The 229,281-nt window shown below is 62.0% G+C and carries 203 protein-coding genes, 8 tRNA genes and 4 pseudogenes (2 of these 215 running past the window's edge); 85 read left to right on the top strand and 130 right to left on the bottom strand.

Annotation, left to right across the window (positions count from 1 at the left end):
- The 9 genes from mltG to ACSSU5_RS17840 form a co-directional block, all read right to left on the bottom strand.
- A protein-coding gene (gene mltG, locus ACSSU5_RS17880) for an endolytic transglycosylase MltG (protein WP_492559412.1) crosses the window boundary here: on the bottom strand, positions 1-623 show its 5' portion. 556 nt of this gene lie to the left of the window's left edge; only the first 623 of its 1,179 coding nucleotides appear in the window; it begins with the start codon at positions 621-623; its stop codon lies off the left edge, out of view.
- A gap of 4 nt (positions 624-627) precedes the next feature.
- Positions 628-1,443 carry an aminodeoxychorismate lyase gene (gene pabC, locus ACSSU5_RS17875; RefSeq protein ID WP_492559411.1) on the bottom strand — a complete coding sequence of 272 codons (816 nt, stop codon included), beginning with the start codon at positions 1,441-1,443 and terminating at the stop codon, positions 628-630.
- Positions 1,443-2,687 (bottom strand): beta-ketoacyl-ACP synthase II, encoded by a 1,245-nt coding sequence (fabF, locus tag ACSSU5_RS17870; RefSeq protein ID WP_264309718.1) that lies wholly within the window; start codon positions 2,685-2,687, stop codon positions 1,443-1,445. The genes pabC and fabF overlap by 1 nt, the downstream gene beginning before the upstream one ends.
- Positions 2,688-2,871: 184 nt before the next feature.
- The gene (acpP, locus tag ACSSU5_RS17865) at positions 2,872-3,108 is read right to left on the bottom strand and encodes an acyl carrier protein (protein ID WP_008096410.1); all 237 of its coding nucleotides are present in this window, start codon (positions 3,106-3,108) and stop codon (positions 2,872-2,874) included.
- Positions 3,109-3,311: 203 nt separating this feature from the next.
- Complete coding sequence (gene fabG, locus ACSSU5_RS17860; protein WP_264309719.1) at positions 3,312-4,052, bottom strand: 3-oxoacyl-ACP reductase FabG; 741 nt, start codon at positions 4,050-4,052, stop codon at positions 3,312-3,314.
- Positions 4,053-4,067: 15 nt separating this feature from the next.
- On the bottom strand, positions 4,068-5,006 hold the full coding sequence (gene fabD / locus ACSSU5_RS17855) for an ACP S-malonyltransferase (protein ID WP_264309720.1): 939 nt from the start codon (positions 5,004-5,006) through the stop codon (positions 4,068-4,070).
- A 126-nt stretch (positions 5,007-5,132) separates the two neighbouring features.
- Entirely contained in the window at positions 5,133-6,143 is a 1,011-nt protein-coding gene (plsX, locus tag ACSSU5_RS17850) for a phosphate acyltransferase PlsX (RefSeq protein ID WP_264309721.1), read from the bottom strand.
- Between the two features lie 3 nt (positions 6,144-6,146).
- Complete coding sequence (gene rpmF / locus ACSSU5_RS17845) at positions 6,147-6,329, bottom strand: 50S ribosomal protein L32 (RefSeq protein ID WP_264309722.1); 183 nt, start codon at positions 6,327-6,329, stop codon at positions 6,147-6,149.
- Positions 6,330-6,342: 13 nt separating this feature from the next.
- Complete coding sequence (locus ACSSU5_RS17840) at positions 6,343-6,870, bottom strand: YceD family protein (RefSeq protein WP_077068576.1); 528 nt, start codon at positions 6,868-6,870, stop codon at positions 6,343-6,345.
- Positions 6,871-6,965: 95 nt separating this feature from the next.
- Between ACSSU5_RS17840 and ACSSU5_RS17835 the strand changes: the two genes are divergently transcribed.
- Positions 6,966-7,544, top strand: a complete 579-nt coding sequence (locus ACSSU5_RS17835; protein ID WP_264309723.1) for a Maf family protein — start codon at positions 6,966-6,968, stop codon at positions 7,542-7,544.
- 97 nt (positions 7,545-7,641) lie between these two features.
- Here the strand turns inward: ACSSU5_RS17835 and sppA are convergent, their stop codons facing one another.
- From sppA to rluC, 3 genes are read right to left on the bottom strand one after another with little or no spacing between them, the layout of a single operon-like run.
- Positions 7,642-8,631 (bottom strand): signal peptide peptidase SppA, encoded by a 990-nt coding sequence (gene sppA, locus ACSSU5_RS17830; protein WP_264309724.1) that lies wholly within the window; start codon positions 8,629-8,631, stop codon positions 7,642-7,644.
- Positions 8,632-8,652: 21 nt separating this feature from the next.
- A complete protein-coding gene (locus ACSSU5_RS17825) occupies positions 8,653-9,312 on the bottom strand; it encodes an HAD family hydrolase (protein WP_492559410.1) in 660 nt (219 codons plus the stop codon).
- A gap of 3 nt (positions 9,313-9,315) precedes the next feature.
- The gene (gene rluC, locus ACSSU5_RS17820; protein WP_401073497.1) at positions 9,316-10,272 is read right to left on the bottom strand and encodes a 23S rRNA pseudouridine(955/2504/2580) synthase RluC; all 957 of its coding nucleotides are present in this window, start codon (positions 10,270-10,272) and stop codon (positions 9,316-9,318) included.
- A gap of 801 nt (positions 10,273-11,073) precedes the next feature.
- Between rluC and rne the strand changes: the two genes are divergently transcribed.
- Complete coding sequence (gene rne / locus ACSSU5_RS17815; protein ID WP_492559409.1) at positions 11,074-14,229, top strand: ribonuclease E; 3,156 nt, start codon at positions 11,074-11,076, stop codon at positions 14,227-14,229.
- A gap of 200 nt (positions 14,230-14,429) precedes the next feature.
- On the opposite strand, the gene murB is transcribed toward rne, so the two are convergent.
- The 8 genes and pseudogenes from murB to ACSSU5_RS17775 all read right to left on the bottom strand — a co-directional run bounded on the left by murB (position 14,430) and on the right by ACSSU5_RS17775 (position 21,410).
- The gene (gene murB / locus ACSSU5_RS17810) at positions 14,430-15,449 is read right to left on the bottom strand and encodes a UDP-N-acetylmuramate dehydrogenase (protein WP_264309728.1); all 1,020 of its coding nucleotides are present in this window, start codon (positions 15,447-15,449) and stop codon (positions 14,430-14,432) included.
- The gene (locus ACSSU5_RS17805; protein ID WP_492559408.1) at positions 15,446-15,910 is read right to left on the bottom strand and encodes a low molecular weight protein-tyrosine-phosphatase; all 465 of its coding nucleotides are present in this window, start codon (positions 15,908-15,910) and stop codon (positions 15,446-15,448) included. Before ACSSU5_RS17805 ends, murB begins: the two co-directional genes overlap by 4 nt.
- Positions 15,910-16,674 carry a 3-deoxy-manno-octulosonate cytidylyltransferase gene (gene kdsB / locus ACSSU5_RS17800; protein WP_492559407.1) on the bottom strand — a complete coding sequence of 255 codons (765 nt, stop codon included), beginning with the start codon at positions 16,672-16,674 and terminating at the stop codon, positions 15,910-15,912. Before kdsB ends, ACSSU5_RS17805 begins: the two co-directional genes overlap by 1 nt.
- On the bottom strand, positions 16,671-16,856 hold the full coding sequence (locus ACSSU5_RS17795; RefSeq protein WP_003247142.1) for a Trm112 family protein: 186 nt from the start codon (positions 16,854-16,856) through the stop codon (positions 16,671-16,673). Before ACSSU5_RS17795 ends, kdsB begins: the two co-directional genes overlap by 4 nt.
- A 43-nt stretch (positions 16,857-16,899) precedes the next feature.
- Positions 16,900-17,910, bottom strand: a complete 1,011-nt coding sequence (gene lpxK, locus ACSSU5_RS17790; protein WP_492559406.1) for a tetraacyldisaccharide 4'-kinase — start codon at positions 17,908-17,910, stop codon at positions 16,900-16,902.
- Entirely contained in the window at positions 17,910-18,344 is a 435-nt protein-coding gene (locus ACSSU5_RS17785; protein ID WP_492559405.1) for an ExbD/TolR family protein, read from the bottom strand. Before ACSSU5_RS17785 ends, lpxK begins: the two co-directional genes overlap by 1 nt.
- Entirely contained in the window at positions 18,341-18,976 is a 636-nt protein-coding gene (locus ACSSU5_RS17780; RefSeq protein ID WP_264309733.1) for a MotA/TolQ/ExbB proton channel family protein, read from the bottom strand. Before ACSSU5_RS17780 ends, ACSSU5_RS17785 begins: the two co-directional genes overlap by 4 nt.
- Before the next feature lie 218 nt (positions 18,977-19,194).
- Positions 19,195-21,410 (bottom strand): annotated as a pseudogene (locus ACSSU5_RS17775) (DNA internalization-related competence protein ComEC/Rec2).
- A 142-nt stretch (positions 21,411-21,552) separates the two neighbouring features.
- Between ACSSU5_RS17775 and ACSSU5_RS17770 the strand changes: the two are divergent.
- Positions 21,553-22,050, top strand: a pseudogene (locus ACSSU5_RS17770) (DUF2062 domain-containing protein); the annotation flags it as partial.
- A gap of 12 nt (positions 22,051-22,062) precedes the next feature.
- Here ACSSU5_RS17770 and ACSSU5_RS17765 read toward each other — a convergent pair.
- The 3 genes from ACSSU5_RS17765 to ACSSU5_RS17755 all read right to left on the bottom strand — a co-directional run bounded on the left by ACSSU5_RS17765 (position 22,063) and on the right by ACSSU5_RS17755 (position 24,527).
- Complete coding sequence (locus tag ACSSU5_RS17765) at positions 22,063-22,842, bottom strand: ABC transporter permease (protein ID WP_264309735.1); 780 nt, start codon at positions 22,840-22,842, stop codon at positions 22,063-22,065.
- On the bottom strand, positions 22,839-23,771 hold the full coding sequence (locus tag ACSSU5_RS17760) for an ABC transporter ATP-binding protein (RefSeq protein WP_264309736.1): 933 nt from the start codon (positions 23,769-23,771) through the stop codon (positions 22,839-22,841). Before ACSSU5_RS17760 ends, ACSSU5_RS17765 begins: the two co-directional genes overlap by 4 nt.
- 132 nt (positions 23,772-23,903) lie before the next feature.
- Complete coding sequence (locus ACSSU5_RS17755) at positions 23,904-24,527, bottom strand: glutathione S-transferase (RefSeq protein WP_492559404.1); 624 nt, start codon at positions 24,525-24,527, stop codon at positions 23,904-23,906.
- 172 nt (positions 24,528-24,699) lie between these two features.
- Between ACSSU5_RS17755 and ACSSU5_RS17750 the strand changes: the two genes are divergently transcribed.
- From ACSSU5_RS17750 to ACSSU5_RS17740, 3 genes are all read left to right on the top strand, one after another.
- Entirely contained in the window at positions 24,700-26,208 is a 1,509-nt protein-coding gene (locus ACSSU5_RS17750; protein ID WP_492559403.1) for a hypothetical protein, read from the top strand.
- 133 nt (positions 26,209-26,341) lie between these two features.
- Entirely contained in the window at positions 26,342-28,789 is a 2,448-nt protein-coding gene (locus ACSSU5_RS17745; RefSeq protein ID WP_492559402.1) for an acyl-CoA dehydrogenase, read from the top strand.
- 77 nt (positions 28,790-28,866) lie between these two features.
- Complete coding sequence (locus ACSSU5_RS17740; RefSeq protein WP_264309740.1) at positions 28,867-29,277, top strand: PA2817 family protein; 411 nt, start codon at positions 28,867-28,869, stop codon at positions 29,275-29,277.
- Positions 29,278-29,701: 424 nt separating this feature from the next.
- Here the strand turns inward: ACSSU5_RS17740 and ACSSU5_RS17735 are convergent.
- The 5 genes from ACSSU5_RS17735 to ACSSU5_RS17715 form a co-directional block, all read right to left on the bottom strand.
- Positions 29,702-29,777: transfer RNA gene (locus ACSSU5_RS17735), tRNA-Gly, on the bottom strand.
- Positions 29,778-29,862: 85 nt separating this feature from the next.
- Positions 29,863-29,938 (bottom strand) — tRNA-Gly (locus tag ACSSU5_RS17730).
- A gap of 3 nt (positions 29,939-29,941) precedes the next feature.
- A tRNA-Glu gene (locus ACSSU5_RS17725) sits at positions 29,942-30,017 on the bottom strand.
- A 92-nt stretch (positions 30,018-30,109) separates the two neighbouring features.
- A tRNA-Gly gene (locus ACSSU5_RS17720) sits at positions 30,110-30,185 on the bottom strand.
- Between the two features lie 4 nt (positions 30,186-30,189).
- A tRNA-Glu gene (locus ACSSU5_RS17715) sits at positions 30,190-30,265 on the bottom strand.
- A 334-nt stretch (positions 30,266-30,599) separates the two neighbouring features.
- Between ACSSU5_RS17715 and ACSSU5_RS17710 the strand changes: the two genes are divergently transcribed.
- Complete coding sequence (locus ACSSU5_RS17710; RefSeq protein WP_492559401.1) at positions 30,600-31,367, top strand: hypothetical protein; 768 nt, start codon at positions 30,600-30,602, stop codon at positions 31,365-31,367.
- A gap of 129 nt (positions 31,368-31,496) precedes the next feature.
- On the opposite strand, the gene ACSSU5_RS17705 is transcribed toward ACSSU5_RS17710, so the two are convergent.
- Positions 31,497-31,979: a GAF domain-containing protein gene (locus tag ACSSU5_RS17705; protein ID WP_492559400.1), complete on the bottom strand. Its 483-nt coding sequence runs from the start codon at positions 31,977-31,979 to the stop codon at positions 31,497-31,499.
- Positions 31,980-32,867: an ATP-binding protein gene (locus ACSSU5_RS17700; RefSeq protein WP_264309754.1), complete on the bottom strand. Its 888-nt coding sequence runs from the start codon at positions 32,865-32,867 to the stop codon at positions 31,980-31,982.
- 206 nt (positions 32,868-33,073) lie between these two features.
- Between ACSSU5_RS17700 and ACSSU5_RS17695 the strand changes: the two genes are divergently transcribed.
- Entirely contained in the window at positions 33,074-35,431 is a 2,358-nt protein-coding gene (locus ACSSU5_RS17695) for a hybrid sensor histidine kinase/response regulator (RefSeq protein WP_264309755.1), read from the top strand.
- Here ACSSU5_RS17695 and ACSSU5_RS17690 read toward each other — a convergent pair.
- Together ACSSU5_RS17690 and msrB are read right to left on the bottom strand one after the other, a co-directional pair.
- Positions 35,421-35,909: a glutathione peroxidase gene (locus ACSSU5_RS17690; RefSeq protein WP_264309756.1), complete on the bottom strand. Its 489-nt coding sequence runs from the start codon at positions 35,907-35,909 to the stop codon at positions 35,421-35,423. The genes ACSSU5_RS17695 and ACSSU5_RS17690 overlap by 11 nt on opposite strands.
- A 13-nt stretch (positions 35,910-35,922) precedes the next feature.
- Positions 35,923-36,318, bottom strand: a complete 396-nt coding sequence (gene msrB / locus ACSSU5_RS17685) for a peptide-methionine (R)-S-oxide reductase MsrB (protein ID WP_492559399.1) — start codon at positions 36,316-36,318, stop codon at positions 35,923-35,925.
- 167 nt (positions 36,319-36,485) lie between these two features.
- Between msrB and ACSSU5_RS17680 the strand changes: the two genes are divergently transcribed.
- Together ACSSU5_RS17680 and htpX are read left to right on the top strand one after the other, a co-directional pair.
- Positions 36,486-37,697 (top strand): pyridoxal phosphate-dependent aminotransferase, encoded by a 1,212-nt coding sequence (locus ACSSU5_RS17680; RefSeq protein WP_492559398.1) that lies wholly within the window; start codon positions 36,486-36,488, stop codon positions 37,695-37,697.
- A gap of 295 nt (positions 37,698-37,992) precedes the next feature.
- A complete protein-coding gene (htpX, locus tag ACSSU5_RS17675; protein WP_003259721.1) occupies positions 37,993-38,880 on the top strand; it encodes a protease HtpX in 888 nt (295 codons plus the stop codon).
- Between the two features lie 61 nt (positions 38,881-38,941).
- Here htpX and ACSSU5_RS17670 read toward each other — a convergent pair whose 3' ends face one another.
- Entirely contained in the window at positions 38,942-39,592 is a 651-nt protein-coding gene (locus ACSSU5_RS17670; RefSeq protein ID WP_492559397.1) for a thiopurine S-methyltransferase, read from the bottom strand.
- Positions 39,593-39,703: 111 nt separating this feature from the next.
- Here ACSSU5_RS17670 and ACSSU5_RS17665 point away from each other — a divergent pair, with 111 nt between their 5' ends.
- Positions 39,704-40,471, top strand: a complete 768-nt coding sequence (locus tag ACSSU5_RS17665; protein WP_492559396.1) for a DODA-type extradiol aromatic ring-opening family dioxygenase — start codon at positions 39,704-39,706, stop codon at positions 40,469-40,471.
- Between the two features lie 95 nt (positions 40,472-40,566).
- On the opposite strand, the gene ACSSU5_RS17660 is transcribed toward ACSSU5_RS17665, so the two are convergent.
- Both ACSSU5_RS17660 and ACSSU5_RS17655 read right to left on the bottom strand, forming a co-directional pair.
- Positions 40,567-42,258: a DEAD/DEAH box helicase gene (locus ACSSU5_RS17660; protein ID WP_264309761.1), complete on the bottom strand. Its 1,692-nt coding sequence runs from the start codon at positions 42,256-42,258 to the stop codon at positions 40,567-40,569.
- A gap of 418 nt (positions 42,259-42,676) precedes the next feature.
- Positions 42,677-43,432, bottom strand: coding sequence for a spermidine synthase (locus ACSSU5_RS17655; protein WP_264309762.1), 756 nt, complete (start codon positions 43,430-43,432; stop codon positions 42,677-42,679).
- A 116-nt stretch (positions 43,433-43,548) separates the two neighbouring features.
- Here ACSSU5_RS17655 and ACSSU5_RS17650 point away from each other — a divergent pair, with 116 nt between their 5' ends.
- Positions 43,549-44,895: a class II 3-deoxy-7-phosphoheptulonate synthase gene (locus ACSSU5_RS17650; protein ID WP_264309763.1), complete on the top strand. Its 1,347-nt coding sequence runs from the start codon at positions 43,549-43,551 to the stop codon at positions 44,893-44,895.
- Positions 44,896-44,913: 18 nt separating this feature from the next.
- Here ACSSU5_RS17650 and ACSSU5_RS17645 read toward each other — a convergent pair whose 3' ends face one another.
- Entirely contained in the window at positions 44,914-45,132 is a 219-nt protein-coding gene (locus tag ACSSU5_RS17645; protein ID WP_264309764.1) for a DUF1127 domain-containing protein, read from the bottom strand.
- A 96-nt stretch (positions 45,133-45,228) separates the two neighbouring features.
- On the opposite strand from ACSSU5_RS17645, the gene ACSSU5_RS17640 reads away from it, so the two are divergent.
- Entirely contained in the window at positions 45,229-46,080 is an 852-nt protein-coding gene (locus ACSSU5_RS17640) for a LysR substrate-binding domain-containing protein (RefSeq protein WP_492559395.1), read from the top strand.
- Between the two features lie 28 nt (positions 46,081-46,108).
- On the opposite strand, the gene ACSSU5_RS17635 is transcribed toward ACSSU5_RS17640, so the two are convergent.
- Complete coding sequence (locus ACSSU5_RS17635; RefSeq protein ID WP_492559394.1) at positions 46,109-46,858, bottom strand: sulfite exporter TauE/SafE family protein; 750 nt, start codon at positions 46,856-46,858, stop codon at positions 46,109-46,111.
- Between the two features lie 113 nt (positions 46,859-46,971).
- On the opposite strand from ACSSU5_RS17635, the gene ACSSU5_RS17630 reads away from it, so the two are divergent.
- From ACSSU5_RS17630 to ACSSU5_RS17620, 3 genes are all read left to right on the top strand, one after another.
- The gene (locus ACSSU5_RS17630; protein ID WP_492559393.1) at positions 46,972-47,928 is read left to right on the top strand and encodes a LysR family transcriptional regulator; all 957 of its coding nucleotides are present in this window, start codon (positions 46,972-46,974) and stop codon (positions 47,926-47,928) included.
- Positions 47,929-47,982: 54 nt separating this feature from the next.
- Positions 47,983-48,438 (top strand): MarR family winged helix-turn-helix transcriptional regulator, encoded by a 456-nt coding sequence (locus tag ACSSU5_RS17625; protein WP_264309768.1) that lies wholly within the window; start codon positions 47,983-47,985, stop codon positions 48,436-48,438.
- Positions 48,439-48,578: 140 nt separating this feature from the next.
- Entirely contained in the window at positions 48,579-49,007 is a 429-nt protein-coding gene (locus tag ACSSU5_RS17620) for an organic hydroperoxide resistance protein (RefSeq protein ID WP_492559392.1), read from the top strand.
- Positions 49,008-49,065: 58 nt separating this feature from the next.
- On the opposite strand, the gene efp is transcribed toward ACSSU5_RS17620, so the two are convergent.
- Together efp and earP are read right to left on the bottom strand one after the other, a co-directional pair.
- Complete coding sequence (efp, locus tag ACSSU5_RS17615) at positions 49,066-49,635, bottom strand: elongation factor P (protein ID WP_264309770.1); 570 nt, start codon at positions 49,633-49,635, stop codon at positions 49,066-49,068.
- 48 nt (positions 49,636-49,683) lie between these two features.
- A complete protein-coding gene (gene earP / locus ACSSU5_RS17610) occupies positions 49,684-50,817 on the bottom strand; it encodes an elongation factor P maturation arginine rhamnosyltransferase EarP (protein ID WP_492559391.1) in 1,134 nt (377 codons plus the stop codon).
- Positions 50,818-50,948: 131 nt separating this feature from the next.
- On the opposite strand from earP, the gene ACSSU5_RS17605 reads away from it, so the two are divergent.
- Both ACSSU5_RS17605 and ACSSU5_RS17600 read left to right on the top strand, forming a co-directional pair.
- A complete protein-coding gene (locus ACSSU5_RS17605) occupies positions 50,949-51,332 on the top strand; it encodes a hypothetical protein (RefSeq protein ID WP_492559390.1) in 384 nt (127 codons plus the stop codon).
- 2 nt (positions 51,333-51,334) lie between these two features.
- The gene (locus tag ACSSU5_RS17600; protein ID WP_492559389.1) at positions 51,335-51,805 is read left to right on the top strand and encodes a GreA/GreB family elongation factor; all 471 of its coding nucleotides are present in this window, start codon (positions 51,335-51,337) and stop codon (positions 51,803-51,805) included.
- 101 nt (positions 51,806-51,906) lie between these two features.
- Here the strand turns inward: ACSSU5_RS17600 and ACSSU5_RS17595 are convergent, their stop codons facing one another.
- Complete coding sequence (locus ACSSU5_RS17595) at positions 51,907-52,860, bottom strand: LysR family transcriptional regulator (protein ID WP_492559388.1); 954 nt, start codon at positions 52,858-52,860, stop codon at positions 51,907-51,909.
- 118 nt (positions 52,861-52,978) lie between these two features.
- Between ACSSU5_RS17595 and ACSSU5_RS17590 the strand changes: the two genes are divergently transcribed.
- Entirely contained in the window at positions 52,979-53,728 is a 750-nt protein-coding gene (locus ACSSU5_RS17590) for a 3-oxoacyl-ACP reductase family protein (RefSeq protein ID WP_264309775.1), read from the top strand.
- 49 nt (positions 53,729-53,777) lie between these two features.
- Here ACSSU5_RS17590 and ACSSU5_RS17585 read toward each other — a convergent pair whose 3' ends face one another.
- Positions 53,778-54,662, bottom strand: coding sequence for a LysR family transcriptional regulator (locus ACSSU5_RS17585; protein WP_492559387.1), 885 nt, complete (start codon positions 54,660-54,662; stop codon positions 53,778-53,780).
- A gap of 107 nt (positions 54,663-54,769) precedes the next feature.
- Here ACSSU5_RS17585 and ACSSU5_RS17580 point away from each other — a divergent pair, with 107 nt between their 5' ends.
- The 3 genes from ACSSU5_RS17580 (at position 54,770) to ACSSU5_RS17570 (ending at position 58,764) form a co-directional block, all read left to right on the top strand.
- Positions 54,770-55,981, top strand: coding sequence for an MFS transporter (locus ACSSU5_RS17580; protein ID WP_264309777.1), 1,212 nt, complete (start codon positions 54,770-54,772; stop codon positions 55,979-55,981).
- Between the two features lie 64 nt (positions 55,982-56,045).
- The gene (locus tag ACSSU5_RS17575; protein ID WP_264309778.1) at positions 56,046-56,426 is read left to right on the top strand and encodes a hypothetical protein; all 381 of its coding nucleotides are present in this window, start codon (positions 56,046-56,048) and stop codon (positions 56,424-56,426) included.
- A gap of 217 nt (positions 56,427-56,643) precedes the next feature.
- A complete protein-coding gene (locus ACSSU5_RS17570) occupies positions 56,644-58,764 on the top strand; it encodes a TonB-dependent siderophore receptor (protein ID WP_492561332.1) in 2,121 nt (706 codons plus the stop codon).
- A 190-nt stretch (positions 58,765-58,954) separates the two neighbouring features.
- On the opposite strand, the gene ACSSU5_RS17565 is transcribed toward ACSSU5_RS17570, so the two are convergent.
- Positions 58,955-59,044 (bottom strand) — tRNA-Ser (locus tag ACSSU5_RS17565).
- Between the two features lie 199 nt (positions 59,045-59,243).
- On the opposite strand from ACSSU5_RS17565, the gene ACSSU5_RS17560 reads away from it, so the two are divergent.
- The 3 genes from ACSSU5_RS17560 (at position 59,244) to ACSSU5_RS17550 (ending at position 61,777) form a co-directional block, all read left to right on the top strand.
- Positions 59,244-59,933, top strand: coding sequence for a crotonase/enoyl-CoA hydratase family protein (locus tag ACSSU5_RS17560; protein WP_492559386.1), 690 nt, complete (start codon positions 59,244-59,246; stop codon positions 59,931-59,933).
- An 89-nt stretch (positions 59,934-60,022) separates the two neighbouring features.
- Positions 60,023-60,742: a lysophospholipid acyltransferase family protein gene (locus ACSSU5_RS17555; RefSeq protein WP_492559385.1), complete on the top strand. Its 720-nt coding sequence runs from the start codon at positions 60,023-60,025 to the stop codon at positions 60,740-60,742.
- 63 nt (positions 60,743-60,805) lie between these two features.
- The gene (locus ACSSU5_RS17550) at positions 60,806-61,777 is read left to right on the top strand and encodes a magnesium and cobalt transport protein CorA (RefSeq protein ID WP_264309783.1); all 972 of its coding nucleotides are present in this window, start codon (positions 60,806-60,808) and stop codon (positions 61,775-61,777) included.
- 40 nt (positions 61,778-61,817) lie between these two features.
- Here ACSSU5_RS17550 and ACSSU5_RS17545 read toward each other — a convergent pair whose 3' ends face one another.
- Positions 61,818-62,534: an amidotransferase gene (locus ACSSU5_RS17545; protein WP_492559384.1), complete on the bottom strand. Its 717-nt coding sequence runs from the start codon at positions 62,532-62,534 to the stop codon at positions 61,818-61,820.
- Between the two features lie 528 nt (positions 62,535-63,062).
- Here ACSSU5_RS17545 and ACSSU5_RS17540 point away from each other — a divergent pair.
- Positions 63,063-63,863, top strand: a complete 801-nt coding sequence (locus ACSSU5_RS17540) for a c-type cytochrome (RefSeq protein ID WP_492559383.1) — start codon at positions 63,063-63,065, stop codon at positions 63,861-63,863.
- A gap of 37 nt (positions 63,864-63,900) precedes the next feature.
- On the opposite strand, the gene ACSSU5_RS17535 is transcribed toward ACSSU5_RS17540, so the two are convergent.
- From ACSSU5_RS17535 to ACSSU5_RS17520, 4 genes are all read right to left on the bottom strand, one after another.
- On the bottom strand, positions 63,901-64,233 hold the full coding sequence (locus ACSSU5_RS17535; protein ID WP_264309786.1) for a ribonuclease E inhibitor RraB: 333 nt from the start codon (positions 64,231-64,233) through the stop codon (positions 63,901-63,903).
- A gap of 183 nt (positions 64,234-64,416) precedes the next feature.
- Complete coding sequence (locus tag ACSSU5_RS17530; protein ID WP_264309787.1) at positions 64,417-64,653, bottom strand: hypothetical protein; 237 nt, start codon at positions 64,651-64,653, stop codon at positions 64,417-64,419.
- A 156-nt stretch (positions 64,654-64,809) separates the two neighbouring features.
- The gene (locus tag ACSSU5_RS17525; RefSeq protein ID WP_492559382.1) at positions 64,810-66,882 is read right to left on the bottom strand and encodes an LTA synthase family protein; all 2,073 of its coding nucleotides are present in this window, start codon (positions 66,880-66,882) and stop codon (positions 64,810-64,812) included.
- A gap of 153 nt (positions 66,883-67,035) precedes the next feature.
- Positions 67,036-67,227, bottom strand: a complete 192-nt coding sequence (locus ACSSU5_RS17520; protein ID WP_264309789.1) for a PLDc N-terminal domain-containing protein — start codon at positions 67,225-67,227, stop codon at positions 67,036-67,038.
- Between the two features lie 127 nt (positions 67,228-67,354).
- Here ACSSU5_RS17520 and ACSSU5_RS17515 point away from each other — a divergent pair, with 127 nt between their 5' ends.
- Entirely contained in the window at positions 67,355-68,293 is a 939-nt protein-coding gene (locus ACSSU5_RS17515) for a ZIP family metal transporter (RefSeq protein ID WP_264309790.1), read from the top strand.
- 135 nt (positions 68,294-68,428) lie between these two features.
- Here the strand turns inward: ACSSU5_RS17515 and ACSSU5_RS17510 are convergent, their stop codons facing one another.
- Positions 68,429-68,959 (bottom strand): hypothetical protein, encoded by a 531-nt coding sequence (locus tag ACSSU5_RS17510; RefSeq protein ID WP_264309791.1) that lies wholly within the window; start codon positions 68,957-68,959, stop codon positions 68,429-68,431.
- A gap of 61 nt (positions 68,960-69,020) precedes the next feature.
- Complete coding sequence (locus tag ACSSU5_RS17505; protein ID WP_492559381.1) at positions 69,021-69,545, bottom strand: ankyrin repeat domain-containing protein; 525 nt, start codon at positions 69,543-69,545, stop codon at positions 69,021-69,023.
- Positions 69,546-69,811: 266 nt separating this feature from the next.
- Here ACSSU5_RS17505 and ACSSU5_RS17500 point away from each other — a divergent pair, with 266 nt between their 5' ends.
- Positions 69,812-70,084 (top strand): DUF3509 domain-containing protein, encoded by a 273-nt coding sequence (locus ACSSU5_RS17500; protein WP_027596016.1) that lies wholly within the window; start codon positions 69,812-69,814, stop codon positions 70,082-70,084.
- A gap of 54 nt (positions 70,085-70,138) precedes the next feature.
- Here the strand turns inward: ACSSU5_RS17500 and ACSSU5_RS17495 are convergent, their stop codons facing one another.
- From ACSSU5_RS17495 to aroC, 3 genes are all read right to left on the bottom strand, one after another.
- On the bottom strand, positions 70,139-70,675 hold the full coding sequence (locus tag ACSSU5_RS17495) for an oxidase (protein WP_492559380.1): 537 nt from the start codon (positions 70,673-70,675) through the stop codon (positions 70,139-70,141).
- A complete protein-coding gene (locus ACSSU5_RS17490) occupies positions 70,675-71,829 on the bottom strand; it encodes an MFS transporter (RefSeq protein ID WP_264309794.1) in 1,155 nt (384 codons plus the stop codon). The genes ACSSU5_RS17495 and ACSSU5_RS17490 overlap by 1 nt, the downstream gene beginning before the upstream one ends.
- A 121-nt stretch (positions 71,830-71,950) precedes the next feature.
- Positions 71,951-73,042 carry a chorismate synthase gene (gene aroC, locus ACSSU5_RS17485; RefSeq protein WP_492559379.1) on the bottom strand — a complete coding sequence of 364 codons (1,092 nt, stop codon included), beginning with the start codon at positions 73,040-73,042 and terminating at the stop codon, positions 71,951-71,953.
- 244 nt (positions 73,043-73,286) lie between these two features.
- Between aroC and ACSSU5_RS17480 the strand changes: the two genes are divergently transcribed.
- Positions 73,287-74,249, top strand: a complete 963-nt coding sequence (locus ACSSU5_RS17480; RefSeq protein ID WP_264309796.1) for an alpha/beta hydrolase — start codon at positions 73,287-73,289, stop codon at positions 74,247-74,249.
- 101 nt (positions 74,250-74,350) lie between these two features.
- On the top strand, positions 74,351-75,139 hold the full coding sequence (locus ACSSU5_RS17475; protein ID WP_492559378.1) for a hypothetical protein: 789 nt from the start codon (positions 74,351-74,353) through the stop codon (positions 75,137-75,139).
- 105 nt (positions 75,140-75,244) lie between these two features.
- On the opposite strand, the gene prmB is transcribed toward ACSSU5_RS17475, so the two are convergent.
- On the bottom strand, positions 75,245-76,153 hold the full coding sequence (gene prmB / locus ACSSU5_RS17470) for a 50S ribosomal protein L3 N(5)-glutamine methyltransferase (protein ID WP_492559377.1): 909 nt from the start codon (positions 76,151-76,153) through the stop codon (positions 75,245-75,247).
- Between the two features lie 179 nt (positions 76,154-76,332).
- On the opposite strand from prmB, the gene ACSSU5_RS17465 reads away from it, so the two are divergent.
- The 5 genes from ACSSU5_RS17465 to ACSSU5_RS17445 all read left to right on the top strand — a co-directional run bounded on the left by ACSSU5_RS17465 (position 76,333) and on the right by ACSSU5_RS17445 (position 79,094).
- Positions 76,333-76,923 carry a cysteine hydrolase family protein gene (locus tag ACSSU5_RS17465; protein WP_492559376.1) on the top strand — a complete coding sequence of 197 codons (591 nt, stop codon included), beginning with the start codon at positions 76,333-76,335 and terminating at the stop codon, positions 76,921-76,923.
- A gap of 90 nt (positions 76,924-77,013) precedes the next feature.
- Positions 77,014-77,334 carry a hypothetical protein gene (locus ACSSU5_RS17460; protein ID WP_492559375.1) on the top strand — a complete coding sequence of 107 codons (321 nt, stop codon included), beginning with the start codon at positions 77,014-77,016 and terminating at the stop codon, positions 77,332-77,334.
- A gap of 153 nt (positions 77,335-77,487) precedes the next feature.
- A complete protein-coding gene (locus ACSSU5_RS17455) occupies positions 77,488-78,048 on the top strand; it encodes a Smr/MutS family protein (RefSeq protein WP_264309801.1) in 561 nt (186 codons plus the stop codon).
- Positions 78,049-78,117: 69 nt separating this feature from the next.
- On the top strand, positions 78,118-78,663 hold the full coding sequence (folE, locus tag ACSSU5_RS17450; RefSeq protein WP_264309802.1) for a GTP cyclohydrolase I FolE: 546 nt from the start codon (positions 78,118-78,120) through the stop codon (positions 78,661-78,663).
- Between the two features lie 59 nt (positions 78,664-78,722).
- On the top strand, positions 78,723-79,094 hold the full coding sequence (locus ACSSU5_RS17445; protein ID WP_264309803.1) for a glutaredoxin family protein: 372 nt from the start codon (positions 78,723-78,725) through the stop codon (positions 79,092-79,094).
- A gap of 124 nt (positions 79,095-79,218) precedes the next feature.
- On the opposite strand, the gene ACSSU5_RS17440 is transcribed toward ACSSU5_RS17445, so the two are convergent.
- Complete coding sequence (locus ACSSU5_RS17440) at positions 79,219-79,821, bottom strand: glutathione S-transferase family protein (RefSeq protein ID WP_492559374.1); 603 nt, start codon at positions 79,819-79,821, stop codon at positions 79,219-79,221.
- 142 nt (positions 79,822-79,963) lie between these two features.
- Here ACSSU5_RS17440 and ACSSU5_RS17435 point away from each other — a divergent pair, with 142 nt between their 5' ends.
- The gene (locus ACSSU5_RS17435; protein ID WP_264309805.1) at positions 79,964-81,154 is read left to right on the top strand and encodes a benzoate/H(+) symporter BenE family transporter; all 1,191 of its coding nucleotides are present in this window, start codon (positions 79,964-79,966) and stop codon (positions 81,152-81,154) included.
- 131 nt (positions 81,155-81,285) lie between these two features.
- Here the strand turns inward: ACSSU5_RS17435 and ACSSU5_RS17430 are convergent, their stop codons facing one another.
- From ACSSU5_RS17430 to ACSSU5_RS17420, 3 genes and pseudogenes are all read right to left on the bottom strand, one after another.
- The gene (locus ACSSU5_RS17430; RefSeq protein WP_492561331.1) at positions 81,286-81,990 is read right to left on the bottom strand and encodes a methyl-accepting chemotaxis protein; all 705 of its coding nucleotides are present in this window, start codon (positions 81,988-81,990) and stop codon (positions 81,286-81,288) included.
- 204 nt (positions 81,991-82,194) lie between these two features.
- Positions 82,195-82,674, bottom strand: a pseudogene (locus ACSSU5_RS17425) (methyl-accepting chemotaxis protein); the annotation flags it as partial.
- Between the two features lie 669 nt (positions 82,675-83,343).
- Positions 83,344-84,741: an aminotransferase-like domain-containing protein gene (locus tag ACSSU5_RS17420; RefSeq protein WP_492559373.1), complete on the bottom strand. Its 1,398-nt coding sequence runs from the start codon at positions 84,739-84,741 to the stop codon at positions 83,344-83,346.
- 229 nt (positions 84,742-84,970) lie between these two features.
- On the opposite strand from ACSSU5_RS17420, the gene ACSSU5_RS17415 reads away from it, so the two are divergent.
- Positions 84,971-86,131, top strand: a complete 1,161-nt coding sequence (locus ACSSU5_RS17415) for an MFS transporter (RefSeq protein ID WP_492559372.1) — start codon at positions 84,971-84,973, stop codon at positions 86,129-86,131.
- Here ACSSU5_RS17415 and ACSSU5_RS17410 read toward each other — a convergent pair.
- On the bottom strand, positions 86,124-86,885 hold the full coding sequence (locus tag ACSSU5_RS17410; protein ID WP_264309809.1) for an SDR family oxidoreductase: 762 nt from the start codon (positions 86,883-86,885) through the stop codon (positions 86,124-86,126). The two genes, ACSSU5_RS17415 and ACSSU5_RS17410, sit on opposite strands and share 8 nt — an antisense overlap.
- A 185-nt stretch (positions 86,886-87,070) precedes the next feature.
- On the opposite strand from ACSSU5_RS17410, the gene ACSSU5_RS17405 reads away from it, so the two are divergent.
- Entirely contained in the window at positions 87,071-88,072 is a 1,002-nt protein-coding gene (locus ACSSU5_RS17405) for an NADP-dependent oxidoreductase (RefSeq protein ID WP_264309810.1), read from the top strand.
- A gap of 49 nt (positions 88,073-88,121) precedes the next feature.
- Here the strand turns inward: ACSSU5_RS17405 and pyrF are convergent, their stop codons facing one another.
- Complete coding sequence (gene pyrF, locus ACSSU5_RS17400; protein ID WP_492559371.1) at positions 88,122-88,823, bottom strand: orotidine-5'-phosphate decarboxylase; 702 nt, start codon at positions 88,821-88,823, stop codon at positions 88,122-88,124.
- A 182-nt stretch (positions 88,824-89,005) separates the two neighbouring features.
- On the opposite strand from pyrF, the gene ACSSU5_RS17395 reads away from it, so the two are divergent.
- Positions 89,006-89,173, top strand: a complete 168-nt coding sequence (locus ACSSU5_RS17395) for a DUF2897 family protein (protein ID WP_264309813.1) — start codon at positions 89,006-89,008, stop codon at positions 89,171-89,173.
- A gap of 49 nt (positions 89,174-89,222) precedes the next feature.
- On the opposite strand, the gene ACSSU5_RS17390 is transcribed toward ACSSU5_RS17395, so the two are convergent.
- The gene (locus ACSSU5_RS17390) at positions 89,223-89,555 is read right to left on the bottom strand and encodes a ComEA family DNA-binding protein (protein ID WP_492559370.1); all 333 of its coding nucleotides are present in this window, start codon (positions 89,553-89,555) and stop codon (positions 89,223-89,225) included.
- Between the two features lie 682 nt (positions 89,556-90,237).
- On the opposite strand from ACSSU5_RS17390, the gene wecB (ACSSU5_RS17385) reads away from it, so the two are divergent.
- From wecB (ACSSU5_RS17385) to ACSSU5_RS17355, 7 genes are read left to right on the top strand one after another with little or no spacing between them, the layout of a single operon-like run.
- Positions 90,238-91,380 carry a non-hydrolyzing UDP-N-acetylglucosamine 2-epimerase gene (gene wecB / locus ACSSU5_RS17385; RefSeq protein WP_492559369.1) on the top strand — a complete coding sequence of 381 codons (1,143 nt, stop codon included), beginning with the start codon at positions 90,238-90,240 and terminating at the stop codon, positions 91,378-91,380.
- A complete protein-coding gene (gene wecC, locus ACSSU5_RS17380; RefSeq protein ID WP_492559368.1) occupies positions 91,377-92,639 on the top strand; it encodes a UDP-N-acetyl-D-mannosamine dehydrogenase in 1,263 nt (420 codons plus the stop codon). The genes wecB (ACSSU5_RS17385) and wecC overlap by 4 nt, the downstream gene beginning before the upstream one ends.
- A gap of 13 nt (positions 92,640-92,652) precedes the next feature.
- Entirely contained in the window at positions 92,653-100,110 is a 7,458-nt protein-coding gene (locus tag ACSSU5_RS17375) for a methyltransferase domain-containing protein (RefSeq protein WP_492559367.1), read from the top strand.
- Between the two features lie 45 nt (positions 100,111-100,155).
- Positions 100,156-100,593, top strand: a complete 438-nt coding sequence (locus ACSSU5_RS17370; RefSeq protein ID WP_492559366.1) for a hypothetical protein — start codon at positions 100,156-100,158, stop codon at positions 100,591-100,593.
- Between the two features lie 60 nt (positions 100,594-100,653).
- Complete coding sequence (locus ACSSU5_RS17365) at positions 100,654-101,901, top strand: glycosyltransferase family 4 protein (RefSeq protein ID WP_492559365.1); 1,248 nt, start codon at positions 100,654-100,656, stop codon at positions 101,899-101,901.
- 2 nt (positions 101,902-101,903) lie between these two features.
- Entirely contained in the window at positions 101,904-103,097 is a 1,194-nt protein-coding gene (locus ACSSU5_RS17360) for a glycosyltransferase family 4 protein (RefSeq protein WP_492559364.1), read from the top strand.
- A gap of 41 nt (positions 103,098-103,138) precedes the next feature.
- The gene (locus ACSSU5_RS17355; protein WP_492559363.1) at positions 103,139-104,941 is read left to right on the top strand and encodes a hypothetical protein; all 1,803 of its coding nucleotides are present in this window, start codon (positions 103,139-103,141) and stop codon (positions 104,939-104,941) included.
- Between the two features lie 74 nt (positions 104,942-105,015).
- On the opposite strand, the gene ACSSU5_RS17350 is transcribed toward ACSSU5_RS17355, so the two are convergent.
- The 23 genes from ACSSU5_RS17350 to mtnA form a co-directional block, all read right to left on the bottom strand.
- On the bottom strand, positions 105,016-106,101 hold the full coding sequence (locus ACSSU5_RS17350) for a DUF6270 domain-containing protein (protein WP_492559362.1): 1,086 nt from the start codon (positions 106,099-106,101) through the stop codon (positions 105,016-105,018).
- 183 nt (positions 106,102-106,284) lie between these two features.
- Positions 106,285-108,282 (bottom strand): polysaccharide biosynthesis protein, encoded by a 1,998-nt coding sequence (locus ACSSU5_RS17345; protein ID WP_492561330.1) that lies wholly within the window; start codon positions 108,280-108,282, stop codon positions 106,285-106,287.
- A 61-nt stretch (positions 108,283-108,343) separates the two neighbouring features.
- Positions 108,344-109,357, bottom strand: coding sequence for an MraY family glycosyltransferase (locus tag ACSSU5_RS17340; protein ID WP_492559361.1), 1,014 nt, complete (start codon positions 109,355-109,357; stop codon positions 108,344-108,346).
- Positions 109,354-110,319, bottom strand: a complete 966-nt coding sequence (locus ACSSU5_RS17335; RefSeq protein ID WP_492559360.1) for a UDP-glucose 4-epimerase family protein — start codon at positions 110,317-110,319, stop codon at positions 109,354-109,356. Before ACSSU5_RS17335 ends, ACSSU5_RS17340 begins: the two co-directional genes overlap by 4 nt.
- Positions 110,316-111,569 carry a glycosyltransferase family 4 protein gene (locus tag ACSSU5_RS17330; protein WP_492559359.1) on the bottom strand — a complete coding sequence of 418 codons (1,254 nt, stop codon included), beginning with the start codon at positions 111,567-111,569 and terminating at the stop codon, positions 110,316-110,318. The genes ACSSU5_RS17335 and ACSSU5_RS17330 overlap by 4 nt, the downstream gene beginning before the upstream one ends.
- Before the next feature lie 14 nt (positions 111,570-111,583).
- The gene (gene wecB / locus ACSSU5_RS17325) at positions 111,584-112,714 is read right to left on the bottom strand and encodes a non-hydrolyzing UDP-N-acetylglucosamine 2-epimerase (RefSeq protein WP_492559358.1); all 1,131 of its coding nucleotides are present in this window, start codon (positions 112,712-112,714) and stop codon (positions 111,584-111,586) included.
- Positions 112,715-112,736: 22 nt separating this feature from the next.
- The gene (gene wbjC / locus ACSSU5_RS17320; RefSeq protein WP_492559357.1) at positions 112,737-113,855 is read right to left on the bottom strand and encodes a UDP-2-acetamido-2,6-beta-L-arabino-hexul-4-ose reductase; all 1,119 of its coding nucleotides are present in this window, start codon (positions 113,853-113,855) and stop codon (positions 112,737-112,739) included.
- A 4-nt stretch (positions 113,856-113,859) separates the two neighbouring features.
- Complete coding sequence (locus ACSSU5_RS17315) at positions 113,860-114,894, bottom strand: polysaccharide biosynthesis protein (protein ID WP_492559356.1); 1,035 nt, start codon at positions 114,892-114,894, stop codon at positions 113,860-113,862.
- Complete coding sequence (locus tag ACSSU5_RS17310; protein WP_492559355.1) at positions 114,887-116,098, bottom strand: glycosyltransferase; 1,212 nt, start codon at positions 116,096-116,098, stop codon at positions 114,887-114,889. Before ACSSU5_RS17310 ends, ACSSU5_RS17315 begins: the two co-directional genes overlap by 8 nt.
- 55 nt (positions 116,099-116,153) lie before the next feature.
- Positions 116,154-117,179 (bottom strand): EpsG family protein, encoded by a 1,026-nt coding sequence (locus tag ACSSU5_RS17305; protein ID WP_492559354.1) that lies wholly within the window; start codon positions 117,177-117,179, stop codon positions 116,154-116,156.
- Between the two features lie 3 nt (positions 117,180-117,182).
- Positions 117,183-118,184, bottom strand: a complete 1,002-nt coding sequence (locus tag ACSSU5_RS17300; RefSeq protein ID WP_492559353.1) for a glycosyltransferase family 2 protein — start codon at positions 118,182-118,184, stop codon at positions 117,183-117,185.
- A 51-nt stretch (positions 118,185-118,235) separates the two neighbouring features.
- Positions 118,236-119,486: an oligosaccharide flippase family protein gene (locus ACSSU5_RS17295; protein ID WP_492559352.1), complete on the bottom strand. Its 1,251-nt coding sequence runs from the start codon at positions 119,484-119,486 to the stop codon at positions 118,236-118,238.
- A 48-nt stretch (positions 119,487-119,534) separates the two neighbouring features.
- The gene (locus tag ACSSU5_RS17290) at positions 119,535-120,578 is read right to left on the bottom strand and encodes an LPS O-antigen chain length determinant protein WzzB (RefSeq protein ID WP_492559351.1); all 1,044 of its coding nucleotides are present in this window, start codon (positions 120,576-120,578) and stop codon (positions 119,535-119,537) included.
- A gap of 404 nt (positions 120,579-120,982) precedes the next feature.
- Positions 120,983-122,419 carry an MBL fold metallo-hydrolase RNA specificity domain-containing protein gene (locus ACSSU5_RS17285; protein WP_492559350.1) on the bottom strand — a complete coding sequence of 479 codons (1,437 nt, stop codon included), beginning with the start codon at positions 122,417-122,419 and terminating at the stop codon, positions 120,983-120,985.
- A 102-nt stretch (positions 122,420-122,521) separates the two neighbouring features.
- Positions 122,522-122,785 (bottom strand): lipopolysaccharide assembly protein LapA domain-containing protein, encoded by a 264-nt coding sequence (locus ACSSU5_RS17280; RefSeq protein ID WP_492559349.1) that lies wholly within the window; start codon positions 122,783-122,785, stop codon positions 122,522-122,524.
- Between the two features lie 18 nt (positions 122,786-122,803).
- On the bottom strand, positions 122,804-123,100 hold the full coding sequence (gene ihfB, locus ACSSU5_RS17275) for an integration host factor subunit beta (protein WP_003252675.1): 297 nt from the start codon (positions 123,098-123,100) through the stop codon (positions 122,804-122,806).
- A gap of 237 nt (positions 123,101-123,337) precedes the next feature.
- Positions 123,338-125,014 carry a 30S ribosomal protein S1 gene (gene rpsA / locus ACSSU5_RS17270; protein WP_003252673.1) on the bottom strand — a complete coding sequence of 559 codons (1,677 nt, stop codon included), beginning with the start codon at positions 125,012-125,014 and terminating at the stop codon, positions 123,338-123,340.
- A gap of 127 nt (positions 125,015-125,141) precedes the next feature.
- The gene (gene cmk, locus ACSSU5_RS17265; RefSeq protein WP_264309842.1) at positions 125,142-125,825 is read right to left on the bottom strand and encodes a (d)CMP kinase; all 684 of its coding nucleotides are present in this window, start codon (positions 125,823-125,825) and stop codon (positions 125,142-125,144) included.
- A complete protein-coding gene (locus tag ACSSU5_RS17260) occupies positions 125,822-128,062 on the bottom strand; it encodes a bifunctional prephenate dehydrogenase/3-phosphoshikimate 1-carboxyvinyltransferase (protein WP_492559348.1) in 2,241 nt (746 codons plus the stop codon). Before ACSSU5_RS17260 ends, cmk begins: the two co-directional genes overlap by 4 nt.
- A gap of 140 nt (positions 128,063-128,202) precedes the next feature.
- The gene (gene pheA / locus ACSSU5_RS17255; protein WP_264309844.1) at positions 128,203-129,297 is read right to left on the bottom strand and encodes a prephenate dehydratase; all 1,095 of its coding nucleotides are present in this window, start codon (positions 129,295-129,297) and stop codon (positions 128,203-128,205) included.
- Positions 129,297-130,382, bottom strand: a complete 1,086-nt coding sequence (gene serC, locus ACSSU5_RS17250) for a 3-phosphoserine/phosphohydroxythreonine transaminase (protein ID WP_492559347.1) — start codon at positions 130,380-130,382, stop codon at positions 129,297-129,299. The genes pheA and serC overlap by 1 nt, the downstream gene beginning before the upstream one ends.
- Positions 130,383-130,586: 204 nt before the next feature.
- Entirely contained in the window at positions 130,587-133,352 is a 2,766-nt protein-coding gene (gyrA, locus tag ACSSU5_RS17245; protein ID WP_264309846.1) for a DNA gyrase subunit A, read from the bottom strand.
- Positions 133,353-133,700: 348 nt separating this feature from the next.
- Positions 133,701-134,777 carry an S-methyl-5-thioribose-1-phosphate isomerase gene (gene mtnA / locus ACSSU5_RS17240; protein ID WP_264309847.1) on the bottom strand — a complete coding sequence of 359 codons (1,077 nt, stop codon included), beginning with the start codon at positions 134,775-134,777 and terminating at the stop codon, positions 133,701-133,703.
- A gap of 110 nt (positions 134,778-134,887) precedes the next feature.
- Here mtnA and ubiG point away from each other — a divergent pair, with 110 nt between their 5' ends.
- From ubiG to ACSSU5_RS17225, 3 genes are all read left to right on the top strand, one after another.
- Positions 134,888-135,586 carry a bifunctional 2-polyprenyl-6-hydroxyphenol methylase/3-demethylubiquinol 3-O-methyltransferase UbiG gene (gene ubiG, locus ACSSU5_RS17235; protein ID WP_264309848.1) on the top strand — a complete coding sequence of 233 codons (699 nt, stop codon included), beginning with the start codon at positions 134,888-134,890 and terminating at the stop codon, positions 135,584-135,586.
- 2 nt (positions 135,587-135,588) lie between these two features.
- Positions 135,589-136,260, top strand: coding sequence for an N-acetylmuramic acid 6-phosphate phosphatase MupP (mupP, locus tag ACSSU5_RS17230; protein ID WP_264309849.1), 672 nt, complete (start codon positions 135,589-135,591; stop codon positions 136,258-136,260).
- Between the two features lie 148 nt (positions 136,261-136,408).
- Entirely contained in the window at positions 136,409-137,149 is a 741-nt protein-coding gene (locus ACSSU5_RS17225; protein WP_264309850.1) for a YciK family oxidoreductase, read from the top strand.
- A gap of 124 nt (positions 137,150-137,273) precedes the next feature.
- Here ACSSU5_RS17225 and ACSSU5_RS17220 read toward each other — a convergent pair whose 3' ends face one another.
- The 7 genes from ACSSU5_RS17220 to ACSSU5_RS17190 form a co-directional block, all read right to left on the bottom strand.
- The gene (locus tag ACSSU5_RS17220) at positions 137,274-138,059 is read right to left on the bottom strand and encodes an iron-containing redox enzyme family protein (RefSeq protein WP_492559346.1); all 786 of its coding nucleotides are present in this window, start codon (positions 138,057-138,059) and stop codon (positions 137,274-137,276) included.
- A 61-nt stretch (positions 138,060-138,120) separates the two neighbouring features.
- Positions 138,121-140,577: an EAL domain-containing protein gene (locus tag ACSSU5_RS17215; RefSeq protein WP_492559345.1), complete on the bottom strand. Its 2,457-nt coding sequence runs from the start codon at positions 140,575-140,577 to the stop codon at positions 138,121-138,123.
- Positions 140,578-140,705: 128 nt separating this feature from the next.
- Positions 140,706-142,538: an ABC transporter ATP-binding protein gene (locus ACSSU5_RS17210; protein WP_492559344.1), complete on the bottom strand. Its 1,833-nt coding sequence runs from the start codon at positions 142,536-142,538 to the stop codon at positions 140,706-140,708.
- Entirely contained in the window at positions 142,531-143,163 is a 633-nt protein-coding gene (locus tag ACSSU5_RS17205) for a DsbA family protein (RefSeq protein ID WP_264309854.1), read from the bottom strand. The genes ACSSU5_RS17210 and ACSSU5_RS17205 overlap by 8 nt, the downstream gene beginning before the upstream one ends.
- A gap of 3 nt (positions 143,164-143,166) precedes the next feature.
- On the bottom strand, positions 143,167-144,099 hold the full coding sequence (gene trhO / locus ACSSU5_RS17200) for an oxygen-dependent tRNA uridine(34) hydroxylase TrhO (protein WP_264309855.1): 933 nt from the start codon (positions 144,097-144,099) through the stop codon (positions 143,167-143,169).
- A gap of 194 nt (positions 144,100-144,293) precedes the next feature.
- Positions 144,294-144,590 (bottom strand): BolA family protein, encoded by a 297-nt coding sequence (locus ACSSU5_RS17195; RefSeq protein WP_264309856.1) that lies wholly within the window; start codon positions 144,588-144,590, stop codon positions 144,294-144,296.
- Positions 144,591-144,600: 10 nt separating this feature from the next.
- Positions 144,601-145,122 carry a DUF2059 domain-containing protein gene (locus ACSSU5_RS17190; protein ID WP_264309857.1) on the bottom strand — a complete coding sequence of 174 codons (522 nt, stop codon included), beginning with the start codon at positions 145,120-145,122 and terminating at the stop codon, positions 144,601-144,603.
- A gap of 154 nt (positions 145,123-145,276) precedes the next feature.
- Between ACSSU5_RS17190 and ACSSU5_RS17185 the strand changes: the two genes are divergently transcribed.
- The gene (locus ACSSU5_RS17185; protein WP_492559343.1) at positions 145,277-146,671 is read left to right on the top strand and encodes a class II fumarate hydratase; all 1,395 of its coding nucleotides are present in this window, start codon (positions 145,277-145,279) and stop codon (positions 146,669-146,671) included.
- A gap of 123 nt (positions 146,672-146,794) precedes the next feature.
- On the opposite strand, the gene ACSSU5_RS17180 is transcribed toward ACSSU5_RS17185, so the two are convergent.
- Both ACSSU5_RS17180 and pap read right to left on the bottom strand, forming a co-directional pair.
- Complete coding sequence (locus ACSSU5_RS17180) at positions 146,795-147,757, bottom strand: DMT family transporter (protein ID WP_264309859.1); 963 nt, start codon at positions 147,755-147,757, stop codon at positions 146,795-146,797.
- Positions 147,758-147,882: 125 nt separating this feature from the next.
- Complete coding sequence (pap, locus tag ACSSU5_RS17175) at positions 147,883-149,376, bottom strand: polyphosphate:AMP phosphotransferase (RefSeq protein WP_264309860.1); 1,494 nt, start codon at positions 149,374-149,376, stop codon at positions 147,883-147,885.
- Between the two features lie 121 nt (positions 149,377-149,497).
- On the opposite strand from pap, the gene mnmC reads away from it, so the two are divergent.
- The 5 genes from mnmC to ACSSU5_RS17150 all read left to right on the top strand — a co-directional run bounded on the left by mnmC (position 149,498) and on the right by ACSSU5_RS17150 (position 156,787).
- Complete coding sequence (mnmC, locus tag ACSSU5_RS17170; protein WP_492559342.1) at positions 149,498-151,465, top strand: bifunctional tRNA (5-methylaminomethyl-2-thiouridine)(34)-methyltransferase MnmC2/FAD-dependent 5-carboxymethylaminomethyl-2-thiouridine(34) oxidoreductase MnmC1; 1,968 nt, start codon at positions 149,498-149,500, stop codon at positions 151,463-151,465.
- A gap of 173 nt (positions 151,466-151,638) precedes the next feature.
- Complete coding sequence (locus tag ACSSU5_RS17165) at positions 151,639-153,426, top strand: N-acetylglutaminylglutamine amidotransferase (RefSeq protein WP_492559341.1); 1,788 nt, start codon at positions 151,639-151,641, stop codon at positions 153,424-153,426.
- A 3-nt stretch (positions 153,427-153,429) separates the two neighbouring features.
- Positions 153,430-155,175, top strand: coding sequence for an N-acetylglutaminylglutamine synthetase (gene ngg / locus ACSSU5_RS17160; protein WP_492559340.1), 1,746 nt, complete (start codon positions 153,430-153,432; stop codon positions 155,173-155,175).
- 117 nt (positions 155,176-155,292) lie between these two features.
- On the top strand, positions 155,293-156,477 hold the full coding sequence (locus ACSSU5_RS17155; RefSeq protein ID WP_492559339.1) for an osmoprotectant NAGGN system M42 family peptidase: 1,185 nt from the start codon (positions 155,293-155,295) through the stop codon (positions 156,475-156,477).
- Between the two features lie 82 nt (positions 156,478-156,559).
- Entirely contained in the window at positions 156,560-156,787 is a 228-nt protein-coding gene (locus tag ACSSU5_RS17150; RefSeq protein WP_016501031.1) for a YheU family protein, read from the top strand.
- A 5-nt stretch (positions 156,788-156,792) separates the two neighbouring features.
- Here ACSSU5_RS17150 and csrA read toward each other — a convergent pair whose 3' ends face one another.
- Both csrA and ACSSU5_RS17140 read right to left on the bottom strand, forming a co-directional pair.
- Positions 156,793-156,981, bottom strand: a complete 189-nt coding sequence (gene csrA, locus ACSSU5_RS17145; protein WP_264309865.1) for a carbon storage regulator CsrA — start codon at positions 156,979-156,981, stop codon at positions 156,793-156,795.
- Positions 156,982-157,101: 120 nt separating this feature from the next.
- Positions 157,102-157,911 (bottom strand): SDR family oxidoreductase, encoded by an 810-nt coding sequence (locus tag ACSSU5_RS17140; protein ID WP_264309866.1) that lies wholly within the window; start codon positions 157,909-157,911, stop codon positions 157,102-157,104.
- Between the two features lie 206 nt (positions 157,912-158,117).
- Here ACSSU5_RS17140 and ACSSU5_RS17135 point away from each other — a divergent pair, with 206 nt between their 5' ends.
- Entirely contained in the window at positions 158,118-158,270 is a 153-nt protein-coding gene (locus ACSSU5_RS17135; protein ID WP_003252624.1) for a DUF3309 family protein, read from the top strand.
- Here ACSSU5_RS17135 and ACSSU5_RS17130 read toward each other — a convergent pair.
- The 9 genes from ACSSU5_RS17130 to ACSSU5_RS17090 all read right to left on the bottom strand — a co-directional run bounded on the left by ACSSU5_RS17130 (position 158,253) and on the right by ACSSU5_RS17090 (position 170,539).
- Positions 158,253-161,453: a transporter substrate-binding domain-containing protein gene (locus tag ACSSU5_RS17130; RefSeq protein ID WP_492559338.1), complete on the bottom strand. Its 3,201-nt coding sequence runs from the start codon at positions 161,451-161,453 to the stop codon at positions 158,253-158,255. The genes ACSSU5_RS17135 and ACSSU5_RS17130 overlap by 18 nt on opposite strands.
- A 12-nt stretch (positions 161,454-161,465) precedes the next feature.
- The gene (locus ACSSU5_RS17125; RefSeq protein ID WP_264309868.1) at positions 161,466-162,092 is read right to left on the bottom strand and encodes a response regulator transcription factor; all 627 of its coding nucleotides are present in this window, start codon (positions 162,090-162,092) and stop codon (positions 161,466-161,468) included.
- A 26-nt stretch (positions 162,093-162,118) separates the two neighbouring features.
- Positions 162,119-163,306, bottom strand: a complete 1,188-nt coding sequence (locus ACSSU5_RS17120) for a hypothetical protein (protein ID WP_492559337.1) — start codon at positions 163,304-163,306, stop codon at positions 162,119-162,121.
- The gene (locus ACSSU5_RS17115; RefSeq protein WP_492559336.1) at positions 163,303-164,040 is read right to left on the bottom strand and encodes a molecular chaperone; all 738 of its coding nucleotides are present in this window, start codon (positions 164,038-164,040) and stop codon (positions 163,303-163,305) included. The genes ACSSU5_RS17120 and ACSSU5_RS17115 overlap by 4 nt, the downstream gene beginning before the upstream one ends.
- A 137-nt stretch (positions 164,041-164,177) precedes the next feature.
- Positions 164,178-166,631 carry a CS1-pili formation C-terminal domain-containing protein gene (locus tag ACSSU5_RS17110; RefSeq protein WP_492559335.1) on the bottom strand — a complete coding sequence of 818 codons (2,454 nt, stop codon included), beginning with the start codon at positions 166,629-166,631 and terminating at the stop codon, positions 164,178-164,180.
- 149 nt (positions 166,632-166,780) lie between these two features.
- Entirely contained in the window at positions 166,781-167,260 is a 480-nt protein-coding gene (locus tag ACSSU5_RS17105) for a CS1 type fimbrial major subunit (protein WP_492559334.1), read from the bottom strand.
- Between the two features lie 194 nt (positions 167,261-167,454).
- The gene (locus tag ACSSU5_RS17100; protein ID WP_264309873.1) at positions 167,455-169,119 is read right to left on the bottom strand and encodes a cation acetate symporter; all 1,665 of its coding nucleotides are present in this window, start codon (positions 169,117-169,119) and stop codon (positions 167,455-167,457) included.
- The gene (locus tag ACSSU5_RS17095; RefSeq protein WP_264309874.1) at positions 169,116-169,427 is read right to left on the bottom strand and encodes a DUF485 domain-containing protein; all 312 of its coding nucleotides are present in this window, start codon (positions 169,425-169,427) and stop codon (positions 169,116-169,118) included. Before ACSSU5_RS17095 ends, ACSSU5_RS17100 begins: the two co-directional genes overlap by 4 nt.
- A 251-nt stretch (positions 169,428-169,678) precedes the next feature.
- Positions 169,679-170,539 carry a glycine betaine ABC transporter substrate-binding protein gene (locus tag ACSSU5_RS17090; protein WP_264309875.1) on the bottom strand — a complete coding sequence of 287 codons (861 nt, stop codon included), beginning with the start codon at positions 170,537-170,539 and terminating at the stop codon, positions 169,679-169,681.
- 196 nt (positions 170,540-170,735) lie between these two features.
- Here ACSSU5_RS17090 and ACSSU5_RS17085 point away from each other — a divergent pair, with 196 nt between their 5' ends.
- Entirely contained in the window at positions 170,736-172,301 is a 1,566-nt protein-coding gene (locus ACSSU5_RS17085) for a glycoside hydrolase family 17 protein (protein WP_264309876.1), read from the top strand.
- Between the two features lie 38 nt (positions 172,302-172,339).
- On the opposite strand, the gene ACSSU5_RS17080 is transcribed toward ACSSU5_RS17085, so the two are convergent.
- On the bottom strand, positions 172,340-172,708 hold the full coding sequence (locus ACSSU5_RS17080) for a hypothetical protein (RefSeq protein WP_264309877.1): 369 nt from the start codon (positions 172,706-172,708) through the stop codon (positions 172,340-172,342).
- A 191-nt stretch (positions 172,709-172,899) separates the two neighbouring features.
- Here ACSSU5_RS17080 and ACSSU5_RS17075 point away from each other — a divergent pair, with 191 nt between their 5' ends.
- Together ACSSU5_RS17075 and ACSSU5_RS17070 are read left to right on the top strand one after the other, a co-directional pair.
- Positions 172,900-174,198 carry a serine/threonine protein kinase gene (locus ACSSU5_RS17075; protein WP_264309878.1) on the top strand — a complete coding sequence of 433 codons (1,299 nt, stop codon included), beginning with the start codon at positions 172,900-172,902 and terminating at the stop codon, positions 174,196-174,198.
- Between the two features lie 73 nt (positions 174,199-174,271).
- Positions 174,272-175,015 carry an MlaA family lipoprotein gene (locus ACSSU5_RS17070; RefSeq protein ID WP_492561329.1) on the top strand — a complete coding sequence of 248 codons (744 nt, stop codon included), beginning with the start codon at positions 174,272-174,274 and terminating at the stop codon, positions 175,013-175,015.
- A 116-nt stretch (positions 175,016-175,131) separates the two neighbouring features.
- On the opposite strand, the gene ACSSU5_RS17065 is transcribed toward ACSSU5_RS17070, so the two are convergent.
- Together ACSSU5_RS17065 and ACSSU5_RS17060 are read right to left on the bottom strand one after the other, a co-directional pair.
- A complete protein-coding gene (locus ACSSU5_RS17065) occupies positions 175,132-176,280 on the bottom strand; it encodes a patatin-like phospholipase family protein (protein WP_264309881.1) in 1,149 nt (382 codons plus the stop codon).
- A gap of 144 nt (positions 176,281-176,424) precedes the next feature.
- Positions 176,425-177,360: a lipid A biosynthesis lauroyl acyltransferase gene (locus ACSSU5_RS17060; protein ID WP_264309882.1), complete on the bottom strand. Its 936-nt coding sequence runs from the start codon at positions 177,358-177,360 to the stop codon at positions 176,425-176,427.
- Positions 177,361-177,471: 111 nt separating this feature from the next.
- Between ACSSU5_RS17060 and minC the strand changes: the two genes are divergently transcribed.
- From minC to ACSSU5_RS17025, 7 genes are all read left to right on the top strand, one after another.
- Positions 177,472-178,224: a septum site-determining protein MinC gene (gene minC, locus ACSSU5_RS17055; protein ID WP_264309883.1), complete on the top strand. Its 753-nt coding sequence runs from the start codon at positions 177,472-177,474 to the stop codon at positions 178,222-178,224.
- A 100-nt stretch (positions 178,225-178,324) separates the two neighbouring features.
- A complete protein-coding gene (minD, locus tag ACSSU5_RS17050; RefSeq protein ID WP_264309884.1) occupies positions 178,325-179,137 on the top strand; it encodes a septum site-determining protein MinD in 813 nt (270 codons plus the stop codon).
- 3 nt (positions 179,138-179,140) lie between these two features.
- Entirely contained in the window at positions 179,141-179,395 is a 255-nt protein-coding gene (gene minE / locus ACSSU5_RS17045) for a cell division topological specificity factor MinE (RefSeq protein WP_003252572.1), read from the top strand.
- A gap of 157 nt (positions 179,396-179,552) precedes the next feature.
- Complete coding sequence (locus ACSSU5_RS17040) at positions 179,553-180,188, top strand: RluA family pseudouridine synthase (protein WP_264309885.1); 636 nt, start codon at positions 179,553-179,555, stop codon at positions 180,186-180,188.
- 151 nt (positions 180,189-180,339) lie between these two features.
- Entirely contained in the window at positions 180,340-181,629 is a 1,290-nt protein-coding gene (locus tag ACSSU5_RS17035) for a M18 family aminopeptidase (RefSeq protein WP_264309886.1), read from the top strand.
- A gap of 209 nt (positions 181,630-181,838) precedes the next feature.
- On the top strand, positions 181,839-182,006 hold the full coding sequence (locus ACSSU5_RS17030; RefSeq protein WP_011532728.1) for a hypothetical protein: 168 nt from the start codon (positions 181,839-181,841) through the stop codon (positions 182,004-182,006).
- Between the two features lie 44 nt (positions 182,007-182,050).
- Complete coding sequence (locus tag ACSSU5_RS17025; RefSeq protein ID WP_492559333.1) at positions 182,051-184,204, top strand: mechanosensitive ion channel family protein; 2,154 nt, start codon at positions 182,051-182,053, stop codon at positions 184,202-184,204.
- A gap of 79 nt (positions 184,205-184,283) precedes the next feature.
- Here ACSSU5_RS17025 and ACSSU5_RS17020 read toward each other — a convergent pair whose 3' ends face one another.
- Positions 184,284-184,997 (bottom strand): UTRA domain-containing protein, encoded by a 714-nt coding sequence (locus ACSSU5_RS17020; protein ID WP_264309888.1) that lies wholly within the window; start codon positions 184,995-184,997, stop codon positions 184,284-184,286.
- Between the two features lie 328 nt (positions 184,998-185,325).
- On the opposite strand from ACSSU5_RS17020, the gene ACSSU5_RS17015 reads away from it, so the two are divergent.
- The 6 genes from ACSSU5_RS17015 (at position 185,326) to ACSSU5_RS16990 (ending at position 190,611) form a co-directional block, all read left to right on the top strand.
- Positions 185,326-186,390, top strand: a complete 1,065-nt coding sequence (locus ACSSU5_RS17015; protein WP_492559332.1) for an ABC transporter substrate-binding protein — start codon at positions 185,326-185,328, stop codon at positions 186,388-186,390.
- Positions 186,391-186,527: 137 nt separating this feature from the next.
- Complete coding sequence (locus ACSSU5_RS17010) at positions 186,528-187,334, top strand: alkaline phosphatase family protein (protein WP_264309890.1); 807 nt, start codon at positions 186,528-186,530, stop codon at positions 187,332-187,334.
- Entirely contained in the window at positions 187,331-188,170 is an 840-nt protein-coding gene (locus ACSSU5_RS17005) for an ABC transporter permease (protein ID WP_264309891.1), read from the top strand. Before ACSSU5_RS17010 ends, ACSSU5_RS17005 begins: the two co-directional genes overlap by 4 nt.
- Positions 188,160-188,954 carry an ABC transporter permease gene (locus ACSSU5_RS17000; RefSeq protein ID WP_264309892.1) on the top strand — a complete coding sequence of 265 codons (795 nt, stop codon included), beginning with the start codon at positions 188,160-188,162 and terminating at the stop codon, positions 188,952-188,954. Before ACSSU5_RS17005 ends, ACSSU5_RS17000 begins: the two co-directional genes overlap by 11 nt.
- A gap of 1 nt (position 188,955) precedes the next feature.
- On the top strand, positions 188,956-189,945 hold the full coding sequence (locus ACSSU5_RS16995) for an ABC transporter ATP-binding protein (RefSeq protein ID WP_492559331.1): 990 nt from the start codon (positions 188,956-188,958) through the stop codon (positions 189,943-189,945).
- Positions 189,946-189,957: 12 nt separating this feature from the next.
- Positions 189,958-190,611, top strand: a complete 654-nt coding sequence (locus ACSSU5_RS16990) for an HAD family hydrolase (RefSeq protein ID WP_492559330.1) — start codon at positions 189,958-189,960, stop codon at positions 190,609-190,611.
- Between the two features lie 123 nt (positions 190,612-190,734).
- Here the strand turns inward: ACSSU5_RS16990 and ACSSU5_RS16985 are convergent, their stop codons facing one another.
- Positions 190,735-191,697 carry an NAD(P)H-quinone oxidoreductase gene (locus ACSSU5_RS16985; RefSeq protein ID WP_492559329.1) on the bottom strand — a complete coding sequence of 321 codons (963 nt, stop codon included), beginning with the start codon at positions 191,695-191,697 and terminating at the stop codon, positions 190,735-190,737.
- A 138-nt stretch (positions 191,698-191,835) separates the two neighbouring features.
- On the opposite strand from ACSSU5_RS16985, the gene ACSSU5_RS16980 reads away from it, so the two are divergent.
- The gene (locus ACSSU5_RS16980) at positions 191,836-193,917 is read left to right on the top strand and encodes a carboxy terminal-processing peptidase (RefSeq protein ID WP_264309896.1); all 2,082 of its coding nucleotides are present in this window, start codon (positions 191,836-191,838) and stop codon (positions 193,915-193,917) included.
- Between the two features lie 99 nt (positions 193,918-194,016).
- On the opposite strand, the gene ACSSU5_RS16975 is transcribed toward ACSSU5_RS16980, so the two are convergent.
- The 8 genes from ACSSU5_RS16975 to ACSSU5_RS16940 all read right to left on the bottom strand — a co-directional run bounded on the left by ACSSU5_RS16975 (position 194,017) and on the right by ACSSU5_RS16940 (position 204,788).
- Positions 194,017-194,385 (bottom strand): hypothetical protein, encoded by a 369-nt coding sequence (locus tag ACSSU5_RS16975; protein WP_264309897.1) that lies wholly within the window; start codon positions 194,383-194,385, stop codon positions 194,017-194,019.
- Positions 194,382-194,720, bottom strand: a complete 339-nt coding sequence (locus ACSSU5_RS16970; protein WP_264309898.1) for a helix-turn-helix domain-containing protein — start codon at positions 194,718-194,720, stop codon at positions 194,382-194,384. The genes ACSSU5_RS16975 and ACSSU5_RS16970 overlap by 4 nt, the downstream gene beginning before the upstream one ends.
- Positions 194,721-194,820: 100 nt before the next feature.
- Positions 194,821-195,261: a YkvA family protein gene (locus tag ACSSU5_RS16965; protein WP_027595901.1), complete on the bottom strand. Its 441-nt coding sequence runs from the start codon at positions 195,259-195,261 to the stop codon at positions 194,821-194,823.
- Between the two features lie 280 nt (positions 195,262-195,541).
- On the bottom strand, positions 195,542-196,330 hold the full coding sequence (bamJ, locus tag ACSSU5_RS16960) for a BamJ family beta-barrel-assembly machinery protein (protein WP_264309899.1): 789 nt from the start codon (positions 196,328-196,330) through the stop codon (positions 195,542-195,544).
- Positions 196,331-196,552: 222 nt separating this feature from the next.
- The gene (pcaQ, locus tag ACSSU5_RS16955; protein ID WP_492559328.1) at positions 196,553-197,485 is read right to left on the bottom strand and encodes a pca operon transcription factor PcaQ; all 933 of its coding nucleotides are present in this window, start codon (positions 197,483-197,485) and stop codon (positions 196,553-196,555) included.
- A gap of 46 nt (positions 197,486-197,531) precedes the next feature.
- Complete coding sequence (nirD, locus tag ACSSU5_RS16950) at positions 197,532-197,894, bottom strand: nitrite reductase small subunit NirD (protein ID WP_492559327.1); 363 nt, start codon at positions 197,892-197,894, stop codon at positions 197,532-197,534.
- Complete coding sequence (nirB, locus tag ACSSU5_RS16945; RefSeq protein ID WP_492559326.1) at positions 197,894-200,446, bottom strand: nitrite reductase large subunit NirB; 2,553 nt, start codon at positions 200,444-200,446, stop codon at positions 197,894-197,896. Before nirB ends, nirD begins: the two co-directional genes overlap by 1 nt.
- A 310-nt stretch (positions 200,447-200,756) precedes the next feature.
- A complete protein-coding gene (locus tag ACSSU5_RS16940) occupies positions 200,757-204,788 on the bottom strand; it encodes a bifunctional nitrate reductase/sulfite reductase flavoprotein subunit alpha (protein WP_492559325.1) in 4,032 nt (1,343 codons plus the stop codon).
- Between the two features lie 290 nt (positions 204,789-205,078).
- Here ACSSU5_RS16940 and map point away from each other — a divergent pair, with 290 nt between their 5' ends.
- Positions 205,079-205,855, top strand: a complete 777-nt coding sequence (gene map, locus ACSSU5_RS16935; protein WP_492559324.1) for a type I methionyl aminopeptidase — start codon at positions 205,079-205,081, stop codon at positions 205,853-205,855.
- A gap of 115 nt (positions 205,856-205,970) precedes the next feature.
- Here map and ACSSU5_RS16930 read toward each other — a convergent pair whose 3' ends face one another.
- From ACSSU5_RS16930 to ACSSU5_RS16920, 3 genes are all read right to left on the bottom strand, one after another.
- Entirely contained in the window at positions 205,971-206,906 is a 936-nt protein-coding gene (locus tag ACSSU5_RS16930) for an IS110 family transposase (protein ID WP_264309399.1), read from the bottom strand.
- A gap of 402 nt (positions 206,907-207,308) precedes the next feature.
- A tRNA-Asp gene (locus ACSSU5_RS16925) sits at positions 207,309-207,385 on the bottom strand.
- A gap of 13 nt (positions 207,386-207,398) precedes the next feature.
- Positions 207,399-207,474, bottom strand: a tRNA-Val gene (locus tag ACSSU5_RS16920).
- A gap of 217 nt (positions 207,475-207,691) precedes the next feature.
- On the opposite strand from ACSSU5_RS16920, the gene rdgC reads away from it, so the two are divergent.
- From rdgC to sugE, 3 genes are all read left to right on the top strand, one after another.
- Entirely contained in the window at positions 207,692-208,612 is a 921-nt protein-coding gene (rdgC, locus tag ACSSU5_RS16915; RefSeq protein ID WP_264309905.1) for a recombination-associated protein RdgC, read from the top strand.
- A 165-nt stretch (positions 208,613-208,777) separates the two neighbouring features.
- Positions 208,778-209,743 (top strand): bile acid:sodium symporter family protein, encoded by a 966-nt coding sequence (locus tag ACSSU5_RS16910; protein ID WP_264309906.1) that lies wholly within the window; start codon positions 208,778-208,780, stop codon positions 209,741-209,743.
- 228 nt (positions 209,744-209,971) lie between these two features.
- Positions 209,972-210,289: a quaternary ammonium compound efflux SMR transporter SugE gene (gene sugE, locus ACSSU5_RS16905; RefSeq protein WP_054900524.1), complete on the top strand. Its 318-nt coding sequence runs from the start codon at positions 209,972-209,974 to the stop codon at positions 210,287-210,289.
- Positions 210,290-210,299: 10 nt separating this feature from the next.
- Here the strand turns inward: sugE and ACSSU5_RS16900 are convergent, their stop codons facing one another.
- Positions 210,300-212,177 (bottom strand): MFS transporter, encoded by a 1,878-nt coding sequence (locus ACSSU5_RS16900; protein WP_492559323.1) that lies wholly within the window; start codon positions 212,175-212,177, stop codon positions 210,300-210,302.
- Positions 212,178-212,355: 178 nt separating this feature from the next.
- Here ACSSU5_RS16900 and ACSSU5_RS16895 point away from each other — a divergent pair, with 178 nt between their 5' ends.
- Together ACSSU5_RS16895 and ACSSU5_RS16890 are read left to right on the top strand one after the other, a co-directional pair.
- Positions 212,356-213,534, top strand: a complete 1,179-nt coding sequence (locus tag ACSSU5_RS16895) for an MFS transporter (RefSeq protein ID WP_492559322.1) — start codon at positions 212,356-212,358, stop codon at positions 213,532-213,534.
- 111 nt (positions 213,535-213,645) lie between these two features.
- Positions 213,646-217,122 carry a hybrid sensor histidine kinase/response regulator gene (locus tag ACSSU5_RS16890; protein ID WP_492559321.1) on the top strand — a complete coding sequence of 1,159 codons (3,477 nt, stop codon included), beginning with the start codon at positions 213,646-213,648 and terminating at the stop codon, positions 217,120-217,122.
- Here ACSSU5_RS16890 and ACSSU5_RS16885 read toward each other — a convergent pair.
- Together ACSSU5_RS16885 and ACSSU5_RS16880 are read right to left on the bottom strand one after the other, a co-directional pair.
- A complete protein-coding gene (locus ACSSU5_RS16885) occupies positions 217,094-218,467 on the bottom strand; it encodes a DNA recombination protein RmuC (protein ID WP_492561328.1) in 1,374 nt (457 codons plus the stop codon). The genes ACSSU5_RS16890 and ACSSU5_RS16885 overlap by 29 nt on opposite strands.
- 195 nt (positions 218,468-218,662) lie before the next feature.
- Positions 218,663-219,082, bottom strand: coding sequence for a tetratricopeptide repeat protein (locus tag ACSSU5_RS16880; protein ID WP_492561327.1), 420 nt, complete (start codon positions 219,080-219,082; stop codon positions 218,663-218,665).
- 955 nt (positions 219,083-220,037) lie between these two features.
- Here ACSSU5_RS16880 and ACSSU5_RS16875 point away from each other — a divergent pair.
- From ACSSU5_RS16875 to ACSSU5_RS16865, 3 genes are all read left to right on the top strand, one after another.
- Positions 220,038-220,262: a hypothetical protein gene (locus ACSSU5_RS16875; RefSeq protein ID WP_264309910.1), complete on the top strand. Its 225-nt coding sequence runs from the start codon at positions 220,038-220,040 to the stop codon at positions 220,260-220,262.
- A gap of 249 nt (positions 220,263-220,511) precedes the next feature.
- On the top strand, positions 220,512-220,994 hold the full coding sequence (locus ACSSU5_RS16870; RefSeq protein WP_264309911.1) for a hypothetical protein: 483 nt from the start codon (positions 220,512-220,514) through the stop codon (positions 220,992-220,994).
- Between the two features lie 146 nt (positions 220,995-221,140).
- Complete coding sequence (locus tag ACSSU5_RS16865) at positions 221,141-222,406, top strand: OmpP1/FadL family transporter (RefSeq protein WP_264309912.1); 1,266 nt, start codon at positions 221,141-221,143, stop codon at positions 222,404-222,406.
- A 41-nt stretch (positions 222,407-222,447) separates the two neighbouring features.
- Here the strand turns inward: ACSSU5_RS16865 and ACSSU5_RS16860 are convergent, their stop codons facing one another.
- The gene (locus tag ACSSU5_RS16860) at positions 222,448-223,377 is read right to left on the bottom strand and encodes a LysR family transcriptional regulator (protein WP_492559320.1); all 930 of its coding nucleotides are present in this window, start codon (positions 223,375-223,377) and stop codon (positions 222,448-222,450) included.
- A 115-nt stretch (positions 223,378-223,492) separates the two neighbouring features.
- Here ACSSU5_RS16860 and ACSSU5_RS16855 point away from each other — a divergent pair, with 115 nt between their 5' ends.
- Complete coding sequence (locus tag ACSSU5_RS16855; RefSeq protein WP_492559319.1) at positions 223,493-223,753, top strand: DUF2798 domain-containing protein; 261 nt, start codon at positions 223,493-223,495, stop codon at positions 223,751-223,753.
- Positions 223,754-223,770: 17 nt separating this feature from the next.
- Here ACSSU5_RS16855 and ACSSU5_RS16850 read toward each other — a convergent pair whose 3' ends face one another.
- Positions 223,771-224,322: a glutathione peroxidase gene (locus ACSSU5_RS16850; RefSeq protein ID WP_492559318.1), complete on the bottom strand. Its 552-nt coding sequence runs from the start codon at positions 224,320-224,322 to the stop codon at positions 223,771-223,773.
- Between the two features lie 138 nt (positions 224,323-224,460).
- Between ACSSU5_RS16850 and ACSSU5_RS16845 the strand changes: the two genes are divergently transcribed.
- Together ACSSU5_RS16845 and ACSSU5_RS16840 are read left to right on the top strand one after the other, a co-directional pair.
- Positions 224,461-224,631: a YhfG family protein gene (locus ACSSU5_RS16845; RefSeq protein WP_492559317.1), complete on the top strand. Its 171-nt coding sequence runs from the start codon at positions 224,461-224,463 to the stop codon at positions 224,629-224,631.
- Positions 224,631-225,227: pseudogene (locus ACSSU5_RS16840) on the top strand (putative adenosine monophosphate-protein transferase Fic). The gene ACSSU5_RS16845 and the pseudogene ACSSU5_RS16840 overlap by 1 nt, the downstream one beginning before the upstream one ends.
- A gap of 9 nt (positions 225,228-225,236) precedes the next feature.
- On the opposite strand, the gene ACSSU5_RS16835 reads toward ACSSU5_RS16840, so the two are convergent.
- From ACSSU5_RS16835 to cobT, 6 genes are all read right to left on the bottom strand, one after another.
- Positions 225,237-225,359 (bottom strand): hypothetical protein, encoded by a 123-nt coding sequence (locus tag ACSSU5_RS16835; RefSeq protein WP_264309916.1) that lies wholly within the window; start codon positions 225,357-225,359, stop codon positions 225,237-225,239.
- Positions 225,356-226,558 (bottom strand): MFS transporter, encoded by a 1,203-nt coding sequence (locus tag ACSSU5_RS16830; protein ID WP_413470103.1) that lies wholly within the window; start codon positions 226,556-226,558, stop codon positions 225,356-225,358. The genes ACSSU5_RS16835 and ACSSU5_RS16830 overlap by 4 nt, the downstream gene beginning before the upstream one ends.
- A gap of 63 nt (positions 226,559-226,621) precedes the next feature.
- On the bottom strand, positions 226,622-227,026 hold the full coding sequence (locus tag ACSSU5_RS16825; protein ID WP_492559316.1) for a MarR family winged helix-turn-helix transcriptional regulator: 405 nt from the start codon (positions 227,024-227,026) through the stop codon (positions 226,622-226,624).
- A gap of 82 nt (positions 227,027-227,108) precedes the next feature.
- Positions 227,109-227,843, bottom strand: coding sequence for an adenosylcobinamide-GDP ribazoletransferase (locus ACSSU5_RS16820; protein WP_492559315.1), 735 nt, complete (start codon positions 227,841-227,843; stop codon positions 227,109-227,111).
- Position 227,844: 1 nt separating this feature from the next.
- Positions 227,845-228,411, bottom strand: a complete 567-nt coding sequence (gene cobC, locus ACSSU5_RS16815; RefSeq protein WP_264309919.1) for an alpha-ribazole phosphatase family protein — start codon at positions 228,409-228,411, stop codon at positions 227,845-227,847.
- A protein-coding gene (cobT, locus tag ACSSU5_RS16810) for a nicotinate-nucleotide--dimethylbenzimidazole phosphoribosyltransferase (protein WP_492559314.1) crosses the window boundary here: on the bottom strand, positions 228,408-229,281 show its 3' portion. Its footprint extends 182 nt past the window's final position; 874 of the gene's 1,056 nt are visible here — the last part of the coding sequence; its start codon lies beyond the right edge, outside the window; it ends in the stop codon at positions 228,408-228,410. The genes cobC and cobT overlap by 4 nt, the downstream gene beginning before the upstream one ends.

Below are 229,281 nucleotides of genomic sequence, written 5' to 3'. Positions count from 1 at the left end.
GCCTGGTAGGGGTCGCGATAAGGCAGGTCGGTGGTGCGCTCCGACCACTCCTTGGCCAGCACTTCGTCCAGGCGTTGGTAGGCCTGCTGCAACAACTCGATATCGCTCATGCCGCGCACGAAGCGATAGGTGTCCGGGAAGAAGCGCCCCTCAGGGAACACCCCGGTGTGGCCAAGCTTGTCCATGACCTCGGCGTCGCTCAGGCCGTCAAGCGTGTGCTTGATCTTCTCGTGCCTGGCGACCGCCGAACGCACTTGGCGGAAGTTCCAGCCTTCGACCAAGGTCAGGTTGTACTGCACCACATCGGCGCGGCGCCACGCGTCGAACAGTTGCTCGACCGTCATGCCGGGGGTCAGGCGGTACTCACCTGTATGCAGGGGTGTGCCGGCCATGTTGAAGCGCCAGTAAAGCCGCAACCAGAAGGCGTCATCGAGCAGCCCCTCATGCTGCATGCGGTAGAACATGCGGTTAGGGTTGGTGCCATTGGGCACGTCGAGCAGGCGCTCCTGCGTCACGTGCAAGGGCTGCTCCAGGACCGAGTTGACCTTCCAGGCCGACCAGCCCAATGCCAGCCCAGCCAGAATCAACCCCATTTCCAGCAGCAGCAGGAATTTGCGTCTCACGAATTCAGGTATCCAGTAACGTACGGGCAACGGCCTGCAGTTTACGGGTGAGTGGGCCCGGCGACCAGTTCAGCGCGGCAAAACCCCGCACCGGCCAGACACCATAGACACTGTTGCAAACGAATACTTCATCCGCCTGGTGCAGTTCGTCGAACGTCAGGTCACGGACCTGCACCGGGATAGCCAGTGCCTGGGCCTGCTGCAGCAACGCGGCGCGCATCACGCCTGCCACGCCGCAGCGGCTGAGCTCTGCGGTCAGCAGCACACCGTCACGCACCAGGAACAGATTGCTGTACACCCCTTCGACCACCCTGCCCTGCCCATCACGCATCAGGCCTTCGGCATGTTCGCTGTCCTGCCATTCGGCACGCGCCAGCACCTGCTCCAGGCGATTGAGGTGTTTGAGCCCGGCCAGCAGCGGTTGTTCCCCAAGCCGGGTCTGGCAAGGGAACAATCGTACGCCGAGTTCAGCATGTTCGACAGGATAGCTGGGCAGCGGGCTGCCCTGAAGGATACGCCGTGGCGCAACACCCGCGACCGGGGCATAGCCGCGCTGGCTGTCGCCACGGGTCAGGATGAATTTGGCGACACCATCACCCAACTGGCAGGCATAACGCCGGATTTCATCTTCAATCAGCGCCAGGTCGGCATCGATTGCCAGGCGCTGGCAACCCAGCGCCAGGCGTGCGAGGTGGCCGCCCAGCAAACTGGGGCGGCCACCTCGCACGGCAATGGTCTCGAACAGACCATCGCCGTAGGCCAGGCCGCGGTTTTGCAGGTTGACTGCATCCGCCGGCTGGCCGTCGATCCAGCTGTGCATCAACCGGCGAACCGGCGGAACACCAGCGAGCCGTTGGTGCCACCAAAGCCGAACGAGTTGGACAGCACTACGTCGATCGGCATGCTGCGCGCCTGGTGCGGCACGAAGTCCAGGTCACACCCTTCGTCCGGCTCATCCAGGTTGATGGTCGGGGGCGCCATCTGGCTGTTGATCGCCAGCACGCTGAAGATCGCTTCCACCGCGCCCGCTGCACCCAGCAGGTGGCCGGTCATCGACTTGGTCGAACTGACCGCCAGCTTGTAAGCATGATCACCGAACACGCGCTTGATCGCGGCCACTTCGGCGATATCGCCCGCTGGGGTCGAGGTGCCGTGGGCGTTGATGTAGCTGACTTCCTCTGGCTGGACGCCAGCATCGCGCAGGGCATTGGCCATGCAGCGGGCAGCGCCTTCGCCGGAATCGGGTGGAGAAGTCATGTGGTAGGCGTCGCCGCTCATGCCGAAACCGACCAGTTCGGCATAGATGGTCGCGCCACGGGCCTTAGCGTGCTCGAGCTCTTCGAGCACCAGGGCACCGGCACCGTCGGACAGCACAAAGCCGTCACGGCCCTTGTCCCATGGTCGGCTGGCACGGCTTGGCTCGTCGTTGCGCGTCGACAGCGCGCGCGAAGCACCGAAGCCCCCCATGCCCAGGCCGCAGGCGGCCATCTCGGCGCCACCGGCGATCATCACGTCGGCTTCACCGTAAGCGATGTTGCGCGCGGCCATGCCGATGCAGTGGGTGCCGGTGGTGCAGGCGGTGGCAATGGCGTAATTCGGCCCCTGCAGCCCCAGGTGAATCGACAGGAAGCCGGAGATCATGTTGATGATCGAACCTGGCACGAAGAACGGCGAAATACGCCGCGGGCCTTGCTCATGCAAGGTCCGGCTGGTTTCTTCGATGTTGGTCAGGCCGCCGATACCCGAGCCCATGGCCACGCCAATACGCTCACGGTTGGCGTCGGTGACTTCAAGGCCTGCATTACGCACCGCCTGGAAACCGGCCGCCAGGCCGTACTGGATGAACAGGTCAAGCTTGCGGGCCTCTTTGGCCGACAGGTACTGCTCAACCTCAAAGCCTTTCACCGAGCCGCCGAAACGGGTGGAGTAGGCAGACAGATCCGTATGTTCGATCGGACCGATGCCACTGCGGCCAGCCAGAATGCCCTGCCAGGTGCTCGGTACATCGGTACCCAGCGGCGACAGCATACCCATACCGGTGACCACGACGCGTCTACGCGACACAGTACTCTCCTTTTCTAATAACAGAGTCTCTTGGCATTGCATTCATACGATGGAATGAAATGACAACAGGCTCTCGGTGCGCGGTGAACGATACCCTTGAGCCAAGGGGGGCTCGCAAAGAAAAAACCGCACGCCAGCAAAGGCAGTGCGGTTTTTCCCGACAAGTAGCGTCGACGAAAACGTCTTAGGCCTTGTGGCTGTTGACGTAGTCGATAGCGGCTTGAACGGTAGTGATCTTCTCGGCTTCTTCGTCAGGGATTTCGGTTTCGAATTCCTCTTCCAGAGCCATCACCAGCTCAACGGTGTCAAGCGAATCGGCACCCAGGTCATCGACGAAGGACTTCTCGTTGGTCACTTCCTCTTCCTTGACGCCCAGTTGCTCGGCGACGATTTTCTTGACGCGTTCTTCGATGGTGCTCATACCTAGTTTTCACTCCTAATGGACATATGTCAGGCAGCTGGCCGGTGACCAATTTTATAGAAAGACGTTCGCTTTTCAAGCTAAACGCACCTTCGGATTAGTCACCCGACCCTCTGCCTGGAATCTGGATGCAGCTTTATAACGGATTTTAGGCTCGCAGTATGACTCTTTTTTTACGAAATCCGTCACATTGAGTTGCAGTGTTACATGTACATCCCGCCGTTGACCGGCACGGTAGCGCCGGTTACATAGGCTGCGCCGTCGGACGCCAGGAAGGAAACCACCTTGGCGATTTCCTCGGCCTGGCCCAGGCGGCCCAGCGGAATCTGGGTCTGCAAGGCTTCACGCTGCGCTTCTGGCAGCTCACGGGTCATGTCGGTGTCGATGAAGCCCGGGGTCACCGAGTTGACGGTGATGCCACGCGAGCCCACTTCACGCGCCAGCGCGCGGCTGAAGCCTTCCAGGCCGGCCTTGGCGGCCGCGTAGTTGGCTTGACCGGCGTTGCCCATGGCACCGACGACCGAGCCGATGCTGATGATACGACCCCAACGCGCCTTGGTCATGCCACGCAGCACGCCCTTGGACAGACGGTAGAGGCTGTTCAGGTTGGTGTCGATCACGTCGAACCACTCGTCGTCCTTCATGCGCAGCATAAGGTTGTCGCGAGTAATGCCGGCGTTGTTGACCAGAATGGTCGGCGCACCGAACTGCGCGCCAATGGCGCCCAGCACCGCTTCCACGGACTCGGCGCTGGTCACGTTCAACTCCATGCCGGTACCGGTGATGCCGTGCTCTTTCAGGGTGGCGGCAATGCGCTCGGCGCCAGAGGCCGAAGTGGCGGTGCCGATCACGGTCGCGCCCTGGCGGCCCAGCTCGAGGGCAATGGCCTGGCCGATGCCACGGCTGGCGCCGGTGACCAGTGCAACTTTACCTTGCAGGCTCATGCAAGCTTCTCCAATTCAGGCCAGCGCCGCGCGGGTGGCGGCGACGGCGTCAGGGGTATTGAGGTTGTAAGTGGTCACGCCGTCGGCGCAACGCTTGTTGAGGCCGGCAAGGACTTTGCCCGGGCCGCACTCGACGAGATTGACCGCGCCGTTCGCCGCCAGGGCCTGCACGCATTCAACCCAGCGTACGGGCTGGTACAACTGCGCCAGCAGGTCGTGCTTGAGCGCATCGAGGTCGGCGGCGACGGCGGCGGTGACGTTCTGCACCACCGGGATCTGCGGGGCCTTCCATTCAATGGCATTGACCGATTCAGCGAAGCGCTCGGCGGCAGGCTTCATCAAGGCGCAGTGCGATGGCACACTGACCGCCAACGGCAGGGCGCGCTTGGCACCGGCCTCTTTGCACAGCGCCATGGCACGGTCCACGGCAGCCTTGTTGCCAGCGATCACGACCTGGCCTGGCGAGTTGAAGTTCACCGCGCTGACCACTTCATCTTCGGCGGCCTTAGCACAGATATCGACCACCACGGCGTCGTCCAGGCCGAGAATCGCGGCCATGGCTCCGTGACCGGCAGGCACGGCCTCCTGCATCAGTTCGCCACGGCGCTTGACCAGCTTCACTGCATCTTTGAGCGACAGGCTGCCAGCGGCAACCAGAGCGCTGTATTCACCCAGGCTGTGGCCGGAAACAAAGGCCGGCTGCGCGCCGCCCTCTTCCAACCACAGGCGCCACAGGGCGATTGAGGCGGTAAGGATTGCCGGCTGAGTCTTGTCGGTTTGGTTCAGTTGCTCTTCCGGACCTTCCTGGACCAGCTTCCACAGGTCGTAGCCCAAAGCGTCGGAAGCTTCCTTGAAGGTCTCGACGATCACCGGCTTCTCGGCGCCCAGTTCTTTGAGCATACCCAGCGACTGGGAACCTTGACCGGGAAAGACGAATGCGAGGGATGCAGACATTGAACAAGCCCTTATGATCTTGTCGTCGGATAGGGTGCGCCAGGCATTAGCCTGACGCGGAATCTGAAAACTTGGATGAAGACGCGGACCAAGCGGTCACATTTAAGCACTTCATCGGCAAAATGCCTAAGGCAACAGGTCTTCAAGGCGACCATGCAGCCGCTGCGGCAGGTTTTCCTGAATTTCGATCAGCGCTCGCTGAATCGCACTCTGAAAACCCTGCACCCCTGCCGAACCATGGCTCTTGATGACGATCCCCTGCAACCCCAGGAAACTCGCACCGTTGTGACGCGCTGGCGCCAGGTCGGCCTGCAGGCGCTTGAGCAATGGCATGGCCAAAGCCCCGGCGGCCCGCGACAACACACCGCCCTTGAACAGCTTCTCGATCCGCGCAGCGATCATCGTCGCCAGGCCTTCGCTGGACTTGAGCAGGATATTGCCGACGAAACCGTCGCACACCACCACGTCGGCCTCGCCCCGGTACAGGCCATCGCCTTCGACGAAACCGACATAGTTCAAGCCGCGCGCGTTCTGCAGCAGCGTGGCCGCCAGCTTGACCTGCTGATTGCCCTTGATGTCTTCGGTGCCGATGTTCAGCAGCGCCACACGCGGCCGATGAACACCCAAGGCCTGGGCCGCCACCGAGCCCATCACGGCGAACTGGTACAGGTTCTCTGCACTGCAATCGACATTGGCGCCCAGGTCGAGCAACTGGCAATACCCCGCCTGGGTCGGGATCGCCGCCACCATGGCCGGCCGATCGATACCTGGCAGGGTCTTGAGCACGAAACGCGACAACGCCATCAGCGCCCCGGTATTGCCGGCACTCACGCAGGCCTGGGCCTTGCCGTCACGCACTAATTCGAGGGCGATGCGCATCGACGAGTCGGGCTTGCCACGCAACGCCTGGGATGGCCGCTCGTCCATGCCGATCACCTCGCTGGCCGCGACAATCTGCAGGCGCGCGCGATCCGCAGCTGCAAGGCCGCTGACGAGATCTTCAAGGAGGGAGGGTTGACCGACGAGGGTCAGGTGCAGCGAGGGTGTAGCCGAAAGGCAGGCAATGCTAGCCTGGACAATGCTGCGGGGACCGAAGTCCCCGCCCATTGCGTCGATCGCGATGATCTGAGCGGACAAGGATTACTCGTCAGCGCCCTTGTCGACCACTTTGCGACCACGGTATACGCCTTCAGGCGATACGTGGTGGCGCAGGTGAATTTCACCGGTGGTTTTCTCTACCGACAGCGCGTTTTCCGACAGGGCGTCGTGCGAACGGCGCATGTCACGGGCAGAGCGGGATTTTTTGTTCTGCTGAACAGCCATAATTGATTAACTCCTAAACGTTTGGGTCACGCTTTAACTGCGCCAAAACACTGAACGGGTTGGACCGCGATACCTCGTCCTTGCTCGAATCGGGCTCGTCTGCGCCCGCCGGCTGCTGGCATTCTTCCGGATGATGAGCAGGCACAATAGGCAAGGCGAGCAGAAGCTCCTCCTCGATAAATGCCTGCAGATCCAATGGATCTTCGCCCAGTTCCAGCACGTCATAGCCTTTCGGCAACGACTGGGTATTCGCACCCTCCTTCACCACGGCGTAAGTACATTCGCTGTGGATCGGCAGGGTGACCAGCTCAAGACAACGCTGGCAAACCATCTTGACCTCGACGTCAAGCTCGCTGTGGATAACCACCACGTGCTGTTCATCTCGTTCAAAATTTAACTTCGCCTGCACCGTACCGACATTGTCGGAAAGCGGGTCGCAGAGTCTTTCCAAATCAGCGAGTTGCAGCGAACCGTTAAGGGTTACGCCACGATCGGCTAATTTGCGCGGGTCAACGTGAGGTGGAATCGGGTCATTCAACATAGGCGCAGCATTCTAGGGATGCCCCCCGCACCTGTCAAAGGAAATTCGGCGGCATCGTGCATGTTAGAATTGGTTCAACTGACCAGGAGTCTACCATGCTTCCCTTATTACTGGCTTCCAGCTCCCCTTATCGACGCGAACTGCTCGCCCGCCTGCGCTTGCCGTTCACCTGGGAAAGCCCCGATATAGACGAGCAGCGTCTGAATGAAGAGCCGGCCGTGGAGCTGGTGCGCCGCCTGGCCAGGCAAAAGGCCGAGGCACTGGCAGGCAGCCATCCTGGGCACCTGATTATCGGCTCCGATCAGGTTGCCGTGCTGGGTGAGCAGATCCTGGGCAAGCCCCACACATTCGCCCGCGCCTGCGAACAGCTTTTGGAGGCAAGTGGGCAGCAGGTGACCTTCCTGACCGGGCTGGCACTGCTGAACAGCGCCACAGGGCACTGCCAGGTCGATTGCGTGCCATTTACCGTCACCCTGCGCGAACTGGACCGTAAACGGGTCGAGCGCTATGTAACGGCAGAACAGCCGCTGGACTGCGCCGGGAGCTTCAAGGCGGAGGGGTTGGGGGTGAGCCTGTTCCAAAGCACGCACGGGTGCGATGCGACCAGCCTGGTCGGGCTGCCGCTGATACGGCTGGTGGATATGCTGATGAAGGAAGGTGTGGAGATACCCTAGAGCTAGAGCCAGACCCAGCATTTGTGGTGCCTGCGAGATCGAGCGCCGCGCGGGCGGCGCTCGATTTCACAGACACCGAAACTGCTGCGACGAACACTTAACGCAGCGAAGGCCCCTTAAAGCCCATATACATGGCCAGATGCTCCGCCACGCTGGCACCCAAACGCTTCGAGAAACGATCAAACGGCGATTCCTCAACCGTGAAATCTACCAACTCCTTCTCGCCGACAATCTCCCGCGCCACGTAGCTGGCACTGCCAAGACCATCCACCAGCCCAAGCGCCTTAGCCTGCTCGCCAGTCCAGATCAGCCCACTGAACAGCTCTGGGTGTTCCTTGTCCTTCAGCCGCTCACCCCGCCCCTGCTTGACCATGGCGATGAACTGCTGGTGCGTTGTATTCAACACACCCTGCCAGAACGCCCGCTCTTCGGGCTTCTCGGGCGAGAACGGATCCAGGAACGCCTTGTGCTCACCTGCGGTATAGGTGCGCCGCTCGACCCCCAGCTTCTCCATCGAACCGACAAACCCGTAACCCGCAGCCGTCACCCCAATGGAGCCAACCAGGCTGGCCTTGTCGGCATAGATCTCGTCCGCCGCACTGGCGATGTAGTAGGCACCGGAAGCGCCAAGGTCGGTAATCACCGCATACAGTTTGATAGCCGGGTACTCGGCCCGCAGCCGACGAATCTCGTCATAGACGTAACCCGACTGCACCGGGCTGCCACCCGGACTGTTGATCCGCAGCACCACCGCCTTGGTCTTGGCATCCTTGAACGCCTCACGCAGGCTCTTGACGAGATTGTCGGCACTGGCAGCCTCCTGATCGGCGATCACACCGCGCACCTCGATCAACGCCGTATGGCTGGCACTGCGCGAAGCAGCCTTGTCCATGTCCATCAGCGGCGTGAACAGCACCAGCATGCCAAACAGGTAGACGAAGGTCAGCAGCTTGAAGAAAATCCCCCAGCGCCGCGCGCGGCGCTGCTCCTGAACGCCCGCCAGCAGGGTCTTCTCCAACAGCTTCCAGCTTTTGCGCTCTTCGCGCTCCTCGGGTTCGGACTCAGGGGCTTTCCATTCGTCTGCCATGCTCACCTGCCTTGGAAGTAATTACGCGGAACCGCCCAGCCACTCGCGCAACTGGGAAAAATGATCGATGCACACCTGCGGGCCGAACTCGGCCAGCGCCTGCAGCGGCATCGCGCCATAGCCGACAGCCACCGAATGCATGCCCGCATTGCTGGCCATCTGCAGGTCGAACGCCGAATCGCCCACCATCAGCGCGCGCCCTGGCTCGACACCGCAATGGCCGAGAATTTCCTCGAGCATGAGCGGGTGCGGCTTGCCGCGGGTCTCGTCGGCGGCACGCGTGATATCGAAGAACTGCTCCCAACCATTGGCTTTAAGCACACGATCCAGGCCACGACGCGCCTTGCCGGTGGCCACCGCCAGGCGGTAGCCCTCGGCACGGAAGGCATCCAGCGACTCGACCACACCCTCGAACAACGGCGAGGGCTGCTGATCGAGGGCCATGTAAATCTCGGCATAGTGCTGACGGAAGCGCTCTAGCTCTGCTGCTGCCAGGTGTGGGTACAGGGTATGGATCGCCTCGCCCAGAGCCAGGCCGATGATGCCTTTGACCGCCTCATCGCAACTCGGCGCCTCACCGGCACGCTCGGCGGCAGCATTCATGGCCTCGACGATGCGGCCAATGGAGTCAGCCAAGGTGCCATCCCAGTCGAAGATCAGCAGTTCATAAGGTTTTTTCATCACTCAGGACGCACTCAAACGCTCTACCGTCTTCGCCCACACCTCATCCACCGGTGCCTCGAGCTTGAGCTCGCCACCGTCAGGCAGCGGCACGGTCAGGGCATAGGCATGCAGGAACAGGCGCTTGCCACCCAGCTCGCGGATTTCGCGGCTGAAATCTTCGTCGCCGTACTTGCTGTCGCCCGCGATCATGTGCCCGGCATGCAAGGCGTGGACGCGGATCTGGTGGGTGCGACCCGTAATCGGGCGCGCCTCGACAATGGTGGCGAACTCGCCAAAACGACGCAGCACACGGAACAGGGTCAGCGCTTCCTTGCCCTCGTCGTTGACCTCGACCATACGCTCGCCGGAACGCAGGTTGCTCTTGAGCAACGGCGCATTGACTTGCTTCTTGGCGGTCGGCCAATGGCCACGTACCAGGGCCATGTAGCGCTTGTCGACACCATCGCCGCGCAGTGCGGCATGCAGGTGGCGCAACATGCTGCGCTTCTTGGCGATCATCAGCAGGCCGGAGGTGTCGCGATCCAGGCGGTGCACCAGCTCAAGCTCCTTGGCGTCCGGGCGCAGCTGGCGCAGCGCCTCGATCACCCCGAAACTCAGGCCACTGCCGCCGTGCACGGCGATACCGGACGGCTTGTTCATCACGATCAGCGCTTTATCTTCGTAGACAATCGCCGCCTCAAGGCGCTGCAGCAGCCCTTGGGCCACCGGCGCAGGCTCGTCACGCTCAGGCAAGCGGACGGGCGGCACCCGTACGATATCGCCGGCCTGAATCTTGTATTCAGGCTTGACCCGCCCCTTGTTCACCCGCACTTCACCCTTGCGCAGGATGCGGTAGACAAGCGTCTTGGGCACGCCCTTGAGGGCCGTGATGAGGAAATTGTCGATGCGTTGGCCGGCAAGCTCCGGCGCGACTTCGATCAGCTGAACGCCGGAAGTCGGAGGGGTATTGGTCGTCATCAAGGGATCATAACAATTTTTTATGGAATTGAAGCACTTAATCATTGCTGCTATAGTCGCGAACGCCGCCAAAAGCGGCAGGCCAGCGGCACCAGGCTCTTCGCCGGTTCCTGACCTTCGCAATTCTCCAGGACGCGAGGCCGTCCTACGGGGTTTTCGCCAGTTTACCGAATTGCCTGGAATCGCCACCAGCGCTGTGTAGAGAAGACCGAAAAAAAACGACAAGTGCGGTGTTTCACCTGCTTACCCGATTCTTTTCGCTGCACCTCTGCCCGCCTCGTCGCTTCCACGCAACGCACGGCGAATACTCCGGAAATACCTGCCTTGGACATGAATGGCGCCAGCGCGGAACCCGCGCTGGCGAAAAATGCAACCCGTTGCGGATTCAGCGCGCGGCAGCACCCGAATTATCAGGGATACGTGCAGGGTGGAGATGCACAGCCCTCGGACCGTGTAGCACCGCGTCCGGCCACCGGCCCACTGACATGGCCGGCGAGCGGATAAGGTCCTGAAACAGATGCCTCCGGGCGTCCACGGCTGAAGGTTGATTCCTCCTCCTGACTGAGTGCACTTGGCCCGCTTGGTTGATTCGGATACCTATTCGAAAGCCACAAAGGCCTGGTAGGCACCGCAGCAAACAGGACGCGTCGTCGTGACAACGGCAGGCTGGGCAACCGGCTGGTGCCGAACGTCGCTCGACACGGGGGTGGCCCCGCCACCCTTTGCGCACCTTGGCACCGACCATGAGACGTCGTGTGTGCCGAACGCCGTTTCCGGCAGCCCGGAAACCGACGGTACAACATGAAAAGAATGCTGATTAACGCGACTCAACCCGAAGAGTTGCGTGTAGCCCTGGTGGATGGCCAACGCCTCTACGACCTGGACATCGAGTCCGGCGCGCGTGAGCAGAAAAAGGCCAACATCTACAAAGGCAAGATCACCCGCATCGAACCTAGCCTCGAAGCCGCCTTCGTCGACTTCGGCTCCGAACGTCACGGCTTCTTGCCGCTGAAAGAAATCTCCCGCGAGTACTTCAAGAAGTCCCCCGAAGGCCGCGTCAACATCAAGGACGTCCTCAGCGAAGGCCAGGAAGTCATTGTCCAGGTCGAGAAGGAAGAGCGCGGCAACAAAGGCGCCGCCCTCACCACCTTCATCAGCCTGGCCGGTCGCTACCTGGTGCTGATGCCCAACAACCCACGTGCTGGCGGCATCTCCCGCCGCATCGAAGGCGAAGAGCGCAACGAACTGCGCGAAGCCCTGAACGGCCTGACCGTGCCGGGCGACATGGGCCTGATCGTGCGCACTGCCGGCCTTGGCCGCAGCAGCGAAGAGATGCAGTGGGACCTCGACTACCTGCTGCAGCTGTGGACCGCCATCAAGGAAGCCTCCCTTGACCGCGCCGCGCCATTCCTGATCTACCAGGAAAGCAACGTCATCATCCGCGCCATCCGCGACTACCTGCGCCAGGACATCGGCGAAGTGCTGATCGACAGCATCGACGCCCAGGAAGAAGCCCTGACCTTCATCCGCCAGGTGATGCCGCAGTACGCCAGCAAGGTCAAGCTGTACGAAGACAGCGTACCGCTGTTCAACCGCTTCCAGATCGAAAGCCAGATCGAGACCGCCTTCCAGCGCGTCGTCGACCTGCCGTCCGGCGGTTCGATCGTGATTGACCCGACCGAGGCCCTGGTCTCCATCGACATCAACTCGGCGCGCGCCACCAAGGGCAGCGACATCGAGGAAACCGCCCTGCAGACCAACCTGGAAGCGGCCGAGGAAATCGCCCGCCAACTGCGTCTGCGCGATATCGGCGGCCTGATCGTCATCGACTTCATCGACATGACCCCGGCCAAGAACCAGCGCGCCGTTGAAGAGCGTGTGCGCGAGTGCCTTGAAGCCGACCGTGCCCGCGTTCAGGTTGGCCGCATCTCGCGCTTCGGCCTGCTGGAAATGTCCCGTCAGCGCCTGCGTCCATCGCTGGGCGAAAGCAGCGGCATCGTCTGCCCACGCTGCTCGGGCACCGGCATCATCCGCGACGTCGAATCGCTGTCGCTGGCCATTTTGCGCCTGATCGAAGAAGAAGCACTGAAGGACCGCACCGCCGAAGTGCGCGCCCAGGTGCCGATCCCGGTGGCCGCGTTCCTGCTCAACGAGAAACGCAATTCGATCACCAAGATCGAACTGCGCACTCGCGCACGCATCATCATCCTGCCGAACGATCACCTGGAAACCCCGCACTTCGAAGTCCAGCGCCTGCGCGACGACAACCCGGAAGTGCTGAACAACCAGTCCAGCTACGAAATCGCCGCGACCGAGACCGAAGAAGCGCCGCAGCAGACCGCCACACGCACCCTGGTTCGCCAGGAAGCCGCGGTCAAGACTGCCCCTGCCCGCGCCAACGCGCCAGTGCCGAGCACTGTCGAAGAGTCGCAGCAGCCAGCCGCGCCGGTAGCCCCGGCACCAAGCGCCCCGGAGCCGAGCCTGTTCAAAGGCCTGGTCAAGTCGCTGGTCAGCCTGTTCGCCGGCAAGGACGAGCCTGTAGCTGCACCGGCCGTCACGGCCGAAAAGCCAGCCGCTGAACGCACCCCGCGCAACGAAGAGCGTCGCAACGGCCGCCAGCAGAGCCGCAACCGCAACGGCCGCCGCGATGAAGAGCGCAAGCCACGCGAAGAGCGTGCCGAGCGCGCCCCACGCGAAGAGCGCCAGCCTCGCGAAGAACGCGCCCCGCGTGAAGAACGTGCCCCACGTGAAGAACGCGCGCCTCGCGAAGAGCGTCAACCACGCCAGCCACGCGAAGACCGTCGCGGCAACCGTGAAGAACGCCCGGTACGTGAACTGCGCGAGCCTCTGGAAGCCACTCCAGCCCCAGCTCCACGCGAAGAACGCCAGCCGCGTGAAGAGCGTGTAGCCCGTGAAGAACGTGCACCGCGTGAAGAGCGCGCCCCACGTGAAGAACGTGCGCCGCGTGAAGAACGCACCCCTCGCGAAGAGCGTGCTCCACGTGAAGAGCGTGCCCCACGCCCACCACGTGAAGAGCGCCAGCCACGTGCAACCGAAGAAGCCGCCGAGCAGGCTGCTGAGCTTGCCGAAGAGCAACTGCCGAACGACGAGCTGTTGCAGGACGAGCAGGAAGGTGCAGATGGCGAGCGCCCGCGCCGCCGTTCCCGCGGCCAGCGTCGTCGCAGCAACCGTCGCGAGCGTCAGCGCAATGCCAACGGTGAGCTGATCGAAGGCAGCGAAGACGAAGGTAGCGAAGAGCAGCCAGAGCAGCACCAGGCCACCGAGCTGGGTGCCGAATTGGCTGCGGGCCTTGCCGTCACAGCCGCTGTCGCCAGCAGCAACATCAGCGCCGACGCCGAAGCGCAAGCCAACCAGCAAGCCGAGCGCGCAACCGCCGAAGTCGCTGAAACCGACAACAGCGAAGCCGCCAAGCCGGCCGATCAGGCCGAAGCCGTTGCGCAAGCCGAGGAAGTCGCCATTGCTCCAGTGGTCGAACAACCCGTCAGCGAGCCAGTGGTGGTCGAGGCTACTGCTGAACCTGTGGTAGAAGTTGCGCCACAGCCGGCAGTCGAAGAAACCCCTGCGGCTAAGCCGGCAGTGGTTGCCGAAGCCCCTGCGCAAGCACCTGCGGTCGAAGCCGGTGAGGTCGAGAAGGCCCCTGCCTTCGTCGAGCAGGCATCGGTAATCGAGCAACCTGCTCCGGTTGCCGAAGCCCAGCCGGAAGTGGTCGCCGAGCTCGCCCCAGTTGCTGCCGAGCCTGCACCGGTCGAAGCACCTGCAGTGGTCGAAGCCGCCACTGTCATGCTGGCCAACGGCCGCGCACCTAACGACCCACGTGAAGTGCGTCGCCGCAAGCGTGAGGCCGAGGCTGCTGCCAAAGCCGCGCAGGAAGCAGCTGCATCGACGCAGGAAACTGCCTTGGAAACCGCTGATGAGCACAAGCCTCATCACGGTTGATAGGCACGGCTGAATGAAAAAGCCCCGCCAGTGCGAACTGGCGGGGCTTTTTCTTGCTTGCTGTAACGTAGTTTCAACCAGGTTCCGGCAGCAGCAGCCTTGCGCTGCGAAGGCGGTGTTATCGGCAATGCATCTCTGTAGCCATTACGGGCCTCTTCGCAGCACAAGGCTGCTCCAAGATTTGCGCCGTCCTGGTGCTGTCAGTACAGGTTAGGCTCCATCTCAAGCTCAACCCCAAACCGTTCGCGGATATCCGCCTGGATACGCCGCGCCAGGTCATGCAACTGCGCCCCGCTCGCCTGGCCATAATTGACCAGCACCAACGACTGCAACCGGTGCACACCCGCATCGCCATCGCGATACCCTTTCCAGCCCGCCTGCTCGATCAACCACCCTGCCGCCAGCTTCACCTGGCCATCGGCCTGAAGGTAAGCCACAACACCGGGGAAGCGCCCTCGAATACCCTCGACAAGCTCGGCAGGCACCACCGGGTTCTTGAAAAAACTGCCGGCATTGCCCAGCTCCGCCGGGTCCGGCAACTTCTCGCGGCGAATGCTGCAGATGGCATCGCTGATCGCCTGCGCACTGGGGTGCTCAACGCCCTGCTCCATCAACCGCTGGCGCACCGGGCCATAATCCAGATGGGCTTGCAGCGTATGGCTCAGCGCAAAGCGCACGCGCAAGATCAACCAACGCCCAGGGTTACGCTTGAACAGGCTGTCGCGATAGCCAAAGGCGCACTCGTCCAGCCCAAAATCACGCAGCTCGCCGGTCTGGCGGTCCAGCGCGGTCAAACCGGCGAACACGTTCTTGATCTCGACGCCATAGGCGCCCACATTCTGCATCGGCGCAGCGCCCACGGTGCCCGGGATCAGGCTGAGGTTTTCCAGCCCGCAGTACCCCTGCGCCAGCGTCCACTGCACGAACGCAGGCCAGGGCTCACCCGCCTCGGCTTCGACCACGACGCGATCACCGTCATCGCTGACAACGCGGCGGCCACGGCTGGCCATGTGCAGCACCAGCGCTTCGACATCACCGGTTAACAGCAGGTTGCTGCCACCACCAATGACCAGCACCGGCAGGCCCCGTCGCTGCGCCTCGGCCAACGCCTCACGCACCTCGCCATCATCATGCGCCTGGCTGAAATGCCGTGCCTTAACGTCAATACCAAACGTGTTGTAAGGCTTGAGCGAAACCTGCTCGTGCCACCGCGCCGTCATAACCGCCCCTTGATTTCCACGACCAACGCCTGGCACGCCGCCTCGATCAGGTCCAGCACTTGCTCGAAACCGTCAGCACCGCCGTAGTACGGGTCTGGCACTTCATCCAGAGGCGCTTCATAGCGACGCAGGAACAGGTCGAGCTCACCCGACGCCGAATGCGGGCGCATGGCACGCAAGTGGCTCAGGTTGCTCTCATCCATGGCCAGAATCAGGTCGTACTCGGCAAAGTGCGCCACCTTCACCTGCTGGGCACGCTGCTGCGAAAGGTCATACCCACGCGCCAGTGCCGCCTTGCAGGTACGGCTGTCGGGCGCCTTGCCGACGTGCCAGTCACCGGTACCGGCAGACGCCACGTGCACCTGCTCGGCAAGCCCTGCGGCCTGCAATTGATGACGCAACACGCCTTCGGCGGTAGGCGAGCGGCAGATGTTGCCCAGGCAAACGAACAGGACGCGCATCAGGCCTCCAGCAAGCGCCGTACGCGCTCCAGGTCTTCAGGGGTATCGACACCCACGGCGGGCGCCTCGATGGCGTCTTCGACATGGATGCGTACGCCATGCCACAGGGCGCGCAACTGCTCCAGCGCCTCGGTCTGCTCAAGCCAGCACGGGCCCCAACCGACGAAGTCCTGTAAAAAGCCCACACGGTAGGCATACATGCCGATGTGACGCCGGTACGGCACGCCTTCCGGCAACTGCTCGCGGCCCTTGGCGAAGGCATCACGCGCCCAGGGCAGCGGCGCACGGCTGAAGCTCAAGGCCAGGCCGTTCTTGTCGCTGACGACCTTGACCGCATTAGGGTTGAACACCGCCTGAGGTTCGTGAATCGGCTCGGCCAGGGTGGCGATGCCGGCTTCCGGGTGGGCCGCCAGGTTGGCCGCCACCTGGTCGATGATCACCGGCGGGATCAGCGGCTCGTCGCCCTGCACGTTGACCACGATGGCCTCGGCAGGGAGCCCAAGACGCGCAGCCACTTCAGCCAGGCGATCGGTACCGGACTCGTGGTCGTCGCGGGTCAGCAGCACTTCGGCGCCAAACGCCTGGCAGGCCTCGACGATGCTGGCATCGTCGGTGGCGATGACCACACGGCTGGCAGCACTTTTACGCGCTTGTTCCCACACGTGCTGGACCATCGGCTTGCCGGCGATCTGCAACAGCGGCTTGCCCGGCAGGCGCGTGGAGCGCAGGCGGGCCGGGATCACCACGGTGTAGTCCAGGCTCATTTGTCCAGACGCTCGTCGTCGGTCAGGGTACGAGCCTCGCTTTCCAGCATCACCGGGATGCCGTCGCGGATCGGGTAAGCCAGGCCCGCGCCCTTGCTGATCAGCTCGGTCTTGTCGGCGCTGAGCTTGAGCGGGCCTTTGGTGATCGGGCAGGCCAGGATGTCGAGCAGTTTGGTGTCCATGGAAGCTTCCTTGAGGCCAGGTGGCCGGAAATTGAAAAGGGGCTCAGGGCTTGCAGTGCCCAGGCAGCAAGCGTTGCAGTTGGCTGTCGAACCAGGCGCTGAACGCAGGCGACGGCTGCGCCTCGACGGCCAGGTACCACCAATCGTCGGCGGCGAAGGCACGGCATTTGACCGCATCCTTCTCGGTCATCACCAGCGGCAACGGTGGCGTGAACGACAGGCGCTCGGCGCTGAATTGCGCGTGGTCGGCGAACGGGTGCGGCACCGGCTGCCAGTTTAGCCCTTGCAGGGTATTGAAGAAACGTTGCGGGTTACCGATGCCCGCCACCGCGTGCAGACGCTGGCCAGCTGGAAAAAGATCAAGGCCGCGCCGCTCGCCGCTGCGCACGTTGACCAGCGCCGAGGGCTGCAGACGAAAGGCAAAACCTGCATCAATGTCAGCGCTGGCACCGTTGAACAGCACGGCGTCGGCCTCTTGCAGGCGTTCGGCCGGCTCACGCAGCGGCCCGGCCGGCAGGCAGCGGCCATTGCCAAGGCCACGGGCGGCGTCGATCAGCACCAGCTCCAGGTCACGCGCCAGGCGGTAGTGCTGCATGCCGTCATCGCACAGAATGAGGTCGAGCGGCTCGCTGGCCAATAGCCCTTGCACGGCACGGGACCGGTCGGGGTCGATCATCAGCGGTACGCCCGTGCGCTGGACGATCAGCAGCGGCTCATCACCGGCCTGGTCGGCGCGTTGATCGGCCTCGACGCGCCAAGGCAACTGCGCCGGCTGGGCGCCATAACCACGGCTGACCACACCCACCTTGATCCCCTGTTTACGACAGTGTTCGATAAGCCAGAGGATCATCGGCGTCTTGCCGGTACCACCCACGGTGATGTTGCCCACCACAATGACCGGCACCGGGGCACGGTAGCTGGCACTTTCACCACTCAGAAAACGCGCACGCTTGCGCGTCACCACACGGCGGTAAAGGGCTTCGAGGGGGCGCAGCAGCGCCAGAGCCGGATGCCCGGTGTACCAGGCCGCGAGCAAGCGGTCGGCGAAGGCCATCAAGGCGTCCCCTGAGCCGCCTCGACGGTGGTCATGCGCAGCTGGCTGAAACCGAGCTTGCCGGCCGCATCCATCGCGGTAACCACTGCCTGGTGCGGGGTTTTGCCATCGGCGCTGATTGCCAGCGGTAATGTGTGATCGCCCTCCGACACACGCTCGATGGCCTCGCTCAAGGTGGCCAGGTCGCTTTTGGGCAGCAGGTTGTTGTTGACCGAATACACGCCCTCGGCGCTGATGGTGATTTCTACCCGCTTGCCTTCATCGGCCGGTGGCTGCTCGGCGCTGGCGGCTTCGGGCAGTTCGACGCGCAGTTGCGTCTCGCGGGTGAAGGTGGTGGTAACCACGAAAAACAGCAGCAGGACGAACACCACGTCGATCAGCGACGCCAGGTTGATGTCGACGTTCTCCCGCTGGCGATTGCGCCGAAACTTCACGCCTTGCCTCCGGCCACTTCGACTTCGCGGTCGCCCTGGATCACTTCGACCAGCTTGATCGCCTCCTGCTCCATGCCGACCACCAGCTCATCGATGCGGCGCAGCAGGAAACGGTGGAAGAACACCGCCGGAATACCGATCATCAAACCCGCCGCAGTGGTAACCAGGGCCTTGGAGATACCCCCGGCCAGCACGGCGGCGTTGGCGGTCATCTGCGACCCCATGAAGGCGCTGAAGATGTCGATCATGCCCAGCACGGTGCCCAGCAGCCCCAGCAGCGGTGCCATCGCGGCAATGGTGCCGAGGGTACCGATGTAGCGCTCCAGTTCGTGGATGACGCGCGAGGCGGCCTCCTCGATGCACTCTTTCATGATTTCGCGGCCATGGCGCGAGTTGGCAAGGCCCGCAGCAAGGATTTCGCCCAGCGGCGAATCGGCGCGCAGCGCCTTGAGCTTGTCACTGGTGAGTTGCTTGTCTTTGATCCACATCCACACCTGGCCCAGCAGGTGCGGCGGGGTCACGCGACTGGCGCGCAGGGTCCACAGGCGCTCGACGACGATAGCCATGGCAACGATGGAACTCAGAATGATCGGCAGCATCATCCAACCACCGGACTTGACCAATTCCCACACAGTAAACGCCCCTTCGGAAAAAGGCCGCCACTCTACCATAGGCGCGCAGGCGGCTCATCTGCCGAAGGTCAGGGAATTGGCCTGCCCCAGTTGCCACCTTGGGTTCTCGGTTGCCTTGTCGGGCCCCTTCGCGGGCAAGCCCGCTCCCACAGATACAGCACCAAACCTGAAAGGAGTGCTGCACCGGTGGGAGCGGGCTTGCCCGCGAAGGGGCCCTATCAACCATCGCCAGCCTCACGCCAGAAACGCCGCCGCCCTTTTATACCCTCCACTTCACCCTGAGTGCCCAGCACCAGCCGCAAGGCCCCCTCCACTGCCGTATCGTGAATCGCCAGCCCGTGCCGCCGATAACGCTCCACCACCTGTGCATGCGGATGGCCAAAACCATTGTTGCGCCCCCGCGAAATCAGTACCCCACGGGGCGCCGTAGCGCGGATGAACGCCTCCGTGGACGAACTGCGGCTGCCATGGTGCGGGGACTGCAGCCAGTCGATGCGAGGCGCTTCAGTGGACGCCAGCCAGGCCCGTTCGGCAGCGGCCTCCAGATCACCCGCCAACAGCAATCGCTCCCCTTGCGCCTCGACCAGCAACACGCAAGAGCGATCATTGCTGCTTTGCCCTTGCGCCCAATGCCAGAGCGAAAAGCGCACACCATCCCACTCCCAATGCTCACCACTGACACAAGGCTGCAGCCCAATGCCCTCCAGCGCTTCGCCACCGAGCACCCGCGCGACCGGCATGCCCCGCACAATGGCCGGCGCGCCCCCGGCATGGTCGGCATGGGCATGGCTGATCAACAGCGTATCCAGGCGGCTTACGCCCAACTTTTGCAAGGTCGGCAACACTACCCGCTCCCCCGCGTCGTACTCACCTTTGGCCGGCCCGGCGTCGTAAAGCAAGCTGTGATGACGGGTACGCAACAACACTGCCACCCCTGGCCGACGTCCAACTGCCAGATTTCCACCTGCCCCGACGGCACCGACTCTCTGGGCACCCACAACGCCAGCAGCATGGCCCCGCCCAGCCCGCGCAAGGGCACGCCACGGGGCAGCAACACCAGCAGCGCACCCAGGCACACCACTAACCAGGCCCACAGCGGCAAGGCCGGCGGCACCCACGCCGGGCGCCAGCTCGCGGCCCAGGCCAAGACCCTGAACAGCACCTCCAGCAAGCCCCCGGCCAGCCACAGCAACGCCTCACCTACACCCGCCACGGGCAACAGTAGGGTGCCCAGCAGGGCCAACGGCAACACCGCAAGGCTGACCCACGGCACGGCCAGCAGGTTGGCCAACGGTGCACTCAAACTCACCGGCAAGCCAGTGGCCAGCAGCACCGGCAGCAAGCCGATGGCGATCACCCACTGCGCACGCGTCCAGGCCTGCCAGGGCCGCCAGCCACCCAGGCGGGCACTGAAGCAGTAGATCAAGGTCGCCACGGCGGAGAAAGACAGCCAGAATCCCGGCAACAGCGCCGCCAAGGGTTCAAATAAGAGCACCGCGACCAGCGCCAGCAGCAATGGCAGCGTCGCGCCAAGATGACGAAAACGCAGGCGCCACAGCAACACCACGGCCAGCATCAGGCAGGCCCGCTGCACCGGCACACCGCCACCGGCGAGCCAGCCGTAGGCGAGCGCAGCCGTCATTGCCAGGGCGCAGGCCGAGGGCAACCAGGGCAACCGTGCGGGCCAGAGCCCCCAACGTGCCAGCCCGGCGACCAGGCCATACAGCAAGCCCGCAACCAGGCCGATATGCTGGCCGGAGATCACCAGCAGGTGCACCGTACCGGTGGCCTGCAGCGTCTGCCAATCGGCACGTGCCAGGCCCCCGCCATCCCCCAGCACCAAGGCCACCAGCGCCGCCTGCCGGCCATGGGCCTCCACCGCCAACAGGCGTTGGCGCAGTTGGTCACGCCAGCCCCCACCTACAGCGGTCAACACCTGCCCTGCTTTCACCGTGCCGGTGGCGCCAATCCGCCGGGCCAGCAACTGCGCCTCCCGATCAGGCCCATGCGGGTTGAGCAGCCCGGCAGGACGCTGCAAGGTCACCGCCAACCGCCAATGCTCGCCCGCCCTCACCTGCGGCCCGTCGAACCAGCTCAGTTGCAAGCGCCGTGGCAATTCGGCACGCCGTGAAGAGGCCTGTTCCAGCTCGAAACGCACGCCTTGCGCGGTGCGGCTCGGCAGGCCAGCCACCCTGCCCTCCAGCCACAACGTGCGGCCATCGAGCCCAGGCGCAAGTCGGTCATCCAGCGCTTGCTTGGCCGACCAGCAAGCCCAGCACATCCCCAAAAGAAAGCAGCCCAACGGCCAGAGCCGTGTGAACAGGCTGACGACAGCGCCCAGCGACAGCAGAAGAAGCCATCCGACCGATGGCAGCATCGGGAGAAAGCCCAGGCACAACAGCCCGAGCGCGAGCGCAAACATCCCTGTGCGCATAAGGTAGAGCCCCAGAAGCGAAATGACCTCCTGAGGCATAGCGCAAATGCCGGCAAAGCTTGCTCAACAATTGTCACAAACTCTAAACGAGGCTGTTAGGGATTCAAGGCATACTGCCCCGATCAACGCCCCGGGAGCCTACATGCCGCGCCGCCTCTTCAAACGCTACATGCCGGATCCGACCAGCATTCGGGAACACAAGTCCTTACGCTTTTTCGGCAAGTTGCTGCACGACCCGAACCTCTGGCACCTGAACCGGCACTCGGTGGCCAGGGCCATGGGCGTGGGCCTGTTCGCGGCGCTCATCCCTATCCCCATGCAGATGCTGCTGGCTGCTGCGCTGGCGATCCCGGTACGCGGCAACCTGCCGATCGCGGTAAGCCTGGTGTGGCTGACCAACCCGCTGACCATGCCACCGGTGTTCTTCGTCACCTACATGACCGGCGCCTGGCTGTTGCAGATTCCGCCGCGCACCCTGCCTGACGATCTGACCTTCGAATGGATCACCGACCAGCTGTCGACCCTGTGGCAGCCCTTCCTGCTGGGCTCGGTGGTGTGCGGCGTAGTGCTGGGCATCCTCGCCTACTTCACCACCTTGCTGTACTGGCGCTGGTGGGTTGGCCGGCAGTGGCGCCGGCGCAAACTCAAATGCTCATGCACGCATGCCGCGACCGCTGACCAGCAGACGAATGCACAGCATGTACAGCAGCGCAGTGGCGACGAGCATGAAGGTGATCGCCGTGCCAATGCTGATATCCGACACCCCTAGGATGCCGTAGCGGAACGAGTTGACCATGTGCAGCACCGGGTTGGCCAGTGACACCACCTGCCAGAACGGCGGCAGCAGGTTGATTGAGTAGAACACCCCACCCAGGTAGGTCAGCGGCGTCAGCACGAAGGTCGGAATGATCGAGATGTCGTCGAAGTTGCGGGCGAACACCGCATTGACGAAGCCCAGCAACGAGAAGATGGTGGCCGTCAGCAGCACCACAACGACGGTCACACCCAGGTGATGTACCTGCAAGTGGGTAAAGAACATCGACAGGATCGTAACGATCACCCCCACCGCCAGCCCGCGCAACACGCCGCCCAGCACATAGCCGACGAGGATGGTGTGCGGCGATACCGGCGATACCATCAGCTCCTCGATCGAACGCTGGAACTTGCTGCCGAAGAAGCTCGACACCACGTTGCCGTAGGAGTTGGTGATCACCGACATCATGATCAGCCCCGGCACGATGTACTCCATGTAGGTGAAGCCGCCCATGTCGCCGATCTGCCGGCCGATCAGGTTACCGAAGATGACGAAGTACAGGACCATGGTGATCGCTGGCGGCAGCAGGGTCTGTGGCCAGATGCGCAAAAAACGCCGGACTTCACGGTAGACGATGGTGTTGAGGGCCACCCAATTGGTGCGCAGTTCCACACTCATACGGCCACCTTCGACAGGTTTTTTTCCACCAGGGACACAAACAGCTCCTCGAGTCGGTTGGTCTTGTTACGCAGGCTTTGCACTTCGATATTTTGCAGCGCCAGCTGGCCGAACAGCGCGGTGATACCGATGTCCTTGTCCACCTGCACCTCCAGGGTATGCGGGGTGATCAGGCGGCACGGGTAGCCTTGCAGCGCAGGCGCTGCCGGCAGGTCCTGTTTGAGGTCGAGTACGAAGGTTTCGACATGCAGCTTGCCCAGCAGCTGGCGCATGCTGGTGTTCTCGACGATGGTGCCGTGGTCGATGATGCCGATGTTGCGGCACAGCTGCTCGGCCTCTTCGAGGTAGTGCGTGGTGAGGATGATGGTGATGCCCTTCTGGTTAAGCTCGGTGAGGAAGCTCCACATCGAACGGCGCAACTCGATGTCCACGCCTGCGGTGGGTTCATCGAGAATCAGCAGGCGCGGCTCGTGGATCAAGGCACGGGCGATCATCAACCGGCGCTTCATTCCGCCGGACAGCGAACGCGACTGTACGTCGCGCTTGTCCCACAGCCCAAGCTGGGTCAGGTACTGCTCGGCGCGCTCCTTGGCCAGCTTGGGCGGGATGCCGTAGTAGCCGGCCTGGGTGACGACGATGTCGAAGGTCTTTTCGAACTGGTTGAAGTTGAACTCTTGCGGCACCACGCCCAGGCAGCGCTTGAGCGCCGACGGCTCGCGGTCCAGGTCGTGGCCGAACACGTTCACCGTGCCGCTGGTCTTGTTGACCAGGGTCGACAGAATACCGATGGTGGTGGATTTGCCGGCGCCGTTGGGGCCGAGCAAGGCGAAGAAGTCGCCTTCGGCAACATCAAGGTCGATGCCTTTGAGGGCCTGGAAGCCATTGCCGTAGGTCTTGGTCAGCTGTCGGATGGACAGGGCGGAACTCATAGCGGGTCATTTACCGAAAAAAAGGTTCAGGACACGCCAGGCAAAGTCACTGGCGCAGTGAGTGCGGCCATGGTGCAAGGCCTGGCCGCACAAGTACAGTCAGATGTATTGATAATGACTATCGAGGCAGGTTCAAGTCAGCGCGGTCATCACCGCTGCCTGATAGGCCGGGCGCTGCTTCAGGCGCGCGTACCAGGCTTGCAGGTGATACATGGCCGGGCGCTCGATGGGCATTTCGAACCAGGCATAGATGAAGCTACCCAGTGGGATGTCACCCATGCCGATCTGGTCACCGGACAGGTACGGCTGCTTGGCCAGGGTTTCGTCGGCGATGGTCAGCAACTGGGCGCACTGCTTGTGCGCGGCGTTGATCGCGACCCAGTCGCGCTGGTCTTCTTGCGTGCGTAGCAGGCCCCAGAACAGTGGGCGGAACGGGGTGGCGAAGGACGAGGTCGTCCAGTCCATCCACTTGTCGGCCAGGGCCCGCTGGCGCGGGTCTTCCAGATACCAACCCTGCTCCTGGCCGTACTCGGCGCAGAGGTAGCGGACGATGGTATTGGACTCCCACAGCGTCAGGTCGCCGTCTTCGAGCATCGGCACCAGGCCGTTGGGGTTGCGGGCGCGGTAGTGCGGCTCGTTGACCACGCCGAAGGCGCCGCCGGCGTCGATGGACTCGAAGTCCAGGCCCAGTTCATGGGCGATCCACAGCGCCTTGCGCACGTTGCTCGAATTCTTGCGACCCCAAATCTTCAACATGTCGACATCCCTGAATGTACGAGAAGGGAGAGTCTACCCCCGCACTCTCCAGCTTGCAGCCTAAACCGCGCCAAGCGCCGCCATGGCTCGCCCACCTGATAAAACTGCCAGTAGCGACCGGGCTGCGCCAATGCTGAAATCGCCTCTCAACGAGATAACGCGAGGCGTCATCATGGAACAAACACCGGCAAGCACCGATACGCCCATCCAGCCCAATCACGACATGCGGGGCTGGCGCATGCATATCATCTTCGACGCCGCCAAAATCAATGCGTTGCGTGAAATGTCACTACGACCCGTCCCGGTTCTGCATGAGACCATTCATTATGAAAGGCTCAAGAGTACAACCCGCGAAGTCATCATCAGTAAACTGGCCAAACCCGTTGTGAAGTACCTTGAGGACCGCGTGCAGCTCAAATCACGCATGATGTCCTACGCCAACTTCATTTGGTCCACGCACATGTTTGGCGGTAAGCCCAGGGCAAATCTGGACAGCGTCGTAGCGTTTACTAAAGACGAACCGCAGTTCCTCTATCAGGAATTTCCACTGGATGGGTTTGTCGGGCATTGCGCAGGCCCCGATACACCCCTCACATTAAAAATCACAAAGAACGCCGAATTCTACGTACAGGCAGCTGGGTCACAAGCGCGCGACACCGAGCTAGGGGACGCTTTCCGCCAACGGTTCAACGGTTTGCCGGCCGAGCAGCGCATCGTCCAACCTCATGTGGTCGACGCCCGTAAAGAGGCCGACTGGCTTTTGACGAATCTTCAGTTTCAAGTGCGCAAGCACCCAAACTCAGGCGCGCACGTTCTCCAGGTCATGAAAAAGGATGGCAATACAGGAGACCCGCTCCCCCCCCAAGACAGCACGCCCTGGGATGAATTGGCGGCCTATATCCTGGCAACCGAAGTGCACGACGTAGATCTGCTCTACACCTTCACAGACCTTGCAGGCCTGCTCTTGCCTTGGGGCTATGTACTGTGTAACCAATATGACTGGAGTGGTGACAACGCTTTCAAGGCGTCATATACATTCAACCGCGAGAGCAGGCCGCCAGCCGATGAGCCGCTGATTCTTCACCCAGACCCACTGGTAGCCGTAGTAGGTGCCGGCAGCACTGCACACCAGATTGAGGTTGCCCCATTAGGCACTGCCCCCCTGAATTGGGGTTTTGAAGGCGTTGGCCACGGCACCTTGAAACCCAAAGGTTACCTGTGTGACTACAGCGCACCGTCCAAGCCGCAGATCCACCGGGCAGATAACAGCCTGTGCGACGAGCCAACAGCGACAAAAGCGTCCTTCGATACGCCTATTAGGATCGACCGGGTCCTGACCGGTACTGGTTCGCTCCCACTCACCTCCACTTTCGTAATACTGAACGACGTCCCTAACCTGTTCATCAAGACCGAACTGGCCCAGGGCCGTTTGAAACTGCGCTTCTTCTACATCCAAAAAGGCAAAGAAATCGAGGTGCCACCTGACCAGACAAAATGGACGGTACTGGCGGGCGGGGGCTACGTAAATCAGGCAGGCATCTTCACGCCAAACCTGCTCAGCCGGTTCGCCGTCGTCCAGGCCATGATGGAAGGCCAGACTGACTGGTACTGGGCCTACATCATCGTACCTGTGCCTTTGATGACGGCCGAAGCATTCGTGGCCCAGTGGAACAAGGCCTGATTAGCCGCTCTGAAGCATCTGAAAGCGAACTCCTCCAGCCACAACCTGTCACTGTTCAGGTCAGGCCTTTGCGAAGCGGCAGGCTAAGCTCTTGGCAACGGTTGCGAACACCCAGTTCCATGGAGGAAAGACTATGTGGCTGTTGTGGTTGGTGGGGTTGGTAATAGGCGCGGCGTTTTTGACGCATCGGCGCATGGCACCCTTGCAGATACTGGGCCTCATGGCAGCCTACGTGCTGTTGATGGGCATATTCAGCCGTGCACCCAGCTGGCTGCTGGCACTGATCTGGGGCGTACTGGCACTGAAGGTTGCCCTGGTGGCACTGCCCGACTGGCGGCGCAAGGTGTTCACCGGCCCGGTATTCAACTGGTTCCAGCGCACCCTCCCGCCCATGTCGCAAACCGAACGCGAAGCGATCGACGCAGGGACGGTGTGGTGGGACGGCGAGCTGTTCAGTGGCCGCCCCGACTGGCGCACCCTGATCGCCTACCCGGCACCCAAACTCACCGACGAAGAGCAGGCCTTCCTCGATGGCCCCACCGAGGAACTCTGCGCGATGGTCAGCGACTGGCAGATCGGCCAGGACCTCGACCTGCCGCCCGAAGCCTGGACGCATATCAAGCACAATGGCTTCTTCGCCCTGATCATTCCCAAAGAATACGGCGGTAAAGGTTTTTCTGCCTACGCCCACTCCCAGGTGGCAATGAAACTCGCCACACGCAGCGGAGACCTGGCGTCCACGGTGATGGTGCCCAACTCCTTGGGCCCGGCCGAACTGCTGCTGCACTACGGCACTGATGAACAACGTAACCACTACCTGCCGCGGCTGGCCAGCGCCCAGGAGATCCCCTGCTTCGCCCTTACCGGCCCCTTGGCAGGCTCCGACGCCGGTGCGATGCCCGACACCGGCGTGATCTGCAAAGGCCAGTGGAACGGCGAAGAGGTGCTCGGCCTGCGCCTGAACTGGGAGAAACGCTACATCACCCTCGGCCCGGTCGCCACCCTGCTCGGCCTGGCCTTCAAGGCCTACGATCCAGACCACCTACTGGGTGATGAAGAGGAACTGGGCATCAGCCTGGCACTGATCCCCACCGACACCCCTGGCGTGGATATCGGCAAGCGTCACCTGCCGCTGGGCGCGGCGTTCATGAACGGCCCCAACAGCGGTAAGGACGTATTCGTGCCGCTGGACTTTCTGATTGGCGGCCAGGCCATGCTCGGCAAGGGCTGGATGATGCTGATGAACTGCCTGTCGGTGGGCAGGTCCATCTCCCTGCCTGCGGTCGGCACCGGCGCGGCCAAGTACACCAGCCTGGTCACCGGCCAGTACGCCAACATTCGCGAGCAATTCAACGTACCACTGGCCGCCTTCGAAGGCATTCAGGAGTCCCTCGCGCGCATCGGCGGCAACGCGTGGCTGATGGACAGCGCCCGGCTACTGACCGCCAAGGCCGTGGACCTGGGTGAAAAACCCTCGGTGCTGTCAGCGATCCTCAAGTACCACCTGACCGAGCGTGGCCGCGAGTGCATTCAGCATGCCATGGACGTGCATGGCGGCAAGGGCATCATCATGGGCCCTAACAACTACCTCGGCCGCAACTGGCAAGGTGCGCCGATCTTCATCACCGTCGAGGGCGCCAACATCCTCTCGCGCAACCTGATGATCTTCGGGCAAGGGGCGATCCGCTGCCATCCGTTCGTGCTCAAGGAGATGGCCTTGGCCGGCCGCGAAGACCGCGACCAGGCCCTCAAGGAATTCGACGACCTGTTGATGAAGCACATCATGTTTGCCGCCGGTAACGCGGCAAGCACGCTGGTGTTCAACCTGGGCTTGGGTCGCTGGGAGAGCGTACCGGGAGATGCCTTGAGCCAAGGCTACTTCCGCGCCCTCAACCGCCAGGCTGCCGCCTTCGCCCTGCTGGCCGACCTGTCAATGATGCTGCTAGGCGGCGCGCTCAAGCGCCGCGAACGCCTGAGTGCGCGCCTGGGCGACGTGCTGAGCTACCTGTACCTGTCCAGCGCCGCGCTCAAACGCTATCACGACTTGGGCTCACCCGAGCACATGCAGCCGCTGTTGCGCTGGGCCATGGAAGAAAGCCTGGGGCAGGCGGAAAATGCCCTGGACCGACTGCTCGACAACTTCCCCAACCGCTTTGTCGGCTGTGCGCTGCGCGTGCTGGTATTCCCCTTTGGCCGTCGCCACACCGGCCCGAGCGATGAGCTGGATGCCGAAGTGGCGGCGCTGATTGGCCGTTGCAAAGGCGACCCGGCGTTGGAAGAACTGCTCAGCGGCTGCTTCAGGCCAAAAGCAGACGGTGACCCCGTGGCCGCATTGCAACGGGCCTGCGACCTGCTGGACGAAACCGCCCCCCTGCGCAAGGCGCTGCAGCGGGCGATCAAGGAAGACAAGGTTCACCCGGCCTCCGAGCAATCGGTGATCGATGCAGCAGTCGCAAGTGGCGCACTGCAGCCGGGTGAAGGGCAACGGCTGCAAGCGGCTGAGCAAGCCCGCCGGGCGGTGATCGATGTGGATGCCTTCGACAAGGCGCAGTTGCGGCCTGAACAAGGCAAAGTACGTTGAGCCAGGGGGCCGTTTTGCGGCCCCTTCCCCACCGGCGTATACTCCGCCCCCGTTTCAACCACCCCAAGGACCGCTCAATGGCCAACCCCCACCTGGAATACCACCTGCAACTGCTGAACCACCTGCGTACCATCCTGGTGGCACTGGGTGAAGCCGAGCAGGTACCGGAAGAAAACCACGCCCTGTTTCTCGAACGTTTCGACGAACTGTTGGCGCTGTTGCCGCAAGATCCACTGCAAAGCCAGTACCTGGGCCAGGACCTGATGTGCCAGGTCATCCAGCGCTACCCGCAAATCGCCCACCTGGTGCCACGGGACCTGCTGTGGTTCTTCGCCGGCGACTGCCTGCACTTCATGCCCGATGAAGAACTGAGCCTGTACCAGGCACTGGAAGAGCGCCGCTACGAATGCGAACAGCGTGGCGAGGCCTTCGATTGGTTTGAACAAAAGCAGCTGCTGGCTTCGAGGGCGGCCGATACTCGCCACTGATCCTTCGCTGCCTCGCTAAGGGTGCTGAACGAAACTTCAAGTGGCCTTTTTCCCTGGAGCTTGCAGCCTTTACCTACAGCGCCCCTGTGTTGCCCTGCGTACTCTGCCAGCGCGCTGAGAGACGAGTTCGCAGCGCTCTAACACACAGGGATCATTCAATGAAAAAAACACTAATCCGTTGTATCCCACACATTACCGAAGTCTTCTGGATCCTCCCCCGCCCAACCTTTTACAGGCTTGCGAGTGAGTTTATATGCATCCTTACCCCTGGCATGGCCAAAGGGGCGCTGGATTTCACCATCAGCTACCGTTAACCCGCAGGGTGCCGGCCCGAACAGTGATGTTCGGGCCGGCACCGACATCAAAAAACGGACGAACAGAAACGCAAAAAGGGACTTTCGTCCCTTTTTGCGTTTTTTCGATTTGGAGCGGGAAACGAGACTCGAACTCGCGACCCCGACCTTGGCAAGGTCGTGCTCTACCAACTGAGCTATTCCCGCAATGTGAAGCTTTACCACTTTCGGCGTGAAGCGCCTTTACGACCTTCACCACCACTGCACCGCATAGACGCCACAGTATTTAAACTGGAGCGGGAAACGAGACTCGAACTCGCGACCCCGACCTTGGCAAGGTCGTGCTCTACCAACTGAGCTATTCCCGCAAATGGCGTCCCCTAGGGGACTCGAACCCCTGTTACCGCCGTGAAAGGGCGGTGTCCTAGGCCACTAGACGAAGGGGACACACAACACTTTTCAGTGCGCCAGATATTGAACCTCACGACTCAAACTGGACTTTCTTTTCCTGCCCCGCCGTTAAGCAGTGCCGGAGAAACTGGAGCGGGAAACGAGACTCGAACTCGCGACCCCGACCTTGGCAAGGTCGTGCTCTACCAACTGAGCTATTCCCGCAATATGGCGTCCCCTAGGGGACTCGAACCCCTGTTACCGCCGTGAAAGGGCGGTGTCCTAGGCCACTAGACGAAGGGGACACGCTGCAAGCATTTACATGCTGCTTTCACTCCCTGCCGCGTTTCGCTGTGTGCTTTACGCTGCAAGTGGCGCGCATTCTATGGATGCTGCGTAAGATCGTCAACCCCTTTGTAGAAATTTATTTAAATCAATGACTTCCGGGTGTGCCGAGCGCTGTTTCAGGCAACCCGCAGGGGTTTGGCGTTGATTTTCTGGCGTCAAGGCAGCATTAATGTGCCAGCATCCAGCCATGGCACAGTTTGCCGATAGAAAAAGAGAATGCCTGTGAGGGCCTCTCGCGAGCAAGCTCGCTCCTACACTCAATAATGCAAACCTATTCATGAGGCATTAACGGTGACACCACTTCTGATCACTCTGCTCATCGTGGCGGGTATCGCGTTGCTGATCGTGATCGGCTACCTCAACAATGTGGTCGAGAACAGCAAGCTCGAACGTGCGCGACTGAAGGTCGAGCTTGCCGATCGCTTGCGCCGCTGTGGCGAAATCACCGAGACCTTCCCCGGCCAATTCATGACCCCGGCACTCAAGCTGCTGCTGACCCGCCTGGAGCTGAACCTCAACCAGCGCCAGCTGGCGGTGGACAAGCACAATGCCGAACTCAAGGCACGTATCGCCGAGCTGGAGGGCCTGATCGCCCTGGGCGAAAAGATCCCGGTGAACAACCCCCCTAACCCGATCCAGACCGAGGTCAAAGCCAAGGACGTGCGTTTTCTGCTCGAAGCGCTGCACACCCAGGTCGCCCGCGCCGCCCAGGAAGGCTTCCTGCCCGCCAGCGAGGCCAAGCAGTGGGTCAAGGAGATCCGCCATATCCTGGTGCTGCTGCACATTGAGTTCTTCAACAACCTCGGCCAGCAGGCCCTGCAGAAGGGCCAGCCGGGCCAGGCACGCCTGGCTTTCGAGCGTGGCGTGCAGTACCTGCGCAAGCAGCCTGAGCCCAAGGTGTTTGAAGAGCAGCTGACGTACCTGGAAAAACTGCTGGCACGGGCCAATGCCCAGGTGCTGGACCGCATGGCACCGGCGGAAGACGAGCACAATGAACTGACCGACGGGCTCAAGACCGACGAGGAAGAGACCTGGAAGAAGAAGGCGATGTACGACTGATTGCTTAACCTGCACTGGCCTCTTCGCGGGCAAGCCCGCTCCCACAGGTATATCACTGCCTTTAAGGTTTGTGATTATCCAGTGGGAGCGGGCTTGCCCGCGAAAGGGCCAGTTCAGGCAACCCAATAATCAGCAGTCGGTCAATGCCAGGAAGATCGCCACCAACCGCTCCACCCCCAGCTGATCCACCTCACTGAACCGCCCAACCTTCGGGCTGTCCAGGTCCAGCACCCCAATCAACCTGCCCTCCTTCACCAGTGGAATCACCAATTCACTGTTGGACGCACTGTCACAGGCAATGTGCCCCGGGAATGCATGCACGTCCTCGACCCGCTGGGTCTGCCGGGTGGCCGCCGCCGCGCCGCACACACCCTTGCTGAACGGAATGCGCACACAGGCCACCTGCCCCTGAAACGGGCCGAGCACCAGCTCTTCGTTGCGGTTGAGGTAAAAGCCCGCCCAGTTCAGGTCATCCACCTGATGGAAGAGAAACGCCGAAAACTGCGCGGCGTTGGCAATGAAGTCGCGCTCGTCGGCAAACAGTGCCTGCACTTGCGCCGCCAGCAGGTCATAGCCATCGAGGCCGGTGCCACTGGCATTGAGGTCGATCATTTACTTTTGCTCCAGCAATTGCAGCCCGACCCAGTAGCGGGCGAACTGATAGGCACAACGGCCATTACGGTTGCCGCGGCCGGTGGCCCAGCGCACGGCAAGGATGTCCAGCGCTTCGTCACGCTGCCATTTTAACCCGGCAGAGCGCGCCAACTGGCCGATCCAGTGTTCGACCACGTTGAGGAAGTGGTCCTGGGTGAAGGGGTAGAACGACAGCCACAGGCCAAAACGGTCCGACAAGGCGATCTTGTCTTCCACGGCTTCGCTGGGGTGCAGCTCGCCGTCGACGCGCTTCCAGTTCTCGTTGTCGCTCTCTTTCTCCGGCACCAGGTGGCGGCGGTTGGAGGTGGCGTACAGCAAGACATTGTCAGGGGCCTGCTCCAGCGAGCCGTCGAGTACGCTCTTGAGCACCCGGTAGTCGCCCTCCCCGGCTTCGAACGACAGGTCGTCGCAGAACAGGATGAAGCGCTGCGGCAGTTTTTGCAGTTGCTCGACCACCCGCGGCAGGTCGGCCAGGTGGTCGCGCTCGATTTCGATCAGGCGCAGGCCGGCACCGGCGTGCTCGGCCAGCAAGGCGCGCACCAGCGACGACTTGCCGGTGCCACGCGAGCCCCACAGCAACGCGTGGTTGGCAGGCAGGCCATTGATGAACTGGTGGGTGTTGCGGCCCAGCTGGTCACGTTGCTGGTCGACCCCGATCAGGTCGCTGAGGCGGATGTCCAGGCTGACTTCAAGCGGCATCAGGTAACCGGTGCGGCCATCGCGCTGCCAGCGGGCGGCCAGGGTGGTGTGCCAGTCGATGTCCGGGCGTGGGGCGGGCAACAGCGGTTCAAGGCGCGCCATTACCGATTCGGCGCGGTCCAGGAAAGCAATCAAGCGAGCGTCCATGACGACTCCTACAGATTTCAGTTTTTTGGGGGCCGCTGCGCGCCCCTTCGCGGGGCAAGCCCGCTCCCACAGGGACCGCGCAGAGCCTGGGGCTACGCTGTACCTGTGGGAGCGGGCTTGCCCCGCGAAGCGCTGCACAGCGGCCCCCGCTTGGCGATCAACTGAAATGAACAGACAGACCCGCCAGCAGCCGGGGCTATTCGGCTATGCTTGCGCAGCGCAAGGGACGTGAAACCGGCTCGGGACTCATGGATATCAAGTTCACCAATCGCCTGTCATACAAGCAAGCCCGGCTGACAGTCCTGGTCGGCTTCATCCTGGGAACATTGCTCAGTCTCATCCAGATCGGCATCGATTATGCCAGCGAAGACGCATCCATCAACCGCGAAGTGCGTGCGCTGCTGCAAATCAGCCACAACCCGGCCTCACGCATCGCCTACAACATCGATGCCGAGCTGGCCCTGGAGCTGACCCGCGGCCTGCTGCAATCGCCGGCGGTGATCCGCGCACGGCTGATCGACAACAATGACACCGTGCTGGCCGATGTCGAGCGTCCGCGCCTGGAAGACCGCTACCGCCCCCTGAGCGACTTTCTGTTCGGCGAGCAGCGCCAGCTTGAGGACCGCCTGTTCCTCGCCCACCTGCCCGATGAATACCTCGGCACCCTGTACCTGGATGTCGACACCTACGCCTTCGGCAGCCGCTTTCTCGACCGCGCCGGCATCACCCTGTTCAACGGCTTCGCCCGCAGCTTAGTGTTGACCGGCATTCTGCTGGCGCTGTTCTACATGATGCTGACCAAACCCTTGGTCACCGTGATCGGTGCGCTCAGCGGCAGCGACCCGCGCAAGCCGCGGCAAACCCGCCTGGAATGCCCCCACGGTCATGAGCTCGACGAGATCGGCGTACTGGTCAAGGTCGCCAACCAGCAGTTCGTCAGCATGGCCACCGAGATCGAGCAGCGGCGTACCGCCGAAAACCGCCTGACCCAGTACCTCAACGAGCTGGAAGACATCGTGTCGGCACGCACCGACCAGCTCAAGGCCAGCAACAGCAGCCTGAGCCTGTCCAACCAGGAGCTCGAACAAGCCCGCCGCCGCGCCCTCGACATGGCCCAGGCGCGCGCGGCCTTCCTGGCCAACATGAGCCACGAGATCCGTACCCCGCTCAACGGCATGCTCGGCATGATCGCCCTGGCCCTGGACAGCCCGCTGCCCAGCGAGCAGCGCCAGCAGATGACCATCGCCCACGACTCGGGCAAAGTGCTGGTGGAGCTGCTCAACGACATCCTCGACCTGTCCAAGTTCGATGCCGGCCAGCTGGAGCTCGAACGCATTGCGTTCGACATGGGCTCGATGGTCGAGGACACCGCCAACCTGCTGTCGCAGAACACTGCGCAGAGCGTCGAACTGACCTGCCTGATCGCCCGTGACTTCCCCAGCAGCGTGCTCGGCGACCCTACGCGGGTGCGCCAGATCGTCAGCAACCTGTTGTCCAATGCCCTCAAGTTCACCCGTTTCGGCCGCGTCGACATTCGCCTGGCAACGATAGTCGGCGGCGTGCGCCTGGAGGTTCGCGATACCGGCATCGGCATCCCCGAAGAAGCCCAGGCGCGGATTTTCCAACCGTTCACCCAGGCCGGCGCCGGCATCACCCGCCAGTACGGCGGCACCGGCCTGGGCCTGGCCCTGACGCGTAACCTGTGCAAGGCCATGCAGGGGCATCTGCATATTCAGTCCGAGCCTGGGTTCGGCAGCCGCTTCAGCGCAGAGTTGCCGCTGACCGTTCACACCGAGGCCATCCCGCCCGCGCCGCTGCAGGGGCGCGTGGTGGCCTTGAGCAATGCCGGCAGCGGGCTGCATGAACTGCTGCAAGACCTGCTACCCACCTGGGGCCTGGCGTACCAGCGCCAAGACAGCAGCGCAGGCCTGGACGCCACGCAGTTCGACCTGCTGATCACCGACGACCTGGAGCACCTGTTCGAGCTGCGTCCCGCGCTGAAAACGCCCATCCTGCTGGTGACCGCCTATGGCAATTTCCTCCCCAGCGAGCAGTCCGTCAGCCTGGCGCCCTTGCATCAACTGGCCCGGCCACTGGCGCGCAACGCCTTGTACCAGACCCTGCGGCGCACCCTGCAAGGCCATGAGCCCGAGCACCCGCTGGCCAACCCGAGCACGACCCTGGAAGCACGCCGCGCGCGGATTCTGCTGGTGGAGGACAACCCGGTAAACCAACTGGTGGCCAAAGGCATGCTGGCCAAGCTCGGCTGCCAGGTACAAGTGGCCAGCCAAGGCGCCGAGGCCCTGGAGTGCCTCGAACAGGAAGATTTCGACCTGGTGTTGATGGACTGCAACATGCCGGTGATGGACGGCTACGAAGCCAGCCGACGCATCCGCCAGAGCGGCCGCTGGCCTGAACTGCCCATCGTCGCCCTGACCGCCAATGCCATGCCCGAGGAGCGCGAGCGCTGCCGCGCAGCCGGCATGAACGACTACCTGGCCAAGCCGTTCCGCCGCGAAGAGCTACTGGCACTGGTCGATCACTGGGTACCGATCAGCGGCTAAGCAGACGCTCGATATCCCCTTCCAGGGCCTGCGGCTTGGTGGTCGGCGCATAGCGCGTGACGTGGCCGCTGGCCGGGTCGACCAGAAACTTGGTGAAATTCCACTTGATCTTCTGGCTGCCCAGCAGCCCCGGAGCACGCTGCTTGAGCTCGACGAACAGCGGGTGCGCACCGGGCCCGTTGACCTCTACCTTGCGAAACAGCGGGAAGCTCACGCCGAAATTGCGCTCGCAGAACTGCGCGATGTCCCGCGCATCGCCTGGCTCTTGCTTGCCGAACTGGTTGCAGGGGAAGCCCAGCACCACCAGGCCGCGCTCGCGATAGTGCTGCCACAGCTGCTCCAGGCCCTTGTATTGGGGGGTGAAGCCGCACTGGCTGGCGGTGTTGACCACCAGCAAGGCCTTGCCCGGAAAGTCGCCGAGCTTCTTGTGCTCGCCGCCCAGGGTCACGCAGGGAATGTCCAGCATCGATCCAGCCATGTTCGGGCTCCGGTCAGTCGCGCGGTTGAAGGTCGATGCACACCGAGTTGATGCAATAGCGCAGGCCGCTCGGTGGCGGGCCGTCGGGGAACACGTGGCCCAGGTGTGCATCGCAGCGGGCGCAGGTGACTTCGGTGCGGACCATGCCGTGGGAGGTGTCGCGAATCTCGATCATCGCGCTGTCTTCGATCGGCGCGTAGAAGCTCGGCCAGCCGCAGCCGGAGTCGAACTTGGTCTGGGCATCGAACAGCGGCAGGTGGCAGCAGATGCAGTGGTAGATACCGTCGCGGCGCTCGCTGTTGTACTTGCCACTGAACGGGCGCTCGGTGCCTTTGAGGCGGCACACCTGGTACTGCTCGGGGTCGAGCATCGACCGCCATTGTTCTAGTGTCTTCTCGATCTTTTGCATGTAAGCACCTCGGCAGGCTTAATTTCACCCCGCGCCGTCTTTTCCGTAGCGCGGGTGGCACGTATATTAGTTGGCTTCGTGTGCCAGGCGTTCAGTCTGGCACCCGCTTCCTGCCCTTTCAAACCTTTCGAAGGGGCGCGGTGCGTATTCTCAACCGGGACCCCATCATGCAGTTCAGCAAATCGAACAAGCTCGCCAATGTCTGCTACGACATTCGCGGCCCAGTGCTCAAGCACGCCAAACGCCTGGAGGAGGAAGGCCACCGCATCCTCAAGCTGAACATCGGCAACCCGGCGCCGTTTGGCTTCGAGGCGCCGGACGAAATCCTTCAGGATGTGATCCGCAACCTGCCCACCGCCCAGGGCTACAGCGACTCCAAAGGGCTGTTCAGCGCACGCAAGGCGGTGATGCAGTACTGCCAGCAGAAAGACATCGAAGGCGTCACCATCGAGGACATCTACCTCGGCAACGGCGTGTCCGAACTGATCGTCATGTCGATGCAGGCGCTGCTCAACAACGGCGACGAAGTACTGATCCCGGCCCCCGACTACCCGCTGTGGACTGCTGCGGTGAGCCTGGCCGGCGGCAAGCCGGTGCACTACCTGTGCGACGAGCAGGCAGACTGGTTCCCGGACCTTGAGGACATCAAGGCCAAAATCACCTCGAACACCAAGGCCCTGGTGATCATCAACCCGAACAACCCGACCGGCGCGGTGTATTCCAGGGAGCTGCTGCTGGGCATGCTGGAGCTGGCACGCCAGCACAACCTGGTGGTGTTCTCCGACGAGATCTACGACAAGATCCTGTACGACGAAGCCGTGCACATCAGCACCGCCTCGCTGGCACCCGACCTGCTGTGCCTGACCTTCAACGGCCTGTCCAAGTCGTACCGGGTGGCGGGCTTCCGTTCCGGCTGGCTGATCATCTCCGGGCCCAAGCACCACGCCAAGAGCTACATCGAAGGCATCGACATGCTGGCCAACATGCGCCTGTGCGCCAACGTGCCGGCCCAGCATGCCATCCAGACCGCCCTGGGTGGCTACCAGAGCATCAACGACCTGGTACTGCCACAAGGCCGCCTGCTGGAGCAGCGCAACCGCACCTACGAGCTGCTCAACTCGATCCCCGGCGTCAGCTGTGTGAAACCGATGGGCGCCCTGTATGCGTTCCCAAAGATCGACCCCAAGGTCTGCCCGATTCACAACGACGAGAAATTCGTGCTCGACCTGCTGTTGTCGGAGAAGCTGCTGATCGTTCAGGGCACGGCGTTCAACTGGCCGTGGCCGGACCACTTCCGCGTGGTGACCTTGCCGCGGGTGGATGACCTGGAAGCGGCGATCGGGCGGATCGGGAGTTTCCTGCGGACTTATTCGCAGTAAGTTCCGGCCCATTCGCGGGGCACGCCCGCTCCCACAGCTGCAGCGCTGCACCTGAGGGTTGCAGAACTCCTGTGGGAGCGGGCTTGCCCCGCGATTGGGCTGCGAAGCAGCCCCGCACAATCCCACACAATGTTTCTTACATCCTGCAACGCTCTACCTCACAGCCCCCGCCCTTTCCTCTGCCATACTCCGCCGTACACAGTTTGAAATAGTCGCCCGATTGAATCGGCACGGCTTGCCCCTTATATACCCCGCAGTAAGCAACACTCTCATCCGTCAGGAGAACGTAACAACCATGATGCGCATTCTGTTGTTTGTAGCCACCAACCTCGCGGTGGTGCTGGTTGCAAGCATTACCCTGAGCCTGTTCGGTTTCAACGGGTTCATGGCCGCCAACGGGGTCGACCTCAACCTCAGCAGCCTGCTGGTGTTCTGCGCCGTGTTCGGTTTTGCCGGCTCCCTCGTCTCGCTGTTCATCTCCAAGTGGATGGCGAAGATGACCACCGGCACCCAGATCATCTCCCAGCCGCGCACCCGCCACGAGCAGTGGCTGTTGCAAACGGTCGAAGAGCTGTCGCGCGAGGCCGGTATCAAGATGCCCGAAGTGGGTATCTTCCCGGCGTACGAGGCCAACGCCTTCGCCACCGGCTGGAACCGCAACGACGCCCTGGTAGCTGTCTCCCAAGGCTTGCTGGAGCGATTCTCGCCCGATGAAGTGCGTGCGGTGCTGGCCCACGAGATCGGCCACGTGGCCAACGGTGACATGGTCACCCTGGCACTGGTGCAGGGCGTGGTGAACACCTTCGTGATGTTCTTCGCCCGCATCATCGGCAACTTCGTCGACAAGGTCATCTTCAAGAATGAAGAAGGCCAGGGCATCGCCTACTACGTGGCGACTATCGTTGCCGAGCTGATCCTGGGCATCCTGGCCAGCATGATCGTCATGTGGTTCTCGCGCCGCCGCGAATACCGCGCCGACGAAGCCGGTGCGCAATTGGCCGGCACCGCTGCAATGATCGGCGCCCTGCAGCGCCTGCGCGTGGAACAAGGCTTGCCGGTGCACATGCCGGACACCATGAAGGCCTTCGGTATCAATGGCGGCCTCAAGCACGGCCTGGCCGGGCTGCTGATGAGCCACCCGCCGCTGGAAGACCGTATCGAAGCGCTGCGTCGCCGCGGTTGATCCACCCGGTAAAAACAAAAAAGGGCGACTTCGGTCGCCCTTTTTTGTGCCTGCCTGCCGATCAGCGACTGATGCGATACACCCGCTCCAACAGGCTGGCAGCACCGGCCTGGGCAAACTTGGGGCTCTCCTGAATGATCTCTAGCACCTCCAACACCTCCACCCGCCACGCCGCAAACCCCTGCCGCACCTCATCATCGGCCACCGAAAATGGCGGCCCGGCCAACAGCGCCTGGTCATAATCCAGCGTCACCAACAGCCCTTGGCAACCCGTCGGCAACAATTCAGCCAGCAGCCGCATGTACCGCAGGCGCATCTCGGGCGGCAATGCAATCAACGCGGCGCGGTCATAGACCCCCGCACAATCAGCCAGATCCTGCGCCTGCAAGGCAAAGAAATCCCCGCACCACACTTCCACTTCAGCACATCGCCAAACCTCGAAGCCGCCCCTTTGCGACACTTCGGGCTCAAGCCCGTGCTCGCGGAAAAACCCCTCCACTGCCCGGCGCGACAGCTCCACCCCCAGCACGCGATAGCCCTGCCCTGCCAACCAGGCCAAGTCCAGGCTCTTGCCGCACAACGGCACCAGCACCCGGCTACCAGGCGCCAACGCCAGCGCGGGCCAGTGCGCCTGCAAGTAAGGGTTGACCTGCATTTGATGGAAGCCGATCTGGTTATCGGCCCATCGCTTGTGCCAGAACGCTGGCTCCATAACTGCTCCTATACTCATCAAGCGCTTCGATAGATAGCGCAGAAAACTTGGTTTGGATTTCGATCGGTAACTGATCGAAGATGACAGCATCTTAACCCTCAGGACCCCACCATGCTGCCCAGCCTGTTCATTTCCCATGGATCACCCATGCTTGCCCTACACCCAGGCGCTAGCGGGCCGGCCCTCGCCGGGCTGGCCAACGCCCTGCCGCAGCCCAAGGCAATCGTGGTGGTGTCGGCGCACTGGGAAAGCCGTGAGCTGCTGGTGACCGGCAGCCAGCAACCCGAGACCTGGCATGACTTCCACGGCTTCCCTCCGGCGCTATATGCCGTGCAGTACCCGGCGCCGGGTGAGCCTGCGCTGGCCGAAGAGGTGTGTGCATTGCTGGGCGCTGCCGGCCTGCCCGCACGTACCGATGCGCACCGCCCGTTCGATCATGGCGCCTGGGTACCGCTGAGCCTGATGTACCCGAGCGCCAACATCCCGGTGATACAGGTCTCGCTGCCCAGCCAGAGGGGGCCTGCCTTGCAACTCAAGGTCGGCCAGGCGCTGGCAGGGTTGCGCGCGCAGGGGGTACTGCTGGTGGGCTCGGGGAGCATTACCCATAACCTGGGGGAGCTGAACTGGCACGCCGGGCCGGACGTGATAGAACCTTGGGCACTGGCGTTTCGGGATTGGGTGGTGGCGCGGCTGCAGGACGATGACCGGGATGCGCTGGTGGATTACCGGCAGCAGGCACCGTTTGCGGTGCGTAACCATCCCAGCGATGAGCATTTGCTGCCGCTGTACTTTGCCTTGGGGGCTGGAAGCAAGTTCGGGGTGGTGCACCAGGGGTTCACCCTGGGGGCACTGGGGATGGACATTTACAGGTTCGACTGAAGGGCCTTTTCGCGGTCCGACTTGCCCCGCGAAGAGGCCGGCACGGGCAAAAAAAATCCCCAGCACAGGCCGGGGATTTTTTTATTACGCCAGGATCAATCTTCGCGGTAGCGACGCAGCTTCAGCTGCTTGCCAGCCACGCGGGTGTCCTTGAGCTTGGACAGCAGCTTCTCCAGGCCATCTTCCGGCAGCTCGACCAGGCTGAAGCTGTCGCGTACCTGAATACGGCCGATAGCGTCACGGGCCAGGCCGCCTTCGTTGAGGATCGCACCCAACAGGTTCTTGGCAGCGATACCGTCACGGGCACCCAGGGCAGTACGGCAACGCACGCGGCCTTCAGCCAGCGGCATCGGCGCACGACGCTCACGGTCACCGCGATCGCCACGGTCACTGCGCTCGCCACGCTCGGTGCGCTCACCGCTACGCTCACGCGGGGCACCCACGCCCGGCACCAGCGGCTGTTCGCGCTCTACCGCAGCCAGGTCCAGCGCCTGACCATTGGTTGCTTTGCGCAGCAAGGCCGAAGCCAGGGCACGCGGGCTGCAACCCAGGTCAGCGGTCAGACGGTCGAGCAGCTCGCCATGGCTGGCTTCCGATTCGGCTACCAGCGGCGCCAGGCTCGAGGTCAGCTTCTTGATGCGAGCATCGAGAACGGCCTGAGCATTCGGCAGACGTGCTTCGGCAACCTTCTGCCCGGTCACACGCTCGATCACCTGCAGCATGCGGCGCTCACGCGGGGTGACCAGCAGCAGTGCACGGCCTTCGCGACCGGCACGCCCAGTACGGCCGATACGGTGAACGTAGGACTCTGGGTCGTACGGCATGTCAACGTTGAACACGTGAGTGATGCGCGGTACGTCCAGACCACGGGCAGCGACGTCGGTGGCGACGACGATGTCCAGGCGGCCATCCTTGAGCGAGTCGATAACGCGCTCACGCTGGTTCTGGGCAATGTCACCGTTCAGTGCGGCAGCCTTGTAGCCTTTGGCTTCCAGCGCGGCGGCCAGGTCCAGGGTGGCTTGCTTGGTACGCACGAAGGCGATCAGCGCGTCGAACTCTTCGACTTCCAGCAGACGCAGAACAGCCGGGATCTTCTGGTCGGCATGGACCATCAGGTGGGCCTGGTCGATCGCGGTAACGGTCTGGGTCTTGCTCTGGATCTTGACGTGCTTGGGTTCACGCAGGTGACGCTCGGCGATCGAACGGATCGACGACGGCAGGGTTGCGGAGAACAGTACGGTCTGACGGCTAGCCGGGATTGCGTCGAAGATCACTTCGAGGTCATCCATGAAGCCCAGCTTGAGCATCTCGTCGGCTTCGTCCAGTACCAGGTACTGCACAGTCGACAGGACTTTTTCGTCACGACGCAGGTGGTCGCACAGACGGCCTGGGGTAGCGACGACGATTTGTGCGCCGTTACGGATGGCGCGCAGCTGTGGGCCCATCGGGGCACCACCGTAAACAGCGACCACGTTAACGCCCGGCATCTGCTTGGCGTAGGTTTCGAAAGCGGTAGCAACTTGCAGCGCCAACTCACGGGTTGGCGCCAGGATCAGGGCTTGCGGTTCGCGCTTGCTCACGTCGATCTTGTTGAGGATCGGCAGGGCGAAGGCAGCGGTCTTGCCGGTGCCAGTCTGCGCCTGGCCGATCATGTCGTGACCGGCGAGGATGATCGGGATCGACTGATGCTGAATGGCGGACGGCTCTTCGTAGCCGGTAGCCAGCACAGCAGCAACAATATTCGGATTGAGATCGAGAGCGGCGAATCCGCCGGTTTCCTGGGTCATGGGTCTGCCTCTAGGTGCATCCGCAAAGACCCATGCTCCAAAGCTGCACATGCCTTGAAAGACCAAAAGGTCACCCAGGCAGCTTTGGCGGCGGGGATTTGCGAAAACGATTGAAAAATAAAAACTTGGGAAGGTCCGCCTAGCGGACGTGCAGCCGAAGCTGGACTCGGAGGATTTGCACCACCTGATTTTGAGGTCCGCTAAAAGACCGGCGCGTACTATACCCGAATTAACGGGTTACGTGAGGAAAATTTTCGCAGGTCAGGGCCAGTACCGGGCCATCAGTGGATGGCTGGCTGAATCGATTCCTGTCTGCATTACCGCGTCGCCCTTTTCGCGGGCAAGCCCGCTCCCACAGCTACGGCGCAGCATTGGGGCTAGCGGTGCTCCTGTGGGCTGCGAAGAGGCCAACAGGCCTTCAGGTAGCAGGCCGTATTTCCTTGATCAGGCCGTCAAGGCTATACCCCAATTGCGGCGCCAGCGCCTCGGCCCGCGCCCGCAGCCCTACCATGTCCAGCGTCTGCTCCAGGTCTGCCGGCACCAGCAGGATCACATTGCCCTCCTTCACCGGCAGCTCCCAGTAATGCCGATGGTACAAGCCGCGCAACAGCGCCGCGCCCAGCGGCCTGCCATCGTCGGTGGCCCACTGGTTGATCACCAGCCAGCCGCCTGGGTTGAGCTGCTTCTGGCAGTTATCCAGGAATGTCCAGGCCAAGTGCCCGACACCCGGCCCGTGGTCGGTGTACAGGTCAACGAACAGCAGGTCGGTTTTCTCCGCCGTGGTCAGCAGCTCCAAGGCATCGCCTACGCGCACATAAAGGCGCGGGTCGTCGTCCAGCCCCAGGTACTGCATGGCCAGGCGCGGCACATCTGGGCGCAGCTCGATGGCCTCGATGTCTTCCAGCGGCAGGAACCTCATGCAGGCCTGGGTCAAGGTACCCGCCCCAAGCCCCAGAAACAGCGCGCTCTCGGGTTGCTCGTGGCACAGCGCACCGACCAGCATGGCGCGTGTGTAGTCATATTCCAGCCAGCTGGGGTCTGCCGTGAAAACGCAGCTCTGCTCGATCGCATCACCGAATTCGAGAAAACGGTAGTCGTCCACCTCGTACACGCTGATGACGCCAAAGGCATCTTCGACCCGTGCCAGTAGCCGCTCTTCCCGTTCCGCCGTCATGTTCGCCACTCGCCCGTGCAAAAACGCGCATTGTCCGCCAACACCCCCGATGCAACAAGCAGGGCAGCAACTGTTACCATGGCCCAAAGCCTACAACCGACAAGATCGAGCCCGAAATGAACGCACCGTGGAGCCCTGACAGCTGGCGCGCCCTGCCTATCCAGCAGCAACCGACCTACCCCGACGCTGCGCACTTGCTCAAGGTCGAGCAGACCCTGGCCAGCTACCCGCCGCTGGTGTTCGCTGGCGAGGCGCGTGAGCTGCGCCGGCAGTTCGCCGAGGTCACCGAAGGCCGCGCCTTCCTGCTGCAGGGCGGCGACTGCGCCGAGAGTTTTGCCGAGTTCTCGGCGGCGAAAATCCGCGACACCTTCAAGGTGCTGCTGCAAATGGCCATCGTCATGACCTTCGCTGCCGGCTGCCCGGTGGTCAAGGTCGGGCGCATGGCCGGGCAATTTGCCAAGCCGCGCTCCTCGGGCGACGAGACCATTGGCAACGTTACCCTGCCCGCCTACCGTGGCGACATCGTCAATGGCATTGGCTTTGACGAAAAAAGCCGCATCCCCGACCCGGATCGCCTGCTGCAGGCCTACCACCAGGCCACCGCCAGCCTCAACCTGCTGCGCGCCTTTGCCCAGGGCGGCTTTGCCGACCTGCACCAGGTGCACAAATGGAACCTGGACTTCATCGCCAACTCGGCGCTGGCCGACAAGTACCATCAACTGGCCAACCGCATCGACGAAACCCTGGCCTTCATGCGCGCCTGCGGGTTGGACAGCGCACCGCAACTGCGCGAGACCAGCTTCTTCACCGCCCACGAAGCCTTGCTGCTCAACTATGAAGAAGCCTTTGTGCGCCAGGACAGCCTGACCGGCGACTACTACGACTGTTCGGCGCACATGCTGTGGATCGGTGACCGCACACGCCAGCTCGACGGCGCCCATGTGGAGTTCCTGCGTGGGGTGCACAACCCGATCGGGGTCAAGGTCGGCCCGAGCATGAACCCCGAGGAGCTGATCCGCCTGATCGACACCCTCAACCCGAGCAACGACCCAGGCCGCCTGAACCTGATCGTGCGCATGGGCGCCAACAAGGTTGGCGAGCATCTGCCAGGGCTGATCCGCACCGTCGAGCGCGAGGGGCGCAAGGTGCTGTGGAGCTCCGACCCGATGCACGGCAACACCATCAAGGCCAGCAGCGGCTACAAGACCCGCGACTTCGCGCAGATCCTCGATGAGGTCAAGCAGTTCTTCCAGGTGCACCAGGCCGAAGGCAGCCACGCTGGCGGCATCCACATCGAAATGACCGGGCAGAACGTCACCGAGTGCATCGGCGGCGCCCGCCCGATTACCGAAGACGGCCTGTCGGACCGCTACCACACCCACTGCGACCCGCGGATGAACGCCGATCAGTCGCTGGAACTGGCGTTTCTGATTGCCGAAACCCTCAAGCAGGTGCGCCGCTAAAGCGCCCGCTAGAGCGGCCTATTTACGCAGCGGATCATCCCAAAAAGGCCGCTCGGCCTCTTGCTGGATATCCGCCCGGCTCAAGCCCAGGTCATGCAATGTCGCATCGCTAAGGCTGGCCAGTTCCCGCCGCTGACGGTGCAGCTCCCACCAACGCACCGGGCGTTCCAGGGCTGCATGCCACAGGTGGTTCAGGGAGAAGGCAGGTTGCTGAATGCTGCTGACTTGACCTTTCATCGTGAAGCCCTCCGTGTTGATGGCTCCAGTCTCACGCCGGGCTTAAGATCAATCCAACGAATGTTTCTGATGCCATGCATCTCGGAGATTGATGCAATGTCCCAGTATCAAAGCCTCGATGCCGATGTACTGCGCACCTTCGTCGCCATTGCCGAACAAGGCGGCTTTACCCGCGCCGGCGAGGTGGTCAACCGCACCCAGTCGGCGGTGAGCATGCAGATGAAACGGCTGGAGGAAGACATCCTGCAGCGCCAACTGTTCGAGCGCGACGGCCGCCAGGTACGCCTTACTGCCGAAGGGCAGGTGCTGCTCGGCTATGCCAGGCGCATCCTCAAACTGCATGGGGAAGTGTTTAATACCTTGCGCATGCCGCACATGGTCGGGGTGGTCCGCATCGGCACACCGGACGACTATGCCATGCGCTTTCTGCCGACCATTCTGTCGAGTTTCGCCCAGGCTTATCCGCTGGTGCAGGTGGAGGTGCATTGCGACTCGTCGAAGCAGTTGATGCTGCGCCAGGACCTGGACCTGACCATCGTTACCCGCGAACCTGGCAACGAGATCGGCCAGTTGCTGCGCCAGGAACGCCTGGTGTGGGCCGCAGCCGAAGGGTTCTGCCCGCAGGAGCAACGGCCCATTCCGGTGGCGCTGTTCAATACCGACTGCTTCTGCCGCGCCTGGACCTGCAATGCGCTGGAGGCACAGGGCATCGATTACCGCATTGCCTATACCAGCCCAAGCCTGGCGGCGATCTTTGCCATCGTCACTGCCGGGTTGGCGGTGACGGCGCAGTTGCAGAGCCTGATCGGCGGCAACATACGGATTTTGGGCGAGAGCGACGGGCTGCCGCAGTTGCCGGTGGCCAATGTGATGCTGGTGCGCAGTACGCAGAATCCGTCACCGATCACCGATTGCATGGCCGATTACATCGTCGAAGGGTTCAAGTGAGCCGGGGCTGCGGAGCGGCCCCAAAATCTCAAAGTTCAAACCCCAACATCACCGCACACACCACCAGAAACGCACAAAACATCGCCCGCAACACTTTCTCTGGCAAGGCATGGGCCAACCTCACCCCCCAACTGATGCTAAGCAGCCCACCCACCGCCAAGGGGATCCCTACCCCCCAGTCGACACTCTGATGCACGCCATACGTCAGCAGCGTCACCGTGGTACTGGGTGCCGCCAACGCCAGCGACAACCCTTGCGCCACCACCTGCGTGGTACCAAACACACTGGTCAGGATCGGCGTCGCCACCACTGCACCCCCTACCCCGAACAGCCCGCCCATGGTCCCGGCAAAACTGCCCAGCACGCCCAGCCATGGCCACCCATAGCGCAACTCGGGGCTTGGCGGCGCCACCTTGAGAAACATCCGCGCCACGTTCCAGATCGCCAGCGCCACCAGAAAACCGACAAAGCCCAGGCGCATGGACTGGGCATCGATGCCCACCGCCCAGATCGAACCCAGCCAGGCGAACAGGAAACTGCACAGCGCCAACGGCAGTGCATGGCGCAGCTCGATGCGGTTTCGCTGGTGATAGCGCCACAGCGCCAGCAACACATTCGGCACCACCATCACCAGCGCAGTGCCCTGTGCCAGCTGTTGGTCCAGGCCGAACAACACGCCCAGCGCCGGGATTGCAATCAACCCACCGCCAATACCGAACAAACCACCCATGGTGCCCAGGGCTGCGCCCAGCGCGATATACAACAACCACTCGATCATCAGGGCCTCTTGTGCCGGTCTCAAACAATGAAGGCATGCTACCCAGTCGGGGCTGGTGGGGAAACGCACAGCAGCGCACAATGGCTATGCGTTTCATGCAAAGCCGAGCCGCCATGAGCCCTGACATCCTCACCGACCAACTCAGCCTGTTTCTCGATGTACTGGAAACCGGCAGCTTTTCCGCCGCCGCGCGGCGCCACCCGCTGACACCCTCGGCCGTGGCCCGGCGCATCGACAACCTGGAAAGCGCTGTAGGCAGCCGCCTGTTTACCCGCAGCACCCACGCGGTACGCGCCACGCCGGCCGGCAATGCCTTTGCCGAGCGCGCACGGCGCATCATCGAGGAACTGCGCCTGGCGCGCGCCGAGGCCGTCTCGCTAAGCAGCGCCCCGGAGGGTTTGATCCGCATCGACGCCCCCGCCGCATTCGGCCGTCGCCACCTGGCACCGGCCATCGCCGACTTCCTGGTGACCTACCCTGGGCTGGACGTGCAACTGCGCCTGATCGACAGCTTCGTCGACCTGCAGGGCAGCCACCTGGGCGAGGTCGACCTGGTGTTGCGCGCAGGCCCCCTGGCCGATACGCGCCTGGTCGCCACGCCGCTGGCCTACATGGTGCGCATCGCCTGCGCCAGCCCAGCCTACCTGGCCAGCCGCGGTGTACCGGCGTGCCCCAGCGAACTGCCTGAGCACGACGGCCTCGACTGGGACGGCCTGGCGCCGCCTTTTGCCTGGCGCTTCACCGTGGCCGGCCAAGCCCGCCTGTACCGGCCATCGCGCATGCGCATGGCCGCCAACAATGCCGAAACCCTGCTGTTCGGCGCCCTCGCAGGCTTAGGTATCGCCCACCTGCCCACCTGGCTGATCAGCGACTACCTATTGCGCGGCGAACTGGTCCCGTTGTTTTGCGACGGTGGCCTGCCCGCCGCCGAGACCAGTGGTATTTATGCGCTGCGCCTTGCACATGAAACGAACTCTCGCAGCCGTTTGCTGCTCGAATTTCTCAAGAGCCGTTTCAGCCCAATTCCACCCTGGGACCTGGCCTTGCGCAGTGAACTGCGCTGGCAGTGATCGCACTAATGATCAGCGCGCCAGATGTTCCCATTGATTATTCCAAGGACCTGCATGAACGCCGACACCCAAGCCTCCTGTGACGAGCTGCTGCTGGACAACCAGGTCTGCTTCGCCCTGCATTCGACCTCGTTGCTGATGACCAAGGTCTACAAACCGCTGCTGCAGGCACTGGGCCTGACCTACCCGCAGTACCTGGCCATGCTCGTGCTGTGGCAGCGGGACGGCCTGACCGTGGGTGAGATCAGCCAGCACCTGCTCACCGACCCTGGCTCGCTGACCCCGCTGCTCAAGCGCCTGGAAAGCGAAGGCTTGCTAAAGCGCACCCGCAGCCGCGAGGACGAACGGGTGGTACTGGTGCAGTTGACCGACAAGGGCCGCGACCTGCAACAACAGGCCAAGCAGGTGCCACCGTGCATCCTCAAGGCCAGTGGGCGCAGCCTGGAACGCCTGCAACAGCTGCAAGCCGACCTGCTCGAACTGCGCGACAACCTGCAAAAAAACCTCTGAACGCTATGCTGTGACATGGCCGTTCGGATGAGCGGTGATGATTTATCTTGCGCGCTAACTAATTGCGCGCTAATTTAAATCCCACACCTACCCAGCGCCACCCCAACACGGTCGCGCACAGCACATTAGCGAGGCTCAAGATGCAAAAGGTCACTCCGCTGTACATCGCAGAAGCCACTTCCACGGGCGGACGCGACGGTAAATCCCGCTCCAGCGACGGCAAGCTGGACGTCAAGCTGAGCACCCCCAAGGAACTGGGCGGCGCAGGTGGTGAGGGCACCAACCCTGAACAGATGTTCGCTGCCGGTTACTCGGCCTGCTTCATCGGCGCACTGAAATTTGTCGCCGGGCAAGAGAAAAAAGCCCTGCCGGCAGATTTCTCGATCACCGCAAACGTGGGCATTGGTCAGATCCCGGGTGGTTTCGGCCTGGACATCGACCTGCACATCAAGCTGCCGGGCCTGGCCCAGGCTGAGGCCGAAAGCCTGGTGGAAAAGGCGCACCAAGTCTGCCCTTACTCCAATGCCACCCGCGGCAATGTGGATGTCAGGCTGCATGTGACGGTCTGAGTGCAGGCATAAAAAAACCCGGCCGAGGCCGGGTTTTTTGTGCTCATCGCAAGAAGAATTACTTCTTGGAACGGCCCTTGAAGCTGTTGTCGCGAGTGTCGATGTCGATCCACTCGTCGATCTGGATGAAGTCGGCAACCGAGATCTCGGTACCGTTCGCCAGTTTGGCAGGCTTCATCACTTTGCCGGAGGTGTCACCGCGAGCAGCGTTCTCGGTGTAGGCAACTTTACGGCTGATGGTGGTCGGCAGTTCTACCGATACCAGGCGGTCTTCGAAGAAGACGGCTTCGCAGATGTCTTCCATGCCTTCTTCGATGTACGGCAGAACAGCCTCGATGTCTTCGGCGTTCAGTTCGTACATGGTGTAGTCGGTGGTGTCCATGAAGGTGTACGAGTCACCGCTGATGAACGACAGGGTCGCTTCTTTGCGATCCAGGATCACGTCGTCCAGCTTGTCGTCCGCACCGTATACGGTTTCGGTCTTGTAGCCGGTCAGCAGGTTCTTCAGCTTGGTTTTCATGATCGCGCTGTTACGGCCCGATTTGGTGAACTCAGCTTTTTGAACCAGCCACGGGTCGTTGTCGATCCGCAGTACGGTACCGGGTTTCAGTTCTTTACCAGTTTTCATTACGAAGTATCCGAATCTGGATGGATTTATAAAAATCGAGGCCGCATATCATAGCCAATTTCGGTAAAACTGTACCAGCGTCATGGCAAGGTCCGGCCGAGCGGCCTGCCGCGCCGCCCAATTTCGGGCATGCTGCTGCAGTTCTGGCCAGTGCGGCTGGGCCGCTTGCCACGCCTGGCCGACGTCACGGTCCATGTTCCACGCACGCCACAACGCAACCAGTGCGGCAGCGGCATCGGCTGACAGGCCGTGTCGATAATGCTCAAGGAATGCGTCGAGCTTTTCCCAGTGGGCGTTCTCGTCCTGCACGTAGATGTGCCACAGCATTGGCCGCCCGGCCCATTGCGCACGCACGAACGAGTCTTCGCCGCGCACGGCGTTGAAATCGCAGCTCCACAGCAGCCGATCATAATCGTCTTGACTGACGAACGGCAAAATCTGCACGGTCAGCGCCCCGCGCAGGCGCACATCGCCCACCTCAAGCCCCGCCGCGCCTAGCCATCTGGCAACGTCAGTCAGAATGCGCCCTTGCGGCACCAACAGATGGGTTGGCTGCGTACCTGCCGCCAGGGCATCCAGCCAGTTGCCCAGCTGGGTATTTTCATAAGCAAACAGCGAGATCAGCCGTGCCTGCGGCTCGGGGTACACACCAAGGCGCTGCAAGAATGCCTGTCGGGCCTCGGCAGACTGCTCGAAGGCTTCGCGCCGCGCCAGCAGATTGCCCTCACGCAACAGCCCCCCGGTTTTCTCGGTAAAGCCTGGGAAGAAGAACACCTTGCGCAAGCCATTTGGCTGGGGTGACGGCAAACCATGGCAACCCTCCACCCAGTCCTCGGCGCTCAGGTACTCAAGGTTCAGCCACAACGGCGGCCTAGGCCGGGCGCGCATGGCCTCGACATAGTACACCGGCAGCAGGCAGGCGAAGGCACCGATCACCACATCCGCAGGTTCCACCGGCACCCATTTGGCAGGCCACTGGCGCACATCGACCCCCTGCAGCCATTGTTGCAACGCTGCGGCATCGGCCTCGGGGCACATCGGCACGAAGGCGTTCAGGTCGTCCACCCACAGGCGCACCGCCAGATCGTGCTCGTCCACCAGTTGCCGCGCCAGGCGCCAGGTCACGCCGATGTCGCCATAGTTGTCGACGACGGTGCAAAAGATGTCCCAGGTGGCCTTCATGCGCCCTCCCCCTCATGGTGCCCAAAACCGCGGATTCTGCGGATAAATTGTCGCCGACAAAAGCACCGGCGGGTAAAATTTGCCGGCGGCGTGCGACAATGCACTTCGACCCGCCCTGCCAGGAGGCCGCCATGCCCCGCCACCGTGAACTCAAGATCACCCTCAAGCCGTTGCAGTTGATCCTGTGCGTGGCCTTTGGCCTGTGGCTGGGCGCCGTGGCCATCGCCGTGAGCCTGTGGTTGGCGTTGCAGCTGTGGCCTGAGCAGGTGCAACCGGTTGCCCAGGCTGTGGCCCCTGCCCTCGGCCAGCCCGCCACGCCGCCTGCGGATGCGCAGGGCGAGATGTTCGAGCGCTACAAAGACATCCTGCACCAGCAGCAACTGCAACAAGCCGCCGAGGCTGCCCAAGGCAACCCGCGCAACCTCAACAGCCCCAAGTGCCAGTTCTGGCTCCAACAGAACCGCACCGCGCCCACCGAAAAAAGCCAGGCCAATGTGCTGGAGTTCTGTTACTGAAGATGGACAAGCCCCTGCTCCTCGCGCGCATCGTCGCGGCCCTCGAACATGACATCGACGTACTGAGCCGCGCGGCGCAGACCGCGTACGAAACCGCCACCGCCGAAGAGAACATCGCCGAGAACAAGTATGACACCCTGGGCCTGGAGGCTTCGTACCTGGCCACCGGCCAAGCGCGCCGCACTGCCGAAATTCGCCAGGCGCTGCAGATCTACCAGCAACTGCTGCTGCGTGACTACGACCCGGCGCGTGGCGTGCAGGTGAGCAACCTGGTCACCCTTGAGGACGAGGATGGCCAGCAGCGCCGGCTGTTCCTCGGGCCTGAGGCGGCGGGATTGAAGATTGGCGAAGGGGATGAGCTGGTGACCGTGATTACACCGCGCTCGCCGCTGGGGCAGCAATTGGCTGGCAAGCGGGTGGATGATGAGGTGAGCCTGGGGGCGCAGGTATTCTTCATTGTTGATGTTGCTTGACCCGGCCTCTTCGCGGGGCAAGCCCGCTCCCGCCGGATAATTACTGCTCGTAAGTGCGGCGCAGCCCCTGTGGGAGCGGGCTTGCCCGCGAAGAGGCCGGTTCAGGCACCATCAATCCACAGGCCCTGCAACGCATCGAACTGCCCCGCCAACCCCTGCTGCGCAAACTGCTCCACGACAAAATCGATAAACGCCCGCGTCTTCCCAGGCAACAGCTTGTGCTGGGCGTAATACAAGCTGATATGCCCATCGTCCACATACCAGTCGGGCAACACCCGCCGCAACTGCCCGGCCTGCAAGTAGGGCACCGCAAACGGCAGGCTGACCAGGGCGATCCCCAAGCCTTGCTGCGCCACCGCGCAGGCCGCATCCGAATCGCTCATGGTCATCGCCTGGCGCAGCAACAACGGCTGTTGCTCCTGCCAGCGACTGGTCAGCGGCCAGGAGCGCACCCGGCCAGTCTGCGGTGAGCGAATCAGAATACCGGCATGGCGCTGCAGCGCTTGCGGGTCCTCGATCGGTGGCTGCTGGGCCAGGTAGCCAGGCGCTGCCACCAGCACCCTGTGCGCCGGCGTCAGCTTGCGCGCCACCACACCCGGCGGCAATTCGAACCCCCCACCGATGGCCGCATCGAACCCCTGGCCAATCAGGTCGACCTGGCGATTGTCGAAATGCCAGTCCGGGGTAATGGCAGGGTAGCGGCGCAAGAATTCACCCAACAAGGGCAACACGTACAGCCGCCCGAACACCGTACCCATGCTGACCCGCAGCAACCCGGCCGGCTGGCCTTCGGCACTGGCCAGGTTGGCCACCGCATACTGGATGGTACGGAAACTGTCACTCACCTCGCCCAGAAAACGCTGGCCCGCTTCGGTCAAGGTCAGCTTACGGGTACTACGCTGGAACAGTCGCACACCCAACCGGGCTTCCAACTGGGCCACATGCTTGCCGACGGCGGCAGGCGTCAGTCTCAGGCGGCGAGCGGCCTCGGCGAAGCTGCCGACCTCGGCGCTGCGGATAAAGCATTCGAGGGCGTTAAACGATTCCATGGCCACGATTAACAACCAAAGGTTTACTCTGCTAATAGTGATTGCCATCTTATCAGCAGGCAATTAGCCACCGATACTGCGCCCATCCAAGGCATTCGGCCTTGCTTTCCAGCAGGAGATCAGTATGTCCAAGCCACTTCCACTCGAAGGTAAAGTAGCCCTGGTACAAGGGGGCTCCCGCGGCATTGGCGCGGCCATCGTCCGCCGCCTGGCCCGCGACGGCGCACGGGTTGCCTTTACCTACGTAAGCTCCGCCGGCCCGGCAGAACAGCTGGCACAGGAAATCATCGGCAACGGCGGCCAGGCCCTCGCCCTGCGCGCCGACAGTGCCGACGCCTCGGCCGTGCAACTGGCGGTGGATGACACCGCCAAGGCCTTCGGGGGGCTCGACATCCTGGTCAACAACGCCGGCGTACTCGCTGTGGCCCCCATCGCCGAGTTCGACCTGGCGGACTTCGACCGCATCCTGGCGGTGAACGTGCGCAGTGTGTTCGTCGCCAGCCAAGCGGCAGTGCGCTACATGGGCCAGGGCGGGCGCATCATCAACATTGGCAGCACCAACGCCGAGCGCATGCCGTTCGCCGGGGGCGCACCCTATGCCATGAGCAAGTCGGCACTGGTTGGCCTGACACGCGGCATGGCACGCGACCTTGGCCCACAAGGCATCACCGTCAACAACGTGCAGCCCGGCCCGGTGGACACCGACATGAACCCGGCCAGCGGTGAATTTGCCGAGAGCCTGATACCGCTGATGGCGATCGGGCGCTATGGCCAGGTGGACGAAATTGCCAGTTTCGTGGCTTACCTGGCGGGACCTGAGGCGGGGTACATCACGGGCGCCAGTTTGACGGCCGATGGTGGCTTTGCGGCCTGACACGCGGTAGCAACCCCGTTGCTGGCTTGCTGGCAATGGGGCCGGCGTATCAGCCCTCACCCACCTTCAGGACCTGCTCCATGACCTCCAGAAACGCCCTGGCCGCAGGCGTCGGGCTTGGCGACCAAACGGCATACAGATGCCGTACCGGCGCATCGACCAAGCGCGCCACCGCCACCCCCTCGACCCCCTGGGCAACCCGCTCCGGCACCAGGCCGACCGCCATGCCGCGCCGAACGAATTTCTCTACCAGACGAATATGCCCGATCTCGAACTGCACCCGACGCTGCAAGCCCGCCGCCTGAAACGCCTCGTCAGTCTGCCGCCGCGCGCCAGTCCCCTCGGGGAAGTCGACCAACACCTCACCCGCCAGATCCGCCAGCGCCAGCTGCGCCCTGCCCGCCAGCCGATGGGTGGCCGGCAGCAACGCCACCAGCGCTTCTTTGGCCAACAGCCGGTGCTGCACGCCCTGCACGTGCTCGCCCTGCCACAGCCCGATGAAGCCCACATCCAGGCGCCGCTCGCAGACATCGGCGATCAACAGCTCGCTCTTGGCCGTCAGCCAGCGCACGTCCACATCCGGGTAGCGATCGTGGAACACCGCCAGCAGGTCAACCAGATCCAGCGCAGTCAGCGAACTGATTTCACCAATCGACAGCCGCCCGCGCACCTGGCCGCAGGCGGCGGCCACATCGTCGGCAATACGCCGGGCTGCCTCCACCGCCGGCCGGGCACTGAGCACGAACGCCTCGCCTGCGGGGGTCAGCCGTACCCGCCGCGACGTGCGCTCGAACAAGCTGACACCCAGCTGCGCCTCCAGCCGTGCCACCTGATGGCTGAGCGCCGACTGCACGACGTGGCAGCGCTCGGCGGCACGGGTGAAACTGCCGGTGTCGGCCACGGCCAAGGCATATTCCAGTTGCTTGAGGTTCATCGATTGATCTGTTTTCAAGATGGATTAGCTGAAAACTATACATTGGTGTCATGCCTGACACTTCTCGATAATCACCACCACTTACCACTGCCCGCCCCGAGATCCCCATGAACGCCCCGACCCTCAGTCGCGCCCTGATCCTGCTGATGGCAACCGCCACCGGCCTGGCCGTGGCCAGCAACTACTACGCCCAACCCTTGCTGCACAGCATCGCCCAGCAATTCGGCCTAAGCACGGCCAGCGCCGGCAGCATCGTCATCGCCGCCCAGCTCAGCTATGGCGCCGGCCTGCTGCTGCTGGCGCCGCTGGGTGATCTGTTCGAACAGCGCCGCCTGATCACCGTAATGACCGTCATTGCCACCCTCGGCCTGGTCATCAGCGCCTGCGCACCGAGCCTGCCATGGTTGCTCCTCGGCACCGCGCTGACTGGCCTGTTCTCGGTAGTGGCGCAAATCCTGGTGCCAATGGCCGCGAGCTTGAGCGAGCCGCATCAGCGCGGGCGCGCAGTTGGCACGCTGATGAGCGGTTTACTGCTGGGCATTCTGCTGGCGCGTACGGCGGCCGGTTTCATGGCTGAACTGGGTGGCTGGCGCAGCATCTACGTGCTGGCGGCGGTGCTGATGGCCATCACCGCCCTGGCCCTGTACCGCAGCCTGCCGCAGCACCACAGCCATGCCGGGCTGAAGTACCCGGCGCTGATCGGCTCGGTGTTCCGCCTGTTCATCGAGGAGCCGGTGCTGCGCCTGCGCTCGTTGCTCGGCCTGCTGGCGTTCAGCCTGTTCGCGCTGTTCTGGACGCCACTGGCCTTCCTGCTGGCTCAAGGCCCCTACCACTACTCGGATGCGGTGATCGGCCTGTTCGGCCTGGCGGGCGCGGCGGGGGCATTGTCGGCCAACTGGGCCGGGCGCCTGGCCGACCGTGGCAAGGGCTCGCTGGGCACCACGGTCGGGCTGGTGGTACTGCTGCTGTCGTGGGTGCCGCTGGGCTTTGCCGAATACTCGCTGCTGGCCCTGCTGCTGGGGGTGCTGATGCTCGACCTGGCCGTGCAACTGGTGCATGTCAGCAACCAGAATGCGGTGATCGCGCTGCGACCCGAGGCACGCACGCGGCTCAATGCCGGCTACATCACCTGCTACTTCATCGGCGGTGCGCTGGGGTCGCTGCTGGGCACGCAATTGTTCCAGCGCCAGGGCTGGATGGGCATCGTGGTGGCCGGGCTGGTGATCGGTACGTTGGCGCTGCTGGCCTGGGCACTGGCCGAGCGCAAGCGCGTGGGCCGCGACACTGCAACGCACTACCCTCCGTCGCTTGGCCGTTGACTTGCCAGACCGGGCAGCGCTCAGTAGACGCTGGACAATGCCCTATCCCTGACAGGACGACTTTATGACAAGACTCACGGTGCAATCCGGCGATTTCTTGCAAGGTGAAGGCGAGTATCGCAACGGATCGCTCACACTCAAGACCCCGCGCAGCCCCTCGCCTGGCGAGCGGATCTCACTCACACGCATCAGCGACCTCAGGCTGGCGAGCCTTGAGTCCAGCCGCAGCCTGGGCACTGCCCTTGGCTGGGGCGTGGCCGGCGCTCTGGTGGCCGGGCCGGTGGGGTTGCTGGCCGGGCTCTGGCTGGGTGGCAAGGAGGAAGAAGCCACCTTCCTTGCCACCTTCAAGGACGGGCGCAAGCTGTTGGCCGTCACCGATGGCAAAACCTGGTCGAAGATCGACGACAGTTGGCGCCAGCATAAGCGCCCGGCCAGCAACGATTGAATATCGCGCGGGCCTGATCGTTTTATGTTGAAGGCGGCTGTTAAGATGCCGCCTTTTTCATGGCCTGTGCGGGCCTCTTCGCGGGGCAAGCCCGCTCCCACAGAGATTGCAGCTCGCCTGAAGTTGGCGCAAATCTGTGGGAGCGGGCTTGCCCCGCGAAGAGGCCCGCACAGGTGTCGCGTATCCAGGAGCCCCGCATGCCCCCGCTTCGCCCCACCTGCCCCTGAGCTTGCTCAGCCTGGGCCTGGCCCTGCATTGCCCTCACGTTCTTGCCGAAGACAGCGTCGTGCTTGACCCGCTGCAGGTCTCCGACAGCTTCGGCAACGACGGCTATCAGGCACGCGAAGCCTCGGTGGGTGGCTTCCACGCCGCGCCACTGCTCGACACCCCGGCCTCGATCAGCGTGTTCAGCCAACAACTGCTGGAAGACCGCCAAGTACGCAAACTCAGCGAAGTGCTGCAAAGCGACGCCTCAGTGGGCGAAAGCTATGCGCCCATCGGCTATTACGAAAACTTCAACGTGCGCGGCTTCGAGCTGAATGCCGCCAGCAGCTACCGAATCAATGGCCAGACCCTCGTCGGCGAGCAGAACGTGGCGTTGGAAAACAAGCAGCAGGTAGAGTTGCTCAAGGGCTTGTCCGGGCTGCAAAGCGGCGTTTCAGAGCCGGGCGGCCTGATCAACTACGTGACCAAACGCGCCGAAGACGTGCGCAGCGTGACGGTATCGACCAATGAACAAGGCGAGCGCTACCTGGCCACCGACCTGGGCGGCTGGTTCGGCAGCGAGCGGCAGTTCGGCCTGCGCGCCAACCTGGCCCATGAAGACATCCGCAGTTATGTCGACCATGCCGACGGCAAGCGCGACTTCGCCTCGCTGGCCTTCGACTGGCAGGTCAACCCGGATGCCACACTGCAACTGGACGCCGAGTATCAGCACCGCGAACAGCGCTCGGTCCCCGGTTACCAGTTGCTCGGCGGCACCGAGGTGCCCCATGGTATCGACCCGCATGATCGCCTGGCTTACCAGCAGTGGGCAAAGCCTGTGCAGAACGATTCGCTGAACCTCGGCGGGCGTTTCGAGTACCGCTTCAGCGAGGCCTGGACCGGGACGTTGAGTGCGTCACGCAGCAAGGTGGTGATCGACGATTACAGCGCGTTTGCGTGGGGCAGCGAAGAGGGCTGGCAGTCGCATTTCAGCCCGGAGGGTGACTACGACATCTACGACTTCCGCAGCCCCGACGATACGCGTCGCATAGATGAAGCACAGGCCATGCTCAATGGCCGCTTCGACGCCATGGGCGTCAGCCACGAGCTGACGTTGGGCACCAGCGCTCAACGGCGGACCGTCGATCAGCGCAGTTACTACAACGAGTTGCTGGAGCAAGGTGGAAACATCTACAACGGATCGCCAGCTCAACCACCCTCCGACAAGCCGATTGGTTCAAGCGAGCGTCGCCTCGACAGCCGCCAATATGGCCTGCTCATCAGCGATCGCATCACGTTCAACGAACAGTGGCAAACCGTGATTGGCGCTCGCGAGGTACGCCTCGACGAGAAAACATGGAATGAGGACGGTGTGGCCGGGCGCCATACCCAGCAGTATCAGCTGCTTCCTAATGCTGCGCTCATTTACAAACCGCGCCCGGATACCACGCTGTACGCAAGCTACTCGAAAGGGCTTTCGGCAGGGGGTACGGCACCTTGGTTCACCCTTAACCAATCCGAAATCCTTGCCCCAACCTTGTCACGCCAGCTGGAGCTGGGCATCAAGCGCGACTGGCAGGGCATGAGCTTGAGTGCTGCCCTGTTCCAGATCCGCCAGGCGTATCAATACGCACGCCCGGATAGCGAGGGCAGCTCCACCTACGTCCAGCAAGGCCAGCAGAAGAACATCGGCCTGGAGCTGGGTGCCAGTGGCTGGGTGACCTCGAACCTGCAGATCCAGGCCAGCGCCGCCGCCCTTCGCGCGCGGGTAAAAAACAGCGGGACCGATGATTACGAAGGCCATCAGGCAATCAACGTGCCCAACCTGCGTGCGGCCCTGCAGGCCGAATACAACCTGCCAGTGCCAGGCCTGGCGCTGCTGGGCGGCGCGCGCTACAGCGCCAGCAAATATGCCAGCCAGGCGGGCAATGTCGAGGTAGGGGGTTATACCGTGTTCGACGTGGGTAGCCGTTACCGCACGCGCATCGGGGGGTATGACACGGTGCTGCGGTTGACCGTGGATAACGTATTCAACAAGCGTTACTGGCGCGATGTGGGGGATTACCTGGGGGATAACTACCTGTTCCAGGGGGCGCCGCGCACGGCACGTTTGTCGGCGTCCGTGAACTTCTGAGGCCCTGTAGGAGCGGCCTTGCGTCGCGAAAGGGCTGCGTAGCGGCCCCAGGTTTCAGCGCCGCTACCCCTATTGCTGGGGCCGCTACGCGCCCCTTTCGCGACGCAAGGCCGCGCCTACACAGAGCTCGCGGAAGCCGAAAAAACAAAAAGCCCCCGAGCTTTTCAGCGCGGGGGCTTTTTGTAGAATGTGGCGGTGAAGAAGGGATTTGAACCCTTGATACGATTTCTCGTATACACACTTTCCAGGCGTGCTCCTTCGACCACTCGGACACTTCACCGTTTTCTCTTCAAGCCTTTCAGCCTGTCGAGGCGCGCTAATTTAGTGGAAGGTCCTTCCTTTGGCAAGCATTTTTTTCAAATTTTTCATGCATTTGCATTTGAGGCCCGGCAAACGCTGACCGACCAGTCAGCCTTGCTGCTTTACCTGGCCGACGGCGCTGGGTAACGTCGTCGCCACGCCAACAAAAGGACTCTGCCATGAGCGAGCTGATTACCTACCACGCCGAAGACGGCATCGCCACCCTGACCCTGAACAACGGCAAGGTCAACGCCATCTCGCCGGATGTCATCACCGCCTTCAACGCCGCCCTCGACCGCGCCGTGGAGGAACGCGCGGTGGTGATCATCACCGGGCAGCCGGGCATACTTTCGGGTGGCTACGACCTGAAGGTGATGACCAGCGGCCCCAAGGAAGCAGTCGCTCTGGTCACCGCCGGCTCCACCCTCGCCCGCCGCCTGCTGTCGCACCCATTCCCGGTGATTGTCGCCTGCCCCGGCAATGCCGTGGCCAAAGGTGCCTTCCTGCTGCTGTCGGCTGACTACCGCATCGGTGTCGACGGGCCGTACAAAGTTTGCCTGAACGAAGTGCAGATCGGCATGACCATGCACCATGCCGGCATCGAGCTGGCCCGCGACCGCTTGCGTCGTTCGGCCTTCCACCGCTCGGTGATCAATGCCGAGATCTTCGACCCACAGGGCGCGCTGGACGCCGGCTTCCTCGACAAGGTAGTACCGGCCGAGCAACTGCACGAAGCTGCCCTGGCCGCTGCCCGTGAACTGAAGAAGCTGAACATGCTGGCGCACAAGAACACCAAGCTGAAAGTGCGCAAAGGCCTGCTGGAAACGCTCGACAAGGCTATCGAGCTCGATCAAAGCCATATGGGCTAACCCTGCCTGAGCGACAGACTCACACAGCAATTGCCTCTTTCAGTGCACACTCGTACACTGGAATGCGACTATCTGGTGTGAGTCATACCATGCTTTATTCGTTGCGCATGCTCCTGCTGGCCCTGCACTTTCTGCTGGTGGGCGCCGTAGGCCTGATCATCGGCCTGTGCCGCCCCTTCAACCCCGACAACAGCCGGGTGTTTGCCCGGCTCTACAGCGTGCCGGCCACCTGGTTGATGGGTATCAAGGTCAAGGCCGAAGTCGGCCCGCTGTTCGATCACCCTCCCGGTTGCGTCATCGTTGCCAATCACCAGTCCAATTTCGACCTGTTCGTCATCGGCCAGGTGGTGCCGCAGCGCACCGTGGCCATCGGCAAGAAAAGCCTGGGCTGGATCCCGCTGTTCGGCCAGCTGTTCTGGCTCGGTGGCAATGTATTGATCGACCGCAACAACGCCTACCAGGCGCGCAGGGCGCTGCAGAAGACCACGCAGGTGCTGCAGGACGACACCTCGATCTGGATTTTCCCGGAAGGCACCCGCAACCCTGCTGACCATTTGCTGGCCTTCAAGAAAGGCGCGTTCCACATGGCCATCGAAGCCGGTGTGCCGATCGTGCCGGTGTGCGTCAGCCGCTATGCCCGGCGCCTGAGCCTGAACAGCTGGCGGCAGCGAACGGTGATCGTGCGCTCGCTGCCACCGATTGCCACGGCAGGCTTGAGCCAACGGGACATCCCCGCACTGATCGAGCAGTGCCGCAGCCAGATGCAGCACTGCATCGATCGCATGGAAGATGAACTGGCAAGCCGCTAGGTTGCCCTCGCGCCCCTTACAGCCCAAGCTGTAACCCGTGTTCAACCGAATAAGTGGACAACCATGGGTCGAGTCGTGGCATCGGCGGTGTACAGCGCCGGCAGAAAAGTCACCAATATCAGCATCGACGAAGGCAGCGAATGGGCGCGCAAGCCTGGGCACTTCGTATGGATTGGGCTCGAAGAGCCTAACGCCGAGGAGCTGGCCAACCTGCAGCGCCAGTTCAACCTGCACGAACTGGCCATCGAAGATGCCCTGGAAAAACACAGCCGGCCCAAACTTGAAACCTTCGGCGACGCCCTGTTCATCGTCACCTATTCACCGGTGCGGCATGAGGGCAAGCTGGAGTTCATCGAAACCCACATCTTCGCGGGTAATGGCTACATCATCACCTGCCGCAACGGCCACTCAAAATCCTACGCCCTGGTGCGCCAACGCTGCGAGGCGCGGCCGCTGCTGCTGGAGCATGGCGAGGATTTTGTGCTGTACGCGCTACTCGACTTCGTGACCGAGAACTACCAACCGGTCAGCGAAGCGATTCATGGCGAAATCGAAGAGCTGGAGCAGAGCGTGCTTGGCGGCTCGCTGCAGGAAGATGACATCCGCCGCCTGCACAGCCTGCGTCGCGACATCCTGCGCCTGCGCCGCTATGTGGCGCCGATGGTGGAAGTGAGCGAAGAGCTGCAGCGCTTGAGCTTTCCGTTCATCGACAAGAACATGCGGCCGTATTTTCGCGACGTACAGATTCACGTCACGCGGCAGATGGAAGACCTGGCCGGCATCCGCGATATCGCCAGTCAAACCATCGAGATCGGCATGTTGCTGGAGTCGTCGCGCCAGAGCATCGTGCAGCGCAAGTTCGCGGCTTGGGCGGCAATCCTGGCCTTCCCCACGGCGATTGCCGGGATCTATGGGATGAACTTTCAGAACATGCCGGAGCTGGCGTGGCAGTACGGGTATTTTGGCGTGCTGGGGGTGATTGGGTTGGGGTGCACGGGGTTGTATGCCAGCTTCAAGAAGTCGGGCTGGCTTTGAGATGACCGGGGCCGCTGTGCGGCCCTTCGCGACGCTGTCTTTACTCCCCCGCCTGCCCAATGAACCGCAACATCCACTTGCCCACCAGGTCCCCCTGGTGCTCGGTGGCCAGGCTGGCAATGGCCTTGTGGTACACCTCATCGCCCAGAGACGTCTGGCGCGCATCCAGCAAGGCCCGGGAGTAGTCATGCACAAACTCCGGGTGCCCCTGGAAGCACAGCACCTGATCACGAATGTGGTAGGCGGCGTTCGGGCAAAAATCGCTGGAGGCAATCACCGTAGCGCCGTCCGGCAACTCGGTGACCTGGTCCTGGTGGCTGATCAGCAAGGTCAGCTCGGAAACCTCCGGGTCCATCCATGGTGCATGGGCCGCCAATGAGTAACGGTGAATACCCACACCCCAGCCCTTATCGGCGCGCTCGGCCTTGCCACCCAGGGTCAAGGCCAGCAACTGATGACCAAAACACACGCCCAGCAGCTTTTCGCCACGTTCGTAGAGTTTCAACAGGTAAGCCTTGAGCGTCTGGATCCAGGGGTCGGAACCGAACGAGTCGGCCTTGCTGCCGGTCACCAGATAGGCATCGAACTTTTCATTGTCGGCGGGATAGTCGCCGTTCATCACGTTGTACACACAAAACTCGGCGGCGATCGGCTGACGCGAGAACAGCTGCTCGAACATCCTGCCATAGCCGTGGTACTGCGCCGTCAACTCCGGCCGCAGGACATCGGTTTCCAGGATGCAGATGCGTAACGACATAGGGATAGTCCTGAACGACATGGGTGGGAATCTGCTGTAGAGACTGCCGCGAAAGGCACGTACAAGCAAGTAGGCCGCACTGACGAACGGTCGTATTTGGTCGGCGTGTCGTTTGCAGTAACGCAGCTGTCTAGTGAGAGCATGCCAGCCAGCTGGCAATTGGCCTCATAACCCAATGAAATTAATCGACCTTATAATTAGAACAAAGGGTTCTCAAACATGGATGACGCACACCCTACTGTTGGTTGTATATCCACTTTCAAGAGGCAAGCAGAACAGGCGTCAACATACGCCACTGCGATCGACCCGAAACGCGACACGGAAGCCAACGGGTATTCAGGAATAACAACAAGAAGGCGGTCCGCCATGTTCAGACAATCAAAAATACGCCAAGCGGGGCTCATTCTCTTCGCCACGACTTTACTGCTGATCTTGCCGAACCTGACACGTTTATTCGGCTGACGGTGGCTGTGGCGCTAACAGGCAGCACGCATGTAACCTGCCGGCCTTGAAGGTCGGAGACTCCCCATGCGCCACTGCCTTGCCCTACTCGCCTTGCTTTTTAGCCTGCCCGTGTCGGCGGCGCAGTTGCACCTGCAGTTGGGCGACACGTCGCGCCAGTGGGACAGCGCCGAGCTGCTTAACCATCCTCAGGCCCAGACCATCAGCATCGAGCAGGACGTTTCCTATAAGCGCCCCATGCACTATCGGGCCGTCCCCCTGGCTGCGCTGCTGCAGGGCGTGGGTGCAAGCGACCATCTGCAAGCGGTGGCCCTGGATGGTTTTGCCGCCGAAATGCCCGCCGCCCCACTGTTGCAGGAAGCGCCGGCACGTGCCTGGTTGGCGATCGAGGACCCGGCCAAGCCGTGGCCCGCACTGGGCAAAGGCAAGCCAAGTGCAGGGCCCTTCTACCTGGTGTGGACCGCACCGCAAGCCAGCGGCATCCGCCCGGAGCAGTGGCCGTTTCAGATCGCCTCAATTCGCCGCTTGGCCTCGGTCGAACAGCGATTTCCGGCGCTGCTGCCAGACCCCAAGCTCTCGGCCGATGACCCGGTGCGCCAAGGGTTTGCGCTGTTCCAGCAAAACTGCCTGGCCTGCCACCGCCTCAATGGTGCGGGTGATGCCCAGCTAGGGCCGGACCTGAACCTGCCGCACAACCCTACCGAGTATTTCCAACCGGCGTTTCTGCGCCAGCTGATACGAGACCCGCAAAGCCTTCGAAAGTGGCCGCAGGCGAAGATGCCGGGGTTTACAAAGAATGTGCTAAGCGAGCAGGAGCTGGATGCGCTGCTGGCTTATCTGGGGCATATGGCTGGGCGTAAGCCTTGAAATGTTGGGGCCGCGCTGCGACCCCGGTCCATGAGCGTCAGGCACATAGCCGCTCGTGCTTGACCCCCCACCCTTCGACCTCGCCGCCGTAAGGTGAAACGAGCTGTTCAAACGCTTCTTCAAAGTCGCCAATCCCTCCGTAAGTGGCATACATGACCTTGCTCAGTTCAAGGTGCCAGGCGCCGTCTTTCATCTCACGCACCTGGGCGTTGAGGGACTCACCACGAAATTGCCCGGCTGCCCGTCGCGCGCCGGCTTCGTCAGGGAATATTGCGTAGAACTCGATGGGATGGATACGGGTGAAATCGAAACCGCCTGCTTTCATCTGGCGCAGGACGTTGCTGCTGATATCGTCGTTCTGGCTGCTCATGAATCGTCCTCCTGCAAAGCTATGGATAGACTTTCCGGGCACTACGTACCTGCCGGCTGGGCCGGGCAAGTCGAGTTGTATAGAGCTGATGCAAGACACGAATTGAACAGGTACCGGCCCGCAGAAAAGGCAGGCACCTGGCTCCAGCGTAGTGCCTGCGCAGGCACCACGTCAACGCACGGATCAGGGCGCTTCGTGAATAGCGGTGATGGTCACGCCACTTTGCTCTTTGAGCCAGCGTGCCGTTGGGGATACCGCGCGGTCCTGGAAGTCGTTGAGGTCCAGCTCATCCATGACCGGAAACAGGTGCGAGCGAATGGCGCGTGCCGCGTCTTCCTCACTGGGGCAATGCTCTGCCCGCAGCCGCAATGACGTCGGTTCGCCTTTCTGGTCGGCAAAGATGACTTCCCACTCTTTCATGGAACGAGCCCTCAATCAAAGAACGCCGGGTGTGTGGCGCCTGTATACCTTGACCTTGGGCGGGGGTATTTGTTCAGTTGGCGGGGCCTTGCGGTAGCCCTTGATTGGGGTAGGCGCAGCACAAGGCTGCGCCTACAACGATCGTGCAGGGCGGGGTTACTTGGGCGTGCCGTGTACAACGCCAGCGGTGTTATCCAGCAGGCTCTTGGTCGCCGTCTGGATGTACGCTTCGAGCGTTTTCAGCATTTGCGGCTGGTCCGGGCTTTCGATCAGCTCGGCCTTGAACTCGCTGCCCAACTGGTAGCGGTACATGCGCGGGGTCATGTCCTTGGACTCGATGAGGATGCGGTCACCCTGCACCAGGCCAACGATCTGCTCGCTACCCGACGGTTTGATCATGCCCATGCCCTGGTCGCCTTCAGGCAGGTTGAGCAGGTCGCGCCCCCAGCACTGGTGACGGGTCTGGCCACCCAGGCGGCCCATGATGGTCGGCACGATGTCGACCTGGGTACCCACGGTGTGGTCAACCGCACCAAACTTCTCCTGAATGCCCGGGGCAATCAGCAGCAGCGGCACGTTGAAGCGGCCCAGGTCCAGTTCGGTGACCTGTTGGTGGTTGCCAAAGCCGTGGTCGCCCACGATGACGAACAGCGTCTCCTTGAAGTACGGCTCTTTGCGCGCCTTCTCGAAGAACTGGCCCAGCGCCCAGTCGGAATAGCGCATGGCGGTGAGGTGCTCGTCCAGGCGGCCCTGGCCGGTGACAGGCGCTACCGGCAGGTCCTTGGGCAGCGCGTAAGGCGTGTGGTTGGACAGGGTCTGCAGCAGCGCATAGATCGGCTTCTTGCCATCGTGCTTGGCCAGTTCTTCAGCGCCACGGTCGAACATGTCCTGGTCGGATACACCCCAGGTCGGGTCGGAGAACACCGGGTTGACGAAGTCGTTACGGCCGATGAAGGTGGTCATGCCCTGGTTGCCGAAGAAACCAGACTGGTTGTCCCAGGCAAAATCACCGTTGTAGACGTACACATCGTCATAGTCGCGGGCGCTGAGCAGCGCGGGCAGGCCGGACAGCTTGTGGCCGCCTTCCGGGGTCTGCATCAGGTATTCGAAACCTGGCAGGTTGGGGAAGCAGGCCATGGTGGCGAACATGCCCTGGTGGGTATGGGTGCCGTTGGAGAAGAAGCGGTCGAACAGCAACCCTTCCTTGGCCAGCTTGTCGAAGTACGGAGTGATGTTATTGGGGCTGCCCAGGGCGCCCACCGAGTGGCCGGCGAAGCTCTCCATGAGGATCACCACGACGTTCTTGATCGGCAGGGTACGGTCGGCTGGCGGCACGAAGTCACGGCGGATCGCGGCTTCGTCGGCGTCGACCAGGGTATCGTGGGCGGTCAGCAGTTGTTCACGCACGGTCTGCGTGGCCAGCGGCTGGTCCAGCACAGGCTTCCAGATGTTGGCGCGGTCTTCGCCGAAGCGGCTCTTGGCGGCATCGATCAGGGTCAGGGTGCCGTTCAGGCCAAGCTGGTTGACGAAGTTGGAGTCAGTGGTGAAGGCATCCCCCCAACGCATCGGCGGGCCCTGGCGCAGGGTGCCACGGGCGGCGACCACGGCCACCAGCAGGATCACCATGAACACCGCCAGGCGGTTGTACCAGGGCGCGGCGCGGCGCTGCAGGGTAGCACTGCCCGACTGACCGCCACGGGTCATGCGGTCGATGCCCTTGAACAGCAGGCTCAGCAGCCAGGTGCCGACGACCCAGGCCAGCAGGTAGCGGACCACCGGGAAGCCGTACCAGAGCATGCTCATGACGGTCTTGGGGTCTTCCTTGATGTACTGGAACACCAGGCCATTGAGGCGCTGGTGGAACTCGCGGTAGAAGTCCATCTCCATCAGGCCGAGGAACATCACCACGCTCGAAGCGATGGTTAGCCACAACCGGAACACGCCACGCCGGGCCATGGCCCAGGGGCTGAGAATGGCCAGCAGCAGCGGAATGCTGATGTACACCACCACCCGCAAATCGAAGCGCAATCCGTTGAGGAAGCCCTCGGCGACGGTCGCATAGGGCGTATCGCCGATCATGTCGCTGTTGTAGACCAACAGCGCCAGGCGCACGAGGCTGAGCATCAGCATGATGACCAGAGCGCTGAGCAGCGTGTAGGCCAGGTGGGATTTCAGGGTCGGCGCGAGCGAAGCTCGCGCGCCCTGTTTCAAGGCATCCGTGTTAGCCATGAATGGGAAAGTCCTAGGATTGCGGGTTTGCGGAGATGGCGAAGGTTAATACCAACGCAGCATTGTGCGGGTGCGGATTCTGTTTAAACCAATGTGAAAATTTTGTCACGGCCGCATTTCTGCTTATGTCGCAAGCGTGCCCTTGTAGGGGCTTCAGATACGGATATTGCCCCTGGGCCCGGCAATCGCCCAGATCACCAGCCCGATCACCGGCAGCAACGCGATCAGCAGAATCCACAGCACCTTGACCCCCACTTCGCGGCCGCTCTTGATCACATTGAGGATCGCCCAGATATCCAGCGCCAGAATGATCAGGCCAACCAGGCTATTGAATGTGGACCCCATGTCCGTTACTCCCATGCAAAGACGTTGCAGCACAGCATAGCCAGCTATCGCGTCAATAGAAGGGAATCCTTGGCCGATCGCGCAGGTCCTTGCTTAGACTGCCTGCATTCACTGATTAGAGGTTCGCATGCCCCCAGCCCATACCGACACGGCCACTCCACCCTCGCTGCGAAACGCCTGGCGCCAACAGGTGGTCAGTACCCCCTGGCTTAGCGCCGGCCTGGGGCTGAGCTTACTGGCGGTCGTCGTGCTGCTGGCGGCGAGCCTGTGGAACGCGGTCAACGGCGACCATGCCGACAACCTGCACCTGGCGTTGCTTGGCGGGTTGTCCGGCTTCGGCGCTACCGCCCTGGGGGCGGTATTGGCCGTGGTGCTGCGTGATGTGAACGCGCGCACCCAGGATGTGATGCTTGGCTTTGCCGCAGGCATGATGCTCGCGGCCAGTTCGTTCTCGCTGATTCTGCCGGGCCTGGATGCTGCCCGTGAGATCACCGGCAACGGCCCGGCAGCGGCCTTCACCGTGGTCCTGGGCATGGGCCTGGGCGTGCTGCTGATGCTGGGCCTGGACCGCTTCACCCCGCATGAGCATGAAAGCACCGGCCCCTGCGGCCCGGAGGCAGAACGCATCAACCGGGTATGGCTGTTCGTGCTGGCGATTACCCTGCACAACCTGCCCGAAGGCATGGCGATTGGCGTGAGCTTCGCCAACGGCGACATGAACATCGGCCTGCCGCTGACCAGCGCAATCGCCATCCAGGACATTCCTGAAGGCCTGGCCGTGGCCTTGGCGTTGCGCGCCACAGGGCTTTCGAACATGAAGGCGGCGTTGGTGGCGGTGGGTTCAGGGTTGATGGAACCGCTTGGCGCGGTGATCGGCCTGGGCATCTCCACTGGCTTTGCCCTGGCCTACCCGGTGAGCATGGGGTTGGCGGCGGGGGCGATGATCTTCGTGGTGTCCCACGAGGTGATTCCCGAAACCCATCGCAATGGCCACCAGACGGCGGCGACCCTGGGCTTGATGGGTGGGTTCGGGGTGATGATGTTTCTGGATACGGCGCTGGGCTGAGTTCTTCTACTGCCTGTAGCGGCCTTTTCGCGGGGCAAGCCCGCTCCCACAGGAATACCACCGCTCAGAGGCCAGTGGTATTCCTGTGGGAGCGGGCTTGCCCCGCGAAGAGGCCGGTACAGCCAACCGATCAAATCAAACGTGTACCGCGACCTTCAAAGCCTCCAACGCCGGCTCGGTCTTGATCCCAACCGCTGCCCCCAGCTCCAGCACCCGTGCCAGGTCATGCTGGCCGACCATCACCATCTGCAATTCATCATCCAGCAACTGGCTGAAGTTCAGCAGCACATACCCCCCCGCTTCTTTGTTCAACGCCCCCATCTGCACCTGAATGCGATTGAGCGCGGTCAGTGGCTCGGTGCGCGCCAGTTGCTTGGGCTTGAGGGTGAATGGGACGCTCTTGTCGAACGAATCGCTGATGTTCTGGAACAGTTCCTGATAGCTGTCTGCCTGAAACAGCACGGTATCCGGCAGGCTGCCAAGCACGACCCATTCGCCCAGCGGGATGGGGAAGCTGTCGTCGTAGTTGATGTCCGGGTTGGCCGCCAGGAAGGCAGCCGGATCGGCGTAGGCCTGGGCGGCCTCGTCGGCGATGCGCTCGATGTCTTCATCGCGCATGCAACCGGCGCCGATGAGGGTGATGAGTTCGAGCAATTGGTTTTTCATGAAAGGGGGCCTGCGGCGGGTGAAAAAGTCGCCAAGGATAGCCGCAAACGCCCCCTTACCGTTAGCCGACCAGCGCCTGCAAACGCGCCACGGCGTCTGCCGCGCCCATGGTCTGCGCGGCCATCAGAGCGGTGGCGCCACGGGCATCCTGCTGGGTCGGGTCGGCGCCTTGGGCCAGCAGGTAGTCGAGGATCTCGCGGCGGTTGAACATGGCCGCCAACATCAGCGCGGTACGCCCGTCCTGCGCGGCGGCATCCACTGGCACGCCATGCTCCAGCAGCAGGCGGATCATCGCCAGGTCGCCTTTGAACGCAGCGCCGGCGATCGGCAACTGGCCGTTGTCATTGGCGATCAACGGGTCGGCGCCGTGCTCCAGCAGCACGCGAACGGCATCATGGTGGCCGTGATAGCTGGCCAGCATCAGCAGGGTATCGCCCTTGTGGTTGCGCAGGTTGGCCGGCAGGCCACTGGCAAGCAGACGCCCGAGCATCTGGGCATCGCCTTGGCGGGCGCGTTCGAAGACCTGCTCGGCGAAGGCAGCGGTTTCGTCATCGGTCATGGCAGCGGGCGCTGGTTGGGTAGACATGTTGAACCTCCTGGCAAAAAGTGTTGCCCAAGTCTTTGTCAGGCAAGGCTGCCGGGTCAAAGGTTCAGATTCTATCGGGCCGATAGCGTGTGTTTGACCCGTGCAAAATGCACTGTGCAAAATGCATGACCATGCAAACTGCACGAAGCCGACTCACTTAAATGTATTCAACTCATTGAATTTAAAGGCTTTTTACTTATAAGCCGTTTTGGCACGGTCACTGCAACCATCAACTCACGTCTGCCACACAACAGTCAGGAGTTGATATGGACCTCATCCAGGAAAAGTTCGTCTCGGTGTTTTCGGCCTACCAGGTCGCCACCCAGCCCCGCCCCGATGGTGGTGTCTTGCTGACCCTGCGCGCCGCTGATGGCAAGGTTACCCGTCGCGTCTTGACCTACGGCCAACTGCACAGCGCCGAGCAGCTGTCCTGGGCGATCAGCGCCATTCGCCGTGACCTGGCCGAACAGGCCAGCGAGTTGCCGGTGATTTCGATGCTGCAGAGCCAGCAGCGGTTTGCTTTGCCGACCTATCGCTGACTTGCTGAACGGGCCTCTTCGCGGGCTTGCCCCGCGAAGAGGCCGATATAGGTATTACAGCTCGTCGATGCCCAGAAACGCCCGTGCAGTCTCATCCCCGGTAAACCGCGCCTGCATCCCCTGCTCACTCCCGAACAAGCGCAAGGCCAGGCAGAACGGCGTCTCCCCCAACTCCACCCAGCGCCGCGTCCCGGCCGGCACGACCAGCTGGTCGCCCTTCTCGCACAGCACCGAATACACGAATTCGCCCAAACGCAGGCCAACCTGTGCCCGGCCGCTGACGACAGCAAACACCTCTTCGGCGTCATGCACATGCTCGTCACGTACATCGACCTGCGCCGGGTCCGCACCCTCACGGTTGAGGACCGCGAAGGCTGCGCTGCCATGGCCAGTCATCAACTGATCGAGGTACCCCCGGCACGCCGCCATGACCTCGTCGGCTGCGCTGCCAGGGCGAACCCGCAGCTCCAGCGGACGATGGACAAAACGCACGCCCTGTTCAGCCAGGGTCGCGGCGATATCGTCGTGGTGGGTCAGCAGCTTGTTCGGCAGGCCTGGGCTGGACGGGTGAAAAACGCTGAGGATACTCATCAGTGGCGGGTCCTGGTCGATTGCGAACAAAGGGCAATGATAACGGCTGCGGCCAAGGCTGCGGCGCTGGCCATACCAAAGGTGAAGGCCGGGCCCAGCAGTTTCCAGCTGTAACCCGAGTACAAGGCGCCGAGCGCACCGCCGGTGCCCGACAACGCCGCGTACAACGCCTGGCCCTGGCCTTGCTGACGAGCACCGAAGCTGGCCTGGACAAACGCGATGCAGGCGGCATGGAAGCAGCCGAAGGTGGCCGCGTGCAGCACCTGGGCCAGCACCAGCACCGCTGGGTCATCGGCCAGGTTGCCAAGCAACAGCCAACGCAGTGCCGCCAGCAGGAAGCTGGCCAGCAGCACCCGCTGCACGCTAAACCGCGCGAAGATCCGGCTCATGGCCATGAACACCAGCACCTCGGCCACCACCCCCAACGCCCACAAAAGGCCGATGGCGCCGCGGCTGTAGCCCAGGTGTTCCAGGTGCAGGGTGAGGAAGGTGTAATACGGCCCGTGGCTGAGCTGCATCAAGGCCACGCACACATAGAACGCGATCACCCCAGGTGCCCGCAGCTGCTGCACAAAGCCGCCTGCAGCGCTGCGCTCGCCCTGCTCCACCGGCTGGGCATTGGGCACCCACAGGCTGGCGAGAACGATGCCCGCCATGATCGTCACCAGGGCAACCGGGTAGATGTCCAGGCTAAGCCATTCGAACAGCCGCCCCAAGCCCACCACCGTGAGGATGAAACCGATCGACCCCCACAGACGTACCTGGCTGTAACGGGCCGTTTGCCCGTGCAGATGCGCCAGGGTGATGACCTCGAACTGCGGCAGCACCGCGTGCCAGAAGAACGCGTGCAGGGCCATCACTAGCGCCAGCCAGGCGTAGCTCTTGCCGAAGAAGATCAGGGCGAAGCTGGCCAGGGTCGACAGCGCACCCAGGCGCACGATCAGCAGGCGTTGGCCGGTACGGTCGCCCAACCAGCCCCACAGGTTCGGGGCGATGCAGCGCATCAGCATGGGGATGGCCACCAGCTCGCCGATGCGCGCCGGGGAGAAACCCAGGTGGTCGAAGTACAGCGCCAGGAAGGGGGCCGTAGAGCCTAGCAGGGCGAAGTAGAAGAGGTAGAAGCTGGACAGGCGCCAGTAGGGAATTGGGGGCATGGGGGCTCAGCCGGTTTTGTTGTTGCCTGTACCGGCCTCTTCGCGGGGCAAGCCCGCTCCCACAGGATCACACGGGTCTGTGGGAGCGGGCTTGCCCCGCGAAACGGCCGGCACAGACGGATCAGAGCTGGCCCAGCACCGGAGTACTGACCTTCACCTCGGCATTCTGTGCACGGTGACGCAGCAGGTGGTCCATCAGGGCGATGGCCATCATCGCCTCGGCGATCGGCGTGGCACGGATGCCGACGCAAGGGTCATGACGCCCCTTGGTGACCACTTCAACCGGGTTGCCCTCCACGTCGATGGAGCGGCCCGGCGTGGTGATGCTTGAGGTCGGTTTCAGCGCCAGGTGGGCAACGATCGGCTGACCAGAGGAAATACCGCCGAGAATGCCGCCAGCGTTATTGCTGAGGAACCCTTCCGGGGTCAGTTCGTCACGGTGCTCGGTACCGCGCTGGGCGACGCTGGCAAAACCGGCGCCGATTTCCACGCCCTTGACCGCGTTGATGCTCATCAGCGCATGGGCCAGTTCCGCATCGAGGCGGTCGAAGATAGGCTCGCCCAGGCCAGGCATCACGCCTTCGGCCACCACGGTGATCTTCGCCCCGACCGAGTCCTGGTCACGGCGCAGTTGGTCCATGTAGGCCTCAAGCTCCGGCACCTTGTCCGCGTCCGGGCTGAAGAAGGCATTCTGCTCTACCGACTCCCAGGTCTTGAACGGGATCTCGATCGGGCCGAGCTGGCTCATGTAGCCACGCACGGTGATGCCCTGGGTGGCCAGGTACTTCTTGGCGATGGCCCCCGCCGCCACGCGCATGGCGGTTTCGCGGGCCGAGCTGCGGCCGCCGCCGCGGTAGTCACGCACACCGTACTTGTGGTGGTAGGTGTAGTCCGCGTGAGCCGGGCGGAACAGGTCCTTGATCGCCGAGTAGTCCTTGGACTTCTGATCAGTGTTGCGGATCAGCAGGCCAATCGAGCAGCCGGTGGTGCGGCCTTCGAACACGCCGGAGAGGATTTCGACCTCGTCCGGCTCCTGGCGCTGGGTAGTGTGCCGGCTGGTGCCGGGCTTGCGCCGGTCGAGGTCATGCTGCAGATCGGCCAGGGAGATCTCCAGGCCCGGCGGGCATCCATCGACAATGGCGACCAACGCCGGGCCATGGCTTTCGCCAGCGGTGGTGACAGTGAACAGCTTGCCGTAGGTATTGCCGGACATGGACGCTCCGCGAGTCTGCCTGAGGTGAACGAAAGCGGCAGTATACGGAAAAATCCAGAGGGATTGGTTGTCTGTGCGGGCCTCTTCGCGGGCAAGCCCGCTCCCACCGGATTACCCAGAGCCTGAAAGCACAGATGTTGCTGTGGGAGCGGGCTTGCCCGCGAAGAGGCCCACACAGGTAACCAGGCACCGAACCTTCCCGCAAACATTGGGTCAAACCGACATCTCACCACCGTAGTACCCCATGATGCCGCGCCTCGTCGCCTTGCTTTTCATGCTCTGCGCCGGCCTTGCCCAGGCCGCCTCCCCCACCGTACTGCAACGCCCCATCGACCTGGACACAGGCCAAGGTGTGCTGCATGGCAGCCTGCTGTTGCCGCAACAGTCCACCCCGCCACCGGTGGTGTTGATCATCGCAGGTTCCGGCCCCACCGACCGCGACGGCAACAACCCGGCCTCGGGACGTATCGACATCCTCAAACGGCTGGCCCTGCTGCTGGCCAACGACCACATTGCCAGCGTGCGCTTCGACAAACGCGGCGTGGCCGCCAGCCAGCCGGCCACGCCCGATGAGCGTGACCTCAGCGTCGAGCGCTATGTCGCCGATGTGGTCGCCTGGAGTCGCAAGCTCAAGGCCGACCCACGTTTCGGGCCGCTGATCCTGGTTGGCCACAGCGAAGGCGCGCTGATCGCAAGCCTCGCCGCCGAGCAAGCGGGTGCCAGTGCGGTGATCACCCTGGCCGGCAGCGGCCGCCCACTGGCCGAGGTGCTGCACGAACAGCTGGCCCAGCGCCTACCGCCCGCCCAACTGGCCCGAAGCAGTGCCTTGCTCGACCGCCTGCAGGCCGGGCAGACCAGCCTGGATGTACCCGCCCCGCTGCGCCAGGTGTTCCGGCCCAGCGTGCAGCCCTACCTGATTTCGCTGTTTCGGCAGAACCCGGCAGCGGCGTTCGCGCAGCTGCCGATGCCGGCGCTGATCGTCCAGGGCCGCAATGACGTGCAGGTAAACGTGACCGACGCCGAACGCCTCAAGGCCGCGAAACCCGATGCGCAACTGGTCCTGATCGATGGCATGAACCACATGCTGCGCATCAGCCCCAAGGACATGAGCCAGCAACGTGACAGCTACCTCAACCCGGAACTGCCGCTGGCCCGCGAACTGGGGGAGCGGATCGTTACCTTCATCCAGCATTTGCCATCGGCCTGACCCTCAGGTCTTGGCCGGGGCTGCCGATAGAGTAGATGGCGGCAAGAATTGGGGCCGCTGCGCCCCCTCTGGCTGCCAGCACGCACATAAGGACAGCCCCCATGACAATTGCCCCCGCTGCCGTAGAGCCGGCCGAAGAGCCACACCCCCAGGACGGCGCCACGCTGCCTTGGGCAGACCTTGCCGCCGAACACTTCCAGTTGCTGCGCCTGGCGCCCCTGCCCACCGACCGATCCACAGGTGCCCGCCCCCTGCGGTTCGTGCAGTTCGGCTATGCCGAGCGCCACGACAAGGCACACAGCCTGCTGCGCATGGAAATCCAGCTGCCTGGGCAAAAAGTGCGCAAAGAACAGAACCATCTGGATATCCGCGTCGATCATGCCGAGCGCCTGGTCCGCATTGGCCATGACCAGGGCCTGCAGCTGGAACCGCTGAACCGCGGCATCGGCCGCTTCATGCTGGCCCAGGCCGTGCAATGGTTGCAGCGCAAGTGGTCGCATTACCGGGTCGAAGGCATGGCATTGCCGAGCAAGGACGCCCTGAGCGAGGATTCACGCCTGCGCCGCGATCAGTTTCTGCGTGGCGTGGGTATCGAGGTCGAATATGAAGACCCTCAGCACCTGAAGGGCCGTACCGTGGAAATCACGGTAGGCCAGCTCAAGGGCGCCTGGAGCAACGAGCGGCTGCAGCGGGTCGAGATCCTCGATGCGGCCAACCTGCTGCAGCAGGCCGATCAGCAGTTGCAAGAAATGGAAGGCCAACTGCGCGAGCGGGATGAGCGGGTGTCCAAGTACCGGCGCGAAGACAGCGGCTTGCGCTTTACCATCACCTGCCTGGTGGCATTTGCGGTGTTTCAGGCCGGGTTGCTGATCTGGATTGCCACCCGCTGAACAGCGCCTGACTCAAGGGCAGCACTAACCTGTAGGAGCGGCCTTGCCGGGGCGACGGACCGGTCGAAAAGGGCCGCAAAGCGGCCCCAGTTTCAAACACGTAGCTCAAACGCGGGCTTTGAACAGCTCCTGATGCTGGCGGCACTGCTCGGCCGTCAGCATGAACACCCCATGCCCGCCACGCTCGAATTCCAGCCAGGCAAAATCCACCTCGGGGTACAGCGACTCGACATGCACCTGGCTGTTGCCCACCTCGACAATCAGCAAGCCCTTGTCGTTCAGGTGGTCAGCGGCCTCGGCGAGCATGCGCCGCACCAAATCCAGGCCATCGTTACCGCAGGCCAGGCCCAGCTCGGGCTCATGGTGGTACTCGGCCGGCATGTCGCCGAAGTCCTCGGCATCGACGTACGGCGGGTTGGACAGGATCAGGTCAAAGCGCTGCCCCGGCAGGCCATCGAAGCCGTCGCCCTGCACGGTGTAGACGCGCATGTCCAGGCCGTGCCGTTCAATGTTCTGGTTCGCCACCTCAAGGGCATCGAACGACAGGTCGCCCAGCACCACTTCGGCCTCGGGGAACACATCGGCCGCCACGATGCCGATGCACCCGGAGCCCGTGCACAGGTCGAGAATGCGTGCGGGCTCTGACGCCAGCCACGGCTCGAAACGTTTTTCGAGCAGCTCGCCAATCGGTGAACGGGGCACCAGCACCCGCTCGTCGACGATGAACGACATGCCGCAGAACCACGCCTCGCCCAGCAGGTAGGCAGTTGGCACACGTTCTTCGATGCGCCGCTTAAGCAAATGCTGCAGGCGCACGCGCTCGTCGTCTTCGAGCATGCAGTCCAGGTAGCTGTCGGCCACCTCCCACGGCAGGTGCACGGCGCCCAGCACCAGCAGGCGGGCTTCGTCCCAGGCGTTGTCGGCACCGTGGCCGAAGAACAGCTCGCGCTCATGGAAGCGGCTGACCGCCCAGCGGATGTAGTCGCGCAGCGTGCGCAGACGGGATGTGATCACGGGGTACTCCTAATTCAGACCTGACAAAAGTCTACCAGCCCAACCCGCACAAATGTTCCTCCGCATGCCTTAATGGCTAGCCACAGGCCAGTAACCACGCTGTCTGCGATGTCAACCATTCCCATTGACGCCAAGGCAAGGGACAATAGGTATACAAAAGCCCTTCCAAGGAGCCCTTGATGTCCGTTCCAACCACGATGTTCCGCCTCACTGGTCGCGACTACCCGCCGGCCAAGCTGAGCCACGCCAGCCTGATCATCATCGATGCGCAAAAGGAGTACCTCAGTGGTCCCCTGGCGCTGTCGGGCATGGACGAGGCTGTGGCCAACATCGCCCGGTTGCTCGACGCTGCGCGCAAGAGCGGCCGTCCGATCATCCACGTACGCCACCTGGGCACTGTCGGTGGCCGCTTCGACCCGCAAGGCAGCGGCGGCCAGTTCATCCCGGGGCTTGAGCCGCATGACGGCGAAATCGTCATCGAAAAGCGCATGCCCAACGCCTTCAAGAACACCCAGCTGCACGACACCCTGCAGGAGCTGGGCCACCTGGACCTGATCGTCTGCGGTTTCATGAGCCACTCCAGCGTCAGCACCACCGTGCGCCGCGCCAAGGACTATGGTTATCGTTGCACCCTGGTGGAGGACGCCTCGGCGACCCGCGACCTGGCGTTCAAGGACGGGGTCATCCCGGCCGCACAGATTCACCAGTGTGAAATGGCCGTGATGGCCGACAACTTCGCCTGTGTCGCCCCAACCGCCAGCCTGATCTGATTCCAAGGCCAGTGACTACCGCCCGGCAGCCGGGCGGAACCCAAAGGGCGAGCACAGGTCGAATTCCGGATATCCACAGAGGAAATCGGAATGAAGCTCAAAGGCAGTTTCGACGCCAGACGCCTGCGCACGCGCGAACCGCGCAACTGGGGCGCACGCCTGGCTGCCGGCCTGTCGGCCCTGCTGGCAACGCTGGGTGTGCTGCTGGCCATGGCCGGTATCGCCGGCCTGCTGGGCAATTACCCGGCCCTGGCCGAACTCAACGCCAACAAACCACTGGCCAGCATCCTCACCGGGGCTGGCTTGCTGCTGCTGTGGTTGGGCGTGCGCTTCTGGCGGCGCAGCCGTATTCGCCTGCGCCGTGGGCGGGAGTTGAACCTGTCGCCGCATTTGATGAAAAAACACGACTGAGTTTTTCTACTGATGCCGCCGGCCTCTTCGCGGGGCAAGCCCAGCGCTAACCCTGTGGGAGCGGGCTTGCCCCGCGAAGAGGCCCGCACAGGCTAGCCATGGCTGCACAGCCGGCCACAGTCGCGTAAACTACGCCGCCCACGTGGAGGCATCATGCAAGACGACGACTTTTCCCTGTTCCATGCCGAAGTGCGTGGCGTCAAACCGATCAAGCACGACCGTGCCGAGGTCGGCAAACCCAAGGCCGATCGCAAGCAGCTGGCCGGCCTGCGGCAGGCGGCGACCGTGCGCAGCGACAAGGCACTGGTGATCGACGGCATGTCCGACCAGTTCGTCATCGACGTCGGCGCCGAAGACGAACTGATGTGGCGCCGTGACGGCGTGCAGGAAGGCCAGCTGCGCAAACTCAAGCTCGGCCAGATCGCTTTCGAGGGCAGCCTCGACCTGCACGGCATGACCGTCGAGAAAGCCCGAGAGACACTCTGGGACTTCATCGCCGAGGCCACCAAGCTGGAAGTCCGCTGTGTGCGCGTCACCCATGGCAAGGCTGCACGCCTGGACGGCAAGCGCCCGATGATCAAGAGTCACGTCAACACCTGGCTGCGCCAGCACCCGCAGGTGCTCGGTTTCGCCTCGTGCAACGCGCGCCATGGCGGTACCGGCGCAGTCTATGTGATGCTCAAACGAACCATGCTTGAAGGACGCGACGAGTAACGCCGCGCTTGCAGCGCCGCCCTTGCCGCCGTACCCTTCGTTTTTGCGATTTTTCCCACAGGTAGATACATGTCCCTGGAACAGAACTACACCGAGATTCTCAGCCAGATCGGCGAGGACGTCTCCCGTGAGGGCCTGCTCGACACGCCCAAGCGGGCTGCAAAGGCCATGAAGTACCTTTGCCGCGGTTATGAGCAGACGCTGGAAGAAGTCACCAACGGCGCGCTGTTCACCTCCGACAACAGCGAGATGGTACTGGTCCGGGACATCGAGCTGTACTCGATGTGCGAGCACCACATGCTGCCCTTCATCGGCAAGGCTCACGTCGCCTACCTGCCCAAGGGCAAGGTCCTGGGCCTGTCGAAGGTGGCGCGTATCGTCGACATGTACGCCCGTCGCCTGCAGATTCAGGAAAACCTCAGCCGTCAGATCGCCGAAGCCGTCGAGCAAGTGACCGGCGCTGCTGGCGTGGCCGTGGTCATCGAAGCCAAGCACATGTGCATGATGATGCGCGGTGTCGAGAAGCAGAACTCGAGCATGATCACGTCGGTGATGCTGGGCGAGTTCCGCGAAAACGCCGCCACCCGCAGCGAGTTCCTCAGCCTGATCAAGTGATCGGCTGAAGACCCCGAGCCGATCCTGCGGGGTCGGCTTTTTCTTTTCAGGAGTTGCCCATGATCGTCAAAGCCCTGCGGGTCGGCCTCGGCCAGCTCATCGTGTTCGGCGACTGGATCAGCCGCCCGGCCAAGCGCAAGCGCGATGCCGCCGCCCAGGCGCGCGTCGAGCAAGCGGCCAGTGGCCTTGCGCTGTACCAGTTCCATGCCTGCCCATTCTGCGTCAAGACCCGCCGCACCCTGCACCGTCTGAACGTGCCGGTGGCGCTGCGTGACGCCAAAAACGACCCCGTGCATCGCCAGGCACTGCTCGAAGGCGGTGGCCGGGTGAAAGTGCCGTGCCTGCGCATCGAAGAAGACGGCAAGGTGAGCTGGATGTACGAGTCCAAGGCCATCATTGCCTACCTGGACAAGCGCTTCGCCTCGGCCTGAGGTGGACGGCACAGGCTTCGCCTGTGTTCGCGGGGCAAGCCCGCTCCCACAGGAATGACACTTCACGCTGTGGGAGCGGGCTTGCCCCGCGAAAGGGCCGGTACAGGCTACAGATGTACCGGGTTCAACCCACCATCGGCACATGCCGCGGATGGCTGGCCACGCGCTCCAGCCAGGCCCTGACCGCCGGGTAATCCGCCAGGTCGAACCCACCCTGCTGCGCCACATGGGTGTAGGCATACAGCGCCACATCGGCAATCGAATACTGCTCGCCGACCAGATACGGCGTCATCTGCAACTGCCGCTCCATCACCCTCAGCGCCTTGTACCCGCCTTTGTGCAGCCTGCGGTATTCCTCCAGCCGATCATCCGGCAGCCCGAGGTAGAACTGGATGAATCGCGCCACGGCGATGTACGGCTCATGGCTGTACTGCTCGAAGAACTGCCACTGCAGCACCTGCGTGCGCAAGCGCGGCTCGCTGGGCAGGAACTCGCTGCCGTCGGCAAGGAAGTTGAGAATGGCGTTGGACTCCCACAGGTACGTGCCGTCTTCCAACTCCAGCACCGGCACCTTGCCATTGGGGTTCATCGCCAAAAACTCAGGCGTCTCGGTCTCCCCCTTGAGAATATCCACCGAGTGCCACTCATACGGTCGGCCCAGCAGGCTCAACATCAGCTTGACCTTGTAGCAGTTGCCCGACTGGTAATCGCCATAGACCTTGTACATCGCCCTCCCCCCATGCAGTTGTGCATTCGTGCCCAATAGTTGGTGACTGTACGGCTAAAAGCAATGGCCGCTGTATGGCAAAGATCAACCTTGCTCGCGTTAGTCTGAAAAAACTGCTTACACCTTTACAAGGATTTTGTTCATGACCGATGCCACTTCCGCACGCCTGCGGCCCCTGGCAGACAGCTCCCCGTCGGCGGTAGTCGCCGGCTTCATCGCCATGCTCACCGGCTATACCAGTTCGCTGGTGCTGATGTTTCAGGCCGGCCAGGCGGCCGGGCTGACCACCGCGCAGATCTCATCATGGATCTGGGCGCTGTCGATCGGCATGGCGGTGTGCAGCATTGGCCTTTCGCTGCGCTACCGCACGCCGATCACCGTGGCCTGGTCGACGCCGGGCGCCGCACTGCTGATCACCAGCCTCGGCGGTGTCAGCTATGGCGAAGCCATTGGCGCTTACATCACCTGCGCGGTGCTGGTGCTTATCTGCGGCCTGACCGGCAGTTTCGAGCGCCTGGTCAAGCGCATTCCAGCATCGCTGGCCTCGGCGCTGCTGGCAGGCATCCTGTTCAAGATCGGCAGCGAGATCTTCGTCGCCGCCCAGCACCGCACCTTGCTGGTGCTGGGCATGTTCTTCAGCTACCTGCTAGTCAAGCGCCTGTCGCCGCGCTACTGCGTGCTGGCGGCGTTGCTGGTCGGCACGGCGCTGTCCGGCGCCCTTGGCCTGCTGGACTTCAGCGGCTTCCACCTGGAAGTGGCTACACCTGTGTGGACCACGCCAAGCTTCTCGCTGGCGGCCACCATCAGCATCGGTATTCCGCTGTTCGTGGTGGCGATGACCTCGCAAAACATGCCCGGCGTGGCGGTACTGCGTGCCGATGGCTACCAGGTACCGGCCTCACCGCTGATTTCGGCGACCGGGTTTGCCTCATTGCTGCTGGCACCGTTTGGCTCGCACGGGGTCAACCTGGCGGCGATCAGCGCGGCGATCTGCACCGGGCCACATGCCCATGAAGACCCAAGCAAACGCTACACCGCAGCGGTGTGGTGCGGGATTTTCTATGGCATTGCCGGGGTATTCGGGGCGACCTTGGCGGCGTTGTTTGCTGCGCTGCCAAAAGAGCTGGTGCTGTCGATTGCGGCCTTGGCGCTGTTCGGTTCGATCATGAATGGGCTGACGGTGGCGATGAGCGAGGCGCGTGAGCGGGAGGCGGCGTTGATCACCTTCATGGTGACGGCTTCTGGGTTGACGCTATTCTCGATCGGGTCGGCGTTCTGGGGGATTGTGGCGGGGGTTTTGACCTTGATGATCCTCAATCCACGCAAGGGCTGAGTTTTTATAGCCTGTACCGGCCTCTTCGCGGGCAAGCCCGCTCCCACAGGTTCCTCGTTACCCTCAGGCTTAGTGATACCCCTGTGGAAGCGGGCTTGCCCGCGAAGAGGCCGGTGTAGGCAATACAAGGCTCAGAGCCTGAAATGCCCCACCATCCCCTTCAGGTCCGTCCCCAACTGCGCCAGCTCGACACTCGACCTGGCATTGTCCTGCATCGCCAACGCCGCCTGATCGGCACTGCCGCGGATCTGCGTGACGCTGCGGCTGATCTCTTCGGCCACCGAGCTCTGCTGCTCGGCCGCGGCGGCAATCTGCTGGTTCATCTGCTGAATCAATGAAACCGCCACGGCGATGCTGCCCAACGCACTTTCGGTCTGCAAGGCATCAGCCACCGCCAAGCGCACCAGCTCGGTGCTGCCACGGATCTGCGCCACCGACTGCTGGGCATTGCCGCGCAGGCTGGCGACCAGCGTCTCGATCTGTTCGGTCGATTGCCGGGTACGCCGCGCCAGCGCCCGCACCTCATCGGCCACCACGGCAAAACCACGCCCCTGCTCGCCGGCACGGGCCGCCTCGATCGCGGCGTTGAGCGCCAACAGGTTGGTCTGCTCGGCAACGCTCTTGATCACTTCGAGCACATCGCCAATGGTGTGGATCTCGGCACTGAGGCTGTCGATACCGGCACTGGCCGTCTCCGCAGCCACCGCCAACTGCTCGATACGCTGCATGCTCTGACGTACCACCAACTGCCCGGACTCGACCTTGTCGTCGGCAGACTGAGCCGCCTGCGCGGCCTCCTCGGCATTGCGCGCCACATCGTGCACGGTGGCCGTCATCTGCTGCATGGCGGTCGCTACCTGTTCGGTTTCGTCCTTCTGGCTGCCGACCTCGCGATTGGTCTGCTCGGTCACCGCCGACAATGCCTGAGCGCTACCCGCCAGTTGCTCGATGCCCTGCTGCAGGCCGCTGACGATGCCCGACAGGCCGGCCGCCATTTGCTGCATGGCCTGCATCAACTGCCCGACCTCATCGCGACGCGGTGCTTCTGCCTCCAGGCTCAACTCCCCTGCTGCAATGCGCTGGGCGCGGGCGATGACGCGCTTGAGCGGGCCCACCACCGCGCGGGTGATCAGCCACGCAGCCAGCACACCCACCAACAGCGCCAACCCCGTGGCCAGGGCAATGGCCAGGGCATTGCGCGACAGCTCACCCTGCAAGGCCTGCTCCTGGCCAAGGTAGGCCTGGTCGACGCGACCGGTGACCTGCTCGGCCCGCGCCTGCAACTGGGCCTTGAGCCCTTGCTCCTTGGCCAGCAGGTCGGTGTATTCGTTGAGCTTGTCGGAGAAACTGCCGATGTGCCCGGCCACTTCACCCAGCACACTCTGGTAGCCGGCATCGCTGACGGCGCCCTTGAGCTGTTCGACCAGGCTCGCGGCTTCGACCGTCTGGGCGATGCGCGTCTGGCCGACGTCTTGCTCACCCTTGCGGCTCTTGTCCAGGCGCACACGTGCTTCGTCCATCGCCTGCAGCATTAACCGCGACACCTGCGACACCTGCGCGGCCTGCTCAAGAAACTCGCCGCCCTGCTGGCCTTGGGATTGTTTGAGGGTATAGGTGCCATCATCGGCCAACCCCGCCTGCAGTACATCAAGGTTATTGGCAACGCTGGACACCGACCAACTGGCCATGTCCAGCGCAAGCTCCTTGGCCTGCACCGCCTCGACAAAGGCCTCGAACGCCTGGCCGTAGGCGCTCAACTCGGCCTGGGCCGCCGCCAGCGCCGGCAAACCACGGGCGCGTTCGGCCAACCCCTGCAAACCGCTGCGCAAGGCTTCGGCCTGCATGATATCGGAACTCACGGCAAAGGTTTGTTCGTGCTGGCGCAACCTGAGCAGGTCAGTATTGAACTGGGCCAGCTGGCGCAAGCCGTCAAAGCGTTGGCCGACACTGTGCAGCGCGGCGATGCCAATGGCCGCCACGGCCAGGGTCAGCAACAGCACCAAGGCAAAGCCCAGGCCGAGTTTGCGGGCCATGCCCAGGTTGGCCAGAACACCGTGCTTGGTCGCGCCCATCGCCGATTCCCCTTCACCTTGTCAGGTTTTGCCGAAGGCCAAGCGTGGCAACGATGCCAGTCCGCTCACAAGGGCCTGACGCCAGAATAGTGTCAAATAGCTATGAGCGTGTCGCTATCAGCGTGCTGAAGGTCGCCCTGCGTGTTTCAGGAAGGCCTGAGCGCGAGAATCCTGCCCATACGCGACATTGATGCGCAGCCAGTCGCTGGCGGCGCCCTGGTAATCGAAGGCACTGCCGGGGGTGAGCAGCACTGCATGCTCCAGGGCCAACTGTTCGAGGCTGGCAACGTCACGCCCCGGCACCCGCGCCCAGACGAACATGCCGCCATAGGGCTCACAGAACACCTCCCAGCCTGCCTGCTCCAGCTGCCCGAGCAGCTTGGCCATGTGCTGGCCAAGCCGTACGCGCAGGCGTTGCACGGTTTTGCGGTAGCTGCCGTTGGCCAGCATCTGCCCCACCACCTGCTCGGCGAACCGCGACGTGCCGATGCCACTGACCATCTTCAGCTCGGCCAGCCGCGCCAGCAGCGCCGGGTCGGCGACCAGGTAACCCACCCGCAACGAACTGCTCAGGGTCTTGGAGAAGCTGGCCATGTAGATCACCCGCTGCTCGCTGTCGAGGGTAGCCAAGCGCGTTGCCGGGCCCTCCTGGAAGTCGGCGTAGATATCGTCTTCGACGATGCGCAGGTCGTGCTCGCGGGCCAGCTCCAGCAGGCGGTAGGCAACCTTGGGGGTAAGGCTGGTGCCCGTCGGGTTGTGGTAGAGGCTGTTGATGAACAGGCAGCGCGGTCGGTGTTCGGCAAGCAGCCGCTCAAGGATGGCCAGGTCCGGGCCTTCGGCCAGGCGCGGCACGGGCAGCATGCGCACCTGGTGCTGACGCAGCAGGTTGTACAAGTTGTAGTAACCGGGGTTTTCCACCAGCACCGTATCGCCCGGGCGCAGCAGGGTGCGGACCAACAAGTCGAGGCCATGGCTGGCACCCTGGGTGGTGAGAATGCGCTCGGGGCCGGCGGCGATGTCCAGGCGCGCCAGGCGCTTGTGCAACTGCTGACGCAGGCTGGCCAAGCCAAGGGGTGGGCAGTAGTCGAACAGGTCTTGCGGGTTGCCGCGGCTGACCTGGCGTATTGCCTGGGCCAGCTCGGTAGCCGCACGCCAGGTAGTGGGCAACCAGCCGCAACCAAGCTTGAGCAGTTCGTCATGGCCTTCGCGAAATTGCCGCCAGTTGCCATCACCGGCCTCGCCCCAGGGCAGACCATCATCTGTCTCACCCCCCGCTTTGCGCTCAGCGACGAAGAAGCCGGTGCCGTGACGCGCCTCCAGCCAGCCGCTGGCGACCAGCCGATCATAAGCCTCGATTACACAGGACGCGCTGACCGCCTGGCTGCGCGCCAACGCACGGATCGACGGCAGACGGGCACCGGGGCGCAGGCGTTGGTGGTCGATCCAGGCTTGCAGGTGGTCGGTGAGTTGCTGCACCAGGGGGGTGCTGCTGGTGCGGTCTAGAGGGAAGTGCATGGGGAGTGTTCGCTGATTTTGAGCGAACAGTTAAGCATAAATGGGAAAGCGGTGTGTCTGGTTGCGCGGAGTGATTGGAATCAATGATGGCAGTGCCGGCCTCTTCGCGGGCAAGCCCACTCCCACAAATGCCCCACTCGCTGTCTCAGACCTAGTGATATTTCTCTGTGGGAGCGGGCTTGCCCGCGAAGAGGCCGGCACTGACATCTAAAAACCCAGGATCCTACCCATGCCCCGCGCCCCCACCCGACTGGCCTTCGCCCTGTGCCTGATCACCCTCGCGGTCAACCTCCAGGCCCCGCTCTACATCACCTACGCCGACCTCTCCGGCCAAGGGGCCGCTGCCACTGCGGTGGCCTTCTCCGGCTACGTCCTGGGCGTACTGCCCGTACTCCTGGCCTTGGGCGGCCTGGCTGACCGAGTCGGGCGCCGCCCGCTGATCGTCGCCGCGCTGTTGCTGTCGATGATCGCCACCGTGCTCATGCTACTGGCCCCCAACCTGCAAACCCTCGGCCTGGCACGCCTGTTCCTGGGCCTGGGCACCGGCCTTGCCTCGGCCACGGCCACCGCTTACATGGGCGAGCTGATGGGCAGCGACGGCAGCGCCCGCGCCGCCAACTGGGTCACCGCCAGCACCTCGCTGGGCTTTGGCCTGGGCGCGGCACTCACGAGCCTGTTCCTGCTGCGCGGCCCAAGCCTGACCCCTGGCAGCTTCCACCTGCACCTGCTGCTGGCCACCGCTGCACTGGTGCTGGTCTGGCGCTTGCCCGACCCTCGCCCGGCACAGCGAAGCGCCATGCTGCGGCTGCCTTGCTACCCGCGCGGCAGCGTTGCGTATGGCCTGGCCATCTTGCTGGCCTGGGCCTGCGTCGGCCTGGTCATCGCACTGCTGCCGGGGATCCTGCGCCAGCATGGCTTGAGCGCCTGGTCGGGGTTCTCGACCTTCTGCGTGATCAGCTGCGGTGTGTTGTTCCAGCCGATGGCACGTCGCCTGTCGAGCCTCAAAGCCACGCTGCTGGGGCTGGCGATTCTGCCGTGCAGCTACGCGGTGCTGGCCTGGGGCGCCGATAGCGGGCAGCTGGGTGCGGTACTGCTGGGCGCCGTGGCGGCCAGCAGTGCGTGTTATGGGTTTATCTACCTGGGCGGCCTGGCGGCGGTGAACCAACTGGCCGGCAGCGAGAAGACCCGGGCCAGTGCCGGGTTCTTCCTGTTGGCGTACCTGGGGTTCAGCTTGCCGGTGATTTTTACCGGCTTGCTGAGCGACCGACTGGGGTCGCGGATGGCCTTGCTGGTGTTTGGTGGGGGCTTGCTGCTGGGGTGTGCGCTGGTTGGCCTGGCACTGGCGGTGTCTGCGCGTGCCGCCTCGCCAGCGCTCGGGCCGATCAGATAGCCGTCGCCCCACCGTCCACTGTCAGGCTATGCCCCGTGGTGAAGGCCGCGCCATCACTGCACAGGTACAACACCGCACTGGCAATTTCCTCGACCTTGCCGATGCGCCCCACCGGGTGCATCGCCGCCGCGAACTCCGCTTTGCGCGGGTCGGCTTCGTAGGCACGGCGGAACATGTCGGTATCGATCACGGCCGGGCATACCGCATTAACCCGGATGCCTTTCTTGGCATACTCGATGGCTGCCGACTTGGTCAGGCCGATCACGGCATGCTTTGAGGCACTGTAGATGCTCATCTTCGGCGCCGCCCCCAGCCCCGCCACCGACGCGGTATTGACGATCGCCCCACCGCCCTGGGCCAGCAGCAACGGCAGCTGGTACTTCATGCACAGCCACACACCTTTGACGTTGACGCCCATGATGGCGTCGAACTGAGCCTCGCTGCCCTCGGCCAAGCGGCCCTGCTCAATCTCGATGCCGGCATTGTTGTAGGCGTAGTCCAGCCGGCCATAGGCGGCAACGATCCGCTCATGCAGCTGGCGCACCTCAGCCTCCCGGGTCACGTCGCAGGCGATGAACATGGCCTCGCCGCCTGCATCGTGGATCAACGCCACTGTGGCCTCGCCGCCGACCGGGTCGAGGTCGGCGACCACCACCTTCAAGCCTTCACGGGCAAAGGCCAGCGCCGTCGCCCGGCCAATACCTGCAGCACCGCCGGTGACCAGGGCGACCTGGCCGGAAAAGGTCATGCTCATCGTTTGCTCCTGAACAAGGAAGGTCGTGGACATCGCAGCCAAGCATAGTCAGCCAGCTGACCGGCTGGGCAGCATCATCAGGCCAACGGTTGGTCTACCATGCTTACCAGTGATGTTATGCACCTGGCTGCATCAGCAAGGTAAATTGAACACAGCCCACCCTCAACTGCCCACAAGGACCCGCCATGACCCAGACCAATCGCCGCTTCCTGCTCGCCAAACGCCCGGTCGGCGCCGTGCGCCGTGACGACTTCAGCTTCGAGCGAGTACCTGCCGAACAGCCCGTCGACGGCCAGATCCTGGTGCGCAACCTGTACCTGTCCCTCGACCCTGCCATGCGCGGCTGGATGAACGAGGGCAAGTCCTACATTCCTCCGGTGGCCCTCGGCCAGGTGATGCGCGCCCTCGGCGTCGGCGAAGTGGTGGCCTCGAACCACCCCGACTTCAAGCCTGGCGACCACGTCAGCGGCGCCCTCGGCGTACAGGACTACTTCACCGGCGAGCCCCAGGGCCTGCACAAGATAGACCCTAACCTCGCGCCCCTGCCCCGCTACCTCTCGGCCCTAGGCATGACCGGCATGACCGCCTACTTCGCCCTGCTCGAAGTAGGCCAGCCCAAAGCCGGTGACACCGTGGTCATTTCCGGCGCCGCCGGGGCGGTGGGCAGCATCGTCGGGCAGATCGCCAAACTCAAAGGCTGCCGCGTAGTCGGCATCGCCGGCGGCGCCGAAAAATGCCACTACCTCAAGGACGAACTCGGCTTCGACGGCGTCATCGACTACAAGGCCGAGGACGTGCTGGCCGGCCTCAAGCGCGAATGCCCCAAAGGGGTGGACGTGTACTTCGACAACGTCGGTGGCGACATCCTTGATGCCGTGCTCACCCGCATCAACCTCAGGGCCCGTATCGTCATCTGCGGCGCAATCAGCCAGTACAACAACAAAGAAGCCGTGAAAGGCCCGGCCAATTACCTGGCGCTACTGGTGAACCGTGCGCGCATGGAAGGCTTTGTGGTATTCGACCACGCCAAGGACTATGGCAAGGCCGCGCAGGAGATCGCCGGCTGGCTGGCCAGCGGCCAGGTGAAGAGCAAGGAAGATGTGGTGGAAGGGTTGGAAACCTTCCCAGAGACGCTGCTCAAGCTGTTCAGCGGGGAGAATTTTGGCAAGCTGGTATTGAAGGTTTGATGGATACGCCCCTCGCAAGGCAGCAGCTGCCTTGCGAGGGGCGTCGGTATCAGCCGCGGATCTCGGCCACGACTGCTGCCAATGCCTTGGCCGGGTCTGCCGCCTGGCTGATCGGACGCCCGATCACCAGGTAGTCCGAGCCCGCATCCAGCGCCTGGCGCGGGGTCAGAATCCGGCGCTGGTCGTCCTGCGCGCTACCGGCAGGGCGAATGCCTGGGGTTACCAGTTGCAGCGAAGGGTGCGCAGCCTTCAGCGCCGTGGCCTCCAGCGCCGAGCACACCAGGCCGTCCATGCCTGCCTTCTCGGCCAACGCCGCCAGGCGCAGCACCTGCTCTTGCGGATCGACATCAAGGCCGATACCGGCCAGGTCCTCACGCTCCATGCTGGTCAGCACGGTCACGCCAATCAGCAATGGCTGGGGGCCGCTGCGCTTGGCCAGCTCTTCACGGCAGGCCGACATCATGCGCAGGCCACCGGAGCAATGCACGTTGACCATCCACACTCCCATCTCGGCAGCGGCCTTGACCGCCATTGCTGTGGTATTGGGGATATCGTGGAATTTGAGGTCGAGGAACACTTCAAAGCCCTTGGCGCACAGGGTCTCAACGATGCCCGAGGCACTGCTGGTGAACAATTCCTTGCCAACCTTTACCCGGCACAGCGCAGGGTCGAGCTGGTCAGCCAGCTTCAAGGCGGCCTCACGGGTTGGGAAGTCGAGGGCGACGATCAGGGGCGTCTGGCAGGCGGACATGGTCAGGGTCTCTTGGCAAGTCGAAAACGGCGCGCATTGTAAACGAAGTGGCACAGGCTTTGGGGGCCGCGGGTCATGGAATTGGCCCCGCAGTGCGTGGCTCCTATAATTGAACCAAAGGATCCGGCAATTGCTCAAAATCTGTACAAGTGCCGCCCACTGACGATCGAAGGAGAACGACAATGCCCTGGTATGCCTGGCTGATACTCATTTTAGCCCTCGGCTCGATTGTCGGCGGGTTGATGCTGCTACGTGATACAGCGAAAAAACTGCCGCTGACCGAGGAGGAACTGCGCAAGGTGCATGAGCGCAATGCCGAGGCGGATGCCAAGGATGCGCAGGACCGCTAGCCTCTGGTACTGGCTTGCCCCGCGATGAGGCAGGGCAAGCCCCCTCCCCTTACTCCACCATCACCTTGTCCCGGTTGCGCTCCAGCAAGGCGCTGCCAATGCCCCTTATCTCCAGCAGCTCATCCACCGAAGCAAACGGCCCATTGGCCTCCCGATAGGCAACGATGGCTTCAGCCTTGGTCTTGCCAATCCCGTTGAGCTCTTTTTGCAGGGTCACGGCATCGGCCTTGTTCAGGTCCAGCCGCGACGGCTGGGCTGTCATCTGACTGACCACCGGCACCGGGTCCTGCACCGCAGTGGTACTTGCCGGTGCGGCGCTGAGGGTGAAGGACAGGCTGGCGAACAGCGGTATCAGCAGGTAGGACAGAATCGTATTACGCATTATGAATATTCCTTGGGTTGGTCTAATCGAACAGCCGTTTTCCTGTGGCTGCGTCCTAACCCTAGCGGTTCGCCTGTTTTCGCAACAGGCACTCGCCCCAGTGAATCGTTACCGAATAGAACAGCACCAAAGGCAACTTCATGGACCCAAAAATAATGGCGCAATGCCATATTTCGCGCTACCTTGATGAAACTCGCGCGACAGGCAAAGGGCCATTAGGTAAATTCCAGTTTAACTTGGTTTCATTCAGACCAAACGATGTTGCTTTTCCCACGAAGCTTGCCGTCTGTGGCCCCGCCCGTTCGTCGCATCCGCCAGTTACATTGATTTAATTGGCATGATGCCTGAATAACATCAAACAATCGTTTTTATCGATTGCTTTTCAGTAAATAGGATCCAATAATTCGATATCAAGAGGCCAATTCCCTGAATCAGGGGAAAAAAACGTGCCAGATGGGATGCCATTCTGATGACTAAGTGATAAATTTGCGGCAATTGGACAACTGCTGTGCTTGAAGGATCCGAGCAATATGAAATTTTTTTCACTACCTCCACTGGACCCGTTCGATTCAAAGCGCGGTGTGCCAGCCAGGCCAACCCCCCGGCCGAATTTCGTAGTACCTGAGATCCTCACCCAGCACCCGTTCTAACCGCCTTCATTAACACAAAGAAGACCGTCGCCGTGTCCCTCAAGACCCTCATCGTATTTGGCACCCGCCCAGAGGCCATCAAAATGGCACCTCTGGCCCTCAACCTTGCCCAGGACGACCGTTTCGAGTCCCGCGTCTGCGTTACTGGCCAGCACCGCCAGATGCTTGACCAGGTACTGGAACTGTTCGAGATCACGCCCGATTATGACCTGAACATCATGAAGCCAGGCCAGGACCTGACTGACGTGACCACGGCCATCCTGCAGGGGCTCAAGCCCGTGCTGGCCGAGTTCAAGCCGGACGTGGTGCTAGTTCACGGCGACACCGCAACGACCCTGGCGACCAGCCTTGCGGCCTACTACCAGCAGATTCCAATCGCCCACGTCGAAGCCGGCCTGCGCACCAACAACCTGTATTCGCCATGGCCTGAAGAAGGCAACCGTCGCCTGACCGGCACGCTGGCAGCGTTGCACTTCGCGCCGACCTCGACCTCGCGTGACAACCTGCTCAAGGAAGGCACCGACGCCGCGACCATTTACACCACCGGCAACACCGTGATCGATGCGCTGCTGGAAGTGGTCCGCAAGCTGGAAAGCCCAGCGCTCAAGAGCCACTTCGAAAAACAGTTCGAATTCCTCGACGCCAGCCGCCGCATGGTGCTGGTGACCGGCCACCGCCGCGAAAACTTTGGCGATGGCTTCGAACGCATCTGCCAGGCGCTGGTGCAGACCGCCCGCCAGTTCCCGGATGTGGACGTGGTGTACCCGGTCCACCTCAACCCTAACGTGCGCGAGCCGGTCAACCGCCTGCTGGCCGGGGTCGACAATATTCACCTGATCGAGCCACTGGACTACCTGCCGTTCGTCTACCTGATGAGCCGCTCGTACCTGATCCTCACCGACTCCGGTGGCATCCAGGAAGAAGCCCCTGCCCTGGGCAAGCCGGTACTGGTCATGCGTGACACCACCGAGCGCCCGGAAGCGGTCGCGGCGGGCACCGTCAAGCTGGTTGGCACCGACGTCGACTCGATCAAAGAACACTTGGTGCAACTGCTCACCGATGACGCGACCTATCGCGAGATGAGCGTTGCCCACAACCCCTACGGCGACGGAAAAGCGTGCGCGCGAATCCTCGACGCCCTTTCCGTGTTCTCTAACTCCAAGGACGCAGCATGAGCTTCAACAAGATTTCTGTCGTAGGTCTGGGCTATATCGGCCTGCCAACGGCCGCCGTTTTTGCCGCCCGCAAGAAGCATGTTATCGGCATCGACGTTAACCAGCACGCGGTCGACACCATCAACCGCGGTGAGATCCACATCGTCGAGCCTGAGCTGGACATGGTCGTTCACGCCGCTGTGACCGAAGGGTTCCTGCGTGCCTCCACCGTACCGGAAGCCGCTGACGCCTTCCTGATCGCCGTGCCGACGCCGTTCATGGACGACCACCAGCCGGACCTGAGCTACATCGAGTCCGCGAGCAAAGCCATCGCCCCAGTACTGAAACAGGGCGACCTGGTCATTCTGGAATCGACCTCCCCGGTCGGCGCCACCGAGCAGATGGCCTTCTGGCTGGCCCAGGCTCGCCCAGACCTGAGCTTCCCGCAGACCCACGGCGAAGCCTCGGACATCCGCATCGCCCACTGCCCTGAGCGCGTACTGCCAGGCCACGTGCTGCGTGAGCTGGTCGAGAACGACCGCATCATCGGCGGCATGACCAAAAAGTGCTCGGAAGCTGCCGTACGCCTGTACCGCACCTTCGTCGAGGGCGAGTGCATCGTCACCAACGCCCGCACCGCCGAGATGTGCAAACTGACCGAAAACAGCTTCCGTGACGTGAACATCGCGTTCGCCAACGAACTGTCGATCATCTGCGACAAGCTGGAAATCGACGTCTGGGAACTGATCCGCCTGGCCAACCACCACCCGCGCGTCAACATCCTGCAGCCAGGCCCAGGCGTAGGCGGCCACTGCATCGCCGTTGACCCATGGTTCATCGTCAGCCAGACCCCAGAGCAAGCGCGCCTGATCCGCACCGCCCGTGTGGTCAACGACAGCAAGCCTGAGTGGGTGATCGACAAGGTCAAGATGGCCCTCGCCAACTTCCTGATCAAGAACCCGGGCAAATCGGCCCAGCAAGTCAAGATCGCCTGCTACGGCCTGGCCTTCAAGGCCGACATCGACGACCTGCGCGAAAGCCCGGCCCTGAGCATCGCCGAGCGCCTGGGTAACGAGCTGGAAGCCACCCTGCACCTTGTTGAGCCGAACATCGAAGCCCTGCCTCAGCGCCTGGCGCACCACGAGCACGTGGACTTCGACTTTGCCCAAGACAGCGCCGACATTCACGTACTGCTGGTCAAGCACCGCGAATTCCGCGGCACCTTCACCGTCCGTGATGCTGCCTTCGTGATCGACGCCGCTGGCGTTACCCAGGGTTGATGGAACACTCCGCATGAACAACACCACGCTTGAGAAACCTACCGTGAACAATGGGCTGCTGTCACCTTTGGCCGATATACATGACCGCGTGATGGAGGCCTATTACGGCAAGCTGGGGGAGCAGTTCATGCGAGAGACCCAAGCCCGGATCCATTGGATCTGCGCCCAGATCAAAGGGCGCAAGATCCTCGATGTCGGCTGTTCGCAGGGGATCGTTCCCCTGCTGCTGGCGCGCGAGGGCTGCCAGGTTACGGGTGTGGACACCAGCCCCCAGGCCATTGAAGAGGCCAAGGGGTACCTGTCGACCGAGCCTGCCCACGTTCAGCAGAACGTCACTTACATCAACTCTGACTTCCTCTTGCTGGACAAACTTGAAGTCGAGCCAGACACCATTGTCATCAGCGAAGTCCTCGAGCACCTGGTTCGTCCAGAGCTGTTCGTGGAAAAGGCCAACGACCTGCTCAAGCAAGGTGGCCGGCTGGTGATCACCGTGCCGTTTGGGGTCAATGACTTCATCGACCACAAGCACACGTTCTACCTGATGGAACCGTTCCGGCTGCTGGCCGAACACTTGCAGATCACCGAGATCAAGATGCTCGGCAAGTGGCTAGGTATCGTCGCCCAGAAAACCGAGAACCATCAGCCAGGCATCGTCGAGTCGCTGGCCATCGAGCGCGTGCTCGAACTCGAGAAAGCCTTCGAATACATCGAGCGCAATCTGCGCGAGAACCTGGGTGCCATCAGCAAGCGCCTGGAAGAGGCGAACAAGAAGTATCGCGCCGCCACCGAGCAGATTACCCAGCTCAAGCCAGAGGCTCAGAAAGCCGAAGCGTTGTCACGCCAGCTGCAGACCCGTGATGCAGACATTGCGACCCTGCGCAATGCCAATCGCGAAATCCTCGAAGCCAAGAGCAAGAACGCCCAGGAGCTCGAGGACATCCGCTTGCGCCTGGATGACGCCAACAAGAAGTACCGCGTGGTGACCGAACAGGCCGCTGCGCTCAGAACCGAAACGCAGAAGGCTGAAGCCCTTGCGCATCAGTTGCAGGCGCGCGAAACCGATTTCGCCGCCCTTGAGGCCTCGAGCCGGGAATCGCTGCATGCCAGCGCCCACAACATTCAGGCGCTCAGCGAAGAACTCGACTCGCTCAAGTCGGCCCTGGGCGAAGCCAACCAGAACTGCCTGACGGCCGCCGAGCAGTACGCACAGCTTGAGCAGCAGTTCGCTGCCCTTGAAGACGCTCATCTGCAGAGCCTTACTGAAGCCGAGCAACGGCTCAGCGAGTTGCAGGGCCAGCACGACCAGACCCGCGAGGCGCTGAGCGCAGCCAGTGACGATCTGGAACAGCTCACTGAACAGAAGCGCGTACTGCAAGACGACTTGCACGTCGCTGGCAACAAATCGCTGGCACTTGAAGAGCAATTGCTCGCCACCCAGGCTCAATTGCAAGCGGCGCAACAGAACGCCGATGAGCAAGCGAACCGTCTCGAGCATATCAGCGCATCGCTGAGCCAGCGCGAGGGTGAGCTGGAAACCCTGCAGCAAGTGCAACGAACCACCGATGAGCAACTGCAGGCGACAGTACAACTGCGCACAGCCGCAGAGACACGGGCTAGCGAAAAAGCGGCAAAAATCGCCGAGCTTCAGGCCCAGCAAGAAGCCCTGGACGGCCAACTACAGGCGCTGAGCGAGCAGCAAACCCAGATTCTGCAAGACAACGCCACTCACATCGATACCATTACCTACTTGCGCGCGCGCCAAGCGGCCATCGAGTCCGAGCTGGAAAACCACCTGCAAGAGGCCGCTGCCCAGCAGGAGCACGCCCTGCAGGCCAGTGCTGCGCAAGCCGACAGCATGGCTGCCTTGCGCAAACAACACGCTGCGCTTGAGACCGAGCTGCAAAGCCAGCAGCACGCCATGGCCGAGTTCCAGGCCACTGCACAACAAGCCGATGCCGCCCACCTCGATACCATCGCTGCCCTGCGCGAACAACAGGCTGCGCTTGAAACCGAGCTGCAAAGCCAGCAGCACGCCATGGCCGAGTTCCAGGCCACTGCACAACAAGCCGATGCCGCCCACCTCGATACCATCGCTGCCCTGCGCGAACAACAGGCTGCGCTTGAAACCGAGCTGCAAAGCCGGCAGCACGCCATGGCCGAGTTCCAGGCCACTGCACAACAAGCCGATGCCGCCCACCTCGACACCATCGCTGCCCTGCGCGAACAACAGGCTGCGCTTGAAACCGAGCTGCAAAGCCAGCAGCACGCCATGGCCGAGTTCCAGGCTGGTGCACAACAAGCCGATGCCGCCCACCTCGATACCATCGCTGCCCTGCGCGAACAACAGGCTGTGCTTGAGACCGAGCTGCAAAGCCAGCAGCACACCATGGCCGAGTTCCAGGCTGCTGCACAACAAGCCGATGCCGCCCACCTCGATACCATCGCTGCCCTGCGCGAACAACAGGCTGTGCTTGAGACCGAGCTGCAAAGCCAGCAGCACACCATGGACCAATTCCAAGCGGCAGCCGAGCAAGCCGACGCGGCGCACCTCGATACCCTTGCCGCCTTGCGCGAACAGCTGGCAGCCCTGGACGCCGATCTGCAGAATCAGTTGCAGGCCATGAGCGCATTCCAGGCCGAAGCCCGTCAGGCCGACGCAGCGCACCTCGATACCATTGCAGCCCTGCAGGCGTACCAGGCCAACCTGGAAAACCAACTGCACGAAGCTGTCGACCTGCAAGAGCAGACCCAGCAGGCCAACACTGCGCACGTCGAAACCATTGCCGATCTGCGCGTACACCAGACGGCACTGCAAGCCGAACTTGAGCGTCAACTCGAAGAGGCCGCAGCCCTGCAGGATCAGGCGCAACAGGCCAACGCCGAGCATGTCGACACCATTACGGCCTTGCGCACCCACCAGACAGCCATTGAAGCCGAGCTGCAAAACCAGGCACAGGCAATGAGCGAGTTCCAGGCCCAGGCTCAACAAGCCGACGCTGCCCACCTCGCCACCATTACCAACCTGCAATCACGGCAGGCCGACCTGGAAGGCCAACTGCAAGAAGCCGTCGACTTCCAGGACCTGACCCTGCAAGTCAATGCTGAACAGCTTGAAACCATTACTGCCCTGCGCGAACGCCAGGCAGTTCTGCAAACCGAACTGCAAGACCAGATGCAAGCCATGCACACGCTGCAGGCTCAAAGCCAGCAGGTCATGGCCGAACAGACCGAGATGATCACTACGCTGCGTATGCGCCAAGCGGAACTGGAAGCCGAACTTGAAAGCGAGTTGGAGTATATGAACGAATTGCAGGCCCAAAGCCAACGAGCCGACGCCGCTCAGGCCGAAACCATTGCCCTGTTGAAAGCACGTCAAGCCGAACTGGAGGGCGACCTGGTCAACCAGCGACAGGCCATGAACGAACTTCAGATTCGCAATCAGCAGGCCAACGTCGATCAATCCGAAATCATTTCCGCTCTGGAAGGACGTCAGGTCGAACTGGAAGTTCATCTGCAGGTCATGAATGAGCTACAGGCACAGAGCCAGCGTGAGCACGCGGCCCAAGCCAGCACCATCCACTCGCTGGTTGAACACCGCAGTGAACTGGAAGCGCAGTTGCGCGCACAGGGCGATGCCAACACCCAGGCAGCGCAGGCACGTGCCGAGCAGGCAGAAGCCATCGCTGCCCTGAGTTCTGCCAAAGAAGCCCTCGAAGAACAACTGATGCTCGAAAGCGTCAGCCGGCAGGCCGCCGAGGCCAGCCTGGCCGCCACCAACGAGCAGTGGCAAGCGCTGCGTCGCCAGCTGGAGAACCAGCTCAACTCCTCCAAAGCAGGCCTGGGCGCTGCCAACATGAAATACCGCGCCGTGACCGGCGAGCAGATTCCGCAACTGAAGGCCAACCTAAACGAGCTGCTCGAACGCAGCGCGGCGCAGCAGCGCAAGATCGACGAGCTCAACGAAAACCTGGACCGGGCCAATACCCAGCGCCACCTGGCCGAGCAACGCCTGGTCAAGACCCGCGCGAGCATGACATATCAACTGGGTTACCAGATCAAGAACAGCGCCAGCTCCCTGGGTGGCCTGGTCAAGCTGCCGGTTCGCCTGCTGCGCCTCTACCGCAAAGCCAGCCAGCAACGCCAGCAGAACGAGCAAAAGCTCCTGGCCAACGAACCGCTCAAGGCACTGCTGCCGCCAGCACCGGTCGTGCAGGACGAGAACTACCTGAAACTGCCGGCCGCCCTGGCAACCAGTGAACAAAGCCGCCAGACGCTGCTGCGCCAGGTCGACCAGCCTGCCAGCCGCCTGAAAATGGCGTGCGTGATGGATGAGTTCACCTTCGGCTCCTATCGCTACGAATGCGACCTGTTGCCGCTCACCCCTTCCAACTGGAAAGCGGAGATCGAAGGCTTCGGCCCCGAACTGCTGTTCATCGAATCCGCCTGGCGCGGTAAAGATGACCTGTGGGGCAGCAAAGTCGGCCATAACAGCCAGGAGCTGCAGGACATCCTCAACTGGTGCCGTCAGAACAAAGTGCCGACCGTGTTCTGGAACAAGGAAGACCCGGTCCACTTCGAGACCTTCCTGACCACCGCCAAGCAGTTCGACCACGTGTTCACTACCGACATCGACTGCATTCACCGCTACAAGGGCGCGCTCGGTCACGACCGCGTCTACCTGCTGCCGTTCGCCTGCCAGCCTGCGCTGCACAACCCGATCGAGTTGTACGAGCGCAAGGACGCCTTCTGCTTCGCCGGCGCCTACTACGCACGTTATCCAGAGCGCACCCGCGACCTGGGCAACTTTGTCTGCGAGCTGCCGAAATTCCGTCCGTTGGAGATCTTTGACCGTAACTTCGGCAAGAACGACGCGAACTATCAGTTCCCTGAGGAATACCAGCCGTACATCGTCGGCACCCTGCCCTTCGAGAAGATCGACACCGCGTACAAGGGTTATCGCTACGCGATCAACCTCAACTCGATCAAGCAGTCGCAATCGATGTTCGCCCGTCGGGTCTTCGAGCTACTCGGCTGCAATACCCTGACCGTGAGCAACTTCTCGCGCGGCGTGCGCCTATTGTTCGGCGACCTGGTCATCACCACCGACAACGGCGAAGAAATGCACCGTCGCCTGGAACTGCTGGCCCAGGATCCGCTGAACAGCGACAAACTGCGTCTGGCAGCCCTGCGCAAAGTAATGCAGGAGCACACCTACACCCAGCGCCTGGACTACATCCTCAGCAAAGTCAGTGGCAACGCGAAAGTACAGCGCCTGCCTGAGATCGTGGTCATCTGCGAAGCTCAGGACCGCAAGCAATTCGACATGCTGCGCGCTCACCTAGATCGCCAGGTCTACAGCCAAGTGCGGATGGTCATCATCAGTGATGCCTATCAGAGCAGCATCGTGGCCGAAGACCCGCGCATCCTGGTGCTCAAGCCTGCTCAGCTAAAGAAAACCAGCCTCGGAGAACTGGTAGGCAATTCCCCTTGGGTTGCTGCATTTGTGCCTGGCGACTACTACGGCCCCAACTACCTGCTCGACCTGGCACTGGCAACCCGCTACAGCCGCGCACAGGTGATTGGCAAGGCTTCGCACTTCACCAGCAAAGGCCAGCAGGTTGAACTGCAGTCGAACGAACAGGCCTACCGCCCGACGCAATCGCTCAGCGCGCGTCGCTCGCTAGTCGCGACCGAAATCATTGCCGCCCAGCCGCTGCGCAGCTGGTTGAAGAGCTTGCCGTCGCTGCAGTACAACCACGAGCAAGGCTTGGCCATCGACCCGTTCAACTATTGCGAAAACGGCGCAGCGCAACACGATCGCATTAGCAGCAAGGTCGATGACTTGGAACTGAACCTGGGCATGACCATCGATCAGCTGCAGGCCCGCGCCCAAGCCATCGCACCGCTGGAAGTCAGCCATGACTCGCCGGAAATCTCCGGCCGAGGCCTGGCGGAAATCTTCGGGGTCAAGCACAACAAGTTCCTCGACTTGCAGGTCGACGCTGATGACTGGCGTATCAGCTCCAAACTTGCAGACGGCAAGCATGAATATGTCTATGCCCTAAAAGAAGTCAGCCTCGATCAGCTGAACATCCAGGACCGCCAGCTCAAGCTGTACCTCGACTGCACGCCTGGCCTGAACCTGCAATTGGTAGTGCTGTTCCTCGACGCCGAGAAACAGCGGATCACCCACGTCATGCAGCATGCCAACCGCAACCAGACTTCCGACGTTCCGCCTGAAGCCAGCTTCGTACGTTTCGGCCTGCGCGCTTATGCGGCTGGCAATACTGAGATCAAGGCGCTGGTACTGGGCCATCGCGACCTGCAACCTTCGGAAATGCTGGGTCGATCCAAGCACCTGGTGGTGACCAACCATTACCCTGCGTATACCGACCTGTATCGCAACGGGTTTGTCCACAGCCGCGCCATGGCTTACCAGGAGCAAGGCCTCAGCGTTGACATCTTCCGCCTTCGTAAAAACGAAGCGGTCAGTTACTACGAGTTCCAGAATGTCGATGTGGTGACCGGTTGCCAGTCCACGCTCAGCAAGATGCTGGAAAGCGGGCAGTACAAGAGTGTGCTCGTGCACTTCCTTGATCCGGACATGTGGGAAGTGCTCAAGCGCTTCACGCACAAGGTCAAAGTGGTGGTATGGGTACACGGTGCAGAAGTGCAGCCGTGGTGGCGCCGAGAGTACAACTACTCCGATGCAGCCCAGCTGGCGGTGGCCAAGATCGAGAGCGAGAAGCGCATGACCTTCTGGCGCGAAACGCTCGGCAACATGCCTGCCAATCTGAAGCTGGTGTTCGTGTCTCGCTACTTCGCCGAAGAAGTGATGGAAGACATCGGTTTCCGACTGCCGGAAGGCAGCTACGAGATCATCCATAACCCGATTGACACTGATATGTTCAAGTATCAGAAGAAATCGGAAGACCAGCGCTTCAAGATCTTGTCCATCCGTCCTTATGCGTCGGCGAAGTATGCGAACGACCTCAGCGTGGCTGCTATCAAGCTGCTCGCGAGCGAACCCTTCTTCGAGAAGCTTGAGTTCCGCATGATCGGTGACGGCACGCTGTTTGAAGACACCTTGGCACCGTTGCGCGAGTTCCCCAACGTCAAGATCGAGCGTGGCTTCCTCAAGCACGATCAGATCGCAGCGTTGCACAAAGACTACGGCATGTTCCTCTGCCCGACCCGTATGGATGCCCAGGGCGTGTCCCGAGACGAGGCCATGTCATCCGGTCTGATTGCAATTACCAATGGCGTGACCGCCATTCCGGAATTCGTCAGCAAAGATTGTGGTGTTCTCGCCGGCGCTGATGATGCCCAAGGCATGGCAGACGGCATGAAAAAGATCATCGAGTCTGCGGAACTGTTCAACAAGATGTCGGCCGCTGCTCACCAACGCGTGATCAATCAGACCGCGAAGGCCAGCATCATCGACAAAGAATTGGCACTCATTGCCCAATAAGCAACCCTCAACTCACCCTTAATGATGAATAGCACAGTTATGAACATGAAAATCAAAGCAGCTGCAGCAGTCCTGATGTCCCTGGCCCTTTTCGGCTGTGGCGCTGAAAGCGAGAAAAAAGCAGCCCAAGCACCTGCCGCACAAAGCGCCACCAGCGCAGCGGGCCACACCATCGTCCTGCAGACTGGCGAAAAGCTGAACGCCACCGGTGATGACTTCAAAGAGTACGCAAAAGACACCGCCAACGGTAAAATGAAGCAATATCAAATGAAAGCCAACGTGCTCGCCAAAGTGGCCGAGAACGACATCTACACGCAGCTGAAGAACCAGGGCTTCCAGCGCAGCGTAATGGAAGACACTGCAGATTTGTTCAAGGTCCACTACAAGAAAACCGGCTTTTCCACCATCGGCGCTACCTTCAAAGAGTCCAGCGAAAATAACGCCAACTCCACCAAGGTAAATATCTACTGGACCGAGAGCTGATTCATTTCTGAGTCAGGCCACATGGCACCTAATGGATATAATCGAGAAGTAGGTAAAGCAGTGACAAAGGTCGCGATGATTGTGTGGAATGAATTCGTCAATGACGCACGCGTATTAAAAGAAGCACAAACACTCGCGACCTCAGATTATTCTGTTAGGGTTTTTGCTCTGCATACACCCGGAAAGACCTCAAGAACCGAGATACTGCAGAAGAACTTGGATGTGTGCCGTGTCGATCGTTCACCGCTGTGGCGCTGGAGAAAGCCTAAAGCTTCCCGCCAGCCGTTGACCTCTACGCCAACACTGGCGCCGGCGCCCGCTAAAATGACGCCAAGCCCAGCCCATGTTTCTGCGCTCCGGGTGGTCACCCGTGCATGGACACATTTGGTGTTACTGTTGAAGATCGTCCGTTTTCGACCCGACATTATTCATTCGCACGACGTGAATACCTTGCCTACCGCCTGGCTGGCCTCCGTCATAACCCGCGCCAAACTGGTTTATGACGCGCACGAAATCAGCACAAGCAGAGAGGGCTATCGCAGACTTGCAAAAGTTGTAGCGCAGGTCGAAAAATTCTTGATACCTCGGGCGTTCGCCGTCATCACGACGACGGAAACTCGAGCCAAATACCTTGCCCGACTGTACAATATCGAACGACCCGTCGTTCTTCAGAATCGCCCCCGCTACCAGGCATGCGCCAGCAGCCGCCGACTTCACCAGGAACTGGGCATCGCCGACGACTGCCCGATCGTTCTGTACCAAGGTGGTATTCAAAGCGGTAGAGGCCTGGAGAAACTGGTTCGTTGCACGGCTCGCCTCAAGCAAGCCCATGTGGTATTGATCGGCGGTGGCCGTCTCACTCAGAGCTTGATCGACCTGCGTGACAGCCTTGGCCTTCAGGATCGGGTGCACTTTATCCCGACGGTGGCACTGGCTGAACTTCCCAAATATACGGCGTCCGCTGATATCGCTGTACAACCGATCGAGAACACCTGCTTCAATCACTTCAGTACCGATTCGAACAAGCTGTTCGAGTACATTATTGCCGGCATTCCCTCGGTCGCTACCAACTTCCCGGAAATCAGGAAGATCGTAAATCATTATCAAGTTGGGCTGTTGGCCCCTGCTGATAACGATGACGCTTTCGTCGACTGCTTGAACAGGCTTATCGAGGACCCCACGTTGCGCAAGCGCCTAGCGCAGAACTCGAAAAAGGCAGCAAAATACCTGACCTGGGAAAGTCAGGAGAGCCTTTTGCTGGACATCTACAAAGCAGCAACCTCCCACGCAAAACCTGAAGCGGCATAACCGTGAAGATCCTGATCCTGACGTTCTACTACCCGCCTGACCTGTCCGCCGGCTCTTTCCGGACAAAAGCACTGGTTAACTCTCTGCTGCAGAACACCCAGGAAAACGTCACGATCACCGTGTTCACAACCCAGCCGAGCCGGTACAACAGCTTTTCCCCGCAGGCGTCAGCCCTGGAACACAATGGCCCCGTTACCATCAAGCGAATCCCCGTCGCTTCATGCGGCAGCGGTGTACTCGCTCAGGCGGCCTTGTTTGCCCAGTACGCACGGGGCGTCGCTCAAGCCATAAAAGCCCAGGAATATGACCTGGTGTTCGCCACTTCATCACGCATGATGACCGCCACACTGGGAGCCTGGGTCGCGAAGAAAGTCCACGCCAAGCTTTTTCTGGACCTCAGGGATCTCCTGACCGATACGCTGCCCGATCTATTGCCTTCGCCCCTGGGTACTTCGGCTGCCTGGTTCTTCCGACACATTGAGCGATGGACCGTTAAACAGGCCTACTCGGTCAATCTGGCATCTCCGGGATTTGTGACGTACTTCAAGTCACGCTACCCCAACAAGCCCATCACGGTTTACACCAACGGTGTCGATGACATCTTCATTGAAAATTCCGTGACGGTAGAAAGACACACACAACGCCATATCAATATCCTCTATGCTGGCAACATCGGCACGGGCCAAGGCTTGCACCATATCATCCCGCAACTGGCCAACCGACTGTCCTGCAAGGCAAAGTTTGTCATTGTCGGCGGCGGCAGTGCGGTCAAACCGCTGAAACTCGCGCTCGCTCAACAGGAAGTCAAGAATGTTGAAATCATCGAGCCGATGAAGCGTACCGAACTGCTTGCTCATTATCAGAAGGCGGACGTGCTGTTCCTCCACTTGAATGACCTGCCATCACTGAGAAATGTAATACCGTCAAAGCTGTTCGAATACGCGGCCACACAGAAGCCGATTCTCGGCGGGCTCAGCGGCTACTCTGCGAAGTTTGCTTCGGAACACATTTCCAATGTGGGAATTTTCTCACCTTGCGATGTTGAGTCTGCACTTACCGCGCTGGATAACTTGCACATTGGGACAACCGATCGGCGCGACTTCGTCAACAAGTTCTCCCGAAAATACATTGTCAAAAACATGGCACTCGACCTTCTGAAAATGCGCAAAGCAACCAAGCAAACTACCAAAGCCTGAGCCACTCCCCCTCCGCCCGGTCGCTTTAAATACGCAAAAACTTGACGCTCACGGCATCGAATGCTAAATTCGGTTTCGCATTTTTTTATTTGCCAAGCCTTATGACACCGCATCTGAACACCGAACTCAATCACTGCATGCGCTGGTCCTATTCACTGGGCAAAAAATTCCTGAGGACGGCACCGCTTCACACCACGTCCGTTCAATTTCTGTATATCTTTAGCCAATTACTTCTGCTGTTGGCCTTTTTTCTTCCTATCAAAGCGGTCATCGTCCTCGGCTCAGGCAGTATCCCTTCTTATTTTCCAGAGCAGTTGAAGGCCTACTCGCTGGACGCTGTTGTAATTTGGCTGAGCATCAGCGCGTTGTTTTCATTTGCGGCGCATCTGGCATTCGAACTCGCCGCTACCAAAATTACTGCCAACGGCGCTCGCCTACTGATATCCAGAACCAAAAAAATTGTCTTGTTCGACAACCAGGACTCCATTGCCATCCATGCCTACTCACGGTTTACGCGTGGGCTTTCGGAGTTGCTGTTCTTCTTCATGTCGGGTGCAATCCTCTGCCTCGTCTACCCGCTCGTCTTCACCCTGGTAACGGCCAGCACCTTACTCTTCTACACGGCGGCCTGTTTAGCCTATCGCTTTTCTACGCGACTGCGCAGGGCCTTGATCAATCATTATCAAGCGATACTCAACGCAGTATCCGGCTTTGTTTTCCTGACTATTTTCTTTGGCGTTATTGGTGACTTCCTGTACTTCACCCCGCCATCAGCTTTTGTCGCGATGCTTTCGCTCCTGCTGGTCAGGCAAGCGCTGCAACGACTGGTCGGGTTTGTTATAAAATGGATAATGCTACGCTCGCAACACCTGCGCGTCAGCGCCCTCTTCTTCCATAACCAACCGCTGGTTCTGCTGCAGAATCAAGCCAATGAAAGTATTCATTCGCTGTTCTCGCCTGAACAGCGAGAGCAATGGATACCCGAGATCCTCACTTCGCTGTTCAATGGTCCGTTCACCGTTACCGATGTCAGGAATTTTCAGCTGGGTCATCCCGATATCTATTGCTATGAAGTTCATTGCAAAACGGACCTCGTCGAGCAAGCCTTTATCATCAAGCTGTTCGACGCCAGCCGCACGTACCCCGCCTCGCAAGAGCATGCGCTTATTACCCAGTTCAAAAATCTGCCTTGCCCACCGCTGAAGAAGACCGGGGCACTCAACGATGTCAGCTACCATATCTTCGAATGGTCGCAGATTAACAAGTTGGCAGGTCGGGAATACACGCTCAGCACGCTGGAGCTGCTGGGCAGTCTAATGAAGCTTACTCCGCCGAAAGCGCTCCTCAACAAATATGAGCGTTCCAAGAGCTATCTGGAGGATCGCCTAAATACTGAAATGCTGGATCACTTGAAGCTCTACGCGATCACGTCGGAGGATCAAGAAAAAATCCGTTTGCTCGCCGACAATCTTGAAATAATCAAGCGCCACCTCAGCAAGCTTCCGCGCCAATTGATTGCCCTGGACACCAATACTGACACCTTGGTGAAGAATGAAAATGGCGAGCTATCGCTATTGCATTGGGGCAATTGGATCCTGGAGCCCGCCGGCACCTACTGGCCACTGAACGATCACGCGAAGCTCCTTGACGTCACCCGTGAAGTACTCGACGTGAGGGCTGACGCACAGGACTTGAGCGGGGACGGCACTGTCTTGGCGTCGTTCATGTTCTCCTTTGAGCGGCACATCAACCGACGCGACTACCACGCTGCGCTGAGCTTGATACCTGATATTCTCGGGCGCACTCAACGCATCGAAGCCGCTGCCCCTGAACCGCTCCAGTAATGCGATCGCTGCCTCCCTCATTTGCTCAATGGACTGTTTGAACAAATGAGTCGGCGCACGCCCTTCAACAGGGTCTAGACTTCGCCTTCCGAGATCACCCTCGACTTTGCAATGAGTTTTTCATCCAAGTCATCCTTGTAGAATGCGACAACCTGCAACTCCCCAAGCACCCCAGGTCTATCAAATCGCGCATTCGGTGACACTTCATACCAGCGCATGTCATGACGCACACCGTCTATCATCAGGTAAAACGCGTAGTCCCCACCCTCACAGGCCTGGCCGCCCCTGTCCAGCGTACAGTGCGCGAATATCTCTTCCCCGGCCATGTAAGCGTCCAGTGTAAGCCTCACTCCTGAAGAAACCCGCGGTGCTCGAATAAGTTCCTGTGTTTCGCAATAGGCGCTTGATCCTTTGCCAAGCCCTGCCTTTACCAATATCTGTTCAAGCGCCGACTGGTAATATTGTTCACTGTAATGGAACGGCGAGACGCCCCAGCGGTGCTCCGGGTCAGCCGTTAAAAGCGCAGGATAAAAGCTGATGAACTGGTTTCTATCCAGCTCCTTTTCCAGTGCCGCGTACATCCACGCAAGCTCCTTGTTCGCTTTCTCCACGACTGCAGCAGCCACCGGGAAGGCCGTTCGAGTTTCGAAATCGAATCGAGAAGCCCAAAACACCTCGTTGACGATCACACAGTCGAGCTTGTTCAGCGTTTTCAACAATGCCAAAAACGTTCGCACGCCCTTCAGCCATATTTTGCGATGTTCGTCAGAGCCGTGCGGAATTACTCGATAGCGTCTTACCTCACTCCCGTTCAGGAAGCCACTTTCATCCAGCTCATTCGAGCGAGTGATCATCTGGCCCGACGGCAGGACCACCAGATCGAAGCGTTCATCGATCAAGTCAATCAGAATGACGTCAGCTGCTTGAAGCCTGTCCGTTTCAGCCAGCAACCTTTTTGTGAAGTCGTTCTTGACCATTCGCCTGCGGAATGCCGAGGGGATGCGGTCCAGCGCCTCTGTGTCGAGGTAGGGCGTGCTACACAACGAGGCCATCGAGGACCGGGCATAGTAATCGGTTATCCTGAACACTCGACTCTCTTCGAGGTTGAAGATATCCCTGGAGACACAACTACCATATATGAATAAATTCTTGATCACCATTACCAGCCTTTTAAAGCGATGCAAAAGCCCAGCGAAAACCAATGTTCCCTGACCATCGTCCTTATTGGCTCGCTGAAACTAAAACACCTCAAAAACGTCTAATACGCACAACCTTCGCGCAGGCCAATTCAACTGCCATCCTGAAGTCGCTAGCGCAATATCATAACAAAAACCGTACCTTGCTCATGGCTCGATCCGCCGCTGCTGGTAGATCCAATCGACGATTTCCCCATCCGGCGTATAGCCGATCACCGTCTCGCGCAGCAACTGACGAACCCGCACGAAGTCGTCATTGGCCGCAGCCTCCAGCAACTGGCTCAACGCATGTTTGAGCTCGTCCCACTGCAGAAAGTCTTCGCTGGCACTCATGATCATGGGGTGCCGGGTTGCGATCACGTTATCGCCAATCAGCAGTTCTTCATAGAGCTTCTCGCCCGGACGCAGCCCGGTGAACTGGATAGCGATGTCACCCAGCGGGTTACGCTCGGAGCGGACGCTGAACCCGGACAGGTGAATCATCTTTTCTGCCAGCTCGACAATCCGCACCGGCTCGCCCATGTCGAGGACGAACACGTCGCCGCCCCTGCCCATGGAGCCGGCCTGGATCACCAACTGCGCCGCTTCTGGGATGGTCATGAAATAACGGGTGATCTTGGGGTGGGTGACGGTCAGCGGGCCACCGGCCTTGATCTGCTTGTGGAACAGCGGAATCACAGAGCCCGATGAGCCCAGCACATTGCCGAAACGCACCATGGTGAAACGGGTCTTGTTAACCTGCGAGACGTTGCCACTGTCACCGAACAGCACCGGCGCCACGTTACGGCTTAGCGCTTGCAGGGTCATTTCAGCCAGACGCTTGGTACTGCCCATCACGTTGGTCGGGCGCACGGCCTTGTCGGTCGAGATCAGCACAAAATTCGACACGCCAGCCTGCAACGCAGCCTGGGCCGTGTGCAACGTGCCGATCACGTTGTTCAGCAAGCCTTCGGCGATGTTGTGCTCGACCATCGGCACGTGTTTGTAGGCTGCGGCGTGGTACACGGTGTCGACGCGCCAGGTTTTCATGATGTCGAGCATCTGTGCCTGGTTTCGTACGGAGCCGAGGATCGGCAGCAGGCAGACGGATAACGCTTCGCGGGCAACACGCTGCTCCAGCTCGGAGAGGATGCTGTAGAGGTTGAATTCACTGTGGTCGAACAACAGCAATGTCTTCGGCCCCTGACCGAGGATCTGCCGGCAAAGCTCCGAACCGATCGAGCCGCCTGCGCCGGTGACCAGCACCGTCTGTTCGGCGATGCAACGCTCGAGCAGATCGCCTTGAGCTGGCACTGTATCTCGCCCAAGCAAGTCAGCGATATCGACTTCCTGAATATCATCGACCTTCACCCGGCCACTGGCCAGGTCCATGATGCCGGGCACACTGCGCACATGCAGCGGGTAACCCTCAAGGAAATTAAGAATTTCACGGCGGCGGGTACGCGTCGATGAAGGGATGGCGAGAAGAATCTCTTGGGCTCCGGTTACATCGATCATCTGCTCCAACTGTTCAGGGCGATAGACCTGCAGCCCGGCAATGACACGGTCAGTGATGCTGGCATCGTCATCGATGAACGCGACCGGGCGCATCGCCCTGTCCATCCGCAAGGCCGCCACCAGTTGGTTACCCGCCGCGCCGGCGCCGTAGATAGCGACCTTCGGCAGGCCGTCGTCGCGATGGGCAAACGGCACATGCTGGACCGCCGTGGCGAACCAGTCACCCAGGAAGTACTGACGCATGGCCAGGCGCAACCCGCCGATCATGATCAGGCTCAACCACCAGTAGTTGAAGGTGATCGAGCGTGGCACGACGTTCTGGTGGTTACTGGCCCAGTAGATGATGAAACCGAGGATCAACGCGGAAAGCGTCACTGCCTTGATGATGGCAATCAGGGCGTCGTTGCCGAAATAGCGCATCACTGCACGATACAGCCCAAAGCGGATGAACAGCGGGATGGAGACGACGGGCGCGCAAAGGAACAACCAGGTGTGGTCGATCAGCGGGTTGGCCAGCTCATCGATGCCCAGTCGGACCACGAATGCCAACCACAACGCGATCCATACCAGGATGACGTCAGTCATCACCTGCAACATGCGCTTGTGCCGACGTGGCAATCCGAGCAGTTTTTTGCGCACTTTGTTCATAGGCTCCCAGACTTTTGCTGTGATTCTCATTGACTGACTCTTCGTCCATTTCATCGCGCAGTCACTGTTCCAGACTACCGGCGCGGTAATAGGCCCCAATCAGCACCAAAGGCACGTAGGCAATAACCAGCCCCAACACACCGTCGACGTCGAGCAGCAGCACGCTCAAGGCAACCGGCAGCAGCCAGCAGACATTCAATGCCGCAACCGCCAGGGTCACGGGCAGGTGCCTGCCCTGTCGGCGAGAGGCGTACTGATAAGCATGACTGCGATGCGCCTCGTATACCTTGTCGCCCCGCAACAGTCGGCGAATCAGTGTGTAGCTGGCATCGACGATGAACACACCCAGCAGAATCAGCCAGCACCAAAACAGTTGGGAGGACATCCAGGCGGCCTGCAGCGACAGGCCGCCCAGGACGATCCCAAGGAATCCGCTACCCGCATCGCCCATGAAGATCTTCGCCGGCGGGAAATTCCAGAACAGGAACCCTGCCACCGCCGCCGCCAGCAACAGCGGCAGAGTCATCAGGCTCGGTTGCCCGTTCAACCAGTAAAGCAGACTAGCTCCGAGGCAGACGGTGATTGCCTCGATGCTGGCAATGCCATCGATACCATCCATGAAGTTGTACAAGTTAAGCAGCCAGACCAGGTAGACCGCCGCCAGCACCGCCCCCAACCAGCCCAGGTCGAGCGTCCAGCCGAATACCTGCAGGGCTGGCAGGCCTCCCAGCCAACCCAGAATCCAAGCAGCGGCGACAAAGTGCCCGAGCAACCGCCAACGTGCGGCGATATGGCCATGATCATCCATGAAACCCAGCACGGCGATCACCGCACCAGCACCGCCCAAGGCAATCAAAGCGTCAGCCTGATCGCCCGGCTGGAAGGCCATCACTGCCAGTGCAGCGATGAACGCGAGAACGATCGACACCCCGCCGCCGCGTGGCGTGGGGATCGAATGCGAGCTGCGGGCATTCGGTACATCAATAATGTTTTTGGCCAATGCATAACGTCGCAACATTCCAGTCATGATCAGCGAGCACAGCAGGACAGCGGGTAAAAGCCACAAGAGCATCATTTATTCGACGTTTCCTGAAAGTGTCGGGCAGTCGCTCCGAGCGCGGCATCCACACCCATTGGTGGCTGCCAGCCAAGCACCTTGCGTGTTTTTTCGATATCTACCTGCAACGAGCCGCACAACCGTTTGGACAACGCCTGACGACCGAGCAGATTTGCCGTGCCGCTGAGGATCCAGGCCGGCACTGGCAACAGGCGTGCCGGCTTACCCAGCGCCCGTGCCATGCGTTGCAGCAGCGCGGTGGTAGAGAGATCCTCGCCATCACTGACCAGGAACACTTCGTTGGCCGCTGCAGGGTGGCCGATGCAGGTCACCACCAGATCGACCAGGTTGTCGAGTGCAACCAGACTGCGACTGTTCTGCAGCGCACCGAACGGCAACGGAACCCCTTTGCTCAACCAGCGCATCATCGACTCGAAATTGGCTTTGACCCCGGGACCATAGACCAGTACCGGGCGAATGATCACCACTTCCAGACCCAATTCCCTGGCCAGCGCCTGCAGTGCAACTTCGGCTTCGAGCTTGGAGATGCCGTAGGGATCCTGAGGTTGAGGCTGGTCGTCAGCGGTATAAGGCCGCCCGGGTTCCGTGCCTTCGCCATTGACCTTGATCGAACTGACGAAGATGAAGCGCTTGACCCCGGCGGCGACGGCCTGCCGTGCGAGTGCCAGAGTTCCATCGACATTGACCTTGCGGAAGGCGCTCAGCGGATCGGCTTCGGCATCGTTCATGACATGAACGCGAGCCGCGCAATGAATGACCACCTCACAACCTTCCAGTGCGTCGCCCCAAGTGCCTGCCTCTTCGAACGATTTGAAGCGAACGGTCTTCACCGGTGCCGGCAATGATGCGTCGGCACCACGCACCGTGGCGACCGTAGGCACACCATCAGCCTGCAACCGGCGCAATACGGCACTGCCCACGAAGCCGCTGGCTCCAGTGAGAAATACGCTGTGGTTCATCGACTTGTCCTTCGTAAAGTGGCGTCGCCAAACAGTTGTTCCAGTCGCGACAGCAAGACCTGGCGGGCGAACTCCTGTTCGTAGTAACGACGACCGCTGTTGCCCATCGCCTGTCGCTGCTCGGGCGCAAGCGTGGCCATCCTGCGGGTAATGCTTGCCAAGCCTTCGCCGTCCCCCGAGGCACAAGCGAATCCGGCACCCGATGCATCGATGACCCGGGCAGCCTCGCCATTGATCATGCCCAGCACCGGCCGGCCCGAAGCGAGATAGGCCTGCACTTTGCCTGGGATGGTCTGCTCGAAGACATCGTTGGTACGCAGCGACACCAGCAACGCATCCGCTTGGGCAAACAGCGGGGGCATTTCTTCCAGCGGGTGGCGGCCGAGCAGATGGACATTCTCCAGCCCGCGGTTGCGTACTTCCTCGGCAAGCCAAGGGCTCATCCGCCCGTCTCCCACGATGACCCAGCGTACTGAAACATCACCGCGCAGCGCCTGAGCTGCATCAATGATGGCCGGAAAGTCCTGGGCTTCCCCGATGTTGCCTGCGAACACCACGGTGAACACCGACGGATCCGGCTGGATCAATGCGCAGGGTTTGTCCATCGGAACCGAGAAATCGTCCTCGGCCCAGCTCGGGAAGTACACCAACCGCTCGCTGTCGATCTTGCGCGTGCAGTAACCGCGAACGTTCTCGAAGAAGCCTCGGGATTGCAACAGCAAGTAGTCGGTGCGGTTGTAGATCCACGACACCACTTTGCCCACCAGACCCAGCAAGCGGCGGTCATGGATGACGTTGACGGCCCGCAACGTCTCAGGCCACAGGTCAAGGACCCAGACAAACACTGGCGCCCGCTTGAGCTTCCCGATCACCACCGCAGGGATGGCCGCCAGAATTGGCGAAACGGCATAGACGAACACCGCGTCGAACTTGCGCCCGCGAAGCTTGAACGCGCCCAGCAAGGTCGCCAGCACACAGAACGACAGGTAGTTGAGCACCAACTGCACGCTGCGCTTGCCGCGAGGCACCAGCGGAACACGAACGACTTGTGCACCTTCGTAGCACGAGAACGCTTGCGGATCGTCTTTGTACGCCTGGTAGATACGCCCTTCCGGATAGTTGGGACGTCCGGTCAACACCGTGACTTCGTGACCCCTCGAGGTAAAGTCGCGGACCATGTCATTGATCCGCATGTTTTCCGGCCAGAAGTACTGTGTGACGACCAGTACGCGCATTTTTTCAGCGGGCATCGATACCTTCCGATTCAGTAGCGCTTCCAGACCACGCGATTCACATAGTCGGTATAACTGTGGAGGATGCGCACAACCTTGTCGGAGACATTCGGCATGCTGTAGTCGGCGACCAGACGCAGACTGCGGGTATCACCACGCGCCTGCTGCTCAAGGATGCTCAAGCCTTGCAGCACACGCTCGACCTCAAGACCGACCATCATCGCTGCCGCTTCTTCCATCCCTTCCGGCCGCTCGTGGGCTTCGCGGATGTTCAACGCCGGGAAGTTCAGGATCGACGCTTCTTCATTGATGGTGCCGCTGTCGGAAAGCACGGCACGCGCTTCGGACTGCAGTTTGTTGTAGTCCTTGAACCCGAGGGGTTTGAGCAGGCGGACATTGGCGTGGAAGACAACGCCCATGGCATCGACACGCTTCTGGGTGCGCGGGTGCGTGGAGACAATCACCGGCAGGTCGAATTCGGCGGCCACGGTGTTGAGCACATCGACCAGCTTGAGGAAGTGCTTGTCGGAGTCGATGTTCTCTTCTCGGTGGGCGCTGACCACGAAGAACTTGCCAGGCTCCAGCGCGAGACGTTGCAACACGTCGGAGGCATCGATCCCGGCACGGTAGTGCTCGAGCACCTCGAACATCGGGCTGCCGGTCTTGATGATCTGGTCGGCCGGCAACCCTTCACGTAGCAGGTAGTCACGCGCAATGGTGCTGTAGGTCAGGTTGATGTCCGCCGTGTGGTCGACAATCCGGCGGTTGATTTCTTCAGGCACGCGCATGTCGAAGCAACGATTGCCCGCTTCCATGTGGAATGTCGGGATCTTGCGACGCTTGGCCGGCAGAACTGCCATGCAGCTGTTGGTATCACCCAACACCAGCAAAGCCTCTGGCTTGACCTCGGCGAGCACCTTGTCGACGGCGATGATCACGTTACCGATGGTTTCCGCACCACTTGCGCCGGCGGCATTCAGGAAATGATCCGGTTTGCGGATGCCCAGGTCCTGGAAGAAGATCTCGTTCAGCTCGTAGTCGTAGTTCTGCCCGGTGTGCACCAGGATGTGTTCGCAGTGCTCGTCCAGACGCGCCATCACCCGAGACAAGCGGATGATCTCCGGGCGCGTTCCGACAACAGTGACAACTTTCAGTTTTTTCATCGAATTATCCTCTCGACTCAGATCAGGCTTCGGTGCCGACTGGCCGAGCGTAGGTATCGGGGTTTTCACGGTCGAAGATTTCATTGGCCCAGAGCATGACGATCATTTCGTCGTCACCCACGTTGGTAATGTCGTGGGTCCAACCTGGGACAGTCTCGACAATCTCCGGTTCTTCACCGGAGGTGAACAATTCATGGAAGGCGCCAGAAACGACATGGCGGAAACGGAAGCAGGCCTTGCCCTTGATCACCAGGAACTTTTCGGTCTTGGTGTGGTGGTAATGGCCGCCACGGGTAATCCCGGGGTGCGCGGTGAAGTAGGAGAACTGACCGCTGTCCTTGGTCTTGAGCATCTCCACGAAGACACCACGCGGGTCACCATGCTTGGGCACCGTGTAAGTGAACTTCTCGGGCGGCACATAACTGAGGTAGGTCGAGTACAGGGCACGTACCAGCCCGGTGCCAACCGCTTCGGTGATCATGCTCTCGCGGCTGTCACGGAAGGTGCGCAGCAGATCCGCCAGCTCACCGACGCTGATGCTGTACTGCGGCTCGACCTGTGCGAACGGCGTTCCGGACTTCACGCCATCCATCACCTGCACGAACGCTTGCACCACATCGTCGATGTAGACCAGGTTGATGCGCGCCTGTGGGTCGTTGATGGTAATTTCCAGGCCATGGACAATGTTGTGGCAGAACGTGGCTACCGCCGAGTTGTAGTTCGGCCGCGCCCATTTGCCAAAGACGTTGGGCAGACGGAAAAGATGAACGGCAGAGCCGTGCTGGGCCTGCAGATCAGCCAGGGCCTGTTCGGCGGAGCGCTTGCTGGTGCCATAGGCATTGTCCAGTTCGGCCTGGCTCGACGAGGTATACAGCACCGGAATCGTGCGCCCGCTCGCCTGGATGGCCCGGCACAGTTCGACGGTCAGGTCGGCGTTGCCGACCTTAAACTCTTCGGGATCCTGCGGACGGTTGATACCCGCCAGGTGGAATACGAAATCGACGTCGCGGACCTTGCCTGTGAGCGACTCCAGCGCATGCTCCCGCGTGAACGGCACCACCTCGATGTCCTGGCGCTCGCCCAGGTGCACCAGTAGGTTGCGTCCGACGAAGCCGTTGGCCCCAGTGACAAGAACTTTCATCAACTCACTCCTCCGGATCAGCATGCTCGCCGCGCTGGATGGCGCGGATGAAATCGAGCTTCAGCAGCAGTTGTTGCATGCCGGCAACATCCAGGCGCTGGGTGTTATGCGAGTTGTAGTCTTCGGTGATGGAAATGCGCGCTTCGCCTTCTTCGACGAACTTGGCGTAGTTCAGGTCGCGCAGGTCAGGCGGTACGCGGTAGTAGTCGCCCATGTCCTCGGCACAGACCATCTCCTCGCGGCTCAGGAGCGCCTCGTAGAGTTTCTCACCATGGCGGGTGCCGATGACCTGAATCGGGTGCTCCGGCTTGCCGACCAGTTCGGTCAAGGCCTTGGCCAGGACTTCGATGGTCGCCGCAGGTGCCTTCTGCACGAACAGGTCGCCGTTGTTGCCATGCTCGAAGGCATACAGCACCAGGTCGACGGCATCAGACAAGGTCATCATGAAGCGGGTCATGTTGGGGTCGGTCAGCGTCAGTGCCTGACCGGCCCGGATCTGCTCGATGAACAGCGGGATGACCGACCCACGGGAGGCCATGACGTTACCGTAGCGGGTGCCACAGACAACGGTCTTCTTCTCATCGACATTGCGCGACTTGGCGACCATGACCTTTTCCATCATCGCCTTGGAAATACCCATGGCGTTGATGGGATAGACCGCCTTGTCGGTGCTCAGGCAAACGACACGGCGGACTTCGTTCTGAATTGCGGCTTCCAGTACGTTTTCGGTGCCGATTACGTTGGTTTTCACCGCTTCCATGGGGTGAAACTCGCAGGAAGGCACCTGTTTCAGCGCGGCCGCATGGAAAATGTAGTCCACACCACGTGTCGCATTCAGAACACTCTGGTAGTCGCGCACGTCGCCAATGTAAAACTTCAATTTGGGGCTGGCGTAGCGTTTACGCATGTCATCCTGTTTCTTCTCATCACGACTGAAGATTCGAATTTCGGAGATATCTGTATCCAAGAAACGTTTCAGGACAGCATTGCCAAACGATCCGGTTCCGCCGGTAATCAGCAGTTTCTTGCCTTTAAACATGGGTTTTCCCTTTTATGGCATCCAGCACTTTCGCGACTTGAGTGCTAGGCATCTTATGATTTGCAATAAATTGTTTAGCCGACCGCCCCTTCTCGACGAGGTCATCGGTATCGAACGAGGCCACCTTGGCCAGCATCGCTTTGAGTCCATCTGCACCGGGGGGAACCAGATAGCAAAAACGATAATATTCAGTGGGTATACCGTCAAGCGCGTACATCATGACGGGTACGCCCGACGACATGTACTCGATAGTTTTCGACGGAAAAGAATATTTGGTAAACGCCGACTCGTTATCCCGCGGATTGATCAGCAGCGCCGCTTCTCGTTGCAACTGCAGCACGGCGTTCCTGTCCAGTTGGCCGAGGTATTTCACCGGTGCTGCGGATGCCGCTACGCTTTCCACGTAGGCCTGATCGTCGCCAGCACCACAAATGTACAGCTCGTAGTTTTCTATCCTCGCGGAGACAAACGCATCCAGCAGCTTGCGGATCCCATAGCGTCGATCCAGGGTGCCGCTGTAGAGGAAATAGCGCTTGCGAACCGCTGACGTCGGCAGGGAAACGTACTGACTGTCGGCGATCCCCTCTACCACCACTTTCTTGAGTCTAGGGGAAAACACGTCAAGCATCGCATCGGTGATCGCGACCACGCTGTCGGCACCGTTGACAATCCGATACGACAGTCGCGCAAACAGGTGAAACACCTGCTTGGCCAAGCCGGTACGTACCGCCATGTATTCGGGAAGGTCCGGAACGATCACACAGAAATCCACGTCCCTGCGTACCAGCTTCACCAGCCGACAGGCAAGCAGGAATGGCAAGTGCATCGAATAGCACACCATCAGTACCCGCTCACCCCGCACAGGCGCAAGACTGGCCCGTATACCGCGGTAGGCGACCAGCACCTTGTGCAGGTTCTTGATCAGCGTCAGGTTGAAGAATGCCAGGTTCCTGACAGACGCGCCGTTGAGCGTTTCCCGATCCTTCGCTGGTGAATGAAACAATTTGTCGTAACGGCGAGGATAAGCGCCGATGAACGGCAGATTGACGACCGTCACCTCGCTGACTTCAGGGCACTCGGAAAAGCCTTGGATATAGTTTTTCTGCAAGGTATCAGCCGCGAACTGAATGCCACCGCGCGAATACCTGACGATCGACGCGCGATCAGCATCGGTAAAAACGCCGCCAAGGAACACCACCTTCATGAAAGAACCTCAGCCACCATGACATCGAATTCCGAATGCATAAAATGTGTTTGCATCAACCCAGCCCCAGCAGTGCATTATTTTTAAACAACGGAATCACTGAATACTCCGCAACTGGAAGCAGAAAAAACAGAATCAGGTACGCCATCAGGAATACCAGATAGGACAGAACGAACAAGTGCGTCTTACGCCACACGAACAACGCATTGACACAGTGCAGCAAATTGAAGAACAGGACAAAGCGCAGCAGCCGGATAAAGATTTCCGACTCAAAGTACAGCGGAATGAAAAACAGCGACAACACGTTCAGGTTGTAAATGAACTGGAGTTCCCTGTCACGGGCATCTGTCGCTGCGACCCGCAGAATACCCTTGCGCTCGGTGACCACCACCAAAGTCAGAAACATGACCGACAGCAGATGGACCACTGAGTTGAAAATCGAGCTTTTCCACGACGTCGAGTAATAATTGAAGTGAGCGGCAATCGAATCGGGCAACGGCACCAGATAGCGCACCAACACATAGGCGCTGATGCAGGTAATAAAGAATGCAAGGAACCGACCCAACGGCAGTGCCCGCCCCAGCGGCATCACGATGAACACCATGTAGATCAGAGATGACTGGTGAATGGTGGTCGCCAGCAGGATCAGCAGTGCGTAGCCAAGGCGCCCCCTCCACCCTCCCTCGGACAGGTAGAGCATGGCCTGCAGACAGATCGCGAAAGCCAGGAAATTTCGCATCAGGACGAAGTCCAGTGCAAAAAAGCACACGAAATAGGCCAGCAGCGAGGCCAGCGGCGCGATGGTTTTCTTGAGTACGTAGCGATAAAGGAAAGCCAGCGTAATCAGGGACAAGGCAATCTGAAAGTAGGCGAACGGTATTCCAGACTGGTTGGCCAGTATGTTGATGTAACCATATCCGACCTCCTTGCCCCAACTGGCCAAGGTGACACGCGTATTGTAGTAAAGCTCGTAGCCCGCGCGATCACCATTCCAGGTATTCCAGCCATACAGCGCCCACATCAGTAAAAAGACCGGGAAGGTCAGGAGTACCGACAGATACCTGCTATGCACCCGGGCCATACCTCAGGCAATCATCTTCTTGAGGTGGCCGACAATGCTTTCGGTCTTGCCAATACCGAGCAGTTGGCGAATAGCCCGCGAAAGCCTGGATTTCACAGAGAAAAACTTCGGGTGCAGAATGATCTTGGCCACCGCAACCTCGAAGGCGTTATCAATCAACAGCGCCTTGGGGTGCTTCAGGGGGAACTGCATCGGCTGGGTTGGCAGACCACAGAAACGTTCGGTCATGACATCCTGCATGGACGTCCCACCATGCGTGGAGTCATTGTCCACACCAATGTTGGTGATCTGATTGAACGCCGGAACGATACCATATAGATTGTTGGCACGGATCGAAAAACTCATCTGGTAATCCCAGGAGTAGAACCGCCCTGTCGCAGCCTTGGCATCCAGCTCATATTCCACATTGTACTTATCCTGAAAGTACAGCTTTTCATAGGCATACTCTTGGCGAATACGCTCGCGTATATAAGGATCTTGCCAAAGCTGCAGCTCACCATCATAGAACGGGATAAACTTTTTCGACCACGACGCCCAGCCACAGGGCATCATGTTTTTGGTGAATACGTAACTGGAACCGTCTGCCGGTGCATAATGCTTCAGGTAATTGGTACCGCAAATCCACAGTACACGGGTATCATCTTTATACTTTTCCAACAGCTCCTGACAGAACGGGAAGAAGGTGATTTCGGGGAAATTGTCATCTTCCAGGAAGATGGCAAATTCTTCACGCTGCAGCACCCATTTAGCGCCACCCGCAATATTTTCATAGACCCCGACGTTGTGCTCTTCGTACTTCCTGACGACCTCGCAATCCCAGGTGATCGCCTGCTCAATCGCTTCACGGCACGCCGCCACCTGGCGACACTCCTCTTCGCTTCGGCCTCCATCGGAAAGCAAATACAAGCGTGAAGGGGCGACCCTGGCAAGTTGCTTCATGATTTCCAGAGGCTTGTCGATACGCTTGAACAAGAACAAGGCTACCGGAACTTCGAATCTATCCATACAATCGCCTACCTTACACTTCATTACCGGGGCGTCAAAAACCCTGACAACTTACTGATATCCGGGAACTTTTCTGACAAGACTGTAACTGTATACGATCTCGAGCATAGCCGAACTGACCAAGCCAAGCACAACGGAACTGATATCCCAGTTCAACGCAAGGTAAAGCGCACAGAAACAATAGAAGGAAATGATTGATACAATCTGATTTTTCAGCACTAGATTGTAGCACTGATTCGGAACGTAGATAAAATAAATGTGACTACCCACGATCAGATAAGTCAAAATACTGAGACTCAGCAAGACCGAAAGGTAATACGCTTGTTCCATACCTGGTGGAGCAATCCACGCCACCACCCAGTAGCCACCCACTACAACCGACAGAATACAAAGCACACCCACGACCAGTTCAATCTTGATAATCTTGGCGACCAGGTCGCGCCGCGCGCGCCGCACTAACGCCGGGAACAACGCTGCATTGATATTCGACGCCAACAAACTGGGCACCGAGAATATCTTGTTAGCCAGATCATAAATCGCAACTTCGCGCATCCCGAACAAACTGCCAATAATGACTTCGATGCTTTTTTGCTTCAGCGTGTTCGCTGCAGAGGACCAGAAGAAAGGTTGCACTTCAAGCAACAGTGACTTGACCTCCCGGAACGCCGGCAACGCGGCACGCTCACACCCTCGCATGGCAACAGCAAAAGCCGCCATACTCGCCAATACGTTCACCCCCACGACGATTATCGTGTAGACCCCCACATCATCTTGATGGGTGACCAAGAGGAAAATGAACGGCAGCGACAGCAGCTTCAACACCAACTGGATGGTCGTCAGCACTTTCATCTTCTGCATGCCGTGGAAATACCACAGCGGCAGGAACACACTGGACAACACGTTGGCGTACGCCAACACGAAGACCAGCCAGTGCGCCCTCATGAACTCGAAGACCGCCATCAGGATGGCGAAAATCAACGTCGCAGCCAGCAACAGCCAGCTCTTCGCCAGCAACACCCTTGCCATCAAGGCGCCGTGCGCGGCCCTGTCATCCTGGTCCAACGACACCAATTTTGCGGCATGAATATCGAATCCGAAATTGATAACCACCATGAAGTACATAGCAATTCCGGAGGCAAAGACGAACAAGCCGTACGTGTCGACCCCCAATTGATGAATGACATAAGGGTAGATAAGTAAATAGAAAAACGAGTTCATTACCTGCAACACCGTCATGTGCAGGTAGTTACTAATGACTTTCAGGTTGTCGTTATATAATTTTTTAACCTGAACCAGATTCAAAATTCACCTCATGGAGCCCTTGATCAACACTGGATCGACAGACCCACCTCAAGTAAACCGTGCTTTCTTGCCACGCACAAAGAAACGAACCAACGCCACGAATACACCTATTGCGCCGCCGACCACCAGCCCGCCCGCCAGGATCAATACCTTTCTCGGCTTGATCGGCTGATCGGGAACCGCCATCACTCCATCCTGGCGATAAACACGCACATTGGATTCATCTATCTTCAGGTCACTATAAAATGCCATACGCTCTTCAAGGTCACGCAGATTGCGGATAAACGGATCATCTGACTGACGCTTGGCCAAGTTTTCGATTTCTGCCTGAATAGCATCACTACCGCGCATGTAGGTCAGGTCTTCATCCATCCGCGCAGAAAGCTCGGATACACTACCGGTGATGATCGGTGGCTTCTTCAAACCGATCGCCAATGCCACAGTCAGCGCCTCCTTCAACTTTGCAGTCCGATCTTCCCGTTCTTTGCGAGCCGCATCACGCTTACCCGAAATTTCCTGATTCAACATGCTCGCGCGCATCCGCGCATCCGACACCACGTTCTTCACCAGTTCATCCCTGGCGATCAAGCCTGCTGCATTGGCAACTGCGTTACTCCATTTTACCGCCGTTTGCGGATCGCGATCGGTGACACTGACCGCATAACGTGCCGCTGCATCATCTCCCGACTTGGTTACGACCACTGCGCGAGAAAATATCTTGTACAGCACATTGTCAGCTAGCTGTTTCTGGCCGTCAGAAAGCGCCGGAAGATAGACTTCTTCAAATACTTTCCTGCGCACGCCCTCCGACTGAAGGTGACGCGCGTATATATCGTAGACCTCTCTTACCGAAATCGCAGGAAGTCCCGTACTTTCACCGCGCCCGTAGTTCAAAGCGGCAATGTCATTATGAGAAGGGGCAACAATTGCAAGATCTGCCTGATACACAGGTTCACGCGTAAAAGCATACAGCGACGCCGCCAGCAGGAAAGCCAAGGTCACGCCAACTATCATGAACTTCTGACTCCACAAGCTGTAGAACAGCTCACGCAGATCAACTTCCTCACCACTGCGGTATTGCTCGCTAACCATTTGTTTTCCGATCCTTCTTCAACCAGCACTGCTACTTTCAACTCCGCTTTCCGGACGCTGGTTGAGCGACGAGAACCCGGGAGAGATAATTGATGCAGAGGACACCGAACGGCATCCGCAAGGCGGGAGTGTGCAACCCGGAAAAGCCCCGAGCGCGAGCATCTTCATGCCCGAAAGCTGCTCACCGCTAAGAATATCTCATACGATAGTAATAGCAAGAGTGATGGCAACATACCCCCATTTTGCTCACGAATGAAAATCAATAGCAGCTAAAAAGCCCCTAGACCTGTCAAACAGCGGCAACCTGAAGGCCGTTTCTCCAGGCAACGCACCCAGAGGCTAGGTAGAAACCGAGTGATTGCAAAAGTTCCACAATGAGGCAGCCGTTAGTCTTGTCGACTGATTCAGGGAACCTGGACCTGAAGGGGAATACCCCGTGCACTAGCGCTATGCTCGAGGGCCAACGCCAGTGCCCGCTTTGCCTTTGGCTCCCCGTGAACCAACAAGACCCGACCTGCAGCCGCCCGACCCTCCAGGGCGAATCGCACAAGCTCCGCCTGGTCGGCATGAGCAGAGAACCCAGCAACCGTCATGACCTTCAGACGGACCTCATACAGCTGACCGCCCAGGTCGATCTGCACGAAGCCCGGCACCCCCTCACTAGCCTGAATTGCCGCCCCTGCCGTGCCTTTGGCCTGGTAACCCACGAAAATGACCTCATGCCGCGAATCGCCGAGCATGGCCTTGAGATAATTAACGATCCGCCCGCCCGAGCACATGCCATTGCCAGCGATGACGATCGCCGGGCGTGCGGTACTCTTCAGGTAATTGACCACTTGTTGATGCCGGCCGTGGCTATCCACACAAACGAGCTGACTGAAGTCGAGCGGATCGCGCCCTTTCGCCAGTCTTGCCCTGACCTCGGCATTCCAGTAATCGTGAAGGTCACGGTAGACACTAGTGACACGCTGTGCCAAGGGTGAGTCGAGGATGATCGGCAGTTGCAACCAATCGAACGGCTCAGCCCCTCGAACCCCAGCCGAGGCCCCCAGCAGCGCCTTCTGATGAAGGATATCTTCAAGCTCATAGAGCAACTCCTGGGTGCGACCGAGACTGAAAGCCGGAATCAGAACCGTGCCGTTGTCGGCCATGGCGTGATCGATCGCCGCCGCCAACTTTTGCCGGCGCTCGCTACGCTCGGTGTGCAGCCGATCACCATAGGTGCTTTCGAGCACCAGCACGTCGGCACGCTCCGGCGGCTGCACGGCGCGCAACAGAGGATTACCGCCACTGCCCAGATCCCCCGAGAACACCCAACGGCTATCGCGCTCACCTTCACCCACGCGCACATCACACTCGACATAAGCGGAGCCCAGCAAATGGCCTGCGCGCTGCAAACGAATACGGCACTCGAGGCCAGGACGTAGGACGACATCGTGCCAATGCCCGAACGGCACCGGCACGATCAGCTCAGCGAGAATGTCGAGATAACGCGCCACATGTGTCGGCTCGCGGCTGACGCTCAACTTGTAGGCATCCTCCAACACCAGCGGAAGAAGCTTGGCAGAGGGCTCACTACAAAGGATCGGGCCTCTGTAACCGGCTGCCAGCAACGCAGGGATGCGGCCAACATGGTCGAGATGCACATGGGTGAGAATGAGCACTTGAACGCCGCTCACCCCAAAAGCCAGGGGGGCGGCGCCTGCACCCGGCGATGCATCAGCACCCTGCTCCAGGCCACAATCGATCAGCAGGCTGGTAGCGTGGTCAAGGTGAAGCTGATGACAAGACCCGGTTACACCTTGGGTACCGCCGTGGTGAGAGAGGAACGGGAATTCCATACTGCTACACACTCGCCTGGCCGACAACGAAGTGCACTATTACCTCATGGCAGCCACGCCGGGCATAGGTGATACCTTCCCAAGCAGTGGTAGGAAATATCCTCAATTACCGCTTAATGCAGCCTGACGGGCCGAAGCGCGAATCTTGCGCTTGCTTCGCTGTAAGCCGTAGGCGCCCAATAACGGGCCGACAGCCAAGCCGATGACCAGCGCCGCCAGCACCAGCACCGCAACCGGCATTGCCGGTGCCGCCCAGCCAAACAGGACCAGCGAGACCGTTTGCTGATTCTCCAGCACGAAGAACAACACCACAGCCGCCAACAGCAGCACGAACAACGCCGCCAGGGCGCGCTTGAGGTTACGCATCAGACTGCTCCTTTATGATCAGGCCTCGGCCTCATCTTCTTCATTGACCCGGTCGCGCAGCTCCTTACCCGGTTTGAAGTGCGGCACGAATTTGCCTTCGAGGCTGACCGACTGGCCAGTTTTCGGATTACGGCCGACGCGGGGCGCACGATAGTGCAGCGAGAAGCTGCCAAAACCGCGAATCTCGATGCGATCGCCCGTAGCCAGGCATTGTGACATCTGCTCAAGCATGGTCTTGATGGCCAACTCTACATCTTTCGAGGAGAGCAGCCCCTGATGGGTGACAATACGTTCGATCAGCTCCGACTTCGTCATATTTTTCCCTTCGTTATCAAGCAGCTAGATCATTGCTTAACCAGTTTGTAGCACGCCCTGCGCGATTTGAACAGGCCGGTTCTTGACTTAATAAAAAAATTCAAGATTGAAGTTATACTAAATGGGTCTAGGGCATGAGTGATCAGTAGCCGCCCCCACCGCCGCTGGGCCCTGCAAATTACAGACACAAAAAAAGGGCGACCCGAGGGTCGCCCTTTTTTACCGATCAAACAGAACTCAGTTCTGCTTGGCCATTGCTTCGCGCAGCAGCGCAGCCATGGTGGTGTCGGCAGCCGCTTCCGGAGCGTTTTTCAGGCTCTGGATGGCTTCGCGCTCTTCAGCGTCGTCTTTCGATTTGATCGACAGGCTGATAACGCGGGACTTGCGGTCAACGCTGATGATCTTGGCTTCGATCTCTTCGCCTTCCTTCAGAACGTTACGCGCGTCTTCAACGCGGTCACGGCTGATTTCGGAAGCTTTCAGAGTAGCTTCGATGTCGTCGGCCAGGGTGACGATGGCGCCTTTGGCGTCAACTTCTTTCACGATGCCCTTGACGATAGCGCCCTTGTCATTGACAGCAACGAAGTTGGAGAACGGATCGTCTTCCAGCTGCTTGATGCCCAGGGAGATGCGCTCGCGCTCTGGGTCGACCGACAGGATGACGGTTTCCAGCTCGTCGCCCTTCTTGAAACGACGTACGGCTTCTTCGCCGGTTTCGTTCCAGGAGATGTCGGACAGGTGAACCAGGCCGTCGATGCCGCCGTCCAGACCAATGAAGATACCGAAGTCGGTGATCGACTTGATGGTACCGGTGATCTTGTCACCCTTGTTGAACTGGCCGGAGAAGTCTTCCCATGGGTTGGACTTGCACTGCTTGATGCCCAGGGAGATACGACGACGCTCTTCGTCGATGTCCAGAACCATGACTTCCACTTCGTCGCCAACCTGAACGACTTTCGACGGGTGGATGTTCTTGTTGGTCCAGTCCATTTCGGAAACGTGTACCAGACCTTCAACGCCTTCTTCCAGCTCAGCGAAGCAGCCGTAGTCGGTCAGGTTGGTAACGCGAGCTTGTACGCGAGTACCTTCTGGGTAGCGGGCAGTGATAGCAACCCACGGATCTTCGCCCATCTGCTTCAGACCCAGCGAAACGCGGTTGCGCTCACGGTCGAACTTCAGAACGCGAACGTCGACTTCGTCGCCAACGTTAACGATTTCGGAAGGATGCTTGATGCGCTTCCAGGCCATGTCGGTGATGTGCAGCAGGCCGTCGATACCGCCCAGGTCCACGAAGGCGCCGTAGTCGGTGAGGTTCTTGACGATACCTTTGACTTGTTGGCCTTCCTGCAGGGTCTCCAGCAGGGCTTCGCGCTCGGCGCTGTTCTCGGCTTCCAGCACGCTGCGACGGGAAACGACAACGTTGTTGCGCTTCTGGTCCAGCTTGATGACCTTGAATTCCAGCTCTTTGCCTTCCAGGTGGGTGGTGTCGCGCACAGGGCGGACATCAACCAGGGAGCCCGGCAGGAACGCACGGATGCCGTTAACGTCGACAGTGAAGCCGCCTTTAACCTTACCGTTGATAACGCCCTTGACCACTTCTTCGGCGGCGAAAGCTGCTTCCAGAACAATCCAGCACTCGGCGCGCTTGGCTTTTTCACGGGACAGTTTGGTTTCGCCAAAGCCGTCTTCGACCGCGTCCAGCGCAACGTGAACTTCGTCACCGACCTTGATGGTCAGCTCGCCAGCTTCGTTGTAGAACTGCTCGAGCGGGATGACGCCCTCGGACTTCAGGCCAGCGTGTACGGTAACCCAGTCGCCGTCGATGTCGACAACGATACCGGTGATGATCGCACCCGGCTGAAGATTGAGGGTTTTCAGGCTTTCTTCAAAGAGTTCTGCAAAGCTTTCGCTCATTTTAATTCCTGTAGATTTGGGCGAAACAGACGCCCCTCGCCACATTCCAGACAATGTGGGTTTCGTTATGTAAAGGAAAGCCGGCAGGACGTTGACTGGTGCACCTGCCTGCTCTCCTGGCTATCAGTTAAAGGTCGCGAAGCGCGATCTCACTCCTGATACGTTCCAACACCTGCTCGATGGACAACTCGGTAGAGTCCAACTGAATGGCATCAGCCGCTGGTTTCAGCGGGGCCACTGCACGCTGGGTGTCACGCTCATCGCGTGCACGAATCTCATCCAGCAGACTCGACAGACTAACATCTTCCCCCTTGCCCTTCAACTGCAGGTAACGGCGACGTGCCCGCTCCTCCGCACTGGCGGTGAGAAACACCTTCAAAGGCGCGTCCGGGAACACCACGGTACCCATGTCGCGACCATCGGCGATTAGGCCCGGCGCTTCGCGGAATGCGCGCTGGCGCATCAGCAAGGCATCGCGCACGGCAGGCAGCGAAGCCACCATCGAGGCGCCCGCACCGACGGTTTCGGTACGGATGACGTTACTGACGTCCTCGCCTTCGAGGATGATTTGTTGCAGCTTACCGGGCTCGGCCGCGATGAACTGCACATCCAGATGGGCGGCAAGCTGCTTGAGCAGCTCTTCGTTGGTCAGGTCGACGCCGTGATTGCTGGCATTGAAGGCCAGCAAACGATAAAGCGCGCCGGAATCCAGCAACCGCCAGCCCAGCTCGCGGGCCAGCAGGCCGGCAACCGTGCCTTTACCCGAGCCGCTTGGCCCGTCGATGGTGATGACTGGCGCCTGGGCACTCACGACTTGCCCTCTTCAGCCACACGAATGCCGACCTCGGCGCACAGCGCCAGGAAGTTGGGGAACGAGGTGGCGACGTTGGCGCAGTCATGGATGCGGATCGGCGCACTGGCGCGCAGCGAGGCAACGCTGAACGCCATGGCGATACGGTGATCACCGTGGCCATGCACCTCACCGCCGCCGATCTGGCCACCGTCGATGATGATGCCATCCGGGGTCGGTTCGCACTTCACGCCCAGGCTGATCAGGCCATCGGCCATCACCTGGATGCGGTCGGATTCCTTGACCCGCAACTCCTCAGCCCCGCGCAGCACGGTGCGCCCTTCGGCGCAGGCAGCAGCAACGAACAGCACCGGGAATTCGTCGATAGCCAGCGGCACCAGGTGCTCAGGGATGTCGATACCCTTGAGCTGGGCGCCGCGCACACGCAGGTCGGCCACAGGTTCGCCGCCGACTTCACGCTGGTTCTCCAGGGTGATGTCGCCGCCCATCAGGCGCAGGATGTCAATCACGCCGGTACGGGTCGGGTTGATGCCGACATGCTCAAGCACCAGCTCCGAGCCTTGGGCGATCGAGGCCGCCACCAGGAAGAATGCCGCCGACGAGATGTCGGCCGGCACTTCGATGCGGGTTGCAGTGAGCTTGCCGCCGGACTGCAGCGAAGCCACCGGGCCGTTGGACTCGACCGAATAACCAAAGCCGCGCAGCATGCGCTCGGTGTGATCACGGGTCGGCGCAGGCTCGGTGACCGTGGTCTTGCCTTCGGCATACAGGCCAGCCAGCAGCAGGCAGGATTTGACCTGGGCACTGGCCATCGGCAGCGTGTAGGTGAGCGCCTTGAGCGGATGGCCACCGCGAATGGTCAGCGGCGGACGGCCTTCAGGGCCGGTCTCGACCACTGCACCCATTTCGCGCAGCGGGTTGGCCACACGGTTCATCGGGCGCTTGGACAGCGAGGCGTCACCGGTCATGGTCACGTCGAACGACTGACCGGCCAGCAGGCCGGAGAGCAGGCGCATCGAGGTGCCGGAGTTGCCCACGTAGATTGGCCCAGGTGGCGGCTTGAGGCCGTGCAGGCCAACGCCGTGGATGGTCACGCGACCGTGGTTCGGGCCTTCGATGACCACCCCCATGTCACGGAAAGCCTGCAAGGTCGCCAGCGCATCCTCACCTTCAAGGAAGCCTTCGACCTCGGTCGTGCCTTCGGCCAGCGAGCCGAGCATGATCGAGCGGTGGGAAATCGACTTGTCGCCCGGTACACGGATTCGCCCGGACAGGCGGCCACCCGGTTGGGCCAGGAAAATCAGATCGTTGGCGTTCATAGCGTCCACATAGGCCCGGCGGGCCAGGATTTTACTGAAATGCTCGCGGGCAACACGCGCGCGGGTGAACACACCCAGCAGCTGGTGCCCGTCCCCTGCATCGATCGCGTCGCGCAAGGCGTCGAGATCGCTGCGATATGTATCTAACGTGCGCAGGACAGCTTCGCGGTTGGCGAGGAAGATGTCGTGCCACATGGTCGGGTCGCTGCCGGCGATTCTCGTGAAATCGCGGAAGCCTCCCGCAGCGTACCGGAAGATCTCGAGGTTTTCATTGCGCTTGGCCAGCGAATCGACCAGGCCGAAGGCCAGCAGGTGTGGCAGATGGCTGGTGGCGGCCAGCACTTCGTCGTGCCGCTCGACCGGCATGTGCTCGACATCGGCATCCAATGCACGCCACAGGCGGTCGACCTTGGCCAAGGCGTCCGGGTCGGTTTCCGGCAGCGGCGTGAGAATGACCTTGTGGCGGCGGAACAGGGTGGCATTGGAGGCCTCTACCCCGCTTTGCTCGGAACCGGCGATCGGGTGACCGGGAACGAAGCGCGACAGGCGCGCACCAAAGACCTCGCGCGCGGCACGCACCACATTGCCCTTGGCGCTGCCGACGTCAGTGATGACAGCATCACCGAGGTCGAGCTGGGCCAGGCGTGCAAGGAGTTTTTCCATGGCCAGGATGGGTACGGCCAGCTGGATAACGTCGGCACCGACACAGGCGGCGGCAAGATCTTCTTCGCAGCGATCGACCACACCCAGGGCCACGGCCTGCTTGCGCGAAGGGGCATCCAGATCGACACCGACCACTTCGCGGCACAGGCCGCTTTCGCGCAGGCCCTTGGCAAAGGAGCCGCCGATCAGGCCCAGGCCTACGACGACGAGGCGACCGATGAGCGGTGCGGGTTTGGTTATTACTGCATCTACCACTTGTGCGAACCCTGTTCAGAAATCAAGACAGTCTTTGAGACCGCAAGGGCTGCTGCGTACCCCTTCGCGGGGCAAGCCCGCTCCCACAGGTACAACAATGCCCCCGCGAAGGGGTACGCAGCAGCCCCAGCGGCCTTCAGTCAAAGCACCGCCTTCGGATAAGACCCCAACACCTTCAGCCCCACAGCCTCCTGGCTGATCGCCTCCAGCACCGCCTTGATCAGCGGGTCACGGTGGTGACCAACGAAGTCAATGAAGAACACGTAGGTCCACTTGCCGCTGCGCGACGGACGGGTCTCGATGCGGGTGAGGTCGATACCGTTCTCGTGGAACGGCACCAACAGCTCGTGCAAGGCACCCGGCTTGTTGCTCATCGAGACGATGATCGAAGTCTTGTCGTCGCCGGTCGGTGGCACTTCCTGGCTGCCGATCATCAAGAAGCGCGTCGAGTTGTCCGGGCGGTCTTCGATCTTCTCGGCCAGACGGGTCAGGCCGTACAGGTTTGCCGCCATGTCGCCGGCGATCGCTGCCGAATTCCATTCACCCTTGACCCGTTTGGCCGCCTCGGCGTTGCTCGAAACCGCGACACGCTCGACGTTCGGGTAATGCGCATCCAGCCACTTGCGGCACTGGGCCAGGGACTGGGCGTGGGAGTAGATGCGGGTGATGCTGTCGGTCTTGGTGTTCTCGCCCACCAGCAAATGGTGGTGGATGCGCAGCTCGACCTCACCGCAAATCACCATATCGTGTTCGAGGAAGCTATCCAGGGTGTGGCTGACCGCACCCTCGGTGGAGTTTTCCACCGGCACCACGCCGAAGTTGACGGCACCGGCCGCCACTTCGCGGAACACTTCGTCGATGGCCGCCATCGGGCGGCTGATCACGGCATGGCCGAAGTGCTTCATCGCTGCTGCCTGGGTGAAGGTACCTTCAGGCCCCAGGTAGGCGATTTTCAGCGGCTCTTCCAGGGCCAGGCAGGACGACATGATCTCGCGGAACAGCCGCGCCATCTCTTCGTTGCCCAGCGGCCCCTTGTTGCGCTCCATCACCCGCTTGAGCACGGCTGCTTCACGCTCAGGGCGATAGAACACCGGCTTTTCACCCTCGGCGAGCGAGGCGGTCTTGACCCTGGCCACTTCCTGGGCGCAACGGGCACGCTCGCTGATCAGCTCGAGGATCTTCTCGTCGAGGCTGTCGATGCGTACGCGCAGCGCCTTGAGCTCGTGTTCGGACATCAGCCGTGCTCCTTCTCGAATTCGGCCATGTAGCCAACCAGCGCCTCAACCGCTTCCAGGCCCAGGGCGTTGTAGATCGAGGCACGCATGCCGCCGACCGAACGATGGCCCTTGAGGTTGAGCAAGCCACGGGCGTCGGCACCGGCCAGGAAGGCCTTGTCCAGGCGCTCGTCGGCCAGGCGGAACGGCACGTTCATCCACGACCGGGCGTTGAGGCTGATCGGGTTGGTGTAGAAGTCGCTGGCATCGATGAAGCTGTACAGGCGGTCTTTCTTGGCGCGGTTGCGCTGCTCCATGGCCTCGACGCCACCCTGCTCCTTGAGCCACTCGAAGACCAGGCCCGAGAGGTACCAGGAATAGGTAGCCGGGGTGTTGTACATCGAGCCGTTGTCAGCCGAGACCTTGTAGTCGAGCATGGTCGGGCAGCTGCTGCGGGCATGGCCCAGCAGGTCTTCGCGAACGATCACCACCACCAAGCCGCTTGGGCCGATGTTCTTCTGCGCGCCGGCGTAGATCAGGCCGAACTGCGACACGTCGATCGGGCGGGAGAGGATATCGGACGACATGTCGACCACCAGCGGAACATCACCGGTCTCTGGCACCCAGTCGAACTGCAGGCCACCAATGGTCTCGTTAGACGCATAGTGAACGTAGGCTGCGTTCTTGGTCAGGTTCCAGTCATTCTGCCCCGGGATGGCCAGGTAGTCGTAGGGCTTGGCGCTGGCGGCAACATTGATATTGCCGAAACGACGCCCTTCCTCGATGGCCTTCTTCGACCAGATACCGGTCTCGATATAGTCGGCGGTACCGTTTTCCGGCAGCAGGTTCAGCGGAATTTCAGCGAACTGCTGGCTGGCGCCGCCCTGCAGGAACAGGACCTTGTAGTTGGAGGGGACGGACAGCAGGTCACGCAGGTCCTGCTCGGCCTTCTCGGCGATGGCAACGTAATCGTCGCTGCGATGGCTCATTTCCATCACCGACAAACCCTTGCCACGCCAGTCCAGCATTTCGGCCTGGGCGCGCTGCAGGACAGCGTCAGGAAGCGCGGCAGGGCCTGCGCAGAAGTTAAAGGCTCGTTTGCTCACATCCACTCTCGCTCTAATAGATCTAAACAGCTAGTTCTGCGGGAACCCTGTGGGAGCGGGCTTGCCCCGCGAACACCGGCGAAGCCGGTGCCAAACACCGCGCCGCCTGGTCACGGGCAAGCCCGCTCCCACAGGGCCAGGCATTGCCCGGCCTAATCAGTCAAACGGGGCGACCTTGGTCGCCCCGTTCGGGTTTACGCTTGCTTACTCCTGCGGGGCCTCTTCGGCACCCGCAGCGTCTTCATTGTCTGGCGCTTCAGCCTCGACGCCCTCCTCGTCCGTCTCGATCACCTCATCGAGTTCGTCCTCGGATGGCTCCTGGATACGCTCCAGGCCTACCAGCGTTTCGTCAGCCGCCAGCTTGATCAGCGTAACACCCTGGGTGTTACGGCTCAGGCTGGAAACTTCGCCAACCCGTGTCCGCACCAAGGTGCCCTGGTCCGAGATGAGCATGATCTCTTCGCCTTCCTGGACCTGGATGGCACCGATCAACAGACCGTTGCGACCCTTGGTACCCATGGCGATCACGCCCTGGCCACCACGGCCGCGACGCGGGAACTTGGACAGCGGCGTACGCTTGCCGAAGCCACGCTCGGAGGCGGTGAGGATCTGCGCGCCGGATTCCGGGATCAGCATCGAAATGATCTGCTGCCCCTTGCCCAGCTTCATGCCGCGCACACCACGGGCGGTACGGCCCATTTCGCGCACCACGCTCTCGGCGAAGCGGATCACCTTGCCGGCGTCGGAGAACATCATGACTTCTTTGGCACCATCGGTGATGGCCGCAGCAATCAGGGTGTCTCCTTCTTTCAGCTTCAGGGCGATCAGGCCGTTGGAGCGCGGACGGGCGAACTGCACCAGCGGGGTTTTCTTGACGGTACCGGACGCAGTCGCCATGAAGATGTACGCGCCAGTCGGCTCAGCCACCCACTCTGGGGTGTCGCCGTCTTCTTCGTCGACTTCTTCGACCTCTACCACTTCACCTTCGATCACACCCTCGTCGCCGTCTTCCAGCTCTTCATCCGGATCGGCGCTTTGCTGCAAGGCTTCGAGGTCGATCTGCAGCATGGCGGTGATGCGCTCACCTTCCTCCAGCGGCAGCAGGTTGACCAACGGGCGGCCACGGGCGGCACGGGAGGCCTCGGGGATCTCGTAGGTCTTCTTCCAGTACACCTTGCCCTTGCTGGAGAACAGCAACAGGGTGGCGTGGCTGTTGGCGACCAACAGGTGCTCGATGTAGTCTTCGTCCTTCACGCCAGTCGCCGACTTGCCCTTGCCGCCACGGCGCTGGGCCTGGTAGGCGGACAGCGGCTGGGTCTTGGCGTAGCCACCGTGGGAGATGGTCACCACGCGCTCTTCTTCCGGGATCATGTCGCCGTAGTTGAGGTCATGGCTGGCGTTGAGGATTTCGGTACGGCGAACATCGCCGTATTCGGCGCGGATCGCTTCAAGCTCTTCGCGGATCACTTCCATCAGGCGCTCGGCGCTGCTGAGGATGCGGATCAGTTCGCCGATCTGCTCGAGAATCTCCTGGTACTCGGCCAGCAGCTTCTCATGCTCCAGGCCAGTCAGGCGGTGCAGACGCAGGTCGAGGATCGCCTGGGCCTGTTCCGGCGACAGGTAATACTTGCCGTCGCGCAGGCCGTATTGCTCTGGCAGGTCTTCAGGGCGGCAGGAATCGGCGCCTGCGCGCTCGACCATGACCTGCACGGCGCTGGATTCCCAGGCAGTGGCAATCAACGCTTCCCTGGCTTCCGATGGCGTCGGCGAGGCCTTGATCAGGGCGATGACCGGGTCGATGTTGGACAGCGCAACCGCCTGACCTTCAAGGATGTGGCCACGTTCGCGGGCCTTGCGCAGCTCGAACACGGTACGGCGCGTGACCACTTCACGACGGTGACGGACGAACGCTTCGAGCAGGTCCTTGAGGTTGAGCAGACGCGGGCGACCATCGATCAGCGCCACGACGTTGATACCGAACACGCTCTGCAGCTGGGTTTGCTGGTAGAGGTTGTTGAGCACCACCTCCGGCACCTCGCCGCGACGCAGCTCGATGACGATGCGCATACCGTCCTTGTCGGACTCGTCGCGCAGCTCGGTGATGCCTTCGATCTTCTTCTCTTTGACCAGCTCGGCGATCTTCTCGATCAGACGCGCCTTGTTCAGCTGGTACGGCAGCTCGGTGACGACGATCTGCTGACGACCACCGACCTTGTCGATGTCTTCGATCTCGGAGCGGGCGCGCATGTAGATGCGGCCACGGCCGGTACGGTAGGCCTCGATGATGCCCTGACGGCCGTTGATGATACCGGCAGTCGGGAAGTCCGGCCCAGGGATGAACTGCATCAGTTCATCGATGGTGACTTCCGGGTTGTCGATCAGCGCCAGGCAGCCATCGATGACTTCACCGAGGTTGTGCGGCGGAATGTTGGTCGCCATGCCCACGGCGATACCGCTGGAGCCGTTGACCAGCAGGTTGGGGATCCGGGTCGGCATGACCGCCGGGATCTGCTCGGTGCCGTCATAGTTGGGCACCCAGTCGACGGTCTCTTTATGCAGGTCGGCCAGCAGCTCGTGGGCCAGCTTGGACATGCGCACTTCGGTGTATCGCATGGCCGCAGCGTTGTCGCCGTCGACCGAACCGAAGTTGCCCTGACCATCGACCAGCAGGTAGCGCAGCGAGAACGGCTGGGCCATACGCACGATGGTGTCGTAGACCGCAGTGTCGCCGTGCGGGTGGTACTTACCGATCACGTCACCGACCACACGGGCGGACTTCTTGTACGGTTTGTTCCAGTCGTTGCCCAGTTCGCTCATCGCATAGAGAACGCGACGATGCACGGGCTTCAAGCCGTCACGTGCATCGGGCAGCGCTCGCCCGACAATCACGCTCATCGCGTAGTCGAGGTAAGACTGTCTCAGTTCGTCTTCGATATTGACCGGGAGGATTTCTTTGGCCAGTTCGCCCATGAGAAGCCTGATTCCTTTTTCTGGTGAAACTTCGCAGCGCCATCAAGGGCCGAACGAAGCTCGCCGCCGCGACGCGCAGTGGTGCGACGACTTACGACAAATCAATGAGTTGTGCCATGGATCTGCGCAAATTTGGCCGCCGTGATGGGCGGTCTTGGAAACTGCCGGATGTTATCACAAAGGCGGTGCTGGTGGGGAGATGTGTAGGAGCGGCCTAGCCGGGCGCCGGACCGGTCGGAAAGGGGCGCCGCAGCGGCCCCAGGATTTGTGTTGCGACATAGATTGCTGGGGCCTTGCGCGCCCCTTTCCGACCGGTCCGGCGCCCCGGCAAGGCCGCTCCTACAGAAATCAATGCAAACGCTTGCGACACATCAGCTGGGCCAGCTTGGCGGCATCCGGGCGCTCGACCACGCCCCTTTCGGTCACGATCACGTCGATCAGGTCAGCCGGGGTCACGTCGAATACCGGGTTGAATACCTCGACATCCGGCGCCACACGGGTTCCGGCGTAATCCAGCAGCTCGTCAGCATCGCGCTCTTCGAGCGGAATGTCCTCGCCCGTGGCCAGGTTCAGGTCGATGCTGGTGCTCGGCGCCACCACCATAAAGCGCACACCGTGGTGCATGGCACTGACCGCCAGCTGGTAAGTGCCGATCTTGCTGGCCACATCGCCATTGGCGGCGATGCAGTCGGCACCGACCACCACCCAGGTAATGCCTTTGCTCTTCATCAAGTGGGCCAGGGCCGAATCGGCACACAGAGTCACCGGAATGCCTTCGTTGGCCAGCTCCCAGGCGGTCAGGCGCGCGCCTTGGAGCCAGGGCCGGGTTTCGCCGGCGTATACGCGCTCGACCATGCCCTCCAGGTACCCCGCGCGGATCACCCCCAGCGCGGTGCCAAAACCGCCGCTGGCCAGGGCACCGGCATTGCCGTAGGTAAGCAGGGTCTGGGCATTGCCCTGATGACGGCGAATCAGTTCGATGCCGTGCTGGGCCATGGTCAGGTTGGCTTCGCGATCGCTTTCATGGATCGCCACCGCCTCGGCCTCCAGCATCGCCAGCACGTCGTCTTCCGGGCGCAGACGCTGCAGGCGCTCGCGCATGCGGTTCAGTGCCCAGAACAGGTTGGCAGCGGTGGGGCGCGCCTCGGCCAGGCTGAGGAAGTCTTCTTCCAGGTCCAGCTCCCAGTCGCCACCCTCGGCCAGGCGCTCTTCCAGGGCCAGGACCAGGCCGTAGGCCGCGGCAATGCCGATGGCCGAAGCGCCACGTACGGCCATGTCACGGATCGCGGCCACTACCTGCGCGACATTGTCGCAGGCCAGCCAAACCTCCTGCGACGGCAGCAGACGCTGGTCGAGCAGATGCAGGACGCCGCCTTGCCAGCGGATCGCGGTCACCTTCTCCGCCGCCAAAAGTCGCTCGCGCATCGCCTCTCCCCGTCGTTCGGATATCAAAAGCCGGCGATTATAGCGACCCTCGGCCTTGAGCGCTCGGGTATACTCCGGCCCAATTTAGCGAAGTTTCAGAGGACTCTTAAATGAGCAACGTCGACCACGCCGAAATTGCCAAGTTCGAAGCCTTGGCCCACCGCTGGTGGGACCGTGAAAGCGAGTTCAAGCCGCTGCATGAAATCAACCCGTTGCGCGTCAACTGGATCGACGAGCGGGTCGGCCTGGCTGGCAAGAAGGTACTGGACGTAGGTTGCGGTGGCGGCATTCTCAGCGAATCCATGGCCCTGCGCGGCGCCACGGTGACCGGCATCGACATGGGCGAGGCACCGCTGGCGGTTGCCCAACTGCACCAGCTGGAATCCGGCGTCGAAGTGGAGTACCGGCAGATCACCGCCGAAGCCCTGGCCGAAGAGATGCCCGAGCAGTTCGACGTGGTCACCTGCCTGGAAATGCTCGAACACGTCCCCGACCCGTCGTCGGTGATCCGTGCCTGCTACCGCATGGTCAAGCCTGGCGGGCAGGTGTTCTTCTCGACCATCAACCGCAACCCCAAGGCCTACCTGCTGGCCATCGTCGGCGCCGAGTACATCCTCAAGATGCTGCCGCGCGGCACCCACGACTTCAAGAAGTTCATCCGCCCCTCGGAGCTTGGCGCCTGGAGCCGCGCTGCCGGCCTTGAAGTCAAGGACATCATTGGCCTGACCTACAACCCGCTGACCAAGCACTACAAGCTCTGCGGCGATGTGGACGTCAACTACATGATCCAGACCCTGCGCGAGGAATGAGCATGCGTTTGCGAGCAGTACTCTTCGACATGGACGGCACCCTGCTCGACACGGCGCCGGACTTCATCGCCATCTGCCAGGCCATGCTTGCCGAACGCGGCTTGCCAGCAATCGACGACAACCTGATTCGTGGGGTGATTTCCGGCGGTGCCCGTGCCATGGTCGCCGTCACCTTTGCCATGGACCCGGAGGCCGAAGGCTTCGAGGCCCTGCGCCTGGAGTTTCTGGAGCGCTACCAGCGCGACTGCGCGGTGCACAGCAAGCTGTTCGACGGCATGGCCGAGCTCTTGGCCGACATCGAGAAAGGCAATCTGCTGTGGGGCGTGGTCACCAACAAGCCAGTGCGCTTCGCTGAGCCGATCATGCAGCGCCTGGGCCTGGCCGAGCGTTCGGCACTGTTGATCTGCCCGGACCACGTGAAGAACAGCAAGCCTGACCCCGAGCCGCTGATCCTGGCCTGCAAGACGCTGAACCTGGACCCGGCCAGCGTATTGTTCGTCGGCGACGACCTGCGCGACATTGAGTCTGGCCGCGACGCCGGCACCCGCACGGCGGCGGTGCGCTACGGCTATATTCATCCAGAAGACAACCCGAACAACTGGGGTGCCGACGTGGTGGTGGACCACCCGCTGGAACTGCGCAAGGTGATCGACAGCGCGCTGTGCGGCTGCTGATCGAGACCTGGAGTCAGCAGGGCCTGTGGGAGCGGGCTTGCCCCGCGAACACGGGCGAAGCCCGTGCCATCCTCCGCGCCGCCTGCTTCGCGGGGCAAGCCCGCTCCCACAAGGAACGGCACAGCCCAATGAACAAGGGAAAAATCTGATGTTCGACTACACCGCCCGTCCCGACCTGCTGCAAGGCCGGGTCATCCTGATCACCGGTGCCGGCCGCGGCATCGGTGCCGCTGCCGCCAAGGCCTACGCTGCACTGGGTGCCACCGTGCTGCTGCTGGGCAAGACCGAGGCCAACCTCAACGAGGTCTACGACCAGATCGAGGCCGCCGGGCACCCACAACCGGTGGTCATCCCGTTCAACCTGGAAACCGCCCTGCCCCACCAGTACGACGAGCTGGCGGTCATGATCGAAGACCAGTTCGGGCGCCTCGACGGCTTGCTCAACAACGCCTCGATCATCGGCCCGCGCACACCCCTGGAGCAGTTGTCGGGTGACAACTTCATGCGTGTGATGCACATCAACGTCGATGCCACCTTCATGCTCACCAGCACCCTGCTACCGCTGCTCAAGCTGTCGGAGGATGCCTCAGTGGTGTTCACCTCCAGCAGTGTCGGGCGTAAAGGCCGGGCCTACTGGGGTGCCTACGGTGTCTCGAAGTTCGCCACCGAAGGCCTGATGCAGACCTTGGCCGACGAATTGGAAGGGGTTGCGCCGGTGCGCTCGAACAGCATCAACCCAGGCGCCACGCGCACGGCGATGCGGGCCCAGGCCTACCCCAGCGAGAACCCGCTGAACAACCCGCTGCCTGAGGAGATCTTGCCGGTGTACCTGTACCTGATGGGGCCGGACAGTACCGGGGTGAATGGGCAGGCGTTCAACGCGCAGTGATTTGTGGGTTGCCGGTGCTGGCCTCTTCACGGGCAAGCCCGCCCCCACAGGATTTGCACGATGCCAGAAGGCAGTGACAACCCTGTGGGAGCGGGCCCGCCAAGAGGCCGGTACCGGTGAACCCTCAGCCAGCTACCAACGCCGGCCGCACCCGCCCCTGCTGACGCCCCTCCAGCTGCATGCAGCGTTCCAGAAACAGGTACATGCAGTCGTAACTCTTGCAGATCGCCCGGCGCAATTCGGTACGCAGCCCCAGCGTCGGGTTCTCCCCCGCCAAGGTACAGATGATTTCCAGCGCTTCCCACGGATGCGCATCGTCATACTGCGCATGCATTTTCAGCCACTTCATGGCGCGCTTGCGCTGATCCTCAGGGAAGCCCATGGCGTAGGTCTCACTCGCGCACACCACCGCCGACCATTCTCCGGTCGCGCCTTCGATGGCGTAGTTGGTGGCCGCCATGGAAATCGCCAGGTTCTCGGTGGCGCACACCCGCCAGCACCAGTCATTGAGCCCGTTCAATTCAGGCGGCACTTCCTGAGCCTGCAACTGGTGCAAATGAACGCCATGGGCATGACACCAATGCACCCAGTAGTCGGCATGGTTGAGTTCGACGCGGATGTTGCGCATCAACCAGCGCCGCGCCATGTCTTCGCCAGGGTGCCGGCCATAGCGGGTTTTGGTCAGGTTGTGGGCCATGTACAGCGAGAATTGCTCGACCACCGGCCAGCCACCGATCAGGTACTGACGAATGGTCGAGGGTTTGAGCTGACCATCGCGCAGGCGTTCGTAAAGCTCATGCTCCACCACCCGGCGCTTGCTCTCACGGCACTCTTCAATCAGTTGCTGGGCCCATTGAGGGTAACTGGCGGGGTCCATCAATGGCCCGATACGAACGAATGCATCAATCACTTTGAGCTCCTTGATCCTTGTGATTTTTCGGACGTTTGTGTCAGCGAAAGCCGCTGTCTAGCTAGCGAAACGTGCCAGGTGCCCGTTGCAACAGAGGCCTTGCGGCGATCCGCTGGCGCTGCAGACTGTCACAGGTGAACACCTGAGGGCGCTCGATCAGATAGCCCTGGGCGTAATCCACACCGATTTCCTGCAGGGCCTGCTCGATCAAAGGGGTTTCGACAAACTCGGCAATGGTCCGTTTACCCATCACATGGCCGATATGGTTGATGACCTCGACCATGGCTCGATTGATCGGGTCATCTAGCATGTCTTTGACGAAACTGCCGTCGATCTTCAGAAAATCCACAGGTAAATGCTTCAAATAGGCGAACGACGACATGCCGGCACAGAAGTCGTCGAGCGAGAAGCGGCAACCCAGCCCTTTCAGCTCATTGATAAAGCGAATGGCACTGCCAAGGTTGGCAATGGCGCTGGTTTCGGTGATCTCGAAACAGATCATCCGCGGCGGGATAGCGTACTCGACGAACAAGCGCTGCAGGTACTCGAGGAACTTGTCGTCACCGATACTCGACCCCGACAAGTTGATCGCGCACATGGACAGCGGGCCTTCACGCCCTTCGTCCAGGCACTGGCGAATGACCTGAAACACATTGCGCACCACCCAGCGGTCGAGGGCGGTCATCAAGCCATAGCGCTCGGCTGCCGGGATGAAACTGCTGGGCAGGATGGTACGGCCGCTCTCGTCATGCAGGCGCAGCAGGATCTCGATATGGCCAGGGCCTTCGATGACCTTCAGTGCGGCGATTTCCTGGGCATACAGGCAGAAGCGGTTTTCTTCCAGCGCCACATGCAAGCGCTGGATCCAGGCCATCTCGCCAAAGCGCATGGACAGCTCGCTGTCGTCGGCGTGATACACCTGAACCCGGTTGCGGCCTTTTTCCTTGGCCATGTAGCAGGCCATGTCGGCAGCGCGCAACGAGGCTTCCAGCGTGGCGGGGGCCTGCGCCAGGTTCACCAGGCCAATGCTCACGGTGGTGACGAACGGCCGCCCCTTCCACACAAAATGCAGGCTCTGAACCATCTGACGCAACTGCTCGGCAATACGCTCGGCCTGATCCGGCGGGCAGTTTTCCAGCAGCACGCCGAATTCGTCACCGCCCAGCCGTGCCAGGGTATCGCCTTCGCGCAGGCCCGACTGCAACACGGCGCAGATATGGCGTAGCAGCTCATCGCCGGCGGCATGGCCACAGGTGTCATTGACCAGCTTGAACTGGTCCAGGTCCAGAAACATCAACGAATGCCGCCCAGCCTGGCGCGCCAGGCCATTGAGCGCTTGTTCCAGGCGGTACTCGAATTCGCGGCGGTTGGCCAGGCCGGTCAAGGCATCATGGGTCGCCTGCCAGGACAGGTTGGCGATGTACTGGCGCTCCTGGGTCATGTCGTGCAGCACCAGCACGATACCGCTGACCTGCCCGTCATTGAGAATGGGCGACCCCACCAGGTTGATCGACACGGTGCTGCCATCCAGGCGCTGGATCAGCCTGGCGTGCTCGGCGCCGCCCCTCAGACTGCCACTGAGCACCTGCTCGACCAAGCTTCGGCCATCCTCTTCGGCCTGCTCGTCCACCAGGTTGAATAACGCGGAAAGCGAAAGGCCCTGGGCCTGGCCCGCCTGCCAGTGGGTAAGCTGTTCGGCGGCCGGGTTCATATAGCCGATGCAACCCTCTACATCGGCGGTAATGACCGCATCGCCAATCGCCTGCAAGGTGATCTGCGCCCGCTCCTTTTCTTCTTGCAGGGCATTGGCGAACGCCTGGCGCTGCGCCAGCAGCTTGCTGGAACGGCGCCAGGCGATGGTGATGAGAAACAGCGCGGTGAGCAGGTTGGTGATCATTAGCACCCGCAGCACCATGCGCGACCCCTCTCCCAGCGCATCGCTGAAGGCCTTGGCGGCCGGGGTGACACCTTCGTTGATGGTGACGATGCGGGCCTGCCAATCGGCGATCGTGCGGTCATCGACCTGGCCACGGGCAAACCCTTTGCGCATTTCACCCGCAAGCACGTCCAGCTGGCCCAGGTACCTGTCGCCAATGTCCCAATAGTCGATGGCCGTCTGCATGTAGCTGATGCTGCGGAAATTGCGATAAAACCAGATGATGCGTTCGACGTCGTCGGGGTGGTTGCCGCCTTGCAGCACGGCTTCGCGTGCGGCGTTCAGGTCGGGGTTGGGCTGATCGAGCACCACGCGCAGTTGATGATCGCCGCGGGGCACGGTGATGGCCTGGCGGTAGCGCTGGTACGTGCCCTCATCGCGGTTGTCGGCGTATAGGTTGAGGTAGTAGATGGCATCCTTTTGAGCCTTGGACCACAAGCTCTCGCCCGCCACATAAGCCCGCACCGCCGATAGCGTATAAAGGCTGAGACTGCCCAGCGCCGCCTGGAAAACCACGACGGCGATGAAGGGCCAGATGATACCGAGCAGCTTCGGCGCTTCTAGAGTGCGATGTCCCTTCATGGATTCCCTGTCACAGAGCAGATAAGGCTCGAATCAACCCAGACAAGCACAGCGTAGGCCATTTGCCATCTGTGCGGAGGGGTTTTTTATGACAAGGAATCGGGCGGTTTGCACCGCCACCAAGCGCCTCAGGTCTGCTGCAGGTGCCCGTACAGTTTTGCGTACAACCCACCCTCGGCAATCAGCTGTTGATGGTCGCCATCTTCAGCCACATGCCCACCGTCGAACACCAGCACCCGGTCCGCTTGCTTCACCGCCGATAGACGGTGGGCGATGATCAGCGTGGTGCGGCCATTGAGGAAGCGTGCCAGGGCTTTGTGCAGGTTGTATTCGGTGGCGGCATCAAGCGCCGAAGTGGCTTCGTCGAGGATCACCACCTTGGGTTCGGCCAACACCATCCGGGCAATGGCCAGCCGTTGCCGCTGACCACCGGACAAGCGCACACCGGAACGCCCGACCACGCTGTCCAGGCCTTGTGGCAAGGCGGCAATGGTGGCGTCTAGCTGGGCAATGCGCAGCGCCTGCCAGCAGGCTTCGTCGCTGCACTCGCGGCCCATGGCCAGGTTGGCGCGCACGCTGTCGTTGAACAGCGACGGATGCTGCAGCACAACCGCGACGTTTTCGCGCAGGGTCTCCAGGCCGATCTCCTGCAGGCTGGCACCGCCAAAGCGGATGGTCCCCGCCTGGGCGCTGTACAGGCCCAGCAGCAACTGCACCAGGGTGCTCTTGCCGCCCCCGCTGGCGCCCACGATGGCCACCTTCTCACCTGGGGCGATGGACAGGTCGAGGTGTTCGAGCACCGGCTCGTCAGCATAGGCGAACCGCAGGTCGCGCACCTCGATGCCCACTGTCTCGCGGCCCGCGAACGGGTCACTGGCCGCCGGGTACTGTGGCTCGTCCGCCCGCGCCAGCAACTCGTTGAGCCGGCTCAGGGCACCGCCAGCGGCATAGTAGGCGTATTGCAGGTTGAGCAGTTGCTCAACCGGCCCGATCATGAACCACAGGTAGCTGAACACGGCCAGCATCTGGCCAATCGACAGGTCGGAGAACAGCACGGTGAGCATTGCCGCGGCGCGGAAGATGTCAATGCCGAACTGGAACAACAACCCACTGGCGCGGCCACTGGCATCGCTCTTCCATTGCGAGTCCACGGCGTAGTCGCGCACTTCCCGCGCGCGCAAGCCAAGCCGACCGAGGAAGTAGCCCTGGCGGTTGCTGGCACGGATCTCCTGGATCGCATCGAGGGTTTCCGACAGCGCCTGGGTAAAGCGTGCGGTGCTGTCGTTTTCAAGCTTCTTCAGGTGCTTGACCCGCTTGCCCAACTGCACGGTGAAGTAGATCACCAGCGGGTTGAACAACAGGATCAGCAACGCCAGCTGCCAGTGCATCCAGATCAGGATCGCCGCCGTGCCGGTCAGGGTCAGCATGGCCACGAGGAAGCGGCTGAGGGTTTCACCGACGAACTTGTCGAGGGTGTCCAGGTCGGTGACTAGGTGCGTCGTCACCGTGCCGCTGCCCAGGCTTTCGTACTCCTTGAGGGAAATCCGCTTGAGCCGTTCGATCAGGCGGATGCGCAGGCGGTAGACGATGTCCTTGGCCAGCCCGGCGAACAGCTTGGCCTGCACCACGTTGAAGGCCAGGGCGGCCAGGCGCAGGCAAAGCGTCAGTGCCAGCATCAGGCCGATGTAGCCCGCCGCGACCTGCCAGTTGGCCGGCAGCAGCTGGTTCATCCACTTCAGCGCGGCATCGCCGTGGCCGAGCAGCACTTCGTCCACCAACAGCGGCAGCAGCAAGGGAATCGGCACGCTGCAGCAGGCCGCGAGCACGGCAATCAGGTTGGCGGACCAGAGGTTTTTCTTGTGATGCAACGCCAGGCGGCGGATTTCCGCCCAGCTCAGTCGATCGGCCGCACTGTGAGGCTTCCCTGGCACAGGGTCGGGCGACCCAGGCACATCAAGCACAGGCGGCCTGCTGCAGCCAACGGCCGAGCAAGGGTTGCAGGCGCTCCAGCGGCTGGTAGCCGTTGGTCAGCAAGGCCAACTGGCCATTGCGCTCGGCCAGCAGGGTGGGGAACCCGGCGATGCCCAGGCCCTGCGCCCAACCGAAATCGGCGGCGGTGGCCGTACGCGTGTCGGCGCGGGTAAAGGCCTCAGCGAATGCAGCACGGTCAAAGCCTGCCTGTTCGGCCAGTTCAACCAGGTGCGGCGCGGTGGTGACGTCGACACCGGCCTCGTAGAACGAGCGCTGGATCAGCGCCAGCAGGGGCCAGACGCGCTCGGCATCCAGCTCGCGGGCAGTGACCAGGGCGCGGCAGGCAGGCTCGGTGTCGTAGACAAAGCCTTCGGGCATGGCGCCCTCGAAACGAAACGGCTGACCGGTGGCGTCGGCCACCGCTTGCCAATGCTCGAGGATGTACTTGCGGGTCGACGCATCCAGGGCGCTGCCGCCGGTGCGCAGGCCACCCGGCACCAGGCGGGTCGGCACGCCGGCTTCACGTGCCTGGGCGATCAGGGCCGCGGCCACCGGCGCGAAACCCCAGCACCAGGAGCACATCGGGTCCATCACATAAAGCAGGCGTGCAGACATGCATCAGGCCTCGGCTTTGTAGTTGTAACCGATCGGGTGCGGCAAGTTGCGCGCCTTGGCCAGCTCGATCTGCTTCTGCCGGTCAATGGCGCTGCGGCGAGTCTTCTCGCTCAGGCTGTCCCAGCAGTGCGGGCAGCTCACACCTGGCGAGTAGTGCTCGGACGCACGCTCTTGTGCGTTGATCGGGTGGCGGCAAGCGTGGCACTGGTCGTACTCGCCCTCGCTCAGGTCATGACGCACCGTGACGCGGTTGTCGAACACGAAGCAGTCGCCATCCCACAGGCTTTCTTCCTGAGGCACTTCCTCGAAGTACTTCAGCACGCCTCCTTTAAGATGATAGACCGCCTCGAAGCCTTCACCGAGCATGTAGCTGGAGGCTTTTTCGCAACGGATGCCACCGGTGCAGAACATCGCCACCTTCTTGTGCTTGCTCGGGTCGAAGTTGGCCTTGATGTACTCGGGGAACTCGCGGAAGGTCTCGGTCTTGGGGTCGAGGGCGCCCTTGAAGGTGCCAATGGCCACTTCGTAGTCGTTACGGGTATCGATCAGCAGCACTTCAGGGTCACTGATCAGGGCGTTCCAGTCCTTGGGCTCGACGTAGGTGCCCACCTGCTGGTTGGGGTCCACGCCCGCCACACCGAGGGTGACGATCTCTTTCTTGAGCTTGACCTTGGTGCGGTAGAACGGCTGCTCGTCGCAGTAGGATTCCTTGTGGTCGACATCCACCAGGCGCGGGTCATTGCGCAGCCAGGCGAGCAGGCCGTCGATGCCTTCGCGGGTGGCCGACACGGTGCCATTGATGCCTTCGTTGGCCAGCAGCAGGGTGCCTTTGACGTCATTGTCGAGCATGGCCTTGAGCAGCGGCTCGCGCAGCTCGACGTAGTCTTGCAGGGTGACGAATTTGTACAGCGCCGCGACGACGATCGGTTGTGACATGAACGTGAATCTCCAGGTGGTTGCCCTCGTAAGGGGCGGACCGGGGTAACAAAAACAGGGGGCTGCTTTGCAGCCCATCGCAGGCAAGCCAGCTCCCACAGGTACAGGGTGTGGGAGCTGGCTTGCCTGCGATGGGCCGCAAAGCGGCCCCCTTTTGGGATTTTTGCGGATTCTACCAGAACGGCAAAAAGGAATCAGTGCCCGCCGCCTGCACACACCGGCGAGGCCGGTGCGACACCGACCTTGGCCCACTCTTCAGCGGTGTAGGTGTGAATGGCCAGGGCATGGATCTGGCCCATCAGCTCGCCCATGGTGGCGTAGACCTTCTGGTGACGCTTGACGCTGTTCAGCCCGGCAAACTGCTCGCTGACGATCACTGCCTTGTAGTGGGTCTCCTGACCACGACTGTGCATGTGACTTTCATTGAGCACTTCCAGGTGTTGCGGCGCCAGCGTTGCCAGTTGCTGCTCGATGCGGTGCTGCATGCTCATCTCGCGTTACTCACTTTTTGGCGGGGGCGGCCTTGCCAGCGTTCGGGTCAAGCTCTTTGGTCATGTCTTCGAGCAGCTTGTTCACCACCGGTACCGCAGGCTCCAGGCTCTGCTGGGTCAGCTGGGCCGACTGCTGAGTAACCTTGGGCATTTCGCGCAGGACTTTCTTGCCCAGCGGCGACTCGTAGAACTTGACCAGGTCCTTGAGCTCGGCCTCGGTGAAGGTCGCGGTGTACAGGTCGACCATTTTCGGCTTCAGCTTGTTCCAGCCGATGGCGCTGTCCAGGGCGGCGTTGGCCTTGGCCTGGTAGCTTTGCAGCACCGGCTGCTTGGCGGCAGGTGCCTTGGTCTGGGCGAAGCGCTGGGCGAACATCTGTTGGACTTGCATATAGACCGGAGTGCCCAGTTTGTCGGCGTTGGCCAGGGTCAGGAATTTCTCGGCGGCAGCGTTGTGGGCTGGGGTGGCAGCGAGTACCTGGCCGCTGGCACAGGCCAGGGCGACGGCGGCACAGAGGACACGGAGACGGGTCATTGCATTTCCTTCAAAAGAGGGAGGCGGGTACCTCAGAGTAGAGCATTCTGCGCTGTGGTGGCGATGTGCTCAAGTGGGTACGACGAGCGATGGAACCGCTCTGTCGAATCAGGGCCTAAACTGCGATTTCGAACCACAAAGGAGTGAGCGCAGAATGAGCCGTATCGAGACAGACAGCCTGGGCCCGGTCGAAGTTCCTGACGACGCCTACTGGGGTGCGCAGACCCAGCGGTCGCTGATCAACTTCGCCATTGGCAAGGAACGCATGCCGCTCGCGGTGCTGCACGCCCTGGCACTGATCAAGAAAGCCGCGGCACGGGTCAATGATCGCAACGGCGACCTGCCGGCTGAAATCGCCCGGTTGATCGAGCAGGCCGCCGACGAAGTGCTCGACGGCCAGCATGACGATCAGTTCCCGCTGGTGGTCTGGCAGACCGGCAGTGGCACCCAGAGCAACATGAACGTCAACGAAGTCATCGCCGGCCGCGCCAACGAGCTGGCCGGCCAAGGCCGTGGCGGCAAGGCGCCCGTACACCCCAACGATCACGTCAACCGCTCGCAGAGTTCCAACGACTGCTTCCCCACTGCCATGCACATTGCCGCTGCCCAGGCGGTACATGAAAGACTGCTGCCGGCGATCGCCGAGCTGTCCGCGGGGCTGTCCGAACTGTCAGCGCGCCACCAAAAACTGGTCAAGACCGGCCGCACACACATGATGGACGCCACGCCGATCACCTTCGGCCAGGAAGTTTCCGCCTTCGTCGCCCAGCTTGATTACGCCCAGCGCGCCATCCGCGCTACCCTGCCGCCGGTCTGCGAGCTGGCCCAGGGCGGCACGGCCGTCGGCACCGGGCTGAACGCGCCACACGGCTTCGCCGAAGCCATCGCCGCCGAGCTGGCCGCGCTTTCCGGGCTACCTTTCATCACCGCGCCCAACAAGTTCGCCGCCCTTGCCGGCCATGAACCGCTGACCAGCCTGGCGGGGGCGCTGAAGACCCTGGCTGTTGCCTTGATGAAAATCGCCAACGACTTGCGCCTGCTTGGCTCTGGCCCGCGCACGGGGCTGGCAGAAGTACGCCTGCCGGCCAACGAGCCGGGCAGCTCGATCATGCCTGGCAAGGTCAACCCGACCCAGTGCGAGGCGCTGTCCATGCTGGCCTGCCAGGTGCTGGGCAACGATGCTGCGATCGGTTTTGCCGCAAGCCAGGGTCACTTGCAATTGAACGTGTTCAAGCCGGTGATCATCCACAACCTGTTGCAGTCGGTGGAATTGCTGGCCGACGGCTGCCGCAACTTCCAGCAGCACTGCGTGGCCGGGATCGAGCCGGATGCCAAGCAGATGGCGGCGCACCTGGAACAGGGGTTGATGCTGGTAACGGCACTGAACCCGCACATTGGCTATGACAAGGCGGCGGAAATTGCCAAAAAGGCCTATGCCGAAGGCAAGACCCTGCGCGAGGCGGCGTTGGAGTTGAAGTACCTGACCAATGAGCAGTTCGATCAGTGGGTCAGGCCGGAGAACATGCTGGCACCGGGTGGCAAGGGCTGATTTAGCGGGTGCCTGTTCCGGCCTCTTCGCGGGGCAAGCCCGCTCCCACTATCACCACAGGCTCGAATGCTGCGGTCAACCTGTGGGAGCGGGCTTGCCCCGCGAAGAGGCCGGAACAGGCCATCAATTAACCTGTGCCAACCGCGCCTTTCTTGCGCGCCACCCCGCAACCAACGAAGGCCCCAGCGCCACCAGCGCCGACCCCAGCACCACCGTCAGCGCACCAACATACCCCAGGGCATTGATGTCCTCGGCATGCACATACGCCGGCCACATCCAAGCCGCCAGCGCCACCGCCACAAAGGTCACCAGTGGGGTCAGCGCCAACGTCGCGCTCACCCGCGAGGCTTCCCAATGCGCCAGTGCCTCGGCAAAGGCGCCATAGGCCACCAGGGTATTCAGGCAACAGGCCAGCAGCAGCCAGCCTTGCAGCGGCGTCAATTGCAGCGCTTCCAATGGATGCACCCAAGGCGTCAGCAGCGCGGCGCAGCACAGGTAGATCACCATCATCACCTGCTGCGAGTGCCATACCGTCAGTAGCTGTTTCTGGCTCAGGGCGTAGAAGACCCAGATGCTGGTCGCCAGCAAAATGGTCAAAACCCCGGTGGTGTACGTGCCGAGCGAGGTCAGCAGCTCTTCCAGGCGCTGGTTGAAGAACAGGCCGAAACCGCCGACCAGAATCACCAGGCCCAGCCCCTGCCCCAGGCTGAAACGCTCCTTGAACACGAGTACGCTGGCCACCAGCAGCAACACCGGGCCGACCTGTACCACCAGTTGCGCGGTGCCCGGGCTGAGCAGCTTGAGGCCAATCAGGTACAGCACGTAGTTGCCCATCAGGCCAAGTACGGCCACGGCCACCAGCCCTTTGCCCTTGCGCCCGAGCTTGCCGAACGATGGCAGCCGGCGATTGGCCGCCAGCCAGGCGGACAACAGCCCGCCGGACACCAGCAGGCGGTACCAGGTGACGGTGACTGGGTCCATCACCTGCAGCACCTGTTTGAGCTTGATCGGCAGGATGCCCCACAGCAGCGCGGTCAGAAGTGCCAGGAACAGGCCATAGACCCAGCGTCCGGAAGTGGTGTGCATAAAGCCCTCGATCAAGCCCGTGGTGGGGGTGGTTGGATTCTACGGGCTTGGCGGCTGGCAGCGGGGGGATAAGCCGGGAAAAGAATTCATCAGGTCATTCCCCCGTGGCATGGCTGAACAGGCAACTATTTCTTGTCTTTGGCAAACGCCGCTTCCAGCGCCTCGTTGATGGTGCGCAAGACCTTCACCCGCGCCCAGCGTTTGTCATTGGCCTCGACCAGTGTCCACGGCGCGATCTCGCTGCTGGTACGGTCGACCATGTCGCCCACCGCCTCGGTATACAGGTCCCACTTCTCGCGGTTGCGCCAGTCGTCTTCGGTGATCTTGTAGCGTTTGAAGGGGATCTGTTCACGCTCTTCGAAGCGTTCCAGTTGGGTCTGCTGGTCGATCGCCAGCCAGAACTTGACCACCACCACGCCCGCATTCACCAACTGCTCTTCGAAATCATTGATCTCGCTGTAGGCACGCATCCAGTCGGCCGGGCTGCAGAACCCCTCGACCCGCTCCACCAGCACCCGGCCATACCAGGACCGATCGAAGATGGTGAACTTGCCCCGCGCCGGAATCTGCCGCCAGAAACGCCACAGGTACGGTTGCGCACGCTCGTCTTCGCTGGGCGCGGCAATCGGTACGATACGGTATTGGCGCGGGTCCAGCGCGGCCGCCACGCGGCGGATGGCACCGCCCTTGCCGGCCGCGTCGTTGCCTTCGAACACCGCCACCAGCGCATGCCGACGCATGTGCTTGTGGCGCAGCAGGCCGGCCAGGCGCGCCTGCTCGGTCACCAGTTGCTCCTGGTAATCCTGCTTGTCCAGGCGCAGGGTCATGTCCAGGGCACCGATCAGGCTGCGTTGGTCGATGCTGCGCCCCAGCGGCGCGACGTTACCTTGGTGCTTGCCCTTGGGGTTGTTGGCGAGGGCTGCTTGCAGGCCGTCCAGCAGAATACGCCCTACCGCCAGGCTGCGGTAATGCGGGTCGGCCCCCTCGATCACGTGCCAGGGCGCGTAGTCACGGCTGGTGCGGCGCAGCACACGCTCGCCAAAGCGCACGAAGCGGTCGTAGGTCTCGGACTGTTGCCAGTCCAGCGGGCTGATGCGCCAGCTGTGCAGCGGGTCATCCTTGAGCGCCTTGAGACGGGCTTTCATCTGTTTTTTGGACAGGTGAAACCAGAACTTGATAATCAGCGCACCTTCGTCACACAGCATCTGCTCCAGCCGTTCGGCACCGGTAATGGCCTGATCGAGCACGGCGTCCTTGAACACCCCATGCACACGCCCCTGCAGCATCTGGCTGTACCAGTTGCCAAAGAAAACCCCCATCCGCCCCTTCGGTGGCAAGGCCCGCCAGTAGCGCCAGGCCGGCGGCCGGGCGAGCTCCTCGTCGGTCTGCTGGTCGAAGGTGAGTACATCAATCATGCGCGGGTCCATCCACTCGTTGAGCAGCTTGACCGTCTCGCCCTTGCCAGCGCCTTCGATGCCGTTGATCAGCACGATCACCGGAAAGCGCGCCTGCTGCTTGAGTTCGTACTGGGCTTCGAGCAGGGCCTCGCGTAAAGCGGGTACCTCGGCGTCGTAAGCCTCCTTGTCGATGCTGTGACCGATTTCAGCGGATTCGAACATGCAGTGGCTCCTTCAATGGATAAACAAGACTAGCGGATTTGTGCCGTGGCTGTGTCCGAGCGACCAGCGCAAAAAGCGCAGATGGCATAAAATCCCGGCATCCGCTGCAACCGAGCCCACCATGTCCACCCTCCTCCAGCATGCCCAGATCGACTGGGACGACCAGGGCCGCCCCCATTCGCGGCAGTACGACGATGTGTACTTCGCCGTCAACGAAGGCATCGAAGAAACCAAACACGTCTTCCTCGGCCAGACCCGTCTGGGCGAACGCTTCGCCGAGCTGGCGCCGCACGCCTGCCTGGTCATCGGCGAGACCGGTTTTGGCACCGGCATGAACTTTTTCTGCGCCTGGCAGTTGTTCAACGAACAAGCGCCTAGCGACGCCCGCCTGCATTTCGTCAGCGTCGAGAAGTACCCCCTCGGCCACGATGACATGGCCCGCGCAGTGCGCCTGTGGCCAGAACTGGCGGCCTATACCGAGCCGCTGCTGGAGCAGTACGTGGCCGTGCACCCGGGGTTCCAGCAGTTCACCTTCGACAACGGTCGGGTCACCCTGACGCTGTTGATCGGCGACGTGCTCGAACAACTGCCGCAGCTCGATGCACAGATCGATGTGTGGTTCCTCGATGGCTTCGCCCCGGCCAAGAACCCCGACATGTGGACCCCAGCGCTGTTCGCGCAACTGGCGCGGCTGTCGCACGCGGGTACCGTGCTGGGCACCTTCACCACCACCGGCTGGGTGCGACGCAGCCTGGTCGAAGCCGGCTTCGCCATGAAGAAGGTGCCGGGCATCGGCAAGAAATGGGAGGTAATGAGCGGCGCCTACACCGGGCCGGCAGCCACACGTCAGTACGTGCCCTGGTATGGCCGCCCGCACTGTGAGGCGGGGCCACGCCAGGCCCTGGTGATCGGGGCCGGGCTCGCCGGCAGCGCCACTGCCGCCAGCCTGGCCAGGCGTGGCTGGCAGGTCACGGTACTGGAGCGTCACGATGCCCCCGCCCGCGAAGCCTCGGGCAACCCGCAAGGGGTGCTGTACCTCAAGCTGTCCGCCCATGGCACGGCCCTTTCGCAGATGATCCTGGCCGGCTTTGGTTATACCAGGCGCCAGCTTGAGCGCCTGCAGCGTGGCCGCGACTGGGATGCCTGCGGCGTGCTGCAGTTGGCGTTCGACAGCAAGGAGGCCGAACGCCAGGGCAAGCTGGCCGCAGCCTTTGACCCTGACCTGTTGCGCTCGCTGGAACGTGAAGAGGCCGAGGCCATTGCCGGTGTGGCATTGCCGGCGGGCGGCCTGTTCTATCCGCAAGGCGGCTGGGTACATCCACCGGCCTTGTGCCAGGCGCAGTTGCAGCACCCCGGGATTCAACTGCTGGGGCACCATGAGGTGGTGGAACTGCGCAAGGTCGATGACCTGTGGCAGGCCTGGGATGGCGAGCGCCTGCTGGCCAGCGCCCCCCTGGTGGTGCTGGCAGGCGCCGCCGATGTACGGCGTTTCGCACCCTGTGCACAGCTGCCGCTCAAACGCATCCGTGGGCAAATCACCCGCTTGCCGGCGACCGCCAGCAGCCGCGCCCTGCGCACCGTGGTGTGCGCGGACGGTTATGTGGCACCGCCTCGGGAAGGCGAACACACGCTGGGCGCAAGCTTCGATTTCCACAGCGAAGACCTGGCGCCGACCGTTGCCGAGCACAAGGGCAACCTGGCGCTGCTGGATGAAATCTCCACGGACCTGGCGCAGCGCCTGAGTACTGCCGCGCTCGACCCTGAGCAGTTGCAGGGCCGCGCAGCGTTTCGCTGCACCAGCCCGGATTACCTGCCGATCGTCGGGCCGATGGCCGACCCGCAGGCGTTTATCGAAGCCTACGCCGCACTGGGCAAGGATGCGCGGCAGGTACCGGAGGTGGAGTGCCCTTGGCTCGACGGGCTGTATGTGAACAGCGGGCATGGGTCGCGGGGGTTGATCACGGCGCCGCTGGCGGGTGAATTGATTGCGGCCTGGGTGTGCGGGGAGCCTTTGCCGGTACCTCGGGCAGTGGCTGAGGCTTGCCATCCGAACCGGTTTGCCTTGCGCAAGCTGATTCGGGGGAAGTGAGAGGGCTGGGGGCATGGCGGGAGATAGATTGCGGCTGTGAGATCGAGCGCCCCCCCAGCCAAGCGCCCCATATAACAGATCGTTCTAAAACTCCTGCAAACCTCACCGGTCAGTTCCTTACGGCGCCCTGATTCTGGGCACCGCCTCCCCAACGGAAAAACCGGTAAGGACTTATGTGCGGATTAGCAGGAGAGTTACGTTTCACCCCCATCGACCAAGCCCCACGCCCGGCCGACCTGGCTGCGGTGGAGCGCATCACCCACCATCTGGCGCCTCGCGGCCCAGACGCCTGGGGCTTTCATAGCCAGGGGCCGATCGCCCTCGGCCACCGCCGGCTGAAAATCATGGATTTGTCCGACGGCTCGGCTCAGCCGATGGTCGACAATACCCTGGGCCTCTCGCTGGCCTTCAACGGCGCCATCTACAACTTCCCTGAACTGCGCCAGGAGCTGCAGGACCTGGGCTACACCTTCTGGTCCGACGGCGACACCGAAGTGCTGCTCAAGGGCTACCACGCCTGGGGCGCGGCCTTGCTGCCCAAGCTCAACGGCATGTTCGCCCTGGCCATCTGGGAGCGCGACAACCAGCGCCTGTTCCTGGCCCGCGACCGCCTCGGCGTCAAACCCCTTTACCTGTCGCGCAACGGTGAGCGCCTGCGCTTCGCCTCAACGCTGCCGGCGCTGCTCAAGGGCGGCGACATTGACCCGGTGATCGACCCGGTGGCGCTCAACCACTACTTGAACTTCCACGCCGTGGTACCCGCCCCGCGCACCCTGCTGGCCAATGTGCAAAAGCTTGAGCCCGGCACCTGGATGCGCGTCGACCGCCACGGCGAAGTCGAACGCCAGACCTGGTGGCAACTGCAGTACGGCACCCACCCGGACGAGCGTGAACTGGACCTGGAAGACTGGACCACCCGCGTGCTCGACGCGACGCGCGATGCCGTGGCGATCCGCCAGCGCGCCGCGGTGGATGTCGGGGTACTGTTGTCCGGCGGTGTCGACTCCAGCTTGCTGGTCGGCCTGCTGCGTGAAGCTGGTGTGGACGACTTGTCGACCTTCTCCATCGGCTTCGAGGATGCCGGCGGCGAGCGTGGCAACGAGTTCGAGTATTCCGACCTCATCGCCCGCCACTACGGCACCCGCCACCACCAGCTGCGCATTGCCGAGCACGAAATCATCGAGCAACTGCCGGCTGCGTTCCGCGCCATGAGCGAGCCCATGGTCAGCCATGACTGCATTGCCTTCTACCTGCTGTCGCGGGAAGTGGCCAAGCACTGCAAAGGCGTGCAAAGCGGCCAGGGCGCGGACGAGCTGTTCGCCGGCTACCACTGGTACCCGCAGGTCGATGGCGCCGAGGATGCCTTTGGCGCTTACCGCGACGCGTTCTTCGACCGCAGCCACGCCGAGTACCAGGACACCGTGCAAGCACCCTGGCTGCTGGAAACCGACGCGGCCGGCGACTTTGTCCGCGAGCACTTCGCCCGCCCTGGCGCCCGCCACCCGGTAGACAAGGCCCTGCGCCTGGACAGCACGGTGATGCTGGTCGACGACCCGGTCAAACGCGTCGACAACATGACCATGGCCTGGGGCCTGGAAGCGCGTACGCCGTTCCTCGATTACCGCCTGGTGGAACTGTCGGCCCGCATCCCGGCACGCTTCAAGCTGCCCGACGGTGGCAAGCAGGTGCTCAAACAGGCTGCCCGGCGGGTGATCCCACATGAGGTGATCGACCGCAAGAAGGGTTACTTCCCGGTCCCTGGCCTCAAGCACCTGGAAGGCGCGACGCTGGATTGGGTGCGCGAACTGCTGACCGACCCCAGCCAGGACCGAGGGCTGTTCAACCCGGCCATGCTCGACCGCCTGCTGAGCAATCCGCATGGCCAGTTGACCCCCTTGCGGGGCTCCAAGTTATGGCAGCTGGCGGCGCTCAACCTGTGGCTGAGCGAACAAGGAATCTGACCGATGAAAGCCCACGAAATCGCCTACGGCCAGCGCTTGTTGCGCGGCCAGGCACCGTCCTACGAGCGCTTGCAGGCGCGCCTGGCCGGCGATGGCAGCGAGCCCCACGACCAGCCACGTGCCGTGCACTGTGGCTGGGGGCGGCTGCTGATCGGTCACACCTACCCCGACCCGGTCACGCTCGCCGAAGCCCTGCTCGACGAGCGGCCTGGCGAGCGCGACATCGCCCTGTACGTGGCCGCGCCGCAGCAGTTGCTGGCCCAGGCGCCGCAGCAGTTGTTTCTCGACCCCTCCGACACCCTGCGCCTGTGGTTTACCGACTACCGCCCAGCGCAGCGGGTGTTCCGTGGTTTTCGCGTGCGACGGGCGCAAAACCCGGCGGACTGGCAGGCGATCAACACCCTCTACCAGGCACGCGGCATGTTGCCGGTCGACCCCGAGCGGCTCACCCCACGTCACCTGGGTGGGCCGGTGTACTGGCTGGCCGAGGATGAAGACAGTGGCGCGGTGATCGGCAGCGTGATGGGCCTGAACCATTGCAAGGCGTTCGACGACCCCGAGCACGGCAGCAGCCTGTGGTGCCTGGCCGTCGACCCGCACTGCACCCGCCCGGGCGTGGGTGAAGTGCTGGTGCGTCACCTGATTGAGCACTGCATGAGCCGTGGCCTGGCCTACCTGGACCTGTCGGTGCTGCATGACAACCGCCAGGCCAAGCGCTTGTACGAAAAACTCGGGTTTCGCAACCTGCCGACCTTCGCCGTCAAGCGCAAGAACGGCATCAACGAACGCTTGTTCCTCGGCCCAGGCCCCGAGGCGGGGCTCAACCCCTATGCGCGGATCATCGTCGACGAGGCACTGCGCCGTGGTATCGAGGTGCAGGTCGACGACGCCGCAGGCGGGCTGTTCACCTTGAACCTGGGCGGGCGCCGCATTCGCTGCCGCGAGTCTTTGAGCGACCTGACCAGCGCCGTGACCATGACCCTGTGCCAGGACAAGCGCCTGACCCAGCATGCGTTGAGCAACGCCGGGCTGCGTGTACCGGCCCAGCAACTGGCGGGCAATGCCGACGACAACCTGGCGTTTCTCGACGAGCATGGCGCGGTCGTGGTCAAACCGGTGGATGGCGAACAAGGCCAAGGGGTGGCGGTGAACCTCACCACCCTCGAAGACATCACCCAGGCGGTGGAGCACGCTCGGCAGTTCGACAGCCGTGTGCTGCTGGAGAGCTTCCACGCAGGCCTGGACCTGCGCATCGTGGTGATCGGCTTTGAAGTGGTGGCGGCTGCCATACGCCACCCGGCCCAAGTGGTGGGTGATGGCAAGCACGACATCCGCGCGCTGATCGAAGCCCAAAGCCGCAGGCGCCAGGCAGCGACCGGTGGCGAGAGCCGCATCCCGCTCGACGATGAAACCGAGCGCACCCTGCGCGCGGCGGGGCTGGGCTATGACGACGTATTGCCTGTCGGCCAACGCCTGGCGGTGCGGCGTACCGCCAACTTGCACACCGGCGGCACCCTGGAGGATGTTACTGAACGCCTGCACCCGGTGCTGGCCGATGCCGCAGTACGGGCTGCACGGGCGCTGGAGATCCCGGTGGTGGGGTTGGACTTCATGGTGCGTGATGTCGAACAGGCGGATTACGTGATCATCGAGGCCAACGAACGCGCCGGCCTGGCCAATCATGAACCGCAGCCGACGGCTGAGCGGTTTATCGACCTGTTGTTCCCGCATAGCCGGGGATTGGCGTGAAACCATGACGGCCTCTTCGCGGGCAAGCCCGCTCCCACAGGTTGGCCGCTTAACCTGAAAGCAGCGGTAAACCAGTGGGAGCGGGCTTGCCCGCGAAGAGGCCAGTAAGGAGTACCCATGTCCGAAAAATACCCCGAACCCGACCTCGACTACCTCAAACGCGTGCTGCTGGAGATGCTCGCCATCCCCAGCCCCACCGGCTTCACCGACACCATCGTGCGTTACGTGGCCGAACGCCTGGATGAACTGGGCATCCCCTTCGAGCTAACGCGCCGTGGCACCATCCGCGCCACCCTCAAGGGGCGGCAAACCTCACCCGACCGCGCCGTCTCCGCGCACCTGGATACCATCGGCGCCAGCGTGCGTCAGTTGCAGGACAACGGCCGCCTGGCCCTGGCACCGGTAGGCTGCTGGTCAAGCCGTTTTGCCGAGGGCAGCCGGGTCAGTGTGTTCACCGACACCGGTGTGTTGCGTGGCAGCGTGTTGCCGCTGATGGCCAGCGGGCATGCCTTCAACACCGCCATCGACCAGATGCCGGTCAGCTGGGACCACGTCGAGGTGCGCCTGGACGCCTACTGCGCGACCCGCGCCGACTGCGAAGCCCTGGGGGTATCGATCGGCGATTTCGTGGCGTTCGACCCGTTGCCGGAGTTCACCGAAAGCGGCCACATCAGTGCCCGCCACCTGGACGACAAGGCCGGTGTGGCCGCGTTGCTGGCGGCGCTCAAGGCGGTGGTGGAAAGTGGCCGACAGCCGCTGATCGACTGCCACCCGCTGTTCACCATCACCGAAGAAACCGGCTCTGGCGCCGCAGGGGCCTTGCCCTGGGACGTCAGCGAGTTCGTCGGCATCGACATTGCCCCGGTGGCGCCAGGGCAAGCCTCCAGCGAGCATGCGGTGAGCGTGGCCATGCAGGACTCCTCGGGGCCTTATGACTACCACCTGTCACGTCATCTGCTAAAACTGGCGGGCGACCACGATTTGCCGGTCAGACGCGACCTGTTCCGCTACTACTTCAGCGACGCCCACTCAGCGGTGACGGCCGGGCATGACATCCGTACCGCGCTGGTGGCATTCGGTTGCGATGCCACGCACGGCTACGAGCGCACCCATATAGACAGCCTGGCGGCGCTCAGCCGGTTGCTGTCGGCGTACCTGCTGAGCCCACCGGTGTTTGCCAGCGACTCGCAGCCGGCCAACGCCTCACTCGAGCGTTTCAGCCATCAGCTTGAGCACGATGCGCAGATGGAGAGCGATACACGGGTGCCGGCGGTGGATAGCCTGGTTGGGAATAAAGGCTGATATTTTGGGGCCGCACAGCGGCCCCAAATTCTCGAACGTTTCGCGTAGCATGCCCACACTCAACTCCCCAGAATCGCCCACCATGCTAATCCCCTACGACCAACTGCAAGCCGAAACCCTGACCCTGCTGATCGAAGACTTCGTCACCCGCGACGGCACCGACAACGGCGACGATACCCCCCTGGAAACCCGCGTGTTGCGGGTGCGCCAGGCGTTGGCCAAGGGCCAGGCGTTCATCCTGTTTGACCCGGAAAGCCAGCAATGCCAGCTCCTGGCCAAACATGATGTGCCACGCGAGCTGCTCGACTGACGCCCTCACGCGCCACACCCCTTGCGCTCCTCCCCCTCCTTGATGCGCTTGTATACCTCGGCGCGGTGCACCGGCACCTCGCGGGGCGCACTCACCCCGAAACGCACCATCCCGTCCCGTGTCTCTACCACCATGATGCGGATGTCATCGCCAATGGTGATGACTTCGCCAACTGCGCGCCCTATTACCAGCATGATCCGATCCTCCAGCGTAAGGGAAAACCGGAGACTGCCTCGGGTACATAAGGCTACTCAATAGCTCCACGGCAATTCAGAAGCACCTTACATTCATAGGTAATTCCCCCTACAGACCGATCATCGCGCAGGGGCCTTGGCACGCATTTTTACCGCCATTTCGGCCATCTCGTCATACAGCCGCGCGGGCGCCTCGCGCTTGAGCTGCCAGGCCTGGCGCCCGGCCTCGTGCGGCAAAATCAGGAACTCGCCAGCCGCCACTTGCCGGTGGATATACTCAGCGATATCGACCGCGCTGATCGGCGAGCCTTCCAGCAGCTTGCCCACCTGGGCCTTCATGGCCGGGTTCGGCCCTCGGAACGAATCCAGCAGGTTGGTCTGGAAGAACGACGGGCACACCACATGCACCGCCACCTGCACCTGGCGCAACTCGACCAGCAGGCTTTCCGACAGGGCCAGCACACCGGCCTTGGCCACGTTGTAATTGCTCATGCCTGGGCCCTGCATCAGGGCGGCCATCGAGGCAATGTTGATGATTCGCCCCTTGCTACGCTCCAGCAACGGCAGGAAAGCCTTGCAGCCCTTGACCACCCCCATCAGGTTGACCGCGATCTGCCAGTCCCAGTCTTCAAGCGACAGTTCGGCGAAGAAACCGCCTGAGGCGACGCCAGCGTTGTTGACGACCACATCGATGCCGCCGAACCGCTCCTCGCACGCCTGGGCCAAGGCGGTAAGTTGGCTGTAGTCGCGCACATCGCAGCGCTGGGCAAACCCTTCGCCACCAACCTCACGGGCCATTTCCAGCGTCTCGCGCAGGCCTGCCTCATTGACGTCGGCCAACGCCAGGCGCCAGCCTTCGCGTGCCCAACGCAGGGCCATTTCGCGGCCCAGGCCGGACCCGGCGCCGGTAATCATGATGCGGTTTTGCATGGTGGCAGGCCTTGTTCTGATGGGTTGTCAGGCGAGTCTAATCAAGGCGTTGCCGTGAGGGAGGGTTCATCAGGGCAGTGAATGAATGGGCATGACCAAGCGGTCAGTACCGAGCAAATGGAATCTTTAGCCAAGCGCATTGGTCCGATTTAACAAGAGGCCAGCAGTCCGAGGCCCTTGACCCCTAACCACGCAAGGACTCCGCCATGACCACGATCCTCATCATCATCCTGATCCTGCTGCTGATCGGTGGCTTACCCGTCTTCCCACACTCGCGCAGTTGGGGCTATGGCCCTTCCGGCATTATCGGCGTGGTGTTGGTGATTCTGCTGGTGTTGTTGTTACTTGGCATGATTTGACTGCAGGGCATACAAAGCCAATTGCCGCTCCAGCTGCACCATGGCTTCGCACAATGCCTTCACATCGTTCTTCACACCCTCCCGTGCGAGCGGTTTTTCGTTACAGCTGCGCTCTAACCGCTCGCACAGCTCCACCACACGCTTAGCCCGGGCAATGCGCGCGCCGCCTTTGATACGATGCGCCAGCATGGCCAAAGCCGCTGGGTTTGCCATTGACTGCTCAAGCTGCTGCAGGTCCTGCAGCGTGCTGGTACGCAGGTCGGCCAGCAACGCGCGTAACGCCGGTTCATCGTTGGCCACCAGCCGTCGCATATGCACGAGGTCGAGCATCGCCGGCCGAGCACGGGCCAATGCCTGAACCAGGCTGTCCAACCCCAGGGGCTTGAACAGGCAATCATCCATGCCCGCCGCACGGCAGCGCTGGCGCTCCACTTCGGTGGCACTGGCCGTCAGGCCGATCAGCTGGCAGCGTGGCCTGCCGCTGCGCCGTTCGTGCTCCCTGATAGCGCGGGCCAGGGCGTAACCATTGAGCCGGGGCATGTTGCAGTCGCTGATCACCCCATCGAAGTGTTCGGCCAGCCATAAGCGCAAGGCCTGGGCACCGTCTTCGGTGACCCGCACCTGGTGCCCGAGATAATCCAGCTGCTGGGCCAGCAGCAGGCGATTGGCGGGGTAATCATCGACCACCAGCAGGCGCAGCGGCATCACCGAGTACCGGGCATCATCGCCAGCGCAGGCAGGTATAGCGTGCGCGGCACTCAACTGCGGCACGCTCAGGCGCACATCCACTTCGGTGCCCTGCCCCAGCACGCTATGCAGGCGTAGGCTGCCGCCCATCATCTCGCACAAGCTGCGGCTGATGCCCAGGCCCAGGCCAGTGCTACAACGCGGTGAGTGCTGCTGGTTGCTGGCCTGGCGATACGGTTGGCCCAACTGCGACAGCTCGCCTGGGTCGATACCGACACCGGTATCGCTCACCTTCAGCGCCATCGCCAGGTAGCCATCGGCGGGGGTTGCCGACAGCGTGACGGTCACCCCGCCCTGTTCGGTAAACTTGATGGCATTGCTCAGCAGGTTGGCCAGCACCTGCTTGAAGCGCAAAGGGTCCAGCATGACCTGGGCGTCCACCTCACCCAGGGTGTGCAAGCGCAGCTCCAGGCCCTTGCCGCGTGCCTGCTGTTCAAACAACTGCAGCACCCGCACCACCTGCTCGCGCAGGCACACCCGTTGCGGGGCCATGTGCAGGTGCCCCGACTCGATGCGGGTGATGTCAAGGATGTCACCGATCAGTTCCAGCAGGCCGCGCGCCGCGTCATCGGCTACTTCCAGAGCCAGGTGGTCGAGCACGCCCTGCTCGGCCTTGCGCCGGGCCAGTTCAAGCATGCCCTGCACGGCATGCAGCGGTGTGCGGATTTCATGGCTCATGGTGGTAAGGAATTGGGTCTTGGCCTGGTTCGCGGCCTCGGCCTCGCGCTTGGCCTGCTGCAGTTGCACGTGCTGGCGGCGCTGGTAGCGGATCCACAACAGGGCCAGGCCCAGTAATGAAAAGGCCGTGCCAAAGCCGAGCAGAATGCTTGCCCGATAACGTGGCCAGGCGCCATCAGCGACGATCATCGGGTTGCGCCAGCGGCGTACCAGCAGGTCGGTTTCGCGCGGCGAGAGGCTGAGCAATGCTGTGTCGAGAATCCCCTGCAGCTCCACCGCCCCGTGCGTGCTGGCCAGGGCAAAATGAGCAGGTGGCAAGGGCAGGCTGGCGCTGATTTTCAGGCGCCCTGGATACCAGCGGGCGATCAGTGGCCGGGCATCATCGAATGTCAGCACGGCAGCAGCCGCCTGACCGCGAGCCACTGCATGCAGCGCTTGGACCGGGCCGGGCACTATCAGCGGCACGACCTGCGAGCGATGCCGGGTGAGTTCTTCCTGCACCGCGCTGCCCCAAATCACTGCAAGCGATTGGCCGGCCAACTGCGCGAGGCGAGTCGGTGCCTCAGCGCTGTCACGCGTCACCAGCACCCGCGAGGCACTGAGGTAGGCCCGGCTGAAGCTCACCTGGCGTTCCAGTGCCGCACTACGCGGCACCCCGGCAATCAACTGGACCTGCCCCTGTTGCAGTTGTTCAAGCATGCGCTGCAGCTTGCCACCGGCCTGCACCTCAAACTGCAGGCCGGTACGCCGGCTGATCAGTTGCAGCACATCAAGGCTCAGGCCTCGCAGTTGCCCCTTGCCATCGGTAAAACTCAAGGGCAGCAAATGCTCATCCACCCCTACCCGGATGACCGGGTTGGCGTGCAGCCAGCGCTGCTGAGCATCAGTCAACTGCAGGGGCTCGAGCTTGTGCGCCGCGCCAGCAACCGGGCTCCAGCGTTGCTCGATACCCAGGTGCTGACGCTCGCTCAGGCCGGCCAGGGCGGCATCCACCAGGCGCGGTAGCGGCGTGTCGCCATCGAACATGGCAAAGCCGATACCCTGCTGGGGTAAGCCCGCGTGGCCAACCTCCTCGACGCCACCCAGCTGGCTGCGGCCCAGCACGTAGCGTGCAACCAGGCCATTGCCCAGATACAGGTCGGCCTGACCCAGCGCGAGGGTGGCCAGGGCGCTGAATGGCGAGGGGTGCAGTTGCACACGCGCCTGGGGGTATGTTTGGCGAACCTGTCGCGCGTTGCGGTAACCCTCGACCATCACCAGGTCGAAGCCCTGCGCACTGTCGACCTGCTCGCTGCTCAGCGCTTCCTGGCCCAATAGCATGGGCCAGTCCTGGGCGTAGGGCCGCGAGAGCAGCAGGCCGGCTTTCTGGGCCTGCTGGGCGGTCACCGACCCCAGCAGGTCGAGCGTGCCGTCACGCAGCGCTGCGGCCGCCTCGGTGAAGGACGCGTAGACTTGAACGCGAACGTCCAGGTTCAACTGTTCGCCCAGCAGCCCGGCATAATCGGCGGTTATGCCTTCGTAGGCATTGCCCGTACCGAGGATATCGAACGGCGGGTTGTCCCGCGCCAATACGCCCAGGCGCAACTGCCTGCGCTGCCACAACCAGCGTATGCCAGCATCGTCGGGTTCATGGCGGGGCCCGTCCAGGGTTGCCCGAGCATGCAACTGCGGGGCGGGCTGTACGGGCAACGCCAGCAGAGCACAGGGGAACGCCAGCAGAGCACAGGCCAACGCCAACAGTAAGGCACGCAGCGGCACGCGAAAACTGGGTTAGATGAGTTGATTGCGACGGGCGAAGTCCGCCAGGTCAATCAACGAACTGAGCCTGAGCTTTTCCAGCAGGCGGGTCTTGTAGGTGCTGATGGTCTTGTTGCTCAGCAGCATGGCCTCGCCGATCACTTTGTTGCTCAGGCCACGGGCCAGATACTGCAGCACCATCAGTTCGCGGTCGGTGAGGCTGGCGATGCATTGCGCCTCGCTGGTGCGCAGGTCCTGGCAATTGACCGAACTGAGCGCCACCTCGGGGAAGTAGGTATAACCCGAGAGCACTGCCCGCACGGCCTTGCTCAGCTCGCCAAGGTCATCGGTTTTCGACACATAACCCGCAGCGCCCGCCTGCAGGCAACGCAGCGAATAGGCCTCTGGCAGCAACGAAGTCAACACGATGATCTTGCCTGGGTGCTGCAAGGCTTTGAGCCGGGCGATCACTTGCAGGCCGTCGAGGTCTGGCATGGCGATATCGAGAATGATCAGGTCGGGCGCCTGCTCACGCGCCAGGCGCAGCGCATCAATGCCATTGTCGGCCTGGCCGAGTACCTCCACGCGGTCCTGACGCAGCAGCATGCAGACCGTGGCGCGGATGAAGGGATGGTCGTCAACCACGACTGCTTTGTACATGCCCCCTCCTTACTGGCAAATGCGCCCTAGATTTCTGCATCGAAAATCACGGTGACCTTGCCGCTGTACTTTTCGCCAGCGCGGTCCAGCATGGGCCGCAGATCAGCCTGGGCCACTTCAAAATGCAGTTGGCTGGGGCCGTTGGCTGTCGGCAAAAATGCCTCGAGCCCCAATGCAGCAGCGCGCCCAGTTGGCAGCGGTTTTTTGGTGACCGACTGCCAGCCTTGATAGAGGACGCCATACGGCATAGTAATCGCCACCTTCAGGGCAACCTCCTCACCACGGCGGTTGCGAATACCGCAGCCATCGCCGACATCGAATTCACACTGTTTGTAGACTTTGAACGGGCCTGTCGACCACAGCCGCATCGACAGGTCGTTGAACAGCCGCGGCGGCACTCGCCCGCCATCGAGCCAGGCGGCCCAGCCACCTGGCGGCTCCAGCACCGCGTGGTCGAAACCGAGGGGGAATTCCAGCCGAAAACTGTGCTGCACGTCGATGACGATATTGACGGTGATGTCGTTACTGTTCAGCGCAGTCACGTCATTGCCGAAGTCGAAATCGCCCCCGGCGCCTAGGGTGTAGGTGACACTGCCGCGGTAGATGCCAGGCTTGAGCCTATAAGGGGGTGGCAGGCCGAGGGTATAAACAACACTGAGTTCCGACGTGGTAACTGTTTCTCGCTGGCCCACAATGCTCGACTGAGCTCGAGTCCAGCATTCCCCCGGAGCACGCGGCATATTCCACCGCGTGAGAAATTCAGTTTGGGAGATCCACGCTCCACTCTGAACTTGGCAGTCGCCCCCTGCTCTGTACGGAGTAGCAGCAGGATTACGGTCCCTGCGGGGGCTCGCGACCCGTTGCGAAATGGTCGGAAAGTTGAGCTGAACTTGATGTGTTTCGCCAGACTGATCGTGGTAGATGTCCACCTGCTTAGGCGCTGGCGTTCTGACATAGAAGTTCTCACGCGGTACAGTCGTGACCTGGGTGAGTTTGGTGTAAGTGACAGGCAACGTGACCGATAACTTGTTCCTGCACATGGTAGGTAAAATCGCACACGCGGAAGCTGGTGGCGTAGTGTGTTCAAACTGCGCCGAGCTCTCACCGCGATACTGCGCACTGAGCGTAACCTCCAGTGCCTGCACCGGCGCGGCGAGGACGAGCACAGCCGCCAGCCATAGCCGTCGAGCACGTAAACCTGCGGCCCTGCTCATCCTTGCACCGTCATCTGCTGGCGCCGCTCGCCTTCCTGCAGCTCGAAGTGGAAGACCCGACCCTGTTCCGCCTCGAACTGCCGGGTGCGCCCCGGCAGCAAGTGGTGCTTGGTGGCCTGCTCGCACTGTCCATTCCCCGCCTGACATACACGAAAATGATCGAGCACCAAGGTGCTGTTGCCTTTGTTAACGACGGTCAACTTGCCCCCCTCAGCTTGGGCACTGGTCGCAAAGCGAGTATCAGCCGGCCGCACGAACAGTAACGAGCCATAGCCGGCCAGCAAGTTGACCCCGGCCTTCAGGCTATTGCGGTAAGCGTCTACCTCGGCCTCATCTACTGTGAAGCCGTCATTGACCTCCGGCAGCACCGGAATAAAACGCACGCGGAAATACCGCTCGCGGTCGCGCGCCCCACGGTACAACAACCGCACCGACTGCAACCCGCGCGCCGGCACGATAAGCCGTGCAGGGCTTACCACCAGGCCGCGCTGTTCCAGCGGCAGCGATTCCAGGCTGATTTCACGTGCCGTGCCCTCTTCGTCATACACCAGCTCTGCGGCGCTGACCTTGACGAAAGCGGTGGTGTCGCCACCATTGCGCACGCGCTTGAGCAACGTGCTCTTGCCCGCGTCGATGTAATCGTACAGGCCGCCGATATTCAGCTCGGGCGCAGCCTGTAGTTGCAGCGGCAACAGCAATGCCATCACTACTGTGCAACAGAGACATCTGATCATCCTGACTCCTTGTTCTTCGCGAGATAGCCAAACAGTATTAGCCGTTGAAAGCACACAAAAACCGGGTCCAGAAACTTCAGTACGCTTCCCAGTGCTAATGCAGACATTTCCTACAGCGTTTTCCCGACAAATTGCCCTCATGAGCCACTGCCCTGCCGGGAGGTACCAGTTCCGGCCAAGCTCTCGGAGCGACAGCGCTGGTCACCGGCCAACAGGACATCGCTTTCCCGGGTCAGCCGCTCAGGCTGCAGGCTCAGCAGGCAAACGGCCTGGCCAGCCAGGCGTACTTCGAGCACTGGTGTGGACTCGCTCATCTCCACGGTGAAGTAACCGTCGGCTTCGGTCACACTGCGGCTGGCGTGGTTGATCACCTGTGCACCGCTGATGCCCGCGCCGTCGTTATCGAGCAGGCGCCCGAGCACCGTGACCGTGCGCATCACCCGCAACTGGCGGTATTCAATGCCGCCGCGGTTGAGGTGGTACTCGAAACCGTTGGGCTGGATCACGGCCGATGGTGCATGGCTGTCGCGAAAGTCCACCTGCACATGGCCCGGCCGGTAGGGCATGACGGGCAGCACGTTGCGCCCGGGGCGCAAGCTTGCGCTCATGCCCTGGAAGTCATCAGCGCGTAATTCCAGCCCGTCGATATCGGATTCCACATCGACGATCAGCCCCGCTTCGTGGGCAAGAAACTGCCCGCTGGCTGCCAGTTTGCCGGCGCCCAATGCGACCACGCTCTGCAGGTTGAGGCCGGCACTGAGCTCACCGTTGTAGGAGGAGGTCTGGCCATAAGCATCACCATTGAGCTGGCGGCTTTCGAACTGCGCATTTGCACCAATGCCTGTGCCATAGCGGTCAACACTGGCTGTGGCCCCCAGGGTGCGCAGCGCGCCGTAATCCACATCCTGCTGATAGGCGACCGAGACATTCTGATCGCGCCCGCCATCGCGCGAGGTGCGGCTGCCCAAGGTGGCGGCCAAACGCCGGCCTGGGCTACCCAGGCTCATGCTCACGCTCAGGTTGACGCCGCGATTGCGGGCCTCGCCGGTGCTGGCGGTGCCGGGGCGGTCGAAAAGCGAAAAGCGCCAGTTGGCATCCGAACCTGCCAGCTTGCCGAACTGCGTCCAACCAAGGTCGACACCCAAGCCGCTGGCCGCACCCGTGCTGTGCGACAGACGCAAGGTGGCAGTGCTGCGCGAGGTCACACGGTGGCTGAGCGACAGTGACGTCTGGCTGATTTCCTCCTGGCGCGCCAGCGGGCCGCGCACGCTGTGGCTGGGGAACGTCCAGGCACGGCTATGGCTGAACACCATCGAACCTGCGTCATGGTTGAAGATACCCTGCAGGTCGTAGCCATTGCCCAGGCCCGGGGTCTGGTTGAGGTTGGCGTACAGTTTCAGGCGGTCGCGTACATCCCAGTCCAGTGACGTGGCGTACTGCATCGCCTCATCGACTTGCTGGGCCGACACGCCGACCACCGCACGCGGGTGCACCAGGTAATTGAACATGACGCCACCGCTAAGGCTGTCATCGTGCTCGTCGTCCCAGTTGCTCAAGGCACTGGTCTGCTGGCCAAGGAAAAGGTTGTATCGCCAGCGGCTCTGGCTGTTGCCCCAATTCGAGGGCTTGTAGATGAATGCTTCGCTTCGCGACGTTTCCTGGCCGTCTTCTATCAGGCGCACTTCGACCTGATAGATGCCGCCAGGCAGCACACGGGTGTCGAGGGTCTGCAAGCCTGGCTGAACCGGCTGGCTATTGATCAGCACGCCATTGCGGTAAATCTCGGCGATGCCCTGACGATTGGGCGTGACGTAAACCGGCGTGGAACTTGCCTGGCCGCTGTCCACCAGCAAACTGTCACTGCTGCCGAACATGAGCCCCAGGGTGGTATCGGGGCTATTGCCAAGCAGGCGCGGTTGCCGGGTAAGGCCTTGGGCGCTCGGCGTAAAGTAGCCCAAGCGATAAAAATGCTCGTCGACCAGCCGCTCGGCATAGAGCTGATCCAGACGGTAGCGGGTACCCTCGCGTTGATCGCTGCCACGATCGAGCTGGGCATCAGCCAAGGTTGTCCAATTGCCCAGGCTACCCTGCCCCTGCACGGCATAGCGCCCGCTGGTTTCACTGCCATTGCCGACCAGATTGAGCTGATTTCGCAGGAGTAGGCCGTAGCTGCCGTGTTCCGGCAGGCCGTGATAGAGGCTCGCCGCCCCCTTTTGTTCGGCATCGGAGGTCAGCACGGAGAGTTGCGAATTGACCAGGCTGTAGTGAATCGCGCGCAAGCCCTCTGCGCAGTCGGCCTGGCAGTCGCCAAGCGGTCGGTCTTCTGCCAGGCGTGCCTGCCAGCGCCGACGTACGGCGACGGGCTCACGACTGTCTTGAATATCTGTGAACTCCAGCAACTGCACACGCTCATCCCGACTCAGCACCACCATGGCATCGCCCAGAAAACGGCCGTCGAGCTCAACGCGCACGGCCAGGGGCACGTCGAAAAAGTGTGCTTCAAACTCGCGAGGCAGCCCCTGGGCCTGGGCCAGTGTGCCGAGCGTTGCGGGTAATGCATCGCCTGCGGCGCTGATGGAGTACGCGCTCATGAGGGCGGCCAGCAACGCGCCGCCTGTTGAAAAAAAAGGGGAGAATTTGCTCATGACCCTGCCTGCAAGCAATGCCCTCCCCCGCCCAATGACAGGCTTGCGGGCAGGGTTGGACACATGGGATGAAAAGGCGTGCTTTGGCGGGTAGATCAGGGTGCGGCGGTTTCGAACATCATGCTGACCAAGCCTTGGTAGTTGCCGGGGATGTAGCCCCCGGTAGCAGGCGTCTTGGCGGTAATCACGAAGTCCATGACCGCACCGGGCAGGGCCTGGGCGGCAGTCAGGATTTCATTCGGCGTGGTTTGCAGGTCGGTCTTGCCGACTTTGACGTTCAGGTCGATGGCATCCAGGCCGCTGGTGATGATGGGTGCATTCAGCAGGTAGCCTGTAATCGGCCCAACGGTGCTTTTGGCTTGCAACTGATGGCGGATCTCGCCAAAGCTGGATTTCGTCGGGTTCCAAGGCAGCTCTTGCGGATCATTCATCCAATCGCTGCCAATGGGCTCGACATAGAACGCCGCCGTTGGCACAACAGCGGTAACCAGCACCTGTTTCTCGATCGGGTCGATGGCAAAGGCAGCACCGGTAAATACCATGGCCAGAGGAAGGGCAAGTAACGAACGTTTCACGAATCTGATCTCCTTGAAAGGCTAATGCCTGCTGGGGTTTCCCGGCGAGCAAGGAGATTATTCAGCGTCGAGCCGTCGAGATGACCAGGACCGTTCCGAGCGGGCTTGGGAAATTTCCCAGCGGCGTGAAAGTGCAGTCACCCAGACATGACAACGCCCCGACAGGCGGGGCGTTGTGCTCAACTGCTCAAACGTTAGTGAGAAACCGCCCCACTCGCCCCCAAGCCAGTCTGCGAACGCACAAACTGCGGGAAGAACAGCGCACGTTCATTCTCAGCCGCCTTGGACTTGTCGGTGACCGAGAAGAACCAGATACCGACGAAGGCAATCAGCATCGAGAACAGCGCCGGGTACTCGTACGGGTAGATCGCCTTCTCGTGACCGAGGATCTGCACCCAGATGGTCGGGCCAAGGATCATCAGGCCCACTGCACTCACCAGGCCCAGCCAGCCACCGATCATGGCGCCGCGGGTGGTCAGTTTCTTCCAGTACATCGAAAGCAGCAGTACCGGGAAGTTGCAGCTGGCAGCAATCGAGAATGCCAAGCCGACCATGAAGGCGATGTTCTGCTTCTCGAACAGAATCCCCAGGCCGATCGCCAGCACGCCCAGGGCGATGGTGGTGATCTTCGACACGCGGATCTCGTCCTTGTCGTTGGCCTTGCCCTTGCGCCATACACTGGCATACAGGTCATGGGACACCGCCGAGGCACCGGCCAGGGTCAGGCCAGCAACCACCGCCAGGATGGTGGCGAAGGCCACCGCCGAGATGAAGCCGAGGAACACGCTGCCACCCACGGCATTGGCCAGGTGCACCGCCGCCATGTTGTTGCCGCCCAGCAGGGCGCCTGCGGCGTCCTTGAACTCCGGGTTGGTGCTGACCAGCAGGATCGCGCCAAAGCCGATGATGAAGGTCAGGATGTAGAAGTAACCGATGAAGCCTGTGGCATAGAGCACGCTCTTGCGCGCTTCCTTGGCGTCGCTGACGGTGAAGAAGCGCATCAGGATGTGCGGCAGGCCAGCGGTACCGAACATCAGCGCAAGGCCCAGCGAGAAGGCCGAGATCGGGTCCTTGACCAGGCCGCCCGGGCTCATGATCGCCTCGCCTTTGGCGTGCACCTTGATCGCCTCGGAGAACAGGGTGTTGAAGTCGAAGTTGACGTGCTTCATCACCATCAGCGCCATGAAGCTGGCACCGGACAGCAGCAGCACGGCCTTGATGATCTGTACCCAGGTGGTGGCGAGCATGCCGCCAAACAGGACGTACAGGCACATCAAGATGCCGACCAGGATCACCGCCACGTGGTAGTCGAGGCCGAACAGCAGCTCGATCAGCTTACCAGCGCCGACCATCTGCGCGATCAAGTAGAACGCCACCACGACCAGCGAACCGGACGCCGACAGGGTGCGGATTTCCTTCTGCCCGAGGCGGTACGAAGCCACGTCGGCGAAGGTGTATTTGCCCAGGTTGCGCAGGCGTTCGGCGATCAGGAAGAGGATGATCGGCCAGCCGACCAGAAAACCGATCGAGTAGATCAGGCCGTCGTAGCCCGAGGTGAACACCAGGGCGGAAATACCCAGGAACGAGGCAGCCGACATGTAGTCACCGGCAATCGCCAGGCCGTTCTGGAAGCCTGTGATCTTGCCCCCGGCAGCGTAGTAGTCCGCCGCCGACTTGTTGCGTTTGGAAGCCCAGTAGGTGATGCCGAGGGTGAAGGCGACGAAGGCCACGAACATGGCGATCGCAGACACGTTAAGCGGCTGTTTCTGCACCTCGCCGGTCAGGGCATCGGCGGCCCACACGGCGGGTGCGAAAACGCCGCAGGCCAGTACGGCCAGGGCTTTGGCGTGGCGAATCATTGTTGCGCCTCCTTGAGGATGGCCTTGTTCAGCTCATCGAACTCGCCGTTGGCGCGGCGCACGTAGATGGCGGTCAGGACGAATGCCGAAACGATCAGGCCGACGCCCAGGGGAATGCCCCAGGTAATCGACGACTCAGGGCTGAGCTTGGTGCCCAGCAGATGAGGACCGTAGGCGATCAGGAGAATGAAGGCGCAGTACAGGCCGAGCATGATCGCCGAGAGAATCCAGGCGAACCGTTCGCGTTTGGTAACCAGCTCCTTGAAGCGCGGGCTGTTTTGTATCGAGAGGTAAATGCTGTCGTTCATTGTTTTTGTCCTAGCAGCACAGATAGGGGATGAAACCCACACCCTCACTTTATGCTGCCGCTGGACGCCAACCAGACGACCTTAGTCTTAGATGCAACAGTGTTTTACCGATTAAGTAACAAAGCGGGGCTGCTTTGCAGCCCTCTCGCGACACAAGGCCGCTTCTACAGGGAATTGCGTAACGCCTGTAGGAGCGGCCTTGTGTCGCGAGAGGGCCGCCAAGCGGCCCCGCTTTGGAAACACTAAATCAGTTACTTACCGGTCCACTCTTTGACCCGGTCCGGATGCTTGGCCACCCAATCCTTGGCCGCCGCTTCAGGCTTGGCACCTTCCTGAATCGCCAGCATCACCTCGCCAATCTCGTCCTTGGACTGCCAGCTGAACTTCTTGAGGAATTCCGCCACTTCCGGCGCCTTGGTCGCCAACTCTTTGCTGCCGATGCTGTTGACGGTTTCAGCCGCGCCATACACACCTTTCGGGTCTTCGAGGAACTTCAGCTTCCACTTGGCGAACATCCAGTGCGGTACCCAACCGGTCACAGCAATCGACTGCTGCTTGGCATAGGCACGGCCCAGCTCGGCCGTCATCGCGGCGCCGGAACTGGCCTGCAGCTTGTAACCCGTCAGGTCGTAGTCCTTGATGGCCTGATCGGTCTTGAGCATGACCCCTGAGCCGGCATCGATGCCAACGATCTTCTGCTTGAAGCTGGTGTCGGTCTTGAGGTCGGCGATACTCGCAGCCTTCACGTACTCAGGCACGATCAGGCCGATCTTGGCATCCTTGAAGTTGGCACCGTAATCAACCACGTTGTCCTTGTTCTTGGTCCAGTACTCGCCGTGGGTTACCGGCAGCCAGGCCGACAACATCGCATCGAGCTTGCCGGTCGCCACGCCCTGCCACATGATGCCCGTGGCCACGGCTTGCAGCTTCACGTCGTAGCCGAGTTTCTGCTTGATCACTTCGGCGGCCACGTTAGTGGTCGCCACGCTGTCGGACCAACCATCCACGTAACCAATGCTTACTTCTTTGGCCATTGCCTGTGCAGCGCTCATGGCCATTACCAGGGCGGTGCCCACACCCAGGAAACGTCGCACTTTCTTCAAAGTCGCCATCAAAGCATCCCCTCGTCAGGTCTCGGAGATTGCATCATCTTCCTGCAACAAACAGCGACCTGCTCCGTGTACGACCTGTAACCACTCATGTGCGACAGCACTGTGCCATTAGCGTCATCGGCTCACGCCAGTCTGCGCGATCCTTGCATGCCAAAGGATTGGCGCCGGGCTACTATCTACCCTTTTGCGCCTGACGATGGACCGCCCGATGCCCAGCCCTGCCCGCCTGCACCGCCCCCTGTACCTGTTAGCCTGCCTGCTTGCCCTGATTGGGCTGGGGGCGCTCTGGTACGGGCTTGGCAAGCCGGTACACCTGCCCGATGCGGCCAGCCCCACGCATAAACTGCAGTGTGCTTCGTACACACCGTTCGACAAGGATCAGTCGCCCTTCGACCAACCGTTGCGCCTGCGCCCGGCGCGCATGGACGCCGACCTGGCCTTGCTGGCTGAACGCTTTCAGTGCATTCGCACCTACTCGATGAGCGGGCTTGAGGCGATCCCGCTGCTGGCACGCAAGCATGGCCTGAAGGTGATGCTCGGCGCCTGGGTCAACGCCAACCCGGTGGACACCGAAAAGGAAGTGGACTTGCTGATCGCCGCCGCCAACGCCTACCCCGATGTGGTCAGCGCGGTGATCGTCGGCAACGAGGCGCTGCTGCGCAAGGAGGTCACCGGCACGCGCCTGGCCGGGTTGATCGCCAAGGTCAAACGCCAGGTCACGGTACCGGTCACGTATGCCGACGTCTGGGAGTTCTGGCTGCAGCATCCACAGGTGGCCCCGGAGGTCGACTTCCTGACCATTCACCTGCTGCCTTACTGGGAAGACGACCCGCGCGGCATTGACGATGCCCTGGCCCACGTCGCCGACGTGCGCCGCGTATTCGGTACGCGCTTTGCGCCCAAGGGCATTTTGATCGGCGAGACCGGCTGGCCCAGCGAAGGCCGTCAGCGGGAAACCGCCGTGCCCAGCCGCGCCAACGAAGCGCGCTTCATCCGCGGCTTCGTCAGCCTGGCCGAACACAATGGCTGGCAGTACAACCTGATCGAGGCATTCGACCAGCCTTGGAAACGCACCAGTGAAGGCGCCGTGGGCGGCTATTGGGGGCTTTACGACGCCGACCGGCAGGACAAGGGCGTGCTCGAAGGGCCGGTCAGCAACCTGCACTACTGGCCGCAGTGGCTGCTGGCCAGCGCGGCGTTGATGCTGGTTGTGCTACTGCTGGCCGGGCGCCCCGCGACTACCGTCGCGGCCCTGCTGTTGCCGGTGCTGGCGGCGTTCGGTGCGGGCTGCCTGGGGTTGTGGGGCGAGCTGATGCGCAGCCATGCACGCTTCGCCGGCGAATGGCTGTGGGCCGGGCTGCTGGTGGGGCTCAACCTGTTGGTGCTGGCCCACGCTGCGTTGGCGCTGGCACGCCGTGAAGGGTGGCGTGAGCGGCTGTTCGCCTGGCTTGAGGTGCGTGCGGGCTGGCTGTTGCTCGCGGCGGGCTTTGCGGCGGCGGTGAGCATGCTGGCGCTGGTGTTCGACCCGCGTTATCGCAGTTTCCCCACGGCTGCACTGGCGTTGCCGGCGGTGGTTTACCTGGTGCGGCCGGTGCTGGCACGACGGGCCGAAGTGGGGTTGCTGGCGTTTATCGTGGGGGCGGGGGTGGCGCCGCAGCTGTACCTGGAAGGGCTGGAGAACCAGCAAGCCTGGGGCTGGGCGGTGGTAAGTGTGTTGATGACTGCGGCGCTGTGGCGGAGTTTGAGACTGCGCACGGGTTGATATCACTGGGGCCGCTGTGCGGCCCATCGCAGCCCCTGTCAGCCGCGCTGCGGTTGCCGCACCAGGCGCAACCCCGCCAGCACCACAGCAAACACCGCGATGCTTGCGGTATACAAAACCAACGCCGGTATCGCGAACACCAGCGCCAAGCCTGCCAGCCACCAGCCAACCCGTCCTGCAACCACCTGCGCCAACAGCGCCAGGCCGAGCCCTCCCCAGGCGATCACCTGAAAGTGGATACCGAGCCCCAGCAGCGCTCTCACCTGGCACTGCCAATACGCCCCAGGCGCCGCGCACAGCCCCACCCACTGCGCATCCTCCATCAGCCCATAACGCACGCCATAGCTGGCGGCCAGCCACAAGGGCAGGAACAGCAGCAGGGCAATGACCGGCAGCGAACGAGACATCCAGTTCTCCAATAGCGGTAATCGAAATCGTGCATGATCGCCCAAGGCCTGTTCTAAGGCAAAATCACAATCCTGCAGCTATGTTGCAGATAACGAGCACAGCAAAGGCCAGCGCATCTGGCAACTTTGCCCATGCAGCCGTGGTCCTAGCTCGCACACTGCACCACCTTGTGTTTCTTTTGGGGGATTACATGCTTCGATCTTTGCGCCTCGCTGCCCTGCTCGGCGGCCTGCTCATGGCTGTGGCCGCTTCGGCGCGGGACATCGACGCCGCGAGCTATGGCTACCCCTTGACCAACCCGTTCGAGGCAACCATCGCCACCACGCCGCCAGAGCAACGCCCGACCTTGCCCAGCGACGATGAAATCAACCAGGCCGACTACAGCCTCAACCTGCGCCCCGAACGTGAATTCACCTTGCCCGACAACTTCTGGTCAGTGAAAAAGCTCAAGTACCGCCTGGCCCGCCAGGACCGCGAAGCGCCGCTCATCTTTCTAATCGCCGGCACCGGTGCGCCGTATTCGAGCAGCATCAACGAATACCTGAAAAAGCTGTACTACCAGGCCGGCTACCACGTGGTGCAACTGTCCTCGCCCACCAGCTACGACTTCATAAGTGCGGCCTCGCGCTTCGCCACCCCGGGCATCAGCCAGGAAGACGCCGAAGACATGTACCGGGTGATGCAGGCCGTGCGTGCCCAGCACCCACGCCTGCCAATCAGCGACTTCTACCTCACCGGCTACAGCCTCGGCGCGCTGGACGCAGCGTTTGTCAGCCACCTGGACGAAACCCGGCGCAGCTTCAACTTCAAGCGCGTGCTGCTGCTCAACCCGCCGGTCAACCTGTACACCTCGATCAACAACCTCGACAAACTGGTGCAGACCCAGGTCAAGGGCATCGACCGCAGCACCACGTTCTACGAACTGATGCTGAGCAAGCTGACCCGTTACTTCCAGGACAAGGGCTATATCGACCTCAACGAAGCCCTGCTGTACGACTTCCAGCAGTCGCGCCAGCACCTGTCCAACGAGCAGATGGCCATGCTGATCGGCACGTCGTTCCGCTTCTCGGCCGCTGACATCGCCTTTACCTCCGACCTGATCAACCGCCGTGGCCTGATCATTCCGCCGAAGTTTCCGATCACGGAGGGCAGCAGCCTCACGCCGTTCTTCAAGCGGGCCCTGCAGTGCGACTTCGACTGCTACATGACCGAGCAGGTGATCCCCATGTGGCGCGCCCGCACCGATGGCAACAGCATCCTGCAACTGGTCAACCAGGTCAGCCTGTATGCGCTGGAAGACTACCTGCGCGACAGCCCCAAGATCGCCGTGATGCACAACGCCGACGACGTCATCCTCGGCCCGGGCGATATCGGTTTCTTGCGCAAGGTGTTCGGCGATCGCCTGACCCTTTACCCCCATGGCGGCCATTGCGGCAACCTCAATTACCGCGTCAACAGCGACGCCATGCTGGAGTTCTTCCGTGGTTAACAAACTCCTCTTCGCCACTGCCCTGCTCGTCGCTGGCAACGCCCTGGCCGCAGAGACCGCACCGCGGGCCAGCGTGATCGAGGCCGACCCGCAGGTCACCGCCGCGCCGCTGGCACCGGAGCCCGATGGCTTCCTCGACCCGCTGCGTGCACTGAAATTCAACCCAGGCCTGGACCAACGCGAATTCGAACGTTCCACCCTGGAGGCGCTGAACGTCTACGACCCACTGGAATCGATCAACCGGCGCATCTACCACTTCAACTACCGCCTCGACCAATGGGTGCTGCTGCCGGTGGTGAGCGGCTATCAATATGTAACACCGCGTTTCGTGCGAACCGGGGTGAGCAACTTCTTCAACAACCTGGGTGATGTGCCAAACCTGTTCAACAGTGTGTTGCAACTCAAGGCCAAGCGCTCGGCAGAAATCACCGCGCGGTTGATGTTCAACACCCTGATCGGCGTGGGTGGGCTGTGGGACCCAGCCACCAAGATGGGCCTGCCCCGGCAGAGCGAAGACTTCGGCCAGACCCTGGGCTTTTACGGCGTGCCAGACGGGCCATTCCTGATGCTGCCGGTGCTGGGGCCATCGAACCTGCGTGATACCACCGGGCTGGTGGTGGATTATGCGGGCGAGCAAGCGGTCAACTTCCTGAATGTCGCCGAAGCCAGTACCGACCACCCGGAAATCTTTGCCCTGCGGGTAGTGGACAAGCGCTACACCACCAACTTCCGCTATGGCCAGCTCAACTCGCCATTCGAGTATGAGAAGGTGCGGTATGTGTATACCCAGGCGCGTAAGCTGCAGATTGCTGAGTAAATAGCTGCCGGCTTCTTCGCGGGCAAGCCCGCTCCCACAGGGATATCATTGGGTCTGAGGGCAGTGGGGGACTTGTGGGAGCGGGCTTGCCCGCGAAGAGGCCAGCACAGGTGGGCTCAAATCCCCAGAAACTGCTCCAGCTCCCGCCGCTTGACCAGAGCATCGCGCCGCCCCAGCTCGATCAGCTCACTGCAATAACTCGCCTCGAACAGCAGATAGCTCAACACCCCCGCCCCACTGGTCCGCGTCGCCCCCGGCCCGCGCAAGAACAACCGCAACGCCGCCGGCAATTCACGCCGGTGGCGTGCCGCGATTTCGTCCAGCGGCTGGCTGGGCGCCACCACCAGGACGTCCACCGGCGCGAGCCCCAAGCGCCGTGCATCGAGGTGGGCAGGCAGCAAATGGCTCAGGTGATTGAGGCGCTGGAGCAGCTCGATGTCATCCTCCAGGCTGTCGATAAAGGTGCTGTTGAGCATGTGCCCACCGATCTGCGCCAGGCTCGGCTGCTGCCCACTGAACACACGCTGGGTTGGCAAAGGTGGCGATGGCCGCTGCGGGTTGCCGCTGACCCCGACCACCAGCACCCGGCTGGCCCCCAGGTGCAACGCCGGGCTGATCGGTGCCGACTGGCGAACCGCGCCGTCACCGTAGTATTCATCACCCAGCCTGACCGGCGCGAACAACAGCGGGATCGCCGCACTGGCCAGCAGGTGATCGATGGTCAACGGCGTGGGTACGCCGATACGGCGGTGGCGCAACCAGGCTTCAATGGTGCCGCGGCCCTGGTAGAAGGTCACAGCCTGCCCGGACTCGTAGCCGAATGCAGTCACCGCGACGGCGCGCAGTTGTTCGGTGGCCAGGGCGTGGCCGATGCCATCCAGGTCCAGGTGCGCCTGCAACAGGCCGCGCAAGGGGCTGCTGTCGAGCAGCGCCACTGGCGCGTGGCCCCCCAGGCCCAGCAGGCTATGGCTGACGAAGCGGCTGGCCTGGCGTATCACCCCCGGCCAGTCGCTGCGCAGCACCAGGTGGCTGCGAAAGTTCTGCCAGAACGCAGTGAGGTTGCGCACGGTTTCAGTGAAGCGGGTAGCGCCGCTGGCGAGGGTGACCGCATTGATGGCGCCGGCCGACGTGCCGACAATGACCGGAAAGGGGTTGGGTGCGCCGGGTGGCAGCAACTCGGCAATGCCGGCCAATACGCCGACCTGATAGGCGGCACGGGCGCCGCCGCCAGAGAGAATCAGGCCAGTTACTGGGGCGGGTGCCATGTATTGCTCCCTAGGTTATCGGCTGGCCCGGCCTCTTCGCGGGGCAAGCCCGCGCCCACAGGATCTCTAAAATGCCAGAAGCCAGTGGAGATCCTGTGGGAGCGGGCTTGCTCCGCGAAGAGGCCAGTACTGACAACACAAAGATCAGCGCTTCTTCTTGTCATACAGCCTAGGCGCCCCCTCGGGCCGTGACTTGAAGCGCCGGTGCGCCCACAGGTACTGCTCGGGGCACTCACGCAACACGCCTTCGATCCACTGGTTGATGCGCAGGCAATCCGCCTCTTCGCTTTCCCCAGGGAAGTCCGCCAGCGGCGGATGGATCACCAAACGATAGCCGCTGCCATCCTCCAGGCGCTTCTGCGTGAAGGGGATGACCTGCGCCTTGCCCAGGCGGGCAAACTTGGTGGTGGCCGTCACGGTCGCCGCCGGGATGCCGAACAGCGGTACGAACAGGCTCTGCTTGGCGCCGTAATCCTGGTCGGGCGCATACCAGATCGCCCGGCCGGAACGCAGCAACTTGAGCATGCCGCGCACGTCTTCGCGTTCCACCGCCAGCGAGTCGAGGTTATGCCGCTCACGGCCGCTGCGCTGGATGAAGTCGAACAGCGGGTTGCCGTGCTCGCGGTACATGCCATCGATGGTGTGTTGCTGGCCCAGCAACGCGGCGCCGATTTCCAGGGTGGTGAAGTGCACGGCCATCAGAATCGCGCCCTGCCCCGCCTGCTGGGCGGCCTGCAGGTGCTCAAGGCCCTCGATATGGGCCAGGCGCGCAAGCCTGGCCTTGGGCCACCACCAGCTCATGGCCATTTCGAAGAAGGCGATACCGGTGGAGGCGAAGTTGGCCTTCAACAAACGCTGCCGTTCGTCGACAGACAGTTCCGGGAAGCACAGTTCCAGGTTGCGTGCGGCAATGCGTCGACGCTCACCGGCCACCCGGTACATCAGCGCGCCCAGGACGGTGCCGAGCCACAACAGGGCCCGGTACGGCAGCTGGACCACCAGCCACAACAGGCCCAGGCCCAGCCACAGGCCCCAGAATCGTGGGTGGAGGAAATAGGGACGAAAACGCGGGCGTTCCATTGAAGCTTCCGGAAAGACAAAGGCCGCGCATTCTACAACGGATCAGCGCATGTTGCGGGCAACGGGTGTTCTCGTTATAAGTCAGGGCACTTTTCTCGCAACAAGCCGTCTATGCAGACCATGAGCCCAAACCAGACCCCCGACACCGCCTCCGTGTTCCAGCTCAAGGGCAGCATGCTCGCCATCACAGTGCTGGAACTGGCGCGCAATGACCTTGAAGCCCTCGACCGCCAATTGGCGGCCAAAGTCGCTCAGGCACCCAACTTCTTCAGCAACACGCCGCTGGTGCTGGCGCTGGACAAACTGCCGGCCAGTGAAGGCGCGATCGACCTGCCCGGCCTGATGCGTATCTGCCGCCATCACGGCCTGCGTACCCTGGCAATCCGCGCCAACCGCATCGAAGACATCGCGGCGGCGATCGCCATCGACCTGCCGGTACTGCCGCCGTCTGGCGCCCGCGAGCGCCCGCTGGAGCCGGAACCCGAGGTGAAAAAGCCCGAGCCAGCCCCGGCGCCCGCACTTGAGCCTGAAATCCGCCCGACCCGCATCATCACAGCGCCCGTGCGTGGTGGCCAACAGATCTATGCTCAGGGTGGCGACCTGGTGGTGACCGCTTCGGTCAGCCCGGGGGCGGAACTTCTGGCCGATGGCAACATCCATGTGTACGGCGCCATGCGTGGCCGCGCCCTGGCGGGCATCAAAGGCAACACCAAAGCGCGCATTTTCTGCCAGCAAATGACTGCCGAAATGGTCTCGATCGCTGGCCAGTACAAGGTCTGCGAAGACCTGCGCCGCGACCCGCTGTGGGGCTCCGGCGTGCAAGTCAGCTTGTCTGGTGACGTGTTGAACATCACCCGTCTTTAACGGATACTTGCCGTCATTTTTAGAGCAACTTTTTTACCTGTTGCCGTTTTTTTGCATATTGCTGGGACATCTGTCCCGACTTATTTAGGGGTGAAACACCTTGGCCAAGATTCTCGTCGTTACTTCCGGCAAGGGGGGTGTGGGCAAGACCACCACCAGCGCCGCCATCGGCACCGGCCTCGCACTGCGCGGCCACAAGACAGTCATCGTCGACTTCGACGTCGGCCTGCGTAACCTCGACCTGATCATGGGCTGCGAGCGCCGCGTGGTGTATGACTTCGTCAACGTGGTCAACGGCGAAGCCAACCTGCAGCAGGCCCTGATCAAGGACAAGCGTCTCGAGAATCTGTACGTTTTGGCCGCCAGCCAGACCCGCGACAAAGATGCGCTGACCCTGGAAGGGGTCGAAAAAGTGCTGATGGAACTCAAGAATGACTTCGAGTACGTCATCTGCGACTCCCCGGCCGGTATCGAGAAAGGCGCGCACCTGGCGATGTATTTCGCCGACGAAGCCATCGTCGTGACCAACCCTGAAGTTTCCTCGGTACGTGACTCGGACCGCATGCTGGGCATTCTGTCGAGCAAGTCGCGCCGTTCCGAGAAAGGCGAGGAGCCGATCAAGGAACACCTGCTGATCACCCGTTACCACCCTGAACGCGTCGAGAAAGGCGAGATGCTGAGCATCGACGACGTCACCGACATCCTCGCGATCAAGCTCAAGGGCGTGATCCCCGAGTCCCAGGCAGTGCTCAAGGCGTCCAACCAGGGCATCCCGGTCATCCTCGACGACCAGAGCGATGCCGGCCAGGCCTATAGCGACACCGTCGACCGTCTGCTGGGCAAAGACAAGCCCCTGCGGTTCATTGAAGTGCCGAAGCAAGGATTCTTCGCGCGCCTGTTTGGAGGCAAGTAAACCATGAACCTTTTTGACTTCTTTCGTGGCAGACAGAAACAGACCAGCGCGTCGGTGGCGAAAGAGCGTCTACAGATCATCGTGGCGCATGAGCGCGGCCAACGCAGCGAACCGGACTATCTGCCGGCACTGCAGAAAGAACTGCTCGAAGTGATCCGCAAGTATGTGAACATCGGCAACGATGATGTGCACATCGAGCTGGAAAACCAGGGTAGCTGCTCGATTCTGGAGCTGAACATCACCTTGCCTGATCGCTGATTCAGCGTTCTGGCTTGGATCATTGGGGCTGCTTTGCAGCCCTTCGCGGGCAAGCCCGCTCCCACAGGTATTGTGTTGATCCTGTGAGAGCGGGCTTGCCCGCGAAGGGCCGCAAGGCGGCCCCAATGGTTTCCCCCGATTTAACCGAGACCACGCAATGCCGCTGTCAAACGTCCAGATCCTTCACGAAGACGCCGCCATCCTGGTGGTCAACAAGCCGACCCTGCTGCTGTCCGTGCCCGGCCGTGCCGACGACAACAAGGACTGCCTGATCACCCGCCTGCAGGAAAACGGCTACCCCGATGCGCTGATCGTGCACCGCCTGGACTGGGAAACCTCCGGCATCATCCTGCTGGCCCGCGATGCCGACAGCCACCGCGAGCTGTCGCGCCAGTTTCACGACCGCGAGACCGAGAAGGCTTATACCGCCCTGTGCTGGGGCCAGCCGACGTTGGACAGCGGCAGCATCGACCTGCCCTTGCGCTACGACCCGCCGACCAAGCCACGGCATGTGGTGGACCACGAGCAGGGCAAGCATGCCCTGACCTTCTGGCGCGTCCTGGAACGCTGCGGCGACTACTGCCGGGTCGAGCTGACGCCGATTACCGGGCGTTCGCACCAGTTGCGTGTGCACATGCTGTCGATCGGGCACCCGCTGCTGGGCGACCGGTTGTATGCCAACCCTGAGGCCTTGGCGGCGCATGAGCGGTTGTGCCTGCATGCCGCGATGCTGAGCTTTACTCACCCGGTCAGCGGGGAGCGGTTGAAGTTCGAGTGCCCGGCACCGTTCTGATTGATGGGTGGCAGTTCCGGCCTCTTCGCGGGCAAGCCCGCTCCCACAGGGTTTGCGAGGTCTCTGTGGGAGCGGGCTTGCCCGCGAAGAGGTCGACACAATTTGTGATCTATCTGCGTTAAACTCGCGCCACTGCTGTCTGGAGTGAGTTATGCGCGAAGCACTGAACACTGGCCTGATCGATTTCCTCAAGGCCTCCCCCACGCCCTTCCACGCCACCGCCAGCCTGGCCCAGCGCCTTGAGGCGGCCGGCTACCAGCGCCTGGACGAACGCGACAGCTGGGCCACGGTGCCGGGTGGTCGCTATTACGTCACCCGCAACGACTCCTCGATCATCGCCATCAAACTAGGCAGGCAATCGCCTCTGCTTGGCGGTATCCGCATGGTCGGCGCCCACACCGACAGCCCGTGCCTGCGGGTCAAGCCGCAACCCGAACTGCAGCGCCAAGGCTTCCTGCAGTTGGGCGTCGAGGTTTACGGTGGTGCGCTGCTGGCGCCCTGGTTCGACCGCGACCTGTCGTTGGCCGGCCGCGTCACCTTCCGCCGGGACGGCAAGGTCGAGAGCCAGCTGATCGACTTCAAGTTGCCCATCGCGGTCATCCCCAACCTGGCGATTCACCTCAACCGCACCGCCAACGAAGGCTGGCAGATCAACCCGCAGAACGAACTGCCGCCCATCCTGGCCCAGGTCGCAGGCGACGAGCGTATCGACTTCCGCGCCCTGCTCACCGAGCAGCTGGCGCGTGAGCACGAGCTCAACGCCGACGTGGTGCTGGACTACGAACTGAGTTTCTACGACACCCAGGATGCCGCGCTGATCGGCCTCAACCGCGACTTCATCGCCGGTGCCCGCCTGGACAACCTGTTGTCGTGCTACGCCGGCCTGCAGGCGCTGCTGGCTGCCGACAGCGACGAGACCTGTGTGCTGGTGTGCAACGACCACGAAGAGGTCGGCTCGTGCTCGGCCTGTGGCGCCGACGGCCCGATGCTCGAACAGACCCTGCAGCGCCTGCTGCCCGAGGGTGACAGCTACGTGCGCACTATCCAGCGCTCGCTGATGGTATCGGCCGACAACGCCCACGGTGTGCACCCCAACTACGCCGACAAGCACGACGGCAACCACGGGCCCAAACTCAACGCAGGGCCGGTGATCAAGGTCAACAACAACCAGCGCTACGCCACCAACAGCGAAACCGCCGGGTTCTTCCGTCACCTGTGCATGGCCGAGGAAGTCCCGGTGCAGAGCTTTGTGGTGCGCAGCGACATGGGTTGCGGCTCGACCATCGGCCCGATCACCGCCAGCCACCTGGGCGTGCGCACGGTCGATATCGGCTTGCCGACCTTTGCCATGCACTCGATCCGCGAGTTGTGCGGCAGCCATGACCTGGCGCACCTGGTGAAGGTGCTGACGGCGTTCTACCGCAGCCGCGAATTGCCTTGAGATTGCAGTTGTAAGCACCGGCCTCTTCGCGGGGCAAGCCCGCTCCCACAAGAACCTCGCTGTTCTGAATCTGGCGGAAGTTCCCTGTGGGAGCGGGCTTGCCCCGCGAAGCGGCCGGCGCTGACACCACAGCTGTCCGGGATCAATCCCGCTTCGTCTGCTACCCGCTATGCTTGTTACATGGCCCCACTGCAAAAGGATTGCTGTTCATGTCCCCCTTTCTGTCCCTGTTCGTGCCGGTGTTTTTGTTCCTGATGCTGCTGACCATCGGTTTCAGCCTGCGCGAGCGCAATATCGGCGTGCTGATGATGTGGATCGGCACGCTGGGCATCTTCGGCCTCACCTGCTGGAAGATCCTGGAGAAACTGCCCACATAAACCTCTACACTCGGTCAATCGTTTGACCTGAGGTAGATTTCCCGGTGCCTGCCCTCCTGCGTTGCCTGTCCCTGCTGCTGCTTTTACTCATCGCCCCGGTTCAGGCCGCAGGCCTACCGAGCCTGCTCGGCTCCAGTACGCCTGCCCAGCCCCAAGCCACCGAGCCGCTGGGCAAGTCACTGGACGAAGTAATCAAGAACCTGGAAAACGACCAGCAGCGCGCAAAGCTGCTGGCCGACCTGAAAAAACTGCGTGATGCCACCCAGCAATCGCAACCCACCGTCGAACAAGGCGTGCTGGGCCTGATCGGGGGTGCGCTGCATGATCTGGAGCAGCAGTTCAGCGGCGATGCCAGCCCGTTCCACCGCTGGGCAATGGAGATCGACCAGGCCCAGGCGGAACTGACCGAACTGATGGTACCCGTGCACCAGTGGCCGGCGATCCTGTTCGGCTTTGCCGCGATCATCGCCGTCTGGAGCCTGCTGGCGTATGCCTTCAACTGGATCGGCCACCGGGTACGGGTGCGCTTCGGCCTCACCGAGGAACTGCCCCAGCACCCCCGTACCTGGGACCTGGTGCGTTTTGCCCTGCGCAAACTCGGGCCCTGGCTGGTGGCCCTGGTGTTCACCGTGTACTTGAGCTTTGCCCTGCCCTCTTCGCTGGGCAAATCGATGGCCATGGTGCTGGCGTACGCGCTGGTGGTCGGCACCTGCTTCTCGGCCATTTGCGTGATCGCCTTCTCGCTGCTCGACGGCCCCCACCGCCACCGCGCCCTGCACATCCTGCGGCACCAGGCCTTCCGCCCCCTGTGGCTGATCGGCAGCTTCGCCGCCTTCGGCGAGGCCATGAGCGACCCGCGCCTGACCGTCGCCCTCGGCACCCACCTGGCACATGCCCTGGCCACCCTGGCCAACGTCATCGCGGCGATCTGCACCGGGCTGTTCATCCTGCGTTTCCGCCGCCCGATCGCTCACCTGATCCGCAACCAGCCGTTGGACCGGCGCCTGACGCGGCGCACCCTGAGTGACACCATCGAGATTCTCGGCAGCTTCTGGTTCGCGCCCGCATTGATCCTGGTGGGCATTTCGTTGTTCGCCACCTTCGTCTCGGCTGGCGACACCAGTACCGCCCTGCGCCAGTCGCTGATGTGCACGGTGCTGGTGGTGGTGTGCATGGTGCTCAACGGCCTGGTACGCCGCCACGCCGCCAACCCCAAGCGCGCCAACAAGCGCCAGGCGGTGTACACCGAACGCCTGCGCAACTTCGCCTACGCCCTGGTGCACCTGCTCATCTGGCTGCTGTTCATCGAGCTGGGGCTGCGCGTGTGGGGCCTGTCGATGATCACCTTCGCCGAGGGTGAGGGCCATGAAGTGAGCCTGCGCCTGCTGGGCCTGGCCGGCACGCTGATCGCCGCCTGGCTGGTGTGGATCCTGGCCGACACGGCCGTGCACCATGCATTGGTGCGTTCGCGACGGGGCCTGGCCAACGCCCGTGCGCAAACCATGATGCCGCTGATCCGCAACGTGATGTTCGTGGCCATTTTCATCATCGCGGTGATCGTCGCCCTGGCCAACATGGGCATGAACGTCACCCCGCTGCTGGCCGGTGCCGGTGTGATTGGCCTGGCCATCGGTTTTGGCGCGCAGTCCCTGGTGGCCGATCTGATCACCGGGTTGTTCATCATCATCGAGGATTCGCTGGCCATCGACGATTACGTGGATGTCGGCGGGCATCTGGGGACGGTCGAAGGGCTGACCATCCGCACCGTGCGCCTGCGCGACATCGACGGCATCGTGCATACCATCCCGTTCAGCGAGATCAAGAGCATCAAAAACTACTCGCGCGAGTTCGGTTACGCGATTTTCCGCGTGGCGATCCCGCACAGCATGAACATCGACCAGGCCATCACGCTGATCCGCGAGGTGGGGCAGAAACTGCGTAACGACCCGTTGATGCGCCGCAATATCTGGTCGCCGCTGGAACTGCAGGGGGTAGAGAGCTTCGAGTCGGGCTCGGCGATCCTGCGGGCGCGGTTCAAGACCGCGCCGATCAAGCAGTGGGAAGTGTCGCGGGCGTTCAACCTGGCGTTGAAGCGCCAGCTGGATGAAGCGGGGCTGGACCTGGCGACGCCGCGGCTGTCGGTGCAGGTGGTGACGGCGGGCGGTGGCGGTATGAGCGAAACCGGTTCCTCCAGTTAGGGCCTCTTCGCGGGCAAGCCCGCTCCCACAGCTGTGGTGATCCTGTGGGAGCGGGCTTGCCCGCGAAGACGCCGCCCCATTACCCGGCCTGGGCGCGAATGCGGATCGCATCGTGCCGCCAATACTCCAGGTCACAGTCGATCAGATGCCCCTGCTGGTCACTGTTGACCCGGGTGATGTGCAGCCCTGGGCTGCCGACCGAAACCTTCAAAGCAGCTGCTGCCTCGATCGGCAAGGCAGTCGGTAGGATCTCGAAGCACACCTGTCCATAGCCAATGCCATAGACCCGGCCATAGATCTCAGTCAGCGACTGCGCCAGGTCCTGTTCGAGAATGCCGGGAAAATACCGTGGGTTGAGGTAGTGCTCGGCATACAGCACGGCCCGCCCGTCAATCCGCCGCAACCGGCAGATCCGCACCACACTGGACAACGCCGGCATTTGTAACCGCGCACAGACAACCGCCGACGCAGGCTGCAGCCGCGCCGACAACAACTCGGTACTCGGTACCCGCCCCTGGTCACGCACCATGGCATGAAAGTGGCTACGCTCGATCAGGTCATAGGTCAGCCGCTCGGGCGCGACGAACCAGCCACGGCGCTCCTCCCGATAGATCAGACCCTGGGCCTCCAACTGTGCCAGGGCCTCGCGCAGGGTGATGCGCGTGGTGTCGAACACCTCGCTGAGCTTGCGTTCGGCCGGCAGCTTGCCACCCGGCGCCAGCAGGCCGTGTTCGATCTGCTCCTGCAGGGCGTGGCAGATGGCTGTTACCGCACGCGGTGGCATCGGTTGCATCAAAGGTTACCTATCTGGACTAGTCCAGCCCCATGACGGGGCACTTGGAGCGTAGTGCAAGCCTAGGCAGGGCTGATGAACATCCTGTGACAAAGGCGCCACAAGGGCTTTGCCAGAATCGGGCCAGGCCCGCTAAATCAGGGCTTGTGATCTGGTCTACGCTGTATTTTCAGGCAGCCGGATCCATCGGTTGAAGCCTTCCCCTACATCAAACTGTCACGCAAGCGGCCTACCTTGGCTCAAGGTTTGCTGACCTAGACCAAAGGTCGCTGGCTACCACTTCATTCATGACAACGATCGCAAACGGCACCCACCCAAGGAGCTTCGGATGAAAAAGTTCTTCATGGCGTCACTGCTCGGTTCGGCCATCGCCTTGTGTACCACGGCCATGGCCGCCGGTACCGACCTCAAGGCCCTGGAAGACGCCGCCCGCAAGGAAGGCACCGTCAACAGCGTGGGCATGCCTGATGCCTGGGCCAACTGGAAAGGTACCTGGGAAGACCTGGCCAGCAAGTATGGCCTCAAGCACAGCGACACCGACATGAGCTCGGCCCAGGAGCTGGCCAAGTTCGATGCCGAAAAGGACAACGCCAGCGCCGACATCGGTGACGTCGGCGCCGCCTTCGGCCCGATTGCCGTCACCAAGGGTGTGAGCCAACCGTACAAACCGAGCACCTGGGACCAGGTGCCAGCGTGGGCCAAGGACAAGGACGGCCACTGGGCGCTGGCCTATACCGGCACCATCGCTTTCATCATCAACAAGGACCTGGTGAAGGAAGAGGAACGCCCTAAAACCTGGCATGACCTGGAAAAGGGCAAGTACAAGGTCGCGATCGGCGACGTCGGCACCGCTGCCCAGGCCGCCAACGGCGTGCTGGCTGCCGCCATCGCCTACAAGGGCGACGAAACCAATATTGCGCCGGGCCTGCAGTTGTTCACCAAACTGGCCCAGCAGAAGCGCCTGTCGCTGGCCAACCCGACCATCCAGACCCTGGAGAAGGGCGAGGTTGAAGTGGGCGTGGTGTGGGACTTCAACGGCCTGAGCTACCGTCAACAGATCGACCCCAAGCGCTTCGAAGTACTGATCCCGTCGGACGGTTCGGTGATCTCGGGCTATACCACCATCATCAACAAATACGCCAAGCACCCGAACGCGGCCAAGCTTGCGCGTGAGTACATCTTCAGTGATGCCGGGCAGACCAACCTGGCCATCGGCCACGCCCGGCCGATCCGCGCCGAGCACCTGAAGCTGCCGGCCGATGTGCAGGCCAAGCTGCTGCCCAACGAGCAGTACGGCGCTGCGCAGCCGATCAAGAACGCCGAGGCCTGGGAAGCGACCTCGAAGAAACTGCCACAGATGTGGCAGGAACAAGTGATCATCGAGATGGAATAACGGCCTGGATTTTCTAGTGCCTGATCCGGCCTCTTCGCGGGGCAAGCCCGCTCCCACAATAGCCTTGAGCGCTATGGAGGTCCTGTGGGAGCGGGCTTGCCCGCGAAGAGAACAACGCGGTAATGACTGGAGCCACCATGCAACACAACGTCATCCTGGTCCTGCTCGACGGCCTTAACCACCAGGTCGCCCACCACGCCATGGGCCACCTGCACGCCTACGTCGAGGCCGATCGCGCCGCGCTGTACCGCGTTGAGTGCGAGCTACCGTCACTGTCGCGCCCGTTGTACGAATGCATCCTCACCGGCGTATCGCCGATCGACAGTGGCATCGTGCACAACAACGTCAACCGCCTGTCCAACCAGCGCAGCGTGTTCCACTACGCTCGCGAGGCCGGGCTGGGCACGGCGGCGGCGGCCTATCACTGGATGAGCGAGCTGTATAACCGCTCCCCCTTCGATGCGCAGCGAGACCGCCATACCCATGCGCCGAAGCTGCCGATCCAGCATGGCCTGTTCTACTGGGACGACCGCTACCCCGATTCGCACTTGCTGGCCGACGCCGAATACCTGCGCCGCCGGCATGCACCGAACTTCCTGTTGGTGCACCCGATGAGCATCGACGACGTCGGCCACCGCCACGGCCTGGACAGCAGCCAGTACCGCAACGCCGCACGCAGTGCCGATATCCTCCTGGCCGACTACCTGCCGCGCTGGCTCGAAGAGGGCTATCAGGTACTGGTCACCGCCGACCACGGCATGAACAACGACCGCTCGCACAATGGCCTGCTGGCCGAGGAGCGCGAGGTCCCGCTGTTCGTCTTTGGCGATGGCTTCAGCCTCGACCCTGCCGCCAAACCGCTGCAGACCGAGCTGTGCGGGACCATCTGCGAACTGCTCGGTGTGGCCCACGACAAGACCGTGTGCCGGGAGCTGCTCACGTGAATGCCAGCCATCGCGGCCGTTACCTTGCCCTGCTCTGCCTGTTGCCGTTCGCTGTGTTCTTCATCGTCTTCCAGATCGCCCCACTGGCCTGGGTGGCGATCAACAGCGTGCAGTCCGAGGCAGGTTGGGGGCTGGAAAACTTCAGCAAGGTGTTTGCCTCCAAGTTCTACCTGCAGGCCTTGCAACGCAGCCTGGAAATCAGCTTCTGGTCGAGCCTGTTCGGCATTGTCATCGCCACCCTCGGCGCCTACTCGCTGCGCCAGGTGGATTCACGCCTGCGCGACTTCGTCAGCGCCTTCGCCAACATGACCAGCAACTTTGCCGGTGTGCCGCTGGCTTTTGCCTTTATCATCCTGCTCGGTTTCAACGGCGCCCTGACACTGCTGCTCAAGCAGATCGGCCTGCTGGAAGACTTCAGCATCTATTCCAAAAGCGGCCTGATCCTGGTGTACACCTACTTCCAGATCCCCCTGGGGGTACTGCTGCTCTATCCGGCCTTCGACGCCTTGCGTGAAGACTGGCGTGAGTCGGCCGCCTTGCTTGGTGCCAACCACTGGCAGTTCTGGCGCCATATCGGCCTGCCCGTGCTGACCCCGGCGCTGCTCGGCACCTTCGTCATCCTGCTGGCCAATGCCCTGGGCGCCTATGCCACGGTGTATGCGCTGACTACCGGTAACTTCAACGTGCTGCCGATCCGCATCGCCGGCCTGGTCGCGGGTGACATCAGCCTCGACCCGAACCTTGCGAGTGCCCTGGCCATGGTACTGGTGGGCCTGATGACGCTGGTCACGGTGGTTCATCAATGGCTGCTGAAAAGGAGCTACCATGCGCGCTGAATCCAACGCCAGCAGCCTCTACCACCGCCTGGTGGTGTACCTGCTGTTCCTGATCCTGCTGCTGCCCCTGGCCGGCACCTTGCTCTACTCCCTGGCCACCAGCTGGTCGGCCACCCTGCTGCCCAGCGGCCTGACCCTGAAGTGGTACGTGGCGCTGTGGAGCGAGCCGCGCTTTCTGGCGGCCTTCGGCCAGTCGCTGCTGGTGTGCGTGGGGGCGCTGCTGCTGTCGGTGGTGCTGATTCTGCCGCTGTTGTTCGTGGTGCACTACCACTTCCCCAAGCTCGACGCGCTGATGAACATCCTCATCCTGCTGCCCTTCGCGGTGCCGCCGGTGGTATCTGCGGTGGGGCTGCTGCAGCTGTATGGCAGCGGGCCGATGGCCATGGTTGGCACGCCGTGGATTCTGATCGGCTGCTACTTCACCATCGCCCTGCCATTCATGTACCGGGCGATCACCAACAACCTGCAGGCGATCAACCTGCGCGACCTGATGGACGCCGCCCAACTGCTCGGGGCCAGCACCTGGCAGGCGGCGTTTCTGGTGGTGCTGCCGAACCTGCGCAAAGGCCTGATGGTGGCCCTGCTGCTGTCGTTCTCGTTCCTGTTCGGCGAGTTCGTGTTCGCCAACCTGCTGGTCGGCACCCGCTACGAGACCTTGCAGGTGTACCTGAACAACATGCGCAACAGCAGCGGCCACTTCAACAGCGCGCTGGTGATCTCCTACTTCGCCTTCGTGCTGGTACTCACCTGGGTCGCCAACCGCCTGAACAAGGACAAGACCTGACATGAGCTTCGTCAGCGTACAGCAACTGCACAAACGCTATGCCGGCACGCCGGTTTTCGACAACATCGACTGCCAGATCGAACGCGGCGAGTTCGTCACCCTGCTCGGCCCTTCCGGTTGCGGCAAGTCCACCCTGCTGCGCTGCATCGCCGGGCTGACCCCGGTGGACAGCGGGCGCATCCTGCTCGATGGCCAGGACATCGTGCCGCTGAGCCCACAGAAGCGCGGCATCGGCATGGTGTTCCAGAGCTACGCGCTGTTCCCCAACATGACCGTGGAACAGAACGTCGCCTTTGGCTTGCGCATGCAAAAGGTCAAGGCCGACGAGAGCCAGACGCGGGTGCGTGAGGTGCTCGACCTGGTGGAGCTGGGCAGCTTCGCCGGGCGCTACCCGCACCAACTGTCGGGTGGCCAGTGCCAGCGCGTGGCCCTGGCCCGTTCGTTGGTGACCCGCCCGCGCCTGCTGCTGCTGGACGAGCCACTGTCGGCGCTGGATGCGCGCATCCGCAAGCACCTGCGCGAGCAGATTCGCGCGATCCAGCGTGAACTGGGGCTGACCACTATTTTCGTCACCCATGACCAGGAAGAAGCGCTGACCATGTCAGACCGCATCTTCCTGATGAACCAGGGCCGTATCGTGCAGAGCGGCGACGCCGAAACCCTCTATACCGCCCCTGTGGACCTGTTCGCCGCAGGCTTTATCGGCAACTACAACCTGCTCGACCCAGAGAGCGCCAGCCGCCTGCTGCAACGCCCGGTGGCCAACCGCCTGGCCATCCGCCCGGAATCCATCACACTGGGCCGCAATGGCGAACTGGACGGTGAAGTGCGCAGCCACAGCCTGCTGGGCAACGTCATCCGTTACCGGGTGCGGGTGCGCGATGTGGAGCTGGTGGTCGACGTGCTCAACCGCTCGTCTGCCGACCTGCATGCGGACGGCCAGCGGGTATCCTTGTCGATCGATCCCACGGCGCTACGTGAAGTGGCCTAGGAGACAGCAACAATGGCACTGGCAATTTTCGATCTGGATGAAACCCTGATCCACGGTGACTGCGCGTCACTGTGGAGCGAGCAGATGGCCCGGCTGGGCTGGGTCGATGGCAAAGCTTTCCTGCGTCGCGACCATGAATTGATGGAAGCCTATGGCAAAGGCCACCTCGCGATGGAGGACTACATGGCCTTCAGCCTGGAGCCGATTGCCGGGCGTACTCTGGAAGAGGTCGAGCATCTGGTGGAGCCGTGGGTAGAGGATGTTATCGAGCCGATCATCTTCGGCGATGCTTGCCGCTGCATCGCCGAGCATCGCAAGCGCGGTGACCGTATTCTGATCATTTCCGCCTCAGGTACGCACCTGGTCGGGCCGATTGCGGCGCGGTTGGGCGTGGACGAGTACCTGGCGATCGAGCTGGAGCCGGTGAACGGGGTGTACACCGGCAAGACCCATGGGGTGCTGACCTACCGTGAAGGCAAGATCACCCGCTTGCTGGAATGGCTGGATCAGGAGCAGGAGAACCTCGAGGGGGCGAGTTTTTATTCCGATTCGCGGAACGATCTGCCGTTGTTGTTGAAGGTGGATCATCCCCATGCGGTGAACCCTGACTCGGTGCTGAGGGAGCATGCAGAGATCAATGGCTGGCCGATTCTGAATTGGCGCTGATCATTGCGCTGAACATACTGGCCTCTTCGCGGGGCAAGCCCGCTCCCACAGGATCACCGCAACCTTCAAGGATTGCAGTGATCCTGTGGGAGCGGGCTTGGCCCGCGAAGAGGCCGGGCCTGCTTATACCAGGCTTGAATCGATAACCATCACCAACTTGCCCGACACCTGATTGCTCTCAAGCGCGGCATACGCTGCCTGGGCGAACGCCACCGGGTAGGTATCCACCAGTTGCGGGGACAACCGCCCTTCGGCGAACAGCGGCCACACCTGCTGCAGCAACTCACGCAGCAACTCGGCCTTGAAGCCATCGTCACGGTTGCGCAGCGTAGACCCGGTGATCTCCAGGCGCTTGCCCAGCACCAGCGCGAGGTCCAGTTCAAACTTGCGCCCGCCCATCAGGCCAATGATCACCCAGCGCCCGTCACGTGCCAGCAGCTGGAGGTTGAGCGCCCCGTAGCTGGCACCGACCGGGTCTAGAATCACGTCGAACGGCCCAAGGCCTTCCAGCGCTTCAAGGTTCTCGTTACGCACCACACCGCCGGCAGCGCCCAGCGCCTGGCAATACGCCAGGCGATCCTGCGAGCCAACACTGACATACACCGGGTTGCCAAACGCCTTGCACAGCTGGATCGCCGCCGAGCCAACGCCGCTGGCCCCCGCGTGTACCAATACCTTCTCACCGGCTTTAACGGCGCCCAACTGGAAGATGTTCAACCACGCCGTGGCATACACCTCGGGCAGCGCCGCCGCCTCTTGCAGGCTCAGGCCTTCCGGCACCGGCAGCACATGGCGGGCATCGACCACCACTTCCTCGGCCATCGCGCCGCTGGCCAGTAGCGCGCATACTCGCTCGCCCACACGCCAGTCGGCACCCGGCCCCACTTCGGCGATAACACCGGCGCATTCCAGGCCCATATAAGGGCTGGCGCCAGGCGGCGGCGGGTACAGGCCCTTCATTTGCAACAGGTCGGCGCGGTTCAGCCCTGCAGCCGCCACGCGAATGCGTACCTGGCCGGCGTCAAGGGCCGGGCGCTCGGCCTCGACCCACTCCACATGTCCGTCTTCGCCTTGCAATGCCTTCACAGTGCCTCCATAGTTGAATCATGACTGAGCCTGGGGCGCTTACCCCAGGCTTTTTGCAGTATTTGTCCGGCTCCATGGAACCGGCAACGGAATAGACGGCCTACTATGCGTGATCAATTGCCCCCACGTCGAATCAGCATGAAGCATTTCCTTCCAAGCACCGCCCTGGCCCTGATGATTGGCCTGGGTAGCCTCACGCTCGGCGGCAATGCGGCGGCCGCCAATAAATGGGACAGCCTGCAACCGGACCGCGACGAGATCGTTGCCAGCCTTAATGTGGTAGAGCTGCTCAAGCGCCACCATTACAGCAAGCCGCCGCTCAATGACGCCCGCTCGGTGATCATCTACGACAGCTACATCAAGCTGCTGGACCCTGCGCGCAGCTACTTCACCGCAGCCGACATCGCCGAGTTCGACAAGTGGAAGACGCAGTTCGACGATTTCCTCAAGAGCGGCAACCTCGACCCTGGCTTCATCATCTACAAACGCTACCTTGACCGCGTCAAGCAGCGCTTGGACTTTGCCCTGGCCGAGCTGAACAAGGGCGTCGACAAGATCGACTTCACCGCCAAGGAAACCCTGCTGATCGACCGCAAGGACGCCCCGTGGATGAAGAGCCAGGCCGAGCTCGACGACCTCTGGCGCAAACGCGTCAAAGACGAAGTCTTGCGCCAGAAGATCGCTGGCAAAGAGCCCAAGCAGATCCAGGAAACCCTGACCAAGCGCTACAAGAACCAACTGGCGCGCCTGGACCAGACCCGTGCCGAGGATATCTTCCAGGCCTACATCAACACCTTCGCCCAGTCCTACGACCCGCACACCAACTACCTGTCGCCGGACAACGCGGAAAACTTCGACATCAACATGAGCCTGTCGCTCGAAGGCATCGGCGCAGTGCTGCAAAGCGACAACGACCAGGTCAAGATCGTGCGCCTGGTGCCGGCAGGCCCTGCGGCCAAGACCAAGCAGGTAGCCCCGGCCGACAAGATCATCGGCGTGGCCCAGGGCAACAAGGAAATGGTCGATGTGGTCGGCTGGCGCCTGGACGAAGTGGTCAAGCTGATCCGTGGCCCGAAAGGCTCGGTCGTGCGCCTGGAAATCATCCCGGCGAGCAATGCCCCGAGCGACCAGACCAGCAAGATCGTTTCGATCACCCGCGAAGCCGTCAAGCTTGAAGAGCAGGCCGCGAAAAAGTCGGTGCTCAAGCTCAAGCAGGATGGCCGTGACTACAAGCTGGGCATCATCGAGATCCCGGCTTTCTACCTGGACTTCAAGGCCTACCGTGCCGGTGACCCGGAGTACAAGAGCACCACGCGTGACGTGAAGAAACTGCTCACCGAACTGCAGAAAGAGAAAGTCGATGGCGTGGTCATCGACCTGCGCAACAACGGCGGCGGCTCCCTGCAGGAAGCCACCGAGCTGACCAGCCTGTTCATCGACAAGGGCCCGACCGTGCTGGTACGCAACAGTGACGGCCGTGTCGATGTGCTTGAGGACGAAAACCCAGGTGCCTTCTACAAAGGCCCGCTGGCACTGCTGGTCAACCGTCTCTCGGCCTCGGCCTCGGAGATTTTCGCCGGCGCGATGCAGGACTACCACCGCGCACTGATCATCGGTGGCCAGACCTTCGGCAAAGGCACCGTGCAGACCATCCAGCCGCTCAACCATGGTGAGCTGAAACTGACCCTGGCCAAGTTCTACCGGGTGTCTGGGCAGAGCACCCAGCACCAGGGCGTGCTGCCAGACATCGACTACCCGTCGATCATCGACACCAAGGAAATCGGTGAGAGCGCCTTGCCCGAGGCCATGCCGTGGGACACCATCCGCCCGGTGGTCAAGCCGGCCGCCGACCCGTTCAAGCCGTACCTGAGCCAGCTCAAGGCACAGCATGAAGCGCGCAGCGCCAAGGATGCCGAATTCACTTACATCCGCGACCGCCTGGCCCTGGCCCAGAAGCTGATGAACGAGAAAACCGTCAGCCTCAACGAACAGGAACGTCGTGCCCGCCACGATGAGATCGAGGGCAAACAGTTGGCCCTGGAGAACATCCGTCGCAAGGCCAAGGGCGAAGAGCCGCTCAAAGAGCTGAAGAAGGAAGACGAAGACGCTCTGCCGGCTGAAGATGAAAACACCAAGCCGGAAGACGACGCTTACTTGTCCGAGACAGGGCGCATTCTGCTCGACTACCTGAGCGCAAGCTCGCAGGTGGCCAAGCACTGAGGCTAGGCGTGGGTTAAACAGAAGGGCCGGGTGCGAAAGCACCCGGCCCTTCTGTTATCAACCCGTTTGAAAACGCGCAGCACAGGAGCGCGGTGGGTGTCAGGCGGTTTCCGGATAACTGTATTCAAATACCCTGACGACTTCCGAGGCATGCCACGACGCCGCCTCCATGCCATCAACTGGCCCGGCAAAGCGGCCCAATCGCTCGACACATTCGAAAAAGCCGGTGCGTGGCAGGCGGCTGGCGCCCTGGCTGATCACCAGCGAACTGCGCAACGGCTGCTCGGCGCGAGCGTCGAGCACCGCCAGGTACTCCAGCGCGGCGGTCAGCGTCTGCATGGCCGGGCTGGGCAATTGCAAGCGCTCGATGAGCGCGCGATACGTCAGCAAATGACGTTGACGACGGGCCAGGTCAAGCTCGTCCAGCAGGCTCTGCCAATGCTGGCGGCTGATCCTGACCTGGCTCATGATGGCTCACTCCAACCCGCCACACCCAGGTGCCAGGCCAGGGCGCGGCGGATAGCGGCGTCCGGCAGTCGCTCGCCTGACTCGATCATGGCCAGGTACGCTGGGCTTACACCCACATTGCGCGCCAATAGCTCTGGGGCGATGCCCTTGGCCTGACGGATCTGCGCAACCTCGCCAAAAGCTGGCAAAGGTGCACTGGCGGTACTGTCCTGCGCTTCACTCAGATTCGCTTCGACGGGCGCCTGCCCCGCTGCCTTGAGCAGTGCCTGGTACTGCTCCCAGGGAACGACGGCGTACTCGGGCTGACCGTCCCTGCTAATAACCTGAATACCCATTACAACCCCCTTACGTAGGATTACGGCATGTAATCCGTAGGCATAATCCTTATGCCAATTATATTACCAAGTACGGGAGTCTGTGCAGCTCAGGCTGATTTCACTGCGTATTGCGTTCCAAGCGCAACGCTTCTGGGGTATCCGGCAACCGCTCGACCACCCGCAACCGCTCTGGGGCCTGGCTGTCGCGCCAGGCTTTGAAACGCGCCAGCTCATCGGCGACAGTCTTCAGTACCCAGCCAAGCACGGCGATGTCGTCAAGAAAACCCACGCCCAGCAACCAGTCGGGGATGGCATCGATAGGGCTGACGAAGTACAACAGGCCGGCAACGATGGTCACCAACGCCTTGGGGCTGATGGCGCGGTATTCGCCACGCCACCAGGCCAGGCACAGCGACTGCAGCAGCTTTACATCCTCGCGCAGCTGGCCGATCCGCGGGCCTTTGCGGGCCACGGCGAACAGCAGGGCCGGCAACCGTCCGCGGCTGAGCAGGCGCTCGGCCAGCGGCAGGAAACGGGCGAAATTCCAGGGTGCGCTCATGGAGCCTCCGAGAGGGAGGGTTATCCACATTTATTGTGGATAACCTTGTGAACAGGGCGAAGTTTCTGACGTCAGGTGCCCACGAAGCAAGGGCCCCGGTCAGATCGGGCGTTTTTTACACAGTCGTTTCAGTTCCGCAAACGATTTGCGTCAGAAGCATCCTACTTCATCACGCTGCTATTGCTCGGACAGTACCAGCCGACAGAGGTTCTTCCAAGCATCTGGCGCCAAAACGAAAACGCCCCGTCAAGACGGGGCGTTTTACGCAAACCAGCCAATATTACTTGGCAGGTTCTTCTGCTGGCGCTTCAGCTGGAGCTTCTGCTGGCGCTTGCGCCGGTGCTTCGGCTTCCGGCTCTGCACCTTGCAGTTGTGCCGGGTCCTTGATGGCGATCAGCTCAAGGTCGAACACCAATACCGAGTTGGCCGGAATCAGCGGGCTCGGGCTCTGGGCGCCGTAGGCCAGTTCGGCCGGGATGAACAGCTTGTATTTCTCGCCGACGTGCATCAGCTGCAGGCCTTCAACCCAACCTGGGATGACGCCGCTGACGGGCAGGTCGATCGGGCTGCCGCGCTCGACGGAACTGTCGAACACCTTGCCATCGGTCAACTTGCCTTCGTAATGAACGGTGACGACGTCAGTCGGCTTAGGCTGCGGGCCGTCGGCCTTCTTGATCACTTCGTACTGCAGGCCCGAGGCGGTAGTGACCACGCCTGGCTTCTTGGCATTGTCTTCAAGGAACTTCTTGCCGGCGGAGGCGGCTTCTTCGCTGGCCTTGGCCAGACGCTCTTCGGCGCGCTTCTGCAGCGAGGTGAAGGCTTCTACCAGCTCTTCGTCCTTGATGCGTTGCTCTTTCTTGCTGACGGCGTCTTCGATGCCGAGGGCGACCGCTTTCGAATCAAGGTCTTCCATGCCTTCCTGAGCCAGGCTCTTGCCCATGTTCAGGCCGATACCGTAGGAGGCTTTCTGTGCCGGAGTCTTCAGCTCGGGGCTGCTGGCCTGTTGGTCGCAGCCAGCCAATACCAGGCCTACCAGGGCAACCGCAGCCGCCAAACGATGCTGTTTCATGCTATTTCCTTGTTCATGCGCCATAAGGGCAATCAGGGTAAAGCCGCGAGCTTAGCAGGCGGCCATGACCAATGGCTACCGGCATAGGAGCGGGTTTTGCTAAGGAAGTTCAGTAGTTAAACGATGATTCATCTGACGCATTACAGCCACTGGCCAGTATTGACCCTTTGGGCCGAATTCGCCTGGGTTTAAGGGCTGTTTATTTCACAGTGTTCTGAAGCGTCAGGGGTATTGGCCTTCCCGGTACTGCCCCGCCACCTCGCGCAGCACCTCGCACACCCACTGCCCCGGCAGGCTCTGCGCCAACGCCGCATTGCGGCAGATGCCCACCGAGCCGCCCGGCTCGCGCACGCCCAGGTCGAGCTCGACCAGCTCACCGCGACCAAGGTCGATCAGCACGGCGTCACGCGGTGCCACCCACACCGCATCACTGCCCAGCAGGTAGCGGCGGCTCAAGGCCAGCGACAAGGTCTCCAGCCGCTGCGCAGGCATCTGGATACCACATTGGACGAACAGGCTATCAGCGTGCTGGCGAATGGTGGTGCCAGGGGGTGGCAAGACCAGCGGATAACGCCCTACCTGCGCCCGCTCCACGGGGTGACTCGCCAGCAGCGGGTGCCCCGGCCGCACGACCAGGCTCATCGACTCGCTGTACAAGTGCTCGAACGACAGCCCCTGAATCTGCGGGCTGTCGGTCATGCGCCCAACCACCAGTTCCAGCTCACCCAGGCGCAACTGCCCGAGCAACTGCGCACTGGCGCCGGTCACCACGCTGATCAGCAACGCCTCATGGCGTTGATGCAGGCGGCACAGCACCTCGGGCATCAACAAGCCCTCGACCGTGGATAGCACGCCGATGCGCACCTGAGACGGCGCACGTGCCTCGCCGCGCAGGCTGCTCACGCCATCGCGCAGGGCCTGTACGCTGGGCCCGGCGTAGCGCATGAAGCGGGTGCCGGCCGGGGTCAGCTCGACGCCCTGCCGGCTGCGCTCGAACAGGCGTGTTTCAAGCAGCGCTTCGAGTTCCTTGAGGGTCTTGGAAATCGCGGGCTGGCTGATCGCAAGGATGTCTGCAGCCCTGGCCAGACTGCCCTGCCGGGCAATCTCCAGGAAACACAGCAGGTGGCGGTACTTGATGCGGGTGTCGAGGTTCATGGCCCCAAGCTTACCGCATCGCAGGCCCCATGCAGCGCGCTACCGCTCAGGCCACCGCCAACTCTATCGCGTCGCCATTCATCCGCACCGGCCACACCCGCAGCCGTTGCCCCGCATCCTCCAGGCAATGCCCGCTGTGCAAGCTGAAATGCTGCTTGTAGAGCGGCGCCGCCACCACCAACTGCCCTTGCACACTCCCCACCAACCCGCGGCCGATGATGTTGGCGCCAGAGCGCGGGTCACGGTTGTCCAGCGCATACAACGCCTGCTCCTGCCCTGGCAGATAAAACAGCGCCACCTGGACACCCGCGTGCCAGACCACCACGCCGGAATCAGCAACCAGGTCATGGGCCTGGCAGACCGTTTGCCAGTTGGGTTGGTGCGCTACAGCGGTATTGGACAGGTTCATCAGACAGCCTCCTCGACAGTGGGGATCAGGTGCAAGGGTGCAGCAGGGCGACGTTGTTCGCGCTCGCGGACGAAGTGCACGTCCGGGTCGGCGCGGTGGTCGTTGACGAAGGTGCGGAAGCGCTTGAGCTTCTCCGGGTCGTTGAGGGCATTGGCCCATTCGCATTCATAGTGATCGACCACATGCTGCATCTGCGCCTCAAGCTCAGTGGCCAGGCCCAGGCTGTCGTCGAGGATGACCTGCTTGAGGTAATCCAGCCCGCCCTCCAGGCCTTCGCGCCACACCGAGGTGCGTTGCAGCTTGTCGGCAGTGCGGATGTAGAACATCAGCACGCGGTCGATCAGGCGGACCAAGGTCTCGTCGTCCAGGTCGGTGGCGAACAGCTCGGCGTGGCGCGGGCGCATGCCGCCGTTGCCGCACACATACAGGTTCCAGCCCTTGTCGGTGGCGATCACGCCGATGTCCTTGCTCTGCGCTTCGGCGCATTCGCGGGTGCAGCCAGAGACCGCGAACTTGAGCTTGTGCGGGCTGCGCAGGCCCTTGTAGCGGTCTTCCAGGCGCAAGGCCATGGCGACGCTGTCTTGCACGCCATAGCGGCACCAAGTGCTGCCCACGCACGACTTCACCGTGCGCGTCGACTTGCCGTAGGCATGGCCCGTCTCGAAGCCGGCCTCGATCAACTCACCCCAGATCAGCGGCAATTCGTGCAGTTGGGCGCCGAACAGGTCAATGCGTTGGCCGCCGGTGATCTTGGTGTAGAGGTCGTATTTTTTCGCCACCTGGCCGATGACGATGAGCTTGTCCGGGGTAATTTCGCCACCGGGGATGCGCGGCACCACCGAATACGTGCCGTTCTTCTGCATGTTGGCCATGAAGGTGTCGTTGGTATCCTGCAGCGGCACCAGCGCCGGGTCCATGATCGGCTGGTTCCAGCACGAGGCGAGGATATTGCCCACTGCCGGCTTGCAGATATCGCAACCGACGTGGCCTTTGCCATGGCGAACCAGCAGATCATGGAAAGTGCGGATCCCCCCGACCCGCACCAAGCCGTACAGCTCCTGGCGGGTGTAGGCGAAGTGCTCGCACAGGCTCTTGTCGACCGTCACGCCGCGTGCAGTGAGTTCGTGCTCGAACACCTGCTTAAGCAGGGCCGCGCAGCCGCCACAGCCACTGGCGGCCTTGGTGCAGCCCTTGACTGCAGCGAGGTCGCTGCAGCCACTGTCGATGGCAGCGCACACCGCGCCCTTGCTGACGTTGTGGCACGAGCAGATGGTCGCGCTGTCGGGCAGGGCATCGGCGCCCAGGGCGGGTGCGCCGCCCGTCTGCGGCAAAATCAGTGCGGCCGGGTCGGCAGGCAGGGCGATACCGTTCTGCGCGTATTGCAGCAGGGTGTCGTAGTAGCTGTTGTCACCGACCAGTACCGCGCCCAGCACATGCTTGCCGCTGGCATCCACCACCAGCCGGCGGTAAGCCGCGTTGGCTTCGTCGATGAAGCGATAGCTGCGCGAGCCCGGCGTGGCGCCATGGGCATCGCCGATCGAGCCGACATCCACGCCCAGCAGCTTGAGCTTGGTCGACATGTCGGCGCCGGTGAACGCGACCGCCGCGTCCCCTACCAGCAACGCCGCGAGGTTGCGCGCCATGCTGTAGCCCGGCGCAACCAGGCCGAACACGCTGCCGTTCCACGAAGCGCATTCACCGATGGCGAAGATGCGCGCGTCGCTGGTGCGGCAGTGATTGTCGATCACCACCCCACCGCGTGCGGCAATTTCCAGGCCGCAGGCACGCCCCAGGGCATCCTGCGGGCGAATACCGGCGGAGAACACGATCAGGTCGGTTTCCAGGTGCTCGCCGCCGTCGAAGTTCATGCGGTAGCGATAGCCCTCGCCGGCACTGATCGACTGAGTAGCACGGGACAGGTGCACACCCACACCCAGCGCCTCGATCTGGGCCTTGAGTGCCGTCCCGCCTTCGCTGTCCAGCTGCACCGGCATCAAGCGTGGGGCGAACTCCACCACATGGGCTTCCAGGCCTAGCGACTTGAGTGCATTGGCCGCTTCAAGGCCCAACAAGCCCCCGCCAACCACCACGCCTCGGCGGGCATCGTGGGCGGCGGCGCGGATCGCGTCGAGGTCGTCAAGGGTGCGGTAGACCAGGCGGGCATTGCCGCTGGAGCCTTCGATCGGGGGCACGAACGGGTAGGAACCAGTGGCCAGAATCAACTGATCGTAGCCATAGCGGCCTGCGGCGGTGACCACTTCGCGGCGCGTGCGGTCGATCTCCTGCACGGCTTCGCCCAAGTGCAGGTGCACACCTTGGCTTGTGTAGAAGCCCTGCTCGCACATGGCCAGGGTTTCGGCGCAGCTGCCGCCAAAGTACTCGGACAGGTGCACACGGTCGTAGGCCCGCTGGCGCTCTTCGCCGAACACCCGCACCTCGAAGTGCTGCAAGGCGCCACGCTCGATCAGTTGTTCGACGCAGTGGTGGCCGACCATGCCGTTGCCGACAATGACCAGTTTCTCTCGTTGTCCGCCGTTCGCTGTTGCCTTCATAGCCGATCCTCGATCAAAAAAAAACGCCTGGAGCCGAAGCTCCAGGCGCCTTTGCCTGTACTCATCAGGGTGTGCCCCTGGTTGATCGCCGTTGATCAGTGGGGCGTGTTTGTGAATCTGGTAAAGCAGGGAATGTGCCAAATGCTGCAGCGCCTGTTAGGCCCTCTTCGCGGGTAAGCCCGCCCCCACAGGATCCCCACTGCTTTCAGGATCAGTAGAGATCCTGTGGGAGCGGGCTTGCCCGCGAAGAGGCCGGCACAAGCAACACACACCGCACAGCCAAGGTGCACACCTCACCATCCCGGTGCACTCAATACACATCGCGCCGATAGCGCTTGGCCTTGCTCAGCGCCGCCACATAAGCATCCGCCGCCGCCGCGCTCATACCGCCATGCTCGGCGACGATCGCGCGCAAGGCACTGTCCACATCCTTGGCCATGCGCTGAGCATCGCCGCACACATAAAAGAACGCCCCCGCTTCCAGCCACCGCCAAAGGTCAGCGCCCTGCTCGTGCATGCGCTGCTGCACATAGATTTTCTCGGTCTGGTCTCGGGAGAAAGCAGTCTCCAGGCGCACGTGGCCGGTCGCCTGCCAGGCCTGCAACTGCTGCTGGTAATAGAAGTCGCTGGCAGCATACTGCTCACCGAAGAACAGCCAGTTCTGCCCGCTGGCCCCACGCGCTTCGCGCTCTTCCAGAAACGCCCGAAACGGCGCGATGCCAGTGCCCGGACCGACCATGATCAGCGCTACGTTGTCGTCTTCAGGCAGGCGAAAGTGCTTCGATGCCTGCGGGAAGATCGCCACCTTGATGCCTTGCGCGCGGTCGGCGAGGAAGGTCGAGCAGGTACCTTTGCGCTGCCCGTAACGCACCGTGGAGACGGTCAGATGAACCTGGCCGGGGTGCGCCAACGGGCTGGAGCTGATCGAGTACAGGCGCGGTTGCAAGGGTTTGAGCAGGTCGAGCCAAGTGGCCAAGGGCAGGTCCTGCGGGAACTCGCGCAGGACGTCGGCCAACTGCCGCCCCCACAACCAGCCTTGCAGTTCGGCCTTGTGCTCAGGCTCAAGCAACCGGCGCAGGCCCTCGGCACGCTGGCTGAACACCTGCAACTGTGCAGGGGTGACTTGGGCGATTTCCAGGTGCGCTTCCAAGGCAACGGCCAGCGGAAGCGCAGGCTGGCCCTTGATGTGAACCAAGGCCTGGCCATCGAGGCGCATCAACGCCAACAACTCTTCGACCAGTGCCGGGCAGTTGCGCGGCCATACGCCCAAGGCGTCGCCCGCCTGGTAGGTAAACGTGCTACCAGACAGATCGAATACCAATTGGCGGGTCTCCTTGCTGGCACCTGGGGCGTTGAGCACGCGGTTTTCCAGCAAGGTGGCCGACCAGGGTTGCTGCCTGCTGTAGGCCTCCACGGGCAAGGGCGCACTGCTTGCCTGGGGCGCGGCGGCGCTACCCAACTGCGATGACAAGGCGTCGAGCCAAGTGGCGAACGCTTCATCGAAGTCCGGCTCGCAATCCACCCGTTGCAGCAGCCTGCGCCCACCCAGTTCGGCCAGGCGCTGATCGAGCTTGCGGCCAAACCCGCAAAACTGGTCGTAACTGGAGTCGCCCAAAGCCAACACGGCATAGGGCACGTCGGCACAGTGAGCGCCCTCCTCGCCTTGCAGCGCTTGCCAGAACGCCGTCGCACTGTCGGGCGCATCGCCATCGCCGAAGGTGCTGGCGATCAGCACAACACTGGCGGCGCCGTGCAAGTGCTGCGGGCTGACCGCTTCCATGCAACTGAGCTGCACGGCAAGGCCGGCGCCACGCAGGCGCTCGGCACAGCGCTCGGCCAGTGCCTCGCCGTTACCGGTTTGCGAGGCCCACAGCACCTGGTGCTGCGGCGCCGCCAGCGTCAGGCTGGGCACTACCGAAGGCTGCGCGAACACGCCAGCCAACAGCCCATCGACAAACAGCCGCCGGCTTGCGGCCAGCGGCGCACTGGCCGGCAGGCTGGGTACACCCTCAGCGCGGCCCTGGTCCAGGCCGAGCAAAAAACCCTGCAGGTAAAGACGCTCTTCCTCGGCCAGAACCGGGGCCGGCAAGGTGTCCAGGCCAAGCAGACGGGACAGGGTGGCGGTCGGCATGCGGGCAGGCTCCGGGTTGGCAGTGGCGGCGCTCAGGTCAAGGGCGTCGATACGTTCGCCGGCAACCCGCTCAAGGGCCACGGCGCAGTGTTTGAAGGCGGGCTGCAGCGACAGTGGGTCGACCGCATCGCAGGTCACGGCATTGATGGCCAACTGCTCGCCGATCACATCGTTCCAGTGAAAGGGGGCAAAGCAGTTACCCGGCATGACCCGATCAGTGATGCGTGCGGGTAACAGCGCCTGCCCACGCCGCGAGCGGATGGCCACCTGGTCCTTGTCGCGGATACCCAGGCGCGCGGCATCGTCAGGGTGAAGTTCGACAAAAGGGCCAGGTTCGAGCTTGTTCAGCGCAGGCACCTTGCCAGTCTTGGTCAAGGTGTGCCATTGGTGCTGCACGCGGCCGGTGTTGAGCACTATCGGGTAGTCAGCATCGGGCAGCTCTGACGCGGGCAGCCAGGGCCGGGCGAAAAACCGCGCCTTGCCACTGGCCGTAGGGAATGCCAGCGCCGGGCGGTTGCCCTCGGCGTCCTTCAGCAGCTGTTGGCTGCTGCCGTCGTTCTGATAACGCAGCGGGCTGCGCGGCGCTTCATGGCCTGGCGCGCAGGGCCACTGGCGCGGTTGCGCGCGCAGTTCGGGGTAGCCGATGCCGCGCAGGTCGTAGCCGGTAGCGGGGTTATGGAAGCGCCGAATCTCTTCGTACACCGTTTCGGCATCGGGGTAGTCGAAGGCGTCGGCATAGCCCATGGCACAAGCGACCCGGGCGATGATCTGCCAGTCCGGTAGGCTCTGGCCTGGAGGCTCCACGGCGCGGGGCATCAAGGTCAGGTTGCGCTCGCTGTTGATCATCACCCCCTCGCCTTCGGCCCAGAGCGCTGCCGGCAGAATGATGTCGGCGTAACGATTGGTTTCGGTGTCGAGAAACGCGTCCTGGGTGATCACCAGTTCAGCCTGGCGCAGGCCGTCGATCACCTGCTGGCGGTTGGCGACACTGGCCACTGGGTTGCTGCAGATGATCCAACAGGCCTTCACCTCACCGGCCTTCATCTGCTCGAACAGCGCCACGGTGCCCTCGCCACCTTCGCTTCGCAGGCTGCCAGGGGCCAGGTTCCACTGGTTCTCGACAAAAGCGCGGTCGGCCTCCACCAGCGCCGAGCGCTGGCCCGGCAGGCCCGACCCCATGTAGCCCATCTCGCGGCCACCCATGGCGTTGGGTTGGCCTGTCAGGGAGAACGGGCCGCTGCCAGGGCGGCAAATGGCGCCGGTGGCCAGGTGCAGGTTGCAGATGGCGTTGCTGTGCCAAGTGCCATGAATGCTCTGGTTAAGGCCCATGGTCCAGCAGCTCATCCAGTCCCTGGCGCCGCCGAGCCATTGGGCGGCGGTGCGGATGTCGGCTTCGCTCAGGCCGGTGATGGCAGCGACGCGCTCGGGGCAGTAGTCCTCTAGAAAAGGCGGCAGATCTTCCCAGCCCTCGGTATGCCGGGCGATGAAGTCAGCGTTGGTCTGGCCGTTCTGGTGCAGCAGGTACAGCAGGCCATTGAGCAAGGCCATGTCGGTGCCTGGGCGCACCTGCAGGAACAAGTCGGCCTTGTCAGCGGTGGCCGTGCGCCGTGGATCGACGACGATCAGCCTGGCCCCGGCCTTGAGCCGGTCCAGCAGGCGTAGGAACAGGATCGGATGACAGTCGGCCATGTTCGCGCCGATCACCAGAAACACGTCGGCACGCTCGAAATCCTGATAGCTACCGGGCGGGCCATCGGCGCCCAACGACAGCTTGTAGCCGCTACCGGCACTGGCCATGCACAGCCGCGAGTTGGACTCGATATGACGAGTGCGGATAAAGCCCTTGGCCAGTTTGTTGGCCAGGTACTGGGCCTCCAGCGACATCTGCCCGGACACATACAACGCCACGGCATCGGCGCCGTGCTGCTCGATGATGCCGCGCAGGCGCTCGGCGGCCTGGCTGATGGCCTGGTCCAGGCCCGTGCGCGCCGGTTGCTGGCTGCGCTGCTGGCGCAGGTAGGCATCCTCCATGCGCCCGGCGGCGGTCAGCGGTACGTGCGCGGTGAGGCCCTTGGTGCACAGGCGGCCGAAGTTGCTGGGGTGCTGCTTGTCGCCGCTGATCTTGACGACCTTGCCATCGGCAACGCTCATGACAATGCCGCAGCCGACACCGCAATACGGGCAGACACTGCGTATTTCGCTGCTGCTCATGGGCCGGTCTCCTGTTTGGAAACGCAAAAGGCGCCGGCTGCTCCGGCTTGCATGGCAAGCAGGGCAACACGGCGCCTTTGTCGTGAGAATGTGCGGGCAATCGGCATTGATTGCCCTTGATAGGAGCAGGTCAGCAATTACCGGGCCAGCTGTGCAGGCCGCTTCGTGAGAAAGCCCTGGTACAGGTTCAAGCGCTTGCAGGGCCGGTTTGCCGCACCATGCGGTGGCACCGCAAAGGCCCATGGCGCTATGCTGGGGCACATTTCAGCCAGAGTTACTGCCCTCCCCCCATGTCCCAGGTGATCCTCAAAACCCCCGCCCAACTCGACCTGATGCGCAACGCCGGCCAATTACTGGCCCAAGTGTTTGCCGAGCTCGACCGTTTCATACGCCCTGGCGTGACCACGATGCAGATCAACGACCTTGCCGAGGCGTTCATCGTCGACAGCCTGAAGGCACGCCCGGCGAGCAAAGGCCAATACGGCTTCCCTTACGCGCTCAATACTTCCGTGGACCATGTGGTCTGCCACGGCATGCCGAAGGCTGATGAAGTGCTGAAGGAAGGGTCGATCATCAATGTCGATATCACCCTGGAACAGGGCGGCTACATCGCCGACTCGTCGAAAATGTACTGCCTTGGCGCGATCAGCGATGAGGCCCGGCGGCTGGTCGACACCACCTATGATGCGCTATGGAAAGGCATCGAGCAGGTGCGCCCCGGCGCGACGCTTGGCGATATTGGCCATGCCATCCAGGCCCATGTCGAAGCAGCGGGCTACAGCGTCGTGCGTGAGTACTGCGGCCATGGCATTGGCCAGCAGATGCATGAGGGGCCGGAAGTGCTGCACTACGGCCAGCGTGGCATGGGCATGAAGCTCACGCCTGGCATGGTGTTTACCATCGAGCCGATGATCAACCAGGGCGGGCGTGGAACACGGACATTGAAAGACGGGTGGACGGTGATTACCCGCGATCATGCGCTGTCAGCGCAGTGGGAACATACCGTGGCGGTGACGGAGGACGGGGTTGAGGTGCTGACGTTGCGGGAGGAAGAACGCCAGCGTTGAGGCGCCATCGAACATGTGGGAGCAACTGTCTTCTTGTGGAAGCTGGCCTTGCCGGCGATGGGGCGCGTAGCGCCCCAGGCCCGGCTGTGCCGGGCATCGCCAGCAAGGCTTGCTCCTACGAATGAGCTATTTGCTCCTTCCAGGGCGTTCCGGTCTTGAGCATCGCATTTAGCCTCACTATCAATACTCGCATACACGCCACCACCGATACTTTCGCGCACTTCCCTTGGGCTCGCAGTGCTTTGTAGCGCTCGCAGAAGTCCTTGTTGTGCCGTATCACCACCCAGCAGGCCATATAGAGCGCCCGCCTGACTTGTGAGCGCCCCCCCCAGATTGAACGCTTGCCCGACTGCTTGCCGCTGTCCTGGTTGAACGGCGCAACACCGACCAAGGCGGCAATTTCCTTCTTATCCACCTGGCCCAGCTCTGGCAGCAAGGCCATCAGCTTTCCGGCAGTAATCAGACCAATTCCTTTGACTTGAGTGAGCTGTTTAACCCGGTCATCAGGCAAAGCTGCTGCCTGCTGTGCGATCTCTTGTTCCAGCGCTCGAATTTCACCCTTCAGATAGGCGATGTGTTGTTCCAACCGCAAACAAACACTGGGAGCCCGCGCCTGCTTCAGGCGCCGCTTGTCATCGTCGCGCTGTTGGACGAAGCGATCCCGCTGCATAAGCAGTTCGCGCAGCAAGGCCCGCTCGGGTGTCATCACCTGGCAAGGCCGTGGGGGCATAACTTCAGCCAGGTGAGCCAAAACAGCTGCGTCAATGGGATCGGTCTTGGCGCGTTTACCCATCGACTTGGCAAAGTCCCGGGCACGACTGGGATTGATCCGGCAAACCGGAAAATCGGCATCCTGCAGCGCTTTGAGGACATTGCACTCGTAGCCACCGGTAGCTTCGAGCAAGACCATTGAAACTGCATACCCGCCAAGCTTTTCGACGAGCAGTTGGAATCCCTTCAAGTCATTGGAAACACTGAAGTTCACCCCCTCAGGGCGGATGTGAACAGCAAGTGTGGCACTGGAAACATCGATGCCGACAGAGGAAGACATGGCCAAACCCTCTTAAACTCAAGGAGTGAGAGCGCTTTGGCTTGGCCCACGCTTGTGATTCGAGATTACGCCCCTCATCCAACTGTTCGGGCTCTCGCCAAAGTGGAACGGTGAATGGCAGCTTTTGCTCCCACACGTGCTCTGGGCACCTCGGGCTATCAGCTTGCCATTCACCGCTCTCACTTCAGATTCTATTCCCTCTCCAAGACACAAGCGGGCTTGCCCGCGAATACTGGCAAAGCCGGTGCCATGCACCGCGTGGCAATATTCGCGGGGCAAGCCCGCTCCCACATAGGCCGTGCTGTACCACAAAACTTTTCAGCATGCAGAAACAAAAAAAGCGACCCTAAGGTCGCTTTTTCTGTAACTTCCGGGTGTTCAGTGGGCCCTGGAAGTTGAATATGGCGCAGCGGACGGGACTCGAACCCGCGACCCCCGGCGTGACAGGCCGGTATTCTAACCGACTGAACTACCGCTGCGCTATACATCGAGTGGTGGGTGATGACGGGATCGAACCGCCGACCCTCTGCTTGTAAGGCAGATGCTCTCCCGGCTGAGCTAATCACCCTTTCGTCTCGGTGTGGCGCGCATTCTACGGATGAGCCCCTACCCTGGCAAGCACTTTTTTCGACTTTTTTAAAAAAATTTTCGAAGGCTTTCAAAGACCTAGCAACCCAGGGCTTTTCTTCCTTTATAGAGAGGTACTGGCCCTCTGACAGGGTTGGACGGGAACCACCGCTCGGAGAATAATGCCCGCCTTATGCATTAAGGAGAGATTGCCCCTCATGTGGTTCAAGAACCTGCTGACCTACCGCCTGACCCAGGATGTTTCATTCGAAGCCGACGCACTGGAAACTGCCCTGGCCAGCAAGCCGGCCCGTCCGTGCGCCAGCCAGGAGCTGACCACCTATGGCTTCGTCGCGCCGTTCGGCAAAGGCGAAGACGCTCCCCTGGTGCACGTCAGCGGTGAATTCCTGCTGATCGCCGCACGCAAGGAAGAACGTATCCTCCCGAGCAGTGTGGTCAATGACGCCGTCAAGGAGAAGGTCGAAGAGATCGAGACCGAGCAGATGCGCAAGGTCTATAAAAAGGAACGCGATCAGATCAAGGATGAAATCATCCAGGCCTTCCTGCCGCGCGCGTTCATTCGTCGTTCGATGATCTTCGCCGCCATCGCGCCGCGCCTGGGCGTGATCCTGGTCAACTCGGCCAGCGCCAAGCGCGCCGAAGACCTGCTGTCGACCCTGCGTGAAGTCATGGGCTCGCTGCCGGTGCGCCCCGCTACCGTGAAGATCGCGCCGGTTGCCACCATGACCGACTGGGTCAAGTCGCAGCAAGCGGCCGAAGGCTTCTATGTACTGGACGAGTGCGAGCTGCGCGACACCGCCGAAGACGGTGGCATCGTGCGCTGCAAGCGCCAGGACCTGACCAGCGAGGAAATCCAGCTGCACCTGAGCACCGGCAAGGTGGTCACTCAGTTGGCCCTGGCCTGGCAAGACAAACTGTCGTTCGTGCTGGACGACAAGATGGTGATCAAGCGCCTGAAGTTCGAGGAGCTGCTGCAGGAGCAGGCTGAACAGGATGGTGGCGATGAAGCCCAGCAGCAGTTCGATGCGAGCTTCCTGCTGATGATGATGACCTTTACCGAGTTCCTCCCCGTGCTGTTCGAGGCCTTGGGTGGGGAGGAGATTCCGCAAGGGGTCTAACCTTTATGATTTGCCGGTGCTGGCCTGACAGTTAATCGTTGACCAGTACCGGCCCTTTCGCGGGCAAGCCCGCTCCCACCGGTGTTTGCTCAGCCTGTGGGAGCGGGCTTGCCTGCGAATGGCCCTTCAAAAATCGCCTCTATATATAAGTACAAGGACTTCCCCATGCGCGCCCTCGCCGCCCTCAGCCGCTTCGTCGGCAACACCTTTGCCCTCTGGGTGCTGGTGTTCGCCGTGCTGGCCTTCCTGCAACCGCAGTGGTTTATCGCCCTGAAAGTGGCCATCGTGCCGTTGCTTGGGCTGGTGATGTTCGGCATGGGCCTGACCCTCAAGCTCGACGACTTCGCCGCCCTCGCCCGCCAACCCTGGCGGGTGATGCTGGGGGTGGTAGCACACTTCGTGATCATGCCGGGCATGGCCTGGTTGCTGTGCCAATTGTTCCACTTGCCCGCCGAGATCGCCGTAGGGGTGATTCTGGTCGGTTGCTGCCCAAGCGGTACGGCTTCGAACGTGATGGTCTGGCTGTCCAAGGGCGACCTGGCGCTGGCGGTGGCGATTGCCGCAGTCACCACCCTGCTCGCCCCGCTGCTGACTCCGGCACTGATCTGGTTCCTGGCCTCGGCCTGGCTGCCGGTCTCGTTCATGGACATGTTCTGGTCGATTCTGCAGCTGGTCATGCTGCCGATCGTGCTCGGCGTGCTGGCCCAGCGCCTGCTTGGCGCGCGGGTGCAGGCGGCCGTGCAGGTATTGCCGCTGGTGTCGGTAGTGAGCATCGTCATGATCGTCTGCGCGGTGGTGGCGGCCAGCCAGGCGAAGATCGCCGAATCGGGGCTGCTGATCATGGCGGTGGTGATGCTGCACAACAGCTTCGGCTATTTGCTGGGGTACCTGACCGGCAAGCTCTGCAAGTTGCCCCTGGCCCAGCGCAAGTCGCTGGCGCTGGAGGTGGGTATGCAGAACTCAGGGCTAGGGGCGGCATTGGCAGCGGCGCACTTCTCGCCATTGGCAGCGGTGCCAAGTGCGCTGTTCAGCGTTTGGCACAATATTTCCGGGGCGTTGCTGTCGACCTGGTTCCGGCGAATGGAAGAGTCTTCGTCAGCTGTTGAGAATGGCGAGCCTGCCAGGGATTGATGTTGCCTGACCCGGCCTCTTCGCGGGCAAGCCCGCTCCCACAAGTACTCCACACTCCTGAAAGCCGTGGAGTACCTGGGGAGCGGGCTTGCCCCGCGAAGAGGCCAGCACAGACTTGCCCAGCAATCAGAAAATGTGCACCCTAGTGCCCACTGTGAGGACGGCCTCACGACGCACCGCGTGACCATTCCGGGGACGGCCCCATCATTGGCAACAATGGAGGCACCTATGTCCTGGATCATCCTGTTCTTCGCCGGCCTGTTCGAGGTCGGCTGGGCCGTCGGCCTGAAATACACCGATGGCTTCACCCGCCCACTGCCCACCGTACTCACCGTCGGCGCCATGGTCATCAGCCTTGGCCTGCTGGGCCTGGCCATGAAGGAGCTGCCGTTAGGCACCGCTTATGCCATCTGGACCGGTGTCGGCGCCGTGGGCACGGTAATCGCCGGGATTATCCTGTTTGGCGAATCCATGGCCCTGGTGCGACTGGTCAGTGTGGCGCTGATCGTCTGCGGCCTGATCGGCCTGAAAGTCAGCGCCAGCTGACACGCCCTCTTTAACGCAAGTCGCCGCGCAAGCGGCTCACCTGCTCACGCAACGCATCCGGCTGCGCCGCCTCCACCGGGATGGCGGTGCCAGCCACGATGGTCACCCGCGACCACAAGCGCTTGAAAAAACCCTTGGCCGGATCCCGGCTGAAGAAACTGCCCCACAGCCCCTGCAACGCCAAGGGAATCACCGGCACCGGGGTTTCGCTGAGAATGCGGTTCACCCCACCTTTGAACACATCGATCTCGCCATCAGCGGTCAACTTGCCCTCCGGGAAGATACACACCAGCTCACCCGCCGCCAGGTACTCGGCGATACGGGCGAACGCCCGCTCGTACGTGGCCTCGTCCTCACCACGCCCAGCAATCGGGATGGCGCCTGCGGTGCGGAACACGAAGTTGAGTACCGGCAGGTTGTAGATCTTGTAGTACATGACGAAACGGATCGGCCGACGGATCGCACCGCCGAGCAACAGGGCATCGACGAACGAGACATGGTTACACACCAGCAGCGCCGCGCCTTCGTCCGGGATGCGCTCAAGGTCGCGGTGCTTTACGCGGTACATCGAGTGGCTGAGCAGCCAGATCAGGAAGCGCATGGTGAACTCAGGCACGATCCTGAAGATGTAGGCGTTGACCGCGATGTTGAGCAACGACACCACCAAGAACAGCTGCGGGATGGTCAGTTCGGCCAGCCCCAGTAGAACGATGGTGAGGATCGCCGAAACCACCATGAACAAGGCATTGAGGATGTTGTTGGCGGCGATCACCCGGGCCCGCTGATCCTCGGCCGTGCGCGCCTGGATCAAGGCATACAGCGGCACGATGTAGAACCCGCCAAACACCCCGAGCCCGACGATTGACATCAGAATCCACCAGGCCTGGCTCATGCCCAGCAACGCCAGCCAGTCATGCGGCACGGGCGCCGCTGGCACGTCGCCGGAGTGCCACCACCAAAGCAGGCCGAACAGGGTCAGGCCAAACGAGCCGAACGGCACCAGGCCGATCTCCACCTTGCGCCCGCTCAGCCGCTCGCACAGTAGCGAGCCGAGGGCGATGCCTACCGAGAACAGGGTCAGCACCAGGGTCACCACGGTGCCGTCGCCGTGCAGCCAGTCCTTGGCGTACGCCGGGATCTGGGTCAGGTAGATGGCGCCGACGAACCAGAACCACGAGTTGCCGACGATCGAGCGCGACACCGCAGGCGTCTGCCCCAGGCCCATGCGCAGGATCGCCCAGGATTGCTTGAAGATGTTCCAGTCCAGTTGCATCTGCGGCGCTACGGCTGCGGCGCGTGGGATCCAGCGGCTGGCCAGGTAGCCCAGAACTGCGGTGCCCACCACGCCTCCCGCCACCACCGTGGCATAGCTGGCCGACGACATCATCACCCCGGCGCCGATAGTGCCAGCCAGGATAGCCAGGAAGGTGCCCATCTCGACCAGCCCGTTACCGCCCACCAGTTCTTCTTCACGCAGGGCCTGGGGCAGGATCGAGTACTTAACCGGCCCGAACAGCGCCGAATGGGTACCCATGCCGAACAGTGCCACCAGCATCAACGCCAAGTGGTTGGTCATAAAGCCCAAGGCCCCAATGGCCATGATGCCGATCTCGGCCAGCTTGATCGCCCGGATCAGTGCGTCCTTGGCGAACTTCTCGCCAAACTGCCCACCCAGCGCCGAAAACAGAAAGAACGGCAAGATGAACAGCAATGCGCAAAGGTTGACCCAGATCGAACGGTCACCATCGCCCAGGCTCAGCTTGAACAGGATCGCCAGGATCAGCGACTGCTTGAACAGGTTGTCGTTGAATGCACCCAGCGATTGGGTGATGAAGAACGGCAAGAAGCGCCGCTTGCCGAGCAAGGTGAATTGCGAGGGATGACTCATCGTCCTTGTACCTGAGGGGCATTTTTCATTGGAGGCGCGCCAGAAGCGACAAGCCACAAATCTGCATGGGAAAACCTGCTGCTGGCAAGCCCGCCACATCGATTAAAGCGAGGCTGCGCAGCAGCCCCTTGCTGGCTTATGCTGGAAACCGGCAAACCACAACAACAAGGACGTGGCAATGCTCGCCGCCCTCAAGCGCTACCCACCGGCCGTACGCCTGCTGCTCACCACCACCTTCACCCTGACCCTGGCGCGCGCCCTTACCCTGCCCTACCTGGTGGTGTACCTGGCGGACAACTTTCAGCTCCCGATGAGCCAGATCGGCCTGGTGATCGGCGGCGCCCTGATCATCGCCTCGCTGCTGAGCCTGTACGGCGGCCACCTGGTGGACACCGTGCGCAATCACACGCTGGTGATCGCCAGCACCCTGGTGTTTGCCCTGGCCTTCATCGGCGCCATCGCCAGCCACTCGGCAGCGCTGTTCTTTCTGTGCCTGGTACTGATCAACCTGGCCCTGGCGGTGGTCGACATCGCGGCCAAGGCCGGTTTTTGCGCACTGTTGCCGGTAGAGGAACGGGCGGAAGTATTTGCCATCAAGTACACCTTGAGCAACGTTGGCTATGCCGCCGGCCCACTGCTGGGCGTGGCCCTGCTGGAGCTGAACGACCACCTGCCGTTCATTGCCTCTGCATTGATTGGCCTGGGGATGGGCCTGGCCTACCAGCACCTCGGCGACCGGGGCCTGCTGGCCGGTGCGCCGGCGCAATCAGGTGCGGGTTTTGGGCAGGTGGCCTTGGGCCTGGCGCGTGACCGGCGGCTGGTGTGCTTCACCCTGGGCGGGGTGCTGAGCGCCGTAGTGTTCGGCCAATTCACTGCTTATTTGTCGCAGTACCTGGTGGTGACCACCAGCCCGAGCGAGGCCGCGCGCCTGGTCGGCTACCTGGTGACCACCAACGCCATCACGGTGATTGCCCTGCAGTACCTGATCGGCCGGCGTATCAGCCGCCAGCGCCTGATGCCCTGGCTGCTGGCCGGTATGGGCCTGTTCATTGCCGGGCTGCTGGGCTTTTCCTGGGCAGACACGGTGCCGATGTGGTGCCTGGCGATGCTGGTGTTCACCCTGGGGGAAATCATCGTGATACCCGCCGAGTACATGTTCATCGACCTGATCGCCCCGGAGCACCTGCGCGGGGTGTATTACGGCGCGCAGAACCTGTCGAACCTGGGCGCGGCACTGGGGCCGGTGATGGTGGGGTTTGTGCTGGGGCAATGGTGGCCGGGGGCGATCTTCTACCTGCTGGTGTTGTCGGTGATACTGGCGGGGGTGTTTTATTGGCGGGGTACCCGCAGGTACTGATGATGCCTGCGACGACTCGCCACTGCGACCATCGTCTGCGCTGACGAACGCCCGCCTGCGTGCCAGACTGATTGATCGGGACCGCGTTACCTTTTTTGCTCCGGAGTTTGCATGTCGTTGTCCAGTGGGCTGATCGCCGTGGTCGCCCTGGCCTATATGGCCATCATGTTCGCCATCGCCTTCTACGGCGACCGCCGCAGCACACCGTTGCCGCCGAAGCTGCGTGCCTGGGTGTACAGCCTGTCGCTGGCCGTCTACTGCACCAGCTGGACGTTCTTTGGCGCCGTCGGCCAGGCGGCCGAACAACTCTGGGCGTTCCTGCCGATCTACCTGGGCCCGGTGCTGCTGCTGATTTTCGCACCCTGGGTGCTGCAGAAGATGGTGCTGATCAGCAAGCAGCAGAACATCACCTCGATCGCCGACTTCATTGCCGCGCGCTATGGCAAATCGCAGACCCTGGCGGTGGTAGTGGCACTGATCTGCCTGGTCGGCGTGCTGCCTTATATTGCCTTGCAGCTCAAAGGCATCGTGCTGGGCGTCAACCTGCTGATCGGTGCCAATGCCGATGCCACGGGCACCCGCGTACAGGACACCGCACTCGTGGTGTCGCTGGTGCTGGCCTTGTTCGCCATCGTGTTCGGCACGCGCAGCCTTGACGTGACCGAGCACCACCGCGGCATGGTTCTGGCAATTGCCTTTGAGTCGCTGATCAAGCTGTTGGCATTCCTTGCCGTGGGCATCTTCGTGGTGTTCAACCTGTACGACGGCTTCGACGACCTGTTCAGCCAGGCGCGTCAGTCGATTCAACTGGAAAGCTACTGGAAAGAGACCATCAACTGGCCATCGATGGTGGTGCAGACGGCAGTGGCCATGATGGCGATCATCTGCCTGCCACGGCAGTTCCATGTCACCGTGGTGGAGAATATCGAGCCACAGGACATGCGCCTGGCCCGCTGGGTGTTCCCGATGTACCTGGCGCTGGCCGCGCTGTTCGTGGTGCCGATCGCCCTGGCCGGGCAGATGCTGTTGCCGGGCACGGTGATGTCCGATTCGTTCGTCATCAGCCTGCCCCTGGCCGAGGCCCACCCGAGCCTGGCCCTGTTGGCCTTCATCGGCGGTGCCTCGGCCGCCACCGGCATGGTCATCGTCGAAGCCGTGGCGCTGTCGACCATGGTCTCCAACGACATGCTGCTGCCCTGGCTACTGCGCCGCAACAATGCCGAGCGGCCGTTTGAGGCGTTCCGCCATTGGATGCTCTCGGTACGCCGGGTGACCATCGTGGTGATCCTGCTGCTGGCGTACGTCAGCTACCGCCTGCTCGGTTCAACGGCGAGCCTGGCGACCATCGGCCAGATCGCCTTCGCCGCCGTGACCCAGCTCACCCCGGCCATGCTTGGCGCGCTGTACTGGAAGCAGGCCAACCGGCGCGGCGTGTTCGCCGGCCTCGCCGCCGGCATCTTTCTGTGGTTCTACACCCTGGTACTGCCGATTGCCGCCCACAGCGTGGGCTGGTCGCTTGAGCTGTTCCCAGGCCTTGCGTGGCTGCATGGCAACCCGCTGAACCTGCCGATCAGCCCGCTGACCCAAGGCGTGGTGCTGTCACTGGCGGGTAACTTCACCTTGTTCGCCTGGGTGTCGGTGTTGTCGCGCACGCGGGTGTCGGAACACTGGCAGGCTGGCCGTTTCATCGGCCAGCAGACCAGCGCCCGCCCCAGCAGCAAACCGCTGCTGGCGGTACAGATCGACGACCTGCTGACCCTGGCCTCGCGCTTCGTCGGCGAAGAGCGTGCCCGGCAGAGCTTCATCCGCTTCGCCTACCGCCAGGGCAAAGGCTTCAACCCCAACCAGAACGCCGACGGCGACTGGATCGAGCACACCGAACGCCTGCTCGCCGGCGTGCTCGGCACCTCGTCGACTCGCGCTGTGGTCAAGGCCGCCATCGAAGGCCGCGACATGCAGCTTGAGGACGTGGTGCGCATCGCCGACGAAGCCAGCGAGGTGCTGCAGTTCAACCGTGCACTGCTGCAAGGCGCTATCGAGAACATCAACCAGGGCATCAGCGTGGTCGACCAGAACCTGCACCTGGTCGCCTGGAACCGCCGTTACCTGGAACTGTTCAACTACCCCGACGGGCTGATCAGCGTTGGCCGGCCAATTGCCGACATCATCCGCTACAACGCCGAGCGCGGCCTGTGCGGCCCTGGCGAGGCGCAGGTGCACGTGGCCCGGCGCCTGCACTGGATGCGCCAGGGGCGCGCGCACTCTTCCGAGCGGCTGTTCCCCAACGGCCGGGTCATCGAGCTGATCGGCAACCCGATGCCCGGCGGCGGCTTCGTCATGAGTTTCACCGACATCACCCCGTTCCGCGAAGCCGAACAGGCGCTGCGCGATGCCAACGAAGGCCTGGAGCAGCGGGTGGCGGAACGTACCCACGAGTTGTCCCAGCTCAACCAGGCACTGTCAGAAGCCAAGAGCCAGGCCGAGGCGGTGAGCAAGTCCAAGACCCGCTTCCTTGCCGCGGTCAGCCACGACCTGATGCAACCGCTGAACGCCGCGCGGCTGTTCTCCGCCGCCCTGTCGCAACAGGCCGAGGGCATGAACGAGGAGGCCCAGCAACTGGTGCAGCACATGGACAGCTCGCTGCGCTCGGCCGAAGAACTGATCAGCGACCTGCTGGACATCTCGCGCCTGGAGAACAACAAGATCACCCCGGACGCCAAGCCGTTCGCCCTCAATGAGCTGTTCGACACCCTGGGCGCCGAATTCAAAGTGCTGGCCGCCGAAAAAGGGCTGGAATTCCGCCTGCGCGGCAGCCGCCTGCGGGTCGAAAGCGACATGAAACTGCTGCGCCGGGTGCTGCAGAACTTCCTGACCAACGCCCTGCGCTATGGCAAAAGCCCGATTCTGCTCGGCGCCCGCCGCCAGGGTGAACGCCTGTGGCTGGAAGTGTGGGATCGCGGCCCGGGCATCGCCGACAACAAGCTGCAGGAGATTTTCCAGGAATTCAAACGCCTGGACAGCCACCAGACCCGCGCCGAGAAAGGCCTGGGCCTGGGCCTGGCGATCGCCGATGGCCTGTGCCGGGTACTTGGCCATAGCCTCGAAGTGCGCTCGTGGCCCGGCAAGGGCACGGTGTTCCGGGTCAGCGTCCCGATTGCCCGACAGGCGGCACCTGCACCAAGCGCGCCAGTGGAGCAGACGGGCCAGCCGCTGGCCGGGCTGAACGTGCTGTGCATCGACAACGAAGACAGCATCCTGATCGGCATGAACAGCCTGCTCAGCCGCTGGGGCTGCCAGGTCTGGACCGCACGCAACCGCGCCGAATGCGAGGCCTTGCTGGCCAAGGGCATGCGCCCGCACCTGGCACTGGTGGACTACCACCTGGACGACGGCGAGACCGGTACCGAACTGATGGGCTGGCTACGCACCCGGCTGGGTGAGCCGGTGCCTGGGGTTGTGATCAGCGCCGACGGCAGCAAAGAAACCATCGCCCTGGTGCATGCCGCAGGCCTGGACTACCTGGCCAAACCGGTCAAGCCGGCAGCCTTGCGCGCCCTGCTCAATCGGCATCTGAGCCTGGCTCAGTAACCGCTTCGTCCGGCAGGGCCTCATCGGACAGGGCCCGCTCCAGCAGGTCTGCCGGCAGGCTCTTGCTGGCACGGGCGCCAAGCAACTTGAGCTGCTCGCTGCGGCTGACCAGGTTGCCACGCCCTTCGCACAGCTTGTTGCGCGCTGCGGCGTAGGCCTTGTCCACCTGCTGCAAGCGGTTGCCCAGCTCGTCCAGGTCCTGGATGAACAGCACAAACTTGTCGTACAGCCAGCCGGCGCGCTCGGCAATCTCGCGGGCGTTCTGGCCTTGGCGCTCCTGCTTCCACAGGCTGTCAATCACCCGCAGGGTAGCCAGCAGCGTGGTCGGGCTGACAATCACGATGTGCCGGTCGAAGGCTTCCTGGAACAGGTTGGGCTCAGCCTGCAGGGCGGCCGAGAATGCCGCCTCGATGGGTACGAAAAGCAGCACGAAGTCGAGGCTGTGCAGGCCTTCCAGGCGGTTGTAATCCTTGCTCGAAAGGCCTTTGACGTGGCTGCGCAATGACTGCACGTGCTGCTTGAGCGCCGCCTCGTCATTGCTGCCGACAAACTGCTGGTAAGCCGTGAGGCTGACCTTGGCGTCAACCACCACCTGCTTGTCGCCGGGCAACATGATCAGCACATCAGGCTGGAAGCGCTCGCCATCGGCGCTCTTGAGGCTGACCTGGGTCTGGTATTCGCGGCCCTTCTCAAGGCCCGCGTGCTCCAGTACCCGCTCAAGGATCATCTCACCCCAGTTGCCCTGGGTTTTCTGGCCCTTCAGGGCCTGGGTGAGGTTGGTGGCTTCATCGGACAGGCGCTGGTTGAGCTGCTGCAAACGCTCCAGCTCCTTGCCGAGGGAGAAACGCTCGCGCGCTTCCTGCTGGTAGCTTTCTTCTACACGCTTTTCAAAGGCCTGAATGCGATCCTTGAGCGGGTCGAGCAACTGGCCCAGGTGCTGCTGGCTGGTCTGGGCAAAGCGCTGCTCGCGCTCGTCGAAGATCTTCGTGGCCAAGTCGGAGAACTGGGCACGCAGAGTATCGCGGGCCTCTTGCAGGTCTTCGAGGCGCTGCTGGTGGTTCTCCTGCTGCTCGCGCAGTTCCGCCTCCAGGCGTGCAGCTTGGGCTTCCAGGCGGCGCAGCTCGGCTTCACGGTTGGCGCGTTCGAGGCTCCAGGCATGGGCGGCATCGCGGGCATTGTCACGGTCGATCTGCAGCAACTCCAGCTCACGGCCCTGGGCCGCAAGCTGGGCTTGCTTGACGGTGTTGGCTTCATTGAGGTCGCTGACTTCGTCGCGGCTGGCGTCCAGCTGCGCCTGCAACCCGGCCTGGGACAACTGGGCAGCGTTGAGGCGCTCTTCGAGCAGGGCCTGTTCACCCTGGCGGGCGCCCTGACGACGCTGCACCTGCATGACCCACACCAGGCAGGGCAACGCACCCGCCACCAAGCCCAGCAGAATGCTGGCCAGATCCACTGCCATGGTTACCCCGATCAAACCGTGATGAATGCTGCGCAGCTTATCAGTCTGGGATCAGGGTTTGCGCCTTTTCACACGCCACGATCAACCCGAAAAACACTGCCCCAGCAGCCGCCGCGCTTCCTGCGAGCCCTGCGCTGCAGCCAGCTCCAACCAGTAGCGGGCCTGGTCCGGCTCGTTGGCCTGGCACAGCCGGGCATACTCCAGCTGCGCACGCCGATCACCGGCGCGGGCAGCCTGGCGCAGCAATTCGTGGCCGATACGCCGATCCCGGGCGTTGCCACAATCCCGGCACAGCATCTGCCCCAGCCGGCTTTGGGCCACCACCACGCCCTGGCGTGCCGGTTGTTTCAGCAAGCGCCCAGCCAGGTGCTTGACCTGAGGCTTGTCACCCAGGCGCGGGCTGTCGAGCAGCCACAGGGCCACTTTCAGGGAAAAGCGTTTGGGTGGGGGCGCTGACGAGGGATCAACAGGGTTGGCGAGGTGTTTACCGCGAAACTTCATGAGCAACAGGAAAAGGCAACTCGAAAGGCGCGCCACTCTACTCCATTTTTCCCGGCATGACCTGTCGATTTCCGGAGGATTGAAAAATTTTTTCGATGATCTTTTCTTGACGTTTTCGAGTGGATGACCAACCGGTCTACGGGCGCCCGAAGATTGTCCGACAGTTCTCCGGTTTGCTGGCACGCCCGTCCTAGAGCAAGCGCTCCGGACAATCCACAGTTCCTGTGGATAACTCGGTGGACAACCCCCTCCAGGGGACCTAAAACCCCCGTGATTTGGGGCCTCCAGTCAAACTGTCGATTTTTTCACCAGCAAAAATTAGTGTTTTTTTTCATTGACTTAACCCCCCAGTCAAGGCATTGGCGAGGCTATCGAAGCCTGTTGCGGCCGCGTTACAGCTTGCGCGCCAAATGTGAACAAGTGCATCGCAAGACCTCGTTTGAATGCACAAAACGAGTACATCCCCGTCGATGCCAGCCTTTTGCCCCTCTTCCCAGCCCGCGAAAGAAGCGCCATACTGCTCGGCTAACCTGGCCAGTTGCAGCAACACTTGCCAAGCTGCTTTTTTTTCGGTATGGTGCCCCTCGTTAGTACCAAGCTGAAAGTCAATTCAGGCAGAAGCGTCCTTGCAGCGTTGCTCCCCCCAAGAGCAGACACTGCTGAAACCAGGACCGGCCACACTCGATGATTCCCTCGCCAGCCATACGCTGCCCAAGCGCGAATCACCTAGCCAATTGATCAGGATTCCACCCCGACGGCCTAGAACCTTGGCCCCGGCGTGCTGCCTGCCCTCTGAAGTACCTACCAGTCAGCCCAAGCGCCCACCTTTGATTGCGCTCTCTCTGGCTGCTTTGTTCCAGTCAGGTTCGTTCGTCCCTTAATAAAGGCGTCACTGGAACGTTTCTATCATGCACGGATCATAACCTCCGTGTTTAAAGCAGGAACCTCCAACAATATGCAAACTCATCATCAAATTCAGGCTGCCATTGGCACCCTTTCCCAGGCCTTCTCGCCGCTGAAGTGCCTTATCGTTGCCCCTCGCAAGGGCAGCTTCAGCTTTACCCTGGTGGACGAACACGGCGTCGCCTGCCACACCGAACGCTTGTACCCCGAACAGTACAGCCGTAAGGAACCCCTGCAGGCAGTGATCGCCCGGACCCGCCAATCGCTCACCGCGTGAGTGGCGAATACCGCGGCATTCAGGCGCTGAATCACTGCTCGGGAAGCCTGCCTGATCGTTCTTGGCGTAATTGCCGCAAGGCATATAGCCCTGAACGTCAGGCAGCAATCGATTTAAAAACAGCTCTTTACACCACGATTATCACACTACACTTCAACTCGAGCGGTGCTAACCGCTTCCGGCGGGCCTGATCATTCACCAGCTGCCAAGCTCCAGCGCCCGTCCGGCCCTTACTTGCTCGAGGGCATCATGGGTATCGCGGCGAATGAATTGTGTCTGTATGTGATCCGACCAACCCTGGTCTACCTTAACCGTCACTGCCCTAGCGCCGAAGCACTGTTACTGGGCATTGCCGCCAGCCAGTCGGCACTCGGCTCGGCCTTGCACGACCGACGTGGCCATGGCCTCTACCGCATCGGCGAAACGCGCCACCAGGCGCTCTGGGACGAGTACCTTGCTCGTGATCCCGACCTCGCCAGCCTGATCCGCGGCCTGGCCAGCCAACACGCCTTTCTCGGCGGCCCTCACCTGGAACTCACCGTAAACCTGCGCTATTCCACCGCCATTGCCTGGATGCTTGTGGAAGCACAATGCACAGCGCTGCCTGCAGCTGACGACTTGCTGGGGCTGGCGCGCATCTGGCGACAGGTTTTCCACCCTCAGGGGCGCCTACGCGACTTCACTCAAGCTTGGCATACCTGCATCGATCAGAGATTGCCACAGGCATCTTAGGAAGCGTCCTACAACTTTACCGGAAAAAATGGAATTTTGGTCGGATTGTCCTACAAAACCGCTCTATCTCCTGTGATTGAGGCTATAGCGCGGCGGGCAATTTGTTGGTAGCTTTTCGCCCCGGAGATCCCAAGGAGTTTCTAATAATGAAAAAAGTAATGCTCAAAACCTCCCTCGGCGTAGCCGTTGCGCTTGCTTCCAGCCAACTGCTCGCCAGCGGCTTTGCCCTGAACGAACAGAGCATCAGCAGCATGGGGACAGGTTTCGCGGGACGTTCTTCTTCTGCCGAAGATGCCAGCACCGTGTTTGGCAACCCAGCCGGCATGTCCCGCCTCAAGCGCGAACAAATCACCGTGGGCGGCGCCGCCGTCATCGCCAAGTCCGACATCTCGGGCCGTGGCAGCAACCTCGGGGGGGAAACCGACGGTGACATGGTGCCAGTCGTTGGCGTACCGATGGGTTACTACGTCAAGCCGATCGATGATCACTGGAGCGTCGGTTTCGGCGTCTACGTGCCCTTCGGCCTGGTCACCGACTACGGCAGCGACGATGCCGCCCGCTACTGGGGCAAAAAGAGCCACGTCGAAGTCGTCACCTTCCAGCCAACCGTCAGCTACGCCTTCAACGACAAGGTCTCGATCGGTTTCGGTCCAACCATCAACCGCATCAAGGGCGAGCTGGGTTCGAGCCTGATCAACCCGTTCACCCCTGGCCGCAACGACGGCGAAGTCAAGATCAAGGGCGATGACACCGCCGTGGGCTACAACATCGGCATCCTGGTACAGGCCACCGACAGCACCCGCGTCGGCCTGACCTATCACTCGATGGTCGACTACAAGCTCGAAGGCAAGACCCGCGTCAGCACCCCGTTGATCGGGCCGTTCAACGGCAACAAGTTCGATGCGACCCTGAAGATCAAGACGCCAGAGTCCGTCGACCTTTCGGTCACCCACGAACTCGACGACCAGTGGACCCTGTACGCAGGCAGCACCTGGACCCGCTGGAGCCGCCTGGAAGCCATCACCGTGCAGAACGATGTACCGGCGCCACTGGCAGGTTCGGCATTCCAGACCATCAGCGAAGAGCAGAACTGGCACGACACCTGGGCACACGCCATTGGCGCGTCCTACAAGGTCAACAAGGAGTGGGTGCTGCGCACCGGCTTCACCGTCGACCAGTCGCCAACCAACAACCACGACCGTTCACCGCGCATCCCGACGGGCGATCGCAAGGTGTTCAGCCTGGGCGCCGGTTGGAGCCCGAGCGAGGACATGACCATCGACGTGGCCTACTCCTACCTGTGGGAGGAAGACACCAAGGTCAACCAGGTCAGCGCGACCAAAGGCAGTTACCAGGCCAAGTACGAGAACAGCGCTCACGGCGTCGGTGCCTCCCTCACCTACCGCTTCTGAGTCAGCCTCGCACCTTAAAAACCGCCCTTGTGGCGGTTTTTTCACGTCTGGACCTCCCAGCTGTCACCCAGGCATTCACGCAGGTAGTCCATGAAGGCACGCACCTTCGCGGTCATGGCGAAACGATCGGCCACACACAGGTAGATGTCCATCGGCTCGGTCTGGGCATAGGCCTGGCCGGTGTCGCTGTATTCGAACAAGGGCACCAGTTCGCCCGAGGCCAGGTAAGGTCGAACGATAAACGCTGCCAGCCGGGTGATGCCGCCATCGTGAAGGGCCATCTGGGTCAGGGCATCGATATCGTCGCTGATCAGCACGGTGCCAAACTCTGGCTCGAAACGCATGCCGTCGCGCATGAAGCCCCAACGCAGGAAGCGGCCGTCGACCGGATAGCGGAACACCAGGCAGCGGTGCTCGCGCAAGGCCTCAGGCGTAGCAGGCACGCCGGCGCTTGCCAGGTAACCCGGCGAGGCGCAGCAGATGAACGGGATCCTGGCTATGTGCCTCGCCAGCAGGTGTTCCTCCAACTGCGGAGCAATGCGCAGGCTGACATCCACATCCTCACGCGCATGGTTGACCCGTCGATCAGTCATTACCAACTCTATCGAAAGTTGGGGATAACGGGCACTGAATGCCGGGATCAAGGGCGCCAGCACATGGCGGCCAAAGGCCGATGTCGATGCAATGCACAGGCGGCCCTGGGGCTCGCTGTCGGGCGTGGTAACAGCCAGCTCGGCCTGGGCAAGGTCACGCTCCACCTGCCTGACCCGCTCGTAGTAAAGCGTACCAGCAGGCGTTAGCGCCATGCTGCGCGTGGTGCGGCTAAGCAAACGCACCTGAAGATGCCCTTCAAGACGTGCGATGTTCTGGCTCACTGCCGCTGGGGTTAACCCCAGGTTGCGCGCACCTGCGGCGATGCTGCCAGCCTCGACCACCTTGATGAAGCTGCGGATGGCATTGAGCAGGTCCATGTCGAGCCCTTTGGATTCGTAAGAATCTCTTTATAAAGAACTCAATCACAGTGGTCTACAGCCCCGGCCTGGGTGATTGCTAACCTGCGCCTTCACTCATCATTCAGGAGCTTGCATGAACAACCTGTCCCAGGCCCGCAGCCGGCGCAAACTGCGCCCCAGTGCCACGCCCTACGTGTTCGCGTTTTACATGTCGTCGATCATGGCGTTGTTGATGTGCTTTGTAATCACAGCAGCCAATGCCGGCGTGAACTCGCAGTATCTGAGCAACGTGCTAAAGGCTTACCAACTGGCCATGCCGGTGGCGTTTGTCTGCGTGCTGATGGTCAGGCCGATGGTGGTGCGACTGGTGGCGATCACCGTTCACCCTCACTGAACAGGCACCTGCAGGCGTTACGGCTGCGACGCGATAGCCTTCTCGATCGCAGCCCGGAAGTCAGGATCATCCGGCTTGGTCAGGCTGGAGAAATTACCGATCACCTTGCCCTTGCGGTCCACCACATATTTGTAGAAGTTCCACTTCGGCGCACTGCTCTGGCTCGCCAGTTCGCTGAACAGTGGTATTGCATCCTTGCCACGCACGGGCTGAGCCTTGGTCATGGTGAAGGTCACCCCGTAATTGGCGTAGCAGACCTTGGCGATCTTCTCGCTATCGGCGTCTTCCTGCTTGAAATCATTAGAGGGTACACCGAGCATCTCCAAGCCCTGCTTGTGGTACTCCTTGTACGTTGCCTCAAGCCCCTCGAACTGCGGCGCAAACCCGCAATAGCTCGCCGTGTTGACCACCACCAGCGGCTTGCCGGCAAAGAGCTGGCACAGATCCACCTGCCCCTTGCCACGCAGTTCGGGCAGGCTGCCCTGCAACAAGGCCGGGCAATCCGCAGCCCAGCTCGACGTGGCAGCAAGCAGGGCCAGCAGAGGCACCGTCAACCAGTGTGCACGCATCGTTCGTTTCTCCCGCAAGACAATCCTTGAACTTGCAGGGTAGCGCTTAACAAAGCCCCATGCCCAGCCAGTGAGACAACCTCGTCGATTATGGATTGGGTTATAATGCCTGCATTCCAGCTCAGAGCGAATCGAACGATGGCCCCGATCAGCCTGCAAGCCAAGAAAGCCCATGCAGCCAGCAAGCGCCGGTCAAACTATGCCGCTAGCCTGCGACTTGAAGGGTTCGCAACCTCTCTAGCAGATGCCGAGAAACCTTTGCCGCCCAAAGAGGACGTGCTCAGAGCTCTACTCAAACGCACCCGCTGATGCGCGACAAATATGGCATTGACCAAGACCCTTACTGCTATGCCGGCAGTCACATAATGCGCAACAAACTGGGCATCCGAGACGACGCCCAGCTAGATCAAGCCGAGCGCTTGCTTTCTGCGATTGCAGTAGAGCAAATCGAATTCGAACCACCCCCTTACGATCTAGCCTATTTGCGCAAAATTCATGCGACCCTGTTTTCCGACCTCTACGACTGGGCCGGCCAACTCAGGACCGTCGCAATATCCAAGCAAGAAACCCGATTCTGACAGCCTGAGTTCATGGAGAAACAGGCTTCCCTCGTATTCGGCCGTATGAGGGCGGATCAATGGTTCGAACACCTGTCGCGGGATGACCTGATTACTTCAGTGGCCAATGAATACTCAGAGCTCAACGTCGTTCACCCCTTTAGGGAAGGCAACGGTCGCGCGCAGCGCTTACTCTTCGAGCACATTGTTTACAACGCGGGTTATGACATCAGCTGGTGGGAGGTTGAGCCGGATCAGTGGTTAGCTGCCAATATCGCGGCTTACCACTGCGAACTCGCACCCCTGACAGCCATTTTCAGGCGCTGCATCGGTGCCCCTATCACTTGACACCGCGGCTCAACAAACCCCCATGCCCAGCTGCATCAACGCCAGCCCACCCTTGTGCCACCCCCACCACACCAGCGCCAACAGCCCGATCGCGGCAGCGGCCAGCAACCCCTGAGCCAGGTAGCGGTTCATGCGGCCTGGGCCTGCAGGCGGGCGACCGGGCGTTCACGCACCGGCCAGTTGAGGGCTGCAGCCAGCAGGCTGAGCAGGATCGAGATCTGCCAGACCAGGTCGTAGCTGCCCGTACGCTCATACACCACCCCACCCAACCAGCCACCCAGGAAGGCGCCAACCTGGTGGAAGAGGAACACGATACCGCCCAGCATCGACAGGTTGCGCACGCCGAAGAGCGTCGCCACCGTGCCGTTGGTCAGCGGCACGGTGGAAAGCCACAGCAAGCCCATGGCGATGCCAAACACGTAGGCACTGACCTGGGTCACAGGCGCCCACAGGAACAGCACGATCACCACCGCGCGCAACAGATAGAGCCCGGTGAGCAGCCGCGGCTTGGACATGCGCCCGCCCAGCCAACCCGCAGTGAAGGTGCCGACGATGTTGAACAGGCCGACCAGTGCCAGCACCGTGGTGCCCGTGGCAGCAGTAAGGTGCTGGTCAACCAGATAGGCCGGCAGGTGCACACCGATGAACACCACCTGGAATCCACAGACGAAGAAACCCAGCGCCAACAACCAGAACCCCGAATGCGAGCAGGCTTCACGCAAGGCCTGGGCCAGGGTCTGCTCGGCGCCATGGCTGGGCAGCGGGCGGTCGCGCAGAAGGCCAACCAAGGGCACTATCAGCGCCACCACCAGGCCTAGTACCAGCAACGCGGCGGACCAGCCCAGCCACTCGATCAGGCCCAGCGTGCCTGGCAGCATGGCGAACTGGCCGAACGAACCGGCCGCACTGGCAATACCCATTGCCATACTACGTTTTTCCGCCGGCACGGCGCGCCCGACCACACCCAGGATGACCGAGAACGAAGTGCCGGAAAGGCCGATACCAATCAGCAGGCCAGCGCTCAACGACAATGACCAGGCGGAGTCGGCCAGCCCCATGAACATCAACCCGGCGGCGTACAGGATGCCGCCGATGATCACCACGCGCACCGCCCCCAGGCGGTCAGCCAAGGCGCCGGCGAACGGTTGCGCCAGCCCCCAGATGAGGTTCTGCAAGGCAATGGCGAAGGCAAACACGCCACGCCCCCAGCCAAAGTCGGCGCTCATCGGCCCTAAGAACAGGCCAAAGCCGTGTCGCACACCCAAGGACAACGCCAGAATCAGCGCTGCCCCCACCAGTACCCACCCGCTGGTTCGCCACACCGAAGTCATTGTCGTTATCTCCAGCACATCGCAAGGTTTTGCGGGTATATACCCGCTTAATGTCGTATCAAATCAGGCCAGTTGCTCCAGCAGACGCACCAACTCATCGCGCTGCCCCGCACCCAAACGCTCGACCAGCAGCCTCTGGGCCTGCTCCCATGCCGGGTAAGCCGCTTGCAGCAGCGCTTTGCCTGCCTCGGTCAGCAGCACCACGCGGTTGCGCTGGTCGTCACCGTCAGCCAAGGCCACCAGGCCTTCGGCTTCCAGCACCCGCAGGTTGCGCCCCAAGGTACTGCGTTCCAGGCCCATGGCTTCGGCCAAGGTGGTGATGCTGGGGCGGTCGAGCCGCTGCAAGTGCCGCAACAGGGAAAACTGGGCGACATTGATGCCGAAGCCGACAAGGGCCTCGTCATAATGCCGGCTCACCCCACGGGCGGCACGGCGTAGATGGGTGCAGATGCATTCGCTGGTCAACATGGATACGTGTATATACCCGCGTCATGAGTGTTGCAAGAGATTTCATTCAGACACACGCTCGCCTTGCGCAACAGACGACACCTCATAGGCCTAATGCCAACCCCACCACCACCGTCAGCTCCAACAACTCCAGCATCGCTCCAGCGGTGTCACCGGTTGTTCCATCCAAACGTCGGCACATAATGTGCCTTAACCAGGCGAACACGCCCCCGGCTGCCACCAGCACCCAAGTCGCGCTCCAACCGCCAACTGCAATACACAAGGCGGTGCTACCAAGCAATACCCACTGGGCAGCAGACCGTGGCAGATGCTCGGCCAGTGCCTGCCCCAAGCCACCGGCCCTTACATAAGGCGTACAGAGGAACAGGCCAAGCATCGCAGCCCGTCCAACCACCGGCGCCAGCACCAGTTCAACACCCACGCCACGCGCGACCAGCACCCACAAGGCACAGAACTTCAGCAACAACACCAGCATCAAGGTCACCACGGCAATCGGCCCACTGCGCGGGTCCTTCATGATCTGCAGCGTGCGCTCACGGTCGCCGAAGCCACCGAGCCAGGCATCGGCGCTGTCGGCCAGCCCGTCCAGGTGCAGGGCGCCGCTGAGCAACACCCACAGGGTCAGCAGCAACGCCGCATGCAGGGCCGTGGGCGTACCGTGCATCAGATGGCTGGCCAGCCACAGCAGCAGGCCGAACAGCAGCCCCACCAGTGGGTAGCACAACAGCGAGCGGCCTACTTGCTGCGGTTCCGGCATGCCCGGCAAGCGCACCGGCAGGCTGCTTAGAAACTGCAGGGCAATCCAGAACGGCAGCATGTCAGTGCGCCTCGCCCAATTGGCCGTCGTCACGCAGCACCAGGCGCACCAGAGCACCGTGGGCAACCTCCACCTGGAGCAATTGCTCCCTGGGCAGGCCACGTGCACGGGCCAACAGCAGGCGCATCACCCCGCCGTGAGTGACCAGCAGCACGCGCTTGCCGGCATGCTGCTGGCCCAGGCGCTCGACGCCAGCCAGGACACGTTCGGCGAACGCACTGACCGGTTCACCGTTGGGCGGCGTATAGCCGTAAGGATCGGCCCAGAAACGCCCCAAGGCGTCAGCCTGGTCTTCCATGATCTGCGCCGCACTGCGGCCTTCCCAGTCACCGAAGTGCAGCTCTTGCAGGGCGGCCTCACGCTGTACTGGCACGTGCAGCCTTGCCCCTAGTTCGTCGGCAAAACGTGCACAGCGCTGCAACGGCGAACTGACCAGCACCTCCCATGGGCCGGCCTCGGCGACGGCGCCACGCATTTGCGCCCAGCCTTTTTCAGTCAGGGCATCGTCAAGGCTGCCACGCAGCCCGCCCTGCTCCGTTTCGCCGTGGCGCAACAGGTCGAGGATCATGCCGGGCGGTCCGCCACTGCGGCTTCGGCAAACGTCGCCATCTGCCCGTGCAGTGCGCAGGCCAGGCGCAACAGCGGGACCGCCAGGGCGGCACCGCTGCCCTCGCCCAGGCGCAGGCCCAGCGCCAGCAACGGCTCGGCTTGCAGCGCTTCGAGCAGGGCCTTGTGCCCAGGCTCGGCGCCCTGGTGGGCAAACAGCAACCATGCCCGGCTCTGCGGATTGAGGCGCACGGCCACCAGCGCGGCGACACTGCAGATGAAACCGTCCACCAGCACCGCGACGCCCTGTTGCGCACACGCGATGTAAGCGCCAACCAGGGCGGCGATCTCGAAACCACCGACACACGCCAGCGCCTGCAACGGGTCGTCAGCACGCAGGCCATGCACGATCAGCGCACGCTCGATGACTTCAGCCTTGTGCCGCACACCGGCGGTATCCAGGCCAGTGCCAGGGCCGCTCAACTCAAGGGCCGGGCAGCCCAGCAGGGTGCTGGCCAACGCGGCGGCAGCGGTGGTGTTACCGATGCCCATCTCGCCACCGATGAACAACTGCGCACCCTGTTCGGCAGCCCTCTGGGCGCTGTCACGGCCGGCCTGCAAGGCGGCCTGCAGTTGGCGCTCGGTCATCGCCGGCTGGCGGGCGAAGTTGGCGGTGCCGGCGCCCAGGCGTAGATGCCGCACGCCAGGCAGCGTCAGAGCAAGGTCAATGGTGCCGAGGTCAACCACTTCAAGGCTGGCTTGCAGCTGCCGCGCCAGCACGCTGATCGCCGCACCGCCACCCACGAAGTTGCGCAGCATTTGCCCGGTCACGGCTTGCGGGTAGGCCGAAATGCCCTCCTCGACCACGCCGTGGTCACCGGCGAAAATTGTG

This window comes from Pseudomonas sp. E1MeOHC2, assembly GCF_058745025.1.
Note: the sequence above shows the minus strand (reverse complement) of the source record. Positions and strands in the feature narration are given on the sequence as shown.

Bases quoted from the DNA above. Each gene is read 5' to 3' on its own strand.
- cobC (WP_264309919.1), bottom strand. From the start codon at position 228,411: ATGATCCTCGACCTGTTGCGCCACGGCGAAACGGAGCAGGGCGGGCTG.
- aroC (WP_492559379.1), bottom strand. From the start codon at position 73,042: ATGTCCGGCAATACCTACGGCAAGCTGTTCACTGTCACCACCGCTGGC.
- ACSSU5_RS17305 (WP_492559354.1), bottom strand. From the start codon at position 117,179: ATGGCCCGGGTGCATAGCAGGTATCTGTCGGTACTCCTGACCTTCCCG.
- rdgC (WP_264309905.1), top strand. From the start codon at position 207,692: ATGTGGTTCAAGAACCTGCTGACCTACCGCCTGACCCAGGATGTTTCA.
- pyrF (WP_492559371.1), bottom strand. From the start codon at position 88,823: ATGTCCGCCTGCCAGACGCCCCTGATCGTCGCCCTCGACTTCCCAACC.
- ACSSU5_RS17285 (WP_492559350.1), bottom strand. From the start codon at position 122,419: ATGGAATTCCCGTTCCTCTCTCACCACGGCGGTACCCAAGGTGTAACC.
- ACSSU5_RS16835 (WP_264309916.1), bottom strand. From the start codon at position 225,359: ATGAACCGCTACCTGGCTCAGGGGTTGCTGGCCGCTGCCGCGATCGGG.
- ACSSU5_RS17080 (WP_264309877.1), bottom strand. From the start codon at position 172,708: ATGTCTCGTTCGCTGCCGGTCATTGCCCTGCTGCTGTTCCTGCCCTTG.
- ACSSU5_RS17195 (WP_264309856.1), bottom strand. From the start codon at position 144,590: ATGAGCATGCAGCACCGCATCGAGCAGCAACTGGCAACGCTGGCGCCG.
- gyrA (WP_264309846.1), bottom strand. From the start codon at position 133,352: ATGGGCGAACTGGCCAAAGAAATCCTCCCGGTCAATATCGAAGACGAA.
- ACSSU5_RS17420 (WP_492559373.1), bottom strand. From the start codon at position 84,741: ATGCACTTCCCTCTAGACCGCACCAGCAGCACCCCCCTGGTGCAGCAA.
- ACSSU5_RS17550 (WP_264309783.1), top strand. From the start codon at position 60,806: ATGGGTCGAGTCGTGGCATCGGCGGTGTACAGCGCCGGCAGAAAAGTC.
- rluC (WP_401073497.1), bottom strand. From the start codon at position 10,272: ATGACGACCAATACCCCTCCGACTTCCGGCGTTCAGCTGATCGAAGTC.
- wecC (WP_492559368.1), top strand. From the start codon at position 91,377: ATGAGCTTCAACAAGATTTCTGTCGTAGGTCTGGGCTATATCGGCCTG.
- ACSSU5_RS17635 (WP_492559394.1), bottom strand. From the start codon at position 46,858: ATGATCGAGTGGTTGTTGTATATCGCGCTGGGCGCAGCCCTGGGCACC.
- ACSSU5_RS17040 (WP_264309885.1), top strand. From the start codon at position 179,553: ATGCCGCTGTCAAACGTCCAGATCCTTCACGAAGACGCCGCCATCCTG.
- ACSSU5_RS17600 (WP_492559389.1), top strand. From the start codon at position 51,335: ATGGACAAGCCCCTGCTCCTCGCGCGCATCGTCGCGGCCCTCGAACAT.
- ACSSU5_RS17655 (WP_264309762.1), bottom strand. From the start codon at position 43,432: ATGACGGCGGAACGGGAAGAGCGGCTACTGGCACGGGTCGAAGATGCC.
- pabC (WP_492559411.1), bottom strand. From the start codon at position 1,443: ATGCACAGCTGGATCGACGGCCAGCCGGCGGATGCAGTCAACCTGCAA.
- ACSSU5_RS16970 (WP_264309898.1), bottom strand. From the start codon at position 194,720: ATGGGTATTCAGGTTATTAGCAGGGACGGTCAGCCCGAGTACGCCGTC.
- ACSSU5_RS17410 (WP_264309809.1), bottom strand. From the start codon at position 86,885: ATGAGCATGACCTTTTCCGGCCAGGTCGCCCTGGTCACCGGCGGTGCT.
- ACSSU5_RS17835 (WP_264309723.1), top strand. From the start codon at position 6,966: ATGCTTCCCTTATTACTGGCTTCCAGCTCCCCTTATCGACGCGAACTG.
- ACSSU5_RS17370 (WP_492559366.1), top strand. From the start codon at position 100,156: ATGAAAATCAAAGCAGCTGCAGCAGTCCTGATGTCCCTGGCCCTTTTC.
- ACSSU5_RS17660 (WP_264309761.1), bottom strand. From the start codon at position 42,258: ATGACCCAGGAAACCGGCGGATTCGCCGCTCTCGATCTCAATCCGAAT.
- ACSSU5_RS16830 (WP_413470103.1), bottom strand. From the start codon at position 226,558: ATGACTTCGGTGTGGCGAACCAGCGGGTGGGTACTGGTGGGGGCAGCG.
- sugE (WP_054900524.1), top strand. From the start codon at position 209,972: ATGTCCTGGATCATCCTGTTCTTCGCCGGCCTGTTCGAGGTCGGCTGG.
- ACSSU5_RS17695 (WP_264309755.1), top strand. From the start codon at position 33,074: ATGCTTGCGCAGCGCAAGGGACGTGAAACCGGCTCGGGACTCATGGAT.
- ACSSU5_RS17505 (WP_492559381.1), bottom strand. From the start codon at position 69,545: ATGTCTACCCAACCAGCGCCCGCTGCCATGACCGATGACGAAACCGCT.
- ACSSU5_RS16820 (WP_492559315.1), bottom strand. From the start codon at position 227,843: ATGCTGCCGTTCTGGATTGCCCTGCAGTTTCTAAGCAGCCTGCCGGTG.
- ACSSU5_RS17665 (WP_492559396.1), top strand. From the start codon at position 39,704: ATGCTGCCCAGCCTGTTCATTTCCCATGGATCACCCATGCTTGCCCTA.
- ACSSU5_RS17115 (WP_492559336.1), bottom strand. From the start codon at position 164,040: ATGATCAGATGTCTCTGTTGCACAGTAGTGATGGCATTGCTGTTGCCG.
- ACSSU5_RS16890 (WP_492559321.1), top strand. From the start codon at position 213,646: ATGTCGTTGTCCAGTGGGCTGATCGCCGTGGTCGCCCTGGCCTATATG.
- ACSSU5_RS17825 (WP_492559410.1), bottom strand. From the start codon at position 9,312: ATGAAAAAACCTTATGAACTGCTGATCTTCGACTGGGATGGCACCTTG.
- ACSSU5_RS17760 (WP_264309736.1), bottom strand. From the start codon at position 23,771: ATGAGTTCCGCCCTGTCCATCCGACAGCTGACCAAGACCTACGGCAAT.
- ACSSU5_RS17100 (WP_264309873.1), bottom strand. From the start codon at position 169,119: ATGATTCGCCACGCCAAAGCCCTGGCCGTACTGGCCTGCGGCGTTTTC.
- ACSSU5_RS17350 (WP_492559362.1), bottom strand. From the start codon at position 106,101: ATGGTGATCAAGAATTTATTCATATATGGTAGTTGTGTCTCCAGGGAT.
- ACSSU5_RS17150 (WP_016501031.1), top strand. From the start codon at position 156,560: ATGCTAATCCCCTACGACCAACTGCAAGCCGAAACCCTGACCCTGCTG.
- ACSSU5_RS17190 (WP_264309857.1), bottom strand. From the start codon at position 145,122: ATGACCCGTCTCCGTGTCCTCTGTGCCGCCGTCGCCCTGGCCTGTGCC.
- ACSSU5_RS17430 (WP_492561331.1), bottom strand. From the start codon at position 81,990: ATGACGGCCACCGTGCACGATGTGGCGCGCAATGCCGAGGAGGCCGCG.
- ACSSU5_RS17700 (WP_264309754.1), bottom strand. From the start codon at position 32,867: ATGGACGCTCGCTTGATTGCTTTCCTGGACCGCGCCGAATCGGTAATG.
- ACSSU5_RS17765 (WP_264309735.1), bottom strand. From the start codon at position 22,842: ATGAGTGTGGAACTGCGCACCAATTGGGTGGCCCTCAACACCATCGTC.
- efp (WP_264309770.1), bottom strand. From the start codon at position 49,635: ATGAAAACTGGTAAAGAACTGAAACCCGGTACCGTACTGCGGATCGAC.
- ACSSU5_RS17405 (WP_264309810.1), top strand. From the start codon at position 87,071: ATGACCCAGACCAATCGCCGCTTCCTGCTCGCCAAACGCCCGGTCGGC.
- ACSSU5_RS17060 (WP_264309882.1), bottom strand. From the start codon at position 177,360: ATGGAACGCCCGCGTTTTCGTCCCTATTTCCTCCACCCACGATTCTGG.
- ACSSU5_RS17465 (WP_492559376.1), top strand. From the start codon at position 76,333: ATGTCCGTTCCAACCACGATGTTCCGCCTCACTGGTCGCGACTACCCG.
- mtnA (WP_264309847.1), bottom strand. From the start codon at position 134,777: ATGCGCGAGCGACTTTTGGCGGCGGAGAAGGTGACCGCGATCCGCTGG.
- map (WP_492559324.1), top strand. From the start codon at position 205,079: ATGTCCCAGGTGATCCTCAAAACCCCCGCCCAACTCGACCTGATGCGC.
- ACSSU5_RS17440 (WP_492559374.1), bottom strand. From the start codon at position 79,821: ATGTACAAGGTCTATGGCGATTACCAGTCGGGCAACTGCTACAAGGTC.
- ACSSU5_RS17475 (WP_492559378.1), top strand. From the start codon at position 74,351: ATGACAATTGCCCCCGCTGCCGTAGAGCCGGCCGAAGAGCCACACCCC.
- ACSSU5_RS17340 (WP_492559361.1), bottom strand. From the start codon at position 109,357: ATGATGCTCTTGTGGCTTTTACCCGCTGTCCTGCTGTGCTCGCTGATC.
- ACSSU5_RS16870 (WP_264309911.1), top strand. From the start codon at position 220,512: ATGGGTATCGCGGCGAATGAATTGTGTCTGTATGTGATCCGACCAACC.
- ACSSU5_RS17225 (WP_264309850.1), top strand. From the start codon at position 136,409: ATGTTCGACTACACCGCCCGTCCCGACCTGCTGCAAGGCCGGGTCATC.
- msrB (WP_492559399.1), bottom strand. From the start codon at position 36,318: ATGCAAAAGATCGAGAAGACACTAGAACAATGGCGGTCGATGCTCGAC.
- fabD (WP_264309720.1), bottom strand. From the start codon at position 5,006: ATGTCTGCATCCCTCGCATTCGTCTTTCCCGGTCAAGGTTCCCAGTCG.
- ACSSU5_RS16855 (WP_492559319.1), top strand. From the start codon at position 223,493: ATGAACAACCTGTCCCAGGCCCGCAGCCGGCGCAAACTGCGCCCCAGT.
- wbjC (WP_492559357.1), bottom strand. From the start codon at position 113,855: ATGAAAGTTCTTGTCACTGGGGCCAACGGCTTCGTCGGACGCAACCTA.
- wecB (WP_492559358.1), bottom strand. From the start codon at position 112,714: ATGAAAAAACTGAAAGTTGTCACTGTTGTCGGAACGCGCCCGGAGATC.
- trhO (WP_264309855.1), bottom strand. From the start codon at position 144,099: ATGTCACAACCGATCGTCGTCGCGGCGCTGTACAAATTCGTCACCCTG.
- ACSSU5_RS16930 (WP_264309399.1), bottom strand. From the start codon at position 206,906: ATGTCTTCCTCTGTCGGCATCGATGTTTCCAGTGCCACACTTGCTGTT.
- ACSSU5_RS17155 (WP_492559339.1), top strand. From the start codon at position 155,293: ATGTCCGAAAAATACCCCGAACCCGACCTCGACTACCTCAAACGCGTG.
- ACSSU5_RS17120 (WP_492559337.1), bottom strand. From the start codon at position 163,306: ATGAGCAGGGCCGCAGGTTTACGTGCTCGACGGCTATGGCTGGCGGCT.
- ACSSU5_RS17530 (WP_264309787.1), bottom strand. From the start codon at position 64,653: ATGAAAGAGTGGGAAGTCATCTTTGCCGACCAGAAAGGCGAACCGACG.
- csrA (WP_264309865.1), bottom strand. From the start codon at position 156,981: ATGCTGGTAATAGGGCGCGCAGTTGGCGAAGTCATCACCATTGGCGAT.
- ACSSU5_RS16880 (WP_492561327.1), bottom strand. From the start codon at position 219,082: ATGAAGTTTCGCGGTAAACACCTCGCCAACCCTGTTGATCCCTCGTCA.
- ACSSU5_RS17500 (WP_027596016.1), top strand. From the start codon at position 69,812: ATGGACCTCATCCAGGAAAAGTTCGTCTCGGTGTTTTCGGCCTACCAG.
- ACSSU5_RS16995 (WP_492559331.1), top strand. From the start codon at position 188,956: ATGAGCTTCGTCAGCGTACAGCAACTGCACAAACGCTATGCCGGCACG.
- ACSSU5_RS17395 (WP_264309813.1), top strand. From the start codon at position 89,006: ATGCCCTGGTATGCCTGGCTGATACTCATTTTAGCCCTCGGCTCGATT.
- ACSSU5_RS17805 (WP_492559408.1), bottom strand. From the start codon at position 15,910: ATGCGCGTCCTGTTCGTTTGCCTGGGCAACATCTGCCGCTCGCCTACC.
- ACSSU5_RS17335 (WP_492559360.1), bottom strand. From the start codon at position 110,319: ATGAACCACAGCGTATTTCTCACTGGAGCCAGCGGCTTCGTGGGCAGT.
- ACSSU5_RS17795 (WP_003247142.1), bottom strand. From the start codon at position 16,856: ATGGACACCAAACTGCTCGACATCCTGGCCTGCCCGATCACCAAAGGC.
- ACSSU5_RS17110 (WP_492559335.1), bottom strand. From the start codon at position 166,631: ATGAGCGCGTACTCCATCAGCGCCGCAGGCGATGCATTACCCGCAACG.
- minC (WP_264309883.1), top strand. From the start codon at position 177,472: ATGCAGACCATGAGCCCAAACCAGACCCCCGACACCGCCTCCGTGTTC.
- ACSSU5_RS17620 (WP_492559392.1), top strand. From the start codon at position 48,579: ATGCAAAAGGTCACTCCGCTGTACATCGCAGAAGCCACTTCCACGGGC.
- ACSSU5_RS17015 (WP_492559332.1), top strand. From the start codon at position 185,326: ATGAAAAAGTTCTTCATGGCGTCACTGCTCGGTTCGGCCATCGCCTTG.
- ACSSU5_RS17590 (WP_264309775.1), top strand. From the start codon at position 52,979: ATGTCCAAGCCACTTCCACTCGAAGGTAAAGTAGCCCTGGTACAAGGG.
- earP (WP_492559391.1), bottom strand. From the start codon at position 50,817: ATGAAGGCCACCTGGGACATCTTTTGCACCGTCGTCGACAACTATGGC.
- ACSSU5_RS17490 (WP_264309794.1), bottom strand. From the start codon at position 71,829: ATGCCCCCAATTCCCTACTGGCGCCTGTCCAGCTTCTACCTCTTCTAC.
- ACSSU5_RS17580 (WP_264309777.1), top strand. From the start codon at position 54,770: ATGAACGCCCCGACCCTCAGTCGCGCCCTGATCCTGCTGATGGCAACC.
- rne (WP_492559409.1), top strand. From the start codon at position 11,074: ATGAAAAGAATGCTGATTAACGCGACTCAACCCGAAGAGTTGCGTGTA.
- rpsA (WP_003252673.1), bottom strand. From the start codon at position 125,014: ATGAGCGAAAGCTTTGCAGAACTCTTTGAAGAAAGCCTGAAAACCCTC.
- ACSSU5_RS17135 (WP_003252624.1), top strand. From the start codon at position 158,118: ATGACCACGATCCTCATCATCATCCTGATCCTGCTGCTGATCGGTGGC.
- ACSSU5_RS16860 (WP_492559320.1), bottom strand. From the start codon at position 223,377: ATGGACCTGCTCAATGCCATCCGCAGCTTCATCAAGGTGGTCGAGGCT.
- ACSSU5_RS17390 (WP_492559370.1), bottom strand. From the start codon at position 89,555: ATGCGTAATACGATTCTGTCCTACCTGCTGATACCGCTGTTCGCCAGC.
- pheA (WP_264309844.1), bottom strand. From the start codon at position 129,297: ATGTCCGAACACGAGCTCAAGGCGCTGCGCGTACGCATCGACAGCCTC.
- ACSSU5_RS17330 (WP_492559359.1), bottom strand. From the start codon at position 111,569: ATGCCCGCTGAAAAAATGCGCGTACTGGTCGTCACACAGTACTTCTGG.
- ACSSU5_RS16900 (WP_492559323.1), bottom strand. From the start codon at position 212,177: ATGAGTCATCCCTCGCAATTCACCTTGCTCGGCAAGCGGCGCTTCTTG.
- ACSSU5_RS17090 (WP_264309875.1), bottom strand. From the start codon at position 170,539: ATGGCGACTTTGAAGAAAGTGCGACGTTTCCTGGGTGTGGGCACCGCC.
- ACSSU5_RS16875 (WP_264309910.1), top strand. From the start codon at position 220,038: ATGCAAACTCATCATCAAATTCAGGCTGCCATTGGCACCCTTTCCCAG.
- ACSSU5_RS17630 (WP_492559393.1), top strand. From the start codon at position 46,972: ATGAGCCCTGACATCCTCACCGACCAACTCAGCCTGTTTCTCGATGTA.
- fabG (WP_264309719.1), bottom strand. From the start codon at position 4,052: ATGAGCCTGCAAGGTAAAGTTGCACTGGTCACCGGCGCCAGCCGTGGC.
- acpP (WP_008096410.1), bottom strand. From the start codon at position 3,108: ATGAGCACCATCGAAGAACGCGTCAAGAAAATCGTCGCCGAGCAACTG.
- ACSSU5_RS17215 (WP_492559345.1), bottom strand. From the start codon at position 140,577: ATGAAGGGACATCGCACTCTAGAAGCGCCGAAGCTGCTCGGTATCATC.
- mupP (WP_264309849.1), top strand. From the start codon at position 135,589: ATGCGTTTGCGAGCAGTACTCTTCGACATGGACGGCACCCTGCTCGAC.
- ACSSU5_RS17535 (WP_264309786.1), bottom strand. From the start codon at position 64,233: ATGAGCAGCCAGAACGACGATATCAGCAGCAACGTCCTGCGCCAGATG.
- rpmF (WP_264309722.1), bottom strand. From the start codon at position 6,329: ATGGCTGTTCAGCAGAACAAAAAATCCCGCTCTGCCCGTGACATGCGC.
- ACSSU5_RS17640 (WP_492559395.1), top strand. From the start codon at position 45,229: ATGTCCCAGTATCAAAGCCTCGATGCCGATGTACTGCGCACCTTCGTC.
- ACSSU5_RS17575 (WP_264309778.1), top strand. From the start codon at position 56,046: ATGACAAGACTCACGGTGCAATCCGGCGATTTCTTGCAAGGTGAAGGC.
- ACSSU5_RS17745 (WP_492559402.1), top strand. From the start codon at position 26,342: ATGTGGCTGTTGTGGTTGGTGGGGTTGGTAATAGGCGCGGCGTTTTTG.
- ACSSU5_RS17520 (WP_264309789.1), bottom strand. From the start codon at position 67,227: ATGGGGTCCACATTCAATAGCCTGGTTGGCCTGATCATTCTGGCGCTG.
- folE (WP_264309802.1), top strand. From the start codon at position 78,118: ATGTCCCTGGAACAGAACTACACCGAGATTCTCAGCCAGATCGGCGAG.
- ACSSU5_RS17525 (WP_492559382.1), bottom strand. From the start codon at position 66,882: ATGGCTAACACGGATGCCTTGAAACAGGGCGCGCGAGCTTCGCTCGCG.
- ACSSU5_RS17540 (WP_492559383.1), top strand. From the start codon at position 63,063: ATGCGCCACTGCCTTGCCCTACTCGCCTTGCTTTTTAGCCTGCCCGTG.
- ACSSU5_RS16895 (WP_492559322.1), top strand. From the start codon at position 212,356: ATGCTCGCCGCCCTCAAGCGCTACCCACCGGCCGTACGCCTGCTGCTC.
- ubiG (WP_264309848.1), top strand. From the start codon at position 134,888: ATGAGCAACGTCGACCACGCCGAAATTGCCAAGTTCGAAGCCTTGGCC.
- ACSSU5_RS16975 (WP_264309897.1), bottom strand. From the start codon at position 194,385: ATGAGCCAGGTCAGGATCAGCCGCCAGCATTGGCAGAGCCTGCTGGAC.
- ACSSU5_RS17690 (WP_264309756.1), bottom strand. From the start codon at position 35,909: ATGGCTGGATCGATGCTGGACATTCCCTGCGTGACCCTGGGCGGCGAG.
- nirB (WP_492559326.1), bottom strand. From the start codon at position 200,446: ATGAAGGCAACAGCGAACGGCGGACAACGAGAGAAACTGGTCATTGTC.
- ACSSU5_RS17625 (WP_264309768.1), top strand. From the start codon at position 47,983: ATGAACGCCGACACCCAAGCCTCCTGTGACGAGCTGCTGCTGGACAAC.
- ACSSU5_RS17205 (WP_264309854.1), bottom strand. From the start codon at position 143,163: ATGTCTGCACGCCTGCTTTATGTGATGGACCCGATGTGCTCCTGGTGC.
- ACSSU5_RS17445 (WP_264309803.1), top strand. From the start codon at position 78,723: ATGATCGTCAAAGCCCTGCGGGTCGGCCTCGGCCAGCTCATCGTGTTC.
- murB (WP_264309728.1), bottom strand. From the start codon at position 15,449: ATGACGGCGCGGTGGCACGAGCAGGTTTCGCTCAAGCCTTACAACACG.
- pcaQ (WP_492559328.1), bottom strand. From the start codon at position 197,485: ATGAACCTCGACACCCGCATCAAGTACCGCCACCTGCTGTGTTTCCTG.
- ACSSU5_RS17560 (WP_492559386.1), top strand. From the start codon at position 59,244: ATGAGCGAGCTGATTACCTACCACGCCGAAGACGGCATCGCCACCCTG.
- ACSSU5_RS17605 (WP_492559390.1), top strand. From the start codon at position 50,949: ATGCCCCGCCACCGTGAACTCAAGATCACCCTCAAGCCGTTGCAGTTG.
- ACSSU5_RS17750 (WP_492559403.1), top strand. From the start codon at position 24,700: ATGGAACAAACACCGGCAAGCACCGATACGCCCATCCAGCCCAATCAC.
- ACSSU5_RS17020 (WP_264309888.1), bottom strand. From the start codon at position 184,997: ATGCAACCGATGCCACCGCGTGCGGTAACAGCCATCTGCCACGCCCTG.
- ACSSU5_RS16965 (WP_027595901.1), bottom strand. From the start codon at position 195,261: ATGAGCGCACCCTGGAATTTCGCCCGTTTCCTGCCGCTGGCCGAGCGC.
- ACSSU5_RS17650 (WP_264309763.1), top strand. From the start codon at position 43,549: ATGAACGCACCGTGGAGCCCTGACAGCTGGCGCGCCCTGCCTATCCAG.
- ACSSU5_RS17680 (WP_492559398.1), top strand. From the start codon at position 36,486: ATGCAGTTCAGCAAATCGAACAAGCTCGCCAATGTCTGCTACGACATT.
- kdsB (WP_492559407.1), bottom strand. From the start codon at position 16,674: ATGAGCCTGGACTACACCGTGGTGATCCCGGCCCGCCTGCGCTCCACG.
- ACSSU5_RS17280 (WP_492559349.1), bottom strand. From the start codon at position 122,785: ATGCGTAACCTCAAGCGCGCCCTGGCGGCGTTGTTCGTGCTGCTGTTG.
- ACSSU5_RS17125 (WP_264309868.1), bottom strand. From the start codon at position 162,092: ATGTACAAAGCAGTCGTGGTTGACGACCATCCCTTCATCCGCGCCACG.
- pap (WP_264309860.1), bottom strand. From the start codon at position 149,376: ATGTTCGAATCCGCTGAAATCGGTCACAGCATCGACAAGGAGGCTTAC.
- ACSSU5_RS17545 (WP_492559384.1), bottom strand. From the start codon at position 62,534: ATGTCGTTACGCATCTGCATCCTGGAAACCGATGTCCTGCGGCCGGAG.
- ACSSU5_RS17510 (WP_264309791.1), bottom strand. From the start codon at position 68,959: ATGAAAAACCAATTGCTCGAACTCATCACCCTCATCGGCGCCGGTTGC.
- ACSSU5_RS17515 (WP_264309790.1), top strand. From the start codon at position 67,355: ATGCCCCCAGCCCATACCGACACGGCCACTCCACCCTCGCTGCGAAAC.
- ACSSU5_RS16990 (WP_492559330.1), top strand. From the start codon at position 189,958: ATGGCACTGGCAATTTTCGATCTGGATGAAACCCTGATCCACGGTGAC.
- ACSSU5_RS17455 (WP_264309801.1), top strand. From the start codon at position 77,488: ATGCAAGACGACGACTTTTCCCTGTTCCATGCCGAAGTGCGTGGCGTC.
- ACSSU5_RS16910 (WP_264309906.1), top strand. From the start codon at position 208,778: ATGCGCGCCCTCGCCGCCCTCAGCCGCTTCGTCGGCAACACCTTTGCC.
- ACSSU5_RS17585 (WP_492559387.1), bottom strand. From the start codon at position 54,662: ATGAACCTCAAGCAACTGGAATATGCCTTGGCCGTGGCCGACACCGGC.
- htpX (WP_003259721.1), top strand. From the start codon at position 37,993: ATGATGCGCATTCTGTTGTTTGTAGCCACCAACCTCGCGGTGGTGCTG.
- ACSSU5_RS17035 (WP_264309886.1), top strand. From the start codon at position 180,340: ATGCGCGAAGCACTGAACACTGGCCTGATCGATTTCCTCAAGGCCTCC.
- ACSSU5_RS17185 (WP_492559343.1), top strand. From the start codon at position 145,277: ATGAGCCGTATCGAGACAGACAGCCTGGGCCCGGTCGAAGTTCCTGAC.
- ACSSU5_RS17300 (WP_492559353.1), bottom strand. From the start codon at position 118,184: ATGGATAGATTCGAAGTTCCGGTAGCCTTGTTCTTGTTCAAGCGTATC.
- ACSSU5_RS17030 (WP_011532728.1), top strand. From the start codon at position 181,839: ATGTCCCCCTTTCTGTCCCTGTTCGTGCCGGTGTTTTTGTTCCTGATG.
- ACSSU5_RS16940 (WP_492559325.1), bottom strand. From the start codon at position 204,788: ATGAGCAGCAGCGAAATACGCAGTGTCTGCCCGTATTGCGGTGTCGGC.
- ihfB (WP_003252675.1), bottom strand. From the start codon at position 123,100: ATGACGAAGTCGGAGCTGATCGAACGTATTGTCACCCATCAGGGGCTG.
- ACSSU5_RS17415 (WP_492559372.1), top strand. From the start codon at position 84,971: ATGCCCCGCGCCCCCACCCGACTGGCCTTCGCCCTGTGCCTGATCACC.
- nirD (WP_492559327.1), bottom strand. From the start codon at position 197,894: ATGAACCTGTCCAATACCGCTGTAGCGCACCAACCCAACTGGCAAACG.
- ACSSU5_RS17755 (WP_492559404.1), bottom strand. From the start codon at position 24,527: ATGTTGAAGATTTGGGGTCGCAAGAATTCGAGCAACGTGCGCAAGGCG.
- minE (WP_003252572.1), top strand. From the start codon at position 179,141: ATGAACCTTTTTGACTTCTTTCGTGGCAGACAGAAACAGACCAGCGCG.
- ACSSU5_RS17645 (WP_264309764.1), bottom strand. From the start codon at position 45,132: ATGAAAGGTCAAGTCAGCAGCATTCAGCAACCTGCCTTCTCCCTGAAC.
- ACSSU5_RS16850 (WP_492559318.1), bottom strand. From the start codon at position 224,322: ATGCGTGCACACTGGTTGACGGTGCCTCTGCTGGCCCTGCTTGCTGCC.
- ACSSU5_RS17740 (WP_264309740.1), top strand. From the start codon at position 28,867: ATGGCCAACCCCCACCTGGAATACCACCTGCAACTGCTGAACCACCTG.
- ACSSU5_RS17165 (WP_492559341.1), top strand. From the start codon at position 151,639: ATGTGCGGATTAGCAGGAGAGTTACGTTTCACCCCCATCGACCAAGCC.
- ACSSU5_RS17480 (WP_264309796.1), top strand. From the start codon at position 73,287: ATGATGCCGCGCCTCGTCGCCTTGCTTTTCATGCTCTGCGCCGGCCTT.
- lpxK (WP_492559406.1), bottom strand. From the start codon at position 17,910: ATGGCCTTCGCCGACCGCTTGCTCGCGGCCTGGTACACCGGGCATCCG.
- ACSSU5_RS16825 (WP_492559316.1), bottom strand. From the start codon at position 227,026: ATGTTGACCAGCGAATGCATCTGCACCCATCTACGCCGTGCCGCCCGT.
- ACSSU5_RS17085 (WP_264309876.1), top strand. From the start codon at position 170,736: ATGGACCGCCCGATGCCCAGCCCTGCCCGCCTGCACCGCCCCCTGTAC.
- ACSSU5_RS17555 (WP_492559385.1), top strand. From the start codon at position 60,023: ATGCTTTATTCGTTGCGCATGCTCCTGCTGGCCCTGCACTTTCTGCTG.
- ACSSU5_RS17840 (WP_077068576.1), bottom strand. From the start codon at position 6,870: ATGTTGAATGACCCGATTCCACCTCACGTTGACCCGCGCAAATTAGCC.
- ACSSU5_RS17460 (WP_492559375.1), top strand. From the start codon at position 77,014: ATGAAGCTCAAAGGCAGTTTCGACGCCAGACGCCTGCGCACGCGCGAA.
- ACSSU5_RS16865 (WP_264309912.1), top strand. From the start codon at position 221,141: ATGAAAAAAGTAATGCTCAAAACCTCCCTCGGCGTAGCCGTTGCGCTT.
- ngg (WP_492559340.1), top strand. From the start codon at position 153,430: ATGAAAGCCCACGAAATCGCCTACGGCCAGCGCTTGTTGCGCGGCCAG.
- ACSSU5_RS16980 (WP_264309896.1), top strand. From the start codon at position 191,836: ATGAAGCATTTCCTTCCAAGCACCGCCCTGGCCCTGATGATTGGCCTG.
- mnmC (WP_492559342.1), top strand. From the start codon at position 149,498: ATGTCCACCCTCCTCCAGCATGCCCAGATCGACTGGGACGACCAGGGC.
- ACSSU5_RS17010 (WP_264309890.1), top strand. From the start codon at position 186,528: ATGCAACACAACGTCATCCTGGTCCTGCTCGACGGCCTTAACCACCAG.
- ACSSU5_RS17290 (WP_492559351.1), bottom strand. From the start codon at position 120,578: ATGGTTAGCGAGCAATACCGCAGTGGTGAGGAAGTTGATCTGCGTGAG.
- ACSSU5_RS17000 (WP_264309892.1), top strand. From the start codon at position 188,160: ATGCGCGCTGAATCCAACGCCAGCAGCCTCTACCACCGCCTGGTGGTG.
- bamJ (WP_264309899.1), bottom strand. From the start codon at position 196,330: ATGAAACAGCATCGTTTGGCGGCTGCGGTTGCCCTGGTAGGCCTGGTA.
- ACSSU5_RS17075 (WP_264309878.1), top strand. From the start codon at position 172,900: ATGCTTCGATCTTTGCGCCTCGCTGCCCTGCTCGGCGGCCTGCTCATG.
- ACSSU5_RS16845 (WP_492559317.1), top strand. From the start codon at position 224,461: ATGGCCCCGATCAGCCTGCAAGCCAAGAAAGCCCATGCAGCCAGCAAG.
- ACSSU5_RS17705 (WP_492559400.1), bottom strand. From the start codon at position 31,979: ATGATCGACCTCAATGCCAGTGGCACCGGCCTCGATGGCTATGACCTG.
- ACSSU5_RS17495 (WP_492559380.1), bottom strand. From the start codon at position 70,675: ATGAGTATCCTCAGCGTTTTTCACCCGTCCAGCCCAGGCCTGCCGAAC.
- ACSSU5_RS17435 (WP_264309805.1), top strand. From the start codon at position 79,964: ATGACCGATGCCACTTCCGCACGCCTGCGGCCCCTGGCAGACAGCTCC.
- ACSSU5_RS17310 (WP_492559355.1), bottom strand. From the start codon at position 116,098: ATGAAGGTGGTGTTCCTTGGCGGCGTTTTTACCGATGCTGATCGCGCG.
- ACSSU5_RS17670 (WP_492559397.1), bottom strand. From the start codon at position 39,592: ATGGAGCCAGCGTTCTGGCACAAGCGATGGGCCGATAACCAGATCGGC.
- ACSSU5_RS17065 (WP_264309881.1), bottom strand. From the start codon at position 176,280: ATGGCACCCGCCCCAGTAACTGGCCTGATTCTCTCTGGCGGCGGCGCC.
- ACSSU5_RS17095 (WP_264309874.1), bottom strand. From the start codon at position 169,427: ATGAACGACAGCATTTACCTCTCGATACAAAACAGCCCGCGCTTCAAG.
- ACSSU5_RS17180 (WP_264309859.1), bottom strand. From the start codon at position 147,757: ATGCACACCACTTCCGGACGCTGGGTCTATGGCCTGTTCCTGGCACTT.
- sppA (WP_264309724.1), bottom strand. From the start codon at position 8,631: ATGGCAGACGAATGGAAAGCCCCTGAGTCCGAACCCGAGGAGCGCGAA.
- ACSSU5_RS17315 (WP_492559356.1), bottom strand. From the start codon at position 114,894: ATGTTTAAAGGCAAGAAACTGCTGATTACCGGCGGAACCGGATCGTTT.
- ACSSU5_RS17375 (WP_492559367.1), top strand. From the start codon at position 92,653: ATGAACAACACCACGCTTGAGAAACCTACCGTGAACAATGGGCTGCTG.
- ACSSU5_RS17140 (WP_264309866.1), bottom strand. From the start codon at position 157,911: ATGCAAAACCGCATCATGATTACCGGCGCCGGGTCCGGCCTGGGCCGC.
- ACSSU5_RS17345 (WP_492561330.1), bottom strand. From the start codon at position 108,282: ATGAACAAAGTGCGCAAAAAACTGCTCGGATTGCCACGTCGGCACAAG.